The sequence below is a fragment of the Pseudomonas sp. DTU_2021_1001937_2_SI_NGA_ILE_001 genome (genome assembly GCF_032463525.1).
Classification (GTDB): Bacteria; Pseudomonadota; Gammaproteobacteria; order Pseudomonadales; family Pseudomonadaceae; genus Aquipseudomonas.
Map to the genome: position 1 here is coordinate 4,174,434 of NZ_CP135971.1, position 230,686 is coordinate 4,405,119.

Sequence of the window (230,686 nt, forward strand, 5' to 3'; positions counted from 1 at the left end):
TGAGCCTGGACGTGTGCAACGAGTGCCACCCGTTCTACACCGGTAAGCAGAAGACTCTGGACGTTGGTGGTCGTGTTGACCGCTTCAAGTCCCGCTTCGGTGCTTTTGGCGCTGCCAAGGCCAAGTGATTCGGCTTGTGGAGCTGCCCGGTGGGCATCTTCAGATCGCAAAGAAAGGCGTCCCTCGTGGGCGCCTTTTTTGTTTCCGTGTTCTGGCTGGGCGCCGCCCAGGCATTCTGCCCCGCGCCGGCCGGCCTGCCCGAGGCGCGGGTACGCCAGGTCATCGATGGCGACACCCTGCGCCTGAGCGACGGCCGCAGTGTCCGGCTGATCGGCATCGACACGCCGGAACTCGCCCGGCGTGGCAAACCGGCCCAGCCGCTGGCCGAGGCGGCGAAGCGGCGCCTGCAGGCGCTGGTACGCAGCAATGGCGACCGGGTGCGCCTGCGGGTCGGCCAACAGCCCAAGGATGGTTACGGGCGTACCCTGGCGCATGTCTATGGTCGGGACGGCAGCAATTTCGAGGCGCAGCTGCTCAGCGAAGGGCTGGGCTTTCGCGTGGTGATCGCCCCGAATGCCGCTCTGGCCGGTTGCCAGCGCGCCGCTGAGCGCCGCGCGCGGCAAGCGCGTCTGGGATTGTGGCGCCGCTCGCCGGTGCTGGCCGGGCAGCAGGTCCGGCGCCCCGGCTTTGCGCTGGTCGGCGGTCGGGTCATCGATGTGCGGCGCAATCGTGGCGGTGTCTGGCTGGAGCTGGATTCCGTGATGCTGCGCGTGGCACCGGACACGCTGCGACTGTTCGACGCAGGCCGGCTGGCGCAGCTCAAAGGCAAGCGCGTCGAAGCGCGTGGCTGGATCGTCGAACGCACCTCGCGCGGTGGTCTAAAGTCAGGACAGGCACGTTGGCTGATGCCGCTGAAACACCCGCAAATGCTGGATATCCTCGACTGAGCCGGGCTGATCTTGCCTCAGTGCGACATTATCTATTGAGTTATTGCAATCCAACCATCCGCCCTCTTGACAGCTGTGACTGGTCAGTCTTGTGAGGATTTCGCATCTTGCGTATCCTCGGCGGTTCGTCTGTCCCACCGTAGAAAAAGCGGAATCCTATAAAATGTCCGATCTTAAAACCGCTGCGCTTGAATACCACGCCCATCCTCGTCCGGGGAAACTCAGCGTGGAACTCACCAAGCCGACTGCTACTGCCCGCGATCTGTCCCTGGCCTATAGCCCTGGTGTTGCCGAGCCTGTACGTGAAATTGGCCGCGACCCTGAGCTGGCCTACAAGTACACCGGCAAGGGTAACCTGGTAGCGGTCATTTCCGACGGTACCGCGATTCTCGGCCTGGGCGACCTGGGACCGCTGGCCTCCAAGCCGGTCATGGAAGGCAAAGGGGTTCTGTTCAAGCGTTTCGCCGGTATCGACGTGTTCGATATCGAGGTTGACTCCGAAAGCCCGCAGGCCTTCATCGACACCGTCAAGCGGATCTCCATCACCTTCGGCGGCATCAACCTGGAAGACATCAAGGCACCCGAGTGCTTCGAGATCGAAAAGGCCCTGATCGAACAGTGCGACATTCCGGTTTTCCATGATGACCAGCACGGTACTGCCATCGTGACCGCGGCTGGCATGATCAACGCCCTGGAAATCGTCGGCAAGAGCCTGGACACCGCGAAGATCGTCTGCCTGGGCGCCGGTGCGGCGGCCATTTCCTGCATGAAGCTGCTGGTGAGCATGGGTGCGAAGATCGAGAACATCTTCATGATCGACCGCTCCGGCGTCGTGCACTCCGGCCGCACCGACCTGAACCAGTACAAGGCTGCCTTCGCCCATGCCACCGAGAAGCGCACCCTGAGCGACGCCCTTGACGGAGCTGACGTGTTCGTCGGCCTGTCCGGTCCGAACCTGCTGAGCCCGGAAGACCTCAAGCGCATGGCCCGCGACCCGATCGTGTTCGCCTGCTCGAACCCTGACCCGGAAATCAAGCCTGAGCTGGCTCACGAGACCCGCAGTGACGTGATCATGGCCACCGGTCGTTCGGACTACCCGAACCAGGTCAACAACGTACTGGGCTTCCCGTTCATCTTCCGTGGTGCCCTGGACGTTCGTGCCAAGCGCATCAACGAAGAGATGAAGATCGCGGCGGCCAAGGCCCTGAGCGAGCTGGCCAAGCTGCCAGTGCCGCAGGAAGTCTGCGACGCCTACGGCGGCATCACCCTGGAATACGGCCGTGAGTACATCATTCCCAAGCCGCTGGACAGCCGTCTGCTGGGCGTGATCTCCGAAGCCGTGGCCAAGGCTGCCATCGAAAGCGGTGTGGCGACCCTGCCGTATCCGAAGCACTACCCACTGACCAGCGTCGACGAAGTGTTCAACGGCTGACAGCCGCTTCAAGCTCCAACAAAAAACCCTGGCCTTGCCAGGGTTTTTTGTTGGAGCGCTACAAGCTGCAAGCTGCAAGTTGAAAGCGGTGCCGGGGCCGGCTGCTTTTTCTTGAAGCTTGCAGCTTGCCGCTGCTTTAAAAGAGGTCGATCGGCGCCGATTCGTCGGCTGGCAGCGGGCTGCCAGGGGCGCTGCCGCCCAGTTCGTTGACGCTCGGCGGTGTGTCTTCGCTCTTGAACAGCTCGAAGAACGCGTTGGGCGTGCTCGGCGTGGCAGCACGACCGCTGACCGGGTCGACCCGCAGGCTGAGGATGCCATCAGGCTCGGGCTGCTGGTGCGGTGGCTTGTCCTTGAGCGCGGCGCTCATGTAGTCCATCCAGATCGGCAGTGCCACGGTGCCGCCGAACTCGTGGCGGCCCAGGCTTTCAGGCTGGTCGAAGCCGGTCCACACGGTGGTCACGTAGTCGGCGTTGTAGCCGGAGAACCAGGCGTCCTTGGACTCGTTGGTGGTACCGGTCTTGCCGGCAATGTCCGGGCGGTTCATCGACAGGGCGCGGCGCGCGGTGCCGCGCTTGATCACATCCTGCAGCATGCTGTTGAGGATGTAGGTGGTGCGTCCGTCCACCACTCGCTCGGCCACCAGCGGTGCTGGATGGTCGGTGGTGGAGGCGGGTGTCAGGCTGGTCAGCGGCGGCGTGTCGTGCACCGCGAAGGTCGAGGTGTCTGGTGCGGTCTTGGCCTCGTTGCTCGGTACGGTCGCCGGGTTGGCGGTGAACAGTACCTGGCCGTCGCGGTTCTCGATGGTCTGGATCAGGTACGGCGTGATCTTGTAGCCGCCGTTGGCGAAGGTGCTCCAGCCCGTGGCGATCTCCATCGGCGTCAGGGTCGCGGTGCCCAGGGCCAGCGAGAGGTTGCGCGGCAGGTCCTGTTTGGAGAAGCCGAAGCGAGTGATGTAGTCGATGGAGGTGTCGATGCCCAACTGCTGCAGCAGGCGGATCGAAACCAGGTTACGCGACTTGTACAGGGCCTCACGCAGGCGGATCGGGCCGAGGAAGGTGCCGTTGTCGTTCTTCGGCCGCCAGACCTTGTCCAGGTACTCGTCGACGAACACGATCGGTGCGTCGTTGACCAGGCTGGAGGCGGTGTAGCCGTTGTCCAGGGCGGCGCTGTACAGGAACGGCTTGAAGCTCGAACCTGGCTGACGCTTGGCCTGCATGGCGCGGTTGTAGTTGCTCTGTTCGAAGGAGAAGCCGCCGACCAGGGCGCGGATCGCACCGTTGCGTGGATCCAGCGACACCAGGGCGCTCTGCGCGGCGGGGATCTGGCTGAACTTCAGGCTGCCGTCGTCCTGACGCAGCACGCGGATCAGATCGCCGACCTGGGCCACGTCAGACGGCTGGCGTGGGTTGGCACCCATGCTGTTGGTGTTCAGGTAAGGGCGTGCCCACTTCATGCTCGCCCAGTCGACCAGCTCTTCTTTCTCGCCGTTGCGGGTCAGGACGCGCAGGCCGGTCTTGTCGACCTGGGTGACGATGGCCGGCTCCAGGCCGCTGATAGGGCGCTGCTTGGTCAGTTCCTGGGCCCAGGCCGCGCGGGTCATGCCTGGAAAGCGGCTTTCCGGCCCACGGTAGCCGTGGCGCTGGTCATATTCGATCAGGCCGCGCTGTACTGCCGTGTTGGCGTGCTCCTGCAGGTCGCTCGGCACCGTGGTGTAGACGCGGAAGCCTTCGGTGTAGGCGTCGCTGCCGTAACGGCCGACCATCTCGGCGCGCGCCATTTCTGCCACATAGGGTGCGTACACTTCGGGCGTCGGTACGTGATAGCTGGCGTTCATCGGCTCGCTCAAGGCGGCCTGGTAGTCGCTCTGGCTGATCTTGCCGAGGTGATACATGCGCCCCAGGATCCAGTCGCGGCGTTCCTTGGCGCGAGCCGGGTTGGCCAGCGGGTTGAAGCGCGAGGGCGCCTTGGGCAGGCCGGCGATGGTCGCCATCTGCGCCAGGCTCACGTCACGGATCGACTTGCCGTAATACACCTGTGCTGCCGCCTCGATACCGTAGGCGCGGTTGCCCAGGTAGATCTTGTTGACGTACAGCTCGAGGATCTCATCCTTGGTCAGCTGCCGCTCGATCTGCAGGGCCAGGAGAATCTCGGTGGTCTTGCGCGAGAAGCTGCGTTCGCTGGTCAGGAAGAAGTTCTTCGCCACCTGCATGGTGATGGTGCTGCCGCCGGTCTGGATATGGCCGCTCTTGACCAGTTGGCCAGCGGCGCGCACCAGGCTGGTGGGGTCGACGCCATAGTGGTTCTCGAAGTTGTCGTCTTCGGCGGCCAGCAGGGCATTGATGAAATTGGGGGGAATGTCGGCGAAGCGCACGGGGGTGCGGCGCATTTCGCCAAACTCTGCTATCAGTTTGCCGTCGCTGCTGTAGACCCGCAGGGGGATCTGCAGTTGGATGCTGCGCAGGGCCTCGACCGATGGCAGGGTAGGGCTCAGGTAAAGAAAGGCTCCGCTCAGGCCAAGCAGCAGTGCACAGAACACCGCGACCAGGGACCACCAGAAAAACTTCAGCAGGCGTATCAAGGCTTTTGGGTTTCCAGAAAAAAGAATGGGTGAGACGCGCTCAACAAATCAATACAGTCTCAAGCGTTTGGTGAACAAAAAAACGCTGGGCATTATAAGCATTTTTCGTCTCGGGGCGGGATTTGCGCTACTGTCTTGCCTAGCGTCGGCCAAGACCCATCCACGAAGTCGCGTAAGTGCCGGAAAATCCATAGGAATCAGGTTGTGTTCGAACTCTTCGGAAAGAAGGCCCATACCCTTCTAGGGATCGATATTAGCTCTACGGCGGTAAAGCTCCTTGAACTGAGTCGTTCCGGCAGCCGTTTCAAAGTCGAGTCCTATGCGGTCGAACCCTTGCCCGCCAATGCCGTGGTCGAGAAGAACATCGCCGAGCTGGAGGGCGTGGGGCAGGCCCTGAGCCGCGTGCTGGTCAAGGCCCGCACCCAGGCCCGCAACGCGGCCGTGGCGGTGGCCGGTTCGGCGGTGATCACCAAAGTGGTGGAAATGGATGCCGGGCTGTCGGACGACGACATGGAGAACCAGCTGCGGCTCGAGGCCGACCAGTACATTCCCTACCCGCTCGAAGAGGTCGCCATCGATTTCGAGGTGCAGGGCTATTCGGTGCGCAATCCCGAGCGCGTCGAAGTGCTGCTGGCGGCCTGTCGCAAGGAGAACGTCGAGGTCCGTGAGGCGGCGCTGGCCCTGGCCGGTCTCACTGCCAAGGTCGTCGACGTGGAAGCCTATGCCCTGGAGCGCGCCTTCACCCTGTTGTCTGCACAGCTGGGCAAGGGACATGAAATGCTCACCGTCGCCGTGGTGGATATCGGCGCGACCATGACCACCCTGAGCGTCCTGCACCAGGGACGCATCATCTATACCCGCGAGCAGCTGTTCGGTGGCAAGCAGCTGACCGAGGAAATCCAGCGTCGCTACGGCCTGTCGATGGGCGAAGCCGGTCTGGCCAAGAAACAGGGCGGCCTGCCCGACGACTACAACAGCGAGGTGCTGGAGCCCTTCAAGGAGGCGATGGTCCAGCAGGTGTCGCGTTCCTTGCAGTTCTTCTTCGCTGCCGGGCAGTACAACGGCGTGGACTACATCATGCTGGCCGGCGGCTCGGCCTCGATCGCCGGTCTCGAAAACCTGATCCACAAGCGCCTGGGCGTGCCGACCATGGTGGCCAACCCTTTCGCCGACATGGCCCTGAGTTCCAAGGTCAATGCCGGTGCACTGGCCAGTGATGCCCCGGCACTGATGGTCGCCTGCGGCCTGGCCATGAGGAGTTTCGACTGATGGCCCGGATCAACCTCCTGCCCTGGCGGGAACAGCTGCGCGAAGAGCGCAAGAAGCGCTTCATCACCGCGCTGGTCGGTGTGCTGGTAATCGCCGTGGCCATCGTGCTGCTGGTCGACCAGACCCTCAGTCGCGCCATCGACGCGCAGAATGCCCGCAACGCCTATCTGCAGGGCCAATTGACGCAGCTCGATGCGCGCATCAAGGAAATCAGTGAACTCAAGAGTCGCCGCAAGCAGCTGCTGGAGCGCATGAAGATCATTCAGGACCTGCAAGGCAACCGGCCGATCATCGGCCGGGTGTTCGACCAGCTGGTGCGTACCTTGCCGGACGGCGTGTATTTCACCGATGTGAAAATGAACGGCAATCTGATCGCCATCAACGGTGTCGCCGACTCCAACAATCGGGTTTCCGACCTGATGCGCAACCTGGACGCTTCCGACTGGCTCGAGACGCCGGTGCTCATCGAGGTGAAGGCCAACGCCACGGACCAGACCAATGTCTTCCAGCTGACCGTGCGCCAGACCCAGCCGGCCGACGCAGAAGGAGCCAAGCCGTGAGTATTTCCGAATGGCTGGAAGGCCTGCGCAAGATCGATCTCAACGAGCTGGACATGAACAACGTCGGCAGCTGGCCGGCGGCAGTCAAGGTCATTGCCTGTGCCCTGGCCATGCTGCTGGTTCTGGCGCTGGGCTATTTTTTCTATATCCAGGACCTGGAGGCGCGACTCGACGGCGCGCGGACCAACGAAGGGCTGCTCAAGGACCAGTTCACCACCAAGGCCTTCCAGGCGGCGAACCTCGAGCCCTACAAGAAGCAGATGGTGGAAATGGAAAACACCTTCGGTGCGCTGCTGCGGCAATTGCCCAGCGACACCGAGGTACCGGGGTTGCTCGAAGACATTACCCGTACCGGTCTGGGCAGTGGCCTGGAATTCGAGGAAATCAAGCTGCTGCCTGAAGCCGCCCAGCAGTTCTACATCGAGTTGCCGATCCAGATCACCGTAGTGGGTGGCTATCATGACCTGGCCACTTTCGTCAGCGGCGTGGCCAGCCTGCCGCGGATCGTCACGCTGCACGATTTCGAGATCAAGCCCGTCGATGCCAAGAACCCGAACAGGCTGCGCATGAACATCCTGGCCAAGACCTACCGTTACAACGATCAGGGGCTGAACAAATGAGGGCGGTGCGTCTGTTGTGTGCCTGCCTGGCATTGCTGGGCCTGACGGGGTGCGGCGGCAATGACGATGTCGGCGACCTGGCGGCGTTCGTGACCGAGGCCCGTGAACGACCTACCGGCGCCATCGAGCCGCTGCCCAAGTTCCGCCCCTACGAAGCGTTTACCTACAACGCGGCAAGCCTGCGCAGCCCGTTCATGCCGCCAATGAAGATCGATGCGCTGAGCCGGCAGAAGGGCTCGAGGCTGGTCAAGCCCGACGAGGCACGGGTCAAGCAATTCCTCGAAGGCTTCAACATCGAGACCTTCGAAATGGTCGGAACCATCGGCAACGATTCGGGTACATTTGCGCTGCTCAAGGGAGCGGGCGGGGTGCACAGGGTCAAGGTGGGCGATTACCTGGGGCGTAACGACGGTCGGATCGTATCGGTGAGCGATACGCAGATCGATGTCATCGAAATTGTTCCAGATGGAGAGGGGGGCTGGCTGGAAAGGCCGCGCACCATTTCCCTCAAGGAGCGCTCATGAAGTGGGCAGTACCAAGCATGCAGAACACCGTACGACGGAAATTGAACATGACCCGGATTCTTTCGACCCTCGTCGTATCGCTTTGGATGGCGATGCTGGCACCCTGGCTTCAGGCTGCCAGCCTCAAGACCCTGGACGTCGCCACGCTGCCGGGTGACCGTATCGAGCTGAAGCTATCGTTCGACTCCCCCGTACCTGCCCCGCGTGGCTACACCACCGAGCAGCCGGCGCGTATCGCCCTCGACCTGCCCGGCGTGAATACCCAGCTGGCCAATCGCAGTCGTGACCTGGGCAGTGGCAATGCCCGCAGCGTGGTCGTGGTGCAGGCCAAGGATCGCACCCGGGTCATCGTCAACCTCACCACCCTGGCGCCGTACAGCACCCGGGTCGAAGGCAACAACCTGTTCGTGGTGATCGGCCAGGGCGCTGCCGCCGCGCAGGCCTCGCAACCTACCACGGCAGCACCTGTCGCCACTGCACCTGCCGCGACACGCAACACCCCGCGTGCCGCCCAGCCGTCAGCCGCTCCGGCTGCCCCGCGCATCAGCGTCCCGGCGGGAGCCAAGGCGGTGCGCAACCTGGACTTCCAGCGCGGTGAGCTGGGTGAAGGCAATGTACTCATCGACCTCAGCAGCGCAGCCATCGCACCGGACATTCAGGAGCGCAATGGCAAGATCTTCGTCGAGTTCGCCAAGACCCAGCTGCCCGACCCGCTGCGCGTACGCCTGGATGTGAAGGACTTCGCCACCCCAGTGCAGTTCGTCACTGCCACCACCTCCGGTGACAAGACCAGCATCAGCATCGAGCCTTCCGGTCCCTATGACTACTCCGCCTACCAGACCGACAACCGCCTGACCATCAGCGTGCGGCCCCTGACCAATCAGGACCTGGAGCGGCGCGCGGCCGACAAGCCGGTGTACACCGGCGAGAAACTGTCGCTGAACTTCCAGGACATCGACGTGCGCTCGGTGCTGCAACTGATCGCCGACTTCACCAACCTCAACCTGGTCGCCAGCGACACGGTGCAGGGCGGTATCACCCTGCGCCTGCAGAATGTGCCGTGGGACCAGGCGCTGGACCTGGTGCTCAAGACCAAGGGTCTGGACAAGCGCAAGATCGGTAACGTGCTGCTGGTGGCGCCGGCTGACGAAATCGCCGCCCGTGAGCGCCAGGAACTCGAATCGCAGAAGCAGATCGCCGAACTGGCGCCGCTGCGTCGTGAACTGCTGCAGGTCAACTACGCCAAGGCCGCGGACATCGCCAAGCTGTTCCAGTCGGTGACCAGCGCCGAGGCCCAGGCCGAAGAGCGCGGCTCCATCACCGTGGACGAGCGCACCAACAACATCATTGCCTACCAGACCCAGGAACGTCTGGACGAGCTGCGCCGCATCGTCGCGCAACTGGACATTCCGGTTCGTCAGGTGATGATCGAGGCGCGCATCGTCGAGGCCAACGTCGATTACGACAAGGCGCTGGGGGTGCGTTGGGGCGGCAGCCGGACCAGTGGCAATTGGACGACCTACGGTCTGGACGACAATCTCACTTCGAGCAGTACCAGTGGTGGCAGCTCCACGATCAACGACGGCGGATCCACCGGGACCGGCACCAGTTCGACCACCTCGACCCGCAATATCCCCTTCGTCGACCTTGGTGCACCCAGCGCGACGTCTGGTTTTGGCATCGGCTTCGTCACCAACAACACCCTGATCGACCTCGAACTCAGTGCCATGGAAAAGACCGGCAACGGCGAGATCGTCTCGCAGCCCAAGGTGGTGACCAGCGACAAGGAAACCGCCAAGATCCTCAAGGGCACCGAGATTCCGTACCAGGAGTCCAGCTCCAGCGGTGCGACCACGGTCAGCTTCAAGGAAGCCTCGCTGTCGCTGGAGGTGACTCCGCAGATCACTCCGGACAACCGCATCATCATGGAGGTGAAGGTCACCAAGGACGAGCCTGACTACCTCAACGCGGTGCTCGGCGTACCGCCGATCAAGAAGAACGAGGTCAATGCCAAGGTGCTGATTTCCGATGGCGAGACCATCGTGATCGGCGGGGTGTTCTCCAATACGCAAAGTAAAGTTGTAGAAAAAGTGCCATTTCTTGGCGATGTGCCGTATGTTGGCCGCCTTTTCAGGCGTGACGTGGTGTCCGATTCCAAATCCGAGCTGTTGGTCTTCCTGACACCGCGCATCATGAACAACCAGGCGATTGCTGTAGGTCGTTGATTCTGTGCGAAATCTAATACTTGTGGGGCCGATGGGGGCTGGCAAAAGCACCATCGGTCGATTGCTGGCCAAAGAACTGCGACTTCCATTCAAGGACTCCGACAAGGAAATCGAGCAGCGCACCGGTGCCAACATCCCGTGGATCTTCGACCGTGAGGGCGAGGCGGGATTTCGTGAGCGTGAGCAGGCGATGATCGCCGAGCTTTGTGCTTCCGACGGGCTGGTGCTGGCCACCGGCGGTGGCGCGGTGATGCGCGAGGAAAACCGCAAGGCCCTGCATGCCGGCGGGCGCGTGGTCTACCTGCATGCCTCGGTCGACCAGCAGGTCAGCCGCACGGCTCGCGACCGCAACCGCCCCCTGTTGCGCACCGCCGACCCGGCCAAAGTGCTGGGCGACCTGCTGGCGATGCGCGACCCGCTGTACCGGGAGATCGCCGATGTGGTGATCGAAACCGACGAACGGCCGCCCAGGATGGTGGTCATGGAGATACTGGCCCGCCTGGCGGAGCTTCCGCCCCGTTAAAGCGCAGACGAAAATGCGCTATTCTCGGCGACCATAAAATTCAGGCCGCAGGCGGCGACGGGCCGTCTGCCGCTGCGGTGCGCGAAAGCGCCCAATCGGTAATCACTGTGGGGATACATGCAGACTCTTAAGGTCGATCTTGGTGAGCGTAGTTATCCGATTCATATTGGCGAAGGTCTGCTGGATCGTCCGGAGCTGCTGACGCCGCACATCGTCGGGCGCCAGGTGGCCATCGTCACCAATACCACGGTCGCTCCGCTCTACCTCGAACGCCTGACCGCCACGCTGGCCGGCTACAACGTCCTGCCTGTGGTGCTGCCGGACGGCGAGGCATTCAAGAACTGGGAAACCCTGCAGCTCATATTCGATGGTCTGCTGGCGGCCCGCCACGACCGGCGTACCACGGTCATCGCCCTGGGTGGCGGGGTGATCGGCGACATGGCCGGTTTCGCGGCGGCCTGCTACCAGCGTGGGGTGAATTTCATCCAGATCCCGACCACCCTGCTGTCGCAGGTCGACTCCTCGGTAGGCGGCAAGACCGGCATCAACCATCCGCTGGGCAAGAACATGGTCGGGGCGTTCTACCAGCCGGCCGTGGTGCTCATCGACACCCTTTCGCTGCGCAGCCTGCCCGAGCGTGAGCTGTCTGCCGGGCTGGCCGAGGTCATCAAGTACGGGCTGATCTGCGACGAACCCTTCCTGACCTGGCTCGAAGAACACATGGACGCCCTGCGCGGCCTCGATCCGCAGGCGCTGACCCTCGCCATCGAGCGCTCCTGCGCGGCCAAGGCCCGGGTGGTGGGCGCCGACGAGCGCGAGTCGGGGGTGCGCGCCACGCTCAACCTGGGGCATACCTTCGGCCACGCCATCGAAACCGAGATGGGCTATGGTGTCTGGCTGCACGGTGAGGCGGTCGCGGCCGGTACCGTGATGGCCCTGGAAATGTCGGCACGGCTGGGCTGGATCAGCAGCGCCGACCGCGACCGCGGCATTCGTTTGCTGCAGCGCGCCGGCCTGCCGGTGGTGCCGCCCGAGCAAATGGACGAGGCGTGCTTCATGGCCCACATGTCCGTCGACAAGAAAGTTCTCGATGGCCGTCTGCGCCTGGTGCTGCTGCGCCGTATTGGCGAAGCGGTAGTGACCGACGATTATCCGCAAGAAGTACTCAAGGCCACCCTGGTTGCGGACTACCCCGCCCTGGTGGATCAGCTTAGAGGTTAATGGAAAGCCCGATGACTAGTTTGCATGCAGACGAGGCCTTTCTCGGCCACTACCAGTTGAGCCATGACCCCTTCGGGGCGCGTGTGCCTGGCTTCAAGTTCTTCCCCGCGCAACGCAAGCCGGTGCTGGGCCAGTTGCATCATCTGGCGCGCTACAGCCAGTTGCTGCTGGCGGTGACCGGCCCGCAGGGCAGCGGCAAGACGCTGTTGCGCCAGGCGCTGGTAGCCAGCACCAACAAGCAATCGGTCCAGAGCGTCGTGGTTTCCGCGCGTGCGGCTGGCGAAGCGGCCGGTGTATTGCAACAGGTCGCCGAATCGCTGAGCGTGCCTCAGGCAGAGATCAAGCCGATCCTCGACCAGGTGGTGCAGCTGGCCCTCACCGGACAGGAGGTCTACATCCTGGTCGACGACGCGGAACAACTCGGCGACTCGGCGCTCGAAGTCCTGCTGGAACTGGCCGAAGGCGTGCCGGAAGGGCGTCCACATGTGTTCCTGTTCGGTGAGGCGTCGCTGATCGACCGTCTGGACGAGATCTGCGGCCAGATGCAGGGCGAAGTCGAAGGCGAACGTTTCCACGTCATCGAGCTGCAGCCCTACAACGAAGAAGAAACCCGTGAATATCTGGCACAGCGCCTGGATGGCGCGGGGCAAGGCATTGCCCTGCTGACGGCGGAGCAGATCGCCGATATTCACGAACAGTCCGAAGGCTGGCCTGGGAACATCAACCAGGTGGCCCGCGACTCAATGATCGAAGCGATGATCGCAAGCCGTTCTGCGGTCAAGCGTCCTAGCGTGGGGTTCAAGATGCCGAAGAAACACGTACTGGCCCTTGGGGCCGTGGTCGTAGCGGCGGTGGCCGCGGCCGTGCTGATTCCGGGAGGCGACAAGGGCAAGGCGCCCAACGCTCCGGCCACGGCGCAGGCACAGCTGCCGCTCGGGCAAGGAGCGCCTGCCAACCAGCAATCCAACAATGGCGGCCCGGCCATCGAGTTCGCTGGCAACTCGCAGCCGATGCCGCTGCCGCTGGCTGGCAACTCGCAGCCTGTGATGCGCGGCCCGCTGGCAGAAGCTGCCGGCGGTAGCAGCGATGTCGACGAAGACAGCGTGCCGTCGACTTCGCCGGCGCATCCGCCAACCGTCAACACCAGCACGCCACCGGCCGGTCAGGCTGCCGACGTGCCACGGTCGTCGATTCCGGCGCCGACGCAGGCCGCTCCGGTCCAGGCGCCGGCAGCCAAGCCTGCTCCGGCGCCACAGACCCAGGTCGCCACCGCCAAGCCGGCGCCTGCCGCGCCCGCCAAACCGGTTGAAAAGCCGGTCGAGAAGCCGGTGGCGGCGGCCAAGCCGGCTGCCGGTGGTAACTGGTACAGCAGCCAGGCACCCGGTCATTACGTGGTGCAGATCCTCGGCACCAGTTCTGAAGCGGCGGCCCAGGCCTATGTGGCCGAGCAGGGTGGCGAATACCGCTACTTCAAGAAAACCCTGCAGGGTAAGCCGCTGTACGTGGTGACCTACGGCAACTTCAACGACCGCAACGCCGCCCTGGCTGCGATCAAAAACTTGCCAGCCAAGGTCCAGGCTGGTAAACCTTGGCCTCGGACAGTGGCCAGCATCCAGCAAGAGCTGGCAGCCACACGCTGAATCCTGCGGATTGAAGCGGTCCCCCAGGGACCGCTTATCTGAAAGATCCGACCCCTCCTTCGCCAGCCGCATCGCTTTCTTGGTGGTGCGCCTTGCGGTGTCTGCGCCGCAAATCCTGCCTCTCAGCCTGATCCATCGCTCAAATCACAGCGGTTTATCATTTTTTTACGCTTTAAACCTTCATAAATGCGACATGCATTTTCAGTAATAAGTCATAAAATTTGTGAGCCTTGGCACTGCTGTGTACAATGGCCTCCGTTTTGCCTTTCCAAAGCCGGCGCACGTTCGGCGTGAAAGGTGGTGGTTGAATCGAAGAATTTGCCTCCAATGCGAGGCAGCCTGGTGAGAAAGTGTCTATGAAAACAGGTCTGTACCATCCGGATGTACATAAGGCTAACTGTGGATTTGGCCTGATCGCCCACATGCAAGGTGAAGCCAGTCATCACCTGCTGCAGACGGCCATGGCAGCCTTGACCTGCATGACCCACCGTGGCGGCATCAATGCCGACGGCAAGACCGGTGACGGCTGCGGCCTGCTGATCCAGAAGCCCGACCTGTTCCTGCGCGCCGTGGCCAAGGAGCAGTTCGGTGCAGAGCTGCCGGGCCAGTATGCCGTGGGCATGGTCTTCCTCAATCAGGACGACGCCCGTGCCGACGCCGCCCGGGAAAACATGAACCGCGAGATCCTCGCCGAAGGCCTGGACCTGATCGGCTGGCGCCAAGTGCCCATCGATACCAGCGTCCTGGGCCGTCTGGCCCTGGAGCGTCTGCCGAAGATCGAGCAGGTGTTCATCGGCGGCGACGGCCTGAGCGATTCGGAATTCGCGGTCAAGCTGTTCAGCGCCCGCCGTCGCTCCTCGGTGGCCAACGCCGAAGACACCGAGCACTACATCTGCAGCTTCTCGCACAAGACCATCATCTATAAGGGCCTGATGATGCCCGCCGACCTGGCGGCCTTCTATCCGGACCTGGGTGACGAACGCCTGCAGACCGCCATCTGCGTGTTCCACCAGCGTTTCTCGACCAACACCATGCCCAAGTGGCCGCTGGCCCAGCCGTTCCGCTTCCTGGCGCACAACGGCGAGATCAACACCATCACCGGCAACCGCAACTGGGCCCAGGCACGGCGCACCAAGTTCACCAACGACCTGATGGACCTGGAAGAACTCGGCCCGCTGGTCAACCGTGTCGGTTCCGACTCTTCGAGCATGGACAACATGCTGGAGCTGATGGTTACCGGCGGCATCGACCTGTTCCGTGGCGTGCGCATGATCATCCCGCCGGCCTGGCAGAACGTCGAGACCATGGACTCGGACCTGCGCGCCTTCTACGAATACAACTCCATGCACATGGAGCCGTGGGACGGCCCGGCCGGCGTGGTGATGACCGAAGGTCGCCACGCGGTGTGCCTGCTCGACCGTAACGGCCTGCGTCCGGCGCGCTGGGTGATGACCAAGAACGGCTACATCACCCTGGCCTCGGAAATCGGCGTGTGGGACTACACCCCCGAAGACGTCATTGCCAAAGGCCGTGTAGGGCCTGGGCAGATCTTTGCCGTCGACACCGAGACCGGCCAGATCCTCGACACCGACGCCATCGACAATCGCCTGAAGTCGCGTCACCCGTACAAGCAGTGGCTGCGCAAGAATGCCCTGCGCATCCAGGCGACCATGGAAGACAACGACCACGGTTCGGCCTTCTACAACCAGGACCAGCTCAAGCAGTACATGAAGATGTACCAGGTCACCTTCGAGGAGCGTGACCAGGTACTGCGTCCGCTGGGCGAGCAGGGCCAGGAAGCGGTGGGTTCGATGGGTGACGACACGCCGATGGCGGTCCTGTCGCGCCGCGTGCGCTCGCCTTACGACTACTTCCGCCAGCAGTTCGCGCAGGTCACCAACCCGCCGATCGACCCGCTGCGCGAAGCCATCGTCATGTCCCTGGAAATCTGCCTGGGCGCCGAGCGCAACATCTTCCAGGAGTCGCCCGAGCATGCTTCGCGGGTGATCCTCAGCTCGCCGGTCATTTCCCCGGCCAAATGGCGCGCCCTGATGAACCTGGAGCGCCCCGGCTTCGAGCGCTACATCATCGACCTGAACTACGACGAAAGCCTGGGCCTGGAAGCGGCCGTGCGCAACATCGCCGACCAGGCCGAGGAAGCGGTGCGCTCCGGCCATACGCTGATCGTCCTCAGCGACCGCCACATCGCCCCTGGCAAGCTGCCGGTGCACGCCTCGCTGGCCACCGGCGCCGTACACCACCGCCTGACCGAGCAGGGCCTGCGCTGCGACAGCAACATCCTGGTGGAAACCGCCACCGCGCGTGACCCGCATCACTTTGCCGTGCTGATCGGCTTCGGTGCGTCGGCGGTTTACCCGTTCCTGGCCTACGAAGTGCTGGGCGACCTGATCCGCACCGGCGAGGTGCTGGGCGACCTGTACGAAGTCTTCAAGAACTACCGCAAGGGCATCACCAAGGGCCTGCTCAAGATTCTCTCGAAAATGGGTATCTCGACCATCGCCTCGTACCGTGGCGCCCAACTGTTCGAGGCCATCGGTCTGTCCGAGGAAGTCTGCAACCTCAGCTTCCGTGGCGTACCGAGCCGCCTGAAGGGCGCGCGCTTCGTCGACCTGGAGTCCGACCAGAAGCTGCTGGCCGCCGAAGCCTGGAGCCCGCGCAAGCCGATCCAGCAGGGCGGCCTGCTGAAGTTCGTCTACGGTGGCGAGTACCACGCCTACAACCCGGACGTGGTCAACACCCTGCAGGCCGCTGTGCAGCAGGGCAACTACGAGAAATTCAAGGAATACACCGCGCTGGTGGACAACCGTCCGGTGTCGATGCTGCGTGACCTGCTCAAGGTCAAGACCGCCGAGCAGCCGCTGAGCCTGGACGAAATCGAGCCGCTGAGCGACATCCTCAAGCGTTTCGACTCCGCCGGTATCTCCCTTGGCGCACTGTCGCCAGAGGCCCACGAAGCCCTGGCCGAGGCGATGAACCGCCTGGGCGCGCGCTCCAACTCCGGTGAGGGCGGCGAAGACCCGTCGCGCTACGGCACCATCCGCAGCTCGAAGATCAAGCAGATCGCCACGGGCCGCTTCGGTGTCACCCCCGAGTACCTGGTCAACGCCGACGTGCTGCAGATCAAGGTGGCCCAGGGCGCCAAGCCCGGTGAAGGCGGCCAGCTGCCCGGCGGCAAGGTCAACGGCCTGATCGCCAAGCTGCGCTATGCGGTGCCTGGCGTGACCCTGATCTCGCCACCGCCGCACCACGACATCTACTCCATCGAAGACCTGTCGCAGCTGATCTTCGACCTCAAGCAGGTCAACCCGCAGGCGCTGGTTTCGGTGAAGCTGGTGGCCGAGGCCGGTGTCGGCACCATCGCCGCCGGCGTGGCCAAGGCCTACGCCGACCTGATCACCATCTCCGGCTACGACGGCGGTACCGGCGCTTCGCCGCTGACCTCCATCAAGTACGCCGGCTCGCCGTGGGAGCTGGGCCTGGCCGAGACTCACCAGACCCTGCGCGGCAACGACCTGCGTGGCAAGGTCAAGGTGCAGACCGACGGCGGCCTGAAAACCGGCCTGGACGTCATCAAGGCGGCCATTCTCGGTGCCGAGAGCTTCGGCTTCGGTACCGCACCGATGATCGCCCTGGGCTGCAAGTACCTGCGTATCTGCCACCTGAACAACTGCGCCACCGGCGTAGCCACCCAGAACGACAAGCTGCGCAAGGACCACTACATCGGCACTGTCGACATGGTGATCAACTTCTTCACCTACATCGCCGAAGAAACCCGTGAGTGGCTGGCGCGCCTGGGCGTACGCTCGCTGGAAGAGCTGATCGGCCGTACCGACCTGCTGGAAGTGCTGCCGGGCGACACCGAGCGTCAGCACCACCTGGACATGACGCCGCTGCTGGGCAGCGACTTCGTGCCGGCCGACAAGCCGCAGTTCAGCCAGGTCGACCGCAACCCACCGTTCGACCAGGGCCTGCTGGCCGAGAAGATGGTCGAAATGGCCAAGCCGGCCATCGAAGCCATGAGCGGCGGTGAGTTCGAACTGGACATCTGCAACTGCGACCGTTCCATCGGCGCGCGGATCTCCGGCGAGATCGCCAAGCAGCACGGCAACCAGGGCATGGCCAAGGCGCCGGTCACCTTCCGTTTCAAGGGCACGGCCGGGCAGAGCTTCGGCGTGTGGAACGCCGGTGGCCTGAACATGTACCTCGAAGGCGATGCCAACGACTACGTGGGCAAGGGCATGACCGGTGGCAAGCTGGTGATCGTTGCGCCCAAGGGCAGCCCGTTCAAGACCCAGGAAAGCGCCATCATCGGCAACACCTGCCTGTACGGTGCCACCGGCGGCAAGCTGTTCGCCGCCGGCACGGCGGGCGAGCGTTTCGCCGTGCGTAACTCCGGCGCGCACACCGTGGTAGAAGGCACCGGTGACCACTGCTGCGAATACATGACCGGCGGTTTCGTCTGCGTACTGGGCAAGACCGGCTACAACTTCGGTTCCGGCATGACCGGTGGTTTCGCCTACGTGCTCGACCTGGACAACACCTTCGTTGACCGCGTCAACCACGAACTGGTCGAAATCCAGCGCATCAGCGGCGAAGCCATGGAAGCCTACCGCAGCCACCTGCAGAAGGTGCTCGACGAGTACGTCGCCGAGACCGACAGCGAGTGGGGCCGCAACCTGGCCGAGAACCTGGACGACTTCGTACGCCGCTTCTGGCTGGTCAAGCCGAAAGCCGCGAGCCTCAAGTCGCTGCTCTCCAGCACCCGGGCCAACCCGCAGTAACGCAGCTGCAAGCGGCAAGCGACAAGCCGCAAGTTAAATGCAGTGCGAAGCTCGCCTGCTCACCGTGATTTTCTGCAGCTTCAGGTGCCTGGCCTGAAGCTGCCATGATGAGGCAACAACCATGGCTGAACGTCTGAGTAACGACTTCCAGTTCCTTGATGTCGGACGTAAGGATCCGAAGAAAAAGCTGCTGCGCCAGCGCAAGAAAGAGTTCGTGGAAATCTACGAACCCTTCAAGCCCCAGCAGTCCGTCGACCAGGCCCATCGCTGCCTGGGTTGCGGCAACCCATACTGCGAGTGGAAGTGCCCGGTGCACAACTTCATCCCCAACTGGCTGAAGCTGGTCGCCGAAGGCAACATCCTGGCCGCCGCCGAGCTGTCGCACCAGACCAACACCCTGCCGGAAGTCTGTGGCCGCGTCTGCCCGCAGGACCGTCTTTGCGAGGGCGCCTGCACCCTCAACGACGGTTTCGGTGCGGTGACCATCGGCTCGGTAGAGAAGTACATCACCGACACCGCCTTCGCCATGGGCTGGCGTCCGGACATGTCGCGTGTGGTGCCCACCGGCAAGCGCGTGGCGATCATCGGTGCCGGCCCGGCCGGCCTGGGCTGTGCCGACGTGCTGGTGCGCAGCGGCGTGACCCCGGTGGTGTTCGACAAGAACCCCGAAATCGGCGGCCTGCTGACCTTCGGTATTCCCGAGTTCAAGCTGGAAAAGAGCGTGCTGAGCCGTCGCCGTGAAGTGTTCACCGGCATGGGCATCGAGTTCCGCCTCAACACCGAGGTGGGCAAGGACGTGACCCTCGACCAGTTGCTGGCCGAATACGATGCCGTGTTCATGGGCATGGGCACCTACACCTACATGAAGGGGGGCTTCGCCGGCGAGGACCTGCCAGGCGTGCACGACGCGCTGGACTTCCTGATCGCCAACGTCAACCGCAACCTGGGCTTCGAGAAGTCGCCGGAAGATTTCGTCGACATGAAGGGCAAGAAGGTCGTGGTGCTCGGCGGTGGTGACACCGCGATGGACTGCAACCGTACGTCGATTCGCCAGGGCGCCAAGGCGGTGACCTGCGCCTATCGCCGTGACGAAGAGAACATGCCCGGCTCGCGCAAGGAAGTGAAGAACGCCAAGGAAGAGGGTGTGAAGTTCCTCTACAACCGTCAGCCGATCGCCATCATCGGCGAAGACAAGGTCGAAGGCGTGAAAGTGGTCGAGACCCGCCTGGGCGAGCCTGATGCCCGTGGCCGTCGCAGCCCCGAGCCGATTCCGGGTTCCGAAGAGATCATCCCGGCCGACGCCGTGGTCATCGCCTTCGGCTTCCGTCCCAGCCCCGCCCCGTGGTTCGAGCAGTTCGGCATCCAGACCGACAGCCAGGGCCGTGTGGTGGCGCCAGAGCAGGGCCAGTTCAAGCACCAGACCAGCAACCCGAAGATCTTCGCCGGTGGCGACATGGTGCGCGGTTCCGACCTGGTCGTGACGGCGATCTTCGAAGGCCGCAACGCCGCCGAAGGTATCCTCGACTACCTCGGCGTGTGAGCTTGCGCAAGCGCAGGCTCCGGTAGGAGCGGCTTCAGCCGCGAAAGGCGTCTCGCGATTCCCGGCTGAAGCCGGTCCTACAGTGCTGATGCACGTCAATGAGAAAGGGCCTTCGGGCCCTTTCTGTTTTCTGCGGCAAGCCTGTCGCTTGTATCTGTTCTTCCCGCTCTGAGAAAATGCGCGCACATTTTTTGCGGAAGCTGCCATGACTGCCTTGAAGAACGACCGTTTCCTGCGTGCCCTGCTCAAGCAACCGGTGGACGTGACGCCTGTCTGGATGATGCGCCAGGCCGGTCGCTACCTCCCGGAATACCGCGCCAGCCGGGCCAAGGCCGGTGACTTCATGAGCCTGTGCATGAACCCGCAGCTGGCGTGCGAAGTCACCCTGCAGCCGCTGGAGCGCTACCCGCTGGACGCGGCGATCCTGTTCTCCGACATCCTCACCATCCCCGACGCCATGGGCCAGGGCCTGTACTTCGAGACCGGCGAAGGCCCGCGCTTCAAGAAGACCGTCAGCAGCCTGGCCGACATCGAGGCCCTGCCGATTCCCGATCCGCAAAAGGACCTGGGCTACGTGATGGACGCGGTCAGCACCATTCGCCGCGAACTCAATGGCCGGGTACCGTTGATCGGTTTTTCTGGCAGCCCCTGGACCCTGGCCACCTATATGGTCGAGGGCGGTTCGTCCAAGGACTTCCGCAAGTCCAAGGCAATGCTCTACGACAATCCGCAGGCCATGCATCTGCTGCTCGACAAGCTGGCGCAGTCGGTCACCGCCTACCTCAACGGGCAGATCCGTGCCGGTGCCCAGGCGGTGCAGATCTTCGACAGCTGGGGCGGCAGCCTTTCGGCGGCGGCCTACCAGGAGTTCTCCCTGGCCTACATGCGCAAAATCGTCTCCGGGCTGATCCGCGAGCACGATGGTCGCCAAGTGCCGGTGATCCTGTTCACCAAGGGCGGCGGCCTGTGGCTGGAAAGCCTGGCCGACTCCGGTGCCGAGGCCTTGGGGCTGGACTGGACCTGCGACATCGGCCAGGCCCGTGCGCGGGTCGGTGACAAGGTGGCATTGCAGGGCAACATGGACCCCAGCGTGCTTTACGCCCGCCCCGAGGCGATCCGCCAGGAAGTGGCGCGTATCCTGGCCAGCTACGGCCACGGCAGCGGCCATGTGTTCAACCTCGGCCATGGCATTACCCCGGAAGTCGACCCGGCCAATGCCGGTGCCTTCATCGAAGCGGTCCACGAGTTCTCGGCGCAGTACCACGGCTGATCGCTATCCCCTCGCATTGGCCGCAATACGGGTCAGTCAGGCCGGGTAGGAGCGGCTTCAGCCGCGAAGCGACCGCCTGTTCACAGCAGATGAAGTGAATTTTCTGGCGCTTTCGCGGCTAAAGGCGCTACCACCGGGCCACATGCCGCTTAAGCGAGCAGTATTGGCTTTGGCCGCGCAACAGCTTCCCGGCTGAAGCCGGTCCTACAGGGCAATATTCGAGCATTAGCGGCTCAGTCACCGCCGGGCAGCGGTGCGAGCCTGGCCAGGCGCAGCGCCACCACCAGAGCCAGCACCAACAACACGCCGATGAACAGACCAATGCCGTTCCAGCCCGCGTAGTGCCAGAATACCCCGCCACCGGTGCCGGCCACGCTGGAGCCTGCGTAGTAGCAGAACAGATACAGCGACGAGGCCTGGCCACGGGCGCGGCTGGCGCGACGGCCGACCCAGCTGCTGGCCACGGTATGTGCGCCGAAGAAGCCGAAGGTGAAGATCAGCACCCCGGCGACCACCACCGGCAGCGGCTCGAACAGGGTCATGCCCAGGCCGGCGAGCATCAGCACGATCACCGCCCACAGCACGCGGCGGCGGCTCAGGCGGTCAGCCAGCGAGCCGACCTTCGCCGAACTGTAGATCCCCGACAGGTAGACCACCGAGAACACCCCGACCAGGGCCTGGCTCAGGTGATACGGCGCTTCGAGAAAACGGTAGGCGATGTAGTTGAACAGGGTGACGAAGGCGCCCATCAGCAGGAACGCGGTGAGAAACAGCAGGGGCAGGCCGCGGTCGCGGAACTGCACCACGAAGCCCTCCAGCAGGCTGCGCGGGTGCAGCGAGCGCGGCTTGAAGTGCTGCGACTCGGGCAGGATGCGCCAGAACACCGCCGCGCAGACCAGCGCCAGGCCGCCGATCACCAGCAACGCCACATGCCAGTTCACGTAATCGATCAGCACCCCGGTGATCAAGCGCCCGGACATGCCGCCGACTGCACTGCCAGCGATGTACAGGCCCATGGCCAGGCCCAGGTGGGTGGGGTGGATCTCTTCGCTCAGGTAGGTCATCGCCACCGCCGCCAGGCCGCTCAGCGACAGGCCCACCAGGGCGCGGGTCACCAGCATGGTCTGCCAGTCGGGCATCAGCGCGCTGGCCAGCGTGGCCAAGGCGGCGCAGAACAGCGCCAGCACCATCACCGACTTGCGCCCGATACGGTCGGAAATCGGCCCGGTGATCAGCAGGCCGATGGCAAGCATCGCGGTCGACACCGACAACACCAGGCTGCTCTGCGCGGCGCTGATGGCAAACTCCTGCGACAGCAGCGGCATCATCGGCTGCACGCAGTACAACAGGGCGAACGTGGCGAAGCCGCCGGCGAACAGCGCCAGCACGGTGCGCTTGAACAGCGGCGTGTTTTTCTCGATGTAGCGGGCTTGCGCGGGCCGCTCGGGGCTGGTGGTGGACGGGGCGTCATGGACGAGCACTGGGGTGTCGGGCTTCACGGCAGAACCTCGGTGGGGCGGGCAGCAGGCATGCGAAAAAGCATATAGCGCGCTATTTATGCAATCCAATATATTGTTCGACCCGTTTGATAGGTTTTACGAATCATTGAGGTGGGTATGGAGCTGCGTCATCTGCGCTATTTCATCGCGGTCGCCGAAGAGCTGCACTTCGGCCGTGCGGCCGAGGCGCTGGGCATCTCCCAGCCGCCGCTGAGCCAGCAGATCCAGGCCCTGGAACAGGAACTGGGCGCCCGGCTGTTCGAGCGCACCAACCGCCGTGTGGCGCTCAGCGAGGCCGGTCGGCTGTTCCTCGACGAGGCCCGGCTGGTGCTGGCCCAGGTCGACAAGGCCGCCGACGTGGCGCGGCGTGCGCAATTGGGTGAGCTGGGCGAGCTGAAGATCGGCTTCACCGCGTCGGCACCCTTCACCTCGAGCATTCCCAAGGCGATCTTTGCCTTTCGTCAGAGCTACCCTGCGGTGCACCTGGCCCTGCAGGAAATGACCAGCCAGGACGTGGTCGAGCGCCTGCAGGAGGGCAGCATGCAAGTGGGCATCATGCGCCCGCTGCCGCTGCCGGACACGCTGGTCGCGCAAGAGCTGTTGCACGAGCCGTTGGTGGCGATCATGCGCTCGGACCACCCGCTGGCGAGCGGCAGCGAAGCCGGGCTGCACATGGCGGCACTGGCCGCCGAGCCGTTCGTGTTCTTCCCGCGCAGCTACGGCAGCGGGCTGTACGCGCAGATCCTCGGGCTGGCCCGTGCAGCCGGGTTCAGCCCGTTGATTACCCAGGAAGCCGGGGAGGTGATGACCATCATCGGTCTGGTGGCAGCCGGGCTGGGGGTGACAGTGCTGCCGGCCTCCTATCAGCGCCTGCGCATCGACGGCGTGGTGTACCGCACCCTGCTCGACGAGGGCGCCACCAGCGCCATCTGGCTGGTGCAGCGCCGTGATGAGACCTCACCCATGGCCAAGGCCTTCTACGACCTGGTGACCACCACTCTCACTACCGGCTAGCCACGCCTGGCGTCGCGCAAAGCTTCCCGGCTGAAGCTGCTCCCACCAGGTCGGGGGATCAAGGCCAGCGGCGGAAGATCAGCGAGGTGTTGACGCCGCCGAAGGCGAAGTTGTTGTTCATCACGTACTCGTTGCTCATGGCCCGCGGGGCGTCCTTGAGGTAGTCCAGCTCGCCGCACTGCGGGTCGATGTGCTCCAGGTTCAGGGTGTGGATGTAATGGTCGCGCTTGAGCATCTCGATACTGAACCACGACTCCAGCGCGCCACACGCGCCCAGGGTGTGGCCGAGGAAGCTCTTCTGCGAGCTGATCGGCATGCGTGGGCCGAACAGCTCGCAGGTGGCCAGGGTCTCGGCGATGTCGCCCTGCTCGGTGGCGGTGCCGTGGCCGTTGACGTAGCCGATCGCGCCAGGCGCCAGCGCGGCGTCCTGCAGCGCCAGCTCCATGGCGCGGCGCATGGTCACCTGTTCCGGGCGGGTGCTGTGCGCGCCGTCGGCATTACTGCCGAAACCGACGATCTCGGCATGGATGCGCGCACCGCGTGCCAAGGCGTGTTGCAGTTCTTCGAGCACCAGCATGCCGGCGCCTTCGCCGATCACCAGGCCATCACGCCCGGTGTCGTAGGGGCGCGGGCTGCTTTGCGGCGCGTCGTTCTTCAGGCTGGTGGCGTACAGCGCATCGAACACCATGGCCTCGGTGGGGCACAGTTCTTCGGCGCCACCGGCGAGCATCATCGGCAGGCGGCCGAACTTGATCGCCTCGTAGGCGTAGCCGATGCCCTGGCTGCCGCTGGTGCAGGCGCTGGAAGTGGGGATCAGCCGCCCGGTGAGACCGAAGAAGATGCTGATGTTCGCCGCCGTGGTGTGCGGCATCATGCGCACGTATGAATTGGCGTTCAGGCCATCGGCCACCGAGTTGAGCAGCATGTTGCCGAACGCCTTGATCTCTTCGGTACTGCCGGTGGACGAGCCGCAGGCGGTGCCCATGCGCCCGTCGCGGATCAGCGGGTCGTCGAGCAGCCCGGCGTCGCGCAGCGCCTGTTCCGAGGCCGCCACCGCCAGGCGCGACACCCGGCCCATGCTGCGCAGTTGCTTGCGGGTCCAGTGCGCCGGCACCTCGAAATCGTCCACCGGCCCGGCCAGGCGCGTGTTCAGTTCGCTGAAGCGATCCCACTCCGCCATGTAGCGAATGCCGCTGCGGTTGGCGGCGAAGTTCGCCGCGATACGCTCCCAGTCGCTGCCCAGTGAGGTGATGCCGGCCATGCCGGTCACGACAACGCGCTTCATCAACACAACCCTCCATTGACCGCCAGCACCTGGCGGGTGATGTAGGCCGCCTCGGCGGACATCAGGAAATTCACCGCGCCAGCGACTTCTTCCGGGGTGCCCATGCGCTGCGCCGGGATCATCTTCATCAGCTCTTCCACCGGCACGTTCTCGTCGAGCATCGCCGTGTCGATCAGCCCGGGGGCCACGCAGTTGACGGTGATCCTGCGCTTGGCCAGTTCCACCGCCAGGGCCTTGGCCGCACCGATCAGGCCGGCCTTGGAGGCGCTGTAATTGACCTGGCCACGGTTGCCGATCAGCCCGGACACCGAGGTGATGCAGACGATCCGCCCAGGTGCGCGGCGGCGGATCATCGGCATGCTCAGCGGGTGCAGCACGTTGTAGAAGCCATCGAGGTTGGTGCGGAGCACCTGGTCCCAGTCGTCGTCACCCAGCGCCGGGAAGGCACCGTCACGGGTCAGCCCGGCATTGAGCACCACGCCGTAGTAGGCACCATGGGCCTCGACGTCCTGCTCCAGGATGGCCTTGCACGCCGCACGGTCGGACACATCGAACTGCAGCACACGGGCCTGGCGGCCCAGTGCCTGGATCTCGGCCTGCACCGCCTCGGCCTCGCGTCGGCCGCTGCGGCAGTGCAGTACCAGGTCGTAGCCGGACTGTGCCAGGCGCAGCGCGATGGCCCGGCCGATGCCGCGGCTGGACCCGGTGACCAGGATGGATTCAGTCATGCGTGGGCTCCTTGGCCAGGTATTGGGCGGTGTTGGGCGGGCAATAGACGTTGAGACGGGCGAAGGCCTGGATGCCGGGGCCGCTCAGGGTGCATTCGAACACGCCCATGCCGCTCTCGTCTTGCAGTGAACGCTGGGCGTGGATGTGCAGCTCGCTGCCGGCAGGGAAATGCTCGGCATTGCATTCGAAGCGGCGGGTGCCCAGCAGAAAGCCCAGGCGTACCGGTTCGCCGCGCTGGCGCGCCTGGCAGCCGGCGAAGGCCGCCACGCTCTGCGCCATCAGCTCGATGCCGACCCAGGCCGGCAGGCTGCCGTCGGGGGCGTTGAACAGGCCACCGGGGCGAACGCTCAGGCGGGTCTGGATACTGTCGTCGTCGAAGGCCAGCACCTGATCGATGAGGATCATGTCAGCAGCGTGCGGCACCAGTCCGGCGACCGGCCAGTCGGTCATGGCGCGTCTCCGATAATCAGGCTGATGTTGTTGCCCCCGAAGGCGAACGAGTTGCTCATCAGGTAGCGGGGCGTGTCACCGGGCAGGCGGCTGTGCGCGCCGGTCCAGCTCAGCGCCGGTAATTGCGGGTCGGCCTGGCCGTCCCAGACGTGCGGCGGCAGGGCGCGGCGGGTATTGTCCGGCGTCAGGCACAGCCAGCAGAACGCCGCTTCCAGTGCCCCGGCGGCGCCCAGGGTGTGGCCGCTCATGGCTTTGCTCGACGAGCAGGGCACGCCTTGGGGAAACAGCGCCTGCACGGCCAGGCTTTCCATGGCGTCGTTGTGCAGGGTGGCGGTGCCATGCAGGTTCAGGTAGGCGATCTGGCTGGCCTGCAGGCCGGCGCTGTGCAGCGCGCGCTGCATCGATTCGCGAGCGCCACGGCCACTGGGCTCCGGCGCCGAAATGTGGTGGGCGTCGCTGCTGGCTCCGGCTCCGAGCAAGGCGATGCCCGGTGTATCGCCCGCCTCGCGGGTCATCAGAAACAGTGCCGCCGCCTCGCCGATGTTGATGCCATCACGATTGCGCGAGAACGGGTTGCAGCGTTGCCGCGACACCGCTTCCAGAGCGGTGAAACCGTTGAGGGTGAGCTGGCACAGGCTGTCCACGCCACCGCACAGCACCGCGTCGCACAGGCCCAGGTCCAGAGCACGGCGGGCGCTGAGCAAGGCCCGGGCGCTGGAGGTGCAGGCCGTGGAAATCACATACGCCGGGCCGCTGAGCTGCAGCCACTCGGCGAGGAAATGCGCCGGGGCGCCAAGCTCCTGCTGCTGATAGTCGTAGTGTTCGGGAAAGCTCCGGTCGCGCAGCCAGGTGCCCAGGCTGCGGCTGGCCTCATCGATACCCGAGGTGCTGGTGCCGAGAATCACGCCGATGCGCGAGGCGCCGTAGCGGGCAATGGCGGCGCGAATCGATGCTTCGATCTGCAACGCGGCAGCCAGCAGCAGCTGGTTGTTGCGGCTGTGCATACCGAGGTGGCCGGGTATCGCCGGCAGCTCGCCACGCACCGCACCCACCGGCAGCTCGATACCGGGCACCCAGCCTGCCTCGTGGCGCATGCCGCTGCTGTCCCCGGCAAACAGCGCGCGCGCCACGCTGTGTCGGTCATTGCCCAGCGCGCAGACCAGGCCCAGGTCATTGAGGTAGGCGGTCATGGGCGGTTTCCTTGGTCGAGCGGGCTGATGCGGTAGTGCAGGCCCCCGGGCAATTGCAGTTCCAGGCGTGGGGCGGCGCGGTAGTCGACGACCCAGCGCGTGCCCAGCTGGCGCAGCATGCCTTGTTGGCGCGCTTCGGGGTAGCGTCTTGCCAGCTCCGCTTCCGGAGTCAAGGCAAACAGCAGCGCGGCAAACAGCTCGCGGGCCTGCGGGTTGGGCGGCAGCAGGCCATCGGCCTGCCATTGGCCGTCGACCAGGCGCTGGCGGGCCTGGGGAATGCCCAAGGGGTCCATCATCGACCAGCGCAGCGCGCTGTCTTCGCGTTGCACGATCAGCAGCGCGTCCTCGCGCTGGCCGGCCTGCTCGCGTTCGACATGCCACTGGCTTGGCAGCGCCAGTGTCGGCAAACCCACCGGCAGCGGCGCCTGCGCCGCACAAGCGGCCAGCAGCACAGTGAACAGCAGGGCGAACAGGCGCTTCATGAGGCGCTACCCGCCAGCGGCTTGCGCGCCACCACGTTGACCAGGGTTTCCTCGCGCTGGCCGAACGGCTTGGGCTTGCGCAATTTCAACAGCTCCAGCAGGCCGAAGTCGCTGGAACGGCTCCACCACAGGTAGGGGTAGGAGACATTGCCCGCGCCGAACTCGAAGCCCTGGCCGCGCAGCATGTCCAGGTACTGGGCGGCGCTCTTTTGCACGTGCATGGGGTGGCGGAACAACCAGCGGATCACCCAGGTGTCGATGTAGGCCTCGGTGGATTCGGCGAACAGCAGGTAGCCGCCAGGCTTGAGCACCCGGTAGAACTCGGCCAGGGCCTGCTCCTGCTCCACCAGGTGGTGGAAGGTCTGGTGGCAGAACAGCAGGTCGACGCTGGCGTCGGGCAGCGGCAGGCTGGCGCAGTCGCTGCCGATCAGCTCGACATCCAGACCCAGCCGCGCGGCCTCGCTGGCGCTCTGTTCGAGGCTGTGCGGGTCGGCATCCACGCCGATGATGCGCGTGGGCTGGAACACCCGCTGCAAGTGCAGGAACGACTTGCCCTGGCCGCAGCCGGCGTCCAGCAGCACCGCCTCGCCGGGCGGTGGCGCGTCGAACAGCCCGCGCAGGTCCTCGATCGCCACCCGCAGCACCCAGTACTGCCAGGTGTAGCTGCGCAGGAACCACAGGCCGAAGCGGGTCTCTTCGACGTAGCTGTCGCTCAGGTACGGACCGCTCATGAGGCCTGGCTCGCACAGACTTCAGCGAGCATGCGCAGGCGCCGCTTGGGCTCGCTGACGAAGGGGTTGTTCAGGTCCCAGGCGTAGCCGGCGAGGATCGAGCTGATCATTGCGCGGATATCGGCCTGGCCGCCTTCGAAGAAGATCACGTCCTGGAAGCTGCCGTCGTACCAGCCCTCCACGTAGGCGCGGAAGGTGTCCACACCGCGCTTGAGCGGCACGGCAAAATCCTGTTCCCAGTCCACCGCCTCGCCGCGCAGCTGGCGGTCCAGCAGGTGGGCAGCCATGCTCGCCGAACGCATGGCGATGGTCACCCCGGAGGAAAACACCGGGTCGAGGAATTCCGCGGCGTTGCCCAGCAGCGCGAAGCCGGGGCCGTGCAGGCGCTTGACGTTGGCCGCGTAGCCGCCGATGGTCCGCGCCGGGGTGTCCCACACGGCGTGCTTCAGGGTGTCGCGCAGGCGCGGGGTCTCGTCGATGAAGGCGCGCAGGCAGGCGTCCAGGTCCTGGGGCTGCTCGGCAAAGCGTTCGGCACTGGCCACCACGCCCAGGGAGCAGCGGCCGTTGCTGAAGGGAATGGTCCAGAACCACACGTCACGGTGCTCGGGGTGCACGCTGACGAGGATCTTGTTGCGGTCGAAGGCCGGGTCGTCGATGTGGTCCTCGACATGCGTGAACACCGCCTGGCGCAGCGGAAAGCCCGACGGTGCTTCGAGGTCGAGCAGGCGCGGGAGCACGCGGCCGTAGCCGCTGGCGTCGAGTACGAAGCCGGCCTGCAGGGAGTACTGGCTGCCGTCCTCACGGCGTACTTCCAACAGCCCCTGGCCACTGCTGAAGTCGGCGCCGAGCAGTTCTTCCTGGTAGCGGATCTCCACGCCCTGCAGCGCCGCCTGGTCGGCCAGCAACTGGTCGAAGTCGGCACGCTGCACTTGGAAGGTGCTGGGCTTGCCGGGGGTGAAGGTGTTGCCGAAGTCGAAGTCGGAATAGCGCTCGCGCCAGGCGAAGGCTGCGCCATTCTTGTACTGGAAGCCCGCCGCCTGCACGGCGTCGAGCATGCCGGCTTCCTCGACGAAGTCCAGGCAGTGCGCCAGCAGGCTCTCGCCGATGGAGAAGCGCGGGAAGCGCTGGCGTTCGAGGATCAGCACGTCGTGGCCCTTGCGCTTGAGCAGCGCGGCGGCGATGGCGCCGGCCGGCCCGGCGCCGATGATCACCACCGGGCGATATTCCATATCAGTGCTTGGCACAGTGACTCCTTACCGGTCGGTCGGTTGCCTTGTCGATTGAGTGGGGGCTGGCGGCACTGGCCCAGGGTGCCAGCAGGAAGCTGAACACCAGGCCCAGGCTCACCGCCAGGCCGAAGTTGCTGATCGCCGGTGTCTGCGACAGCGCCAGCAGGCCGAACGACAGCCAGGTGGTGAGGGCCGCCAGCAGGGTGCCGAGCAGGCTCACTGCGGCGCCACCGACCTGCTCGCGCATGAGGATCGCGTAGTCGACGCTGATCGCGGTGACCAGCAGCAGGCCGAACAGGCTGAATAGCGTCAGCGGCTGACCCAGCCAGCCGAGGCTGGCCAGACTGCACAGCGCGGCGAGCAGCGGCAGGGCGACGATGCGCACGGCCCCGCCGAGGCCGAACGGGGCGATCAGCAGGGCGACGATCAGCACGCAGGACAGCAGCTTGAGTTCGGCAGCGCTGACCTGGGTCTGGGCGAATACGCCATTGAGGGCGCCCAGGCGGTCCACCAACTGCACGCCGGGCAGGTCCTTGGCCTGGGCCAGCAGCACCTGTGGATCGCCCAGGCCTTGCAGGCTGACGATGGCGGCCACGCCGTCGCCATCACGACCCAGCCACAAGGGGCGCCAGGCTTCGCTGAGCGGCCCGGCCAGGGCCTGCTCGATACCTTGCAGCGGCAGCGCCTGCAGCTGCTGCAGCTCGGCGTGCAGCGCGGCGTCGCTGACCCCCAGGGCGAGCAGCGGCTGCCAGTATTCCGGCAAGCGAGCCAGGGCCGTGCGGGTAGCCTGCTGGTCGGCGGTCGAAGCGAGCAACTGGCCGAGGGCCATATAGCCGCGCAGCTGGCCGTTGCCGACCTGTGTGTCGAGGCGTTGGGTGAGGGCGCGCTGGCGTTCCAGCAACTGCTGTTCGTCTTGGGCGCGGATGAGGAAGAACTGGCTGGTCGGCTGGTAGCCGGTGATTCGCGCGATGGCCCGGGCTTCGTCAGTCAGGGCGGCGGGGGCGGAAATCCACTGGCGGATATCGTTGCGGGTGCTCAACTGCCACAGGCCCGCCGCACAGAACGCCGCCAGCAGCGCCAGCAGCATGGGCGTACCGACTCGGCGCAGCAGGGCCTGACGTGCGTCGAGCAGGCGTTGGGCGAGATCCAGTGGCCACTGCGCCGGGCGCAGTTCGACCCGCGCCAGCAGCGCCGGCAGCAGGCACACGGCGGTGAGGTAGGCGCCCAGCAGACCGGCGGCGGAGAAGGCGGCGATCTGGGTCAGTGCCGGGAACGGCGTCCAGGCCAGGGCCAGGTAGCCGATGCAGCTGGTGATCAGGCTCAGGGTCAGGCCCGGCAGGGTCACACGCAACGCCGGCCAGGCCCGCCAGGGCTTGAGGCTCCAGCTCTTGGACAGGTAGTGCAGCGGGTAGTCCACGGCCACGCCGATCAGGCTGGAGCCCAGCACCAGAGTCATGACGTGCAGGGTGCCGAACAGCGCCACGCAGGCCACCGCGCCGAACAGCATGCCCACCAGCACCGGCACGAAGGCCAGCAGCACGCGCCAGCGGCGGAACGCCAACAGCAGCAGCAGGAGAATGCCGAGGGTGGCGCCACCACCGACCCAGGTGATTTCCTGGCGTGCCTGCTGCTGGCCGGCGGCGGCGTACAGCAGGCCGCTGGCCGCCAGCAGTTGGCCGTGGGCCTGGGTGACCTGGTTGCGCGCTTCGGCCACCTGCGCGGCGACCCGCGTCGGCAGCTGCAGGTCGAAGGCATCGCCAGCAGTGCGCACGCGCAGCAGCACCCATTGCTGGCCGTCGGCCTCGGCGACCAGCGCACCACTGGCGAGGTCCGGCTGTACCGCGCCGGTGCGCGGCAGGCCGTTCTGGATGCGCCCGGTCAGCCCCAGCCAGTCGTCCTGGCCGGGCACCAGGCTGAAGCTGGCGAAGGGGTCGAACAGGCTCTGCACGCGCTGTTCGATGAAGCGCTGCGGTTGTTCGATCAGCAACTGGCGGTCTGCTGCCGGGAGCATCGCCAGGCGGCCCTGCAGCAGTTGCGTGCGGATCGCCGGCAGGTCGGCGGCGAGGTTCCACTGGACCTTCTCGAACAAGCCGCTGGCCTGCCATTGCGCAGCCAGCTCACGGGTCAGGTCGATGGCACGCTGGCGTTCGGCATGCCCGACCAGCACCAGCATTTCCCGGTTCAGCGGTTCCTGCATGCGCTGCTCGGCGCGCAGCTCCAGCGGATCGGGACGGCTGCCCGGCACCAGATCCATGAGGTTGGCCGACAGCGGCGCGCCCTGCCGCCACTGCCAGCCGGCCACGGCCAGCACCGCCAGCAAAATCAGCAGGAACAGGCGCGGCAGGCGCCGCTCAGGATTGGAAATCTTCACGCTGCGCGTCGCTCAGGGCTGGAAGGGCGTGGCTGTCGAGCATCTTCAGCACGGTGCGGTCGCCCTGGGTTTCGTGCAGTTCGATCTGCCGCACCAGCTCACCGCCTTCGATGTCGATCTGCTTGAAAACCTGCTGCAGCAGCATCGAGCGCGGCACCAGCACCAGTTTCCAGGCCTGCGCGTCGCCGCTCAGTTGCAGTTCGAAGTCGCGCTGCAGGCCGCTGCTGTCGCCTTGCAGCACGGCCAGGAACAGGCGGTTCTGCTCGGTGCCGGCCGCCTTGCCGGGCAGTTTCTGCCAGCCCTGGGCGTCGCGGCGGGCGATACCGTCGGCGGTAATGCGATAGTCCTGCTTCAGCGGCGCTTCGAGCAGCCACAGCAGGCCGAACTGCCGTGCCAGCACGAAGTGCCCGGTGCTGGTCAGCGGCTGCGGCAGGGCGCGCAGGTGCTTTTCCTGGATGAAGCGACCCTCGATGGCCGACGGTCGCGACAATTGTTCGCTCAGTTGTTGCAGGTCGAAGGCCAGGGCCTGCGCCGACAGGCACAGCAGGACCAGGGCGGTGAACAGGCGCTTCATGACAGAGCCCTCTGCACGGCGTCGACGAAGACTTTCGGCGAGGCCAGCTGCATCTCGCGGCTGGCACTTTCCACCGCGACCTGCACGGTGCTGGCGCGGGTCAGGCGTTCACCGGTGGCGGCGTCGCTGATCAGGTAGTTGATCTTCAGGCGGTTCTCCCACTCGACCAGGCTGGCGCGCACGATCAGCTTCTGGCCGAACACCGCCGGGCGCACGTAGCGCAGTTGCAGGTCGATCACTGGCCAGCCGTAGCCGGACGCGCGCATCTGCATGTAGTTGTGGCCGATGTGGTCGAGCAGCGCGCAGCGCGCCACTTCCAGGTATTTCACGTAATGGCCGTGCCAGACGATGTCCATCATGTCCACGTCGAAGAACGGCACCAGCACTTCGGTTTCGATGTCGATCAGGCCCTTACCGCGCATACAGCCTCCAGTGGCGTTCGCCGATCCGTTGCAGGCACAGGCGCAGCTCGCCCTCCAGGCCACGGTCGTCGATGACCGGCGCGAACTCCGCCGCCAGTTGTTCGCGCATGGCCGCCAGCGGTGCCGGCAGTGGCCGGGCCTCGGGCGCGCGGCTGCGCAGCCACAGGCCCTGGTTGGCGGCCAGCAGGGTGGCGGCAGCGACCTGTTCGGTGAGTTCCAGCACGCGCAGGGCATCACGCGCGGCGATGGTGCCCATGCTTACCTTGTCCTGGTTGTGGCATTCGGTGGAGCGTGAGAACACGCTGGCTGGCATGGTCTGCTTGAGGGCTTCGGCGGTCCAGGCGCTGGCGCCGATCTGCACGGCCTTGAAGCCGTGGTTGAGCATCGCCCGCTCGGCGCTGGCCCCGGAGAGGTTGCTGGGCAGGCCGTGGTTGTAGCGCACGTCGACCAGCAGCGCCAGCTGGCGGTCGAGCAGGTCGGCGACGTTGGCCACCAGGGTCTTGAGGCTGTCCATGGCAAAAGCGATGTGCCCGCCGTAGAAGTGCCCGCCGTGCAGCACCCGCTCGGCGTCGCCGTCGATGATCGGGTTGTCGTTGGCGCTGTTCAGTTCGGTTTCGATGAACGAACGCAGCCAGCCCAGGCTGTCGGCCAGCACGCCCAGTACGTGGGGCGCGCAGCGCAACGAATAGCGGTCCTGCAGGCGGTGCAGCGGCGCGGTCGGTGCCTCGATGGCTAGGTCCTGGCGCAGCCAGGCGGCGACCTGGCTCTGCCCCGGATGCGGCTTGGCGGCGAACAGGCGCTCGTCGAAGTGCTCGGGGTTGCCTTGCAGCGCCACCACGTTCATCGCGGTGATGCGCGTGGCCAGTTGCAGCAGGTAGTCGGCGCGGGCGAAGGCCAGGCAGGCCAGGCCGGTCATCACGGCGGTGCCGTTCATCAGCGCCAGGGCTTCCTTGGGGCGCAGCACCAGCGGTTGCCAGCCCAGCTCGCGGTGTACGTCCGAAGCGTTGCGGCGCTGGCCACGGAACAGCACCTCGCGCTCGCCGGACAGTGTCGCGGCCACGTATGACAGCGGCGTCAGGTCGCCACTGGCGCCCACCGAGCCTTCCTCGGGAATCAGCGGCAGCACGTCATGGCTGAGAAACGCCTGCAGGCGCTCCAGCAACTCGATGCGTACCCCGGATACGCCGTGACACAGCGACTGCAAGCGCGCCGCCAGCACGGCGCGGGTGGCGCGCGCGTCGAGCAGGCTGCCCAGTCCGCAGCCATGAAAGGTGTACAGGTGGCGCGGCAGGGCTTCGACATGCTCCAGCGGCACCGCGACCACGCAGGAGTCGCCATAACCGGTGGTCACGCCGTAGATCACGCCTTCCTTGTCCAGCAGCGAGTCGAGGAAGCGCGCGCCACGGGCGATGCGCTCGCGATACTCGGCGTCGTCCTGCAGCGCCACGGGGGCCTGGCGGTCGGCGACGGCCAGCACCTGCTCGATGCTTAGCGGGTGGGCGCCGAAACTCACGGGGTCATGAACTTGAGGATTCATCGGGCTTCCAGAAAGGGTAGAAGTTGAACCACTGCTGCGGTGCCTGCAGGCAGTAATGGGCCAGGCGTTCGGCGTAGCGGGCGGCCCAGTGGGCGATCACCTCGGCGCGGTCGCTGCGTTTCCATTGCACGGCGTCGGTGAACGGTTCGAGGATCATCCGGTAGCCCTGGGCATCCTTGAGGCAGAAGAACAGGTTGACCGGGCACTTGAGCAGCCCGGCCAGCAGCCAGGGGCCTTGCGGGAAGGCCGCTGGCTGGCCGAGGAAGTCGACCTGCACGATGCGCCCGCCATGCAGCGGCACGCGGTCGCCGGCGATGGCCAGCCACTCGCCGTTGTCCAGGCGCTGGCTCAGTTGCAGCATGATCGCCGGGTCCAGCTCGCTGACCTGCACCAGGCGCAGGTGGGTGGCTCCCGCCTCACCGAGCAGGCGGTTGAAACGCTCGGCGTGCTTGGTGTGCACCAGGACGTTCATGGTCACTTTCTCGCCCAGCTCGGCCAGCGCCCGGCACACCTCCAGGTTGCCCAGGTGTGCGCCGACCAGCATCTGCCCACGCTGGCCGCGCATCTGCCGGCGCAGCCCGGCCGGGTCGTCCAGGCGGATCTGCTCGACGTCCAGCTTGCCGTTCCACACGTCGAGCTTGTCGAGCAACGAGTCGGCGAAGGCCATGAACTGGCGAAACACCCGCCCGGTGCTGGGGCGCAGGCCTGGCTGGCCGCTCCAGCGCGCCAGGTTGCGGTGAAATTCGGCGATGCTGCGCCGTGCGGTGCGGCCGAACACGAAGAAATACAGCACGATGCCGTACAGCATCGGCGTGAGCAGGCGCCGACCGAGCAGGCGCACCGCCCAGGCGGTGAGCTTCATCAGTGCAAAACTGCCGCGCTCTTCGCGGTCGGCCCAGTGCCGAGGGTCGTGGCTCATGGACGCACCTTGCGCCACAGCAGCACTGGCAGGCGCAGCAACATGCCGAAGAACAGCTTGGCGTGCATCTTGGAAATCAGCGCATTGTCGTGGAACAGGCGAAAGTGCGAGCGGCCGTCGGCGGGGTAATGGACGCGGATCGGCAGCCAGAGCATCGGCTGGCCGCGCCAGAACAGGCGCACCAGGATCTCGGTGTCGAAGTCCATGCGGCGGCCCAGGTGCACCGCATCGATCAGGCGCAGCACCGGCTTGAGCGGGTAGATCCGGAAGCCGCACATCGAGTCGCGGATCTGCAGCGACAGGGTGTTGATCCACACCCACACGTGGGTCAGGTAGCGCGCATACAGGCGCCCCTTGGGCACGCTGGCGTCGTACTGCGGGTAGCCGCATACCAGCGCCTCGGGGTGCTGGTGCGACAGCTGCAGGAAGCGCGCGAGGTCGCTCAGGTCGTGCTGGCCGTCGGCGTCCACCTGCAAGGCATGGCTGTAGCCGCGCTGCGCCGCTTCCTGGAAACCGGCCATTACCGCACCGCCCTTGCCCTGATTGACCGGCAGGCGGATCAGGTGCACGCCGTCGCGCTGCGCCAGCGCCTGCAGCACCTGGGCGCAGGCCGGGCCGCTGCCGTCGTCGACCAGTACGCAGGGCAGGCCGGCCAGGCGCAGTGCATCGACCACGTGGGTGACCGCGTGTTCATGGTCGAACACCGGGATCACGGCGCAGGGGTTATGCATGCTCGGGCTCCGTGGCGATCGGCCCGTCCAGCAGGATGCGGCCACTGGAGCAGGGCTGCTGGTCCAGGTTGTGATAGGCGAAGTGCAGCTTGTTGCGGGTGCTGTCGAAGCGCAGGGTCAGGCTCAATTGGTCGCCGGGGCGTACCAGTTGCTGGAACTTGATCACTTCCATGCCGGCGAAGCGCGGGGGCAGGTTCAGCAGGCGCTGGCCCAGTTGCACGGCCCAGTCCAGCTGCACCACGCCGGGCAGCACCGGGGAGCGCGGAAAGTGCCCGGTGAAGAAGGCCAGGTCGGGGGGGACCCGCAGGTCGAGGTGCAGGCCGTCGTCGCTGCGGTGTTGTGCCAGCAGTTCCGGCTCTTTGCCCCGTGGCGCGGCCAGCAGCTCATCGATACGTGCCTGGGGCAGCTTGCCTTGGGCATTGAGCGGCAACTGGCCCAGCAGCCGCCAGCGGCGCGGCAGCGCCAGGGCTTCGCAGTGGCCACGCAGGTGCTCGCGCAGCGTTTCGGTCAGGGCTCGGCGACCGCCCTCGCGCAAGGCCTGCAGGCCCGCCGCGCTGAGTACCGCCAGCACGCCGAGGTAGGCACGGCGTTCGCGCACCACGCCCAGACGCGCCTCGCTGACCCAGGCATGGCTGGCCAATGCCTGCTCCAGTGCCGGCAGGGCGATGCGTTTCTCTTCCAGTTTGACGATACGGTCGAGGCGGCCGAGCAGTTCGAAGCGCCCATCGGCCTCGAAGCGAACCGCGTCGGCCGTCTGCTCGACGTGCCCGACGGGCAGGTACGGCGAGCGCACCTGCAGGGCGCCCTGATCATCGCCGCTCAGCTGCACGCCGTCGAAGGCCTGCCACAGCGGCTGGCCCTGGCGCCAGGCGATGCCGCCAGTTTCCGAACTGCCGAGAATCTCGCAGGGCCATTGGCCCAGGCGCTGCTGCAGGCTTTGCGCGGCGTCGCCGGGCAGTGCACCGCCGGAAGAAAACACCCGGCGCACCGCGCTCAGGGCCGGCCAGTCGAGGTTGTCGCCCATGCGCTTGAGCAGCGCCGGGCTGGCCACCCAGGCGAAGCGCGGGTACTGGCGGCTGACGCGCTGCAGGTCTTCGGGAAACGGCACTGGCAGGCGCACCCACTGACGCCCGGCGCACAGTGGCCACATCACGCGGAACAGCAGGCCATAGATGTGCTGGGCGGCGACGCTGCCGATCATGCAGGCATCGCCCAACTGAGCGCCCCACAGGCGTTCCAGGCCGCGCACTTCGTTGTCCAGCTGGCGCAGGCGTTTGTCGATGCGCTTGGGCTCGCCGCTGGAACCTGAGGTGCACAGGCTCAGCTGGCAGGCGTCGAGGTCCAGGGCGGCTGGCGCCAACGGCGCGCTGGTGCACAGTTCGGCCAGGCTGGCGTCGCCGGCGTGGGGGCTGAGCCAAAGGTCGACCTGTGGCGTCCAGCGCTCGCGGGTCTGCGCCTGCAGGTCGGCAGGCAGCAAGACGCTGGCCCCGGCACGCCAGGCGGCGAACAGCGCGACCACCAGCTCCCCGGCGTCTTCCAGGTGCACGGCCAGGCGCCGCACCCCGCGTTGTTGCAGGGCGGCCGCGGCGCACAGTGCCTGGTGGCGGAACTGCGCAAGGGTCATGTCCGGCGCCTGGCACAGCAGGCGCTCGGGCTGCTCGTCGAGCAGCAGGTGTTCAAGGTTCGACCAGTTCATCGCATTCACTTCAAGCACCGCCTCGGACCCGGCGGCGGACCATCCATTCGCCTGCGAACAGCAGGCCCATCAAGACGTAGGACAGCAATCCGGTCCACAGCGCCCACCAGTGCAGCGGCGCCCACAGGGTCAGCGCGGCCGTGGTCAGGCCGTTGAACAGAAAGAACCCGCACCACACCCAGGTCACCTGCCGCGTGTAGCGCACCCCCGACTCGGGCATGTCCGGCTCGCGCAGCCGCGCCAGGCGTTCGACCAGCGGCGGCCCCTGAATGAGGCTGCTGCCGAACAGGCCGAGCATGAAGACGCTGATCAGCACCGGGTACCAGCGCAGCAGCACGGGGCTGTCGAGCAGCGCCAGCAGCAGGCAGAAGCCCAGGGCGACCGCCGCCATGGCCAGGGTGCCGGGGCGGCGCTCGCCGCTGAGCAGCCGCGCCAGCCACAGGCCGCCCAGCAGCAGGGCGAACTGCCAGGGGGCGAAGTGCTCGATACCCAGGTAGACCACGATGGGGTAGAGCACACCGGCCAGCACCAGCAGCAGGCCCGCCAGCCGCTTCATGCGGCGGGGCTGACCATGCGGTAGACCGCTTCGACCACGTCGTTGACCGTACGCACCGACTTGAATTCCTCGGCGGCGATCTTTTTTCCGGTCTTGCGCTTGATGTGGTCGATCAGGTCCACGGCATCGATGCTGTCGATTTCCAGGTCCTGGTAGAGGTTGGCCTCCAGGGTCACACGCTCGGGCTCGATCTCGAACAGCTCTACCAGCGCGGTGCGCAGGGTTTCGAAGATGTCGTCACGGGTTTGCATGATCAATCCTCAGGCCGATTGCCGGGCGCTGACGAAGGCCGCGAGGCTGTCGACGCTGGTGAAGTGCGAGCGGGTGTCCTTGGCTTCGGCGTCGATCTTGATGCCGTAGCGCTTCTGGATGGCCAGGCCCAGTTCCAGGGCGTCCACCGAGTCCAGGCCGAGGCCTTCGCCGAACAGGATCTGGTCGTCGCCGATGTCCTGGGTGGTGATGTCTTCGAGGCCCAGGGCATCGATGATCAGTTGCTTGATGTCACGGTGCAGATCGCTCATCTGGGGCGAGCTCCTTGATGAAATAGTCGTGCAGGTAATCGTTGAGCTTGCGTGAGGCCAGCGGTGGCGGGCCCATCTCGTTGAAACGCTGCGGATCGATATCGGTACCGACACGCAGGCTGAAGTGCACGCGGCGTTGCGGTATGCGGTACCAGGGTTCGGCTTTGGTCAGGGTGGTGGGGTGGACCACGATGGTCACCGGGGTGATGACCTGCGCCCCGCGCAGGGCGATGGCGGCGGCGCCGCGGTGGAAGGCTGGCGGCTGACCCGGCGTGGTGCGCGTGCCCTCGGGGAAGATCACCAGGGTCTGTCCGGCCTGCAGGCTGCCGACCGCCAGGTCGAGCATGTCGATGCTGCCGTCGTTGCTGACGTAACCGGCGCGGCGCACCGGCCCGCGGGTGCAGGGGTTGTCCCAGAGGCTGCGCTTGACCACGCAGTTGGCGTCGCGCACCAGGCCGATGAGGAACACCACGTCGATCAGCGATGGGTGGTTGGCGATGATCATCTGCCCTGGCCGGCCGAGCTTTTCGGCACCCTGCACCTCGTAGGTGAGTACGCGCAGGCGCGCCATGATGCGGATGAAGCGCCAGAACAGCAGGCTGATGGTGTAACGCGCGCGGCGCTGATGGCTGGCGGCGTCACCGGGCAGACAGGCCAGCACCGGAAACACCAGCACGCGCAGGCACAGGCCGCCCAGACCGAACAGGGCGAAGCTGGCAGCGGTGGCCAGCAGGCGCCAGTAATAGGCATCGCGGTGCTTGCTCAGTGATTGCGTTGCCAGGTCCATAAACGCTTCTTCCACGGATGTTGGCAGGCAGGCTGATCGGCATGCAGGGTCTGGAGCAGACTCAGGGCGTGTGGCCAGCGCGAAGGCTGCGCATCGGCCCCGGCGCTGTCCAGGGACAGGCTCCAGGTGTCGCCGGGGGTCAGCAGCAGCCCCACGGCATAAGGAAAGGGCACGTCGTCGATCCACTGGGCGTAGGCTTCGGGCGGTCGCTCTTCGGTGATGATCAGCAGCACCGCGGCAGCGCCCTCGGCGAGCAGCGTGGCGGCCTCGAAAACCCCGTGCTCCAGGCCATCGCCAGCGGCGGCCAAGGCCGTCATCTCGCAGGTGGAGCCGCGCATGATCGACCACAGGCCGATCACCGCGTTATGCACCGACAGGCTGAACTGGGTCGGCGACAGCGGCTCGCCGGCGGCCAGGTCGCGCAGGATCTCGAAGGTGCGTGGGGTTTCGCCATGGCGCGAGACGAACACCAGGGGCAGCTGCTCATGGTCTTGCGCCAATGGCCAGCCGACGGCGAACGCCATGCGTGCCATGCGCCCAAGGCGACGGCGCTGCATGGCCGGCAGGAAGGATACGTCCGGGGATTCGTCGTGATCGGGCAGCGGGCGGGGCGCCAGGCTCCACTGCTGCCAGTCTTCGACGCTGGCCAGGCCAGGCGCCCAGGCACGCCATTGTGCGATGTTGAACGTGATCAAAGTTTATTCCCGCCCCTGCGGACTGCTTCTTTTCGTCCCGGTGACACGGGACGACACCGACCTTGGCGTGACTATTGACCGAGTGCGCGCATTATCCAGATGGGGGTCCGGAGTAGCAAATTTGTTACACATTATCTGTGTGCCGCATCGCTATTTCCGACTGAAGGCAAGCCTGACGGGTGCCTGCATGCGGGTTTTGATGAAGCAAATGCCCTGAGCTGGTACGCCCGTACCCGGTTGTCATCTAGATTGCCTGGACTCGCATGATGCTCAGGTCCACACTGACCCGTTTCCAATTTTTGCCAATTCGGGAGGGCGAACGATGCGCCGTGTGGTGTTCAATCAGAAAGGGGGTGTCGGCAAGTCCAGCATCGCCTGCAACCTGGCGGCTGTCAGCGCCAGCGAAGGCTATCGGACGCTGCTGATCGATCTCGATGCCCAGGCCAACTCGACCCACTACCTCACCGGCCTGACCGGCGATGACATTCCCATGGGCATTGCCGAGTTCTTCAGGCAGACCCTGGCGTCCGGCCCGTTCACGCGCAAGAACCAGGTGGATATCTACGAAACGCCCTACGACAACCTGCATGTGATCACTGCCACGGCAGAGCTGGCCGAGCTGCAGCCCAAGCTGGAGGCCAAGCACAAGATCAACAAGCTGCGCAAATTGCTCGAAACACTGGATGAAGACTACGAGCGCATCTATATCGATACCCCGCCAGCCCTGAACTTCTATGCGGTTTCGGCGCTGATCGCCGCCGACAAGGTGCTGATTCCTTTCGACTGCGACAGTTTTTCGCGCCAGGCGCTGTATGGGCTGATCAAGGAACTCGAAGAGTTGAAGGAGGACCACAACGAGGCGCTGGAACTCGAAGGCATCATCGTCAACCAGTTCCAGCCTCGCGCCAGCCTGCCCCAGCAGATACTCGACGAGTTGCTGGGCGAAGGCCTGCCGGTGTTGCCGGTGTATCTCAATGCCTCGGTGAAGATGCGCGAATCCCATCAGGTGGCTCAGCCCCTGATCCATATGGACCCGCGCCATAAGCTGACACAGCAGTTCGTTGAATTGCATCACCACCTGGAAAGCCAGTCCCGGTATTGAATCGCGTCGCGAGGGGATTGTTCAGGATGTCGTCATGGTACGCATGACGCGCTGAGGGTAGCAGCCTTCCTTGATTTCCCGGGTCAGGCGCTCGGCCTGGGCACGGGCGTTCTCGGCCATGTCGGCGGGAATGTCGATGGTGGCTTCCATGTCGGCCTTGAACTGCTGTTGCGAAGCCTTGACGCTATTGCTGCCAGCCTTGCAGCCGCAGGATATACGGTGACCGTGGGTGGCTACGGCGACCTGCCCGTCGACCCAGGTGGGGTTGCCCTGGGCGATGTAGCCGACTTCACGGCACGCCGGGCACCAGACCGGGTCGCCCATGCGGGCAATGCGAAACAGGTCGATGGCCTCGCTGGCGGACCCTGCCAGCACGAAACCGCCGCTTGTGGTGGGGTCGCCTTCCCTGACTACGAATGGCATGGCGTGGTTTCCTTCTGTAAGAGTGGGAGACCGATGCTAGGGCCTGGGCCGGGTTTCGTAGAGTGGGGGCAGGTGGTTAAAGACCGTTCCTACAGCAGAATCAGCGGCGGCTTGCGCTGCGGGGTACAGACATCGGTAGGAGCGGTGTTGCCGCGAAAAAAAGTCCCGGCTCCAGCCAATATTGGTCAGTCAGGCGCACTCTGGCTTTTGTTGGAGCGAGCTTGCTCGCGAAGAGGCCGGGAAAGTCACTGCATCTGCGCTGAACATGAGGCAGCCTTCGCGAGCAAGCTCGCTCCCACGGCTGAACTGACGCTTAGTGCATCTGAAGCCAGTCCAACAGGTCAGAAATACCGGCGGTGGGTCAGGACGAGCAGCTGATTTCCAGGTGCTTGCCCCAATCCGGCGGCCGTTTGGCGTATTCGGCCATGCCGGGCTGTTCGGTGAATGGCGTGCTCAATACTCGGTGCAGCTGCCGCACTTCGCTGTAGTCGCCCTGTTCCGCCGCTTCGATGGCCTTCTGCGCCAGGTAGTTGCGCAGCACATACAGCGGGTTGACCGCATGCATCCGCTCGCGGCGCTGTTGCTCGGTGCCTTCCGCCTGGCGGCCCAGGCGCTCCAGCAGGCTTTCGCCCCAGGCATCGAAACCCCGGATGTCGATGAAGTCGTCACGCAGCGTGCGCAACGCGTCGGCAGCCGGCTGGTCGCCCAGGCGGCGGAAGAACAGGTTGTAATCCACGCCGCCCATCTGCATCAGCTGCAACAGCCGGGCGATGAGTTCGGCGTCCTGTTCCTCGGCATGGGTCAGCCCCAGGCGGCGGCGCATCAGGTCCAGGTAGTGGGCCTGGTACAACGGCAGGAACAGACCGATGGCCTCGCGCAGCGCCTCGACGCTGATGAACGGCGTCAACGCCTGGGCCAGGGCGCTGAGGTTCCATTGGGCGATGGGCACCTGGTTGCTGAAAGCGTAGCGGCCTTCGTGGTCGGAATGGTTGCAGATGAAATGCTGGTCGAAGTCGTCGAGGAAGGCGTAGGGGCCGAAGTCGAAGGTGATGCCCAGAATCGACATGTTGTCGGTGTTCATCACGCCGTGGCAGAAGCCATAGGCCTGCCACAGGCCAAGCAGCTCGGCGTTGCGCTCGACGATGTCGCGGAACATCGCCAGCCAGGGTTCGTCCTGCTCCAGGCAGTGCGGGTAATGGTTGGCCAGCACGTACTCGCCCAGTTCTTTCAAGCGCTCGGGCTGTTTGGTGTAGTAGAAGTACTCGAAGCTGCCGAAGCGCACGTGGCTTTGCGCCAGGCGCAGCACCATGGCCGCGCTTTCCTTGCGCTCGCGCCACACCGGGGTGCTGGAGCCGATCACGCAGGCTGCGCGGCTGGTGGGAATGCCCAGGGCATGCAGCGCTTCGCTGGCGAGGAATTCGCGGATCGACGAGCGCAGTACTGCGCGGCCATCGCCCATGCGCGAGTAAGGCGTCTGCCCGGCGCCCTTGAGGTGCAAGTCCCAGTGCTGGCCGGCATCGTTGACCACTTCACCAAGCAGCAGGCCGCGGCCGTCGCCCAGCCGCGGCGTATAGCCGCCGAACTGGTGTCCGGAATAGACCATCGCCCGCGGGTCGGCGTCGGCCCACAGCTTGTGGCCGCTGAACACTTCGGTGAACAGCGGCGCTTCGGCGTCGGCGCAGGTCAGGTCGAGCAGCGCCAAGGCTGCCTCGCTGGCCACCACCAGGCGCGGCTCGTCGATGGGTTCGGGCAATACCTGGGTGGAGAATGCATCGCCCAGGCGGGCGAAGCGGTTGTCGAAATCGAGTTCGTCGAGGGCTTTCACAGGCTGTTGCCTCCGGCTGTATAGGTGAAGCGGCTGCTTAGCGGCTGAGGCTGCGCTCGTAGGCAGCCAGCACGGTGCGCTCGGACTGCACCAGGTAGCCTTCGAGCAGGTGCGTCGCTTCTTCGGCACGGCCTTGTTCCAGGCGTTCGAGAATCGCGGCATTCATATCGACATAGGGCGAGTGGAGGAATTCGGGGTTTTTCAACAGGCCGAAGGCCAGGCGCAGCTCGGCGGAAATCTGCCCATAGAAGGCTGACAGGCGCGGGCTGTCGGCCATTTCCACGATGGCCCGGTGAAACATCATGTTGGCCGTACCCACCGCCACCCAGTCCTTGGCCTCACGGGCGCACATGCCGCTCTCGACGGCTTCGCGCATGTGTCGTGCGCCCGGGTGCTGTGGATAACCCTGTGCCAGGGCCTTGCACTCGATGAAGCGGCGCACCCGGTAGATATCGATGATCGACGCCATGTCGGGCACCGCCACGGTCACACCGCGATTGGGCGCGTGCTTGAGCAGGCCTTCCTGGGTCAGGACCCTGAACGCTTCCCGCAAGGTATTGCGCGAGATCTGCAGGCTTTCCGCCAGCGCTGCTTCAGAGAGCCGCTGGCCGGGGACCAGCTCGCCCTCGACCAGCATTCTGCGCATTTCTTGGGTGATGGATTCTCCCAGCGTGCGTGGCTGTGGAGAGCAAGCGTCGTTCATAGAAGGTCCAGGATGAGAAAAAGCCTGCTGATGTTCCCTGAGTGCTGGAGGGCTGGCAAGCAGCAAGGAGGGGCGCTGTGCTCCATCAGGTAGCACGGCTGGGTCGAAGGGTAACAATTTGGTGCGTATAGCCTGACTATTCGATCATCATTGTTGAACAATATTCTCTTGTTTCTCCTACGTTAGAAGGTCTAAGAGTGGTCATTGGCATGCTCATTGCTCAATGCTCTGCTGCCTGCTCTCCCCCCACCCAGGAGCGATGCCGTGACACAGACCGCCACAGAGTTTACGAAAGCACGCCGATCTTCCCTTATCGCCGCCATGTTCATGATGACGACTTCCGCCATCGGTCCGGGTTTCCTGACCCAGACCGCCACCTTCACCGCGACCCTTGGCGCCGCTTTCGCCTTCGGTATCCTGGCCTCGATCCTCATCGACTTCGTCGTTCAGCTGAATATCTGGCGCATTGTCACCCTGACCCGCATGCGCGCCTCGGACCTGGCCAATACGGCGATTCCGGGCAGTGGCTACTTGCTGGCAGCCTTGGTGATTTCCGGCGGCCTGGTGTTCAGCCTCGGCAACCTGGCCGGCGCCGGCCTGGGCCTCAATGCGCTGACCGGCCTGGATCCGGTCTGGGGTGGGGCACTGAGCGCCTTGCTGGCGATTGCCATCTTCTCGTCGCAGCGCGCTGGCATCGCCATGGACCGCATCATGATCGTGCTGGGCGTGCTGAAGATCTCGCTGATCGTCTTCGCCTGCTTTGCGTCGCACCCGCCACTCGGTGAGGCACTACGTCAGTCGGTATGGCCGGACTTCATCGACTTCGCCTCCATCACCACCATCGTCGGCGGCACCGTCGGCGGCTACATCACCTATGCTGGCGCACACCGTCTGCTCGACCGCGGCACCGTGGGTATAGAGAACATCGATGCGGTGACCAAGGCGGCCCTGAGCGGCATCCTGGTCACCGGCATTGCCCGCTACGTGCTGTTCCTGGCGATTCTCGGCGTGGTCGCCAGTGGCGTGGTCATCGACGTTTCCGGCCAGGGTGCCAACCCGGCCGGCCAGGCCTTCGGCGCCGCCGCCGGGCAGTTCGGCATGCTGATGTTCGGCCTGGTGCTGTGGGCCGCGGGTATCAGCAGCATGATCGGTGCGTCCTACACTTCGATGTCGTTCATCACCGTGTTTTCGAAGAAAATCAGCGAGCGTGCGCGTAACCTCGCGACCGTGGGCTTCATCGTCCTGGCGCTGGTCTGCTTCCTGCTGCTGGGCAAGCCGCCTGCGGCGCTGCTGGTGTTCGCCGGGGGCTTCAACGGCCTGATCCTGCCCCTGGGCCTGAGCATCTTCATGTACGTGGGCTGGCGCCGCGCTGACCTGATGGACGGCTACCACTATCCGCGCTGGCTGCTGGTGCTGGGCGCGCTGACCTGCCTGCTGTCGTGGTACATGGCGTTCAAGTCTGCCAAATCCATTTTCGCCTTCATTGGCGCTGCCTGATTCCTACGGAGAACCGAACATGCGAACCATCGACATCAACAGTGACCTGGGCGAGAGCTTTGGCGCCTGGAGCATGGGCGAAGACGCGGCGATTCTCGAAATCGTCAGCAGCGCCAACGTTGCCTGTGGCTTTCACGCCGGCGACCCGGCCGGCATCCTGCGCACCCTGGAGGCGGCGGCGGCCAGGGGCGTGGCGGTCGGCGCGCATGTCGCCTATCCCGACCTGGTCGGCTTCGGGCGGCGCAACATGGACATCGGCTCGGCCGAGCTGAGCGCCGATGTGATCTACCAGATCGGCGCCCTGCAGGGCCTGGCGCGCAGCGTCGGCACCCAGGTCAGCTACGTGAAGCCGCATGGCGCGCTGTACAACACCATCGCCCAGAACCGCCGCCAGGCCGATGCGGTGATCGACGCGCTGCTGCGCCTCGACCCGACGCTGAAACTGGTATGCCTGGCCAATTCACCGCTGCTCGGCTGGGCCCGTGAGGCCGGCTTGCAGTGCGTGGCCGAGGCGTTCGCCGACCGCGCCTACACCGCTGAAGGCACCCTGGTGTCGCGCTCGCGGCCCGGCGCCGTGTTGCACGATGCCGAACTGATCGCCCGACGCATGCTGCGTCTGGTCGCCGAAGGCGTCATCGAAGCCGAAGACGGTCGCCAGATCCCTCTGCAGGCCGACTCGATCTGCGTGCATGGCGACAGCCACGACGCGGTGACCATCGCCCGTACCCTCAAGGCCGGGCTGCTCGCCGCTGGTGTGAACATCCGTGCATTCAGCCAGGGCCAAGCATCATGAACGCACTGCAACGCGCCCGTGAGTCCGCTGCCGCCGCCCGCGCCCGTTACCGCGCCGGTGAAGTGGCGCCCACCGCCGGCCAGGCCCCCGGCCTGACCCAGGCCAACCTGATTTCGCTGCCGCGCGAATGGGCCTATGACTTCCTGCTGTTCGCCCAGCGCAACCCGCAGGCCTGCCCGATCCTCGACGTCACCGAGCCGGGCAGCCACCAGACCGTGCTGGCCGAGCAGGCCGACTTGCGCACCGATATTCCGCTGTACCGGGTGTGGCGCGACGGCCAGCTGGTCGATGAAGTGCAGGATGCCTCGCCCCTGTGGGCGCAGCAGGGCGACCTGGTGAGCTTTCTGATCGGCTGCAGCTTCACCTTCGAAGCCGACCTGCTGGAGGCCGGCATCGACGTGCGGCACATCAGTCAAGGCTGCAACGTGCCGATGTATCGTTCCAACCGCCAGTGCCGGCCCGCCGGCCGGCTGCAGGGCGAGATGGTGGTGTCGATGCGCCCGATCCCGGCCAGCCGGGTGTCCGAGGCGGTGAAGATCACCGCGCGCTATCCGGCGGTGCATGGCGCCCCGGTGCATATCGGCGAGCCGCGGCTGCTGGGCATCGAGGACATCGCCAGGCCGGACTTCGGTGACGCGGTAGCGGTGCACGAAGGCGAGATTCCGGTGTTCTGGGCCTGTGGGGTCACGCCTCAGGCCGTGGTCATGGCGTCTCGCGTGCCGTTTGCGATCACGCATGCGCCCGGGCACATGTTCATCACCGACGTGCCCGACAGCCACTACCACGTATAGGAGAGCCCCATGCGTTTCTATCCGGTCAACCTGGACGCCCTCCTGGTTGAATTGGCCAATCTGGACGAGACCCTCGCGCTGTTCGATTCGCTGCAGCAGCAGCCCATCGCCGGCGTGCAGGAGATCGTCCCGGCGGCGCGGACCCTGCTGGTGCAGTTCCGCCCGGGCGCAATCGGCCCTGAGGCCCTGGCGGCGCAGATCGCCGCGCGGGATATCCATGGCCCGGCGCGCCAGGCTGGGCGCCTGGTGGAGATTCCCGTGCATTACAACGGCGAAGACCTCCAGGACGTCGCCCGTGAGCTGGACATCAGCGTCGAAGAGGTCATTCGTCGCCACACCGGCAGCGACTATAACGTGGCCTTCTGCGGCTTTGCGCCGGGCTTCGCCTACCTGAGCGGCGGCGCCGGCTTCGTGGTGCCGCGGCGCAGTACGCCGCGCACGCGCATCCCCGCCGGGGCGGTGGCCCTGGCCGGTGGCTTCAGCGGCATCTATCCACAGGCAAGCCCCGGCGGCTGGCAGATCATCGGCGTCACGCCGCTGAAAATGTGGGACCTGCAGCGTGACGAAGCGGCGCTGCTCAAGCCCGGCTACCGGGTGCGTTTCCAGGATGCCGGTCGGTTGCCGACGCAGAGCGTGACAGTGCCGGTCGCCGAGCGCCAACCCGCTGCGCCGGTCACGGGCGACTGCCTGGAAATTCTCTCGCCGGGCCTGCAGACCCTGCTGCAGGACCTCGGCCGGCCGGGCCGCGCCGGGGAGGGTATCTCCGCCTCCGGAGCCATGGACCGTGGCGCGCTGCGTTCGGCCAACCGCGCCGTGGGCAATGACCCTGGCACGGCTTGCCTGGAAATCCTCATGGGCGGCCTGAGTTTCACCTGCCATGGTCAGGCGCTGGTCGCGCTCACGGGGGCCGAGGCGGCCATCGAAGTGCGCAGCGCCGAGGGCCAGGTGTTGCATCCGCCGCTGTACCAGCCTTTCGCCCTGCACGACGGCGACCGGGTCAGCATCGGCTCGCCCAGCGCCGGCCTGCGCAACTACCTGGCGGTGCGCGGCGGCTTCAGCGTGGCGCCGATCCTCGGCAGCTTGTCCACCGACACCCTGGCGCAGGTCGGTCCGGCACCGCTGGCAAGCGGCGACCGCCTGGGCTTCGAGCGCCAGCCTGGTGGCCGGGCGGTGTCGCTCAGCGAGCAGCCGGCCTTCGCCATGCCGCGCCGTGACCAGCTGATTACCCTGGATGTGGTCATGGGCCCGCGCAGCGACTGGTTCACCCCGGCGGCCCTGGCGCTGCTCGCCGAGCAGACCTGGCAGGTCACCCCGCAGTCGAACCGCATCGGCATCCGCCTGGCGGGCGAGCAGAGCCTGGAACGCGCCGTGGGTGGCGAGCTGCCCAGCGAAGGCACGGTGGTCGGCGCCATTCAGGTGCCACCCAGCGGCCAGCCGGTGCTGTTTCTTGCCGACCACCCGCTGACCGGCGGCTACCCGGTGATCGGTGCTGTGGCCAGCCACCACCTTGACCTGGCCGGACAGATCCCGGTCAACGCGCGCATCCGCTTCAACCCGCTGGCGGCTTTCGAACCCGTGCTTCCCGTTTCTCCAGACGAGACCCAGAACAAATGAAAAAGGTCCTGATCGCCAACCGTGGCGAAATCGCCGTGCGTATCGCCCGAGCCTGCCGTGATTATGGCGTCGCCTCGGTAGCGGTGTACGCCGACGGCGACATCGACGCCCTGCATGTCGGTGCCGCCGACGAAGCCTATGCGCTGCAGGGCGAGCGCTCCACCGACACCTACCTGAACATCGACAAACTGCTGGCCGTGGCGGCGCGTGCCGGTGCCGATGCCGTACACCCCGGCTATGGCTTTCTCTCTGAGCGCGCCGACTTCGCCCGGGCGGTGATCGATGCCGGGCTGACCTGGATCGGCCCGGACCCGGCGACCATCGACGCCCTGGGCGACAAGGTCCAGGCCCGGCGCATCGCGCTGAAGGTAGGCGCTCCGCTGGTGGCCGGCACCGAAGACCCGGTGGCCGATGCCAGCGAGGTCATGGCATTCGCCGAACAGCATGGCCTGCCGATCGCCATCAAGGCCGCCTTCGGCGGCGGTGGCCGTGGCCTGAAGGTCGCCTGGCAGCTGGAGGAAGTGCGCGAGCTGTATGAGTCTGCCGTACGGGAGGCCACTGCCGCCTTCGGCCGTGGCGAGTGCTTCGTCGAGCGCTTCCTCGACCGCCCACGGCATATCGAGGCGCAGATCATCGCCGACCGCCATGGCCAGGTGGTGGTGGCCGGCACCCGCGACTGCTCGCTGCAACGCCGCAACCAGAAACTCATCGAAGAGGCTCCGGCGCCCTACCTGGACGCCGCGCTGCGCCAGCGCATCCATGACTCGGCCCGCGATATCTGCGCCGCCGCCGGTTATGTCGGCGCCGGCACCGTGGAATTCCTGCTCAGTGCCGACGGCACCCTGTCGTTCCTCGAGGTCAACACGCGCCTGCAGGTCGAACACCCGGTCACCGAAGAAACCAGCGGTATCGACCTGGTCATCGAGCAACTGCGGGTCGCCGACGGCCTGCCGCTGTCCTTCGAAGGCACGCCGGTGCCACGCGGCCACAGCTTCGAGTTCCGCATCAATGCCGAAGACGCTGGCAACGGCTTCCTGCCCACCCCCGGCCAGATCGAGCGCTTCCAGGCGCCCTCGGGGCCGGGCGTGCGTCTGGACACGGGGGTAGCGGAAGGCTCGCGGGTGTCGCCGAACTTCGACTCGATGATCGCCAAGCTGATCGTCACCGGGGCCACTCGCGAGCAGGCCATCCGCCGCGCCCGGCGCGCCCTGGCAGAGTTTCGCGTCGACGGCGTGGCCACTGTGCTGCCGTTCCATCGGGCGGTGATGGACCACGCGGACTTCACCGCGCCAGACACCTTTGCCGTGCACACCCGCTGGATCGAGACCGACTTCGCCCGCGACATCAGCATTGCGCCGCGCAGTGCTGCCGTGGCGGAGACTGGGGTGCTGCGCACCTTCGTCGAAATCGACGGCAAACGTCATGAGCTGGGCCTGCCCGCCGCGTTGCTGCGTGGTGTGAGCCTGGAGGGCAGCGCGCCGGTGGCGGCGACCGCCAGCGCCGAAGCGGTTGACCCGCATGCGGTGCTGGCACCGGTGGCGGGCAATCTGCACGCCTGGGTGGTGGAGGAGGGCACGCAGGTCGAGGCCGGGCAAGTCGTCGCGGTGATGGAAGCGATGAAAATGGAGACTTCGATCGTGGCGCCCTGCGCCGGGAAACTGGTCATCGAACAACAGCCCGGCGGTTACTTCGACGCCCGTACGGTGATCGGGCGTATCGCAGCCACTGCGTAACGGCATGTGGCCCGGTGGGAGCGGCTTTAGCCGCGAAAGCGCCAGGAAATTCAGTGCATCTGTTGTGAACAGGCGGTCGCTTCGCGGCTGAAGCCGCTCCTACCCGGCCTAACTGACCAGTATTGCGGCTACAGCCAATACGGTTTGATCAAGCGCTATGCGGCTTGTGGGAGCGAGCTTGCTCGCGAAGAGGTCGGCAAAGTCATCCCCCATTTGTTGTGAGCATGATGCCGCCTTCGCGAGCAAGCTCGCTCCCACGGTCTAACCGAATTGCAGTCCAGGCCGCTCCCATCGTTGGGCAGCGGGCAAGGCTGGCATTCAGTCCAGTCGCGTTTCCGGCGGCTCCGGGGCGTCCTTGGGGGTTTTGTCCAGGCTGGGGGCTGGCGTCGGGTCCGGGTCCTTGGCCTGGGGCGTGGGTGGCTCGACCGGCACCAGTTTCAGCTCGCCGCCGTGGATGTTCTTCAGGTAGACCTCCATCTGCCGGAACGAGATGTTGATCTTCTGCTTCTTGAACTCGCGGCTGATGAAACGGTTGATCTCGTCGAGCACCGGGTTGCGGTCGCCCAGGTCGCGCACGTGCATACGCAGTTCGTGGTCCAGGGTGCTCTCGCCGAAATTCAGGAAGTACACGATCGGCTCCGGCTCCTTGAGCACCCGCGGGTTGTCACGGGCGGCCTGCAGCAGCAGGCTGCGCACCAGCTCCAGGTCCGAGCCGTAGTCCACGCCCAGTTTCAGCGTGACCCGGGTGATGGTGTCGGTCAGCGACCAGTTGATCAGTTGGCCGGTGATGAAGGTCTTGTTGGGGACGATGATGTCCTTGCGGTCGAAGTCGGTGATGGTCGTGGCACGAATGCGGATCTTGCTCACCGTGCCGGACAGGTTGCCGATGGTGATGGTGTCGCCGATGCGCACCGGGCGTTCGAAGAGAATCATGATGCCGGAAATGAAGTTGGCGAAGATCTCCTGCATACCGAAGCCCAGGCCCACCGACAGTGCGGCGACCAGCCACTGCAGCTTGTCCCAGCTGACCCCGAGGGTCGACAGGGTACTGACGAAACCGACCCCGGCGATGGTGTACGACAGCAGCGTGGTGGTGGCGTAGGCGCTGCCCTGGGCGAGGTTCATGCGCGACAGCACGAAGACTTCCAGCAGGCCCGGCAGGTTGCGCGCCAGTATGAAGGTGATGGCCACGATCACCAGCGCGCCGAGCATGTCGCCCAGGCTGATCGGCACCATGCTGATATTGGCTCCGGTGCCGCTGGTGTATTCGTACAGGGTCACGTTGTCCAGGTAGGAGAACACCGTGATCAGGTCGGCCCAGACCCAGTACATGGCACCGATGAACAACGCCATCAGGGCCAGGCGGATCAGGCGCAGCGACTGCTGGTTGACCTGTTCGATGTCCAGCTTGGGTTCTTCGACCGGTATGTCGCCGTCGCCGTTTTCCCGCGCCGCCTGGCGCTTGGCCAGGGCGCGCTGGTAGGCCAGGCGCCGGGCCGCGACGTTCAGGCCACGGATGAACGCTGCCTCGACCACCAACCACAACAGCAGCAGGTAAAGGGTGTCGATCAGCCGGTCGGTGAGCTTCAGGGCGGTGTAGTAGTAGCCGAAGCACACGGCGATGAACAGCGCCACCGGCATGGCGGTGTAGGCCATGCCCAGCGCCTTGCGAAACAGCGAAGCGTTGTGATGGGTAGGGCTGGAGAGCAGCAGCCGGCCCAGCAGCAGGGTCATCAGCGCGTAGCAGCTGAGCACCACGCCGATGCCCAGCACGTCGTCGGCCAGTGCCGCCGGCTGGTGCTCGGCCACCGCCACCACGGCGACCAGTGCCAGCACCACCAGCCCCAGGCGCCGCACCCAACCGCGCAGGAACTCCACCTGCGAAGGTTCCCAGCGGAAATGCAGCTGGGCGACGCCATCCGGGGCCAGGATCCGGTAGGCGGTGTAGAACATCAGCCAAGTGAGGCCGATTTCCTGCAGTGCCACGCCGAGGTTGGCGTTCTGCCCACGGGCGTCGATCTGCAACGCATAGCCGCACGATGCCAGGGTCAGCGCCACCGGCATGGCCAGCAGCACGTTGATCAGCAGCGCCGCCGGGGTCTTCCACTGGTTGTCGCGGCGGAAGTGGCCGATGTCGGCATGCAGGTGGTTGAGCTTTTCGTACAGGGCCTTGCGCCGCCAGGTGAGCAGGCCGATGGTCAGCAGCAGCGGCAGGAACACCAGGGGGCGCTGCACCAGGCCGTCGAGCAGTTCGCTGAAGCTCGACGCCCAGGGCAGGGTGGAGACCTGCTTCTTCAGGCGCGGCCAGATGCCCTGGAACCATTCGGCGTCCAGCGGCTTGTTGCTGGGGATCCAGAACATCTGTTCGTCGAGGGTGGCGCGCAGGCTGATAGCGGTGCTGATCAGTTGCTTCTGGTTGAGCTGCAGGTTGATCGATTCGTTGAGCAGCGCGGCCAGCAGTCGGTTGAGGCGTTCGAGCAGGTCGCTGCGGGTCACCGCCAGGTCCATCAGGGTGCGCCGCAGGGCCGGGGTGACTTGTTCGCTGGGTTGGCTGGCCAGCAGCTTTTCCACGTAGTCGAGCGGCGTGCTCATCTGTTCGCGCTGCTGGTTGACCTCGAACTGGTACAGGCGGATGTCGGCGATTTCGTCAGCGAGGTTCTTGTCCACCTGCAGATGCGGCAGCGACTGCTTTTGTTTGTAGAGGATCTTCGACAGCAGCAGGCTGCCGCTGAGCACGTTGATCTGCTCGTCCAGGGCCTGGTCGGTCTGGGTCAGGTTGTCCAGCTGCTGCTTGGTCTGCAGGTTGCTCTGGGTCAGTTCGTTGAGGCGTTCGGTGCCGCGCAGCAGGTAGTCGGAGAGTTTCAGGTTGGCAGCGCTTTCGCTGGCCAGCACGCTGCTGCCACCGGTCTTCTGCGCTTCCCTGGCCAGGTCTTCGACGGTCTTCTGCGACTGCGCGCGACGCTTGTCGTTGATCAGGGTCTGCAGGTCCTGGATTTCCTGGTCCTGGCGCTGCACCTTCTCGTTCAGCAAGTCGTGCTGGCTGTTGCCCAGGTCCTGCAACTGACTGTTGCCGGCCAGCTCCTGGCGGCGCAGCTGGTTGAGGGCGCTGAGTGCGGCGATCTCGGCGTTGTACAGGTTGCGCTGGTCGCCGCTGAGCGGCTTGCCGCCGTCCTTGCCGTTCTTGAGCAGGGTGTTGAGCTGCTGGATGCGTGTCTGGTTGCTGGAGATTTCCGCCTGGGCGCGTTCAGGGCGGGTCTGGGCGGTGAGGATCAGGTTGCTGGCGTCGTTGAGCGCTTTCTGCTGGTCGCTCTGCTGGGTACTGCGGTCGCTGAGCAACTGTTCGAGCTGCGGCACGTCGAGGTTGGCGTAGCGCTGGGCGACCGGAATCACCTTGCTGTTCTTCAGGCGATCGAGTTCGCGCTGGTTGTCGATGATCTGCCGCGGCGCGCGGTCCAGCTGCTGCTTGAGCGCGGCAAGCTTCTGCTCGCTGTCGTCCTTGCTGTCGAGAAAGCCCAGGGTCTGCTCCAGCACCTGTTGCAGCGCCTTCTGGTCGGCGTCGGACAGCTTGCGGTCGGCGATCTTGTCCAGGCTCTGCTGGACGCTGTCGCGGTTGGGCGGATCGGCGGCCAGCGCCGCGCAGGAAGTGGTCAGGCAAAGGCCGAGCAGGGCGGCGGCCAGGAAGGTGCGCAAGGAAGACATAGACACCGATCGCTTGCAGAAACGGACAGGCGCGCAGTTTAAAACAATGCCCCCGGCAGGGGGCACTGGCAAACAGGCGATTTAATCGACGAGGTCTGCAAAGCGTGCGGGTGTCGCCGTTTTCAGCTCGTCTTAGGTTTCGTACGAAAAGTTGGCGAGCGAAGGTCAGGCAAGGCAAAAACAGGCGAGGAAGCGCAGTTTACTGGAGTAAATGAGCATTCCGAGCCTGTTTTTAACGCAGCATGGCCGAGCGCAGGCACTTTTCGTACAAAACCTAGAGGAACAGGCCCGGACCCGGGCGTGCGCCTTCGGGGAATTTGACCCCGACCTTGAGGATCCTGTTCCCTTCTGTCGAAGCGACGGTCCACAACGTGCCGTTCCACTCGATCTGGTCGCCGACGATCACTGCGCCGCGGTTCTTCTGCACGATGAACTGGGCCAACGGCATGTTCGGGTCCAGACCGTCGAGGTTCAGGCCGTACAGGGCGGCCACCGCGCCGAGCTGGGCATCGCCTTCCAGCACGAAATCGCCGAAGAAACGCAGGTCCTGGCCGCGTTGCGGGGCCTGGCTGAACAGCTTGCCGAGGGCCGGCAGGTCATGCTCGTGACCGATCACGCAGAGCAGGTCACCGACCTCCAGGGTGGTGCTGCCGGACGGGTGCAGCAGTTGTTTGCCACGGAACAGCGCGGCGATACGCGTGCCCTCGGGCATCTTCAGTTCGCGCAGGGCGGCGCCGATGCACCACTTTTCCGCGCCCAGGCGGTAGACGAACAGCTCCCATTCACTGGTGACGTGGACTTCCAGCGCCGAGCGGGAAATCGGCGCCGGGTCTGGCGGCACCGTGACCTTCAGCAGCTTGGCCATCCACGGCAGGCTGGTGCCTTGCAGCAGCAGCGAGATGAGCACGATGAAGAACGCCAGGTTGAAGTACAGCTGGGCATTGGGCAGCCCGCCCATCAGCGGGAACACCGCCAGGATGATCGGTACTGCGCCACGCAGGCCGACCCAGGCGATAAAGGCCTTTTCCCGGCCATGGAAGGCCTTGAACGGCAGCAGGCCGACCATGACCGACAGGGGGCGTGCCACCAGGATCATCCACAGCGCCAGGCCCAGGGCCGGAATGGCGATGGGCAGCAGGTCGTGCGGGGTGACCAGCAAACCGAGAACCAGGAACATGCCGATCTGCGCCAGCCAGGCCATGCCGTCGAGCATGTGCAGGATGCCGTGGCGGCTGCGGATCGGCCGGTTGCCCAGTACCAGGCCGAACAGGTAGATGGCCAGGAAACCGCTGCCGTGGATGGCGTTGGTCAGGGCGAATACCGCCGTGCCCCCGGCGATTACCAGAATCGGGTACAGGCCCGCGGTCAGGTTGATGCGGTTGACCAGTTGCAGCATCAGCCAGCCACTGCCCAGGCCCATCAGGGTGCCGATGCCGAACTCCTGGATCAGGTGCCCGAGCAGGCTCCAGTGCAGGCCGGTCTGGCCGCTGGCGAGCATGCCGATCAGGGTGACGGTGAGGAACACGGCCATGGGGTCGTTGCTGCCCGACTCGATCTCCAGGCTGGCGGTGACCCGCTCGTTGAGGCCCTTGCCGCCCAGCAGCGAGAACACCGCCGCGGCGTCGGTGGAGCCGACGATGGCGCCGATCAACAGGCCCTGCATGAGGTTCAGGTTGAACAGCCAGGCGGCCACCATGCCGGTCAAGGCCGTGGTGATCAGCACGCCGACGGTGGCCAGCGACAGGGCCGGCCACAGCGCCACGCGGAAGCTGGCGACCCGGGTGCGCAGACCGCCGTCGAGGAGAATCACCGCCAGCGCCAGGTTGCCGACCAGGTAGGCGGCGGCGTAGTTGTCGAAAATGATGCCGCCACCGTCGACGCCAGCGACCATGCCGACGGCGAGGATGATGACCAGGATCGGAATGCCCAGCCGCGAAGACAGCGAACTGACCAGGATGCTGGCCCCGACCAACACCGCGCCGATCAGGAACAGGCTGTTGATGGTCGATGCATCCAAGGGCAGTACTCCATGACTGTAAGAAGCGGGTTTCGCTTTGCGTAAGAAATGTTACTTATGCAGCGAGCGTGCCAAGGGATTTAACCCGTTGAATTGCCTGGCTGTCAAAGCCTTGTCGGGCAGGAAGGCTGAAACAACTTTCATTCGTCTGAAACATTCATGCCATAACTAACTACCGCACGGGGTATCGGTGTCCCTGATCAGCTGCATGGCTTTCTCGATCAAGGAGTCCGTCATGCCGCATTCGGCAGAGTTCATCGCAGGGGCGCAGCAGCGCGTTTATCAGTCCGAGCAGCGCTTGCTCAGGCAAAAGGCCCGGCAATTCATCCAGGACTATCCCGACGTCCATGGCCTGGCCTGGGCGCTGGCCCGCAAACTGTTGCAGGAGCTGGCCGGCAGCCAGGCCGATCCGGACAAGGTCTGGTGGCATCGCTTCGCCACGGCGGTCAGCAGCTCGCGCACCTACAACGGTTGGGCGCACACCGGCACGCCGGTGGAGTCGATGACCCTGGTCGAACTGGTGATGCACCGCTTCAACGCCCGGGATCAGGATGCCAGCGATGAGTTGCAGATGTATGGCGGCTTCTACATCGAAGGGCCTGGGCATGGCCATTTCGATGAGCGCAACGAGGTGCGGCTGTTGCCGCAACAGGTAATGGCGCGCCTGTGGCAGCTGGATTTCGCTCAGGCTTTCGGCCAGCGCGTCGAGGCATTCTGGAGTGCCCACGCGCAGACCTTCCTGACCTTGGCGCGCACCGGCTGCAAGGCAGCTGCCGCCCTGGCCGTACGCAATGGCCAGCTGACCGCGGCTGACCTGGCCCTGTTCGACCAGGCGATCAGCGCGGCGCCGACGGTGTCGGCGAACGCTACGGCGGGTGTTGCGCTGACGTCCAGCTCGGCGGTCAGCGTGCGCAGCTTCGATATCGGTGGGCTGGAGTCGAGTCATGTCATTCGGGTCGTCGACGGCGGTGGGCGGCAGATTCTGTATGTCGCCGGCAGCGAGGCCGCCTTCCATGTGTTCGCCACCGAGGGCGAACTGTTCGGCTGGGTACAGGGCTGCCTGCATGACGAGGCGGCGCGCAAGGCGTTCAGTGCGTTGTTTCTCAGCGCAGCGGATGCCACGCCCGAGCGTGCCCAGGCACTGGCGGGCATGCTGGAGCGCATACGCGACGCTGCTTCAGGTCCTGACACCAACCAGATCGCCGACCCTGAGGCACGGGTGCTGCTCAACCAGACCGACCGGGTCATTCTGGGCGACGTTTTCGAGCACTGGCGTGACCTGGCCCGGCGCGAAATGCATGGCGTGGTACACGCCCTGACCTCCAACGCCAGCTTGCGCAAGCAGATGTGGATCGGCTCCCTGAACGCGGTAGTCCGGGTGTTCGGTCCCCTGGCCGTGCTGTCCTGGCCGCTGGCCTTGAGCCTGATCGGTGCAGGCCTGGCCAATGTCGGTTTGAACATCGATCAGGCGGTCAATGGCGTCGACGCACGGCAGCGCAAAGCCGGAGTGATCGGCGCGGTATTCAATGCCATCTACGTGCTGTTCAGCCTGCCGCTGCTGGCCGATGCCCTGCCGGTGGCGCGCGCGGCCCTGGTGCCGGGGCCCGCGAGCGCGCCGGCGAGCTCTGATGGCGAGTGGGTCGCCCTGCAGTCGCTGGGCGCCTCCGGCAGCGGCGATGTGCCCATGCAGGGCATCGAACGCACTGCCAGCGGCGAGACTTGGATCATGCTGGGGGAAACGCCCCGCCGCGTGCGTTTCAGTTCGTCGCTCAACACTTGGCTGGCCGTCGACCCGCTCAACCCCTTCGCCTTCGAAGGGGCCACGCCCGTGCGGCTCGATGCCCAGGGGCAGTGGCAGGCGCTGCCGTCCCTGAAGCTCGGCGGTGGCATGGAGGGCGCAAGCGGCAGCCCGCTGGCCGGTCCGTCGCAGGCGACGGGCTACCCGACGGTAAGTTCGGAGTTCTGGGATGTGCACATGCGCTTCGACCTCGAAGAGGAGGAGCGTTTGTCGGACCTGGCGCTGGCGCGTCAGAAGGCAGTGATCAATGTGCACGAGATGGCGCCTGAAGACCAACTCAGCGTCGACAGCGCGGGCGACCAGGTGGTTATCGACGCCTGGGGTAACGAATTTCGCGTGTTCAAGACCCCGGCGGGCCGTTATTACGGTGGCCGGGTGAATCGTTACTCGCAGCGTGAAGAGGAGTTCAACCAGTACCTGCGCACCGGCAAGCCAAGAATCACCAACCAGGTGGAAATGATCGAGGAACTGGCCGACGACCTGCGGGCCATCGGCTACGACAACCATGCCACGCTGTATCGCGGCGGCAGCGGCGCGCGGGGCACCTCGGGGCTGAATTTCCGCCAGGGGCACATCAAGGCGGGTGACGTGCTGGTCAATACCGACTTCACCTCCTTTTCGGAGAACCCCTATGTCACGCGGTCCTTCGCCAGCAGCCAGGCCGGAGCACCGTCTTATGGCTTTGACGGTGCCATTACTTTCGATGACTCATCCATCGTCTTCGAGATCCTGGCCGAGCAATACCTTAATGCCACGCCTGTCGCGCCGTTCTCGGAGGAAGAGGAGGAGGCCGAACTGCTGTTCGCTCCGGGGCATTACTTCCAGGTGCGCGATATCCATGAAGTGCGTGGCACCGCCTACCGCTTCATCCGCGTGCGGATGCAGGAGATTGCAGCACCCTCCAGTGAGGCGCGGCTGTTTGAACTGCGTACCGGCGAACCATTCAGCCGCGAGCAATACGCGGCTCGGCTCGGTGAGCAGGGCAAGCGGTTGGTCGAGCGTTTCTTTCCTCGGGCGCAAAGGCCGTCGACCCGCTCTGGACAGGAATGAGAACCGGCCGCTGTCGCCAGCCCCGGTCGGGTGGTGCGGGGTCAGCCGATGGTCATCAGGCTGGCGTTGCCGCCGGCCGCCGCGGTGTTGACGCTCAGTGCGCGTTCGATGACCAGGCGCTCCAGGGCGATACCGGTTTCGCCGTACGGCAGGCCATGCACGCCGACGATGGCACCGCTGCGTTGCGCAACCTGCTCGCAGATCGCCCGCAGTTGGTCGCTGTCGCCGTGGTGCAGCACGGCATCGAAGCTCACCTCGTCACGCTGCCAGTCATTGACCAGTTGCACGCGGGCCTGGACTTCGCGAGGCAGGCGCTTGTACAGCGAGCGGCCGGGTTCGCCGTCCAGCCACAGCGCACGACTGCCCACCGCCAGCACCGCAGTCAGCTGCGCGAGCAGGTCGCCTTCGTCGTCGGCCAGGCACAGCACCTGTTCACGCGGCAGGATGGTGTAGCTGTTGCGCTCGCCGGTCGGCCCGGACAGGGCGCGGCTGATGCCGCTCTGCGATTGCGCGGCGAAGCTGTCGCTCAGTTGCACCAGCTCCTCGCGCTGCTGGCTGGCCGCCCAGGCCTTGAAGGCTTCCAGGGGCTTGAGCAGCGCTTCATGCAGGCGGGTGTCTGGCGCGCTGCCGGCATCGGCAGCGGCGAACGAGCGGGCGATGGCCTCTTGCGGGCGGGTGCTGAGCAGGCGGTACAGGTACAGCGGGCCACCGGCTTTCGGGCCGGTGCCGGACAGACCTTCGCCGCCGAACGGCTGTACGCCGACCACGGCGCCGACGATGTTGCGGTTCACGTAGAGGTTGCCGGCATGCGCCTTGTCGATGACCTTGGCGATGGTCTCGTCGATGCGCGTGTGTACACCGAGGGTCAGGCCATAGCCCGAGGCGTTGATCTGGCCGATCAGCGCGTCGAGGTCCTTGCGGGCATAGCGCACCACGTGCAGCACCGGACCGAAGATCTCGCGTTGCAGCTCATCGAAGCTTTCCAGTTCGATCAGGGTCGGCATCACGAAGGTGCCACGCTTGATCTCGTCGGTGTCGGCCAGGGCCATCTGGTATACGGCGCGGCCCTTGTCGCGCATGGTCTGGATGTGTTTCTCGATACCGGCCTTGGCCTCGGCGTCGATCACCGGGCCGATGTCCACGGCCAGGCGCTCGGGGTTACCCAGGCGGCTCTCGGCCATGGCGCCCTTGAGCATTTCGATCACGCGGTCGGCGGAGTCTTCCTGCAGGCACAGCACGCGCAGTGCCGAGCAGCGCTGGCCGGCGCTGTCGAAGGCCGAGGACACCACATCGATGACGACTTGTTCAGTGAGCGCCGAGGAGTCGACGATCATGGCGTTCTGGCCGCCAGTCTCGGCGATCAGCGGGATCGGCCGACCCTGGGCGTCCAGGCGACCGGCGACATTGCGTTGCAGCAGGCGCGCCACTTCGGTGGAGCCGGTGAACATCACGCCCTTCACGCGCTCGTCGCCGACCAGTCCGGCGCCGACGGTTTCACCGCGGCCGGGCAGCAGTTGCAGGGCGCCTTCCGGAATGCCCGCTTCGAGCAGGATGCGCACCGCCTGGGCTGCGACCAGCGGGGTCTGTTCGGCCGGCTTGGCCAGCACCGGGTTGCCGGCGGCCAGGGCCGCAGCCACCTGGCCGGTGAAGATCGCCAGGGGGAAGTTCCACGGGCTGATGCACACCACCGGGCCCAGCGGGCGATGGCTGTCATTGCTGAATTCGCTGCGCGCCTGCACCGCGTAATAGCGCAGGAAGTCCACGGCTTCGCGCACTTCGGCGATGGCGTTGAGGTAGGTCTTGCCAGCTTCGCGCACCAGCAGGCCCATCAGCGGCTGGATCTCGCCTTCCATCAGGTCGGCGGCGCGCTCCAGGATCGCCGCGCGCTCGCCAGGCGGCGTGGCCTGCCAGATCGGCCCGGCGCTCATGGCGCACTGGATGGCGCCGTTGACGTCGGCCAGGGTGGCTTCCTGCACATGCCCCACCACGTCGCGATGGTCGGACGGGTTGAGCACGGCTTGCGGGGTTTGCTCGCTGGCCGGGCAGCCGAGCAGCGGTCCGGCTTGCCATTCGTGGTTGGCGCTGCTCAGCAGCGCGGAGGACAGCGACGCCAGACGATGTTCGTTGGCCATGTCGATGCCGCTGGAGTTGGCGCGTTCGCGACCATACAGCTCGCGTGGCAGCGGAATGCGCGGATGTGGCAGGCCGCACTGGCCTTCCTGGGTGGCCATGCGTTCGATGCTGGTGACCGGGTCGGCGACCAGTTCCTGGATGGAAATCGACTGGTCGGCGATACGGTTGACGAACGAGGTGTTGGCGCCGTTCTCCAGCAGGCGGCGTACCAGGTAGGCCAGCAGGGTTTCATGGGTGCCCACTGGCGCGTACACCCGGCACGGGCGGTTCAGCTTGCCGTCGGCGACCTTGCCCACCACTTGCTCGTAGAGCGGCTCGCCCATGCCGTGCAGGCACTGGAATTCGTACTGGCCGGGGTAATAGTTCTGCCCAGCGATGTGGTAGATGGCCGCCAGGGTGTGCGCGTTGTGGGTCGCGAACTGCGGGTAGATGACCTCCGGCGCGGCGAGCAGCTTGCGCGCACACGCGATATAGGACACGTCGGTGTACACCTTGCGGGTGTATACCGGGTAGCCTTCCAGGCCGTCGAGCTGGGCGCGCTTGATCTCGCTGTCCCAGTAGGCGCCTTTCACCAGGCGGATCATCAGGCGATGGCGGCTGCGGCGGGCCAGGTCGATGACGTAGTCGATCACGTACGGGCAGCGCTTCTGGTAGGCCTGGATGACGAAACCGATGCCGTTCCAGCCGGCCAGTTGCGGCTCGAAGCACAGGCGTTCGAGCAGGTCCAGCGACAGCTCCAGACGGTCGGCCTCTTCGGCGTCGATGTTCAGGCCGATGTCGTATTGCTTGGCCAGCAGGGTCAGCGACAGCAGGCGCGGGTACAGCTCGTCCATGACCCGCTCGTACTGGGCGCGGCTGTAGCGCGGATGCAGGGCCGAGAGCTTGATGGAGATGCCCGGCCCTTCATAGATGCCCCGGCCGTGGGAGGCCTTGCCGATGGAGTGGATGGCCTGCTCGTAGGAGGCCAGGTACTTCTGCGCGTCGTGTTCGGTCAGCGCGGCTTCGCCGAGCATGTCGTAGGAGTAGCGGAAGCCCTTGCTCTCGAACTTGGCGGCGTTGGCCAGGGCCTCGCCGATGGTTTCGCCGGTGACGAACTGCTCGCCCATCAGGCGCATGGCCATGTCCACGCCCTTGCGGATCATCGGTTCGCCGCTCTTGCCGATGATGCGGCTCAGCGAGGAGGTCAGACCGGTTTCGTTGTGGGTCGAGACCAGCTTGCCGGTCAGCAGCAGGCCCCAGGTCGCGGCGTTGACGAACAGCGACGGGCTGTTGCCCAGGTGCGGCTGCCAGTTGCCGGTGCTGATCTTGTCGCGGATCAGCGCGTCGCGGGTGCCTTTGTCCGGGATGCGCAGCAGGGCTTCGGCCAGGCACATCAGCGCCACGCCTTCCTGCGACGACAGCGAGAATTCCTGCAGCAGGCCCTGGACGATGCCGGCGCGGCCACCGGCGCTTTTCTGGTGGCGCAGCTTGTCGGCGATGCTGGCGGCCAGTTTGTGGGTGGCTTCGGCTTGCGGGGCGGGCAGGCGCGCCTGCTCCAGCAGCATGGGCACCACTTCCTGTTCAGGGCGGCGGTAGGCCGAGGTGATGGCGGCGCGCAGCACCGATTGCGGCAGAATGCTCTCGGCGAAGTCGAGGAACGGCTGGTAACCGGTGTCGGCCGGTGCATCGACGCGTTCATCGCCCTCGCGGGCGTCGTGGCCGTTGAGTTCCAGCAGGGGGGCACCACTTTCGAGCCGTTCGAGGTAATTGAAGATCGCCTGCTTGATCACCCAGTGCGGGGTGCGATCAATGCCCTGTGCAGCGCTTTTCAGGCGTTCGCGGGTCTGCTCGTCGAGCTTGACGCCCAAAGTGGTGGTGGCCATGTCTTGTCCTCATTATCGCCATCGTGGATGTGGCATCCGGTCGTGGGCAGCAGATTAGCTGCGAGTCGTTCGGGGTGCAACCAGGTGCAACCTAAATTTTCGTGCCAGGCCCACCTGCTGTCGGTCGGTCGCCGGGTTCACGGAAAAATGCCTGATTGCGGGCGCTCGAAGCCGGCTTTTACGGGGGTTTGCACTGCTGCGGTGCGCTTTCGTTTCGAGAACGGTGTCACGCAGAGGTACAACTGCCATCTGAAAGCGGTTGCACCTGTTTGGCGTTGTTGTCTAGGATGCCTGCCCAGCGGTGCAACCGACAGCCCCTTTCGGGGGCCGAGGCCAGCGAGGTGTCCGGGGACGGGCTGTTTTGGTGAGTCCTTGGCGGCTTCCCCGGGCGCTGAATAACAACAACACCAAGGCAGACATATGAGTTTCTTCAATCCCACCCTGATCACCTTCGTGGTCTACATCGCGGCCATGGTCCTGATCGGTTTCATGGCCTATCGCTCGACCAACAATTTCTCTGACTACATCCTCGGCGGGCGCAGCCTCGGCAGCCTGGTCACGGCGCTGTCGGCAGGTGCCTCGGACATGAGCGGCTGGCTGCTGATGGGCCTGCCAGGGGCGATTTTTGTTTCCGGCCTGTCGGAAAGCTGGATCGCCATCGGCCTGATCGCTGGTGCCTATCTGAACTGGCTGTTCGTCGCCGGGCGCCTGCGCGTGCACACCGAGTACAACGGTGACGCCCTGACCCTGCCGGACTACTTCTCCAGCCGTTTCGAAGATCGCAGTGGGGTACTGCGTATCATCTCGGCAGTGGTGATTCTGGTGTTCTTCACCATTTATTGCGCCTCGGGCATCGTCGCCGGTGCGCGCCTGTTCGAAAGCACCTTCGGCATGTCCTATGAAACGGCGCTGTGGGCCGGCGCTGCGGCGACCATCGCCTACACCTTCGTCGGTGGCTTCCTGGCAGTGAGCTGGACGGACACCGTGCAGGCCTCGCTGATGATCTTCGCGCTGATCCTCACACCGATCTTCGTGTTGCTGGCCACTGGCGGCGTCGACCCGACGTTCCTGGCCATCGAGGCGCAGGTACCGGGCAGCTTCGATATGTTCAAGGGCACCACCTTCATCGGTGTGATCTCCCTGCTGGCCTGGGGCCTGGGCTATTTCGGCCAGCCGCATATCCTGGCGCGCTTCATGGCCGCCGATTCGGCCAAGTCGATCGCCAACGCCCGACGCATCTCCATGACCTGGATGATCCTGTGCCTGGGCGGCGCGGTGGCCGTGGGCTTCTTCGGTATCGCCTATTTCTCGGCCAACCCTGATGTCGCCGGCCCGGTGACGGAAAACCCGGAGCGGGTGTTCATTGAGCTGTCCAAGCTGCTGTTCAACCCTTGGGTGGCGGGCGTGCTGCTGTCGGCGATTCTCGCGGCAGTGATGAGTACCCTGAGCTGCCAGCTGCTGGTGTGCTCCAGCGCGCTGACCGAAGACTTCTACAAGGCCTACCTGCGCAAGGGCGCCACGCAGAAGGAGCTGGTCTGGGTCGGTCGGGCCATGGTGCTGCTGGTGGCGGTGGTGGCCATTTTCCTGGCTGCTAACCCGAACAACCGTGTGCTCGGTCTGGTCAGCTACGCCTGGGCCGGCTTCGGTGCGGCCTTTGGCCCGGTGGTGTTGATCTCGCTGCTGTGGAAGGGCATGACCCGCAATGGTGCGTTGGCCGGCGTGGTGGTCGGTGCGGTTACCGTCGTGCTGTGGAAGCAGTTCACCAGCTTCGGCCTGTACGAGATCGTGCCGGGCTTTATCTTCGCCAGTATCGCCATCGTGGTGTTCAGCCTGCTGGGCCAGAAGCCCTCGGCGGCGATGCAAGCGCGTTTCGACACTGCCGACAAGGCTTACAAAGACGCGGTGCGCTGAGTACCTGGCTGACCTGAAGCGGCCCGCATGCCTGCCTGGCATGCGGGCCGTTTTCATTTGTTGTGGTCGATATCCAGGCGATAGAAGGTCGCCTTGCCGCCTTCGCTGGTGTAGCCGGTATTGTCCTGGGTGTAGACGCCCGCCTTGAAGTACAGGGGCTTGTCGCGCCAACTGGCACCCACCGAAGTCCGCCAGTTGCTGTCCTTGACGCTGACGCTCAATTCGCCGCCGGGGCTGAGGTGGATGATGTACCTGAAGCGTTCTTCGAGCGCCACGCCTTCCAGGAGGGTGATGATCCGCGCTTCCTTGTCTTCGAAGCGCTGGCGCACCTTGGCGACGATGTTGCCGGTCTTGGTGGCGTCCTTGTACTGGTATTCGACCTTGAGCATGGGGCGGTCGCTGTCTTTGGTATGGATCTGGCCAATGACGATCCTGCCACTGGAGGGGACCTGGTTGACCGCCAGGGTGGCGTAGAGGAAGTTGTCCGCTTCGGGGAACAGCCAGTTGTGAGGCGTGCCGTCGGACCAGGTTTCGCGCAGTTCGCTACGCGGGAATTTGGCATTGTCGGTCTTGGTGCCGGTCACGGGGGCCCAGAAAAAGATCCGGTCGCTGTGTGACTCGAAGTACTTGCCGTCGTAGCCCTGTTTCAGTTGCTGGGTTTCGATGGTTTTGGGGGGTGAGCCCACAGGAATGCTGAGATTCCATGAACCGAGGTCGATCATCCGCTTTGTTCCGCAAGTGACTGATATCTCCGGTGCAGAATCGATTCCGGAGAGATGAAGCGGAGTTATATACGAATAATAAGCAAACTTGTTAGCGCCGAATTAAGCAAAGTTTGGAATCAAAATGATTTCAATTTGTCCTAAGCGCCGGAGATTGAAGGGCTGAACGAACGCTACCGTTAGTCGGCAAAATCTCGGTTTCGTGATGGCAATCAGCTTCCCGCCTTACGCTTTCGAATACGCAGGGCTACAGTGGTGTCACTGTGATGACACGGTGTTGGCGTCAGGCAGTCGCTTAACAAGAGAAGCAGCATGGAATGCGCGAATACCAATGCTAATGACGGCAATGCGGTATTACTGGTCGTCGATGATTACCCTGAAAACCTCGTGACGATGCAGGCGGTCCTGCAGCGCGCCGATTGGTGCATCGTGACCGCCAGCTCGGGTTTCGAGGCGCTCAACGTGCTGCTGGAGCGCGAAGTCGACCTGGTGTTGCTGGACGTACAGATGCCCGGCATGGATGGCTTCGAAGTCGCTCGCCTGATGCGGGGCAGCCAGCGCACGCGCCTGACGCCCATCATCTTTCTGACCGCCAACGAGCAGAGCCAGGAAGCGGTGCATCGCGGCTATGCCAACGGCGCCACCGATTACCTGTTCAAGCCCTTCGACCCCCACGTGCTCAGGCCCAAGGTGCAGGCCCTGCTGGAGCAGCAGCGTAATCGCCGCGCCCTGCAGAAACTGACCCAGGAGCTGGACGCCGCGCGCGCGTTCAACGCCTCGGTGCTGTCCAACGTCGCCGAAGGCATCCTGGTGGTCGACGAGCAGGGCAGCATCCGCTTCGCCAATCCGGCCATCTGCCGTTTGCTCGACCTGGCCGAGAACGCCCTGGATGGCTCTGCGCTGCTCGATCATTTCAGCTACCCCAAGGCCGGGCACTGGCTGGAGTCAGGCTTTCATACCCATTACCGACGCGGCGAAACCTGGCGTGTGCATGACGCGACCCTGCTGACCCGCACCGGCGGTCAGCTGCCGGTGGCGTTTTCCTGTGCTCCCCTGCCGACCGAGCAGAAAGGCATGGTGCTGAGCATTCTCGACATGTCCGTCGAGCGCGATCTCTACCGCCAGCTGGAACAACAGGCGGTCACCGATGCACTGACCGGCCTGCTCAATCGTCGTGGTTTGTTCAAGGCCGTGGACAGCATGCTGCCGCGCAACGAGCGGGCCGGCAAATGCCTGGCGGTGATGTATCTGGACCTGGACGGCTTCAAGCGCATCAACGATTCGCTGGGGCACGAATCCGGTGACCAGGTGCTGCTCTGGGTGGCCGGGCAATTGCGTGAATGCATGCGCCCCTACGATGTGCTGGCGCGCATCGGCGGTGACGAGTTCGTGGTGGTCATCGAAGGCCTGGAGCACGCCGAGCAGGCGGCCAAGGTGGCCGAGAAACTCATCGAGCGCGTCTCGGTGCGCCGCCATGTGGACGGTGTGGACGTGACCCTGGGGGTGAGCATCGGCATTTCCACCCACCCGGCCTGCGGTGCCCAGCTCGACGACCTGCTGCGGGTGGCCGACACCGCCATGTATGAAGCCAAGCGTGCCGGGCGTCAGCAGTATCGCTTCTATGACCAGAGCATGAATGGCCGTGCACGCTCACGGTTGATGCTGGAGGAGGGCATACGCAGCGCCATCGAAGACCAGCAGTTCTCGGTCATCTACCAGCCCCAGGTGTATGCCGTCGATGGCCGCCTGCGCGGTTTCGAGGCGATCCTGCATTGGCAGCATCCGCTGGTGGGCGATGTGCCGCGTGACCTGTTCATGCCGCTGCTGGAGGAAACCCGGCTGATCAATCGCCTTGGCGACTGGATGTTCGACCAGAGCACCGAACAGCGGCACCGCTGGAACGGCGTCTTCGACGCCGACCTGGTCATGAGCGTGGGAATCAGTGCCTCGCAGTTCTGCCTGCCCAGCCTGGCGACCGAACTGCAAGCCGCGATGCAGCGCCACGGTATCGCGCCGGGCCAGCTGGAAGTGGAAATCAGCGAAACGGCACTGGTGCACAACCTCAACCACAGTCGCCGACAACTGCAGCAGTTGCATGACATCGGGGTGCGGGTATCGCTGGACGATTTTGGTGCCGGTGATTGCTCGCTGGCGCACCTGCGCAATCTGGAACTGGATTCCCTCAAGTTCGATCGGCACTTCATCGAAACCCTGCTCGATTGCCCGCGGGACATGGCCATGGCAAGCAGTGTCATCGAGCTGGCGCATCGCCTGAACATTCTGGTGGTTGCCGATGGCGTGACGCGCGTCGAGCAGCTGCGCTGGTTGGTCGAGCAGGGTTGCCACCTGCTGCAAGGCGCCTTGCTGGCCGCGCCGCTGAGTGCCGCGCAGGCCCAAGACCAGCCGCGGCGCATGGACCTGCACGCCTGGAACCTGAGCGAACCCTCCCGGCCGCGCTGACGCCGATGGTGTAGACTGCCGGGCTCATTCCGACTCGCGACGGCCCCGATGAGCGCTTCCAGTCCAGCACCGTTGAAATACCTGCAGGCCTATCCGGCGGCCTTGCAGGAGCAGGTTCGCCAGCTGATCGCCCAGCAGCGCCTGGGCGATTACCTGCAGCAGCGTTACCCCGCTCGGCATGCGGTACAGAGCGACAAGGCCCTGTACGCCTATGCGCTGGAGCTGAAGAACCAGTACCTGCGCAACGCCCCGGCCATCGACAAGGTGCTGTTCGACAATCGCCTCGACCTGACCCATCGTGCGCTCGGCCTGCACACGACGGTGTCGCGGGTGCAGGGGGCCAGGCTCAAGGCCAGCAAGGAGATCCGCGTGGCCTCGCTGTTCAAGGAAGCGGCCCCGGAGTTCCTCAACATGATCGTTGTCCACGAGCTGGCGCACTTCAAGGAAACCGAGCACAACAAGGCGTTCTACAAGCTCTGTGAGCACATGTTGCCCGGTTATCACCAACTGGAATTCGACCTGCGTGTCTACCTGACCTGGCGCGACCTGCAGGCGGCCTGAAGCGAGACCCTTTCATGGAAGTGAGCAAGACCAAGAGCAGTTTCTATCGCCGTCTCTACGTGGCCTGGCTGATCGACAGCGGGCAGGCCAGCAGCGTGCCGGCGCTGACCGAACTGACCGGCATGCCGCGGCGCACCGCCCAGGACACGATTGCCGCATTGGCCGACCTGGATATCGTCTGTGAGTTCGAGCAGCGCGACGGCGCGCGCAACCATGCCGGTGATTACCGCATTCGCGACTGGGGAGCGATCGACCCGCGCTGGATCGAGCGCAACCTGCCGACTATCAGACAGGTGCTGGGCTACCCCCTTTAGGAGAAATACTGGTCAGTTAGACCGTTGGAGCTTGCTCGCGAATAGCAGGCTATCTGGAGCGGGTACACCCGTCGCTGCATCTGCGCCCTTGAGTCACCTTTCCGCCTTTACGGCGGGTTACTTTTGGTTTCGGCCAAAAGTAACCAAAAGCCATTGCTCCTGGCTTGGGTCTGCCCTGCGGGCAGACTTCCCTCCTTCCGGCGCCATTCCAGGGGGCCGGCGCAATGGGCCGTCCCTGGCCCAGTGCGCCTAAGCCGGCTTCCCTGCCGGCTTACCCCCTTCCATGACACCTCCACTCGGCCTGCACCGAAGTCGCGTTTTGCGGCGTCTGTGAGAGCGGTGCTCGAAAAGCAAAAGCGACGCCAGATCGGATTGCTTTGGTCTAAAAGATCAGTATTGCGGCTAAAGCCGCTCCCGGCGCGAGCGGGGTGTGCCGCGCTTACTCCAGGTCGCGGCGCATGCCGATGTGCGGGATGCCATCTTCCAGATACACCTCGCCCACCGGGTTGAAGCCATAGCGGCTGTAGTAGCCCTGCAGATGGGCCTGGGCGGAAAGGTAGATGGGTTGATCCGGCCACTTGCGCTCGGCCTGTTCCAGGGCCTGCTCCATCAATTCATGGCCCAGGCCTTTCTTGCGGATCGCCGGGGCGGTGACCACGCGGCCGATGGTCACGTCGCCATTCTGCTGGATCGGGTCCAGCAGGCGCAGGTAGGCGACCAGCTGGCCCTCCTGCATACCCAGCACATGACAGGTGTCTCCGATCAGGTCCAGGCCATCGACATCCTGATAGACGCACTGCTGTTCGACCACGAACACCTCGGCACGCAGGCGCAGAACCGCATACAGCTGTTCGAGGGTCAGGTCGGTATGGTGTTTGCAGATCCATTTGATAGACATGTCGCTGACTCGGAGATAAACCTTCGCGGATTCTAAACCCATCGCGCTGCATTCCCAATCAATCCCTCCCTGCGCGGCTCGGCTGTTTAAAGTCGTTGTGGACATAGGCAGGTGGCTGGGTGGATTGGTAGCATCCGTGAACTCGGCAGACGTTCCTGCAGTCTGCCGGTGAGTGGTTTGGAAGCCACCGACCAATTAGGGAATTGAGCATGCCTCGATGGATTCGGGCCATAGGGATGGTAGGACTGCTGTTGGCAGGGCCGGGCGAAGCGGCAGAGCGCCTGCGCCTGGTGGGTGATTCCTGGGCGCCTTTCACCGACGCCGGTTTGCTCAATGGTGGCCTGGCCACCGATATCGTCAGTACGGCACTGGCCAGGGCCGGCTATGCCTCTTCCTACGAACAGGTGCCCTGGGCCAGGGCGCTGCGCGGCGTGGCCGAGGGGCGCTACGATGTGCTGGTGAACGCCTGGTACACCGAAGAGCGCACCCGAATCGGCCAGTTTTCCGCCGAGTACCTGGTCAACCGCATCCTCTTCGTCAAGCGCCGGGACGCGCTGTTCAGCGAGTGGACCCCATCCATGCTGCACCGCCACACCATTGGGGTGGTCAGGGGCTACGCCTATTCCCCGTCATTCGATGAGGACACCAGCCTGCACAAGGTTCCGGTCGTGGACTTCTCCATGGCGGTGCGCATGCTGGCGGCGGGGCGCATCGACCTGACCCTGGAAGACGAATTCGTCGCCCGTCACCAGCTGGCCGTGGAAGATGCCTCGGTGCGTGACGCGCTGGAGTTCATGCCGATGCCCCTGGCCGAGAACAGCCTGCACATCCTCGTCAGCCTCAAGCACCCCGATCATGCACGGATCGTCCAACGTTTCGACGCGGCGATTGCGGCGATGAAGGCCGATGGCAGCTACCAGGCCTTGTTGCGCCGCCATGGTTTTTGACGCAGTCCTGATGGCGGCTTTAGCCGCCGTATTGATCGGTTGGACCGGGCAGGCGCGGCTGAAGCCGCCACCCCGCCAGCCATGCCGACCGGCATGGCCTTCAAGGGATCAGGCCTCTACAGCCGGCTCGCCCTGCTTGACCAGGTGCGCCGCCAGGGTGCGCAGCGGCGCCAGTTGCCGACAGATCAGCGCCAGCTGGGTCTGCACCAGGCGCTGGCTTTCTTCCATGTCATCGGGAATCTGCTCCAGCTCGGTGGCCAGGGCTTCCTCGTCGTCGCTCTGCACCGCCACGGGCTGGCGCTCGGCCAGGGCCTGGGCGATTTCTTCCAGGCTGGCCGCCACGGTCGCGCCGGCGCCGTCGATCAGGTGTTCGTGCACCGTGGGTGGAAGCTGCGTGTCGCGGTGCGCGCCCAGGCCGGACAAGTAGCTGAGCAAAGTGTGGGACAGCACCAGGAAGCGAAAGCCCACGTCGGCCTCTTTCCTGAAATGCCCGGGTTCCTTGAGCATGTTGGCCAGCGTGGTGGACAGCGCGGCGTCGGCGTTGTGGGCGTTGCGCCGCGCCAGGCGGTAGGCCAGGTCGTCGCTCTTGCCCTGGGCGTATTGCTGCATGATCTGCCGCAGGTACAGGCTGTTGCACGCCAGGGTGTTGGCCAGCACCTTGTTCAGCCGCCGACCCTGCCAGTCGGGCAGGAACAGCGCCACCGCCAGGCCGGCGATCAGGCTGCCGAGCAGGGTGTCGAACAGGCGCGGCAGCAGCAGGCCGTAGCCATCGCCGACCTGGTTGAAGCAGAACAGCACCATCACGGTGATCGCCGCCGTGGACAGGGTATAGCGGGTGGTGCGGTTGACGAAGAACACCACCCCCGCCAATACCGCACACATCGACTGCAGGATCGGGCTGGTGACCAGGCCGAACAGCGCCCAGCCGGCCACCAGGCCGATGGCGGTGCCGACGATCCGCTGGCCCAGCTTGATGCGTGTGGCGCCATAGCTGGGCTGACAGACGAATACCGTGGTGAGGATGATCCAGTAGCCGTTGGCCGGGTGGATCAGGTGCACCATGGCATAGCCCACCGAGAGCGCCAGGGGCAGGCGCAAGGCGTGGCGGAACAGCAGCGAGGTGGGGGTCATCTGCGTACGCAGGCGGTTCCACACATCCTTGAGATTGCGCGGCGAGCGGTCCAGCAGGCTGCTGTCGCGGGCGTCGGCCACGGCGTCGGGGTTGCTGGCGTCGCTGATCAACCGGTCAAGGGTCTCCAGGTTGGCGGCCAGGGCACGCAGCGAACGCAGCAGGCTGCGCCAGGCCGGGTTGCTCTGCAGGCGCAGGTGCTCCAGGGAGGCGCGCAGGTCTTCCATGGCTTCGGCGAAGTTGGCGTCGTAGATGAATGGCTGACGCATCTGGATGGATTCGGACAGCGCCTGACAGGCCGAGCCCTGCTGGCGCAGCAGGCGCTGGCAGCGGAACAGCACGTCGCTGTGGAAGAAGGCCTCGGCCAGCGAGTTGTAGGGGTAGTGCGACGAGCTGGCGCGCTCGTGGATGTCCTGGGCAATGAAGTACAGCTTCAGGTAGCGGCTGACCTTGGAGCCAGGCCGACTGCTGCCGACCCGGTGCAGGATGATCTCCTTGGTGGCGTTGAGCGCTGCGACCACCTTGCCGTTCTGCTGCGCCAGCTCGATGCGTCGGGCCTCGACGTCCAGGGTGCGGATCGGCTCGAACAGGCTGGACTTGAGCTTCAGGTACAGGCCCAGCTCACGGAACAGCCGCGCCAGCGCCTGTTGCACCGGCTGGTTGGAGAACAGCAGCTGCCAGACCACCGACAGCAGCCCGTACCAGGCTGCGCCGGCGACCAGCAGCATGGGCTCGTGCCAGAAATCCAGCACTTCGCCGCCGCGCTGGTCGACGCCGATCATGGTGTACACCGAGAGAATCAGCGTGCCGTAGGCAATCGCCCCGTAGCGCTCGCCCAAGGCGCCGAGCATGGTCAGGCAGAAGCTGGCCAGCGCCAGGGCCACGACGAACAGCCAGGGGTAGGGAAACAGCAGCTCCACGGCCAGTGCGGCAATGCTGAAGCACACCAGGGTCACCGCCAGGGCATTGAGGCGGCCTTGCCAGTTGTCGTCGGTCTCGGCCAGGGCGCTGGCGATAATGCCGAGGAACAGCGGAATCAGCAGGCCCATTTCGTTCTGGTACCAGCACAGCGCCATGCTGCCGGTCAGGGCGATGAACACCCGAATGCTGTAGGCGAACTTGTCCTGTGCCCACAGGCGGCGGAAGGTATGACTCAGGGATTTCGATGCCATGAATGCGCTGACGGCCTTTTTCGCAGGTGAACGGGCAGAAACAGAGGATGTACAGCGCCCCGGTAACGCTGTACATCGGCATAGCAAGATTTGTTCCGCGCGTACAAGTTCCCGGGTGAACAGTCAGCGGGGCCGAGCGCAGTGTCGCTCACTAAGGCTAGGCAGGTAGCGGCTTTGGCCGCAATATTGTTCTATCAAGCGCTTTGTGGCTTTGTGGGAGCGAGCTTGCTCGCGAAAAACTGGCAACGTCGCTATCTGCTGTGAAGTTGACGCCGCCTTCGCGAGCAAGCTCGCTCCCACGGTCTAACTGGCCAGTATTGGGGTTATACGCAATACTGTTCGCTTAAGCGGCATGTGGCGCGGTAGGAGCGGCTTTAGCCGCGAAAACGCCAGAAAATTCACTGCATATGTTGTGAACATGCGCTCGCTTCGCGGCTGAAGCCGCTCCTACCCCGCCTAACTGACCAGTATCAGGGTTAGACGTACTGCGCGGCTGCGTAGCCGGAGGCCCAGGCCCACTGGAAGTTGAAGCCACCCAGGTGGCCCGTGACGTCCAGCACCTCGCCGATAAAGTACAACCCAGGCGACTTCAGCGATTCCATGGTCTTGGACGACACCTCGCGGGTGTCGATGCCGCCCAGGGTCACCTCGGCGGTCCGATAGCCTTCGGTGCCGGCTGGCACCACCTGCCAGTCCGCCAGTTTTTCGGCGATGCTCGCCAGCTCGGCGTGGGTGTACTGCTTCATGGGCTTCGAGGTGAACCACTGCTCGGCCAGCAGGGTGGCCATTTTCTTGGTGAAGATTTCACCCAGCAGGGTCTTCAGCTCGCTGTTGGGGCGTTCGGCCTGTTGCTGCTTGAGCCATTCGTGGGCATCGCGGTCGGGCAGCAGGTTGATGTGCACCGTGTCGCCCGCCTGCCAGAACGAGGAGATCTGCAATATCGCCGGGCCGCTCAGCCCACGGTGGGTGAACAGGATGTTCTCGCGAAAGCTGGTGTCGTTGCAGCTCACCAGGCAGTCCACCGACGTACCGGACAGCTCGCCACACAGCGTCTTGAGCTGGTCGGTGATGGTGAAGGGCACCAGCCCGGCGCGGGTCGGCAGCAAGCGGTGGCCGAACTGCTGGCCGACCTGGTAGCCGAAACCGGTGGCGCCCAGGGTCGGGATCGACAGCCCGCCGGTGGCGATCACCAGCGAGGTACACGTCAGCGTGCCCAGGGTGGTCTGCAGGCGGTAGCCGCTGTCGGTCTTGTCGATCTGCTGCACCGAGGTGTCCATGTGCAGGCTGGCACCGGCCTTGTCGCACTCATCCAGCAGCATCTGCAGGATGTCGCTGGACTTGTTGTCGCAGAACAGTTGGCCGAGTTTCTTCTCGTGATACGGCACGCCATTGCGCAGCACCAGGTCGATGAAGTCCCACTGGGTGTAGCGGGCCAGCGCCGATTTGCAGAAGTGTGGGTTCTGCGACAGGAAATTGGCCGGCTCGGTGTACATATTGGTGAAGTTGCAGCGCCCGCCACCGGACATGAGGATCTTCTTGCCCGGTTTATTGGCGTGGTCGATGACCATCACCCGGCGGCCGCGGGCAGCGGCAGTCAGGGCACACATCAGGCCGGCGGCGCCGGCGCCGATGATGACAACGTCAGTTGCGGGCACAACGAATTCCTCTCATGGGGAGCGATGCAGAAGTTTCAAAAACTGGCTGTGGGAGCGGCCCTGGTCGCGAAGAGGCCATTGAGAACAGGGCGTCTCGGTGAGGCTTTCGCGAGCCAGCTCGCTCCCACAGGTTCAACCTCTATGGCGGTTATCAGACAATCCGCACGCGCAGCGACTTGCCCTTGATCTTGCCCTTGTTCAGACGCTCCAGCGCCTGTTTGGCCACGTCACGCTCCACGGCCACGTAGGCCTGGAAGTCGAAGATCGCGATTTTGCCCACCTGCTTGCCTGGCAATCCTGCCTCGCCGGTCAACGCGCCGAGAATGTCGCCGGGGCGCAGCTTGTCCTTGCGCCCCGAGGCGATGCACAGGGTGGTCATCGGCGCGAGCAGCTTGGCGCCGCCCTTGCTGCTCAGCTCGTCGTACTGCTGCCAGTTCAACGCGCCGTCCTGCAGTTCTTCGATGGCTCGGGCGCGGTGGCTTTCCGCCGGCGACACCAGGCTGACCGCCAAGCCCTTCTCGCCGGCGCGACCGGTACGGCCAATGCGGTGGATGTGGTTTTCCGCATCACGCGCCAGCTCGACGTTGAGCACCATGTCCAGCGCGTCGATGTCCAGGCCGCGTGCCGCCACGTCGGTGGCCACCAGCACCGAGGTGCTGCGGTTGGCGAACAGCGTCAGCACCTGGTCGCGGTCGCGCTGTTCCAGATCACCGTGCAGGGCGACCGCCGAGATGCCCTTGGCGCCCAAGTGGTCGACTACGTCCTGGACCTGCTGCTTGGTGAAGCAGAACGCCACGCAGGACACCGGTTGGAAATGGTTGAGGACCCGCACCACGGCGTCCAGGCGCTGGTTGGGCGCGATTTCATAGAAGATCTGCTCGATCTGCGTGTCGTCGTGCAGCGCTTCGACCTTGACCGTGGCCGGGTCGCGCAGGAAGGTCGACGCCAACTGCTGGATGCCCTCGGGGTAGGTGGCCGAGAACAGCAGGGTCTGCCGGCGCTTGGGGGTCTGGCCGATGATGTCGGCGATGGAGTCGTAGAAGCCCATGTCGAGCATGCGGTCGGCTTCATCGAGCACCAGGGTGTTGAGGCCGTCGAGCTTCAGCGTGCCCTTGCTCAGGTGCTGCTGAATGCGCCCCGGTGTGCCGACGATGATGTGCGCTCCGTGCTCCAGAGAGCCGATCTGCGGGCCGAACGGCACGCCGCCGCACAGGGTCAGGACCTTGATGTTGTCCTCGGCACGCGCCAGGCGACGGATTTCCTTGGCCACCTGGTCGGCCAGTTCGCGAGTCGGGCACATCACCAGGGCCTGGCAACCGAAGAAGCGCGGGTTGATCGGATTCAGCAGGCCGATGCCGAAAGCGGCGGTCTTGCCACTGCCGGTCTTGGCCTGGGCGATCAGGTCCTTGCCCTTGAGAATCACCGGCAGGCTCTGTGCCTGGATCGGCGTCATGCTGGCGTAGCCCAGCGACTCCAAGTTGGCCAGCATGGCGGCGGAAAGGGGCAGGGTGTTGAAAGCGGTTTGGGTCACGACGGCGGGCCTGAGAAGCAAAATGCCGCGTAGTGTAGCAAATCGCCGGGGCGCTTAATGCCCCGGCCCGACAGGCAAGTACCCCGCCGCTTGCCTGCGGCCTGATTCGATCAGCCTCTGTTGCGCCTCAGTGCTCAGGCATGCGGGATGCTCTTGGCGGCCCGGGCCGGCAACTGCAGGAAAATTCCTGCCGCGAACACCGAGAGCACGCCGACGCTGAGGAAGGTCAACTGGAACGCGCCCAGCACGTCGGTGGCGCCGCTGCCGATATCGCTGCTGAAACCGCCCAGCAGCGCCGCCGCGCAGGCCACGCCCAGGCTCAGGGCCAACTGTGCGACCACCGACAGCAGGCTGTTGCCGCTGGCGGCGCTGGCGTCGTCCAGGTCGATCAGGGTCACGGTGTTCATCGCGGTGAATTGCAGCGAGTTCACCGCGCCCAGCAGGGCCAGCAGAACCAGCAACACCCAGTACGGTGTCTGTGCGTCGACCAGCGCCAGGCTGGCCAGCAGCAGGCCGAGCAGCAAGGTATTGCCGGTGAGAATGATGCGGTAGCCCAGGGCGTCGATCAGCCAGCGGGCGATGGTCTTGGCGAACATGCCCGCAGCGGCCAGGGGCAGCATGCTCATGCCGGCCTGCGACGGCGAGTAGCCCAGAGCGACCTGTAACAACAGCGGCATCAGGAAGGGTAGCGCTCCGCTGCCCAGGCGCGAGAACAGGTTGCCGAGAATGCCCACGGCGAAGGTGCGGGTACGGAACAGGTCGGGGGCGAACAGCGGTGCTTCCACGTGCCCGGCGCGCAGCCAGTAGGCGGCCAGGCAACCCATGCCGGCGAACAGCAGCAGGACCACGCGCAGGTGCGGCAGGTTCAGCTCGCCCAGGCCCTCCAGCGCGATGGTGATCAGCAGCATGGCCGCGCCGAACAGCATGAAACCCACGGTATCGAAGCGCGTCCGCCCGCCGCCGGGCAGGTCGGGAATGTAGTGCTTGACGGCGTAGCAGCCGAGGATGCCTACCGGAATGTTGAGCAGGAAGATCCAGTGCCAGCTGGCGATCTCGACCAGCCAGCCGCCCAGGGTCGGACCCAGCAGCGGGCCGAGCAGGCCGGGTACGGTGATGAAGCTCATGATCCGCACCAGCTCCGAACGCGGGTAGGCGCGCAGCACGATCAGCCGTCCGATGGGCAGCATCAGTGCACCGCCCAGGCCCTGGATGATGCGCGAACCGACCAGCATGTTGAGGTTCCAGGAGATGGCGCACAGCAGCGAACCGAGGCTGAACAGCAGGATGGCGCTGAAAAAGATGCGCTTGATGCCGAAGCGGTCGGCGATCCATCCGGAGGCCGGGATCAGCAGGGCGATGGTCAGCATGTAGGCGATGATCACCGACTGCATGCGCAGCGGGTCTTCTTGCAGCGAGTGGGCCATGGACGGCAGGGCCGTGTTGAGGATGGTGCCGTCCAGGCTTTGCATGAAGAAGGCAATGGCAATCACCCAGGGCATCCAGCGCAGGGTCTTGTCGTCCAGCAGGGGCGTCGAAGTGGTCATCCGCGGCCTTTATTACAGCGTGAGGGTCAGTCGATTGATCAGGGCACCGGGCAGGTGGCTCGACGAGGTCTGGCGCTGCTCGTAGGTGCTGGTGGAGAGCATCAGCTCGCGTTCGCGGGTCAGGGCTTCGAGCTGCTCGCCCAGCAGGCTGTAGGCGCTGTCGTCGAAACGCATGGTGTTGACCGGTGCCTTGATCCGACCGTCCTCGACCCAGAAGGTTGCGAAACGGGTCATGCCGGTCAGGCGCGCCGCCGGCAGGTCGGAGAAGTTCAGGTACCAGAGGTTGCCGATGTACAGGCCGGTGCCCAGGCGTTGAAGAATCTCGCCTTGCTCCAGGTCGCCCGCCGCCAGGCTCAAGGCGCTGGGCCACTCGCCGGCATTGGCGCCGTTGGCCGCCAGCTGGTACTCGGCGGCGCTGCTGGAGTCCACCAGCCGCTCGCCGGCCTGCCCGGCGCGGATCAGTTGCAGGTCGCGGCGTGGGTAGCCCTCGCGGGAGAACGCCGGTGACAGCGACCCGCTGACCGCCTCGCTGAGGCTGAACGCCGGGTTGAAGCTTGCCTCGCCGTCATACAGGCGCTGCAACGGGCTGCGCTTGCTGGCGATGGCCTGGGCAGAGAAGCCACCCCAGGCCAGCATGCCGAGAATCTCGTCCATGGCCGCAGGAGCCAGGTAGGCCCGGTACTGGCCGGGGGGCAGGGTGATCGCGGGCAGGCCGAGGTAGTGCAGTTGCTCACGGGCCTGTTCGAACTGGCGGCTGAACACCGCGTCGTCCCAATGCAGACCGGCATAGTTGGCCTTCACCGCCTGGCCGTTGGCGTGGAACAGGCTCCAGTCGAAATTGAAGCTATTGGCCTGGTGCCAGCCCATGGCGCCCCACGAGCTGGCGAAGCCACGATAGATCGGCCCGGCCGCATAGATGCCCACCAGGTCCAGGCCACGGGCCAGTTCGCCGATGCGCGACACCACGGTGGCGCTGTCGGGCAGCGCGGCGGTCTGCCAGCTCTCGCTGCTCCAGGCCTCGGTATTGGGTAGCAAGTAAGGGTCATCGGGTAACAGAGGCAGGGTGGCGCGTAACTGGCGCAGCCCGCCTTGCAGGCGCAGGCGGTCTTCGTCCGGGTCGTCCGCCAGGGTCAGGTTCAGATCGGCGTGTCGGGCACCGTCGATCAACTTGAGGCTGACACTGGCCTGCTGCACGTGCCCGGCCTGGCGCACCTGGCCGTGGTTGAAGCGAATGAAGTCCGAGGCTTCGGCGTCGTAGGCCAGGGTGAACTGCTCACCGTCTGCGACACCCGCCCGCAGCACCGCCACCAGGGCTTCGAATTGTTGCTGACGGTCCATCAGGCGTCTCCTCCGAATACGTCCACAGCGTCGAACACGCAGGCCGGCGAGGCGTGGCCGACCCGCACCACCTGGTTGGGTTCGCCCTTGCCGCAATTGGGCGTGCCGAGCACCTCAAAGGTACTGGCATCGCCCACTGCGCTCAGGCTGCGCCAGAATTGCGCGGAGACGGCGCGGTAGTTGGGGTTCTTGACCACGCCCTTGAGCTGGCCGTCTTCGATCAACTGGCCCCACTCGCAGCCGAACTGGAATTTGTTGCGTGCATCGTCGATGGACCAGGAGCGATTGGTGGCCATCAGGATGCCGCGTTCGATACCGGCCACCAGCTGCGCGAAGGAGCGCTCGCCCGGCTCGATGTTGAGGTTGGCCATGCGGTCGATGGGCGCGCGGTTCCAGTTGCAGGCCCGGCTGTTGGCCACCCCGGGCAGGCCGCTACGGTATTGCGACAAGGCCCCGCCCAGCGGCCGTTGCAGCACGCCGTTGCGAATCAGGTACTGCTTGCTGGCCGGGCTGCCGTCGTCGTCGTGGCTGTAGCTGGCCAGTTGCTCGGGAATCTCGGGATCGAAGGTCACGTTGAGCAGTGCCGAGCCGTACTGCAGGGTGCCGAAGTCTTCGGCTTTCACGAAGCTGGTGCCGGCGTAGTTGCGCTCGTCACCGAGAATGCGGTCCAGCTCCAGCGGGTGGCCGATGGATTCGTGGATCTGCAGGATCATCTGGTCGGGCATCAGCAGCAGGTCGCGTGGGCCGCTGGGCGTGTTGGGCGCCATGACCAGTTGCAGGGCCTCGTCGGCCACCCTTGTCGCGGCGCCGAGCAGGCCGCTGCGGCGGATGATTTCCGCGCCGCCCTGCTGGCCGAAGTTGCTGCCGCCCAGGCTGCGGGTCTGGCTGTCGTGGCCGTCCCAGGCGGTGACGCTCAGGCCCGGATAGACGAAGCGCTGGGCCTGGCGCAGTTGTGCACCGGCGTTGTTGAGGTAGATCTGCTCGACGCTTTCCAGGCCCAGGCTGGCCTGCCAGTCGACCAGGCGTTCGTCGCGGGGTACGGCGGCAGACTCTTCCAGCAGCAGTTGCAAGGCTTCGCCAGGTGTCGGGAAGGGCTCGTCGAGGTGCGGCGACAGGTAGTCGGCCTGGGCGCTGACCACCGGGTAGTCGCGCAGGTCCAGCAGGGTATGGCGGGCAAGATGGCGGGCCAGGGTTTCGGCGCGCTCCAGGGCGGCCTGCAGGCCACGCTGCGACAGGTCGTGGGTGGCCGCATAGGTTTCCACGCCGTTCAGGCGCACCGTGAGCATGGCGCCCTGGTCTTCGCTCAGCGACAGCGGCTGGGCGACATTGCGGCGTACCGACAACTGCTGCTGGGTACGCCGCACATGGCGGATCGAGAAGAACGGCGCATCACTGCGCAGGGCAGCGAAACGCTGCTTGAGCGTGGCATGGAAGTCGAACATGCGGCCTGAAGCTCCTTGTGGGCTGTTGCCGAGCATAGCGCGCCAGCCCATGCCTGTGGGAGGGGCCTGAACCGCCAAAGGCTTCCCCGCTGAGGCCGGTCCTACCGGCTTGGCCGATCTACCGGGGTTGGGCTCAGGCGCCGGTCTTGGTCAGCTGCAGGTTCATGTACTCACAGGCGATGCGTTGCGCCTGGTCGGTGTCGAAAGCGTCGCCAGACAGCGCACCACGCAGCCACAAGCCGTCGATCAATGCGGCCAGGCCACGGGCGGCGCTGCGTGCCTGGTCGACCGGCATGGCGCGGCGGAACTGGCAGCACAGGTTGGAATACAGGCGGTGGTCGTTGATGCGTTGCAGGCGGTGCAGCGAGGCGTGGTGCATGCTGGTCGCCCAGAAGGCCAGCCAGGTTTTCATGGCCGGGCCGTTGACCTGGCTGACGTCGAAGTTGCCTTCGATGATGACCCGCAGGTGAGCGCGCGGGCTGTCGTCGCTCAGTGCCCGGCGGCGTGCGGCGGTATTCGCGCTCAGGGCGTTCATGAGGTGACGCATGGTCGCCTCGATCAACCCATTCTTGTCCTTGAAGTAATGGCTGATGATGCCGTTGGACACCCCGGCCAGGCGCGCGATCAGGGCAATGCTGGCGTCACCCATGCCCACCTGATCGATGGCCGACAGGGTGGCCTGGATCAGTTGTTGGCGACGAATGGGTTGCATTCCGACCTTGGGCATGAAGCGCTGTCTCCTGACTCGCTGGAGGGACACGGGCTCGCAGTCTAGTTTTTTTTGACTGATCGATAAATCAATAAAGGCGGTGGGGACTGGAAAAAGTCACAAGTGGCGTAGGCCGGAGGGAGGGGCCGCCGGCCCGCAGCGGACCTTGCGTCCGGCGAGCGCGGCGGCCAGTGGCCACGGAATCAGCCGTGGTTCTTGCCAAGCAGGGCGTGGTACAGCTCGGTGTCACCGAGAATGCCGACCACTTTGCTGCCGTCCTGCAGCACCAGCTTGTTGCCGGTGTGGTAGCGGATCTGCAGGGCGTCACGCATGCCGATGTTGGAGTCAACCACGGTCGGGCGACGCTCCAGCTGCGCGACATCCTGTCCAGGCTGCCAGTTCTGCACCGCGAGCGGCGCCTCGCCCTGGCGTACGCCCTTGATCACGTTGCCTTCGCCCAGGTCGATCCAGGAGTCGCCACCGGGGTCCAGGCACACCGAGCCGTTGATGCGCTTGCAGTTGTCCAGGCTGCGCATCAGGCTGCGGCCGCACAGCACGTTGAGCGGATTGGTGTGGGCCACGAAGTTGCGCACGTACTCGTCGGCCGGGTTGAGCACGATGTCTTCCGGCACGCTGTACTGGACGATGCGGCCATCCTTCATGATGGCGATGCGGCTGCCCAGCTTGAGCGCTTCGTCCAGGTCGTGGCTGACGAACACGATGGTCTTGCTCAGCTTCTTCTGCAGGCCCAGCAGTTCGTCCTGCAGGCCCTGGCGGATCAGCGGGTCTAGGGCCGAGAACGGCTCGTCCATCAGCAGGATGTCGGCGTCCATGGCCAGCGCACGGGCCAGGCCGACGCGCTGCTGCATGCCACCGGACAGCTCGTCGGGCTTCTTGTTGCGCCACTGGGTCAGGCCCACCAGCTCGAGTTTCTCGTCCACCAGCTTGCGCCGTTCCTTCTCGGGGCGGCCCTGCATTTCCAGGCCGAAGCTGATGTTCTCGCGCACCGTCAGCCAGGGCATCAGGGCGAACTTCTGGAACACCATGGCGATACGCTTGGTGCGCATCATTTTCAGCTCGGCCGCGGTGCAGTTGGCGATGTCGATCTTGGAGCCTTCGTGTTCGACGAACAGCGAACCGCGGCTCACGGTGTTCAGGCCGTTGATACAGCGCAACAGGCTGGACTTGCCCGAGCCGGACAGGCCCATCAGTACGCAGATCTCGCCCTTGTTGATTTCCAGGTTGGCTTTTTCAACCCCCACGATCTGGCCCAGTTCCTTGAGGATTTCACCGCGTGTCTTGCCCTGGTCCAGGAGTCTGAGCGCGTCACGCGGGTCCTTGTGGAAGATGACGTCGACGTTTTCGAATTTGATGATGCTCATGCGTCGGGTCCTGCCTTGGGTTCTGGTTGTTTGCAGATACGGTCGAGCATGATTGCCAGCAGGACGATTGCCAGACCGGCTTCGAAACCGACAGCGATATCGGCGGTATTCAGTGCGTTGACCACGGGCTTGCCCAGGCCGTCGGCGCCCACCAGGGCGGCGATCACCACCATCGACAGCGAAAGCATGATGCATTGGGTGATACCGGCGGCGATGCTTGGCATCGCGTAGGGCAGTTCGATGCGGGTCAGCAGTTGCCGCTGCGACGAACCGAAGGCCTTGCCGGCATCGAGCAGTTCGGTGGGCACGTCACGAATGCCCAGGTAGGTGAGACGGATAGGCGCGGCGATGGCGAACACCACCGTGGAAATCAGGCCAGGTACCACACCGAGGCCGAACAGGGTCAGGGTGGGGATCAGGTACACGAAGGTCGGCACGGTCTGCATCAGGTCGAGCAGCGGACGCATCATCGTGTAGAACCAGGGCTTGTGGGCCGCGACGATGCCCAAGGGCACGCCGATGACCACGCACACAAGGGTCGCGAACAGTACCTGTGCGAGGGTTTCCAGGGTTTCCTGCCAGTAATGCAGATTGAGGATCAGCAGGAACGACAGGATGACGAAGACGGTCAGCCCCCACTTGCGCTGGATGAAGTGTGTCAATGCGGCGATCAGGCCGATCAGCACGTACGGGTTGAACCAGGCCAGGGAAAACGTGAGGCCGTGGATCATCATTTCCAGAAAGGAGGCGATGGCGTCGAAATAGCTGGCCCCATGGCGAATCAGCCAGTCGACGAAGGCGGCAATGTACTCGCCCAGGGGTAGCTTGTGGTCAGTCAACATGATATCGGGTGTCCGCTTGCGTGAAGATTGAAGGCGGCAGGCCCGGAGAGCCTGGTTTCCAGGGTATTACTGGGTGAGCTTGGCCTTGGCGGCGTCCAGCCCTGGCTTGCCGTCGACGGTGGTGACGCCGGCCAGCCAGGTGTCGAGCACCTGCGGGTTGCTCTTGAGCCATTGCCGCGCGGCGGCGTCTGGCTTCATCTTGTCGTCCAGGACCTTGCCCATCAGGGTGCTTTCCATTTCCAGGGTGAACGACAGATTCTTGAGCAGCTGCCCTACGTTGCTGCACTGCTCGGTGTAGCCCTTGCGGGTGTTGGTGTAGATGGTCGCCTGGCCGAAGTTGGGGCCGAAGAACTCGTCGCCGCCGGTCAGGTACTTGATCTTGAAGCGGGTGTTCATCGGGTGCGGTTCCCAGCCGAGGAATACCACGTCGGTGCCGCGACGATTGGCCCGGTCGACCTGCGACAGCATGCCGGCCTCGCTGGACTCGACGACCTTGAAGCCGGCGGTCTTCAGGCCGAAGGCGTCCTTGTCGATCATGCTCTGGATCAGGCGGTTGCCGTCGTTGCCTGGCTCGATGCCGTAGATCTTGCCGTCCAGTTCCTTCTTGAACTTGGCGATGTCGGAGAAATCCTTGAGGCCCTTGTCATACAGCGCCTGGGGGACGGCGAGGGTGTACTTGGCGTTTTCCAGGTTGGCGCGCACGGTGTCGACGGTACCGGCCTCACGATAAGGCTTGATGTCGTTTTCCATGGTCGGCATCCAGTTGCCCAGGAACACGTCCATGTTCTTGCCTTCGGCCAGCGACTTGTAGGTCACCGGTACCGAGATCATGGTGGTCTTGGTCTTGTAGCCCAGCGATTCGAGCACGGCGCTGGTCACGGCGGTGGTGACGGTAATGTCGGTCCAGCCGACATCGGAGAAGTTGACGGTGTGGCACGCTTCGGGTTCTGCAGCATGAGCCAGCATCGGGGCACCGAGGATGGCGGCCAACAGCAACGACTTTGAACCTTTCATGGGGTGAGCTCCTGTGATCTTCTTCTCGTCGTCATTTTCCAGGGGAGCATGACGCGACTTTCTTGGGCCAGGCTTCGGAAGAAGCCCATCACGGTGCCTTGCGATCGAGTCGGGTCCGATCATCTACCAGCGAAAAAAAAACGCCTACTGGGTGCGTCGTAACCAGTGCAGGCGGGGTCGTATCCAGCGTGTGCGACGTCGTTTCCAGTCTCGTCGCCTCTGCCGGCCCGCCGCGAAGTACCTGAAAACGGCTGCAAGGCCCCGAATTATCGAGGGATGGCGCGCATGACGCTGTTGGGCAATGGCACGTCGGCGCGGGACGCTGTCGTGCGGCGGGAACATCTGAAGATAAACCGCGCGGTCGAGCGATCCTGAACGCTCGTGATGTGTCCGTGCGTCTGCCATCACTCCTGGGAACAGTTCCAGCCTGGTTGAATCGGCGCCGCCGATGGCAGGCAGCCCTTGCCCGACTGTGGGTCAGCAGAATGCGGTAACGCATCCTTTTGGCGCAGCGTGCCGGCAGTGACACCGACCCTGGCCAGGCTGTTTCTTCCCCCTCCTTAGTGCTACCAAATTGCTCAACCGTTCAATAAAAAGTCCGATTTGTCGCATTTTGAACGTAGGGGTCGCTGTCGTAGTTACGCTCAGCGACGTCGTTTTCGGGTTTTTTGTCGCTCTCGGGAAACTTCAGGCATGGGAATTGCCCTGTATTTCGTACAGCCCTCCGTTGTGTAGGGCAATAAGAATGAGAGCCTGGACTTCAGGCCACCCACCGCTCATGTGTGAGGAGATTCCGTGATGACTTCGTTCAATGCCGGGGCAGCTGCCCAGAACCGCGCACCCCAGTCCATCGGCTTCCTGCTGCTCGATAATTTCACGTTGATCTCCCTGGCCTCGGCGGTGGAACCGCTGCGCATGGCCAACCAGCTGTCCGGTCGTGAGCTGTACCGCTGGACCACCATGAGCCTGGATGGTGGTCAGGTGTGGGCCAGCGATGGCCTGCAGATCACCCCGGATGCCGCGATGAACGACGCCCCGGCGCTCGACACCGTGATCGTCTGTGGTGGCGTGGGTATCCAGCGCACCGTGACCCGTGAGCACGTCGCCTGGCTGCAGTCGCAGGCTCGCCAGTCGCGTCGCCTGGGCGCCGTGTGCACCGGCAGCTGGGCTCTGGCCTGTGCCGGCCTGCTCGATGGTTTCGACTGCAGCGTGCACTGGGAATGTCTGGCGGCCATGCAGGAAGCTTTCCCGCGGGTGACCATGAGTACCCGTCTGTTCACCCTCGACCGCAACCGCTTCACCAGCTCGGGTGGCACCGCGCCGCTGGACATGATGCTGCACCTGATTAGCCGTGATCATGGCCGCGAGCTGTCGGCGGCCATCTCGGAGATGTTCGTCTACGAGCGCATCCGCAACGAGCAGGACCACCAGCGCGTACCGCTCAAGCACATGCTCGGCACCAACCAGCCCAAGCTGCAGGAAATCGTCGCGCTGATGGAGGCCAACCTGGAGGAGCCGATCGACCTCGACGAACTGGCCGTGTACGTCTCGGTGTCGCGTCGTCAGCTCGAGCGCCTGTTCCAGAAGTACCTGCACTGCTCACCGTCGCGCTATTACCTCAAGCTGCGCCTTATCCGCGCGCGGCAACTGCTCAAGCAGACCCCCATGTCGATCATCGAGGTGGCTTCGGTATGCGGCTTCGTATCCACGCCGCACTTCTCCAAGTGTTACCGCGAGTACTTCGGCATTCCGCCGCGCGACGAGCGCGTGGGTTCCAATACCGCCCAGCAGGTGGCCATGATGCCGATTCCCCAGGCCATGGTGCTGTCGCCGCTGTCGGGGCCGATGTCTGCCCTCAATCAGGCGCGCAACGAGTCGACCTTCGCCAGCGTGCGGGTCTGACCTGCCGCGGAGTGCCCCGCCGCCGGGCGGCGAGCGGGGCGTGTGCTCAGGCGTGGTTCTGCTTGTAGGCCACCAGGGCCGGCAGCAGCTGCTGGTCGATGGCCTGGCGCACGGCAGGCAGGATGGTCGCGCTGCCGCCCAGCATGCCTTCCACCATGCGGCGCAGGGCGATGGCGCGTTCGGCGGTCAGGCCGCGCACGGCCTGCTCGCAGGCCTGTTCAGGCGTTGCGCCCGAAGGGGTTTCGAAGCCCAGTGCGCGGAGCTTGCCGATCAGGTCGTCCTGGTCAATCAGGTCTGCGTGCATCATGACGTTGTTCCTTCGCCGATCTAGAGGGATGACTGGATTCTGTAAGGCCTTTGCAGACCCGGCAAGTCTGGGTGTCGGCGATGGCAAGATTACCTAAGAACACGTCGTTTTCGGCTAACCACTGCTGCGGCCGTGACCGCACACTGGGCTTGCCCGATGCGGTGCCAATGGTTGGTCGCCCTCGGTCCGCGGAATTCGGGCCCCGGTTTTGTGACGGCTTTACCGGGTCTTTTCGCGCCTGCGGTTTGCTAGACTATGCAGCCTTCCAGGAGCTGCCATGAATTACCGCCACGCCTTCCATGCCGGCAACCATGCCGACGTCTTGAAACATATCGTGCTGACCCGCCTGATTGCGTTGATGTCGCGCAAGGAACAGCCGTTCGCCTACATCGATACGCATGCCGGCATTGGCCTTTATGACCTGCAGGGTGACGAAGCGACGCGTACCGGAGAATGGGTCGAGGGTATCGGCCGCCTGTGGGACGCGCCCGACCTGCCAGCGGCGGCGGCCGGTTACATGGAGGTGCTGCGCCACATGAACCGCAAGACCGGCGAGCTGCGCTACTACCCCGGTTCCCCGGAGCTGGCCAGGCGCCTGAGCCGTGAGCAGGACCGTGTGCTGCTCAACGAGAAGCACCCCGAAGACGGCGCGCTGCTCAAGGACAACATGAAATATGACCGCCGCGTTGCCGTGCATCTGGGTGAAGGCTGGCACGTGCCTCGGGCCTTGCTGCCGGTGGCCGAGAAACGCGCGATCATGTTGATCGACCCGCCTTTCGAGCAGCTCGATGAACTCAAGCGTTGCAGCGTGGCGCTCAAGGAGGCCATCGGCCGCATGCGCCAGACCATGGCGGCCATCTGGTATCCGATCAAGGACCCGCGCCAGCTCAAGCGTTTCTACCAGGACCTGGCCGAGAGCGGCGCGCCGAAGCTGCTGCGTGTGGAACTGTATGTCCACCCGTTGGAGACCCCGGCCAGCCTCAACGGCTCCGGCCTGGCCATCGCCAGCCCGCCGTGGGGTCTGGAAGAAGAGCTGCGTGAGTTGTTGCCGTATCTTGCCGAGAAGCTGGGCCAGACCCAGGGCGGCTGGAAAATGGACTGGCTGATCGCCGAGTAACACCCGCCCGGGCCGGTAACATCCCGGCCAAAGCCAATACAGTTCGACTAAGCGCTTTGCGCTTGTGGCAGCGAGCTTGCTCGCGAAAGGCTGGCAAAGTCGCTGAGTTTGCTGTGAACGTGACGCCGCCTTCGCGAGCAAGCTCGCTCCCACGGTCTAACTGAACTGTATTGCGGCTAAAGCCAATACAGTTCGATCAGACCGGGTAGGAGCCAACTGTCTTTCACCGAAGATCGACCAACGGTCAAATTGCACCCTCTCGCCATGGTGCACCATCTCGCACCATGGCGTTTAACCTCACCAGCAGGACTCGCATGCACGCCGTCAGCGCCACCTTCGCGCACTTACCTCGGGCGCGAAGTTGAGCGTATCGGTTCTTGAAGTCCTCGTTGTAACGGACCATCACCAAGGTACTCATGTACATCGCACGGCGTAGCTTCGCGCGTCCGCCGTAAATGTGCCGGTTACCGCGCTTAGTCCCACTGTCGTTGTTGTAAGGCGCCACTCCTGCCAAGGCCGCCACCTGTCCACGACTCAGATCCCCCAGCTCGGGCAGATAGCAAAACAGGCTGGAGATCGACACCGCGCCGATGCCTTTGATCGCTTGCAGGCGGTCCACCAAGGCCCCATCGACCTGTCGAGTCTGTGCAGCAATGCGTCGGTCTGCTGCCTTGATCATCTCTTGGATTTTGGCATTGAGCTCCCGATAGGCCTGCTGCACTTCAGGTTCTTGCGCTTGTTGAATACGGCGACGGTTGTCATCACGCTGCTGAACGAAGGCGTCACGCTGGTTCACCAGTTCGGTCAACTTATCGCGCGCTTCATCGGCCACCACAAACTCTTTCTTTCGCAAGGCATGGGCGAACATGGCCAGCATCTGCGCATCGATCGAGTCGGTTTTGGCTTGCTTGCCCATGGCCAGAGCGAACTGGCGAGCACGCAGCGGATTGATACGCATGACCTTGAATCTGGCCTTGGCCAGGAGTTTGACCGATAACCTTTCATAGCCGCCTGTGGCCTCAACCAGTACCTGCTCGACCCGGTTATCACTCAACCATTGGATAAGCTGGTGGATTCCTTCAGAGGTGTTGGTGGTGCAGAAGCTATTGCTCTGGGGATACAGCGCAATCTGCAGGGTATCTTTGGCGACATCGATTCCGGCGTAGGCGGTCATAAGAAAAACCTCTAGGCTTAAGGGCGAGAGGTCACTCTGAACGGGCTCACGCTTGTTGTTCGAGGTCGGACTCAGTCAACTGTTCGAGCTTGGAGTCAGAGTGAAAAGAGTGGATGGCAGTTGGGCTCCTACACGTGCTCCAGGGCACCGCGGCTTAACAGTTGCCATCCACCCCTCTCACCTCTGACTTTACCCTGTCGAAAGACACAAGCGGCTTCAGCCGCGAAGCGAGCGCATGTTCACAACAGATGCGCTGAATTTCCTGGCGCTTTCGCGGCTAAAGCCGCTCCAATTACCGAGCCACATGACGGCTGGACCTGTGCCGGTCAGGCCGGCATGCACACGCCGGTTCCGCCGATGCCGCAATAGCCCTGCGGGTTCTTCGCCAGGTACTGCTGGTGATACGCCTCGGCGTAATAGAAGGTGGGCGCCTCGGCGATTTCGGTGGTGATCTCGCCCAGTCCGGCCTTGTCCAGCTCAGCCTGGTAGCGGGCCTTGCTGGCCAGTGCGGCTTCCAGTTGCTCCGGCTTGGTGCAGTAGATCGCCGAGCGGTACTGGGTGCCGATGTCGTTGCCCTGGCGCATGCCCGAGGTCGGGTTGTGCAGTTCCCAGAACATCTTCAGCAGCTCTTCGTAGCTGACCACCTCGGGTTCGTAGACCACCAGCACCACCTCGGTGTGGCCGGTCAGGCCCGAGCAGACTTCTTCGTAGGTAGGGTTGGGGGTGAAGCCACCCGCGTAGCCGACTGCAGTGCTGTGCACGCCTTCCTTCTGCCAGAAGCGGCGCTCGGCACCCCAGAAGCAGCCCAGGCCGAAGAGGGCGAATTCCACGCTGCCGGGGAAGGGGCCGAGCAGGGGGTTGCCGTTGACGAAGTGCTGTTCCGGCACCTGCATCGGTGTCTCGCGGCCCGGCAAGGCTTGTTCGGCAGTTGGCAATACGTTCTTGTTCACCAGGATTTCCGAGCGCAGGGTCATGGGCAGATCCTCTCAAGAGCACAGGCCGCCAGACCGGCTGGCGGCGCACGCTGAAAAAAACGGACACACAGTGTGCCCCGGAACGGAGCGGCAGGAAAGACCCGGTCGGGAAAGACCCGGTCAGGAGAGATCTGTCAGGCCAGCGGCTTGTGCGGGTAACGGTGCAGCCGCTCGATCAGCTCTTCGCTGGGGATGGGCTTGTCGAACAGGTAGCCCTGGCCTACGTCACAGCGATGACGGCGCAGGAAAGTCAGCTGGGCGGCGGTCTCGATGCCTTCGGCGACCACCTTGAGTTTCAGGTTGTGGGCCATGGCGATCACCGCCGAGGTGATTTCCATGTCGCCTTCGTCATCCGGAATGTCACGAATGAAGCTGCGGTCGATTTTCAGCACGTCGATGGGGAATTTCTTCAGGTAGCTCAGCGAGGAGTAACCGGTGCCGAAATCGTCCATGGCCAGCGACAGGCCGAGGCGCTTGAGCATGTCCAGTTGCAGGCGGGTTTCGTCGGTGGCTTCGAGCAGCAGGCCTTCGGTCAGTTCCAGCTCCAGCAGTGACGGGTCCAGCGCCTCTTCCTTGAGAATGGCGGCAATCGACGACACCAGCTCCGGGTCGGAGAACTGCTTGGGCGAGACGTTGATGGCCACCTGCAAAGGGCCGAAGCCGGCAGCGGTCAGGGCCTTGCTCATCCGACAGGACTGACGCACCACCCACTTGCCGATCGGGATGATCAGGCCGGTTTCTTCGGCGACGCTGATGAACTGGTCCGGGCGGATCATGCCCTTTTCCGGGTGCTTCCAGCGCAACAGGGCTTCCAGGCCGGTGAGGCGCCCGGAGAGCAGGCACAGCTTGGGCTGGTAGAAGACTTCCAGTTCACTCTGGCTCAGCGCGCGACGCAGGTTGTTCTCGACGAACAGCTTGTAGCTGGCCTCGGCGTTCAAGGCCTCGGTGAACACCTGCACCTGATGCTTGCCGTTGGCCTTGGCCTTGTGCAGCGCCAGGCCGGCGTTGCGCATCAGGGTCTGCGGATCACGGCCATGCAGGGGCGCGCAGGCCAGGCCCACGGAGCCGGTGACGCTGATCAACTGGTTGTCGACGAACATCGGCTTGTCCAGGGTCATCAGCACCTGGTTGGCGATGCTCTGCCCGGCTTCGGGGCCGGTCTGGTCGAGCAGTACGGCGAATTCGTTACTGGCGAAGCGCGCCAGCACGTCGGACGGGCTCAAGGTGTTGCGCAGGCGGCGCGCCAGGCTGATCAGCAGCTTGTCGCCGGTCTGGTGACCCAGGCTGTCGTTGATGCGTTTGAAGTTGTCGATGTCCACCAGCAGCAGGCTCATCGGCGTGTCGCTGTCACGCGCGAAGCGTTCGTCCAGATGGCGGATGAACGCCGGGCGGTTACCCAGGCTGGTCAGGTTGTCGGTATAGGCCAGGCGCTCGATGCGCTGCTGGGCCAGCTTGCTCTGGGTGACGTCTTCGTAGATGCCGATGTAATGGGTCAGCTCACGATTGTCGCCATAGACCTTGGAAATCGACAGCTGCCCCCAGTAGGGCTCCAGGTTCTTGCGCCGGCTCTTGAACTCGCCCTGCCAGCTGTTGCTGTTGGCCAGGCTGGACTGCGCATCGAACAGGTTGCTGAGGTTCTCCAGTGCCGGCAGCTCGGCCAGCTTGTGGCCGTGCACTTCTTCGGCGGAGTACTGGGTGATCGCCGTGAAGCTGGGGTTCACGTACTCGACCACGCCGTCGCAATTGACCAGCAGAAAGGCGTTGGCGCTCTGTTCCACGGCGCGCTGGAAGAGGTACAGGGCATTGGTGGCGGCGCGGCGGTTATGGTTGTTCAGCACCAGGGCGAACTGGTCGGCCAGTTCCCCGGCGAAGGCGACTTCATCCGGTAGCCACTGGCGCTGGCCGCCGGTGTGCTCCAGGCACAGCACGCCGATCAGTTGCCCGTCGATACGGATGCTGGCGTCGAGCAATGCAGTCGCACCGCGTGCCTGCATGTCGGTGCTCAGGTCCTGGATACGCGGGTCATGCAGGTCGCAGGCGTCGATCGCCCGGCTGTTGAGCAGGGCGTCGTGATAGATCGGCGACAGGCTGATGTCGATCGGTGGCGGCAGGCGATGTTCGCCGCTTTCCCGGGCGTATTCGGTCACGGCGGTCAGCAGATGGCCGTCGAGATTCCAGATGCTGGCGCAGGCGATGTCGTAGATCTCGCAGGCACTGCGAGTGATCAGCCGCGCCGCTTCCTGCAGGGAGTTGGCCGAGTAGCGTTGGCGTGACAGGCGCAGGATCAGCTCCTGCTGGGCGCGGGCGCGCTCCAGCTGGGCAGCGTAGCTGTAAGGGCCGAGCCGTCGCTCGGGTAGGTCGGATGCATCGGCGTCGCCTGCTGGTGCGTCGAGAACCATGAAGTAGCCGCGCAGCAGGTGCCGGTTGTGCTGCTTGAAGGCTTCGCCAAGCTCCACCAGTGAGAGTGGGCCGTGGGCGGTGTGCAGGGTATAGCGGATCAGATAATGGGAAGAGCCGATCAGTTGCTGCTGGATGTCGTCGTGCAGCTGATAACGGGCTTCGGGTTCCATCAGGCTGGCGAAGGGTGAGCCGATCAGCGAGCACAGTTCTATCGCCGGCATGCCGAAGGTTTTTTCACAGCCTGGGTCCAGATAGAGCAGCGCCCAATTGGCTTCATTAAGCCGCTCGAAACGCAGCATGCCCAGGCGCGAAGGCACGGGCAATTGCGTCACTACCTCGGCTGCCGTTCTGCCGGCAGCATCGGTCTGGCTTTTCATGAACAAACTCGCTTCCCGGATTCTGATCGCGCGGGCAATGCGCTGGTTATTTTCAAGTCCGGCAAGGTTGCATCATGCCGCACTGCCTTACAAGAGAGCGCGATGGCTTAGTGCTATAAAAGTAACCGGAATATATGTCCGTCGTTAGGTTGTCGGACATGTGTCATCGATCAGGGTTCATGCTGACGGCCCTCAGATGCTCTATTTCGGCCTTGGTCGCTTCGATCTGTGATGCAGGGCAAAAAAAAGCCCCGCCATGGCGGGGTTGAGGTTCGAGCGTGGCAGCTCGCAATACGCAGGCCGGCCCCGCCGTATGGGCGGGGCCGGTCGCTGTTACAGCAGGATGGTGCGGATGTCGGCCAGCAGTTCGCTCAGACGCTTGGTGAAGCGTGCAGCGGCGGCGCCGTTGATGACGCGGTGGTCATAGGACAGCGACAGCGGCAGCATCAGGCGTGGCTGGAAGGCCTTGCCATCCCAGACGGGCTGCATGGTGGCCTTGGAGACACCGAGGATCGCCACTTCCGGCGCGTTGACGATCGGCGTGAAGCCGGTGCCGCCAATGTGGCCGAGGCTGGAGATGGTGAAGCAGGCACCCTGCATGTCGTTGGCAGTGAGCTTCTTGTTGCGCGCCTTCTCGGCCAGCTCGGCTGCTTCGGCCGCCAGTTGCAGCAGGTTCTTCTGGTCGACGTTGCGGATCACCGGTACCAGCAGGCCGTCCGGCGTGTCCACGGCGAAGCCGATGTGCACGTATTTCTTGCGAATCACGGCCTTGCCGCTCGGCGCCAGCGAAGCGTTGAAGTCCGGCAGCTCCTTGAGCAGGTGGGCGATGGACTTGAGCAGCAGCGGCAGCACGGTCAACTTCACGCCGGCTTTCTCGGCCACGGCTTTCTGCGCCACGCGGAAGGCTTCCAGGTCGGTGATGTCGGCCTGGTCGAACTGCGTCACGTGCGGGATGTTCAGCCAGCTGCGATGCAGGCCGGTAGCGCCCAGTTGCATCAGGCGGGTCATCGGCACTTCTTCGATTTCACCGAAGCGGCTGAAGTCCACTTCCGGAATCGGCTGGATGCCAGCACCACCGGTCGCACCGGCCGGTGCTTCCTTGGCCTTCTGCATCATGGCCTTGACGTAGACCTGCACGTCTTCTTTCAGGATGCGACCGTGCGGACCGGTGGCGGCCACGGCGCTCAGCTCGACGCCGAATTCGCGGGCCAGTTGGCGAACCGCCGGGCCGGCGTGAACCTTGGCACCGTCCTTGGCTGGCGCGGCAGCCGGAGCTGGAGCCGGTGCTGCTTCGGCTTTCGGCGCGGCAGGGGCAGCGGCCGGAGCAGGCGCGGTTTCGGCCTTGGCCGGTGCCGCGGCGGGCGCTGGAGCGGCAGCCGGGGCGGCGCCCGCCACCTTCAGCTTGAGGATCAGGTCGCCGGTGCCGACTTCCTGTTCCAGCTTGACTTCGACGCTCTCGACCACGCCGGCGGCAGGCGATGGAATCTCCATGCTCGCCTTGTCGGACTCGAGGGTGATCAGCGACTGGTCGGCTTCGATGCTGTCGCCCGGCTTGACCAGGACTTCGATGATCTTGGCCTTGCCCGACGAGCCGATGTCCGGCACGTGGATGTCCTGCACGCTGGCAGCGGCAGGTGCGGCGGCCGGGGCCGCAGCAGGCGCTTCGGCAGCCGGGGCTGGCGCGGCGGCTGGGGCAGCGGCGGCGGGTTCTGCAGCGGGGGCGGCAGCGGCCTCGCCTTCGACTTCCAGCTCGAACAGTTCGTCGCCTTCTTTCAGGCGGTCGCCCAGCTTGACCTTCATGGCCTTGATGACGCCGGCCTTGGGAGCCGGGATCTCCATGCTCGCCTTGTCCGACTCCAGGGTCAGGATGCTCTGGTCGGCCTCGATGCGGTCGCCGACCTTGACCATCAACTCAATGACTTCACCTTCACCGTTGCCGATGTCGGGTACGCGAATTAGCTCACTCACTATGTCTCTCCTTCGGAGAACCTGTTGCGTTCAGTCTGTTTGGGCGCAGGCGGTTGAAGAAACAGCCTCGGGTGCTCATTTGCCAGGGGCAAATTCCGCACCGTCGGCTGTTTCAGGCACTGCGCCCGTGCGACGGACGAATCCGTGACAGACGCTTAGCAGTCCAGCGGGTTGCGTTTTTCCGGGTCGATGCCGAACTTGGCAATCGCCTCGGCCACTACCTTAGGCTCGATGTCGCCACGGTCGGCCAGCGCTTCCAGAGCGGCCAGCACGACGAAGTGACGGTCGACTTCGAAGAAGTGACGCAGTTTGCGACGGCTGTCGCTGCGGCCGAAACCGTCGGTGCCCAGGACCTTGAATTCCTTGGACGGTACCCACTGACGGATCTGCTCGGCGAACAGCTTCATGTAGTCGGTCGAAGCGATGACCGGACCCTTGCGGCCCGACAGGCACTGCTCGACGTAGGTCTGCTGAGGCTTCTGGCCTGGGTGCAGGCGGTTGAAGCGCTCGGCGGCCAGGCCGTCGCGGCGCAGTTCGTTGAAGCTGGTCACGCTCCATACGTCGGCACCGATGTTGTACTCGTCGCGCAGGATCTTCGCCGCTTCGCGGACTTCACGCAGGATGGTGCCCGAGCCCAGCAGCTGGACGTGGTGGGCGGCTTCCTTGGTGTCTTCCTCGAGCAGGTACATGCCCTTGATGATGCCGTCTTCGACGCCGGCCGGCATGGCAGGCTGGGTGTAGGCTTCGTTCATCACGGTGATGTAGTAGAAGATGTCCTGTTGCTCTTCGGTCATCTTCTTCATGCCGTCCTGGATGATCACCGCCAGCTCGTAGCCGTAGGTCGGATCGTAGGTGCGGCAGTTCGGCACGGTGGCCGCCAGGATGTGGCTGTGGCCGTCTTCGTGCTGCAGGCCTTCGCCGTTCAGGGTGGTCCGGCCGGCGGTACCGCCGATCAGGAAGCCACGGGTACGGCTGTCGCCAGCGGCCCAGGCCAGGTCACCGATACGCTGGAAGCCGAACATCGAGTAGAAGATGTAGAACGGCAGCATCGGCTGGTTGTGGTTGCTGTACGACGTACCGGCAGCGATGAACGACGACATGGCGCCGGCTTCGTTGATGCCTTCCTCGAGGATCTGACCTTTCTTGTCCTCGCGGTAGAACATCACCTGGTCCTTGTCGACAGGCTCGTACAGCTGGCCGACGGAGGAGTAGATACCCAGCTGGCGGAACATGCCTTCCATACCGAAGGTACGGGCTTCGTCCGGGATGATCGGTACGATGCGGTGGCCGATTTCCTTGTCCTTGACCAGTTGCGCCAGGATGCGCACGAAGGCCATGGTGGTGGAAATCTCGCGGTCGCCCGAGCCGTCCAGGATCGCCTTCAGGGTGTCCAGTGGCGGAGTCGGGATGCTGAAGCTCTTGGCCCGACGCTGTGGCACGAAGCCGCCCAGCGCAGCGCGGCGCTCGGCCAGGTACTTGGCCTCGGCGCTGCCTTCTTCCGGACGGTAGAACGGCAGGTGCTCCAGCTCGGAGTCCTTGATCGGCACGTCGAAGCGGTCACGGAAGTGACGCAGGCTGTCGACATCGACCTTCTTGGTGTTGTGCGCGGTGTTCTTGGCTTCGCCGGCACCGGTACCGTAACCCTTGATGGTCTTGGCCAGGATGACGGTCGGCTGCTCTTTGTGGTTGACCGCCTGGTGGTAGGCCGCATAGACCTTGTACGGGTCGTGGCCGCCACGGTTGAGCTTCCAGATCTCTTCGTCGGACAGGTCTTCGACCATGGCCTTGAGTTCCGGGGTGTTGAAGAAGTGCTCACGGACGAATGCGCCGTCCTTGGCCTTGTAGTTCTGGTACTCGCCGTCGATGACTTCGTCCATGCGGCGCTGCAGGGCGCCGTCGGTGTCCTTGGCGAACAGTGGGTCCCAGAAGCGACCCCAGACGACCTTGTTGACGTTCCACTGGGCACCACGGAACACGCCTTCGAGTTCCTGGATGATCTTGCCGTTGCCGCGCACAGGGCCGTCGAGGCGCTGCAGGTTGCAGTTGATGACGAAGATCAGGTTGTCCAGCTTCTCGCGGCCGGCCAGGGCGATGGCGCCCAGGGATTCCGGCTCGTCGCACTCGCCGTCGCCCATGAAGCACCAGACTTTCTGCTTGCCGGCCGGGATGTAGCCGCGGCTTTCCAGGTACTTCATGAAGCGTGCCTGGTAGATCGCCTGGATAGGACCCAGACCCATGGATACGGTCGGGAACTGCCAGAAATCAGGCATCAGCCAAGGGTGCGGGTAGGACGACAGGCCCTTGCCGTCGACTTCCTGGCGGAAGTTGTTCATGTGTTCTTCGGTGATGCGGCCTTCCAGGAACGCGCGGGCATAGACGCCCGGCGAGGCGTGGCCCTGGAAGTAGATCAGGTCGCCGCCGTGCTCGTCGGTCGGGGCCTGGAAGAAGTAGTTGAAGCCGATGTCGTACAGCGTCGCACTGGAAGCGAAGCTGGAGATGTGGCCACCCAGATCCGGGTCGTTCAGGTTGGTCTTGACCACCATCGCCAGGGCGTTCCAGCGTACCAGCGAGCGAATGCGGCGTTCCATGAACAGGTCGCCAGGCATGCGTGCTTCGTGGGTTACGGGGATGGTGTTGCGGTACGGCGTGGTGATGGCGTACGGCAGCTGCGAACCACTGCGGGTGGCCAGTTCGCCCATACGGGTCATCAGGTAATGGGCACGGTCTTCGCCTTCTTTGTCGATAACCGATTCCAGGGCGTCCAGCCACTCCTGGGTTTCGACGGGATCAAGGTCTTGCATGGCTTGCTCCAGAGCGGAAAGGCTTCCAGAATCGGACGCCTGAGTTTGCGACTGGCCTTGTGGGCAGCCGACATAAATTCTTGGATGGCCGGCGGTTGTGCCGGCGGCGTGTAGTTTTACTACAAGTCGCCAACCTTTTCAGCCTCTTGAGTGATTAACCCAGTAGTAAAACTACAGAGAAACCGCCCAAATACCCGCGTCATGTTGTGAGACAGAAGGTTACCATCGGATTAAGGCGGAATATTTTGCTGCAAAATTGGTGGTTTGTATCGCCATAAAGGGTTTTTTAGCAATTTATCGTCTTTGTTCGACAGCCTTGGCTGTCAGTATCCTCTTACATTAATGGCACATAGCCCGTAGCACGCCGATCAAGGATAGACCATGAGCCTACCTTCGCTGGCCGAAATTTCGGCCATTCTGCTGCCTTGCGCAAGTACTGCCGAACACGCCTTGCGCGCTTCGCTGGCCCACCTTGGCGCTGCTGCGCTGCAGGCATTCGAGGCCTGGCCGGCGCCGCGTCATGCCGATCTGGCGCGGGTCTGCGCGGCCAGCGACTTCGTCGTCGAGCAGATCACCCGTGACCCCCAGATGCTTCTGGACATGGCCGAGGCCGGCGACCTCGAGCGCCGCTTCGCGCCTGGCGAGCTGCGTGCGCAACTGGCCGCGGCGCTGGCAACGGTCAGCAGCGAAGACGAGCTGGGCCGGGTTCTGCGCCGCCAGCGCAATCGCCAGCAGGTGCGCATCATCTGGCGCGACCTGACCCGCCAGGCCGACCTGGTGCAGACCTGCCGCGACCTGTCGGAGCTGGCCGACGCCAGTATCGACCTGGCCTATCACTGGCTCTACGAGCGTCATTGCCAGCAGTTCGGCGTGCCCACCGGTCGGCGCAGCGGCCAGGCGCAGCACATGGTCATCCTTGGCATGGGCAAGCTGGGCGCGGTCGAGCTGAACCTTTCGTCGGATATCGACCTGATCTTCGCCTATCCCGAAGGCGGCGAGACCGTGGGCGCCAAGCGCCCGCTGGACAACCAGGAGTTTTTCATCCGCCTGGGCCAGCGGCTTATAAAGGCACTCGACCCGGTGACCGTCGACGGCTTCGTGTTCCGGGTCGACATGCGCCTGCGACCCTATGGCTCTTCCGGTGCGCTGGTGCTCAGCTTCAATGCCATGGAGCAGTACTACCAGGACCAGGGGCGCGACTGGGAGCGCTACGCGATGATCAAGGCTCGCGTGGTGGGCGGTGACCAGACGGCCGGCGAGCAGTTGCTGGAGATGCTGCGGCCCTTCGTGTACCGCCGCTACCTGGATTTCTCGGCCATCGAAGCGCTGCGCACCATGAAACAGCTGATCCAGCAGGAAGTGCGCCGCAAGGGCATGGCCGACAACATCAAGCTGGGCGCCGGCGGCATCCGCGAGGTGGAATTCATCGCCCAGGCTTTCCAGTTGATTCACGGTGGACGCGACCTGAGCCTGCAGCAGCGGCCACTGCTCAAGGTGCTCGCCACCCTCGAAGGCCAGGGTTACCTGCCGGCGGCGGTGGTCGGCGAATTGCGCGAAGGCTACGAGTTCCTGCGTTACACCGAGCATGCCATCCAGGCCATCGCCGACCGCCAGACCCAGATGCTGCCGGACGACCCGCTGGATCAGGCGCGCATCGCCTTCATGCTCGGCTTTGCCGACTGGGCGAGTTTTCATGAGCGGCTGATGCACTGGCGCGAACGGGTGTCCTGGCACTTCCGCCAGGTGATCGCCGACCCGGACGGCGAAGATGAGCAGGACACTGGCGAAACCATGGTCGGCGGCGAGTGGCTGCCGTTGTGGGATGAAGGCCAGGACGAAGAAGCCTCGTGCCGGCAGTTGCAGGAAGGCGGTTTCAAGGAGCCGGCGCGGGCCCTCAAGGCACTGGCCACGCTGCGTTCCGGGCCGCAGATGCGCACCATCCAGCGCATTGGACGTGAGCGCCTGGATGCATTCATTCCGCGCCTGCTGGCCCAGGCCGTGGAGCATGACGACCCCGACCTGGTGCTGGAGCGTGTCCTGCCGCTGGTCGAGGCGGTGGCCCGCCGGTCGGCTTACCTGGTGTTGCTCACCGAAAACCCCGACGCATTGCGTCGCCTGCTGACCCTGTGCGCCGCCAGCCCGTGGATCGCCGAGCAGATCGCACGCTTCCCGCTGCTGCTCGATGAACTGCTCAACGAGGGCCGGCTGTTCAGCCCGCCGCTGGCGCCGGAACTGGCCGCCGAGCTGCACGAGCGTCTGGTGCGCATCCCCGAGGACGACCTGGAACAGCAGATGGAAGCTCTGCGCCACTTCAAGCTGGCCCACGGCTTGCGGGTGGCGGCGTCGGAGATCACTGGCAGCCTGCCACTGATGAAGGTCAGCGACTACCTGACCTGGCTGGCCGAGGCGATCCTTGAGCAGGTGCTGGCCCTGGCCTGGCGCTACAGCGTGGCGCGGCATGGTACGCCACGCCGGCCGGACGGCAGCCCGTGCGACCCGGCATTCATCATCGTTGGCTATGGCAAGGTGGGGGGCATCGAGCTGGGGCATGGCTCGGACCTCGACCTGGTGTTCATCCACGACGGTGACCCGCAGGCCGAGACCGACGGCGCCAAACCCATCGACGGCGCGCAGTTCTTCACCCGCCTGGGGCAGCGGATCATCCACTTGCTGACCGCGCAGACCAACTCTGGCCAGCTCTATGAAGTGGACATGCGCCTGCGACCGTCGGGCGCTTCGGGGCTGCTGGTCAGCTCGGTGGGTGCCTTCGCCCGCTATCAGGAGAGCGAGGCCTGGACCTGGGAGCATCAGGCCCTGGTGCGTGCCCGGGTACTGACCGGCAGTGCCGACGTGCAAGCGGCCTTCGAGCAGGTACGCGCCCAGGTGCTGGGCCGTCAGCGCGACCTGGCGCAGTTGCGGATCGAGGTCAGCGAGATGCGTGCCAAGATGCGCGACAACCTGGGCAGCAAGGCCAGTGCCGCCGGCACTGCTGCCAACGCCTTCGATGCGGCGTTGCCCTTCGATCTCAAGCAGGATGCCGGTGGTATCGTCGATATCGAATTTATGGTGCAATACGCGGCCCTGGCGTGGTCGCGGGATTACCCGCAGCTGCTGCGCTACACCGATAACATCCGCATTCTGGAAGGCCTCGAAGAGGCCGGGCTGTTGCCTGGCGCCGATGCCGCCCTGCTGCGTGAAGCCTACAAGGCCTACCGCTCGGCAGCGCACCGCCAGGCCCTGCAGAAGCAGGCCGGCGTGGTGGCCGGCGATCAGTTCCAGGAGCAGCGGCGCGAGGTCATGCGCATCTGGGCCGCCCTGGGACTCAGCTAGGCTTTGTACGAAAAGTCGGCGAGCGAAGGTCAGGCAAGGCAAAAACAGGCGAGGAAGCGGAGTTTACTGGAGTAAATGAGCATTCCGAGCCTGTTTTTAACGCAGCATGACCGAGCGCAGGCACTTTTCGTACAAAACCTAGACCCGGCTTGCGCAGGATGCCGCCGGGCGGTGGCCGAAGGGCCGCAACAGCGGGATTGGACATTTGAAACAGGGAGGCGGCAGGCTGGGTGAACGTGTCACGCAGCCTGGCCAGCCTCCCTGGCCGTTTTTGGATTGAGCATGAACATTCTGATCGTTGGACCTAGCTGGGTCGGTGACATGGTGATGGCGCAAACGCTGTTCCAGTGTCTCAAGCAGCGGCATCCCGAGTGCGCAATCGATGTACTGGCGCCGGAATGGAGCCGCCCGATCCTGGAACGCATGCCCGAGGTGCGCGCCGCGCTGAGCTTCCCGCTCGGCCACGGTGCCCTGGAGCTGGCCACCCGGCGGCGCATCGGCAAGTCGCTGGCCGGCCAGTACGACCAGGCGATCCTGCTGCCCAACTCGTTGAAGTCCGCGCTGGTGCCGTTCTTCGCCGGTATTCCACGGCGCACCGGCTGGCGCGGCGAGTTCCGCTATGGCTTGCTCAACGACGTGCGGTTGCTCGACAAGCAGCGCTACCCGCTGATGATCGAGCGTTTCATGGCCCTGGCCTACGACAAGGGGGCCGAGCTGCCCAAGCCGTACCCGCGCCCGAGCCTGAGCATTGACCCGGCAACCCGCGAGGCGGCCCTGGCACGCTTCGGCCTGAGCCTCGAACAGCCGGTGCTGGCGCTGTGCCCGGGCGCCGAGTTCGGTGAAGCCAAGCGCTGGCCTGCCGAACACTACGCCCAGGTGGCCGACACCTTGATCCGCCAGGGCTGGCAGGTCTGGCTGTTCGGCTCGAAGAAAGACCACCCGGTGGGCGAGAGCATCCGCCAGGAGCTGATCCCCGGCCTGCGTGAAGAAGTCACCAACCTGTGTGGCGAAACCTCGCTGGCCGAGGCCATCGACCTGCTGTCCTGTGCCGCCTCGGTGGTGTCCAACGATTCCGGCCTGATGCACGTCGCCGCCGCGCTGAACCGTCCCCTGGTGGCGGTATACGGTTCGACCTCGCCGGGCTTCACCCCACCGCTGGCCGATGACGTGGAAATCGTGCGCCTGGGGCTGGAATGCTCGCCGTGCTTCGACCGCACCTGCCGTTTCGGCCATTACAACTGCCTGCGCCTGCTGGAGCCTGCGGCGGTGACCGAGGCCCTCGGCCGCCTGGGCGGCACCCCGGTCGAGGTGCGCTGATCTTGCGGGTACTGCTGATCAAGACATCCTCGCTGGGCGACGTCATCCATGCCCTGCCAGCGCTCACCGATGCGGCGCGGGCGGTGCCGGGCATACGTTTCGACTGGGTGGTGGAAGAAGGCTTCGCGGAAATTCCGAGCTGGCACCCGGCGGTCGATGCGGTGATCCCGGTGGCCATACGGCGCTGGCGCAAGAACCTCTGGCAGACCTTCAAGAGCGGCGAGTGGCGTGCCTTCAAGCAGCGCCTGCGCCGCACGCACTATGACCTGGTCATCGATGCCCAGGGGCTGTTCAAGAGCGCCTGGCTGACCCGCTACGTGAATGCGCCGGTGGCCGGCCTGGACCCGCAGTCGGCCCGTGAGCCATTGGCCAGCCGCTTCTACGACGCCAACCGACGCTATCCGGTTGCCCGTGGGCAGCATGCGGTCGAGCGCCTGCGCCAGCTGTTCGCCCAGGCCCTGGGCTATTCGCTGCCGGCCGGCCTTGGCGACTACGGCCTCAAGCGCCTGGAGCCGCTGGACGACAGCCTGCAGGCGCCTTATGTGCTGTTCCTGCATGGCACCACCTGGGCCACCAAGCACTGGCCGGAGGTCTACTGGCGGCAACTGGCCGAGCGCATGGCCGAACGCGGTCTGCAGGTGCGCCTGCCGTGGGGCAACCCGGCGGAAAAGGCCCGCGCCGAGCGAATCGCCGAGGGTCTGGGCAATGCCGCCGTGCTGCCGCGCCTGAACCTGGCCGGCGTGGCGCGGGTGCTGGCCGGTGCCGAAGCCTGCGTAGCGGTAGACACCGGTATTGGCCACCTGGCCGCTGCCCTCGACGTGCCCACCGTGTCATTGTTCGGCCCGACCAACCCCGGGCTGACCGGCGCCTATGGCCAGTCGCAGGTGCACCTGGCCAGCGACTGGCCAGCCTGCGCGCCGTGCCTGCAGAAGAAATGCACTTACAAGCCGAGCCCCGACGAGCAGTCGCGGTTCGATTTCCAACGCGAGTGGCCGCCGTGCTTCACTCGCCTGAATCCCGAGCGGGTAGCGAGCCAGTTGGGCGCGCTGTTGCTGGCAAAGGAACCTGGCTGATGCAACTGGCTTTCGTACTCTACAAATACTTTCCGTTCGGTGGCCTGCAGCGCGACTTCATGCGCATTGCCCTGGAGTGCCAGCAGCGCGGCCACCAGATCCGTGTCTACACCCTGATCTGGGAAGGCGATGTGCCGCCCGGCTTCGAAGTGCTGGTGGCCCCGGTCAAGGCGCTGTTCAACCATCGGCGCAACGAAAAGCTCACCGCCTGGATGCAGGCGGACCTGGCCAAGCGCCCGGTGGATCGGCTGATCGGCTTCAACAAGATGCCCGGCCTGGATGTCTACTACGCCGCTGACGGCTGCTTCGAGGACAAGGCCCAGACCCTGCGCAATCCGCTGTACCGCAAGTGGGGCCGTTACCGGCACTTCGCCGAGTACGAGCGCGCGGTGTTCGCCCCCGAGGCCAGGACCCAGGTGCTGATGATCTCCGAGGTCCAGCAGCCGCTGTTCATCAAGCACTACGGTACGCCGCTGTCGCGCTTTCACCTCTTGCCGCCGGGTATTTCCCAGGACCGTCGCGCGCCGGCCGATGCGCCGCAGATCCGCCAGGCGTTCCGCGAGGAGTTCGGCCTGGGCGCCGACGAGCGCCTGCTGGTGCAGATCGGCTCGGGCTTCAAGACCAAGGGCGTGGACCGCAGCCTCAAGGCCCTGGCGGCCCTGCCGGCAGCACTGAAGAAGCGTACGCGGCTGTTCGTCATCGGCCAGGACGACCCCAAGGTGTTCCAGCTGCAGAGCAAGGCGCTGGGGCTGACCGAACAGGTCACCTTCATGAAGGGCCGCAGCGACATCCCGCGTTTCCTGCTCGGCGCCGACCTGCTGATCCACCCGGCCTACAACGAGAACACCGGCACGGTCCTGCTCGAAGCCCTGGTCGCCGGCTTGCCGGTGCTGGTCAGCGCGGTGTGCGGCTACGCCCACTACATTGCCGAGGCCGACTGTGGCCTGGTACTCGATGAGCCGTTCGAGCAGGCGCAGTTCAACCGCTACCTGGCGCAGATGCTCGAAGACGACGCGGCACGGGCGCAGTGGGGGCGCAACGGCCTGGTCTTCGCCGACAGCGCCGACCTGTACAGCATGCCGCAGCACGCGGCGGACGTGATCCTGGCGGAGCCTCAAGCATGAAGCTGTTCCTAGCCGAACCTTTCAAGAGCCTGTGGGCCGCACGCGATGCCTTCGCCGAGGTCGAGCAACTGCAGGGCCAGGTGTACCGCGAGCTGGAAGGGCGGCGCACGCTGCGCACCGAAGTCGACGGGCGCGGTTACTTCGTGAAGATCCACCGTGGCATCGGTTGGGGCGAAGTGGCCAAGAACCTGTTCAGCGCCAAGCTACCGGTGCTGGGTGCCGGCCAGGAGTTCAAGGCCATCGAGCGCCTGCATCAGGCCGGTGTGCCGACCATGACCGCCGTGGCCTACGGCGAGCGCGGCAACAACCCGGCGGCGCAGCACTCGTTCATCATCACCGAGGAACTGGCGCCGACGCTGAGCCTGGAAGACCTGAGCCTGAACTGGCGCAACGAGCCGCCCGAGCCACGCCTCAAGCGCGCGCTGATCGCCGAGGTGGCGCGTCTGGTCGGCACCATGCACCGCGCCGGGGTCAACCACCGCGACTGCTACATCTGCCATTTCCTGTTGCATACCGACCGCCCGGTGACGGCGGATGACTTCAGGCTCTCGGTGATCGACCTGCATCGCGCCCAGACCCGCCGCGCCATCACCCCGCGCTGGCGCAACAAGGACCTGGCGGCGCTGTATTTCTCGGCGCTGGACATCGGCCTGACGCGGCGCGACAAGCTGCGCTTCCTGCGCGGCTACTTCCGCCAGCCGCTGCGCCAGGTGCTGCAGCGTGAAGCGGCGCTGCTGCGCTGGCTGGAGAAAAAGGCCGACAAACTCTATGAACGCAAGCAACGTTACGGAGATGCACTCTGATGGCGGGCTGGAACCTGGCGCCGGAGTATGCGGCGCTGGCCGATGACTTCGGTTCCCTGGAGGCGGTATTCGCCCTGCAGGGCGAACGACTGACCCGCGACCCGCTGTCCGAGGTGATCCGCGTCGAACGTGACGGGGTCAGCTACTACGTCAAGCGCTACTTCGGCGCCGGCAAGGGCCTGCGCCGCTACCTTGGCCGACCACGGGTCAAATCCGAATGGCAGAACCTCAAGCGTTTCGCCAAGTGGGGGATTCCCACCGCCGACGTGGTGGCCTGGGGCCTGGAGCGCAACGGCGTCGCCTACGATCGTGGCGCGATGATCACCCGCGAGCTGCCGCGCACCGAAGACCTGTGGGTCATGGCCCAGCGCAAGGACCTACGCCTCGACGACCCGGCCTGGGTCGAGCGCATCAGCCGCCAGCTGGCCGTGTACACGCGTACCCTGCACGATCACCACTTCACCCATAACGACCTGAAGTGGCGCAACCTGCTGGTCGACGACCAGGACCGCCTGTACCTGATCGACTGCCCCAACGGCGCGTTCTGGTGGGGCTTCCTGTTGCGCTATCGCATCACCAAGGACCTGGCCTGCCTGGACAAGGTCGCCAAGTACCAGTTATCCGCCACTCAGCGTCTGCGCTTCTACCTGCAATACCGCCAGCGCTCGCACCTCAATGCCTCGGACAAGAAGCGCATTCGTCATGTGGTCAGTTTTTTCGAGGGGCGCGAATGAGCCTTTTCATTGCCAGCAGCGAGCAGGCCCTGCTCGAGCGCCATGGACTGGCCGATTTCGAGGCGCTCTGGGCGCTGGATCTCGACGCGGTGGATGAACCCAATACCGGGCGCGGTGGCTGGAGCAGCGTCTACCGCCTGGAACTGGAAGGCCAGGGCTTCTACCTCAAGCGGCAGGCCAACTACCTGACCTACACCCTGCACCGGCCCTTCGGTGAACCGTCGTTCTCCCGCGAGTTTCGCAACATCAGCCGCTACCGCACACTGGGCATTCCGGCGTTGCAGGCGGTGTTCTATGGCGAGCGCAAGGTCAACGGCGAGCGTCGGGCGATCCTGATGACCCGGGCGCTGGACGGCTGGACCGATCTGGATGCCCTGCTGCTACGCTGGAGCGAGCTGGCCGAGGCCGCGCGCCTTGCGATTCTCCAGGCCTGTGGGCAACTGGCGCGCACGCTGCATGGGGCAGGGCAGATTCACGGTTGCTTCTACCCCAAGCACATCTTTCTTCAGGCCCAGGGCGAAGGCTATGCCGCGCAACTGATCGACCTGGAGAAGACCCGCCCGGCACTGTTCGGCCAGCGCGACCTGACCAAGGACCTAGAACCGCTGTTTCGCCGTGCGCCGCTCTGGGGCGAGGCTGAGCGGCGCGAGTTCCTGGCCGCTTATCTGCAGGCGCCGCCGCGCAGCGCGGCGGTCGATGCCTGGCTGCAGCGCCTGAGCCGACGCGGCAAACACAAGCAACGCCACTGACAGAGAACCGTTGATGCGTCTTTCCGAACTCCAGAACGCCGGACGCGCACCGGCACTGCCCTTGACCCTGAGCCTGGCCGACGCGGCCGGCCCTGCCGAACTGCAATTGCTCACCTTGCTGCGTGTGCTGCCAGGCCAGCGTTACGTCGGTGCCGGGGTGTGGCGCGGGCGGACGGTGCTGGCCAAGCTGCTGGTGGGCAGCAAGGCGTCGCGACACTTCCAGCGTGAGCTGGAGGGCGTGCGCGCCCTGGCGGCACAAGGCGTCACCACGCCGTTGCTGTTGGCTGACGGCCTGCAAGCGGGCGAGGGCGGCTGGCTGCTGTTCGAGTACCTGGAGAACGCGGCCAGCCTGGGCGATGCCTGGAAAGCGGTCGAGCACCTGCCGGCCCTGGCGGACCAACAGCAGGCGGTGCTCGCCGAGGCGCTGGGCGCCATCGCCGGCCTGCACCAGAAAGGCCTGTGGCAGCAGGACCTGCACCTGGACAACCTGCTGCGCCGCGACGACCAGCTGTACTGGATCGACGGGGCCGGCATCGGCGTGGAGCAGGCCGGTCAGCCGCTGTCGCGGCAAAAGGTGCTGGAAAACCTCGGCGTGTTCTTCGCCCAGTTGCCCAAGCGCTTCGAACCCTTCACCGAAGAGCTGCTGGTCTGGTACCTGCTGGCCAACGCCGAGCACGCGCTGCCACTGGAGGCCTTGCAGAAACAGATCGACAAGGTGCGCCAGTGGCGCCTGAAGGACTTCCTGGCCAAGACCTGCCGGGAATGCAGCCTGTTCAGCGTCGAGGACTCGGCGTCGCGCTTCCAGGCGGTGCGCCGTGACGAAGTGCAGAGCATGCCGGCGGTGCTCGACCGCGCCGATGAACTGCTCGATGCCGGGCACTTGTACAAGACCGGTGGTGCCGCCAGCGTGGCGCGGGTCGAGGTACAGGGCCGTCCGCTGGTCATCAAGCGCTACAACATCAAGAACTTCAGCCACTGGCTCAAGCGCTTCTGGCGCCCGAGCCGCGCCTGGCACTCCTGGCGCGAGGGCAACCGCCTGGCGTTCCTCGACATCGCCACGCCCAAGCCGCTGGCGGTGCGCGAGGAGCGGGTGCTGGGCCTGCGGCGTCGCGCCTACCTGGTCACCGAATACCTGGATGGGCCGGACCTGATCGCCAAGTGGGCCCCTTATGTGGCCAACGCCGAAGTGCCGGAGAACGAGCTGGTGGCCCTCGACGAACTGCTCGCCCAGCTGCGCCGCGAGCGCATCAGCCACGGTGACCTCAAGGGGCATAACCTGTTCTGGCATGACGGGCGTTGGGCATTGATCGATCTGGACGCGCTGTGCCAGCACGGCTCGGCGGCCAGTTTCGCACCCGCCTACGCCCGCGACCGCGCGCGGCTGTTGCGCAACTGGCCGGCCGACAGCGCGCTGTACCGTCTGCTGGAGCAGCGCATTCCCGCTACAGCGGACGAACAGCATCCCGGCTGAAGCCACCCACACAGAGGTCAGCGCAGGCTAGCTGACCTGAGTCATGTTCATCCGCTCCAGGGCTCTGACCAGCGTGGGCAGGTCCTCGAATGGCTGCAGGTGAATGCGCCGCCAGCGTTGACGGTCGACGTATAGCCGCCCCTCGGCATTGCGCAGCACGGGGGTGCGCTCGATCTGATTGCGCCGCGAGCGATGAACGATGACCGAACCGCCGTCTTCGGCGCTCTCGATCGTGAACAGCCCAGGCCGGTACAGCTGGCGCTCCACCGGGCTGCCCTGGAAGTCGAGCAGCAGCTCGTCGCCGAGGTTGACCGGACCATGAGCGGTGGGCAGGCCAAGGGCGAAGTCGTTGCGCACGAAGGCCCGGTGCCCGCCCAGCTCGTCGCCCGCCAGGCGCCCTGGGTCGCCGGCAGGTCCGAAATGTTCCCCTGGCGGCAGGTCATACACCCTCAGGCTGATGCCCTGCTCCAGATCCGCCAGGCCGGGTATGCCGGTTTCGAAGCGGTTGGCGTGGGTTTCTCCGACCAGTGCGATCCAGTGATGCGCGCCTGCCAGTTCCTGATGCCGGCGCAGGGTGCGTGAAGCAAAGAAGTTCATCATCCGCAGCCGGTCGTGGCGGCTGCCGTTCTGCAGGTTTCTCAAGTAGTAGCTGGGCATGCAGTCCAGCGCCCGCACCTCGATACCGTGTTCGCGCGCCTTGACCACCAGTTGCTCGAATGTGTACACGCCCGCCGGGTCGGTGAAGAAACCTCGGTCCATCTGCTTGAGATAGTGCAGCAGGCGCTTACTCATCAGGCCCTTGTCGAAGAACAGGTCCAGGTCGAGCTGATGCATGTCGGTCTGCAGGTGTTCCAGGTACAGGGTCTTGACCTCGCGCCGTGCCAGGTGCGGCAGATTGTCGATGATGAACTGCTTGCTGGCGATGGAGCTGTGGTATTCGCCTATCACCAGGCCTGAGGTCTGTTCATACAGGCGGTCGATCAGCTCGGCGTGTGTGTCGAGTCCCGAAATATCGGGCAGTGTCGGTCGCGGTGGCAGGGGCATCTCGCTCAACGTGCGGGCATCGCGCTGCAGCCGGGCGCGTAGCGTGAAGAACAGCCGACGTGCCGGGCGCAGGCTGTCCTTGTCCAGGCTGTAGAGCAGGTGCAGGCCACGATGTTCGAAGAACGCCAGTTCGTGGGCTGCGTCCAGATGCTCCGTCGGCATCTGGTACAGCGGGTCGGCCAGGGAGCGTTGCAAGGCCGTCGGTTCGCCAGAGGTCGGCCAGTCGGCCGCCGCTGCACGTCGCCAGTGGCCAGCCTCGTCCAGCTCGAAGCCGTGCGGGCCCGGTTGGTCGAGCAGGGCGCGGCTCAGGGCGGGCGTCGGCCGTGCGGTGCTGGCCCGGTACTCCTGGCGACGCAGCAATTGCGCCAGGGCGAGATCCAGTTTTTCCGGCTTCTGGGCCGGCACGCTGGTTTCGCTGGCCGTGGTGGCGCGCCTGACCCTCGGGTTGGGCATCTCCAGGCGGAAGTCGCCCAGGCTGGCGGGCGGCTCGGCGGCGGCCTCCGGCAGGTCGCGCAGGATACGCACGGGCTGCTGAGCGGCGACATCTTCGACGCGAACGCTCACCGCGCCGTGCAGTTCGGCGATGCCCGGGACCCCGCGATGAGTGTTGGCGTGGCGCTGTTCGAGCAGCGCCACCCAGCGGCGTGCCGGAGCCTGCGCGGTGTCGGCGGCAATGATGCGCGAGCCGAAGAACACCGCCATCTTCTGCGCCGCGGTTGGGTCGTCTGCCGGCAGCGGCGCGGTGCTGTCGAGGAAGTCGTAGCTCACCGAAGAGTTCAAGGGACGGACTTCGATGCCGTGGCGGTGCGCGGCCTTGATCACGTGGTAGTAATCATGTTTGTGGTCCAGGCCATTGATCAGGGCGCCCTGGTTCAGGCTGTCGAGGTGCTCCTTGATCTCGGCCGAACCGCCCCGCGAGCGGCTGCCCAGCTTGTGGTACTTGCGCAGCTTGTCCACATGCAGGTCGGTGAACAGGTGTTCGAGGTAGAGAATTTCGACGTTCTGTTCGGCCAGGCGCGGCATGTGGTCGATCAGGAACTGCTTGCTGGCCACCGACTGCAGGCGCTCGCTGACCACCATGCCCTGGCTGCGATCGAACACCGCCTTGATCAGGTCGTCGGGTGTCATCGCTTCTTGCAGTGCCGGCAGGTCGGCCTTGGCCGCCAGGCTGGCCTGCTGGAAAAAGTTCTCGGCGTCCTTGCGCAGGGTTTCGCGCAGCCCGGCATAGACTTCGCGACCCTCCCTGAGCAGGGGCGCGAAGAACTCCGCCGACAGCGGCAGGCCAACATCCACGGGTGGCACCCAGTTGCGAATGGCAATGCCCATGACCTGCGGCTTCCACTGCTCGCCCAGTTCATAGGCCGTCGTCGCGGCAGACGAGGTTGACGCGGTTGTCGGCGTGGTCGGCTCGTTCTCGAGTCGTTCGAAGCGGTGCCCGCCACCGCCGCGTAGGCCCCGGATATCCACGACCTGCCACTGGCCGTCGGCATTCAGGCGCACCGGCTGCTTGCCATAGAAGGCGAAGGGGTTGGCCGGGTCGATGATCTGCCACAGGCGCTGGCCCGCGTCGTACTGCACCTCGTAGACGCGCCCGTCGAGGGGAATGTAGTGATGCCCGTCTATCCGTGTGACGCCGCGGGCGTGGCCGCTGGCGATCGCTTCGAAGCCATCCAGCGAGCGCTGGCTGGCATAGGCCGGGTTGGCCTGGGGCGTCGAGACCCCGGCCAGGCCTGGGTGCGGTTGGGCAACGCCCTTGCGGACACCCAGCAGCAGTTTCTGCGCGTCATGCGCCGCGTTGTCGAGGACCGGGCCGAGCGTCGCTTCGATGCGTGCCACCGTGGCGGCCTGGGCCTGCCTGAGCGAAGTCATCGCCGGATTGTGTCCGCCGCGGTCGGCCAATTCATGCAGCAAGCCACCGAAACCCTTGAGCCCGGCGCTGGCATCGCCGGCAGCGCCCAGGGCATTGAGCCAGGCGCCCAGCAGATGCAGGCTGGCTGCCTCGCGGTCGCCCTCGCTCAGCGCCTGCAGGGCGCGGGCACTGTCGCGCAAGGTCAGCAGGGCGCCGACAGCGAAGCTGGCAGGCGGGAAGGGCAGTGTTACCGCCATGGCCACCAGCTCGATGCTGTTCCAGACCAGGCGCGAAATCATGTCACTGCGCCCGCTGGTGCTGTCTTGCACATCGCGGATCTTGCGCAACAGGACCTGGTCGAAGCAGGCCGCACGCAGGTCTGTCAGCGGTTCGTCAGGCAGCGTCGGCGGCGTGGCCTGCGGTGTTTTCTTCAGGTCGATGAACCAGAACGCCAGGGTCCGGTTCATTGCCAGGCGGCAGCGGTCTTTGTAGTAGTCGCTCATCCCCGGCGCATGCAGGGTATTGTGGAACTGGCTGAGCGGGCGCCAGGCCAGACCATCCGGCGCGCCTGGCGTGTAGAGCAGGGCCTGCTCGGGCTGGCGGCTGTCGGCGGGACAGAAAACGAAGCAGCCCAGGGCGGTCTCGCGGCGCGCCAGTGGAATGGGCAGCACATTGATGAGCTCTCCCAGGGCGGGTACATCCGAAGCAATGAATGGATTCTCGATGACGAAGTGCAGCGGGTAGACGGGGTAGTGCCGACGGCTGTGTTCGTCGATGTCATCCATGCGTGCAATGGAGTCGCTCAGCCAGGTGAATTGCTGGCTGGAAATCTGTCGTTGCAGCAGGCTGAGCAGTGCCGCGTGGTGCATTTGCAGTTGGGTGATCGTCAGACTGAGCCGGCGCCGCTCGTTATAGCCGTCACTGTGCGGGGCGAGCAGGGTGCTTTGCAGGTGGGCGACCCAGGCGTCGCTCGCCCATGCCCCGCGCACGGAGCCGGCGACCTTTTCCGGGGTCAGCGGCGACAGGTCGACGCCTTGCGGGCCGGTGAAGGTCGCCTGGGTGTCGGCCGTGGCCGTCAGGAACCCCAGGGTGTCGTCGTAGCCATCGCGTAACAGGCGGGTGTAGCTCAAGGTTTCGCGGGGTGAGCTGACGATGATCTGGTCCGGGTCGACCGTGCCCTCGGGCAGCCCCAGCAGTGCATTGATCTTGCGGCTGGCCTGCTGGTGCACGAAGTGTTCGTACTCCGGCAGCTGGGTGTGTGGCAAGGCTCGGTATTGGCGCGTCAGCCCCTCGATCGCTTCTTCATGGGCCAGCAATGCCTGGCGCTGCTCCGGGCTGGCACGCAGGTACCAGTCCGGGGTGTGCTGCTGCTGTTCGGCCAGGCGTACGCGCACCTGTGCCGTGCTCATGGCGTAGAGCGCATCGTTGAAGCCCGGATGCTCGATGAAACCGAGAAAGTCCTGCGGGGGCTGGGGCTGTTCGCGCAATGCCAGCAACTGCTCGCGCAGGGCCTGGCGTTGCTGCGGCAGGGTCTGTTCGAGCAGGTAGTCGCAATGCGCTTGTGAAGCACTCCAGGCGACCAGCGCCTGGCGCACCTGGCGCTCGTTGCGGAACACCCGCAGCGGCTGCCCGTCGGGACTCTCGGGCGTCCACAGCAGCAGACGCGGCCCTTGCCCCTGGTTGTCTGGCAGGCTGATCAGCAGCAGGTCGGCCAGAACCTGCGTATTGTTCAAGCGCACCTGATGGAGCGTGAGCCGGGGGCTACCCGGCTGACCCAGCAGCGCTTCACTGAACAGAAAGTCACTGGCCTGGATATGGCCCTGGTACAGCGCAGCGGTGGCCTGCACCAGCAATTTCTGACGCAGCACTTCGTCCATGGCGCTTTTCACCTGGGCATTGCCATACCGCTGGCGCTGCGCTTCACCGAAGCGGGCGCGCAGGTCGAGGCGTGCGACAGTCCCGGCCAGCCACGCGGGCGTCAGCAACGGGTAGGTGCTCTGCAGCGGCTGGTCATCCAGGCTCAGGCGGGTGGCGGTCTGGAAGCTGGAGTCGTTGTTCAGGTCGCCCTCGTAAAGCCCGTACAGCGCGAGGTCAGTGAGGCTGCGCCGCGTCTCGTAGGGCTCGCTGCCCAGTGGGCTCAGGCGTCGAGTGGTCGCGACCACGCGATCGGGGTCCAGGTCGTAACCCAGCTCGCTCTGGATGCAGGCGGTCAGCCGTGTGCGGGCAAAGGACGCGGCTGAGCCGCAGCCCTGCATCAGGTTGTCCAGGGCGATGCGGGCACGGTCGTAGGCCAGCAGTGTGTTCAGGTAACGCTGCTTTTCTTCGGGCGTCGCGTAGCGCAACCAGTGCGGAAGCTGTCGGGCCTGACGGCGCTGCGCCTGTTCCTGCTGACGTCGCCGCAGCATCGCCGCTGGACCCAGCAGCCCGGAGATGTGCAATGCGGCTTGCAGTTCCAGCTGCCAGGCCGGCAGGTCCTGTTCCTGAGTCGGGAATTGAGCGCACACGTGGCCCAGGTCCTGGCGTTGCTTGTCGAGCAATTGATCGATGGCGCATTGGAAAGGATCGCCGGCAACCGGCACCAGCAGCAGGTCTTCGGTGCTGAAGGGACGTGCATCCAGGTCGGGGTCGGCGTCGATCTGTTGCGTCAGCTGCTGGTACTCGCGGCTTGTGCACTGCAGCAGCAGGCCGCGCAGGGCCTGGTCGTTCAGCCAGCCGCTCAACTCCTCGCGCAGTTGCGCTTCACTGACGAAGCCCTCGATACCATGCCCCGGCACGTACAGCAGGCAGGCCCCATCGGCGCGGCGGGCTAGCAGTGCGCCGTGCAGGGGCTGGCCAGCGCTGTCCTCGACGGCCAGGTAGATCAGCTGGGCATCCGGATGTTCGTCCGCGTGCCCGACGGCAGGCAGCAGGCAGTCCAGGTAGCCGGGGTGCAGGCTGCCGTCGGCAATCCTCAGCAGCGCTTCGTCGTGGATGTCATCGCGCAGTGCCTGCGCCTGTGCCTGGCGGCGTACCGTGCCCTGGGCGTCGGGCGTTTTCCAGTAGCGGTGCAGGTGCTTGAGCAGGTCCTTGAGGTCCGGTTGGTCGCCAGCCGTCGGCCGGGGCAGTTCTTCAAACTGACGTAGCTGGCTGGCAGCGCGACCTTCGAGGCGTTCGACCAGGGCGGCCAGCCTGGCGGGAGATGTTTCAGTCAGGGTCATGAGGTGCAGTCTTCCTGTATGGGCACACATGGGGAGGGCGCGAAGCCCATTGATCGTTCAGGCAATCAATCCCGGTGTGCGGCCATGCGGGCGCTACATAGTTACTGCGTGGAGCATTCTGTCTCCTCCAGGCTGTCTCGATGAGGCTTCACGCCAAATTGATAGCTTATAAGCTATAATCCCGCGCTTTGGCCGACCCTCGCCGACCGTGCAGGGCACACATTTTTGCGGGCGCTCGGCGCCTGCATGCAGACTAAAGAGGCTAGACCCTAGTGGCATTGACGATCCTGGGCCTGTCCGGCGCCCTTAGCCATGACCCTTCCGCTGCCTTGTACATCGACGGCAAGCTGATTGCCGCGGCGGAAGAAGAGCGCTTCGTCCGCGACAAGCACGCAAAGAACCGCATGCCTTACGAGTCGGCGAAGTTCTGTCTGGAGCAGGCCGGCATCAAGCCTTCCGACGTTGACGTGGTGGCGATTCCCTTCGCGCCGATCAGCCTGTTCGGCAAGGCTCGCTGGCACTATGCCAAGCGTTACTGGTACGCCCCGGACCGCGCGCTCGACGCACTGTTGATGGGCAACCGCCGCTACAAGCGCTACCGCAGCAAGATCGTCTGGTGCCTGGAGCAACTGGGCTTCGACACCAAGAAGGTGAAGATCGAGCCGGTCGAGCACCACCTGGCCCACGCCGCCAGTGCCTACCATTGCTCGGGTTTCAAGGAAAAGACCGCGATCCTCGGCATCGACGGCAAGGGCGAATACGCCACTACCTTCTTCGGCTACGGCGAGAACGGCAGGATCCACAAGATCAAGGAGTTCTACGACCCGGACTCCCTGGGTGGCCTGTATGGTGCGATCACCGAGTTCCTCGGCTTCGAAATGCTCGACGGCGAGTTCAAGGTCATGGGCATGGCGCCATACGGCGACGCCAGCAAGTACGACTTCTCGCGCCTGGCGAGCTTCGAGAACGGCGAGCTGGTGATCAACACCGAACTGGCCAACGTCATCGGCCTGCGTCGCTATAAGGAGAAGGGCAAGGGCTTCTACTTCTCGCCCAAACTCATCGAGTGGCTGGGTCCCAAGCGTGAAGGTGACGTGGCCGACGAGCCATACATCCATTACGCTGCCAGCATGCAGGCACTGTTCGAGAAGCTGGCCTTGCAGATGATGGACCACTACCTGGGCGACATCCTCAAGGAAACCGGCAAGATCGCCTTCGCCGGCGGCTGCGCGCTGAACGTCAAGCTCAACCAGAAGATCATCGCCCGTCCCGAGGTCAAGGAACTGTTCGTGCAGCCGGCCTCCGGCGACGCCGGTACTGCCGTCGGTGCGGCGGCCTACGTGTCGCACGCCCGTGGCGTGCCGGTCGAGAAGATGGAACACGTCTACCTCGGCCCTGCGTACAGCAACGAAGACGTGATCGCCGCCTGCGCGCGCCATCCGCATGCGCCGCAGTGGCGCAAGATCGACGACATGCCCGAGCGCATCGCGCGGATCATGGTCGACGGCAATCCGGTGGCCTGGTTCCAGGGCCGCATGGAATTCGGCCCACGGGCCCTGGGCGGTCGCTCGATCATCGGCTGCCCGAGCGTGCCGGGCGTGGCCGACCGCATCAACGAACAGATCAAGTTCCGTGAGCGCTGGAGACCCTTCTGCCCATCGATGCTCGACACCGTCGGCCCACAGATGATAAAGGTCGACCATCCGGCGCCGTTCATGACCTTCACCTTCGAGGTCGCCGAGGAGTGGAAGACCCGCGTGCCGGAAGTCGTCCACGAAGACGGCACGTCCCGTGCCCAGGTGCTCAAGCGCGAGTACAACCCGCGCTACTACGACATGATGAAGGCGCTGGAAAACCTCACCGGCAACGGCGTGTCGCTGAACACCTCGCTGAACCGCCGTGGCGAGCCGATGATCTGCTCGCCGACCGACGCGCTGAACATGTTCTACGGCTCTGACCTGCAATACCTGATCATGGAAGACATCCTGGTCGTCAAAGACGGTGTGGACCCGTATGAGCCACGTGGCTGAGCGGCACGTCCTGCAGTTCTGCCACGGCTATGACGGGCCGTTCCTGGACTGCGCACGCCAGTACGCCAGCCTGTTCGCCGGCCAGGGCTACCGGGTGACCACGGTGTTCCTCACCGGCGAGCACGACCCGGACGTGATCGCTGACTGCGGCTCGGACGAAGTGTTGTTCATGGAGTACAGCTCCAGCGCCATTCGTGGCCTGAAGCTGGGCGCCATCGCTGCCTTGCGCAAGATCGCCGCCAGCCGGTCGTTCGAGTTCTGCATCGCGCACCGTTTCAAGCCGGTGTACATCGCCCTGCTGGCCACCCGCCTGCCGGTGATCGGCGTGCACCATGCCTTCGGCGACTACCAGCGCGGCAGCCGCCGGCTGTTCGCCAACCTGTTCCGCCAGCGCCTGAGCCTGCTCGGGGTGTCCGACGCGGTGCGCGACGACATGCGCAGGAGCCTGCCCAAGTGGCCGGCCGAGCGTATCGAGACGCTGTACAACCGTATCGATGTCGAGCAGCTGCAGGGCAGCCAGTTCAGTGCCGAAGACGCGCGCCGCGAGCTGCAACTGCCCGCCGATGCCTGGCTGGTCGGTAACGTGGGGCGCCTGCACCCGGACAAGGACCAGGCGACCTTGTTGCGTGGCTTCGCCCTGGCCCTGCCGCAGTTGCCGGCAGACAGCCGCCTGGTGATCCTCGGCAAGGGGCGCCTGGAGCAGTCGCTCAAGGACCTGGCCATGGAGCTGGGTATCGCCTCGCAGGTGCTGTTCCTCGGCCAGGTGCCCGAGGCACGGCGCTACTTCAAGGCGTTCGACCTGTTCGCCCTCAGCTCCGATCACGAGCCGTTCGGCATGGTGCTGCTGGAGGCCATGGTCGCCGGGGTGCCGGTGCTGGCCACCGCCTGCGGTGGCGCCAAGGAGGTGGTGGAAGGCGTCGGCGTGCTGTTCCCGCTCGGTGATGCCGAGCACCTGGCCCAGGCCCTGGTGCACCTGTCGAGGCTCGACGAGGCGCAGCGTCAGGACTGTGCCGAACAGATGCTGGCGCGCCTGCGCGAACGCTTCTCCGATCATGCGGTGCGCAAGGTGTTCTGGCACCTGCCGCAGGTCAGCCGTCTGGTCGCGGGGTCCTGATGCTCAACCTGTTTCAGGGCTGGCGCGAACGCGGCTGGTCGCTCAGCGATGCACACACCTACCGACAAGCCTGGGAACGCCATGGCGGCAGCGTGGCCACTCACCCCGACGTGGTGGCGCGGCTTTCCGAACTGGCCGGCATTCCGGTGCGCTACCTGAGCTGGGAGCAGGGCGGCCAGCTGCAGGGCGCCATTGCGACCTGGGGCCGTTGCCTGGCCCTGGACAAGAACGAACTCAAGCGGCGCGGCAGCAAAGGCTTGTTCGACCTCGGCAACGCCGAAATCATCCTGCCCCTGGCCGAAGGTGCCGAGGCCGCCGTGCGCCACACCGGACGCTACCTGTCGACGCTCAACCAGGGGCGGGTGGCGACCCTCAAGCCCCAGGCCGAGTCGCTGGCCATGGCCCGCGAGCCCGAAGACCTGTCCAAGAAATTCCGCTACAACCAGCGTCGTGAACTGCGTCTGCTCGAAGAGGCCGGTGGCACGGTGCATGCGGTCAGCGAGTTCGACAGCGCCACCCTGGCGCGCATGTACTGCGAGCTGTTCGAGCGGCGCTGGGGCTTCGCGGCCACCGGTGCCGAGCGCATGGCCGAGGTGCTTGGCCTGTTGCGTGACTGGCTGATCGGCTCGGTGCTGTTCCTCGAAGGCCGTCCGATTGCCATTCAGCTGATCTACAGGGTCGAAGCGCCAGACTGGGTCAGCGTCGAGTACGTCAACGGTGGCGTAGACCCCGACACCAAGGCCTTCAGCCCTGGCAGCGTATTGAGCTTCATCAACACCCAGAGCGCCTGGGAAAGCGCCCGGGCCCTGAACAAACCGTTGCGCTTCTCGTTCGGCCGTGCCGACCGCGAGTACAAGGAACGTTGGTGCAACCCCGTACCGGTATTCCAGGTTTGAGCCGCAAGCAGCAGTTACTCCGGCGCCATCGGCGCAACAAGCGCATTGGCCTGCTGGTCGGCCTGCTCATGCTGCTCGCCTGTGGCGCGTGGCTGGGCTGGTGGCTGGTGCCGCTGCTGGCGCTGCTGGCCTGGGTCGCCCATGAAGCCTGGTTCGCCGACCACCTGTTCTACGCCCCCGGCGAAGATTACCAATACCGCTTCAGCGTCGAGGCCGAAGTGCCGGGGGTGCGCCTGCACGGCGAGCGCCTGGCGGTCACGCTGCCGCAGCCGCTGCAGGGGGATGAAACGCTGATCCTGGCCGTGACGCTGCGCAGCCGCTGGTTGGGACGCTTTTTCGATCCGCAGGTGCAGCTGTCGGCTGGCGATGAAACCGATGTGCAGGCGTTCGAGCGCAGCGTCAATGGCCTGCGTTACCTGAATCTCACCGGGCTGGGCGGTGCGCTGGGCGAAGGTCGCCTGCAATTGCGCGGGCGCTTCTGTCGGCTGGTCGGCGAGCCGCGCCTGTGGGTGTTCGGCGCCAGTGATGCACGACGCCAGCGGGTGATGGTCATCGCCCCGCATGCCGACGACGCTGAACTGGCAGCCTACGGCCTGTACAGTCAAGCCGACGAAGCCTGGATCGTCACCCTCACCGCCGGGGAAATCGAAGCCGAGCACTATCAGCGCATGGGCATGAGCCGCGCTGACGCGGCGCGCCTCAAAGGCCGCCTGCGCGCCTGGGACAGCATTGCCGTGCCGCGCTGGGCCGGTGTGCCCGAGCAGCGCTGCGTGCAACTGGGCTACTTCTGTTTGCAATTGCCGGCCATGCAGGCCGAGCCTGACCGGGCGGTTGCCTCGCGCGAAGCCGAGCTGGACGATACCCGGCTGTTCCGCCAGTTCAATGCCCTGGCGCTGCCGGGTGATGACGGCGTACCGAGCTGGAACAACCTGCTGGCCGACCTGCGCGCCCTGATCAGCGCGGCGCGCCCGGAGGTGCTGGTGATGCCCGACCCGCTCATCGACCCGCATCCCGACCATATCTGTGCCCAGGCTGCCGTGCGCGAGGCCTTGCAGGGCCTGGACTGGCAGCCTCGCACCATCCTTTGTTATGCCAACCACCTGCACGACAACGACCGTTGGCCGATGGGCGATGCGCATACCGGTGTGAGCCTGCCGCCGGTCTTCGAGGCCGAGCCGCTGCGCGTGCCCTACAGCCTGGTGCTGCCTGCCGAGGTGCGCCGCGACAAGGCCATGGCGCTGGGCATGATGCACGACCTGCAGCCGCCCATGCCGTTCAAGCGCCGCCTGCGTCGTGCCCTGCAAAAGAGGCTGGCCGGACGGCGTTGGCCGGCCGAGGGCGAGAACGAGTTTTTCCGCAAGGCTGTACGTCGACACGAGTTGTTCTGGCGCAGCGATATCTGATTCAGCTTGAGCAGGCAGCAGTACTGCAAGGAAACCGATGAAAGTCCTATTTCTGGTCCAGAAAGAACAACGCGCCATCCTCGACCGCCTGTACGACGGTGTCGCCGCGCATTGCGATTGCGAGTTGCGCTGGCTGAGTTCCGAAGAGCAGCGCGACCTGCGTGGCTACTTCCGCCGCGAGGTGGATGTCAGCCAGTACGACCGGATCCTGTTCTTCCTGCGCTTCAAGCAGGAGGTGCGCCAGGTGGCGTTCATCCGCAGCCTGCCGAATCTGGTGATCCTCGAGCACGACGCCTACCAGAACTACATCCCGTGCAAGTACACCGGCAAGTTCAGCGCCCATTACCGGCAACTGCCGTGGGCGCGGGTGATCAGCTCGGGCTTCATGGTCACCGAGCGCCTGCGCCAGGAAGGCTTCGATGCGGTGTTCGTGCCCAAAGGCTACGACCAGACCCTGCTGCACGGCCAGGGCCGTGAGCGCGACATCGAGCTGGCGTTCGTCGGCAGCACCCGCAGCGTGGCCTACAGCGGCCGCAAGGCGTTTCTCGATGAGCTGGCCCAGGTCGAGCCCTTGCTGGTCACCCGCACCAAATCCGGCGAAGAGTACTGCGATACCCTCAACCGTATCCGCTTCTTCGTCAGTGCCGACGTGGGCATGGGCGAATACATGATCAAGAACTTCGAGGCCATGGCCTGCGGTTGCGTGCTGTTCGCCTACGACCAGGGCGCCGAGGAGAACCGCGCCCTGGGCTTCGAAGACATGCACAACATCGTGCTGTACCGCGACATCGACGAGTTGCGCGGCAAGCTGCAGCAGTTGCGTGAAGACCCGGCCAAGGCCGTGGAAATCTCGCGAAACGGGCAGACTTTGGCCGAGCAACGCTATACATTCCACGCCCTTGGCAAAGCCATCGTGGACGCCATGCAGGCGCCGCTGCGGCCACGCCCGGTGCCCGGCCTGCTGGACCGTGTCCGTGCCTGGCTCGGCGTGTAATGCCTCCGAACCTACAATAATTGGGAACCCAAGATGGTATTCAGCGAAAACAGCGATATCACGCTGGTCGTCACCAGCTGTGGCCGTTTCGACCTGTTGAAGCGCACCCTGGAAACCTTCGACCGTTTCAATACAGCGCCCATCCGTCATGTGCTGATCACCGAGGATTCCGGTGACGAGCAGGTCAGGGCCTGCATTCCCGAACACTGGCGCGCGCACACTCGGTTCATCGTCAACAACCCCAAGCTCGGCCAGATGCGCTCGGTGGATGCCGCCTACGCGCTGATCGAAACCGAATGGGTGTTCCATTGCGAAGACGACTGGGACTTCTACCGTCCCGGCTTCATCGAAGAGTCCATGACCCTGCTGGTCAACGACCCGCAGGCTTTACAGGTGTGGCTGCGCAGCTTCAACCACGACCTGATGGTGCACAGTCCCTATGTGTTCCTGCACGAGCGCGAGGTGCTGCAGGGCATCCCGTTCTACAAGCTCGGTTCGCACAAGGAAGAGTGGCAGGGGTTCTCCTTCAACCCCGGCCTGCGCCGGCTCAAGGACTACCAGCAGCATGCGCCCTACGCCGATCACGGCGGCGAAAAGAAACTTTCGCGGGTCTATGCTGACGAAAATCGCTACGCCCTGATCCTGGAAAACGACGCGGTATTGCACACCGGCTTCGGCAGTCATGTGGTGGTTCCCCAGGAGCGCCTGGATAAACAACGCCGCAAGCGCCGCGAACGGGTCAAGCTGCTCGCCACGCTGGTTGCGGGCCTGCTAATAGGTTGGTTACTCACTCATGTCGCTTGAAGCTGCCCGCGTTCCGTTCAGCAAACTCCAGCTTTACTTCGGCTCCGTGCTGTCGGCTTTTCTGCTGAGCTTCCTGCTGTACGACTCGGCCAAGTTCACCAACAACCTGTTCTACGCCTGCATGGCGCTGCCGGGGCTGTTCTTCCTGCTCAAAAGCAAGGGCGGCGGGGTGTTCAGCCAGCCGCTGGGACGTGTCTGGGCCGTTTTCATGCTGTGGTTCCTGGTGCCGGCGGTGTACGCCGGTGACTTCCAGTTCTACAAGCACATCGCCTACGTCAGTCTGTTCGTGTTCATCATTGCCGCGCTGGTGCCGGTGCGCCTGTTCAACGGCGGGCTGTTCGTGCGCGGCCTGTTCTGGGCGGTGTGCCTGTATCTCTACGCCAGCAGCCTGCACAGCTGGATGACCGGCCAGTTCGTCTTCGGCCAGCGCGTCGCGATCCTGCCGGGGCGGCTGAGCAACGTCATCTATGCCAGTGCCCTGCTGGTCTGTGCCCTGGCTCTGGCCCTGCCGCTGTGGGTTCGCCAGCGGCGCTGGATCGAAGCCTTTTGCGCGGTGCTGCTGACCCTGCTGGCCGCCGCCGTAGTGGTGCAAACCCGCACCGCGCTGGTGGGGATCGCCGTGGTGTTCGGCCTGTGGGCGCTGTGGATTCTCTACCGTTATCCACGCCGTGGCAGTCTGGCGCTGGCAGGCTCAGTGCTGGTGGTCGTCACCGTCGTCTGGCTGTGCTGGGAAGACCAGTGGGTGCGCCTGCTGTTCGTGCGCGGCGACTCGTTCCGCATCGAGCTGTTCGAGATCATGACCGACGAGTGGCGGCATTGCGGCTGGCTGCTGGGCTGTGGCGTGGACTTCCAGACCACCCGGACGCTGACCGGTGGCATTCCGATCCAGCACCCGCACAACGTCTTCGTGGCCATGGGCCTGTACTTCGGGGCGGTGTCGCTGGTGCTGTTCGTCGCGGTGATGGGCCTGACCCTCTGGCAGGCCTGGCGCCAGCGCGACCCGTGGGGCTGCTACCTGCTGTGCGCGCTGGTGATGCTCAACTTCGATGGCAGCAAGCTGATCGGCAACCCCGACGAGTTGTGGCTGCTGATCCTGCTGCCGGCGGCGATGATCCTGGCGCGCAAGGTACAGAAGAATGCTGGCATCGCGCCTGGCCGCGAAGCGCTGCCCGGCTGAGGGCGATACTGATCAGGCAATGGCCTGTTGCAGCTCCGCTTCGCTGCACAGGTCCTGGGCCTGCAGGTAGGCCTGGACGAACACCGGGTTGCCGTCGCCCAGCAGCCACTGGCGGTCTTGCGAATAACGCAGCATGTGCTTGAAGTTGCGCAGGCGCAGCGACTTGCGCAGCGGCTGGCGGAAGGTCTTCATGTCGGCGATGTCGATCAGCCCCAGCTCGCCCTCGGGCGTGAGCACCACGTTGCCCAGGTGCGCCGAGCGAAAATAGATGCCTTTGCCATGCAGTTCGGCGATGAAACGCCCGAGGCTGCCGCGCAGCTCGTCGTCACTGGCGGCGCTGTCCAGCAGCTGGCGCAGCGTACGACCGGGCAGCGGGTCGTAGTGCACCGCGTCACGCTGGATCGCCGCCACGCGGAACACGCTGCGCACCTGCGGGCAGGGGATGGCGCGCTGGGCGAGGGTCTGGCAGTTGTCAGCGAAGCGGGTGGCGTAGGGGTACCAGGCAGCGGAGCTGATCAGGCGTTTGCGGCGGAACAGCTTGAGCATCGAGCCGTCGGCCAGGCGCAGCACCTTGTCGCCCGTGCCATCGGCCTCCAGGACTTCGGCGTCCTGGACCAGGTCAAGGTAGCGGGCATGGTCAAGCGCTTGCATCGATACTCCGGGTTCTGCGCCCGATAAAGGGCTGAAAGCCGGGTATGTTAACCCAGGCTGGCGGAAAACGGCTGCCTTGCGCGGCACGGCGTCGCGAACAGGCTCTGCCAGGGCGCTTCGCTGCACGGCCTCGCCCAGCCTTTTTTGTGGGCAACCACCAGCTGTCGTTCAGCCGGGCGCAATCAGTCGGTAAAAAGCCTTGTGATACAATCCGGCCTCTTTTTGACTCGACGGATTCCCATGTCAGCCAATGAATCGTCCGCGCCGTCCAGCGTGAAGATCTACCTGCGCCTGTTGTCCTACGTGCGTCCGTATGTGGGCATTTTTTTGCTCAGCATCGTCGGTTTCGTGATCTTCGCCTCTACCCAGCCCATGCTGGCCGGCATTCTCAAGTATTTCGTCGACGGCCTGACCAACCCTGAAGCCGTGCTGTTCCCCAATGTGCCCTGGCTCAAGGACCTGCAGCTGTTGCAGGCCGTGCCGTTGCTGATCGTATTGATCGCCGCGTGGCAGGGCCTGGGTTCGTTCCTGGGCAACTATTTTCTGGCCAAGGTCTCGTTGGGGCTGGTGCACGACCTGCGCGTCGAGCTGTTCAACAAGCTGATGGTGCTGCCCAACCGCTACTTCGATACGCACAACTCCGGGCACCTGATCTCGCGCATCACCTTCAACGTGACCATGGTCACCGGCGCCGCCACCGATGCCATCAAGGTGGTGATCCGCGAAGGCCTGACCGTGGTGTTCCTGTTCATCTACCTGCTGTGGATGAACTGGAAGCTGACCCTGGTGATGCTCGCCATCCTGCCGCTGATCGCGGTGATGGTCGGCAGTGCCAGCAAGAAATTCCGCAAGCAGAGCAAGAAGATCCAGGTGGCGATGGGCGATGTCACCCACGTGGCTTCGGAAACCATCCAGGGTTACCGGGTGGTGCGCAGCTTCGGCGGCGAAAAGTACGAGATGGAGCGCTTCGCCAAGGCCAGCGACAGCAACACCGAGAAACAGCTGCGCATGACCAAGACCGGCGCGGTCTACACCCCCATGCTGCAACTGGTGATCTATACCGCCATGGCGGTACTGATGTTCCTGGTGCTTTTCCTGCGTGGCGAGGCCACCGCCGGTGACCTGGTGGCCTACATCACCGCCGCCGGTCTGCTGCCCAAGCCGATCCGCCAGCTGTCCGAAGTCAGCTCGACCATCCAGAAAGGCGTGGCCGGTGCGGAAAGCATCTTCGAACAGCTCGACGTGACTCCGGAAGTCGATACCGGGACCTACACGATCGAGCGTGTACAAGGTCGCCTGGAGGTACAGAACCTCAGCTTCACCTACCCGGAAACCGACCGCCTGGTGCTCGACGACATCAGCTTTACCGCCGAGCCCGGCCAGATGGTCGCCCTGGTTGGCCGTTCCGGCAGCGGCAAGTCGACCCTGGCCAACCTGATTCCGCGCTTCTATGCCCACGAAACCGGGCAGATTCTCCTCGATGGCGTGGACATCAACGACTATCGCCTGACCAACCTGCGCCGCCACATCGCCCAGGTGAACCAGAACGTCACCCTGTTCAACGACAGCGTGGCCAACAACATCGCCTATGGCGACCTGGCCGGCGCCCCGCGCGCCGACATCGAGGCCGCTGCCGCCGCCGCCTATGCCAAGGAGTTCATCGACCGCCTGCCGGCCGGTTTCGATACCGAGGTGGGTGAGAACGGCGTGCTGCTGTCCGGTGGCCAGCGCCAGCGCCTGGCGATTGCCCGGGCACTGCTGAAGAACGCGCCGCTGCTGATCCTCGATGAAGCCACCTCGGCGCTGGACACCGAGTCGGAGCGGCACATCCAGGCGGCGCTGGACCAAGTGATGAAGGGCCGCACCACCCTGGTGATCGCCCACCGCCTGTCGACCATCGAGAAAGCCGACCTGATCCTGGTCATGGACGGCGGCCGCATCGTCGAGCGCGGTACCCATACCCAGTTGCTGGCGCAGAACGGCTACTACGCACGCCTGCACGCCATGGGCCTGGACGAGCCGGCGCCGGTCGGCGCGGTCTGATCGCCACTGGCTTCAGCCACGCCGTGGCCGCCTGGTCGCCAAGACCGGCTCAGGGTCGTTGATCTTTTCGCGGCCCATACCACGAAAGCCCTCGGTGGCGGGCGCAGCAGCGGTCTCAAAGCTGCTCACTCAGGTTCTTCCAGAGGGCTTCGAGCTCATCCGGCGAGCCGCTCGTGCTCGTCGCTCCTGCCGCCAGAAGCTGCTCCACCAGAGCCGTCGAAGCGCCAGCGTGGCCTTCGGCGCGGTGGGTCTTGTAGTTGAAGTCCAGGTCGATCCAGTGCTGCAGGCGCGGCGCATAGTCAGCCGGGTACTGAGCCTGTTCGACAGCTGGCAGGCCCTTGTAGTGGTCGAGCACCTCGCCAAAGAACTTGGTCAGCTTGCCAGTGCTGTTGTATTCGTTCATGGCCTTGGCGACGGCGATGCGTCGCCAGGCATACTCGCGCTCACTGTCGACTTTAAGCGCGGCGCGCCGTTCGTTGACGGTGAAGGCGCCGCTGTCGTCGTAGATGATCAGGGTCAGCTGATCGTCGGGCAGCGACTGAAAGGGGTTGCTGGCACCGGCATTGCCGCTGACCGCTTCGCTGGCCTGGCGGGCCAGGGCCAGGCGCTCGGGGTCGTCGGATTCCGGCTTCTCGTTGGCGTAGTTGGCCTTGTTGATTTCCCAGGATGCGCCGCCGATCTGCGCCAGGCGGCTGCTGGCCCAGGCGCCGAGGCTCTGGCGGTCCATGCTTGCATACCGCGCATCGGCGCGCTGGGCGGCCTCGGCCAGTTGCCTGCCCAGCGCCGTGAGGCTGCTGGTTGCGGTTGACGAGACGCGATTGCCGGCGCCGGTCTGGTTGCCTGCAGTGCTGATCGCTGAGGTGGCAGTAGCCTGGGAGCGCAGCTGAAGGGTGACCGAGTGGATGCCGATCATGATTTCTCCTTGAAGTCTGGTGGGTCCTTTGCCTTTTTAACGGCCGCAGTCATCAATTGTTGAGGGTCTTCGGCGCAGCCATCGCGTGGCCGCCAGGGTCATCCATCCGTGCCGACGGCATACGTCGGCTAACCAGCCTTGGCGGGTCAGCCCCCTGTGCTAAGATTCGCCCCCTGTTCCGTTCTGCCAAGAGTCGCTCCTATGAAGTTATCCATGCCGCGTTTCGATCAAGCGCCTGTCCTGGTGGTGGGCGATGTCATGCTCGACCGTTACTGGCATGGTGGCACCTCGCGCATCTCTCCCGAGGCGCCTGTGCCAGTGGTCAAGGTCGACCAGATCGAGGACCGTCCCGGCGGTGCAGCCAACGTGGCACTGAACATCGCCGCGCTGGGCGCCCCGGCGTCGCTGGTCGGGGTCACCGGCGAGGACGAAGCCGCCGACAGCCTGGCCAACAGCCTCAAGGCGGCTGGCGTGCAGGCGCGTTTCCAGCGCATTGCGCACCAGCCGACCATCGTCAAGCTGCGGGTCATGAGCCGCCACCAGCAGCTGCTGCGCATCGATTTCGAAGAACCCTTCGCCACCGATGCCCTGGCCCTGAGTGTCGAGGTCGACAACCTGCTCGATGGTGTCAAGGTGCTGGTGCTGTCCGACTACGGCAAGGGCGCGCTGAAGAACCATCAGGTGCTGATCAAGGCCGCCCGTGAGCGCGGTATCGCCGTGCTGGCCGACCCCAAGGGCAAGGACTTTTCCATCTACCGTGGTGCCAGCGTGATCACGCCTAACCTCAGCGAGTTCGAAGCCATCGTCGGCCATTGCCGCGACGAGAACGAGCTGGTGGCCAAGGGCGGGCAACTGATGCGCGAGCTGGACCTGGGCGCGTTGCTGGTGACCCGTGGCGAACACGGCATGACCCTGCTGCGTGCCGAGCACCCGGCGCTGCATCTGCCGGCCCGTGCCCGTGAGGTGTTCGACGTGACCGGCGCCGGCGATACGGTGATTTCCACCCTGGCCGCCGCCCTGGCCGCCGGTGAAGAGCTGCCGCATGCGGTCGGGCTGGCCAACCTGGCCGCCAGCATCGTGGTCGGCAAGCTGGGTACCGCCGCCATCAGCGCGCCCGAGCTGCGCCGCGCCATCCAGCGTGAAGAGGGCACCGAGCGTGGCGTACTGGGGCTGGAGCAACTGCTGCTGGCGGTCGAGGATGCCCGCGCGCACAACGAGAAGATCGTCTTTACCAACGGCTGCTTCGACATCCTCCATGCGGGTCACGTGACCTATCTGGAGCAGGCCCGCGCCCAAGGTGATCGACTGATCGTGGCGATCAACGACGACGCCTCGGTGAGCCGCCTGAAAGGCCCCGGTCGGCCGATCAACAGCGTCGACCGGCGCATGGCCGTGCTGGCCGGCCTGGGCGCGGTGGACTGGGTGATCAGCTTCCCCGAGGGCACGCCAGAGAACCTGCTCAGCCACATCAAGCCCGACGTGCTGGTCAAGGGCGGCGACTACAGTGTCGACCAGGTGGTGGGTGCCGATATCGTCCGCGCCAACGGCGGTGAGGTGAAAGTGCTGGGCCTGGTGGAAAACAGCTCGACCACGGCGATCGTCGAGAAGATCCGCCAACAGTGATCAGCGTCTGTCGGCGCCGGGCTGCGGACTTTCCGTAGCCCGGCGCCGGGTCATTTCTGCAACCGTGAACGCGCGCGCTGCACCAGCTCGCGGGCCTTGCCGGTGAGGCGGGTCAGGCCGCTCTTCTTTGGCGGCGGGGTCATGCCTTGCTGGCGCAGCCAGTCCTTCCAGCGAATCCGCTCCTCGCTCACCACCCAGCCGTTCTGCCGGGCGAAGCTTTCTGCCAGGTACAACCCGCGGGTGTTGACCGCACACAGCTGGTCGCGACGCAGGGTGTACAGCTCTGGCAGTGGCTCACCGTTCTCCAGCGGCATCAGGTACAGGTCGGGCTTGCTGCGGTTCAGGCGCGCGACCAGGTGCTGATCTTCCAGGCTTTCATCGACATGGAACAGGCTCACCGGCCGCGCTTCACGGGGGATCTCCAGGCGCAGGTCGTAGATCAGCTGCAGCGAGGCCGTGGGCAGGTGCACATAGGCGCGGGGGCGTTCCAGCAGGGCCAGGTTGCCACAGCGCACCGGACGCGCCGCACCGGACAGCGGGCTGAGCAGGAACGGCATGGCTTCGCGGTAATGCAGCGCGGCGGCGTAGGGCGCCGGCAGCCAGGTGTCCTGGTAACGACCGCTGAGCCAGCCCTGCGGCGTTTCGATCAGGCATTCCTCGGCGACTTCCTGAATCGCCGTATGCAGCGGCAGGTTCAGCTCGTGGGCCGGCACGTAGCCGGAAATCAGCTTGAGCACCACGTCGCCGCGGTCCTTGCGCTTCTGGCGTACCAGCACCCAGTAGTCGCGGTTCTGCCAGCTGAGGGTCAGGCGCACCGAGACGCCCAGGTTGGCCAGTTCCAGGGCGAAGCGTTCGGTGTCCGGCACCTCGACCTTGCGGCGCCGCTGCAGGGTCTGGGTGAAGTTGAGCGGCATGCCGATGCTTTCATAGCTCAAGCCCTCGGGGGTCGCTTCTACATAAAGCGACAGGGTCTTGAAGTTGGAGGGGTTCTTCCTGATCAGGGTTCGCGGCATATCGGCTCCTTCTCGCGTTGGGGTCGGCCGCCTGCAATCAGCGGCGAATGGCCGCTGCGGCGCTGGCCACGTTGTGCGCCAGATGCACCGGGTTGATGGTCCCGACGATGGCACTGGCGACTCCGGGGTGCCCAAACAATAGTTCAAAACTGGCGCGCACCGGGTCTACGCCGGGCTCCAGACAGATATGACCGCTGGCCAGGGCCTTTTTCACCAGAATCGCCTTGCCCAGTGCCGCCGCCTCGTCCAGCACCGGTTTTTCGCCCTGCTCGTTGAGGTTGTAGGTGACCATCGCGCAGTCACCTTCACGCAGCGCCAGCAGACCGCCTTCGACGGTCTTGCCGGAAAAGCCATAGCTGCGGATCTTGCCCTCGCGCTTGAGCGCGGCGAGGGTCGGGTAGACCTCGCTGTCGTTGAGGATCGCCAGGTCGTTGCCGTCGGAATGCACCAGCACCATGTCGATGAAGTCGGTGTGCAGGCGCTTCAGGCTGCGCTCCACCGACATCCGCGTATGGGCGGCGCTGAAGTCGTGATGCGACAGGCCGTTGTCGAACTCTTCGCCGACCTTGCTGACGATCACCCAGTCATGGCGCTGGCCGCGCAATAGTGGGCCGAGGCGCTCTTCGCTGATGCCGTAGGCCGGGGCGGTGTCGAGCAGGTTGATGCCCAGCTCGCGGGCCTGGCGCAGCAGGGCGGCGGCCTGCTGGTCATCGGGAATGCTGAAGCCGCTGGGGTACTTGACCCCTTGGTCGCGGCCCAGCTTGACGGTCCCCAGGCCCAGCGGCGAGACGCTCAGGCCGGTTGTGCCCAGCGGGCGGTGCAGCTCGTGCAGGGTTGGCAGGCTCATGGCAGCAGTTGGTCCCAGACAGGTGTGGCCACGGGGGGCTTGGGCAGGTCGGCGGGCAGTGCAGCGTGGGTCGGCAGTACGCCGTCCCTGGCCAGCGCGGCGATGACCCGGTCGGCGAAATCCGGCGCCAGGGCCAGCTTGGTCGGCCAGCCGACCAGCAGCGGGCCCTGCACATCGAGGAAGGCGTTGTCCGGGCGCACCAGGCCGGATTGCTCGGGCTCGGCACGGTCGACCCGCAGGGTTGCCCATTGCGCCTGCTCCAGGTCGACCCAGGGCAGCAGGTTGTGCAGTTCCTGGCGTGCGGCGGCGATCTGCGCCGCCGGTTCGCGGGCCACACCGTCGGCCTCGGCGATGTCGCCACCCAGGTACCAGACGTTCTGGCCGTCGGCGGCCGGGTGGGTGGTGACGGTGATGCGCGGCTTGGGGCCACCGCCCAGGCAGTGGGCGAACAGCGGCTTCAGGCTCGGCCCCTTGACCAGCACCATGTGCAGCGGGCGGCGCTGCATCTTCGGTTGGGCGATACCGAGGGCCTGCAGCAGGTCGGCGGTGCCGGCACCGGCGCTGACCACTACGCGCTGGGCGCGAATTTCCCGCTCATCGACGCGCAGGCCGGCCAACTGGCCATTCTCCAGCAGCGGCTCGATGCGCTGGCCGGCCAGCAGGCTGTCACCGGCCAGTTGCGCCAGGCGCTGGATGAGGCTCGGTACGTCGACCACCAGCTCGGCCAGGCGGTAGACCTTGCCTTTGAATTTGGGGTGTTGCAGGGCAGGGGGCAGGTCATTGCCCTTGACCTGGTCGACGCGGCCGCGCACCGCCTTGCTGGCGAAGAAGCTGGTGAGGTTGCCGGCCAGGGTGCCCGGCGACCACAGGTAATGGGCCTCGGACAGCAGGCGCACGCCGGCCAGATCGATTTCGCCCTGGCCGGCCAGCGCGTCGCGCCAGCGCCGCGGCATGTCGGCAATGGCCTCCGAAGCGCCGGTCAGCGCCCCGTGCAGAGCGTATTTGGCACCGCCATGAATGATGCCCTGGGACTTGAGGCTCTGCCCGCCGCCCAGGTTGGCGTTTTCCACCAGCACCGTGGAAAAACCCTCGCGACGCAGGCGGGCGTTGAGCCAGAGACCGGCGACACCGCCGCCCACGATCAGGACGTCGGTGGAGATAACAGATGGCATGGGCACCTCATGGCGTAAACGATGCCGGCCATTATAGGGGTAATGAGCGCGGCTGAACCGCCCATCAGTGCCCGGCGGTTTTCGAGAACAGCTGGATCACCACCACACCCAGGACAATCAGGCCCATGCCCAGCATGGCGGGCAGGTCGAGTTTCTGGCCGTAGATGAACAGCGCCGCGATGCTCACCAGGACGATGCCCATCCCCGACCAGATGGCGTAGGTCACGCCCACCGGGATGCTGCGCACGACGATGATCAGCATCCAGAAGGCGATGGCATAGCCGACGATGACCAGCAGCAAGGGCAGCGGCGTGCTCAAGCCCTTGACCGCTTTCATGGAGGTGGTGGCGATGACTTCGGCGCAGATGGCGATGGCCAGCAGGTAATAGGCATTCATGGTCGTACTCCGGTTGCGATGGGGCGATTCTAAGCCCGCCATGCATGGGGTAAAGTCATTACCCATCTGTTTTGGAGATAGGTTGATGGCCGGAGTCTGGAATCTGGAACACATGCGCCTGTTCGCCCGGGTGGCCGAGCGCCGTTCGTTTTCTGCCGTGGCGCGGGAGCAGGGCAAGGCGCAGTCGGCGATCAGCAATGCCATCGCGCTGCTGGAGGCCGACCTGGGTATCACCTTGTTCGAGCGCAGCAGTGGTCGCCAGCCACGCCTGACTTCCCAGGGCGAGGCGCTGCTGGAGGATGTGCGCGAGCTGTTGCGTCACTGCGAGCGCCTCGATGGCCGCGCCACGGCACTGATGCGCGGCCAGGAAGCCTTGCTGCGCATTGCCCAGGACGAGGCGATGCCCTACCAGCCGGTGATCGACAGCCTTGAGGAACTGGCGGCGCAGTTTCCCTACCTGCAGGTTCAGCTGGCCAACAGTGCCCAGGGCGATGTAGCGCGCAAGCTGGTGGAGCGTCGCGTCGACATCGGCCTGTTCTTCAATCATGAGCGGGTGCCCGACTGCCTGGAGCGCCGCTCGCTGGGTTCGGTGGAAATGGTCACGGTCTGCGCTGCCGGTCATCCGCTGGCCAGGGAGCGCCGGGTAAGCCGCGAGCATCTGGCGCGTCATCGGCAACTGCTGATCACCGCGCAGGAAAGTGACTACCCCGGCGGCGAGGCGCTCAGTTCCCAGGTCTGGCGGGCCGACAGCTTCTACGCCATGGCCGAATGGCTGATGCGCGGACTGGGTTGGGCCTGGTTGCCACGCCATGTGGTGCAGTACCCGACCTACCAGGCGCACATGGTCGAGCTGCCCAGCGAATGGCGCCCGCCAGCGCTGGTGGTGGAGCTGGCCTGGCGCCGCGACGAGCCTCTGGGCCCGGCTGCGCAATGGCTGGCCGAACGCTTTGCCGTGCACTTGCGGGCGATCGGCTGACGGGACGCTGCGTCTGACTCTTCTCGCCCCGTCAGGTCGCTGCCCCAGGCACCGCCAGGAATACTGTTCGATTAGACCGGGTAGGAACGGCTTTAGCCGCGAAAACGCCGGGTAATTCAGTGCATCTGTCGTGAACATGCGGCCGCTTCGCGGCTGGAGCCGCTCCTACCGGCCTAACTGACCCGTATTGGCTTCAGCCGTGGGATATCCATGCTGGAATCAAGGATCCTATGCAGCGTGCTCGCCCCCTCGGGGTGAGGCCTAGTAAACTTCGCCGCCATGAACAGAACCCTCTATACCCTGCTGTTTCACCTGGGCCTGCCGCTGGTTGCGCTGCGCCTGTTCCTGCGTGCGCGCAAGGCTCCGGCCTATGCCAAGCGGATCCGCGAGCGCTTCGCCTTCGGCCTGCCGCCCTTGCGCCAGGGCGGTATCTGGGTGCATGCGGTGTCGGTGGGCGAGAGCATCGCCGCTGCGCCCATGGTTCGCGCGCTGCTGGCTGCCTATCCGGAGCAGGTCATCACCCTGACCTGCATGACCCCCACCGGTTCTGAGCGCATTCAGGCGATGTTCGCCAACGAACCGCGCGTGCAACATTGCTACCTGCCCTATGACCTGCCCTGGGCGGCCGGGCGCTTTCTCGACCGGGTCAAACCGCGGCTGGGCATCATCATGGAAACCGAGCTGTGGCCCAACCACATTCACCAGTGCGCCCGGCGCGGCATTGCGGTGTTGCTGGCCAATGCGCGCTTGTCCGAGCGTTCGGCGCGCGGTTATGCACGCTTCGCCGGCTTGACCCGGCCGATGCTCGCCGAGATGAACGGCATAGCCGTGCAGACCGAAGCCGAGGCCCAGCGCTTTCGGGACCTGGGCGCGCGGCCCGAGTGCGTGACGGTGACCGGTTCGATCAAGTTCGACCTGCGCGTCGACCCGCACCTGCCCGAGCAGGCCAGGCAGTTGCGTGAGCAATGGCAGGCTGACGGGCGGCCCGTATGGATCGCCGCCAGCACCCATGCCGGTGAAGACGAAAGCGTCCTGGCCGCGCATCGCCAGTTGCTGGCCAGTCACCCCCAGGCGCTGTTGATTCTGGTGCCGCGCCACCCGGAACGCTTCGACAGCGTGTATCAACTGTGTGAACAACAGGGTTTCGCCACGGTGCGTCGCTCCAGCGGCCAGCCAGTCACGGCGCAGACCTCGGTGCTGCTTGGCGACACCATGGGCGAGTTGCTGTTTCTCTATGCGCTGGCCGACTGCGCCTTCGTCGGTGGCAGCCTGGTGCCTAACGGCGGGCATAATCTGTTGGAGCCGGCTGCGCTGGGCAAACCGGTGCTCAGCGGCCCGCACCTGTTCAACTTCCTGGAAATCGCCGCGATGCTGCGCACTGCCGGGGCCTTGCTGGAAGTCAGTGACTCGGCGGCCCTGGCCCGTGCGGTGGGTGAACTGTTCGAACAGCCGCAAACCGCCCGGCGCATGGCCGGGGCGGGGCAGCAGGTGATGCAGGCCAACCAGGGCGCCTTGCAGCGCCTGCTGGGCATGATTGCGCGGTTGATGGGGTAGTTTCGTTGGCTCAGCGCTTGGCCGGGCGCTCGAAGTTCTTGCGCGCTTCCTGGGCCAGGTCCGGCGGCAGGAAGTCCCGGTCCGGGTTGTAGTCGGCCTTGAGGTAGCCTGACAGCGCCTGCAGGTCGCTGGGGCTGAGGGTGCCGGCAGCCTGCTTGAGGCGCAGGTTGTCGATGATGTAGTCGTAGCGGGTGTTGTTGTAGTCGCGCACCGAAGCGTAGAGCTGGCGCTGCGCGTCGAGTACGTCGACGATGTTGCGGGTGCCGACCTGGTAGCCGATCTCGGTGGCTTCCAGGGCGCTCTGGTTGGAGATGATCGCCTGCTTGCGAGCCTGCACCTGCTCGACGTCGGTGTTTACCGCGCGGTGCAGATTGCGGGTGTTTTCCACCACCTGGCGGCGCAGGCTTTCGCGACGCTGCTCGCTCTGATTCAGCCGCGCATAGGCCTCGCGCACCTGGGAGCTGGTCAGCCCGCCGCTGTACAGCGGAATGTTCAACTCTACGCCGATGCTGCGCTGGTCAACGTCACCCCGATAGTCCATGCCGGTGTAGTTGGGGTTGGAAAACCCCAGCAGATCGTTATCGCCGCGCTGCCACCTGGCTACCGCATCCACCGTGGGCGCATGCCCGGCCTTGCGCTGGCTGAGGGTCTCGCGCGCCGCGTCCACGGCATGGTTGCTGGCCAGCAGGTCGAGGTTCTGTTGTGCCGCGGTGTCGACCCAGGCCTTGGCATCGTTCGGTGTCGGCGGCAGCACCGGCAGGTTGTGGTTGATGCCCTCGATGGCGTTGTATTGGCGGTTGGTCAGGGTCACCAGGGCCTGAAAAGCATCTTCGACCTGGCGCTGGGCGATGAGCCGGGAGGCCCGCGAGCCGTCGTAGCGCGCCTGCGCCTGCAGCACGTCGGTCTTGTCCGAGAGACCGACGTCGAAGCGTTCGTTGGCCTGGTCCAGTTGGCGGCGCAGCGCGGCTTCTTCAGCCTTGGCGGTGGCCAGGTTGTCCTGGGCGCGAAGGACGCCGAAGTAGCCCTGTGCCGATTGCAGGATGAGGTTCTGTTCGTTGGCCGACAGCTCCAGTGCGGCTTGCTCGTTGACCGCTTTGGCCGCTTGCAGCTGGAACCAGCGGTCGGCGCGGAACAGCGGCTGGCTCAGGGTTGCCTGGTACAGGGTGCCGCTGCGTGTGGCGGTGGCGTGGGGCTGGTCGATCTGCGTACGGGTGCTGCTGTTCTGGGCGCCGGCGGAGAGATTCGGCAGCAGCCCGGCGCGGGCTTGCGGAACGCCTTCGCTGCGCGCCTGGTAGTCGGCGCGTGCGGCGGCCAGGTCTGCGTTGTTGTCGACTGCCTGCTGGTAAACGTCGAGCAGCCCGTTGAGCGCCGTGAGCGGCGCGTCGCCAGCCTGGCTGGGGGCGCTGCAGGCGCAGGACACGGCAATGGCCAACGACAGTTTGCGCAGCATGGGGCGTTCCTTTTCCAGAAGATGATGGCAATCAGATTCGCGAGTGTAGAGTCTGCGGGTCATGGCAACAATCAGCCATTTCCGCCTTTTATCGCGGGTTTTGCTGCAAGGTCTGGCGCTCGCCCCCCTGGCCGGCATAGACTGGCGCCGTTCTTGTCGGGGTGCCTTGATGTGAGGCTGAGATCGGTTAAGCCGGATCCCGTTGAACCTGATCAGGTTAGCGCCTGCGTAGGGAACAAGATTGCTCGCTCCCGGCGAGTCCTCTTGAGTGTCGTCCGGGGTCGTGCGTTCAATTTTTTTGCACTCCGCCTCTTTCGACACTCTGCATCCACGTTCGCTGGATCGCGCCCCCCGTCCGTTCAGGTCACTCCGACAACCAATCCGCCGCTGGATGTCTGGAGAGACCGTGATGACTACAAGAGCAAAAAACGCCCCCCATCTGAGTGAATCGGCCCAGGTCGACTCGGGTTCGGTTCAACCCTTCGCTCGTTCGCAGAAAATCTACGTTCAGGGCTCGCGCCCGGACATTCGCGTGCCGATGCGCGAGATCAGCCTGGACGTGACACCCACCGACTTCGGCGGCGAGATCAACGCGCCGGTCACCGTCTATGACACCTCCGGCCCTTACACCGACCCGAACGTGATCATCGACGTGCGCAAGGGCCTGGCCGACGTGCGTTCGCCCTGGATCGAGTCGCGCGGCGACACCGAGCGCCTGGGTGGCCTGACCTCGAACTTCGGCCAGCAGCGTCTCAACGACGCCGAACTGGCCGCGCTGCGCTTCGCCCATGTGAAGAATCCACGGCGTGCCAAGGCCGGCGCCAATGTCACGCAGATGCACTATGCCCGCCAGGGCATCATCACCGCCGAGATGCAGTACGTGGCCATCCGCGAGAACATGAAACTGCAAGAGGCGCGTGCCACTGGTCTGCTCGACCAGCAGCACGCCGGGCACAGCTTCGGCGCCAGCATTCCCAAGGAAATCACCCCCGAGTTCGTGCGCCAGGAAATCGCTCGTGGTCGGGCGATCATTCCAGCCAACATCAACCACACCGAGCTGGAGCCGATGATCATCGGCCGCAACTTCCTGGTGAAGATCAACGGCAATATCGGCAACAGCGCCCTGGGCTCCTCCATCGAGGAAGAAGTCGCCAAGCTGACCTGGGGCATCCGCTGGGGCTCGGACACGGTCATGGACCTGTCCACCGGCAAGCACATCCATGAAACCCGCGAGTGGATCATCCGCAACTCGCCGGTACCGATCGGCACCGTACCGATCTACCAGGCGCTGGAGAAGGTCGGCGGCATCGCCGAGGACCTGACCTGGGAGCTGTTCCGCGACACCCTGATCGAACAGGCCGAGCAGGGCGTGGACTACTTCACCATCCACGCCGGCGTGCTGCTGCGCTATGTGCCGCTGACCGCCAAGCGGGTCACCGGCATCGTCAGCCGCGGTGGCTCGATCATGGCCAAGTGGTGCCTGGCGCACCACAAGGAAAACTTCCTCTACACCCATTTCGAAGACATCTGCGAAATCATGAAGGCCTACGACGTCAGCTTCTCGCTGGGCGATGGCCTGCGCCCCGGCTCGATTGCCGACGCCAACGACGCCGCGCAGTTCGGTGAGCTGGAAACCCTCGGCGAGTTGACCAAGATCGCCTGGAAGCACGACGTGCAGACCATGATCGAAGGCCCCGGCCACGTGCCCATGCAACTGATCAAGGAAAACATGGACAAGCAGCTGGAGTGCTGTGAAGAGGCGCCGTTCTACACCCTCGGCCCGCTGACCACCGACATCGCGCCCGGCTACGACCACATCACCTCCGGTATCGGTGCGGCGATGATCGGCTGGTTCGGCTGCGCCATGCTCTGCTACGTCACGCCCAAGGAACACCTGGGCCTGCCGAACAAGGATGACGTGAAGACCGGCATCATCACCTACAAGATCGCTGCCCACGCCGCCGACCTTGCCAAGGGCCACCCCGGTGCGCAGATCCGCGACAACGCGCTGAGCAAGGCACGCTTCGAGTTCCGCTGGGAAGACCAGTTCAACCTGGGCCTGGACCCGGACACCGCCCGGGCCTACCACGACGAAACCCTGCCCAAGGAGTCGGCCAAGGTGGCGCATTTCTGCTCCATGTGCGGGCCGAAGTTCTGTTCGATGAAGATCACCCAGGAAGTGCGTGAATACGCCGCCAACCAGCGCATCGAGGCGGTGGACGTGGCGGTCGAGGACGGCATGCGTGAACAGGCCGAGCGCTTCAGGCAGGAAGGCAGCCAGCTGTATCAGAAGGTCTGAGCCGACCGTTGCACGCGGCAAGCCGGCGCGTACGCCTGGCTTGCCGCTGTTCTTTTCCTCTCGTGAGACGCGAATGTGAGCACACCTGGCAGTTTTTCTCCGGACCAGCCGGTACCCGCAGCACAGCGGGTGTTTGGCGGTCGCGACTTGTTTTCCCTGTGGTTCTCCCTGGGCATCGGTTTGATGGTGCTGCAGGCCGGTGCCTTGCTGGCGCCGGGGCTGGGCATGGCCGGCGCTTTGCTGGCGGTGCTGTTGGGCTCGTCGATCGGCGTGCTGCTGCTCGCCGCGGCCGGGGTCATTGGCAGCGACACCGGGCTGTCGGCCATGGCCTCGCTGCGGCTCAGCCTGGGGCGGCACGGGGCGCTGCTGCCGGCGGCGCTCAACCTGTTGCAACTGGTGGGTTGGGGCGCCTTCGAAATCGTGGTGATGCGCGACGCCGCCAGCCTGTTGGCCGAACGTGCCTGGGGGGCAGGTGCTGCGTGGACCAGTCCGTTGCTCTGGGCCTTGCTGTTCGGCGCCCTGGCCACGTTGCTGGCGGTCAGCGGGCCGTTGACCTTCGTGCGCAAGGTGCTGCGCCAATGGGGCATCTGGCTGCTGCTGGGCGCCTGCCTGTGGCTGACCTGGAACCTGCTGGCCAAGGCCGACCTGGCGGCGCTGTGGGTCAAGGCCGGGGACGGCTCGATGCCGTTCGCCACCGGCCTGGACCTGGCCATCGCCATGCCGTTGTCGTGGTTGCCGCTGATCGCCGACTACTCACGCTTCGGCCGCCAGGCCAAGCCGGTGTTCGTAGGCACGGCCTTGGGGTATTTCATCGGCAATTGCTGGCTGATGAGCCTGGGCGTGGCCTACACCCTGGCCTTTGTCGAAGCCGAGCAGGCCAATGCCTTGCTGCTGGCGCTGGCCGGAGCCGGCATGGGCATCCCGCTGTTGCTGATTCTGCTCGATGAGTCGGAAAAGGCCTTCGCCGATATTCACTCGGCGGCGGTGTCCAGCGCCTTGCTGTCAGGCTTGCGGGTCGAGCACCTGGCTCTGGGGATCGGGGTGCTCTGCACGCTGATCGCCTGTTTCGCGCCGTTGGCGCAGTACGAAGGCTTCCTGCTGCTGATCGGCTCGTTGTTCGCGCCGCTGTTCGGTGTGGTGCTGACCGACCACTTCATTCTGCGTCGGCGCCGGGTACCGGCCAACGTGCCGGCGCTGCGCTGGACCAGCCTGCTGGCCTGGCTGGGTGGGGTGAGCACCTACCACCTGCTGGCCAACCTGTACCCGGCGGTTGGCGCGACACTGCCGGCGCTGTTGCTCGCCGGCGTGCTGCAGGCGCTGCTGGGCGTGGGCTTCAGCTGCGGCCAGGGAACAGCTCCGGACGGATCACGCCGTTGAGCTGCGGGTAGGGGATCTTCAGTTCGATGTGGCCCATCGCGTACGGCGCGATGGTCGTCACTGGATACTTGAGGATCACCGCGCCGTAGGTCAGCGCCACATTCGGGGTGCGCTTGAACGGCCAGTTCTTGAGGAACTCGGGGTCTTCATTGACCTTGGTCGACACCAGCCAGGCCTGGTGGGCCAACTGTGCCTTCTGCCAGAACTCGTTTTCCTTGCCGGGCACGACCATGTCGGCCAGGGTCAGGACTTTCTGCTGCTGACGCGAATAGTTGATCAACGCCCGTCCGGGGTCGCCATGGGCGCCGCCGGTGTCCAGGTAGCTGGACAGCTCGATGACCACGATACCGTCATGCTGTTCGCGTACCTTGGCCTGCAGGTAGCTGTTGTTGCGCCCTTGTGCCTGGCTGAGGAATTGTTGCTCGTAGGCTTTCAGCGAGGTCGGCGCCGGCTGGCCGGGCAGGGCAGGCGCCAGCTGCAGCAGGTTCTTCTGCACGATGGCGTCCAGGCGCGGCTCATCAGGGAAATGCACGGTATCGATGTTCACCAGTGGGCAGTCACTACTGCTGCAGCCAGGCTTGATCTGCTCCCAGGCTTCACGCTCGACCTGCAGAGGGGCACGCATGTTGGGTTTGAACAGGCTCTGGCAGGCGCCCAGGGTTACGACCAGGCAAACCAGTGCGGCGATCTTCGGTAACGACATGATGATCCTTGGCAGGTATCGGAAAAGGCGATGCGCAAGCGCATACAGGCCGGTTGGACTGTGAAAAGTGCCTTCGGTTCGCCATTGGGCGGATTAGAAATGCTTTGCCGTGGGCGCGTCTACCCTGCATCTTCATAGGGGGCTGCATCCGGTGCGCGATGCGCGTTAGGATGGCCCCATGCCAATGCCTTCCGCAGTGAGAAATCCATGACCCAGACGCCCCGTTCGACCCCGACCGCCTTCGAGATCACCCGACGCGAGACCTGCTTCAAAGGTTTCTACCGTCTGGACAAGCTGTTTCTGCGTCATGAACAGTTCGACGGCAGCATGGGGCGTGAGCTGAGCCGCGAGCTGTTCGTGCGTCACGATGCCGTGTGCGTGCTGCCCTACGATGCCAAGCGCGACGAAGTGGTGCTGATCGAGCAGTTCCGCGTCGGTGCGGCAGAGAAAACCGCCAACCCGTGGCTGATCGAAATGGTCGCCGGTCTGATCGACAAGGATGAGCAACCGGAAGAAGTTGCTCATCGCGAGGCAGAAGAGGAAGCTGGGCTGAAGTTCAGTGCGCTGTGGCCGATTACCCGGTACTTTCCTTCGCCGGGGGGCAGCGATGAATACGTGCATCTGTTCCTGGGGCAGTGCGACAGCCAGGATGCCGGTGGCATCCACGGGCTGGAATCCGAGGGGGAGGACATTCGTGTCACGGTCTGGTCGTTCGACGACGCCCTGCAAGCCGTGGCCGATGGCCGGATCATGAACGCGGCGGCGATCATTGCCATCCAGTGGCTGGCCTTGAACCGCAGCGAAATCAGGGGGCTATGGTCGTGAATCTGTTGCGCGAGCGCTATCGTGTGGATCTTGCCGGGCTGCAGGCAGCATGCGAGGCCAACTATGCCCGCCTGATGCGCCTGCTGCCGGACATGCGCACGCAGAAAAGCTCGCGCCGCGTGGCGGTGACCCAGGGCGACCAGATGCTGGGCGTGCTGACCCTCGAAGTGCTGCTCGACTGTCCCTACACCACCACCTTGCAGGTGCGCCAGGAACACAGCCTGCCCTGGCTGCCGGTGCCGCGCCTGGAGGTACAGGTGTACCACGATGCGCGCATGGCCGAGGTGATCGGCGCCGAACATGCGCGGCGCTTCCAGGGTATCTACCCGTACCCCAATGCAGACATGCACCAGCCTGACGAAAAGGCCCAGCTCAACCTGTTCCTCGGCGAGTGGCTGAGCCACTGCCTGGCGTGCGGGCATGAGTATGAAGTTGTGCGCTGAGACTTGTTTCCCGCTTCGGTAATTATCGTCGTAAGAAACGTCTATCGGGATTTGTAGGTTGCTTCCGAAACTGATTTGAGTGCGATGTATCTCGCTGCGACCGCACGATAGGTCGTGCTAGTTTCGCCCTGACTTTCAATCAGGCGGTCGTGCATGGTTTATATTGCTGGCGATGGGCAGGTCGCGAGGGCAGTTAAGCTGTGAGCCCGAGTGTGAACCGGCTCTCAATCCCCATTTGCCGCGTCCCGTCTCAGCCACCATAATCGCAGCGTATCGTCCCCGGGAGACGGCCGTTGCCGAGTTCATCTATCAAGGACACCTCCGTCCTGCTGGTCCAGTTATCCGACAGTCACCTGTTCGCCGAGGCGGATGGCACGTTGCTGGGCCTGCCGACCCGCGACAGCCTGGAAAAGGTCGTCGAGCAGGTCCAGGCCGAACAGCCGGACATCGATCTGGTGCTGATGACCGGGGATATCTCTCAGGACGGCTCGTTGCTGTCCTACCAGGCCTTCCGCCAGCTCAGCGAGCGCCTCGGGGCGCCGGTGCGCTGGCTGCCGGGCAACCACGACGAAGCGCCGCAGATGCGTGCCGCCGCCGAGGGCAGCGAGGTGCTGCAGCCGGTGGTGGATGTCGGGCGCTGGCGGGTGACTCTGCTCGACTCCGAGGTCGAGGGCGCGGTGTTCGGCTACCTGGCCGATGAGCAACTGAGCCTTCTGGAGCGCTCGCTGCGCGAAGCGCCTGACCGCCATCACCTCGTTTGCCTGCATCACCATCCGGTCTCCATTGGTTGTGAATGGATGGCGCCGATCGGCCTGCACAATGCCGAGGCACTGTTCGCCGTGCTGGATCGTTATCCACAGGTGCGCGCGGTGCTCTGGGGGCATGTCCACCAGGCCTTCGACCAGCAGCGCAACGGGGTTCGTCTGCTGGCCACGCCATCCACCTGCATCCAGTTCGCGCCCGGCAGTGTGGACTTCACCCTCGACAAAGCGGCACCCGGCTATCGCTGGCTGCGCCTGCACGACGACGGACGGCTGGAAACCGCTGTTTCGCGCCTGAGCGGCGTGGATTTCGAGATCGACTTCTCAGGCGCGGGTTATTGAAACAAGTCGGCGTTACGGTCCTGCCTCCTGAGTCCTGTAAACTGTGCGGCTTTATCCTGATGCGTGTCTGCGGAGCACTGGCATGACCGGCGACAACCCCTCGCTGCTGTATATCCATGGCCTGAACAGTTCGGCCTTGTCGAAGAAGGCCACCTGGCTGGCGGCGTTGATGCGCTCGCTGGGCCTGCAGGAACGCCTGCGCGTGCCGGAGTTGCATCATCATCCCCGCCAGGCCATCGCCCAGCTCGAGGAGGCGATCGAAGCCCTGGGGCGTCCGCTGCTGGTCGGCAGCTCGCTCGGCGGCTACTATGCGACCCATCTTGCGCAGCGCCACGGGCTCGAAGCGGTACTGGTCAACCCGGCGGTCAACCCGCACCAGTTGTTCGACGGCTACCTCGGCACCCAGCAGAACCTCTACACCGGGGAGCACTGGGAACTGACCCAGGATCACATCCAGGCCCTGGTCGAGCTGGAAGTACCCGCGCCCGATGACCCACAGCGGATCCGCGTGTGGTTGCAGACCGGCGACGAAACCCTGGATTACCGCCGTGCCGCCGCGTTCTATGCGCAGTGCAGCCTGGACATCCAGGAGGGTGGCGACCACAGCTACCAGGGGTTCCAGGCGCGTCTGCCGGAACTGCTGGCCCTGGCCGGCTTCGAACAGCGGCTGCTGCGTGATATCGACCTTTCCGTGCTGTGAAAGGCAGACATGCGACATTCCATGAACCATTGATGACGAGAACCCATGGCCACTCCCAGCGCTAGTTCTTATAACGCCGATGCCATCGAAGTCCTCTCGGGCCTCGACCCGGTTCGCAAACGGCCGGGCATGTACACCGACACCGCGCGGCCCAACCACCTGGCCCAGGAAGTCATCGACAACAGCGTCGACGAAGCCCTGGCCGGCCACGCCCGCTCGGTGCAGGTGATCCTCCACGCCGACAACTCCCTGGAAGTGATCGACGACGGCCGCGGCATGCCGGTGGACATCCACCCCGAAGAGGGCGTGCCCGGTGTCGAACTGATCCTCACCAAGCTGCACGCGGGCGGCAAGTTCTCCAACAAGAACTATCAGTTCTCCGGCGGCCTGCACGGCGTGGGCATTTCCGTGGTCAACGCGCTGTCGACCCAGGTGCGGGTCAAGGTCAAGCGCGACGGCAACGAGTACCAGATGACCTTCGCCGACGGCTTCAAGGCCTCGGACCTGCAAGTCATCGGCACCGTCGGCAAGCGCAACACCGGCACCAGCGTGCACTTCAGCCCCGACCCGAAATACTTCGACAGCCCCAAGTTCTCGGTCAGCCGTCTCAAGCACGTGCTCAAGGCCAAGGCGGTGCTGTGCCCGGGCCTGCTGGTCAGCTTCGAAGACAAGTCCAGCGGCGAGAAGGTCGAATGGCACTACGAGGACGGCCTGCGCTCGTACCTGCAGGACTCGGTGAACGACTTTCTGCGCCTGCCCGACGAGCCGTTCTGCGGCAGCTTCGCCGGTAACAAGGAGGCGGTGGACTGGGCCCTGCTGTGGCTGCCCGAAGGCGGCGACAGCCTGCAGGAAAGCTACGTCAACCTGATTCCTACCGCCCAGGGCGGCACCCATGTGAACGGCCTGCGCCAGGGCCTGCTGGACGCCATGCGCGAGTTCTGCGAATTCCGCAGCCTGCTGCCACGGGGCGTGAAGCTGGCCCCTGAAGACGTCTGGGAGCGCATCGCCTTCGTGCTCTCGACCAAGATGCAGGAGCCGCAGTTCTCCGGCCAGACCAAGGAGCGCCTGTCATCCCGCGAGGCGGCGGCGTTCGTTTCCGGCGTGGTCAAGGACGCTTTCAGCCTGTGGCTCAATACCCATCCCGAGCTGGGCATGCAACTGGCCGAACTGGCGATCAGCAACGCTGGCCGCCGTCTCAAGGCCAGCAAGAAGGTCGAGCGCAAGCGCATCACCCAGGGGCCGGCATTGCCTGGCAAGCTGGCCGACTGCGCCGGCCAGGACCCGGCGCGTTCCGAGCTGTTCCTGGTCGAAGGTGACTCGGCAGGCGGTTCGGCCAAGCAGGCACGTGACAAGGAATACCAGGCGATCCTGCCGCTGCGTGGCAAGATCCTCAACACCTGGGAAGTCGACGGCGGCGAAGTGCTGGCCAGCCAGGAAGTGCACAACATCGCTGTGGCCATCGGCGTCGATCCCGGTGCCACCGACCTCAGCCAGCTGCGCTACGGCAAGATCTGCATCCTCGCCGATGCCGACTCCGACGGGCTGCACATCGCCACCTTGCTGTGCGCGCTGTTCGTCCAGCATTTCCGCCCGCTGGTGGATGCCGGGCACGTCTACGTGGCCATGCCGCCGCTGTACCGGATCGACCTGGGCAAGGAGATCTACTACGCCCTCGACGAGAGCGAGCGCGATGGCATCCTCGACCGCCTGGTGGCCGAGAAGAAGCGCGGCAAGCCGCAGGTCACCCGCTTCAAGGGCCTGGGCGAGATGAACCCGCCACAGTTGCGCGAAACCACCATGGACCCCAACACCCGCCGGCTGGTCCAGTTGACCCTGGACGACTACGCCGCCACCACGGAAATCATGGACATGCTGCTGGCCAAGAAGCGCGCCGGCGACCGCAAGTCGTGGCTCGAAGCCAAGGGCAACCTGGCCGAGGTCATGATTTGAGGGCTGTCTGGCTGGCCCTGCTGGTCCTGCTGGCGGTGCCGGCCTACGCCCGTGTGCCGTTGCAGCAGCTCAAGCTGGTTTCCGAGCACCCCGTGGACGGCATGAGCGGCGGCAACCTGTCGGGGCTGGCGGCCTGCAATGGCGTGCTGTGGACGGTATCGGACCGCGACGACCTGGTGTTGTACCGCCTGGAACGCAGCCAGCGGGTCTGGCAGGCTGAAGCGGTGTCCATCGAGGTGCCCCAGCCGCCCAGCGATCTGCCGGTGAGCCTGCGTTCGCTGGCCAGCCTGTCAGCGGTGGTGCGTGGCGGTGGTATGGATTACGAAGGCATCAGTTGCGACGCCCAGGGCAATCGCTACGTGGTCAGTGAAGCCCATGGCGCGGTGCTCAAGGTGCCTGTACAGGGCGTGCCCACCTGGCTGCCACTGCCCGCGCAGGTCATCCAGCAGGCGCGCGAAAAGGGCATGCTGCAGCGCTTCAATGCCCTGTACGAAGGCATCGCCATCAGCCCGGACGGCGAGCAGTTGTGGCTGGCGGCCGAGCGCGAGCAGCGCGGCCTGCTGCAGGTGCGCTTCAAGGATGGCCAGTGGCAATGCCCGGACAGCTGCGTGCTCTACCATGAGGCCGGCGTGACCCCGGACAAGAACCGGCCCTTGCCGGACTTTTCCGACGTGTCGCTGTTCAACGGCAAGCTGTTCACCCTGGAGCGTTCGGTGTACCGGGTGTGCCGGCGCAGCCTGGACGACGGGCAGATCGAGCGTTGCTGGTCGTTCGCCAACGAGGCGCGCAAGCCAGAGCGTCTTTATGACCAGCCCTATGGTTTGACCGAGGCCCTGGTGGTCGACGAAACCGGCGCCTGGATCGGCACCGACAACAATTTCGGCGCCCGCGCCGATGGCGAAAAACGCCCCGTGGTCTGGCGCTTCGCCGCGCCGACCGGCGGCTGGAGTGCGCCATGAGCCAGCCTTTGCCCGGCCAGCGCGCCGGCAAGGTGCTGATGATCCTGGCCTGGGTGGCCGGGCTGTTCCTGGCCACTCGGCTGTTCGGCCTGTGGGAGGAACGCCAGTACAACCCTAACGCCGAAATGCTTTCCCAGCACGGCGACGGTTACATCGAAGTGCGCCTGGCCAGTAACCGTCAGGGGCATTTCGTCGGTACCGCGCGCATCAACGACCGCGACGTGCCATTCATGATCGACACCGGCGCCACCGATGTGGCGGTGCCCGGTGAAGTGGCCGACGAGCTGGGACTGCAGCGCGGCCTGCCGGTCACCCTGAATACCGCCAACGGCCGGGTGCAGGGCTTTCGCACCCGGCTCGAACGCCTGCAGCTGGGCGACATCGTGCTCAACGATGTACGCGCCCTGGTCACCCCGAGCCTGGAAGGCCGGGAGGTTCTGCTGGGCATGAGCGCCATGAAACAACTCGAATTCACCCAGCGTGGCGGCACCTTGCTGCTGCGCCAGACGACCCAATGACGAGGCCCGCATGAGCGACTCCCTTGACCTCAGCCTGGATGGCGTAGAACGCCGTTCACTGGCTGACTTCACCGAACAGGCCTATCTCAACTACTCCATGTACGTGATCATGGACCGCGCCCTGCCGCATATTGGCGACGGCCTCAAGCCGGTGCAGCGGCGCATCGTCTATGCCATGAGCGAACTTGGCCTGGGCGCCGATGCCAAGCACAAGAAGTCGGCGCGTACCGTCGGCGACGTGCTCGGCAAGTTCCACCCGCACGGCGACTCGGCCTGTTACGAAGCCATGGTGCTGATGGCCCAGCCGTTCAGCTACCGCTATACCCTGGTCGATGGCCAGGGCAACTGGGGTGCGCCGGACGATCCGAAATCCTTCGCCGCCATGCGCTACACCGAAGCCCGCCTGTCGCGCTACTCCGAGGTGCTGCTCAGCGAGCTGGGCCAGGGCACCGTGGACTGGGTGCCGAACTTCGACGGCACGCTCAACGAGCCGGCCGTGTTGCCGGCACGCCTGCCGAACATCCTGCTCAACGGCACCACCGGCATCGCCGTGGGCATGGCCACCGACGTACCACCGCACAACCTGCGCGAAGTCGCCGCTGCCTGCGTACGCCTGCTCGACGAGCCCAAGGCAAGCGTCGAACAGCTCTGTGAACACATTCCCGGCCCGGACTACCCGACCGAGGCGGAGATCGTCACCCCGCGTGCCGACCTGCTCAAACTCTACGAAACCGGTCGCGGCTCGGTACGCATGCGTGCCGTGTACCGTGTCGAGGACGGCGATATCGTGGTCACCGCCCTGCCGCATCAGGTCTCCGGGGCCAAGGTGCTGGAGCAGATCGCCGCGCAGATGCAGGCCAAGAAGCTGCCGATGGTAGCCGACCTGCGTGACGAATCGGACCACGAGAACCCCTGCCGGATCGTGATCATCCCGCGTTCCAACCGCGTGGATGCCGACGAACTGATGCAGCATCTGTTCGCGACCACCGATCTGGAGTCCAGCTACCGGGTCAACATCAACATCATCGGCCTGGACGGCAAGCCGCAGCTCAAGAACCTCAAGACCCTGCTCAACGAGTGGCTGGTGTTCCGTATCGCCACCGTGCGCAAGCGTCTGCAGTTCCGCCTGGACAAGGTCGAGCACCGCCTGCACCTGTTGGAAGGCTTGCTGACCGCCTACCTGAACCTCGACGAAGTGATCCATATCATTCGCACCTCGGATCAGCCCAAGGCCGACCTGATCGCGCGCTTCCAGCTTTCCGAGATCCAGGCCGACTACATCCTCGACACCCGCCTGCGTCAGCTGGCGCGTCTCGAAGAGATGAAGCTGCGCGGCGAGCAGGATGATCTGCTCAAGGAACAGGCCAAGCTCCTGGCCCTGCTGGGCAGCGACACCAAGCTGCGCAAGCTGGTGCGCAGCGAGCTGATCGCCGATGCCGAAACCTACGGCGATGACCGTCGTTCGCCGATCGTCGAGCGCGCCGAGGCCCGTGCGCTGTCGGAAAACGAGCTGATGCCCACCGAACCGGTCACCGTGGTGCTTTCCGAGAAAGGCTGGGTACGCTGTGCCAAGGGCCACGACATCGACGCCACCGGGCTGTCCTACAAGGCCGGCGACGCCTTCAAGGCCGCCGCAGCTGGCCGTTCCAACCAGTTCGCGGTGTTCATCGACTCCACCGGACGCAGCTATTCGATCGCTGCGCATACCCTGCCATCGGCCAGGGGGCAGGGCGAGCCATTGACCGGCAAGCTGCAGCCGCCGCCGGGTGCCAGTTTCGAATGCGTGTTGCTGCCCGATGATGAGGCGCTGTACGTGATCGCCTCGGACGCCGGCTACGGCTTCGTGGTCAAGGGCGAGGATCTGCAGGCCAAGAACAAGGCGGGCAAGGCGCTGCTGAGCCTGCCGTCCGGTTCCAAAGTCATGTCGCCGCGCCCCGTGCTGGACCGCGAAAACCATTGGCTGGCCGCCGTGACCACCGAAGGGCGCCTGCTGGTCTTCCGTGTCAGTGACCTGCCGCAACTGGGCAAGGGCAAGGGCAACAAGATCATCGGTGTGCCGGGGGAACGCGTGGCCAGCCGCGAAGAGTACGTCACCGATCTGGCGGTACTGCCAGAGGGCGCTACGCTGGTGCTGCAGGCCGGCAAGCGCACCCTGTCGCTGAAGGCCGACGACCTCGAGCACTACAAGGGCGAGCGCGGCCGGCGCGGCAACAAGCTGCCGCGCGGTTTCCAGCGCGTCGACGCGTTGTTGGTGGAAAACGGCTGAGAATCCTCATTTATGGTGGGCCATCTTCGTTTTGCCATGAAGATCGCCGCATAATCGCTGGAGTCATAGCGAATATTCACGGATGATATGGGGTCTTCAGGCTTGGGCGTGGCCCAATGCCTGTATGACCCTGACGATTTTTCAATTTGTAACCTGCGGGACGCAGGTCGGACAGGACGATGAATCTTCTACGCCTTCCCATGATTCTGTTGATGACGGGTGTGCTCGGCATGGCCGGGTGCAGCGTGCATCAACCGGCTGCGCTCTACCAGCTCGACAGCGGTGAGCCCGGCCAGCCCAAGCAGAGTAGCGGCCTTGCCGTACTGTTGGGCCCGGTTTCGATTGCCGATTACCTGCAACGTGAAACCCTGCTGCAACGCCAGCCCGATGGAACCCTGACCGCCTCGGCGGATGGTCGCTGGGCTGGTAACCTGGCCTCCGACATCGATCAACTGCTGCTGCGCCAGGTGTCCTGGAAGCTCGACAGCCAGCGCGTGGTGCTGGCCCCGGCGGTCGCCAACTTCAGCCCTGATGTACAGGTGTTGCTGTCCATCACTCGCCTGGACTCCGGTGCCCGCCAGCCCGCCATCCTCGACGCCCAGTGGCGCCTGCTGGACCGCAAGGGCAACGTGCGTGACAGCCGCCTGGTGCACCTGGAGGAGGTTCACAACGGCTCCACCGCTTCTCAGGTCAAGGCCCAGGGCATTCTGCTGCAGCGCCTGGCCGAGCAGGTCAGCACCGCGATCAAGCCGATTTCCTGGCAGGTCGACGAACCCAAGAAGGCTGCACCGGTGGTGCGCAATAACAAACAGGCGGAAAAGCCCAAGATCCCCATGGCTTCGCCGATCCGCACCGACCTTGAGGTGTTCCGCTTCTAGGGCGGTAGAAATGCAAAACCCGCGCAATGCGCGGGTTTTTTGTGCCTGCGATTCTGAGCCTCGTCGCTGGGCTTGCCCCGCTCGGAGCGGTTATGTGACTCGGTAGGAGCCGCTTCAGCTGCGAAAGCGCGAGAAAATTCACTGCATCTGCTGTGAGCATGCGCTCGCTTCGCGGCTGAAGCCGCTTCTACCGATATCAGGCCTTGTCGTGCATGCGCGCCAGCTGGCGTTCGAGCATGGACGGGTAGGGCTCCATGAGGCGTTCGACGCAGCAGGCGCCTTCCGGGCTGGCGATCGGACGGATACGGGCACGCTGGCGGATCAGGTCATCGTCGTTCACCGAGCGCTCGACCAGCAGCAGGTTGCGGCTGTGCTGCGACAGAGCCAGGGCGTCCTGGGCTTTCTCGGTCAGCAACAGGTCGATCTGGCTGAGGCCGGCCATGCCTTCGCCCAGGGTCAGGCCCAGCTGCAGTTGCAGGGTGATGCCGCTGTCGGCCACCTCGATCTGCAGGGCGTGGCTCAGGGCACGCAGCAGCTCGCCGCAGCAAATGGCGTTGGTGAGGTAGTCGTCGCCGCTGACCTGGCTGTGGAACAGCATCAGGGTGCTGCCGTCGTTGAGCGTGTGCAGCTCGCCGTCATACAGCGACGCCGCCTGATCCAGGCAATCGCGATAGCGTTGCAGCAGGTCGGTCAGGCGCGCCTTGGGCAGGCGCCGCAGCTGGTCCTGGCCGCCCAGCTGCACGGCGAGGATCGCGCTGTGCTGTGGCTCGCTGGAAGCCGCTACGGCAGCCACCGGTTTGATCGACGGGCTGGAGTGATCGCGCAGGTCGGCGAACGGGTCTTCCTCGTCGTCCAGGTCTTCCTCGGCCACCAGGCGGCGTGGCGCCGGTGCAGGCGGCAGGCGCGGCCTGGCAGGCTCGGCCGGGTGCCTGTCCGAAACGCTGAAGGCGTCGTCGGCTTCGATCAGGTCGTCGTCGGCCAGTTCGGGTTCCGGCTCCGGCTCGGGTTCCGGCTCCGGCATGGGCGGTGCGAACGAGGCGCGCAGCTGGCGGGCCAGATCACCGACTTCATCCTGACGCTCGGTGGCGGGTGTGTACGGGTCGATGTCGCGCAGCCACAGGCGCAGCTGCAGCAGTGGGGTGGAAATGTGCCGCCCGAGGCGCAGGCTCAGGACCAGCGCCAGGGCCAGCAGGATACCGGCGAGGATGCCCATGCTCTGCAGGCTGATGGTCATCGGCTGCTGGAACTGCGACATGTCCAGGCTGATGCGCAGCTGCCCGGCCATCACGTCCTGGAAGGTGATCTTGATTTCGTACAGGCCCTGGCTCTCGCCCAGCAGGCCATTCTTCGGTCGCTGGCCGGCCTCGGCGAGGATACGGTTGTCGACGCTGTAGATCGCGGCGTGCGCCACCAGCGGGTTCTTCACCAGGTTGCCGAGCAGCACGTTGAGGCTGAGGATGTCGTTGGACACCAGCAGTTCGGTCGCCGAGGTGGCGGTCTGGGTGGTCAGTGCCTGGCCCAGGGCATCGGCCTGCTCGTGCATGGCCTGCTTGAACTGCAGGCCCATCACACCGGCATAGATCACCAGCGCCAGGGCCACGAGGATCACGTTGTGGCTGGCGATACGCAGGGCGATCGGTACACGGCGATGGCGCAGGGCACGGAAGATCAGCAGGAAGAAGTTATCGGTTTTTACAGGCGTGGGCCGGTTCACTGAGCACGGCTCTTTCGGTGAGGAAGTTGCCGCGCAGTATAGCGAGCGCCCCTGGCGTGGCAAAGCGCTGGCGGTGCCCGATGGTCCGCGAAAGTGGGTAGAATGCGGTTTTTTTCCACCTGCGGGGGTGCGCCTTGCGCGAAATCGTCCTGATCAACATTACCGGGAGTGATCGTCCGGGTCTTACTGCCGCCATCACGGGCGTGCTTGCCCAGGGTGGCGTGAACATTCTGGACATCGGTCAGGCAGTGATCCACGACACGCTGTCGTTCGGCATCCTGGTCGAAATTCCGGACACCAGCGCCGCCTCTTCGGTGCTCAAGGACGTGTTGTTCACCGCTCATGAACTCGACCAGCAGGTGCGCTTCACCGCTGTTTCCGAAGAAGACTACCAGCGCTGGGTCGATGGTCAGGGCAAGGCGCGGCATATCGTGACCCTGCTGACCCGCAAGGTCACTGCCGAGCAGCTGCAGTGCGTCAGTTCCATCACCGCCCGCTATGGGCTGAACATCGACCGTATCGATCGCCTGTCCGGGCGCATGCCCCTCGACACCCCGGCCGACAAGGGCAAGGGCTGCATCGAGTTCTCGGTGCGCGGTGAACCGGCCGACCCCAAGGCCATGCAGGCCGAGTTTCTCAGCGTGGCCCAGGAGCTGAGCGTCGACATCGCCTTCCAGCAGGATTCGCTGTTCCGTCGTAACCGTCGCCTGGCGGTGTTCGACATGGACTCTACGCTGATCGAGGCCGAAGTCATCGACGAACTGGCCAAGGCCGCCGGTGTGGGCGAGAAGGTTTCGCAGATTACAGAACGCGCGATGCGTGGCGAGCTGGATTTCCGCGCCAGCTTCAAGGAGCGTCTGGCGCTGCTCAAGGGGCTGGACGTCAGTGTGCTCGACGAGATCGGCGCCTCCCTGCGTCTGACCGAAGGTGCCGAGACGCTGTTCGCCGAGCTCAAACGCCTGGGCTACAAGACCGCCATCCTGTCGGGCGGCTTCACCTACTTCGCCCGCCAATTGCAGGCCAGGCTGGGAATCGACTACGTGTTCGCCAACGAGCTGGAAGTGGTCGATGGCCGGGTGACCGGCGTGGCGGTCGAGCCGATCGTCGATGCCCAGCGCAAGGCCGACCTGCTGCGTGAGCTGGCCCAGAAGGAAGGCTTGAGTCTGGAGCAGACCATCGCCGTAGGCGACGGCGCCAACGACCTGCCGATGCTGGCCATCGCCGGCCTGGGCGTGGCTTTTCGTGCCAAGCCGCTGGTCAAGCAGTCGGCCAAGCAGGCGATTTCCACCTTGGGTCTGGACGGCGTTCTCTATCTGCTGGGCCTGCGCGACCGCGAAGCACGGCAGTGAATGGCGGCATAAGCCGGTAAAGGTGCGGCGGCTCAAGCCGCACCACCTGCGTCAAAGCGCTGAAGCTACAGAGATTCCCACAACGACTCGAATTCCTCGCCGGGTTTCTTCTCCGGCTCGGCGGATTTCGGCGCCTCCAGGACCTGATATTCGAACTGGTTGTAGCTGGCACTGGCGATATGTCGGGTCTTGAGCGCGGCGCGCGTCTCTTCGCCGTTGACGTTGAGCAGCACCTTGCTGTCTTCCTTGAACGGCAGGCGCGGGGCCAAAACCATCGCCGGTTTGGTCATCGCACGCACCTCGGGCAGCATCAGGCTGCGCAGGTACTGGCTGTTCTGTTCTTCACGCAGCAACTGCATGCCGCACGGCTGGGCGAATGGCGCGATCAGCTCGATACCCATCTGCGTGCCGCCACTGCGCACCTGGCGCACCCAGCGCACGATTGCGATGCTCCAGCTTTGCCCGCTTTCATCCTGGATGCCGAGCAGTTCGCCGGCCTGCAATTGCGATGGCACTTCCCGTGGCCAGGCCAGGCAATAGCCGCCCGGGCTGTGGTTGACGATATTCAGCTCGTAGGTGGGAAAGTTCTGCTGGGCATTGCTGGCGTCGGTTTCACCATCGACCTGTGGATACTCGATTTCCTCGAACGGCAGCAGGGTCGAGGATGTGCCGCCTTTATGGGTATCGAACGCCTGCGACCAGGGGTCGTCGGCATTTTCGCTGGCGATCTTGAGCGTGAAGTCGGCTGCCTTGATCACGGCGGGCAGTTGCAGCAGTTCGCTGAACGAGCGCCGGCCCGCCAGGTAGTAATGCACCGCGCTCATGCCAATGCACACCCTCAGGCTGCCCTGGCCGGCCATGCGCTGGAACGTGCGCTCGGCGACGTCCCCCCAGGCAGCCGCCAGGTGCTGCAGCAAGTCGGCGCTGACTCCGGCGGGCACGTAGAGGCGCGACTCGGCACGTTTCTCGATGGGCAGGTCCAGGTACTGCTGGATGGCGTTGGCCAGCGGCAGGCTGTTGATGCCTTGCAGGCGCGGCAGCAGTTGCTCGCCGAACAGGTTGCGGTACAGCGGTGGTTTGTCGACGCCGGGGTCGACGGCGAACAGGCTGTCCTGTGCATTGGCATCCTGCAGGCGCACCATGGCGCTCCAGGACTCCAGTACTTCGCCCAGCTTGCCGATGTTGAGCTGGCGCATCTGGTTGCAGCGCGCGCAGCCGACCATCAACGCAATGAGGTAGGTCTGTTCCAGGGACAGGTTGCGCACATGGATGGCCTGTGGCTCTGCGATCGGCACCTGATGCACCTGGCACTGGCGGCCGATCTGGTAGATCTGATGCAGCTCCAGCCACAAGCCTTCCTGTACGGGGCAATACAGCTGGCTGGCACGGATCAGCGGCCCGTTGAGCGCGTGCGCGGCACGTTGCAGGGCAGTGGTAAGCAGCGGCGCATGCTCGCGGGTCAGGCGGGGGGCAATGCTGTTGATGATCAGCTTGTAGCCGGTGGCCAGGTGGTTCTGCAGGGCCTGGCAGAGATTGGCGACCTTGCGCGGACGCTCATCGAGCACGATGGCCTGGTTGAGGAAGTGCCGCTCCAGATGCTTGCAGACGAAATACACTTCCGGGCGCAGCGCTTCGAGCATCTGCAGGCGGATTTCACTGGGCACCAGCAGCTGGTTGATTTCACTCAGGCCCTGGTACAGCTGCTTGGCCATTTCGCCAAGATTTGCTTTGGGCAGGGTCGAGATCCAGCGTTTCAGGTCGCGGGCGTTGGCTTCACAGAATGTCAGGCTCGACAGTGTTGGCGCGGGAACGCGCAACAACAGCGGAAAGCTCAAGTTACTCATGTGACAGGCAAACTCCACGTCTTGATGGCCCGAACGGTGGCAGTTGACTGACGCCGGTTGTGTCCCTGACCTGCGAGGGGTCAAGTAGGCGATAGTCAGACGCGCTGTGTCCTACAGCACCGATGTACCGACTGTACCAGCATTGGCCAAGGGTCGCAGCTGATCTGGCACAACGCCATGATTCTGGGAGTTTAAGAGGCCGTGGGCCGGAAATGGTTCCGGCCCTTGCGCAAATCAGCCTTACGCCTTGTGCCCCAGGGCCTGGCCCATGCGCACGGCGGACCCGGCGGTCAGACCTTCGGCCCAGCGAACCTGGTCGGGGCCGAACAGCACGATGGCGGTGGAACCCAGTTTGAAACGGCCCATTTCGGCGCCTTTTTCCAGCTCGATGGGCGCACGGGCGGCTTCATCGTAGCGGAAGGTCTTGAGCTGGCGCTTCGGTGGCGTGACCAGGCCGGCCCACACCGTCTCGACCGAGGCGACGATCATCGCGCCGACCAGCACCAGGGCCATCGGGCCGCGCTCGGTATCGAACAGGCAGACCACCCGCTCGTTGCGGGCGAACAGCTCCGGAACGTTTTCCGCCGTAGTCTGGTTGACCGAGAAGATTCGTCCTGGCACGTAGACCATTTCCCGCAGCGTGCCGCCCAGCGGCATGTGCACGCGGTGGTAATCCTTGGGTGACAGGTAGACGGTGGCGAACTGACCGCCCATGAACGGCGCCGACAGCTGTGGGTCGCCGCCCAGCAGCTCCAGCACGCTGAAGCTGTGGCCCTTGGCCTGGAAGATGCGGCCCTGCTCGATCGGGCCGAGCTGGCTGATCGCGCCGTCGGCCGGGCACAGGATCGCGCCGGGCGTGTCGTCCAGAGGACGGGCATCAGGCTTGAGGGCGCGGGTGAAGAAGGCGTTGAAGTGCTCGTAGGCGGTCAGGTCCTCGACCTGGGCCTGCGACATGTCGACCTGGTAGCGACGCGCGAACCAGGCGGTGAAGGCGTTCTTGAACCAGCGCACCCGGCACTCGGCGACGCAGCCGGCCAGCCGTGACAGCAGGTGATGGGGCAGCAGGTACTGACTCAGGATAAACAGACGCTCTTTCATGGATCTTCCTAGGCTTTGTACGGAAAACCGGCCGAGGGCCGGCTGAAGCGAAAACGTGGGCTGGCGCGCAGTCTATATGAAAGCGCGCACCGATGAGCCTTTCAGTCCCGTCGATGGGGCGGTATCAGGATTCGACCGGGGTGTCGGGGTGGTTGCCCCATTCGCTCCAGGAGCCGGCGTAGGCCTTGACCCGCGGATACCCCAGGGCCTTGGCGGCCAGGTAGGTGAAGCCCGAGCGGCGATGGGTCTGGCAGTGGGTGATGATTTCCTTGTCCGGGGTGATGCCCCGCGCCTTCAGGCATTCGCCCAGGTCCTGGCGGATGCGCAGCTGCTGCGCCTTGTCCATGCCGTCGGTCCATTCGAAATGGATGGCGCCGGGAATGTGCCCGCCCTTGGCCGCCAAGACCTTCTGCCCGTGGTATTCGTCCGCGCCACGGGCATCCCACACCGCCAGGTCGTCGGCGCCCAGGCGGCTTTGCAGGTATTCACGGGTGGCGGTGGGTTCGTCGTGCAGGGTCAGGCTCACGGGGGCGCTGTGCGCTGCGGGAGTTTCCCGGGACAGCGGCAGGCCGGCGGCCTCCCAGGCCAGCAGCCCGCCATTGAGGTAGTGGTAGCGGCTGTGGCCGATGACATCCAGCAGCCAGATGAAGCGTCCGGCCCAGCCGCCGCCTTCGTCGTCATAGACCACGTATACCGCGTCGCTGCGGTGGCCGAGTTCGCCGAACAGGCGTTCAAGATCGGTGAGCGCCGGGGCCAGGCCCGGTGCCGGAGGCTGGCCCAGCTGGGTGCGCTTGGGTTCGATGAAGTGTGCGCCGGGAATATGACCGGCCTCGAAGCGTGCGGGGTTGGTCAGGTCCACCAGGATCAACTCCGGGGCATCGAGACGTGCGTGCAGGTCGCTGGGTTCGATGACCAGCGGCAAGTCGGTGAACACGGACATTTCAGCCTTCCTCATGAACGAAAGGCGAAGATTGTAGCCCAGCCCCGTCGGGAAAACTGCTGCGCAGCGACAGGACGCTGCGCGCCGCTCATTCGCCGGCGGGCTTGCCGGCGCTCTTCTGGCGGGTGAAGTTGGTCAGCGCCCGCTCAATGCACTGCACGGTCTTGCCGAACGCCTGCACGGTCACTTCCGACATGGGGTTGCCGCCCTGGTCGGCGATCGCCAGGATCAACACCTTGCCGTTGCAGCTCAGGGAGCGGATCAGGCTGTGGTGGCCCTTGAACAGGGTCTTGAGGATCGGCGGCAATAAGGCGGAAAACTGCGCATGGTTGGCGGGCGTCAGGCGCAACTGGGTGGGTTGCGCCAGCAGCCTTTCCAGTACCTTGCTCTGGCTGATCGGAAATTGCAGCGCGGCGTTTTCCTTGCCCAGCCCGGCCATCTGATGCACCCGCAGGGTGCCGGTGTTCTTGTCGGGCATCAGCAGCATCAGGCGTTGCATGCCCACGGCGACCATCGCGTCCCGTGCGGTGCTGAGCAGGCCCATGGCGTTATTGAAGGGGCTCGGCTCGACCAGCAGCTCGGCGCACAGTGTGCGCCAGCGTTGCAGGTCTTCGGTCGACGGTGCTGCGGCCGGTTCATGCCCGCTGGGGATGCGCCGGAACGACCAGGGCCACAACAAGGCTTCGGCCGGATGCCATAGGCCGGGGGCGGCATGCTGGCGCGCGCTGCTGGCGGCATTCTGGTGGGCCTGCTGCTGCACATCGTCCAGTGACTGCTGCAGGTACAGGCTGCTGAGCAGTTGCCAGCGCAGGCAGTGCGGGCTGTTCCAGGCCTGTTGCGCCGCCAGGGCAAGGCCATTGCCCATCAGCACCGTATTGGCTGGCTGGTTGAACCAGCGTTGCAGGTCCGGGTTGGCGTCAAGGTCACGCTGCTGTTGCAGCGGGTCGTGGTTCTCCCGGGCAATGCGCAGGGCCTTGACCCATTCGCGGCGTTCTTCGATCAGCACCGTGTAGCCGCGGGTCACCCACATCGGCAGGCGCCAGGCGTGCGCCAGGGCCAGGCACAGGTCGAGCAGCTTGACGCCGAACAGTTCCTGTTCGACGGTGCGACTCGACTCGCCCTGATGGATCACGCGTAGCTCCCACTCCTCGAGAAGCTTGGGATGGGCCAGGGCCATCGGCCACAGAGGGGCCAGGAACAACAGGCTGCCCAGGTGGATGTCCTGCCAGAGGCGCGCCAGGCGACTGGCGAACAGGCCGTTGGCCTGTTGCGTGGCGTGCTGGCTGATCAGGATCAGTTGCCGGTAGGCCTGGGGAATCTCTTGCAGCGGCTTGGCTGGCAGGCGGTTGAGCAGCATCTCGGTCTTGCTCAGGCCCAGGCGGTTGAGCGCGACCTCAAGGCTTTCCGCCGGCTCGGTGATGCCGTGGGTGTGCTGGTTGGCTTCGCGCAGCACGCTCAGCACCAGGGCCGGGCTCTCGTGCATCATGTCGGCGATGTCGCGCAGCGAGCGGCGGCTGTCGTTGAGTGCGGCGCGCACATGGGTGTGGTTGATCTGCGGCACCGGCAGCGCCAGGTCATCCAGCTGCTTGACCCAGGCGTCCAGTGTCCGGGGTCTAGGTAACGTCGTGTGGCTTGCAGAAGGCATACGGAAGACCTTTGTATTGAGCGCGTGCAGCCCTGGTTTGTACGTATCAGGTTTTGTACGAAAAGTGCCTGCGCTCGGCCATGCTGCGTTAAAAACAGCTCGGAATGCTCATTTACTCCAGTAAACTCCGCTTCCTCGCCTGCTTTTGCCTTGCCTGACCTTCGCTCGCCGACTTTTCGTATAAAACCTAAGAGCTCAGTGCGTAGTGTATTGTTACACCCCGTTTCGAAAGCGAAACAGGTTTTTCATTCGATCAGGCCTATAGTCTGGCTCACCGAGGCCGATAAGAAGAACAGCAGCGCCCTGATCCGCCGCACCTGTCCCTGAACCCGACTCAACAAGTATTTTTTACCTATGGCTAAAATCATCGGCATCATTGTCGTTTTCGCGAGTGTTCTCGGCGGATACGTGCTATCCCACGGTCATCTGGCGGCCCTGTTTCAGCCGTTCGAAATCGTCATCATCGGCGGTGCCGCCCTGGGGGCCTTCATTCAGGCCAACCCTGGCTATATGACCATGCACGTGTTCAAGAAGTCGCTGAAGATGTTCAGTTCGCGCTTCACGCACGCCTATTACCTCGAGGTGCTGGGCCTGGTCTATGAAATTCTCAACAAGAGCCGCCGCGAAGGCATGATGGCCATCGAAGGGGATATCGAAGAGCCCGCCTCCAGCCCGATCTTCGCCAAGTACCCCGGTGTGCTCAAGGACGACCGCATGACCGCGTACATCTGCGATTACCTGCGCATCATGTCGTCCGGCAACATGGCGCCCCACGAGCTCGAAGGCCTGTTCGACATGGAACTGCTGAGCATGAAGGAAGAGCTGGAGCATCCTTCCCATGCCGTGACCGGCATCGCCGACGGTATGCCCGGTTTCGGTATCGTCGCGGCGGTACTGGGTATCGTGATCACCATGGCCATGCTCGGGGACGGCGACAAGGCCGCGATCGGTCAGCACGTGGCGGCGGCACTGGTGGGTACCTTCTTCGGTATCATCGCGGCCTACGGTTTCTTCGGTCCTCTGGCGCAGTGCCTGGCCCACGACGCCAAGGAAGAGATGAACGTCTACGAGTCGATCAAGGCTGCCCTGGTGGCCTCGGCTTCCGGCATGCCGCCTTCGCTGGCCGTCGAGTTCGGCCGCAAGGTTCTGTACCCCGCTCACCGACCCAGCTTCAGCGAGCTGGAGCAAGCAGTACGCGGTCGCTAAGCCATGGAAAATAACCAGCCGATTATCGTCAAGCGCGTAAAGCGCTTCGGCGGCGGACACCACGGTGGCGCCTGGAAGATCGCCTTCGCCGACTTTGCCACGGCGATGATGGCGTTCTTCCTGGTGCTCTGGCTGCTGTCGTCCGCGACGCCCGAGCAACTGGTGGCCATTGCCGGTTACTTCAAGGACCCGGTCGGCTTCAGCGACAGTGGCTCGCCTTATGTCATCGACCTTGGCGGCTCGCCGGAGATGTCGCCGAACCAGACCCTCAACCCCGAGGTAAAAAGCACCCCCAGCCCGGACACCGTGCCGATCGAATCCGACACCGCCGAGGCCAAGGCCGAGCAGGTGGAGCAGGAACGTCTGGAAATGCTGCTGCAGGAGCTGCAGACCAAGATCGAGCAAAGTCCTGAGCTGCAGAAGTTCAAGGACCAGATTCTGCTGGAGATCACTCCGGACGGCCTACGGATCCAGATCGTCGACGCCGACAACCGGCCGATGTTCGACTCGGGCAGCGCACGCTTGAAGCCGTACTTCGAGGACATCCTGCTGACCTTGGCCGACACCATCAAGCAGGTGCCGAACAAGATCAGTGTCAGCGGCCATACCGATGCCAAGCCTTACGTGGGTAATGGCGAGTTCGGTAACTGGGAGCTGTCGGCCAACCGTGCCAACGCCGCGCGCCGTGCCTTGATCGCCGGCACTTACCCGGAAGGGCAGGTGGCTCGGGTGGTGGGTTTCGCGTCTTCGGCGCTGTTCGACCGCGACCACCCGCTGAACCCGATCAACCGTCGCATCGATATCGTCGTGCTGACCAAGAAGGCTCAGCAGCGCATCGAAGGTGGCCAGGGCAGCGCAGAGCCTGCCAAACCCGCTCCCGCCACGCCTGCGGCGCCCGGTGCGGCGGCTCCCGCAGCCCCGGCGGCAGCGCAGCCGGGCGCCGCGCAATCGAACGTGGTGCAGCCACGCGAGTTGCGCGAGCGAGTCAATATCTTCGATCAGGGTCCGCTCAAGCCGCCGGGTTCCGCTCAGTAATCGCCCGGTCGCCGCATGACAAAGGCCGCACCCTTCACCGGTGCGGCCTTTGCATTTTCAGTATTCGTCTTGCGGCAGGCTGGCCAGGATCGAGCGATAGCTGTGCATGCGCTGTGGGTGGATGCGGCCCTCTTCAAGGGCCTTGAGCAGCGCACAGCCCGGCTCGCGGTCGTGCTTGCAGTCGCGGAAGCGGCAGGTGCCGAGCAGGTCCCTGAACTCGATGAAACCGGCCTCGACGTCGTCGCGGCTGACGTGAACCAGGCCGAATTCGCGGATGCCCGGTGAGTCGATCAGGTCGCCCCCGCCGGGGAAGTGGAACAGCCGCGCCGTGGTGGTGGTGTGCGTGCCTTGCCCGGAAAACTCCGACAGCGGCCCTACGCGGGTGCCCACCTCGGGCAGCAGGCTGTTGACCAGCGACGACTTGCCGACCCCGGACTGGCCGACAAATACGCTGACCTGGCCATCCAGGCGCTGTTGCAACTGCTGCATGCCGTCGCCCTGGTGGGCCGAGACCTCCAGCACCGGGTAACCCAGGCCGCGATACACCGAGAGCAGATCTTCAAGGCCCGGACCGTTGCGTTCGTCGATCAGGTCGGCCTTGTTGAGCAGCAGCAGGGGGTGAATGCCGGCATGCTCGGCCGCCACCAGGTAGCGGTCGATGAGGTTGGCATGCGGCTCGGGCATGGGCGCGAAGACGATGACGATCAGGTCGACGTTGGCCGCCACCGGCTTGAGCAGCCCGCGTGAGTCCGGGCGGCACAGCTCGGTGCTGCGTGGCAGTTGCGCGACGATGACGCCGGTGCCCTGGTTGCCGGCCCGCCATACCACCTTGTCGCCGGTGACCAGCGCTGGCAGGTTGGCCCGCAGGTAGCAGCGGTAGGTCTGGCCGCGGTGCTCGCCGTCCTGGGCTTCGACCTCGACCTGTACGCCGAAGTGAGCGATCACCAGGCCGAACTCTTCCGGGCCCAGGTCGCCGCCTTCGAGAATCTCCAGGGCCTGGGATTCGCGTTTGGCGGCGCGCGCGGCACGCTCGCCCTGGATCTTTTCGATGCGCCAGTTCTGGCGGCGATTGAGTTGGCGTTTGGCCATGGGATTCCCGGTGAATAAGCTCGAACGCGCGATACTAGCATGCCGGGGCTGGGCTAAACTGCGCGCCTGTGCTGAGGAGCCGATATATGCAAAGCAAGAGCAACCTGATCTGGATCGACCTGGAAATGACCGGCCTGGATCCAGACAACGACGTCATCATCGAGATGGCCACCATCATCACCGACAGCGAACTCAACACCCTGGCCGAGGGGCCGGTGATCGCCGTGCACCAGAGCGACGAAATCCTCGCCGGCATGGACGAATGGAACACCCGTCAGCATGGCGGTTCCGGGCTGACCCAGCGGGTGCGCGAGAGCACCATCGACATGGCGCAGGCCGAGGCCATGACCCTGGCGTTCATCCGCCAGTGGGTGCCGGAGCGCAGCTCGCCGATCTGCGGCAACAGCATCTGCCAGGACCGCCGTTTCCTGTACCGGCACATGCCGACCCTGGAGAACTACTTCCACTACCGCAACCTGGACGTCTCCACGCTCAAGGAGCTGGCGGCACGCTGGGCGCCGGAACTGAAGTTCAAGAAGGGCAGCACCCACCTGGCGCTGGACGACATCCGTGAATCCATCGCCGAGCTGCGTTTCTACCGCCAGCACTTCATCAAGTGACAGCACCGGGCCGGCGCGCTGAATACTTTTGCCTGCACCCTTTCAGTGCGCCGGCCGGCTGGATAGACTGCGCGCCTTTGTCGCTGGGGAGCGCGCCATGTTGTTGATGCTGTATTTGATGGCGATCACCGCCGAAGCCATGACCGGTGCGCTGTCTGCGGGCCGCCGCGGCATGGACTGGTTCGGCGTGGTACTGATCGCCTGCGTGACCGCCCTGGGCGGTGGCTCGGTGCGCGACGTGCTGCTCGGGCACTACCCCCTGACCTGGGTCAAGCACCCTGAATACCTGGTGCTGACCAGCGTTGCGGCGCTGGTGACCATCTTCATCGCGCCGCTGATGCGCCACTTGCGTTCGCTGTTCCTGGTGCTCGATGCCCTCGGGCTGGTGGCCTTTACCCTGATTGGCTGCATGACCGCCCTGGAGGCCGGCCACGGCATGCTGGTCGCTTCGGTGTGCGGCGTGATTACCGGGGTCTTCGGCGGCATCCTGCGCGACATCTTCTGCAACGACATCCCGCTGATCTTCCGCCGTGAGCTGTACGCCAGCGTGTCGTTCCTGGCAGCCTGGTGCTTCCTGTTGTGCCTGCACCTGAGCGTTGCCCAGGATCAGGCGATCCTCATCACCCTGTTCGGTGGGCTGCTGATGCGCCTGCTGGCGATTCGCTTCAAGTGGGAAATGCCCAAGTTCGTCTACAAGGACGACCACTGACCGCAGCCCTGGCCCCTGCGAGTCGAGGTGCCGTCAGAAGGCTTGGGCCTTCTGGGCGTGCTGCCTGATGGCCCATTCGACATGTTCGCGAACCAGTTCCGAAGGATGCTCGCGACGTGCTTCCAGGGCCTGCAGCACCGGGATGGTCGACGGGGCGTTGCCCAGCCCCACGGCCAGGTTGCGTAGCCAGCGCTCGTAGCCGGCGCGGCGCAGGGGCGAGCCTTCGGTGCTGCTGAGAAAGCGCTCTTCATCCCACATGAACAGCTCGGCCAGCCCGGCGTTGTCCAGGTTGTGGCGCGGCTGAAAATCCGCCTGCGCGGTGGGTTTGGCGAAGCGGTTCCACGGGCAGACGATCTGGCAGTCGTCGCAGCCGAATACCCGATTGCCGATCAAGGGTCGCAGATCCTCGGGGATGGCGGTCTTCAGCTCGATGGTGAGGTAAGAGATGCAGCGCCGTGCATCCAGCACGTAGGGGCCGGCGAAGGCGGCAGTGGGGCAGATGTCCAGGCAGGCCGTGCAGCGCCCGCAATGTTCGCTGGCATGGGGCGGGTCGACCGGCAGCGGCAGGTCGACGAACAGTTCGCCGAGAAAGAAGAAACTGCCGGCCTGACGGTTGAGCACCAGGGTGTTCTTGCCGATCCAGCCCAGCCCGGCCTGTTCGGCGATGGCCTTTTCCAGTACCGGGGCGCTGTCGACGAAGGCCCGGAAGCCGAACGGGCCGATGACCTGCTGGATGCGCTCGGCCAGCTGCTGCAGGCGTTTGCGCACCAGCTTGTGGTAATCGCGGCCCAGGGCGTAGCGCGAAACGTAGGCTTTTTCCGGTTCGGCCAGGCGCTGGTTCATCTCGCTGTCGCCGGGCAGGTAGTCCATGCGCAGCGATACCACGCGCAGGGTGCCGGGCACCAGTTGCTCTGGGTGGGAACGTTTGCTGCCGTGCGCGGCCATATAGTCCATCTCGCCGTGGTAGCCCGCTTCCAGCCAGCGTTGCAGGTGCGCTTCATGCTCCTTGAGGTCCAGGCCACTGATACCGACCTGCTGGAAGCCCAGTTCGCGGCCCCAGGTCTTGATCGACAAGGCGAGTTCGACGAGCTGGTCGTCGGTCAGGTGTGCGGTGCTAGAGGACATGCGAGAGGGAGAAACCGGGGCCAAGATGCGTATAATTCTGCCAGATATCGGAGCCCATAGACGCATGTCAGACACTCAGACCCCTTTGCCCGACGTACTGTACGCTGCCGCCCAGGTCCGCGACCTGGATGCGCGGCTGATCGCCGCCGGCACGCCGGGCGCCGAGCTGATGCAGCGCGCCGCCCACGCCACCTGGCGCGCGCTGCGGCGGCGCTGGCCGGATGCCGGGGTGCTGAGCGTACTGGTCGGGCATGGCAACAACGCCGGAGACGGTTACCTGATTGCCACCCTTGCGCTGCGCGCCGGCTGGCGTGTGCGTGTGCATGCCGTCGGCGACCCGACAGCCCTGCGCGACGATGCCGCCGCCGCACATGCGCAGGCCGTGAGCGCCGGCGTCGAGATTCACGACGGGTGCCCGCAGGGCCTGGAAGGCGTGGTGCTCGATGCGTTGCTGGGTACCGGACTCAATGGCGAGGTGCGCGAACCCTATCGTTCGGCCATCGAAACCATCAATGCGGCCGGGCGCCCCGTGGTTGCCGTGGACATTCCTTCCGGGCTGTGTGCCGACACAGGCCGGGTCCTGGGTGCTGCGGTACGCGCCGACCTCACGGTGACCTTCATCGGCCTGAAGCTGGGGCTGTTCACTGCCGAAGCGCCCGATCATGTCGGCCAGCTGGTGTTCGACGACCTGCAGGCCGAGCCGTCGCTGGTGGCCCAGGCTCCATCGGCTGCCACGCGTCTCGACACCTTCAATTTGCCCACCCTCGCACCGCGTCCGCGGACTGCCCACAAGGGGCAGTACGGGCGGGTGCTGGTGGTCGGTGGCGACCATGGCTTTGGCGGTGCCGCCCTGCTCAGTGCGCAAAGTGCCCTGCGCAGCGGTGCCGGCATGCTGACCCTGGCGACCCGCCCTGAACACGTGGCGGCTGCGCTGGTGCGCATGCCTGAGGTCATGAGCGCCGGGGTCAGTTCTGCCAACCAGTTGATGGGGCTGGTCGAGGCGGCCAGCGTGCTGGTTGCCGGTCCCGGGCTGGGGCAGGGCAGTTGGGGGCGTAGCCTGCTTTCGGCGCTGGCCTGCGCCGACAAGCGGCAGGTGTGGGACGCCGATGCGCTCAACCTTCTTGCCGCCGGTGAAGTGCAGGTGCCCAAGGGAGCGGTCATTACCCCGCACCCCGGCGAGGCCGCGCGCCTGCTGGGCGTCGACACCCGGAAGGTCCAGCAGGATCGTCCGGCGGCCGCGCGCCAGCTGGCCGAGCGCTACGGCGTGACCTGTGTGCTCAAGGGCAGCGGTAGCCTGATCGCCGCGCCCGATGGGCGCCTGGCGCTGTGCGACCGTGGGCACCCGGCCATGGCCAGTGCCGGTCTGGGCGACGTGCTGGCCGGGGTGATCGGCGCCCTGCTGGCCCAGCACCTGGAACCCTTCGAAGCGGCCTGCCTGGGTGTGTGGCTGCACGCCCGTGCCGGCGAACTGGCAGGCCAGCAGGGCCGGGGCTTGCTGGCCAGCGATTTGATCGATGAAATACGCCGCCTGTTGGAGGAGCTGCAACCTTGTCTGAAATAACCCTGCAAGTAGACGGCGAAGAGGCGATGGTCGCCTTGGGCGCACGCCTGGCGCAGCTCTGCGCGGCGCAAGGCGTGATCTTTCTCGAAGGCGACCTGGGCGCGGGCAAGACCACCTTGTCCCGCGGGCTGATCCGCGGCCTGGGCCATGAAGGTGCGGTCAAGAGCCCGACCTTCACGCTGGTGGAGCCCTACGAGATCGGTGAACGACGGGCTTTCCATTTCGACCTGTATCGTCTGGTCGACCCGGAAGAGCTGGAATACATGGGCATTCGCGATTATTTCGACGGCCAGGCGCTGTGCCTGATCGAGTGGCCTGATCGCGGCGCAGGCTTTTTGCCAAAGCCCGACCTGACCATTACCATTACGCACCATGATCGCGGCCGTGCCGTGACCCTGAAGCCGCAAGGCTCGCGTGGCGAAAGCTGGTGTGCCGCTCTCGCCCTTGAATCCAAGTAGATACTAATCATAGATGGGGATGAATATGCGCATGCGCGCGCCGCTGGCGGTGCTTGGTTTGCTGTTGATGGCCATGGCTGTCGATGTGTGGGCGGCGACGACCCAGGTGCGCAGCGTCCGCCTCTGGCGCGCGCCTGACAACACGCGCCTGGTGTTCGACCTGAGCGGTCCGGTTCAGCACAGTGTGTTCACCCTGACTTCGCCCGATCGCCTGGTCATCGACATCAATGGCGCGACCCTGGCCAGCCCGTTGAATGTCGCCACGGCCAACACGCCGATCACCAGCGTTCGTTCGGCGCAGCGCACGCCCACCGATCTGCGCGTGGTGGTCGACCTGAAGAAGGCCGTTACCCCCAAGAGCTTTACCCTGGCGCCCAACCAGCAGTACGGCAACCGCCTGGTGGTCGACCTGTTCGATAACCCGGCCGATGCCAACCCGCCGCCCAGCCTGCCGGAAACCTCGGTGGCCACGGCGCCGTCGGTGCCGATCAGCCCGTCCAAGCCCGACGTGAAGCTCACGCCCGTGCCGAGCGGCAAGCGTGACATCGTGGTCGTGGTCGATGCCGGGCATGGCGGCGAGGACCCTGGCGCCTCGGGCGGGCGTGGGCAGCAGGAGAAGAACGTGGTGCTGTCCATCGCCAAGGAGCTGCAGCGGCAGATCAACGCCGAGCGCGGCTACCGGGCCGAGCTGACCCGTACCGGCGACTACTTCATCCCGCTGCGCAAACGCACCGAGATCGCCCGCGCCAAGGGCGCCGACCTGTTCGTGTCCATCCACGCCGACGCCGCGCCGTCTACCGCCGCCTTCGGGGCTTCGGTGTTCGCGCTCTCCGACCGTGGCGCGACCTCCGAGACCGCACGCTGGCTGGCCGACAGCGAGAACCGTTCCGACCTGATCGGTGGTGCCGGGGCGGTGAGCCTCGACGACAAGGACCGCATGCTGGCCGGCGTACTGCTCGACCTGTCGATGACCGCGTCACTGTCGTCGAGCCTGAACGTCGGGCAGAAGGTGCTGAGCAACATCGGCCGCGTCACCCCGCTGCACAAGTCGCGGGTCGAGCAGGCCGGCTTCATGGTGCTGAAGTCGCCGGACATCCCTTCGATCCTGGTCGAGACGGGGTTCATCTCCAATGCCAATGAAGCCAACAAGCTGACCACCAGCTCGCACCAACAGGCGCTGGCGCGCTCCATCACGGCCGGGGTCAAGCAGTTCTTCCAGCAGAACCCGCCGCAGGGCACCTACATCGCCTGGCTGCGTGACAACGGCAAGCTGGCCCAGGGCCCACGCACGCACACGGTACGCTCCGGCGAAACCCTGGCGATGCTCGCGGCCCGTTACGACATGAGCGTGGCGACGCTGCGCAGCGCGAACGCGCTGAAGTCCGATGAACTGCGTGTCGGCCAGGACCTGCGTATCCCCAGTGCCGAGGTGGCAACCCAAGAATGACTGACCTGCTAGCCGACGACGTAACTGCCGGGGCAGCCGGCGACGCCCCGGCCGCTTCGCGTATCCACCTGCTGAGCCCGCGCCTGGCCAACCAGATCGCCGCCGGCGAAGTGGTCGAGCGCCCGGCCTCGGTGGCCAAGGAGCTGCTGGAAAACAGCCTGGACTCCGGAGCCCGGCGCATCGACGTGGAAGTCGAGCAGGGCGGCGTCAAGCTGCTCAAGGTGCGTGACGATGGCCGCGGCATCGCTGCCGACGACCTGCCGCTGGCCCTGGCCCGCCACGCGACCAGCAAGATCCGTGAACTCGAAGACCTGGAAAGCGTGATGAGCCTGGGGTTTCGCGGCGAGGCCCTGGCGTCGATCAGCTCGGTGTCACGCCTGACCCTGACCTCGCGTACCCGTGATGCCGATCAGGCCTGGCAGGTCGAGACCGAGGGCCGTGACATGAACTCGCGCGTGCAGCCGTCGGCACATCCGGTGGGCACTACCGTCGAAGTCCGTGACCTGTTCTTCAATACCCCGGCGCGGCGCAAGTTCCTCAAGGCCGAGAAGACCGAATTCGATCACCTGCACGAAGTCATCAAGCGCATGGCCCTGGCGCGTTTCGACGTGGCCTTTCACCTGCGTCACAACGGCAAGAGCGTGCTGAGCCTGCATGAAGCCCGGGATGACACCGCCAAGGCGCGCCGGGTCGGCGCGATCTGTGGGCCGGGCTTCCTGGAGCAGGCGCTGCCCATCGATATCGAGCGCAACGGCCTGCGGCTGTGGGGCTGGGTCGGTTTGCCGACGTTCTCGCGCAGCCAGGCCGACCTGCAGTACTTCTTCGTCAATGGCCGTGCGGTACGCGACAAACTGGTGGCCCACGCGGTGCGCCAGGCCTATCGCGACGTGCTGTTCAACGGTCGCCACCCGACCTTCGTGCTGTTCCTTGAAGTCGACCCGGCCGCGGTGGATGTCAACGTGCATCCGACCAAGCACGAAGTGCGCTTCCGTGACGGCCGCATGGTCCACGACTTCCTCTATGGCACTCTGCATCGGTCACTGGGCGACGTACGCCCGCAGGACCAGTTGCCGGAAGCCGACATGCAGCCACCGGCGCCGCGGCCCAGCGGGATCGCCGCTGGCGAGTTCGGCCCGCAGGGCGAAATGACCCTGGCCGCCCATGTGCTGGAGCGCCCGCAAGGCCCTGGCTATGCCGCCCCAACGGGCACGGCTTCTTCCAGCGGTGCAGGCGGCTACTCCTACGGTTTCACGCCGCGCCCAGCGTCCGGCCTGCCCACCGCCGAGACCCAGAGTGTCTACCGCGACTTCTATGCGCCGTTGCCAGGCGCCACGGCGTCGACCCAGCCAGCGGCGCTGCCGGAGTCGAGCAACGATATTCCACCGCTCGGCTATGCCCTGGCACAGCTCAAGGGTATCTACATCCTCGCCGAAAACGCCCATGGCCTGGTGCTGGTCGACATGCATGCCGCCCATGAGCGGATCATGTACGAGCGGCTCAAGGTGGCCATGGCCCATGAGGGGCTGAGCGGCCAGCCGTTGCTGGTGCCCGAGTCGCTGGCGGTGAGCCAGCGTGAGGCGGACTGCGCCGAGGAGCACTTCGAGACGTTCCGCCAGCTGGGCTTCGAGCTGCAGCGCCTGGGCCCCGAGACCCTGGCGATCCGGCAGATCCCGGCGCTGCTCAAGCAGGCCGAGGCCAATCGCCTGGTCAGTGACGTGCTCGGTGACCTGATGGAGTTCGGCACCAGCGACCGGGTGCAGGCGCACATGAACGAGCTGCTCGGCACCATGGCCTGTCACGGCGCGGTGCGTGCCAACCGCCGCCTGGCGATCCCGGAAATGAACGCCCTGCTGCGCGACATGGAAAACACCGAGCGCAGCGGTCAATGCAACCATGGCCGGCCTACCTGGACCCAGATGGGCCTGGATGACCTGGACAAACTCTTTCTGCGCGGTCGCTGAATGAACGCCTTACCTCCTGCCATCTTCCTGATGGGGCCGACCGCCGCCGGCAAGACCGACCTGGCCATCGAACTGACCCGCGTGCTGCCCTGCGAACTCATCAGTGTCGACTCGGCGCTGGTTTACCGTGGCATGGACATCGGTACCGCCAAGCCTTCGCACGAGCAACTGGCCCAGTTTCCGCACCGCCTGATCGACATTCTCGACCCGGCACAGAGCTATTCGGCAGCCGATTTCCGTCGCGATGCATTGCAGGCGATGGCCGAGATCAGTGCGCGCGGCAACATTCCTTTGCTGGTCGGCGGCACTATGTTGTATTTCAAGGCTCTATTGGATGGACTGGCCGACATGCCGTCTGCCGATGCCCAGGTCCGCGCCCGTCTCGAAGCTCAGGCCCGGACCCACGGCTGGCAGGCATTGCATGACCGGCTGGCCGAGGTGGACCCGGTGTCGGCGGCACGCATTCATCCCAATGACCCGCAGCGGCTGGTTCGTGCGCTGGAAGTGTTCGAAGTCAGTGGAATGAGCATGACCGCACACCGGGAGCAACAAATTGCGCGAAGTGCCGAAGGATCAGCGTCGGGACAGGGGCAATTGCCCTATACTGTCGCCAATCTTGCGATAGCACCGGCTGATCGCAAGGTACTGCATGACCGCATTGCATTACGTTTTGTGCAAATGCTGGAACAGGGGTTTCTGGACGAAGTACTGGCATTGCGCTCCAGGACGGATCTGCATGCGGATCTGCCCTCCATGAGAGCCGTCGGTTATCGCCAGGTCTGGGATCACCTGGATGGAAAGCTGACACGGGAAGAAATGCGGGAGAGGGGCATCATTGCCACGCGCCAACTGGCCAAACGGCAATTCACCTGGCTGCGCAGCTGGAAGAATCTGCATTGGCTTGACAGCCTGGCTCGCGACAATCTGCCACGCGCCTTGAAATACCTGGGATCGGTCTCCATATTGAGCTGAGCCTCTGCAATTGCCGTTCATCCTTGGGGGGTGGCGGCCTGAGCCAATCGAATTCGATTTTTTTATTTATTGATCCTTAAAGGAGTGCGGCACATGTCAAAAGGGCATTCGCTACAAGACCCTTACTTGAATACCTTGCGCAAGGAGAAGGTCGGCGTTTCGATCTACCTGGTCAACGGTATCAAGCTGCAAGGCACGATCGAGTCCTTCGATCAGTTCGTCATCCTGCTGAAGAACACTGTCAGCCAGATGGTCTACAAACACGCTATTTCCACCGTCGTTCCGGTTCGCCCGATTCGCCTGCCAAGCGCTACCGATGACTCGGGTGACGCTGACTCCGGTAACGCCTGATAGGAGCCTGCCTTGTTCTTTGAGCGCCACAGTGGTGGTGAACGGGCGTTGCTTGTTCATCTGGAAGGTCAAGACCCTGAGGCGCGCGAAGATCCGCAGGAGTTTCAGGAACTGGCCCTGTCGGCAGGTGCCGACACGGTCGCGCTGGTCAACATTTCGCGTCATCGGCCCTCTGCCAAGTTCCTGATCGGCAGCGGCAAGGTCGAAGAGCTTCGTGATCAGATCAAGGCCGAAGAGGTCGATCTGGTCATTTTCAATCACACCCTCACGCCCAGCCAGGAACGTAACCTCGAACGTGTCTTCGAGTGCCGCGTGCTCGATCGCACCGGGCTGATCCTGGACATCTTTGCCCAGCGCGCACGAACCCATGAAGGCAAGCTGCAGGTCGAACTGGCCCAGCTCGAGCACATGAGCACCCGCCTGGTACGCGGCTGGACCCACCTTGAGCGTCAGAAGGGCGGTATCGGCCTGCGCGGCCCTGGCGAAACCCAGCTGGAAACCGACCGACGTCTGTTGCGGATCCGTCTGCGGCAGATCAAGGCGCGCCTGGAGAAGGTGCGCAGCCAGCGCGACCAGGCGCGGCGCGGGCGCAAGCGGGCCGACATTCCTTCGGTTTCGCTGGTGGGCTACACCAACGCTGGCAAATCCACGCTGTTCAATGCGGTGACCGATTCCGAGGTCTATGCGGCGGACCAGCTGTTCGCCACGCTCGACCCGACCCTGCGGCGCTTGCAGCTCGACGACCTGGGGCCGATCGTGCTGGCCGATACCGTGGGTTTCATTCGCCATCTGCCGCACAAGCTGGTCGAGGCTTTCCGCGCCACGCTGGAGGAGTCGAGCAACTCCGATCTGTTGCTGCACGTGATCGACTCTCACGAGCCGGAGCGTGACGCCCAGATCGAGCAGGTGATGGAGGTGCTGGGCGAGATCGGTGCCGAGGGCTTGCCGATACTCGAGGTGTATAACAAACTCGATCTGCTCGAAGGGGTGGAGCCGCACATTCAGCGCACGCCCGACGGCAAGCCGGAGCGGGTCTGGGTGTCGGCCCGCGACGGGCGTGGCCTCGAGCTGCTCAAGCAGGCCGTGGCCGAACTGCTGGGCGAGGATCTGTTCGTCGCCACCCTGCGCCTGCCGCAGCGTCTGGCCCGGCTGCGGGCACGCTTCTTCGAGGTGGGTGCGGTACAGACCGAAACGCATGATGAAGAGGGTGCCAGCCTGCTGGCTGTTCGTTTGCCACGTGTCGAACTCAATCGTATGGTGAGTCGCGAGGGATTGCAGCCGCTGGAGTTCATTGAGCAACACACTTTGCAATAAAAAGCGCGGGAAAGCGACTGCACGGCTTTCCCGTGCATTCTGTAGCATGGGGCGGCGCGCCGAGGGCGCGTCTTTGCTTTATCAGATGGAGAGCGCTATGGCTTGGAATGAGCCGGGTGGCAACTCGAACAATCAGGATCCCTGGGGTGGCAACGGCAAACGTCGTGGTGGCGACCGCAAGGGGCCACCGGATCTCGACGAAGCCTTCCGCAAGCTGCAGGAAAGCCTGAACGGGCTGTTCGGCGGCGGTAAGAAACGCAGTGATGACGGCAATGGTCAGGGCGGCTCGGGCAAGAGCGGCGGCTTTGGTCTGCTGGGCATCGGTCTGTTCGTGGTCCTGGCCTTCTGGCTGTACAACGCCATCTATGTGGTCGACGAGCAGGAGCAGGCGGTAGTCCTGCGTTTCGGCAAGTACTACGAGACCGTAGGTCCCGGCCTGAACATCTATTTCCCGCCGTTCGACCGCAAGTACATGGAGAACGTCACTCGCGAGCGTGCCTACAGCAAGCAGGGCCAGATGCTCACCGAGGACGAGAACATCGTCGAAGTGCCGCTGACCGTGCAGTACCGAATCTCCAACCTGCAGGACTTTGTGCTCAACGTCGACCAGCCTGAGGTGAGCTTGCAGCACGCCACCGAAAGCGCGCTGCGCCACGTTGTGGGTTCCACGGCCATGGACCAGGTGTTGACCGAGGGCCGCGAACTGATGGCCAGCGAGATCAAGGAGCGCCTGCAGCGCTTCCTCGATACCTACCGCACCGGCATCACCGTCACCCAGGTGAACGTGCAGAGCGCTGCCGCACCCCGTGAAGTCCAAGAGGCCTTCGATGACGTGATCCGTGCCCGTGAAGACGAGCAGCGGGCCCGTAACCAGGCCGAAGGCTATGCCAATGGCGTGATCCCCGAGGCGCGCGGCCAGGCCCAGCGCATCATCGAAAACGCCAACGGCTACCGTGACGAAGTCATCTCCCGTGCCAAGGGTGAGGCTGACCGTTTCACCAAGCTGGTGGCCGAGTACCGCAAGGCACCGGAAGTCACCCGCGAGCGTCTGTACCTGGAAACCATGCAGGAAGTCTTCAGCAATACCAGCAAGGTGCTGGTGACCGGCGACAAGGGGCAGAACAACCTGCTCTATCTGCCGCTGGACAAGATGATCGAGAACAGCCGCGGCAACAGCCCAGCGGCCACCTCGAGCAGCAATACATCGTCGGTGAGCACGGATGCCAATGCGCGTCCGGTCGAGACCCAGCAGCGTGAGACGCGTACCAGGGAGAGCCGCTGATGAGCAATAAATCACTGTTCGCGCTCATCGTGGGCGTGGTTCTGGCGGTCATCGCCTGGAACAGCTTCTATATCGTGTCGCAGACCGAGCGTGCGGTGCTGCTGCAGTTCGGTCGTGTCGTCGAAGCCGACGTGCAGCCCGGCCTGCATGTGAAGGTTCCCTACGTGAACCAGGTGCGCAAATTCGACGCTCGCCTGCTGACCCTTGACGCGCCGACCCAGCGGTTCCTGACCCTGGAGAAGAAGGCGGTGATGGTCGACGCCTACGCCAAATGGCGGGTCAAGGATGCCGAGCGCTTCTACACGGCGACCTCGGGCCTCAAGCAGATCGCCGACGAGCGCTTGTCGCGTCGTCTGGAGTCCGGCCTGCGTGACCAGTTCGGCAAGCGCACCCTGCACGAGGTCGTGTCGGGCGAGCGTGACGCGCTGATGGCTGACATCACCGCTTCGCTCAATCGCATGGCCGAGCGCGAGCTGGGTATCGAAGTGATCGACGTCCGGGTCAAGGCCATCGACCTGCCCAAGGAAGTCAACCGCAGCGTATTCGAGCGCATGAGCACCGAGCGTGAGCGTGAAGCCCGCGAGCACCGTGCCAAAGGTAACGAGCTGGCCGAAGGTATCCGCGCCGATGCCGACCGTCAGCGCCGCGTACTGCTGGCCGAGGCCTATCGCGAGTCCGAAGAGACCCGCGGTGATGGCGATGCCCAGGCGGCCGCCATCTACGCCAAGGCTTACGGCCAGGACCAGGAGTTCTACGCGTTCTACCGTAGCCTGCTGGCCTACCGCGAGAGCTTCGCGAACAAGAGCGACGTGATGGTGCTGGATCCGAAGAGCGAGTTCTTCCGCTACCTCGAGAAGCCCAAGCCCTGATGCGCACACCCCATTGGGCGGCAAAACCGTCTGATGGGGTGAACCTGCGGTAAAACGTGTGTATCATGCGGCAGCCGGGAAATTCCCGGCTTTTTTGCGTCTGCACGATTGATTGGCCGCTGCCCTTGGGCGGGCGGCAGAATTTTTCGAGGAGAGCGGGGCCCGAAACCTGTTTTCGGTTGTTTGTCGTGCCCGTCGTACGGCGTTTCGCTCTCTGCTTCACTCAAGGCTTGCCCCAGGGCTGGCCGCCCGCAATAAGGGGAATGGCTTAATGGCAACGGTTGATCGCTGGCTGCTACCGGATGGCATCGAAGAGGTGCTGCCACCGGATGCGGCACGCATTGAAGTCGCACGACGTCAGGTGCTGGATCTGTTCCAGAGCTGGGGCTATGAGTTCGTCGTCACTCCGCATATCGAATACCTGGAATCGCTGCTGACCGGCGCGGGCTCCGACCTGGACCTGCGCACCTTCAAGGTGGTCGATCCACAGTCCGGCCGGCAGATGGGCTTTCGTGCCGACATCACCCCGCAGGTCGCGCGTATCGACGCTCATACCCTCAAGCGCGAAGGCCCGAGCCGGCTGTGCTACGCCGGCAGCGTGCTGCATGCCAAGCCGCGCGCCCTGTCCAGTTCGCGCAGCCCGATCCAGCTGGGTGCCGAGCTGTATGGCGATGCCAGCACCAGCAGTGACGTGGAAGTGATCAGCCTGATGCTGGCCATGCTGCAGATGGCTGATGTGCCAGACGTGCACATGGACCTCGGGCATGTAGGCATCTACCGTGGCCTGGCGCGCGCCGCCGGCCTGTCCGGCGAAGTCGAACAGCAGTTGTTCGATGCCATGCAGCGCAAGGCCATCGACGAGGTCGTCGAGCTGACTGCCGGCCTGCCGGCCGAGCTGGCGTCGATGCTGCGCGCGCTGGTCGATCTGTGCGGTGGTCGTGAAGTGCTGGTCGCGGCCCGCGACCGCCTGGCGGGTGCGCCGGCGGCGGTGCTGGCGGCGCTCGATGACCTGGTGGTGGTGGCTGAGCGCCTGGAGGCGCGTTTCCCGGAGCTGCCGCTGTACTTCGACCTGGGCGAGCTGCGTGGCTACCACTACCACACTGGCGTGGTCTTCGCCGCTTTCGTGCCGGGTGTCGGCCAGTCCATCGCCCAGGGCGGTCGCTATGACGACATCGGTGCTGACTTTGGTCGGGCGCGTCCGGCGACCGGCTTCTCCACCGACCTGAAGACCCTGGTGACCCTGGGGCGGGCCGAAATCGAATTGCCGTGCGGTGGCATCTGGGTGCCCGACAGCACGGACTCAGCGCTCTGGAAGTTGATCTGCCAGCTGCGCCAAGACGGGCAACGTGTGGTCCAGGCCTTGCCTGGGCAGCAGGTAAGCGCCGCGCGTGAAGCTGGCTGCGACCGGCAATTGATCCAGCAAGGTGAGCGCTGGCAGGTAATGCCGCTGGCCTTTTGAGTATTCCAGCCGGCCGCTGCCGGCACCAAGTTTGCGTGAATGAGGACGAGTGTTATGGGTAAGAATGTCGTAGTCCTGGGCACCCAATGGGGTGATGAGGGCAAAGGCAAGATCGTCGATCTGCTGACCGAACATGCCGCCGCCGTAGTTCGCTACCAGGGCGGTCACAACGCGGGCCACACGCTGGTGATCGACGGTGAGAAGACCGTACTGCACCTGATTCCATCCGGCGTGCTGCGCGAAGGCGTGCAGTGCCTGATCGGTAACGGCGTGGTGGTGGCACCCGATGCGCTCATGCGCGAAATCGTCAAGCTCGAAGAGAAGGGTGTGCCGGTGCGCGAGCGCCTGCGTATCAGCCCTTCCTGCCCGTTGATCCTGTCCTATCACGTTGCGCTGGACCAGGCGCGCGAGAAGGCCCGTGGCGAGCTGAAGATCGGCACCACCGGTCGCGGCATCGGCCCGGCCTACGAAGACAAGGTCGCGCGCCGCGGCCTGCGCGTGGGTGACCTGTTCCACCGTGAGCGTTTCGCCGCCAAGCTGGGCGAGTTGCTGGACTACCACAACTTCCAGCTGGTCAATTACTACAAAGAGCCGGCCATCGACTTCCAGAAGACCCTGGACGAGTGCATGGAGTACGCCGAGCTGCTCAAGCCGCTGATGCTCGACGTTACCGCCGAACTGCACGAGCTGCGTCGCAACGGCAAGGACATCATGTTCGAAGGTGCCCAAGGCTCGCTGCTGGACATCGATCATGGCACCTACCCGTACGTGACCAGCTCCAACACCACCGCAGGCGGCATCGCCACCGGTTCCGGTTTTGGTCCTCTGTACCTGGATTACATCCTGGGTATCACCAAGGCCTACACCACGCGTGTGGGTTCGGGTCCGTTCCCGACCGAACTGTTCGACGATACAGGTGCTTTCCTGGCCAAGCGCGGTCATGAATTCGGTTCCACCACCGGTCGTGCTCGTCGCTGCGGCTGGTTCGATGCCGTCATCCTGCGTCGCGCCATCGAGATCAACAGCATCTCGGGCCTGTGCCTGACCAAGCTGGACGTACTCGATGGTCTGGAGACCATCAATATCTGCGTCGGCTACGAGAACGAGCAGGGTGCAGTGATCGAAGCGCCGACCGATGCCGACAGCTACGTGGGTCTGCGTCCGGTGTACGAGGAAATGCCGGGCTGGAGCGAATCCACCTTGGGCGCCAAGACCCTGGAAGAGCTGCCGGCCAATGCTCGCGCCTACATCAAGCGCATTGAAGAGCTGGTGGGTGCACCGATCGACATCGTTTCCACCGGTCCTGACCGCAACGAAACCATCGTGCTGCGTCATCCGTTCGCCTGATCGGCATCGCGTCATCCACAAAGGGTCGCCTCGTGCGGCCCTTTGTCGTTTCTGGCGTTCGGCGGCGAACCGGTCAAGTCGCTTGCTGTCGGCACGACCTTTGCTGTAGAAACGTCAGAAAAGTTACTGGCAGTTTAATGGCGTTACCAGTGAAAGGAGTTTCCCGTGTCCGCTGTTCTCTCTCTCCTGCGCAGTCGCTTGCTGCGCCCCGTGTTCATTGCCCTTGGGGTGGCCCTGCTGATGCAGGTGTTGGTGGCAGTGGCGTTGACGCGCAGCACGGTATCGGCACTGGAGGCCGATCTGGCGCGCACCCTGGGTGGTGATTCGCAACAGTTGTCCGCCCAGCTGGAGAAAGCCAGTAACGATGTCGCTGCGAGCCTGGATGCCCTGTCGGCCAATACCCGCCAGCGTCTGACCGAAGGTCTGTCGACCCGACTCAAGGACGAGCAGGCGCAGTTGCGCGGTACCCTGGAAAAGAGCCTGCGTGAGTCTGCCAACGATATGGCTGAGCTGCTGGCTGCCGTTGCTCCGCGTGCCATGTGGGATAACGACACGCCGACCCTTTCCGAATTCGCACGGCGTGCCCAGCGCAATCCCAACGTGTTGTTCGTCATCTACGACGACGCTTCTGGCGAGCATCTGACTCGCTATCTGGATCGCGATAACCCCAAGATCAAGGCCTTGCTGGCCAAGGGGCAGGGTGAGCGCGCCATGGACAAGGTGCTCGATGCGGCCAAGAGTGATCCGGGCGTGTATTACCTGGAAGCTTCGATCAGCCCCAACGGTGTGGAAATCGGCAAGGTGCGCATGGGGGTTTCCACCAATGCCGTGGAAGAAAGCCTGCAGGCCCTCGACCAGCGCTTCTCTGCGCTCATCGCCAGCGGCGACAAGCTGGTTTCCGATAGCCTGACGCAGGCGGCGGCCGGCAGTTCCGCAGCGTTGCGCAGCCGCCTGCAAGAGGCGCAAGGCACTGCCCAGAAAATGGCGGGCAACACCAGTGCCGCCGTGCAAGGCGCCGCCGAGACCCTGCGCTGGAGAATCGGCATGAGCCTGGCGCTGGTTGGCCTGGGTGTATTGCTGCTGGTGGCCGTGGTGCTCGGGCGTCGTGTGGTGAGCAAGCTGCGCCTGCTGATCGTGGCGCTGAACGACCTGGCTGCGGGTGAGGGTGACCTGACCAAGCGGGTCAGGCTCGACAGCAATGACGAGATCGGTGACATGTCGGCGGCGGTCAACCGTTTCGTCGACAAGCTGCAGCCTATCGTCCGCGAGGCGGGGGAGGTGGCGCAGCGTACCGGTGTCGAGATTGGCGTGATGAGTCAGCGCAATGCCGGTGCGGATGCGGCAGCCGAGCGTCAGCGCGACGAAGTGGCGGCCAGTCTTCAGGCGCTGGAGCGCATGGCGGATGAGGCGCAGAACGAAAGCCAGACCATGCAGGCTGCCCTGCAGCAGGTCGAGGGTATCAAGCGTGCAACCGACGAGACCACCCGTACGGCGGGTCAGGTCGGAGGGTTGATCGAGGCACTGGCCGGGCAGGTGGAAACCGGTGCCCAGGTGATCGAGCGGCTGGCGCAGCAGAGTGAGCAGATTGAAGTGGTGCTCGAAGTGATCCATGGCATTGCCGAGCAGACCAACCTGCTGGCGCTGAACGCGGCCATCGAGGCGGCGCGTGCCGGTGAGACCGGGCGCGGTTTTGCGGTGGTCGCCGACGAGGTGCGGGCCCTGGCCAGCAAGACGCAGAGTTCCACGGGCGATATCCAGGAGCACATCGGTGCCTTGCAGCGTGGTGCCAAGGAGGCAGTGGCGGCCATCGACCAGGCCGGCAAGCAGGCCAGGGAGGGGTTGGCTGTGCTGCGTGACAGCGTCCGTCTGCAGCAAACCGTGCAGGAATCGGTGGAGCAGGTGCACTCGGCGATTGGTCTGGCGACCCAGGCGGCGGTGCATCAGGCCGAGGGCGCTCAGGCGGTGCGTGGACGGGTCGAGGTGATTCATGCCCAGGCCGAGCGCGCCGCGCAGGCGGTTTCGGAAACCACCGCTAGTGGCAAGGTGCTCAATGGTCTGGCTGCGCAGCTCAAGGCCAGTCTGGGGCAGTTCAAGGCTTGATATGGCATGGGCCGCACCGGTTATGCCGGTGCGGGTGGCTTAATGCCAATACTGTTCAGTTAGTCGGTATGTGGCTCGGTGGGAGCGGCTTTAGCCGCGAAAGCGCCAGGAAATTCAGTGCATCTGCTGTGAGCATGTGGTCGCTTCGCGGCTGAAGCCGCTCCTGCCCGGTCTGACTGACCAGTATCGGGCCTAATGCCCGCCACTGTGCGGGGCTGCTGCCTATCTCGAGGTTGAGGGGGTATTTGGAGAGAAAGCAGGTAAGGCAGAAAGCACAAAACCGAGCACTTGGCTCGGTTTTGTCTGAATTGGTGCCCAGGAGAAGACTCGAACTTCCACGACCGTAAGGTCACCAGCACCTGAAGCTGGCGTGTCTACCAATTTCACCACCTGGGCGGGTATTGCATATGATGCGAATCTTAAGACTCTGCATCGCCTCAAGGCAAGGTCTTGAGTTTTGAATTGGTGCCCAGGAGAAGACTCGAACTTCCACGGCCGTAAGGCCACCAGCACCTGAAGCTGGCGTGTCTACCAATTTCACCACCTGGGCAACTCGTTGCTTTGAGCTTTAATTTCGTTTGAAATCAAGGCTTCGTGCAACTCAACGTTGGCTTGGCCTCCGTTGTGGTGCGCATCATAGGGATGGCTCGAAAGCCTGTAAAGCTCTTTTTTCAGGTTTTTGAAAAAAAGTGACCGGGTGTGTGAAATGGCCGCTTAGCGTTTCAAACCCGTATATGCGAAACTGCGCCCTTACAGACAAGGTGAACAAATACTAATGGCCGATTGGCAGTCCCTCGATCCCGAGGCCGCTCGTGAAGCGGAAAAATACGAAAACCCCATTCCCAGCCGTGAGCTGATCCTGCAGCACCTCGCTGAGCGTGGATCGCCCGCCGCCCGTGAACAACTGGTCGACGAATTCGGCCTGACCACCGAAGACCAGATCGAAGCCCTGCGTCGGCGCCTGCGCGCCATGGAACGTGACGGTCAGCTCATCTACACCCGGCGCGGCACCTATGCCCCGGTAGACAAGCTGGACCTGATCCTCGGCCGCATCATCGGCCACCGCGACGGCTTCGGCTTCCTGTCGCCCGACGACGGCTCCGATGATCTGTTCCTCAGCCCCGCACAGATGCGCCTGGTGTTCGACGGCGACCGCGCCCTGGCGCGTGTCTCGGGCTTCGATCGTCGTGGCCGTCGTGAAGGCGTGATCGTCGAAGTCATTTCCCGTGGGCATGAAACCGTGGTGGGCCGCTATTACGAAGAAAGCGGCATCGGTTTCGTCATCCCGGACAACCCCAAGATCCAGCAGGAAGTGCTGGTGACCCATGGCCGCAATGGCGGCGCCAAGGTGGGTCAGTTCGTCGCGGTGAAAATCACCCACTGGCCGACCCCGCGCTTCCAGCCCCAGGGTGACGTGGTCGAGGTGGTGGGCAACTACATGGCCCCCGGCATGGAAATCGATGTCGCGCTGCGCAGCTACGACATCCCGCACGTCTGGCCCCAGGGTGTGCTGAAAGAGGCCGGTCGCCTCAAGCCCGAGGTCGAGGAAAAGGACAAGGTCAACCGCATCGACCTGCGTCACCTGCCGTTCGTGACCATCGACGGCGAAGACGCACGCGACTTCGACGACGCCGTGTACTGCGAGCCGCGCCCCGGCAAGCTGCGCCTGTTCTCCGGCGGCTGGAAGCTCTACGTCGCCATCGCTGACGTCTCCAGCTACGTGAAGGTGGGGTCGGCGCTGGACGCCGAGGCCCAGGAGCGCGGCAACTCGGTGTACTTCCCCGAGCGCGTGGTGCCGATGCTCCCCGAGGAACTGTCCAACGGCCTGTGCTCGCTCAATCCGCATGTCGATCGCCTGGCCATGGTCTGCGAGATGGACTTCTCCAAGACCGGCGAGATGATCGACTACGTCTTCTACGAGGCGGTGATCCACTCCCACGCACGGCTGACCTACAACAAGGTCAGCACCATGCTGGAGCACTCGCGCACTGCCGAGGCGCGCAAGCTGCGTGACGAGTACAGCGAGGTGGTGCCGCACCTCAAGCCCCTGTACGCGCTGTACAAGGCGCTGCTCGGCGCCCGCCACGTGCGTGGTGCGATCGACTTCGAGACCCAGGAGACCCGTATCGTCTTCGGTGCCGAGCGCAAGATCGCCGAGATCCGTCCGACCACCCGCAACGATGCTCACAAGCTGATCGAGGAGTGCATGCTGGCGGCCAACGTGGCCACCGCCGAGTTCCTCAAGAAGCACGAGATTCCGGCGTTGTACCGGGTTCACGAAGGACCGCCTCCGGAGCGCCTGGAAAAACTCACCGCGTTCCTCGGTGAGCTGGGCCTGTCGCTGCACAAAGGCAAGGAGGGGCCGTCGCCGAAGGATTACCAGGCCTTGCTGGCGGCCATTCGCGAGCGGCCGGATCATCACCTGATCCAGACCGTGATGCTGCGCTCGCTGAGCCAGGCGATCTACACCTCGGACAACAACGGCCACTTCGGTCTGAATTACGAGGCCTACACGCACTTCACCTCGCCGATCCGCCGTTATCCCGATCTGCTGACCCATCGGGCGATCCGCAGCGTGATTCGCTCCAAACGCGAGACGCCGCATGTGCGCCGCGCCGGTGCCGCGACGATTCCCAAGGCACGTATTTATCCGTACGACGAAAACAGCCTGGAGCAACTCGGCGAGCAATGTTCGATGACCGAGCGCCGCGCCGACGAGGCGACCCGCGACGTGGTCAACTGGCTCAAGTGCGAGTACATGAAAGACCGCGTGGGCGAGACCTTCCCAGGTGTCATCACCGCAGTGACCGGTTTCGGTCTGTTCGTCGAACTGAAAGACATCTACGTCGAAGGCATGGTGCACGTCACTGCGCTGCCAGATGACTACTACCACTTCGACCCTGTGCATCACCGCCTGGCTGGCGAGCGCAGCGGGCGCAGCTACCGCCTGGGTGACACCGTCGAAGTCACGGTGATGCGCGTCAACCTCGATGAGCGCAAGATCGACTTCGAGGTGTCCAAGAAGTCCGCCAGTGCGCCAGCGCCGCGCAAGCGTGAAGTGCGCAGTGGTACGCCGTTCGACGAGCCAGCGCCAACGCCTGCGCCGGCACCGGCCGCCAAGCCTGCCAAGGGCGAAGGTCGGCGCGGCGCGTCCAAGCGGGCCGTGGCCGATGCCTACTACCCCAGCGATGCGGTGGCCAAGAACGCCGAGGTGCGCAAGAGCCGGGAAATGAAGAAAGCCCTGCTGGCCGAAGCCAAGAGCGGTGGCAAATCTTCGGGCAAGTCGGGGCGGGGCGGCAGTGACGCTTCGCGTGGCAGCGAGTCGTCGGGCAAGCCCACCAAGCATCGCAAGGGGCCTTCGCGTTCCAAGTCCAAGGGCAAGTCATGAGTGAGCTGGAAAAAGTCTACGGCGTGCATGCCGTAGAGGCCTTGTTGCGTCACCACCCCAAGCGGGTCAAGCAGATCTGGCTGGCCGAAGGGCGCAGCGAGCCACGCGTGCAGACGCTGGTCGAGCTGGCCGGGCAGAATCGTGTGCAGATTGGCCAGGCCGAGCGTCGCGAGATGGATGCCTGGGTCGAGGGCGTGCACCAGGGCGTGGTCGCCGAAGTCAGCCCCAGCCAGGTCTGGGGCGAAGCGATGCTCGACGAGCTGCTGGAGCGCCATGAGGGCACGCCGCTGCTGCTGGTGCTCGATGGCGTGACCGACCCGCACAACCTCGGTGCCTGCCTGCGTACTGCCGATGCCGCAGGGGCGCTGGCAGTGATCGTGCCCAAGGACAAGTCCGCGACGCTCAACGCCACGGTGCGCAAGGTCGCCTGTGGCGCAGCCGAGGTCATCCCGCTGGTGGCGGTCACCAACCTGGCGCGCAGCCTGGAAAAGCTGCAGAAGCGCGGAGTGTGGATCGTCGGTACCGCTGGTGAGGCCGAGCAGGAGCTTTATGCCCAGGATCTCACCGGCCCGATCGCCATCGTCATGGGCGCCGAAGGCAAAGGCATGCGTCGCCTGACCCGCGAGCACTGTGACTTCCTGGTGCGCCTGCCCATGGCCGGCAGCGTCAGCAGCCTCAATGTCTCGGTGGCTACCGGCGTGTGCCTGTTCGAGGCCCTGCGCCAGCGCAAGGCGCCGCGCGCCAGTTAAAAGCGCCAAGCTACAAGCTGCAAGGAGAAGCGGGCGGGGCGGCCTCGGTATCTGTTGCTCGCCATGATCTGCTTTTGTCTTGCAGCTTGCAGCTTGCAGCTTGCAGCTTGCAGCTTGCAGCTTGCAAAGCTGCTCAAATATTCGCCAATGTCCTTGCGCCGCCTCCGGCCCTTCTCTACAATTGCGCCCCTTGCCGTCACGGCAGGCCTTCATGTGCCTGCAGGCGGGCAAGACACAACGAGTCATTCACTCCTTGTCTGACCGCGCAAGCGGCAGGCTACAACCCGTAAGGAGCATTCATGCGTCATTACGAAATCATCTTCCTGGTCCACCCGGATCAGAGCGAGCAAGTCGGCGGCATGGTAGAGCGTTACACCAAGCTGATCGAAGAAGACGGCGGCAAGATCCACCGTCTGGAAGACTGGGGTCGTCGTCAACTGGCCTACGCCATCAACAACGTTCACAAGGCTCACTACGTGATGCTGAACGTTGAGTGCACCGGCAAGGCCCTGGCCGAGCTGGAAGACAACTTCCGCTACAACGATGCCGTGATCCGTAACCTGGTCATCCGTCGCGACGAAGCCATCACTGGCCAGTCCGAGATGCTCAAGGCTGAAGAAAACCGCAGCGAGCGCCGTGAGCGTCGCGACCGTCCTGAGCACGCTGACAGCGCCGATGGCGACGACAGCGACAACAGCGACAACAGCGATAACGCTGACGAGTAATCCACGGACCTTTTGAGGAGCCTATTACATGGCACGTTTCTTCCGTCGTCGTAAATTCTGCCGTTTCACCGCTGAAGGCGTGAAAGAGATTGACTTCAAGGATCTCAACACCCTGAAGGCCTACGTATCGGAAACCGGCAAAATCGTTCCAAGCCGCATCACCGGTACCAAAGCCCGTTATCAGCGTCAGCTGGCCACCGCTATCAAGCGCGCCCGCTTCCTGGCCTTGCTGCCTTACACCGACAGCCACGGCCGCTGAGACCGGGTCGTCGACAAGCGTAACAAGGGATAGATCGCATGCGCGCCCTGGCTGAATTGATCATGCGCGGCCGTATGCAGGCCACCCTCGCGGTGGTCGGATGTGCGGCATTGCCGCTGCTGTTCTGGTTGAGTGCTGCCGCGGGAAGCCTGGTGCTCCTGCGACGCGGGTTCAGTGATGCCGCCGGCATCCTGGCCTGGGCTCTGCTGCCGGCCTTGGCCTGGTGGTATTTCGGCGAACCGCGCACCGCTCTGGTGCTGGTCGGAACGCTGGGCCTGGCAATGGTTTTGCGTGCCAGCGAGTCTTGGGCCCGTGTATTACTCGCCAGTGTGGCGTGGGGACTGTTGTACGCAGTGATTCTGGGAGCGGTGTTCCGCGAACCCATCGAGCAGTTGGCGCAGGAGATACAGAAACACCTGCCTGCCATGCTCGGTGACCTCTACGCACAGATGAGCGTAGAAGAGCGGAGCCGCCTGGGGGCACTGATCGCACCGGTGCTCAACGGCCTTATAGCGACATTGCTGCAGATCGTCAGCGTGCTGAGCCTGATGTTGGGGCGTTACTGGCAGGCTTTGTTGTACAACCCTGGCGGTTTCGGGCGCGAATTCCGGGCCTTGAGACTGTCGCCGGTGCCGATGCTGGTACTGGTGGTCGCCATGCTGTTGGGGCCGAATTTCGGTGCACACATGGCCATGCTGACACCTCTGTGCAGCGTGCCACTGGTCTTCGCCGGCCTCTCGCTGATGCATGCGCAGGTGGCTGACAAGCGCCTGGGCAAGTTCTGGCTGGTGGGGATGTACATCATGCTGGTGGTATCGACGCAGTTGATCTATCCGTTGCTCGTGGTCTTGGCCATTGTCGACAGCCTGATTGATTTTCGCGGCCGCCGGGGGTCGAAAGACACCGGAAGTGGTCCTGCGAACGGTGAAGGTTAAAAGTTAAGAGGATTTCCACATGCAACTGATCCTTCTGGAAAAAGTCGCCAACCTGGGCAACCTGGGCGACAAAGTAAACGTCAAGGCCGGCTACGGCCGTAACTACCTGCTGCCATACGGCAAGGCCACTCCTGCGACCCCAGCCAACCTGGCTGCGTTCGAAGAGCGTCGCGCCGAGCTGGAAAAGCTGGCTGCAGAGCGTATCGCTTCGGCTCAGAGCCGTGCTGCCCAACTGGCCGAGCTGGAAGTGACCATCACTGCCACCGCTGGCGACGAAGGCAAGCTGTTCGGTTCGATCGGCACCCACGACATCGCTGACGCCCTGACCGCCTCCGGCGTTGAAGTGGCCAAGAGCGAAGTTCGTCTGCCGAACGGCACCATCCGTAACGTCGGCGAGTACGACGTTGCCGTGCACCTGCACAGCGACGTTGATGCGACCGTTCGCGTTGTCGTGGTGGCTGCCTAAGCAGCACATGATCGTCTGGCGGCCTGTCCGCCAGAGGATTAACATCGGGCACGATCCTGTTCGCAGGTCGTGCCCTTTGTATTTCTGAAGGGTGCTGCAGACACACACCTGATTGAGAAACTTCGAATTCAAGTGGCCATGAACGATATTTCCGCCCCCGAACAATACGATCTGCAAACCGCTGCCCTGAAGGTGCCGCCACATTCCATCGAGGCCGAACAGGCTGTGCTCGGTGGCCTGATGCTGGACAACAACGCCTGGGAGCGCGTGCTCGATCAAGTGTCCGATGGCGACTTCTATCGGCATGACCACCGCCTGATCTTCCGCGCCATCGCGCGGCTCGCCGACCAGAACCTGCCCATCGACGTGGTGACCCTGGCCGAGCAGCTCGACAAGGAAGGCCAGACCTCGCAAGTGGGCGGCCTGGGCTACCTCAGCGAGCTGGCCAAGAACACCCCCTCGGTCGCCAACATCAAGGCCTATGCGCAGATCGTCCGCCAGCGTGCCACGCTGCGTCAGTTGATCGGCATCAGCAACGAGATCGCCGACAGCGCCTTCAACCCCGAGGGGCGGACAGCCGAGGAAATCCTTGACGAGGCCGAGCGGCAGATCTTCCAGATCGCCGAGGCGCGACCCAAGACCGGCGGCCCGGTGGGCGTCAACGACCTGCTGACCAAGGCCATCGACCGTATCGACACACTGTTCAACAGTCAGAACGCGATCACCGGCCTGTCCACCGGCTACACCGACCTGGACGACAAAACCAGCGGCCTGCAGCCGGCCGACCTGATCATCGTCGCCGGCCGTCCATCGATGGGTAAGACCACTTTCGCCATGAACCTGGTGGAGAACGCCGTATTGCGCAGCGAGAAGGCCGTACTGGTCTACTCGCTGGAAATGCCAGGTGAATCGCTGATGATGCGTATGCTGTCCTCGCTCGGGCGTATCGACCAGACCAAGATCCGTTCCGGTCAACTGGACGACGACGATTGGCCGCGCCTGACTTCGGCGGTCAACCTGCTCAATGACCGCAAGCTGTTCATCGACGACACCGCCGGCATCAGCCCCTCGGAAATGCGCGCACGCACCCGCCGCGTGGCCCGTGAGCACGGTGAGATCGGCATGATCATGATCGACTACCTGCAGCTGATGAAAATCCCGGGCGCCGGTGGTGAGAACCGTACCAACGAGATTTCCGAGATCTCCCGCTCGCTCAAGGCCCTGGCCAAGGAATTCAACTGCCCGGTCATCGCCCTGTCGCAGCTCAACCGCTCTCTTGAACAGCGCCCCAACAAGCGGCCGATCAACTCCGACCTCCGTGAGTCGGGTGCGATCGAGCAGGATGCCGACGTGATCATGTTCGTCTACCGTGACGAGGTGTATCACCCTGAAACCGAATACAAGGGCATCGCCGAGATCATCATCGGGAAGCAGCGTAACGGTCCCATCGGCACCGCGCGCCTGGCGTTCATCGGCAAGTACACGCGCTTCGAGAACCTGGCGCCGGGCAGCTATCAGTTCGACGACGACTGACCCACCGCCGGCCCGCCGCACGGTGCGCGGGCCTCTCTGGCGGCCGATTCCGGCACTTGATAAATCCGACCATTACCGTCGGATGTGGTCAAATTTTGTGCTATATTCCGCGGCCGCGATTTTCCTGCACTCCTGACACCGGTTACCGCCATGCAAGCAGCCAAGCCGTTATTTGACTATCCCAAGTACTGGGCCGAATGTTTCGGACCAGCGCCGTTCCTGCCCATGAGCCGGGAAGAGATGGATCAACTGGGCTGGGACTCGTGCGACATCATCATCGTCACCGGTGATGCCTACGTCGACCACCCGTCCTTCGGCATGGCGATCATCGGCCGGCTGCTGGAAGCCCAGGGCTTCCGCGTGGGCATCATTGCCCAGCCCGACTGGACGTCCAAGGACGACTTCATGAAGCTCGGCGAGCCGAATCTGTTCTTCGGTATCGCGGCCGGCAACATGGACTCGATGATCAACCGCTACACCGCAGACAAGAAGATCCGTTCCGACGACGCCTACACCCCTGGTGGCCTGGCCGGCAAGCGCCCGGACCGCGCCAGCCTGGTGTACAGCCAGCGCTGCAAGGAAGCCTACAAGCACGTGCCGATCGTGCTGGGCGGCATCGAGGCGTCGCTGCGCCGCATCGCTCACTACGACTACTGGCAGGACAAGGTTCGTCATTCGATCCTGGTCGATGCCTGCGCCGATATCCTGCTCTACGGCAACGCCGAGCGCGCCGTGGTGGAAGTCGCCCAGCGCCTGTCGTGGGGCGAGAAGATCGAAGACATCACGGACGTACGCGGCACCGTGTTCGTGCGCCGTGACACGCCGCAGGGCTGGTACGAGGTCGATTCGACGCGCATCGACCGGCCGGGCAAGATCGACAAGATCATCAACCCCTACGTGAACACCCAGGACACTCAGGCCTGCGCCATCGAGCAGGCCAAGGGCGAAGTCGAGGACCCCAACGAAGCCAAGGTGGTGCAGATCCTCGAAAGCCCGCGCATGACCCGGGACAAGACCGTGATCCGCCTGCCGTCCTTCGAGAAGGTGCGCAACGACCCGGTGCTCTATGCTCACGCCAACCGTGTGCTGCACCTGGAAACCAACCCCGGCAACGCCCGGGCGCTGGTGCAGAAGCATGGCGACATCGATATCTGGCTGAACCCGCCGCCAATTCCGATGACCACCGAAGAAATGGACTACGTGTTCGGCATGCCATATGCCCGTGTTCCGCACCCTGTCTATGGCAAGGCGCGCATCCCGGCCTACGAGATGATCCGCTTTTCGGTGAACATCATGCGCGGGTGCTTCGGCGGCTGTACCTTCTGCTCGATCACCGAGCACGAAGGGCGGATCATCCAGAACCGCTCGCACGAATCGATCATTCGCGAGATCGAAGAGATCCGCGACAAGGTGCCAGGTTTTACCGGGGTCATCTCCGATCTCGGCGGGCCGACCGCCAACATGTACCGCATCGCCTGCAAGAGCACCGAGATCGAGCAGCACTGCCGCAAACCGTCGTGTGTGTTCCCCGGCATATGCCCGAACCTCAACACCGACCACTCCGCGCTGATCCAGCTGTACCGCAGCGCTCGCGCCCTGCCGGGGGTGAAGAAGATTCTCATCGCCTCGGGCCTGCGCTACGACCTGGCGGTGGAGTCGCCGGAGTACGTGAAGGAACTGGTGACCCACCACGTGGGTGGCTACCTGAAGATCGCCCCGGAGCACACCGAGGAAGGGCCGCTCAACCAGATGATGAAGCCGGGTATCGGCACCTATGACCGCTTCAAGCGCATGTTCGAGAAATTCTCGAAAGAGGCGGGCAAGGAGCAGTACCTCATCCCTTACTTCATTGCTGCCCACCCTGGCACCACCGACGAAGACATGATGAACCTGGCGCTGTGGCTCAAGCGCAACGGTTTCCGTGCCGACCAGGTGCAGGCCTTCTACCCCTCGCCGATGGCCTCGGCCACGGCCATGTACCACTCGGGCAAGAATCCGCTGCGCAAGGTCACCTACAAGAGCGAAGGGGTGAGCATCGTCAAGAGCGAAGCGCAGCGTCGCCTGCACAAGGCCTTCCTGCGCTACCACGACCCGAAGGGCTGGCCGATGCTGCGTGAAGCCCTGGAGCGCATGGGCCGCGCCGACCTGATCGGCCCCGGCAAGGACCAACTGATCCCGTTGCATCAGCCGGCCACCGACAGCTACCAGAGCGCGCGGCGCAAGAACTCTACCCCGGCTGGCAGCCACAAGGTCGGCAAGGGCAGTGCGACCGGCAACGGTGGCGGCAAGATTCTTACCCAGCACACCGGTCTGCCACCGCGCGGCAGCGACGGCAGCAAGCCGTGGGACAAACGCGAACAGGCCAAGGCCGCCGCCGAGGCGCGCCACAAGGAAGCGGCCCGCGAGCGCGCCCAGGCCAACAAGAAGGGCAAGAAAAAGCCTTCGCGCCAGCCGGTACTACCACGCTGATTCAACCGGCCTGACGGCCCAACAGGGCCGTCAGAGTTTCCTGTTCTCGCGGATGTTCCATCCGTACTTGAGCGCCCCGCCAGCTTTGCCGCCATCGTCCTTCTGGGGCTGATAACTGACCTCGACACTGGCGAAGTTCAAGGCAAAGGTTTCGGCCTGCACCTCGCTGTGGTTGACTGCCTGGGTGTTGAACGACGCCACCAACACTTCCTTCAGGCGAATGACCAGATATTCAAGCGGCTGGTTACCCCCAGCCTTGCGAACGGTGAGGGTGGCCTCGGGGAAATGCATGCCGCTCGAGCAGGCCATCAGCAGGTTGGGTGTCGACTTGTCGAGGGCCTTGGTAATGCTGAGGTTCTGGATGCTCACCTTGCTCGCACCGCCACCGCTGCCCTGATGCATCGAACCGTTCTGGGTCATGCCCCATTGAAAGGATTGGATATCGATTTCATCACGGTGCTGGCTATCCCTGGACTCTCCCTTGATATTCCCCAGTTTCAGGAACATATCCATTGTCATATCTATTCCTTGCGATCGGTTGCTTTCAATGGATGGAATTTTTCCGAATCGGGGACTTGTTGCAATGGGCGATGAATAGATCGAGAAATACCTTACAGAATAAGATGATTTTTCCGGCTCTCACTGTTTTCTGATGCGCTTATTCTCGGGTATTTAATAACGATTCGAGAGGCTTCATGCATTCGGTGTTGCTCAAGGACGGGTTTTCAGTCGCCAAAACCAACGCGCGCCTGCGCATAGAAAGTACATTGGACTTGCTGCGCTTGTTTCGAATAATCGATAGCGATCCGGCCATCGTCGGGGCGGGTGTCATCTACATCGATAGTGAACTCAACATCGTAACGCTCAGGGATTTTCAAGCCCTCTGCAGCGTGGCAGTGAAACATGTAGTCCTGCGTGAGTCGCCGCGGTATATGGCGCCACAGGAGTTTGCCCGGACGCTGGAGGTCAATCCACGAGAGTCCCAGATAGCCTTCGAAGTCTTCGGGATGACGCTATCCTGTGCTGGGGCCGTGATCGCCTGGCAGGTCATAGGTGCGGGAGGGGCCGGGCTCGTACCATTCACAGCAGGTGCCAGTACGGTAGTAGCTTATGTGGGCTACGCTGCGGCGGCTGCAACAGCCATGCAGTGCGTCAATGGCATCGCAAGGGTAAGCATGGAGATATTCAATCCGGACTTGAAGGATTGGCTGGACAGCAACGATTGGTATCAGGAAGTCTCAATCATTCTGGATGCAATATCCTTGTTAGGTGTTGCGGTTACTGCAATGGCCACCGTAAAGCTGGTCGTTGTGATCAGGTCGTCGACTGGAAAAAGCCTGCTAGAGGCGCTTAAAGGGCTCACTAGACAAGAGAGAGCAAAGTTGACCCAGGAGCTTCTTCGTATCCAGGATCCGCGCTTGACAACCAAGTTGCTGAAGTTGAAGAGGCTGGCGGGTGAGTTGCCGCGAAGGGTCAGCGCGCTGCAGCTCAGAAGAGATATTCTGAACCAGATCAGTGACCTGTTTGGCGCCGGGCTTGCCCTGACTGGCAGTTCGACGGCGGGCAGTCTCCGTGCACTGGCCATCGGGGTTTATTCGGAAGTCACTGATGAATGAAGAACGGCTTTCCTATAACGCTCGACGGCAGTTTTCCCGCCGTTACACGCCGGTCCTGATGGCTGGACTGCTTTGCGCGAGCGGCGCGCTCAGCGCCACGATGAATCTTGTCATAACGACCTACCTGCGTGAGGCGCCTGTTGATGAGGTCGGCCCGATGGTGATGACAGTCGTGTGCACGCAGGTGTTCTTGATCATATTAAGCAATTACCTGATCGCCAGAGGTCGGCCACAAGGGATGTGGATCATGGTGGCGGTTTCCTTCGTATGCCTTGCCAGCGCTGTTCCGACTATCGCCTTTCAACCCAATCCCATTCTTTATGCATTGGCCTTGCTACTTCCTTTGTTATGCCTGCTAATCCTCAACTCTTCTCGGCACAGGGAGTTTCGCAAGCATTGTCTTTCTTTTCGGCATGAGCGAGACGCGGTTACACAGCAAATCAAGGCACAAAGGGCGCTGGAGAAAAAACGCGAAATGCTTCGGGCTCGTGGTCGATCCGGTCGGTCACGCCAACATTAGGCGCGATGCCCCCTTTGCGTGCGCGTCGATCACCACAGTGCAGACACTGGCGCAATCCTGGCGCTCTGCTTGACTGTCCTGCGTCATCCACGCTCCGGGCGCCGTGCATGCCCTGTGGTGGCATAACTCTTGCGCGTCCGGGGGACCGTCCAGGCTCGCAGGAGGCACGCCGTGTCGATTCACATCGCCTTGCACCATGTCACGCATTACCGTTACGAGCGCGCCGTGGCGCTGGGACCTCAGGTGGTACGCCTGCGTCCGGCGGCGCACAGCCGCACCCGGGTGCTGTCCTATTCGCTGAAAGTGTTACCCCAGGAACATTTCATCAACTGGCAGCAGGACCCGCAGGGTAACTACCTGGCGCGCCTGGTGTTTCCCGAGAAGACCCGCGAGCTGCGCATCGAGGTCGATCTGGTCGCCGAGCTGGCGGTGTTCAACCCTTTCGATTTCTTTCTCGAACTCTACGCCGAGAAGATTCCGTTCCGCTATACCGACGACGAGCAGCGCGAGCTGGGCGCTTTCCTGGAGACCCTGCCGCTGACGCCCAGGTTCGCGGCCTATCTGGACAGCATCGAGCGCACCCCGACCTCCAGTATCGACTTCCTGGTGGCGCTCAACCAGCGCGTCAATCGTGACATCGGTTACCTGATCCGCATGGAGCCAGGCGTACAGACGCCGGAACAGACCCTGGAAAAGGCCTCGGGCTCGTGCCGCGATTCGGCCTGGCTGCTGGTGCAGTTGCTGCGGCATCTGGGCCTGGCGGCGCGCTTCGTGTCGGGCTATCTGATTCAGCTCAAGGCCGACCAGCAGGCCCTGGATGGGCCGTCCGGCACCGACGTGGACTTCACCGACCTGCACGCCTGGTGCGAGGTGTACCTGCCGGGCGCCGGCTGGGTCGGGCTGGACGCCACCTCCGGGCTGCTGGCCGGTGAGGGGCACATCCCCCTGGCATGCAGCCCCGAGCCGTCTTCTGCCGCGCCGGTCAGTGGCCTGATCGAGCCGTGCGAGAGCGAATTCAGCCACAGCATGTCGGTCGAGCGCATCTGGGAGGCGCCACGGGTTACCAGGCCGTATTCCGACGCCCAATGGAGCGAGATTCTCGCCCTCGGTCAGCAGATCGACCAGGACCTGCAGCGTGATGATGTACGCCTGACCATGGGCGGCGAGCCAACCTTCGTGTCCATCGACGACCGCGACGGCGCCGAGTGGAACACTGCCGCGCTGGGGCCGAGCAAGCGGCGGCTGTCTGCCGAGCTGTTCCACCGCCTGCGTGCCCATTACGCGCCGAATGCCCTGGTGCACTTCGGCCAGGGCAAGTGGTACCCCGGCGAACAGTTGCCGCGCTGGTCGCTGAACTGCTTCTGGCGCCGCGACGGCCAGCCGGTGTGGCGCAACCCGGCATTGATCGCCGATGAGGGGCGCGACTACGGCGCCAACAGCGAACTGGCCGGGGTGTTCCTGGCCAGCGTCGCCGAGCGCCTGGGGCTGGCGGCCAGTCGCGTGTTCCCGGCCTATGAGGACAATCAGTATTACTTGTGGCGCGAAGGGCAACTGCCGGTGAACCTCCGCGCCACCGATTCGCGCCTGGATGACGAACTGGAGCGTGCGCGGCTGCGCAAGGTCTTCGAGCAGGGGCTGGGCGCGGTGATCGGCCAGGTCCTGCCGCTGGCGCGCACGGCTGCCGGAGACGCCTGGCAGACTGGCCCGTGGCACCTGCGCGGCGAGCACTGTCGGCTGGTGCCCGGCGACTCGCCCGTGGGCTACCGTCTGCCGCTCAATGCCCAGGCCTGGGCAGCGCCCGAGGATTACCCTTACGTTCACCCCCAAGACCCCAACCAGCCTCTGTCGCCGCTGCCTGCCCGAGCCACACCGGTCGCGGCCGCCAGCACCGAGCGTGCGGCGCCGCAACGCGGCGAGTCGGCCGGCTGGGTCGTGCGGACTGCCTTGTGTGCCCAGGCCAGGGAAGGACGGCTGTACCTGTTCATGCCGCCGCTGCAGCGCCTGGAAGACTACCTGGAGCTGGTTGCGGTGCTCGAAGACACCGCCGCCGAGCTGAACTGTCCGGTACTGCTGGAGGGCTACGAGCCGCCAGCCGATCCGCGCCTGGCCAACTTCCGCATCACCCCCGACCCGGGCGTGATCGAGGTCAACGTCCAGCCTTCGGCGAGCTGGGACGAGCTGGTCGAACGTACCGAGTTCCTCTACGAACAGGCGCGCCTGACCCGCCTGAGCACCGAGAAATTCATGATCGACGGCCGCCACACCGGCACCGGCGGCGGCAACCATTTCGTACTGGGCGGCGCCACGCCTGGCGACTCGCCGTTCCTGCGGCGTCCCGACCTGCTGCGTAGCCTGATCAGCTACTGGCACAACCACCCATCGCTGTCGTACCTGTTCTCTGGCCTGTTCATCGGCCCGACTTCCCAGGCGCCGCGCATCGACGAAGCGCGCAACGACTCGCTGTACGAACTGGAAGTCGCCTTCGCGCAGTTCCCCGAGCCGGGCGAGGCCGTGGCGCCCTGGCTGGTCGACCGCCTGTTGCGCAACCTGTTGATCGACGTGACTGGCAATACCCACCGCGCCGAATTCTGCATCGACAAGCTCTACTCGCCTGACAGCGCCAGTGGCCGCCTCGGCCTGCTGGAACTGCGCGCCTTCGAGATGCCGCCGCATGCGCGCATGAGCCTGGTCCAGCAACTGCTGCTGCGCGCCCTGGTCGCGCGGTTCTGGCGTGAACCCTACGCGCCGCCGCGCCTGGCGCGCTGGGGCACCGAGCTGCATGACCGCTTCATGCTGCCGTACTTCATCGAGCAGGACTTCGCCGACGTCATCGCCGAACTGAACGCCGCCGGTTACCCCTTGCGCGCCGAGTGGTTCGCCGCGCACCTGGAGTTCCGCTTCCCGAAGGTGGGCGACTACGCGGTCAAGGGTATCGAGCTGGAGCTGCGCCAGGCTTTGGAGCCCTGGCATGTGCTGGGCGAGGAGGGCACTGCCGGGGGCACGGTGCGTTACGTGGACTCGTCGCTGGAACGCCTGCAGGTGCGCCTGAACGGTCTGCCGCCGCAGCGCTACGTGCTCACCTGCAACGGCTTGCCGGTGCCCTTGCAGCCCACCGGGCGGGCCGGCGAGTTCGTCGCTGGCGTACGCTACCGTGCCTGGCAACCGGCCAACTGCCTGCAACCGACCATCGGTGTGCATGCGCCGCTGGTCTTCGATCTGGTCGATACCTGGATGCAGCGTTCACTGGGTGGTTGCGAGTATCATGTCGCCCATCCTGGCGGGCGCAACTACGAAACGCTGCCGGTCAACGGCAACGAGGCCGAGAGCCGGCGCCTGGCGCGATTCTTCCGCGTCGGACATACGCCGGGCCAGGTCGAGGTGACGCCGCTCAATATCAGCGACGAACTGCCGATGACGCTGGATATGCGTCGTCATCGGCCCATACGTCGCGGCTGAGTCGCTACGGTGGCCTGCCTGCTCCGGCAGGCTGCCGTCAGGCCGGTGGTCCCGCAAGTGACATAAGTGTGCGTTAACCTCCAGTCCACCTAGCCGTCTGCCGAGCCTTGCATGCCTGATCTGCTTGACCGTTACCCGTTTTCTTCGGGGACCTACCACGAGATGCTCGATGAGCGGGGCAGGTTGCGCAGCCACTGGCGGCGCCTGCACGAGTATCTGCAGCGCAGCAGCCCGGCGCATCTGGTGCAGCGCCAGGCCCTGCTGGCCCGGCAGATCCAGGAAAACGGCGTGACCTACAACGTCTATGCCGACCCCAAGGGCGCCGACCGGCCCTGGGAGCTTGACCTGCTGCCGCATGTCATCGCCGCCGATGAGTGGCAACGCATCGAAGCCGGTATCGCCCAGCGGGCGCGCCTGCTCAATGCCGTACTGGCCGACCTCTACGGCCCGCAGCGGCTGATCGCCGACGGCCTGCTGCCCGCCGAGCTGGTGTTCGGGCACAACAACTTCCTGTGGCCTTGCCAGGGCGTGAAGCCGCCCGAGGGCACCTTCCTGCACATGTACGCCGTCGACCTGGCGCGCACCGCCGATGGCCGCTGGTGGGTCACCGCCGACCGTACCCAGGCGCCCACCGGGGCCGGCTATGCCCTGGAGAACCGGCAGATCATCGCCCGCGCCCTGCCGGACATCTACCGCGACCTCAAGGTCCGTCACTTGTCCGGCTTCTTCGAAACCCTGCAGCAGACCCTGGCGCGCCAGGCGCCCGCCGACGACGAGGCGCCGCTGGTGGTGGTGCTGACGCCAGGGCGTTTCAACGAAAGCTACTTCGAACACCTCTACCTGGCCCGCCACCTGGGTTACCCGCTGGTAGAAGGCGGCGACCTGACGGTGCGTGACGCCAGGGTCTATCTCAAGACCCTCAATGGCCTGCGCCGCGTGCATGCCATCATGCGGCGTCTCGACGACGACTTCTGCGATCCGCTGGAGCTGCGTACCGACTCGGCGCTGGGCGTTCCCGGCCTGCTGGAGGCGGTGCGCCAGGGCCAGGTGCTGGTGGCCAATGCCCTGGGCAGCGGCGTGCTGGAGTCGCCGGGGCTGCTGGGCTTTCTGCCGAAGATCAGCGAACACCTGTTCGGCGAGGAGCTGATCCTGCCGTCCATCGCCACCTGGTGGTGCGGCGAGCCGCCGGTCATGGAGCAGGCGCTGGAAAAGCTGCCCGACCTGTTGTTCAAGCCGGCGTTTCCTTCGCAGCGCTTCATCCCGGCGTTTGGCCGTGACCTCGATGAGGCGCGCAGCCAGGCCCTGGCCCGGCGCGTTCGCGCACGCCCCTATGCCTATGTCGCCCAGGAGCTGGCGCAGCTTTCCCAGGCCCCGGTGCTGCAGGCCGACGGTCAGGGGCTGCTGGCGCGGGCCGTGGGCATGCGCGTGTACGCCGTGGCCAGCGCCGATGGCTACCGGGTGCTGCCCGGCGGCCTGGCGCGAGTTGCCGCGCAGGCCAATGCCGACGTGGTGTCGATGCAGCGCGGCGGGGCCAGCAAGGACACCTGGGTGCTGGGTGAGCGAGCCCCGCTCATCGAGCCGTGGAAGGGGCGTCGCAGCATCGGTGTGCATGACCTGATTCGCCGTGACCCCTACCTGCCGTCGCGGGTGGTGGAAAACCTCTACTGGTTCGGTCGCTACAGCGAGCGCTGCGATGGCAGCGCGCGGCTGCTGCGTATCATGCTGGCGCGCTATGTGGACGGTGATGATCCGCTGGCCTTGCAGGCCGCCGTCGACCTGGCCGAGCGGGTGGGCCTGCTGCCGGATGCCGAAGAGGGCGAGCAAGGCGATACCTTGCCGCAACGGCTGGTCACCGCCCTGCTGGGTGAAGAGTGGATCTTCAGCCTGCGCGCCACTCTGCAGCGCCTGCACTGGGCGGCTTCGCAGGTGCGCGGCAAGCTTTCCCGGGAGAACTGGCAGGCGCTGGTGGAGTTGCAGCGCGAGGCGCAGAGCCTGGAGGCCGGCGAGCCTGACCTGGGCGAGCTGCTGGATTTTCTCAACCGTCTGGTGATGTCGCTGGCCGCGTTGTCGGGCTTCGCCCTCGACGACATGACCCGCGATGAGGGCTGGAGCTTCCTGATGATCGGCCGGCGCATCGAGCGGCTGCGTTTTCTCAGCAGCACCCTGGCGGGCTTTCTGCGCGGTGCGGCGGTCAAGGATCAGGCGGCGCTGGACTGGCTGCTGGAACTGGCCAACAGCAGCATCACCTACCGTTCGCGCTACATGGCCGTGCCGCAGTTGATTCCGGTGCTCGACCTGCTGTTACTCGACGAGCAGAACCCGCATGCCGTGCTGTTCCAGTTGCGCCAAGTGTCGCGCTCGTTGCATCGCCTCAACGAAAGCTTCGAGTCGCCCCGCGACGACAGCCTGGCCCGGCTGGCGCGGCGATTGGCCGCCGTCGACCTGGGCAATCTGGACAACCCACTGTTCGGCGACAGTGGCGTGCAGGCCGCGCTGGATGGCCTGGCCGGGCTGCTGGAAAGCATTGGTGACGCCAGCGGCCAGGCTTCCGACCGCCTGGCCCTGCGCCACTTCGCCCATGTCGATGATGTCAGCCAGCGCACGGTGTCCGTCTGATGAGTGCTCGTTACCAGGTTCTGCACGATACCCATTACCGCTACGACAGCCCGGTGTCGCTGGCCCAGCAGCTGGCGCATCTGTGGCCGCGGGACAACCCGTGGCAACGCTGCAGCGAGCAACGGCTGCAGATTCATCCGCAGCCCACCGCACGACGCGACGAGCTGGACGTATTCGGCAATCCGCTGACGCGGCTGGCCTTCGAACGCCCCCACGACGAGCTGCAGGTCAATGCCCGCCTGCAGGTCGAGGTGCTGCAACGACCGGCCCTGGACTTCCGCCGCTCCGCGCCCTGGGAGAAAGCCTGCGATGCCCTGAGCTACAGCGCTCGCCCCATGGATGCCGAGACGTTGGATGCCTGTCGCTATCGTTTCCAGTCGCCCTATGTGCACTTGAAGGGCGTGTTCGCCGAGTTCTCGGCCAGCTGTTTTCCGCCAGGCTGCCCGCTGCTGCTCGGGGCCCAGGCGCTGATGGAAAAGATCTTCAAGGAATTCACTTTCGACGCCGAGGCCACCCAGGTGGCGACGCCGCTGGTGGAGGTGCTGGAGCGTCGGCGCGGGGTGTGCCAGGACTTCGCTCACCTGATGCTGGCCTGCCTGCGCTCCCATGGCCTGGCCGCTCGTTACGTGAGCGGCTACCTGCTGACCCGGCCGCCACCCGGCCAGCCGCGGCTGATCGGCGCCGATGCCTCGCATGCCTGGGTCTCGGTGTATTGCCCGGTGCTGGGCTGGGTGGACTTCGACCCGACCAACAACATTCAGCCGGCGCTGGAGCACATCACCCTGGCCTGGGGCCGCGACTTCTCAGATGTGTCGCCGCTGCGCGGGGTGATCCTCGGCGGCGGCAACCACGACCCGGAAGTGCGGGTCACGGTGATGCCCGTCGAAGGCTGATCAGCGGGGCGTGCGTTCGAACGCGTCGCTGGGGCAGTGGGCGCTGGCAGCGCAGGCGTAGGCGGCGAACAGACTGTGGAACAGGCCGGTGATCGACATGAAGGTGGCTCCTGGGCTCGGTTGCTTGAAGCCTAGCCGCTTGATCGCCAACTGGCCTTTTGATTGCCTGTATCGCCTCGATAGCGTCTGTTGCCGGTTCCGCCCGGCGGGAGTCACGTTGACGCAGGTCATTGGAACCGTGACAGCGTTCAGGCAGTCTTCCTCGCAGCCCGCGCAAAAAACGGCCGTGGCGGCCGGTGCGACACCGAACACCTTTCCCAGGAGATTCACATGATTCGCAAACTGTTGGCGGTTTCCCTGCTGACCCTGGCCAGCGGCCAGTTGCTGGCGGCCGAGTGCAAGGCCACCGTCGAGTCCAACGACATGATGCAGTTCACCACCAAGACCGTGGAGATCGACAAGAGCTGCAAGACCTTCACCGTGGAACTCAAGCACGTCGGTACGCTGCCCAAGAACGTCATGGGGCATAACTGGGTGCTGACCAAGGCTGCCGACATGCAGGGCGTCGCCACCGATGGCATGGGGGCGGGCATTGACAAGGATCACCTCAAGGACGGCGACGACCGGGTCATCGCCCACACCAAGCTGATCGGCGGCGGTGAAAGCACCTCGGTCAGCTTCGACCCGAGCAAGCTCAATCCGAACGAGAAGTACAAGTTCTTCTGCTCGTTCCCGGGCCACGTGGCGATGATGCAAGGCGACATCGTCTTCAAATGACACTTGCGCCACGGGCGTGAACGCCCGGCTTGAGGCTGACCCGACTCATAGGGACCGGTCTCAGCCGGTCCGCTTTTCTCGACTGAGGCCTTTTTCGCCGTGCTTTCCGATCAAGGCGCGTAAGGCAGCTCGCGCTTGTGCTGGGTCTTGGCGTAGGTCTGGCTGATGATCCGGAACGCTTCCTCGCGTACTGCCTGGCCATGCAGGAAGGCGTCGATCTCGGCGTAGGTCACCCCGTGGGCGGCCTCGTCCGGTTTGCCGGGGGCCAGGTCTTCCAGGTCGGCGGTCGGCACTTTCTCCACCAGGAACTCCGGTGCACCGAAGCTGCGTGCAATGGCGCGTACCTGGTTCTTCACCAGGCCACTGAGCGGCGCCAGGTCGCAGGCACCGTCACCGAATTTGGTAAAGAAGCCCATCACCGCCTCGGCGGCGTGGTCGGTGCCGATCACCAGGCCCTGGTAGGCACCGGCGATGCTGTATTGCGCGACCATGCGGGTACGCGCCTTGGTATTGCCGACCACGAAATCCACGGCACTGGCGTGCTGCTCGTCGAAGGCTCGGACCTCGGCGACCAGGGCCTTGACGCTGGGGCCGATGTTCACGGTGTGACGCTCGTCGGGGTTGATGAAGTCCACTGCTGCCGTGGCCTCATGCTCGTCGTGCTGCACCTGGTAGGGCAGGCGCACGGCAATGAAGCGATAGGCCTGGTCGCCGGTGCTGTCACGCAGCTCGCGCACCGCGCGTTGGGCCAGCAGGCCGGCGGTCAGCGAGTCGACGCCGCCGCTGATGCCCAGCACCAGGCTCTTGAGACCGGCATTGCGCAGGCATTGCTTGATGAACTCGACCCGGCGGGTCACTTCCGCTTGCAGGGCGGCCTCGTCGGCGAAGGGCGGCTGGACCTTGAGTGCTTCGGCGATCTGGCGTTGCAGGGCTTGCATGGGGCTCTCCTCGTTGAAAGTCAAAAGGCTCATTCGCCGGGGGTGTCCGGCACCTTGAATACATGCCGCAGGTAGGCGACGAAATTCGGGTCCTTGCACTGTGCCTTGCCTGGCTCGTCGGACACCTTGGCCACCGGCTGGCCGGCACAGGCGGTCATCTTCAGCACCATGTTCATCGGCTTGACCCCCGGAATGTCGGCGGTGAGGTTGGTGCCGATACCGAAGCTGACGTTGATGCGCCCGCGCAGGGCACGGAAGATCCCCAGCGCCTTGGGCAGGGTCAGGCCGTCGGAGAACACCAGGGTCTTGCTCATCGGGTCGATACCCAGCTTCTGGTAATGCGCGATGCATTTTTCGGCCCACATCACCGGGTCGCCGGAGTCGTGGCGCAAGCCGTCGAAGAGCTTGGCGAAATACAGGTCGAAGTCGTTGAGGAAGGCGTCGGTGGTGATGCAGTCGGTCAAGGCGATGCCCAGCAGGCCGCGGTACTCACGCACCCAGCAGTCCAGTGCGGCGATCTGGCTGTCGATCAGGCGCGGGCCCAGTTGCTGGTGGGCCATGATCCACTCGTGGGCCATGGTGCCCAGCGGCTTGACGTTCTTCTGTTGCGCCAGGTGCACGTTGCTGGTGCCGACGAACTGGCCGGGGAATTCCTGTTTGAGGGCGTCGACCACGGTTTCTTGCACGGCATAGGAAAAACGCCGCCGGGTGCCGAAGTCAGCCACCTTGAACTCGCTCAGCTCTTCGGTCGAGGCATTGGCCTTCAGCCAGTCGAACTTGGCGTACAGCTGGTCGCGGGCCTGGCTGAGCAGAGTATGCGGGTGGCTGTGGCGGTTGCGCACCTCGCTGACGATGGCCAGCAGCGGTACTTCGAAGAGGATCACATGCAGCCAGGGGCCGTGCAGGCGGATGCGCAGTTCGTCGTCTTCGATGCTGGCTTCCACATAGCTGGTGTTGAATCGGAACAGGCCCAGAAAGCGCAGGAAGTCCGGCTTCATGAAGCTGATGCGCTCCAGGAAGCCCAGTTGCTCGGCGCCCAGCGACAGGTTGCACAGGCACTCGATCTGATGGCGAATCTCGCCCAGGTAGGGGCGCAGGTCCTCGCCGTTGCGACAGCGGAACTCCCACTCGACATCCACGTTGGGGTAGTTGTGCAGCACCGCCTGCATCATGGTGAGCTTGTAGAAATCGGTGTCGATCAGGTTTTGCACGATGCGTTCGGAGAAAGCGCTCTCGCTCATCGGGGGTAGCTCCAGCATGACCGGTCGACGGACGCGGTCCGGGCGAAAAACAATGTGACAACGCCGGGCAACGAATGTGGCGCGCGAGTGTGTCGAGGCGCCCATGATGCCAGCGATCATCGCGTATCGGGGCGCTTTGTTGGTCGTTGTCAGCAGTTTGCGTAGGCAATCCAGGCAGGCGAGGCAGGAAGCGTCCCTTTCTCCTCGCGTGCTCATCAAAGCAGCCGGCCGACCTATGAAACTTCCTCCTTCACCCTGGCAGCTCCTGGCTGGTCCTCCAGACGCCATGCCGGGGTAGCCGTTGATCTCTCTGAATGGCGAGGGACTCGACAGCCTTCGCTACGTGACTTTCTGGGACCGGCCCTGAATACGCCGGCAGGGCGGCGCGTGGTGCTGTCATCGGGCATCGAATCTCGACTGAACATTCATGCCGTCATGGAATGACATTCGGCAGAAACCTCGTTTGCCCGCCGGGCATCGAGCGGTTATCAATAGCCGTCGCGCGCGGCGCCCGTATGGGCCGCGTGGCAGGTTTTGCGGCGTTACGGTGACAATCCACTACGCTCAGAATGGTGCGTCTCGTAGCGTTCGCGCACCGCTGGTGTGCACTTCGGTGACAGCACCGGTTACCGCCTGGTTGCCCTTTTTCAATGGGCTGGGTTGCTGCTGTTCGCTCTTTGCGGTTGCGCTTTTTGGGGTGAATGGTTGCAACCTTTTGATCAGAGGGTTGCACCTCCTGTCTGCGCTGGGGCGGACGACGGCCAGGAGGTGGATGGAACGTGAGTTTTTGAAAAATAAAAAATGATGGCACGGCGCTTGCTCGAAGCTGCTGCGTAGTTGCAGTGCTAACTAAAAAAACCTCAGGAGCACCACTCATGTCGCAAACGTTCTACCGTAAAGGCTTTCTGGCAATCGCAGTGGCTACCGCACTGGGCGTGACGTCCTTTGCACAGGCTGACGTGAAGATCGGCGTTGCGGGTCCCATGACCGGCGCCAACGCATCGTTTGGCGAGCAATATATGAGAGGCGCACAGGCCGCAGCCGATGCCATCAACAAGGCTGGCGGCGTCAATGGAGAGAAGATCGTCCTGGTTCGCGGTGACGACGCCTGCGAACCCAAGCAGGCCGTGGCCGTGGCCAACCGTCTGGTCGATCAGGACAAGGTCGTGGGTGTGGTCGGGCACTTCTGCTCTTCCTCCACCATTCCGGCCTCCGAGGTTTACAGCGACGCTGGCGTGATCGCCATCACCCCCGGCTCCACCAACCCGACCGTCACCGAGCGCGGCCTGAAGGAAATGTTCCGCATGTGCGGCCGTGACGACCAGCAGGGCGTCGTCGCCGCCGACTACATGGTCGATGTGCTCAAGGCCAAGAAGATTGCCGTGATCCACGACAAGGACACCTACGGGCAAGGTCTGGCCGATGCGACCCGTGCGCAACTGGCCAAGCGCGGCGTGAAGGAAGTGCTCTACGAGGGCCTGACCCGCGGTGAGAAAGACTTCAGCGCGCTGGTCACCAAGATCCGCTCCACCGGTGCCGAAGTGGTCTACTTCGGTGGTTTGCACCCAGAGGCCGGCCCACTGGTCCGTCAGCTGCGCGAGCAGGGGCTGAAGGACGTCAAGTTCATGTCCGATGACGGCATCGTCACCGACGAGCTGGTCACCACCGCAGGCGGCGCGCAATACGTCGACGGCGTGTACATGACCTTCGGTGCCGACCCGCGCCTGCTGCCCGACAGCAAGGCCGTGGTGGACGAATTCCGCAAGTCCGGCTACGAGCCTGAAGGCTACACCCTGTACGCCTATGCCTCGGTGCAGGCGCTGGCCGCCGGCTTCAACGGCGCCAAGTCGACCAAGGGCGAAGAGGCGGCCAAGTGGCTCAAGGCCAACCCGGTGCAGACGGTCATGGGCAAGAAGGAGTGGGACGCCAAGGGTGACCTGAAGACCTCCGACTACGTGGTCTACCAGTGGGACGCCACCGGTAAATACAAACAACTCGACAAGCAGAAATAATCCAGGCTCCTGCAATGCCCCCGTCTTTGGCGGGGGCAAACTGGATATCGGCGTCTTCTGTTGCCTTTGTATCTGTTCGCTGCGCCCTTGGGGGCGTGGCGGGCAGGACCCTGAGCGGCCTTCAAGTGTGTGAGCGTGCGTGATGGACGGTATTTTCCTGCAGCAAATGGTCAACGGCCTGACCCTCGGGTCGGTCTACGGCCTGATTGCCATCGGTTACACGATGGTCTACGGCATCATCGGCATGATCAACTTCGCCCACGGCGACGTGTACATGATCTCCGCCTATCTGGCGGCTATCGGCCTGGCGGTGTTGTCTTTCTTCGGTCTTGAGTCTTTCCCCTTCCTGATTCTCGGCACCCTGGTGTTCACCATCGTGGTCACCGGGGTCTATGGCTTCGTCATCGAGCGGGTGGCCTACAAGCCGCTGCGCAACTCCACCCGGCTGGCGCCGCTGATCAGCGCCATCGGCATTTCCCTGATCCTGCAGAACTACGCGCAGATCAGCCAGGGCGCGCGCCAGCAAGGCGTACCGACGCTGCTCGAAGGCGCGTGGCGCTTCGAAGTCGGCAGCGGCTTCGTGCAGATCACCTACACCAAGATCTTCATCCTCATCGCCGCCTTCGCCGGCATGGCGATCCTCACCTACATCATCCAGTGCACCAAGCTGGGCCGCATGTGCCGCGCCACCCAGCAGGACCGCAAGATGGCCTCGATCCTGGGCATCAACACTGACCGGGTGATTTCCTACGTGTTCATCATCGGTGCCGCCATGGCGGCGCTGGCCGGTGTGCTGATCACCATGAACTACGGCACCTTCGACTTCTATGCCGGCTTCGTCATCGGTATCAAGGCGTTCACCGCCGCCGTGCTCGGCGGTATCGGTTCGTTGCCGGGCGCCATGCTGGGCGGGCTGATCCTCGGGGTGGCCGAGGCGCAGTTCTCCGGCCTGATCAACTCCGACTACAAAGATGTGTTCAGCTTCGGCCTGCTGGTGCTGATCCTGATCTTCCGTCCACAGGGCCTGCTGGGTCGCCCACTCGTGGCTAAGGTGTAAGCATGTCAGCTCCTACCAAACCTATCGACTACAAGAAAAGCCTGATCGACGCCGTGGTGGCCGGCCTGCTGGCGCTGATCGTCTTCGGTCCCATCGTCGGCGTCGTGCTCGACGGCTACAGCTTCAATCTGCAACCCTCCAGGGTCGCGCTGCTGGTTGCCGTGGTCATGGCCGGGCGCCTGTTGATGAGCCTGTTCCTGCAGACTCCGCGGGGCCAGCGCATCGCCCAGGGCATCGAGTCCGGCGGTGCCGGCGTGCACGTGCTCAAGCCCGACCACAAATCGAGCCTGTACTGGATCATCCCGGCGCTGATCATCATCGCCATCGTGTTCCCGGTGTTCGCCAACAAGTACCTGCTGACCGTGGTGATCCTCGGTCTGATCTACGTGCTGCTGGGCCTGGGCCTGAACATCGTGGTGGGCCTGGCCGGTCTGCTCGACCTGGGCTACGTGGCCTTCTATGCCATCGGTGCCTACGGCCTGGCGCTGGGCTACCAGTACCTGGGCCTGGGCTTCTGGTCGGCGCTGCCGCTGGCCGCCATCGCCGCCGCAGTGGCCGGGTGCATCCTGGGCTTTCCGGTGTTGCGCATGCACGGTGACTACCTGGCCATCGTGACCCTGGGCTTCGGTGAAATCATCCGCCTGGTGCTCAACAACTGGCTGTCGTTCACCGGCGGGCCGAACGGCGTACCGGTGCCATCGCCGACCTTCCTGGGGTTGGAGTTCGGCCGTCGGGCGAAAGAGGGCGGGGTGCCGATCCACGAGTACTTCGGCTTCGAATACAACCCGGACCTGAAATTCCTGTTCATCTACGCGGTGCTGTTCATCGTCGTGCTGGCTGTGCTGTTCATCAAGCACCGCCTGACCCGCATGCCGATCGGCCGCGCCTGGGAAGCGCTGCGCGAAGACGAAATCGCCTGCCGCGCCATGGGCCTGAACCACGTACTGGTCAAGCTCTCGGCGTTCACCATCGGCGCTTCCACCGCCGGTCTTGCCGGGGTGTTCTTCGCCAGCTACCAGGGCTTCGTCAACCCGACCTCGTTCACCTTCTTCGAGTCGGCACTGATCCTCGCCATCGTCGTGCTTGGCGGCATGGGCTCGACCGTGGGCGTGGTCATCGCGGCCTTCGTGCTCACCGTGGCTCCTGAACTGCTGCGCAGCTTCGCCGAATATCGCGTGCTGCTGTTCGGCATCCTCATGGTGTTGATGATGATCTGGCGGCCACGCGGGCTGATCCGCATCAGCCGCACCGGCGTCAAGCCTCGCAAGGGTGTTCTGGTACAGGAAGGAGCGGCACGATGAGCCAGGAAATCGTACTTTCGGTCGAGCACCTGATGATGCACTTCGGTGGCATCAAGGCCCTGAGCGACGTGAGCCTGCAAGTGCGGCGCAACTCGATCTTCGCCCTGATCGGCCCCAACGGCGCCGGCAAGACCACCGTGTTCAACTGCCTGACCGGCTTCTACAAGGCCACCGGCGGGCGTATCGAGCTGCATACCCGGGGCAAGACCACCAACGTCATCAAGCTGCTCGGCGAGTCGTTCAAGCCGACGGACTTCGTCTCGCCGCCCAGCTTCCTCAGCCGTGTGTACTACAAGATGTTCGGCGGTACCCACCTGGTGAACCGCGCCGGGTTGGCGCGCACCTTCCAGAACATTCGCCTGTTCAAGGAAATGTCGGTGGTCGAGAACCTGCTGGTGGCCCAGCACATGTGGGTCAACCGCAACCTGCTGGCCGGCATCCTCAACACCCCGGGCTACCGCAAGGCCGAGGAAGACGCGCTGAATACCGCCTTCTACTGGCTGGAAGTGGTCGACCTGGTCGACTGCGCCAACCGCCTGGCCGGCGAGCTGTCCTACGGTCAGCAGCGCCGCCTGGAAATCGCCCGGGCCATGTGTACCCGACCTCAGGTGATCTGCCTCGACGAGCCGGCCGCCGGCCTCAACCCGCAGGAAACCGAAGCACTGAGCGGGATGATCCGCAAACTGCGCGACGAGCACGACATGACCATCGTGCTCATCGAGCACGACATGGGCATGGTCATGGGCATTTCCGACGACATCGTGGTGCTCGACCATGGCAACGTGATCGCCGCCGGCAAGCCACAAGACATACGCAACGATCCGAAAGTGATCGCCGCCTACCTGGGCGCGGACGAAGAGGAACTGGTATGAGCAAACCGATCCTCGAACTGAAAGAGATCGACGTGTTCTACGGGCCGATCCAGGCCCTCAAGAAAGTCTCCCTGCACATCAACGAGGGCGAGACGGTGAGCCTGATCGGCTCCAACGGCGCGGGCAAGTCCACGCTGCTGATGTCGATCTTCGGCCAGCCACGCGCGGCCAGCGGGCAGATCCTCTACCAGGGCACCGACATTACCCAGAAGTCGTCGCACTACATCGCGTCCAACGGTATCGCCCAGTCGCCGGAAGGGCGGCGGGTGTTTCCCGACATGTCGGTGGAAGAGAACCTGCTGATGGGTACCATTCCCATCGGCGACAAGCACTGCGACGCAGACATGCAGCGCATGTTCGAGCTGTTCCCGCGGCTCAAGGAGCGGCGCAACCAGCGGGCGATGACCATGTCGGGTGGCGAGCAGCAGATGCTGGCCATTGCCCGGGCGTTGATGAGCCGGCCCAAGCTGTTGCTGCTCGACGAGCCGAGCCTTGGCCTGGCCCCCATCATCGTCAAGCAGATCTTCTCGATCCTGCGCGAGCTGGCCTCCACGGGCATGACCATCTTCCTGGTCGAGCAGAATGCCAACCATGCCCTGAAACTGTCCGACCGCGCCTATGTGATGGTCAACGGAGAAATCCGCCTGTCTGGCAGCGGCCAGGACCTGTTGAGCAACGAGGAAGTGCGTAACGCCTACTTGGGCGGGCACTGACCGGCCTGTTCTACAGGACGTCACCCAGCCCCGGTCGGTTTCCGTCCGGGGCTTTTTCGATTTGTGGAAAACCTTTTTGTGCGTTACGTCAAGTGCGACGTCTGGCCGCTGTAATCGACGCTTTTGTCATGCGTTTGACTTGTTCAGGATTACTGTGGAATGCGCTGTTGATAACTTGGTGGCATTTAGCTGCACGCCTTTATATTCAAGGCTTGTAAGGCGGTGGTTAAAAAATGCTCAGGGGTTTTTGGCCGCCTCTTCGTGGCGTTTGTCAATGTGCTGGATACTGTTCATTAATACAGTTCAGGTGGCGAACCATCCTGTGGATAAGTCTGTGGGGAAACGTTGGAAAGACCTCGCAATGCATTTAAATGACGGGGCTGCAGCGACCTCGGGGACTTTTCGGGGCTGACGCGCCTGAACAAGACATCAGACAAGTCAAGCAAAATACTTTCGTTTTGCGGCCGCAGGCCCCGGAACACGGGCTTTCCAACCCAGGGAGTTGCCCCCAGAGATTGTGGGCCGGGTTGTGGATAAGGTGCGTAAAACCGGCTGAAGGCCAGGTAAATCAAGGTCTTGGTCGTTCTGATCGTTTTTTGTACAGAATGCTCTGGGCATTGCATTCGACCTTCCAGGCTTGATCCAGCGCCCTCAGCGGGGGCATTCTGCCGCTCTTGTGTGCCGGGCTGACTGTCGCGGCGCACTTATCAACAGGCCGCGCGCATGCGCCATGTCAGGAGACCCAAATGACTTCCACTGTATTCATCACCGGTGCCACTTCCGGGTTCGGCGAAGCCTGTGCCCGCCGTTTTGCCGAAGCAGGCTGGTCGCTGATTCTCACCGGCCGTCGCAAGGAGCGCCTGGACGCCCTGCAGGCCGAGCTGTCGGCCCAGACCCGGGTGCTGACCCTGGAACTCGATGTGCGTGACCGCAAGGCCATGGAAAAGGCCATCGCCGGCCTGCCCGAAGAGTTCTCCAGCATTCGTGGCCTGATCAACAACGCCGGGCTGGCCCTGGGCCTGGAGCCCGCGCCCAAGTGCGACCTGGACGACTGGGACACCATGATCGACACCAACATCAAGGGCCTGGTCTACAGCACCCGCCTGTTGCTGCCGCGTCTGATTGCCCACGGTCGCGGGGCGAGCATCGTCAACCTCGGCTCGGTGGCCGGCAACTACCCGTATCCGGGTGGCAACGTATATGGCGGCACCAAGGCGTTCGTCGGGCAGTTCTCGCTGAACCTGCGTAATGACCTGGTCGGCACCGGCGTACGGGTCACCAACCTGGAACCGGGCCTGTGCGAAAGCGAGTTTTCGCTGGTGCGCTTCGGCGGCGACCAGGCCAAGTACGACGCCACCTATGCCGGTGCCGAACCTATCCAGCCACAGGACATCGCCGACACGGTGTTCTGGATCATGAACACCCCGGCCCATGTGAATATCAACAGCCTGGAACTGATGCCGGTCAGCCAGACCTGGGCCGGTTTCGCCATCGACCGCAATCGCGGCTGAAGCCGATATCGTTCGATCAGAGCGTTGGCGAGCTTGCTCGCGATGGCTGCCTCAAGCTCACAGCAGATGCGCTGACGTTGTCGGCGCTCTTCGCGAGCAAGCTCGCGCCAACAAACGCCAGGGCGCGCCTCTAATAGGCTGCAGCCAGGAAGCTTGTCGCGGCTTGGAGCGCTTTTACCCTTATCGCTTCAGACGATGCGGTTCTGCAGGTACTGCTCCAGCCCCAGGTAGCAGGTGGCGAGGTGGTAGGGCGTTGTGGACGGCATGTCGCTTCGGCTGACTGCCCCCTCGGCATTCAGGCATTCATGCCAGCCCTGGGCATGCAGGAACTGGTCGTGCAGGGCCTGGGCCTGGCTGAGCAGTTGTGCCGGTTCGTCACGCAGGGCCAGGGCGCGCAGGTACTCGGCCTGGGCCCAGATTCGCCGCGTGGCGTCGAGCATCTTGCCATCGCCGCGCAGCGTGGCGCCCACCGCGCCGCTTGGCGCATCCACGCCCTGTGCCTGGGCCAGCGGGAAGGCCCTTTGCAGCGCTGCGTGCAACGGCCGGCCATGCAGGGTCGGCGTGGAATGCAGCAGGAAGAACCATTCGAACTGGTGGCCCGGCTCATACCAGTTATCCACAGAACCCAGCGGTTTCTCCATCAGCAGCCCGGTGTCCGGGTCGACGAAGCGCCTGTGCATATGCTCCAGCAGACCGTCCAGGGCCTGGGTGGTCTGCGGGTCGGGGCGTACCTGCAAGGTGGCGAGAAAGGCTTCGGCCAGGTGCATCAGCGGGTTCTGCAGCGGGCCGCTGCCCAGCGTCGACCAGTCTTCGCCCAGGCAGGCCTCATACAGCCCGCGGCCATCGCTGAAGCGTTCACGCACCACGCTCAGCGCCGCATCCAGCGCCGGTTCCGCCAATGGCTCGCGGGTGCGGTGCCAGTAGTGGGCGCAGGCGAAGATGATAAAGGCATGGGTGTAGAGGTCCTTGCGCCGGTCCAGCGGTGCGCCCTGGGCGTCGATGCTGTAGAACCAGCCGCCATGCTCGGCATCGTGGAAGTGCCGTTGCAGGGAGCGAAACAGCGCATGCGCGCGTTGCTCGGCGCCGGGGACGCGTGGGTCGCCGATCAGGCTGGAAAACACGAACAGCTGACGGGCACAGGCCATCGCCCGATAGCGTTGCGGCGGCAAGGGCTGATGGCTGCCGTCCAGGGCCTCGAAGGGCAGGGCCATGGCGGCGTTCCAGCCAGGGCCTTGCCACATTGGCACGATGACCTGGACAAAGTGCTGCTGCAGGGCCGCCACGAGAGAGGTCAGTGCGGGCGAGGGGACGGAGCTGGGGGCGTGGGGCATCGGCGGGCATCACGGCGGGATCGGATGCGCGCCATGGTAACAGGCGCGGCGGCTTACGGCGCGGGGGATTGCGGCTCGCTGACGGTCAGCCCGCGCCAGTGCCGTGCGCCCATGAAGATGAAGCGCAGCTGCTGAGTGATCTTCGCCTGGGGCGTGAGGTGCTCCGCCAGGGGGGCAGCGGGCGGGTCGATGAGTTCGGGCAGCATGGCGAACACACTCTTGACCACCAGGTCGGCGATGATCGCCAGGGAGGCCGTATCGAGGTGCTGCCACTTGGGCATCTGCCGCAGATCGGTGACCAGGTCGGCGGCGATGTCTTCGCGCAGCGTGCCCAAGGCCTGACGCACCAGTCGTGAACCACCGTACTGTTCGCGGGCCAGGAACAGGAACTGCGGACGGTGGGCGGCCACACCCTCGAGGAAGATGCGGACCGAGGCTTCGATCAGCCCGCCGCCTTCCATCTCGTTGTGACGCACCAGGCGGATGGTTTCGCGGAAGGTCTGGCCGACTTCCACGACCAGCGCCAGGCCCAGCTGGTCCATGTCGTCGAAATGCCGGTAGAAACCGGTGGGCACGATACCCGCCGTGCGCGACACTTCCCGCAGGCTAAGGCTGGCGAAGCCTCGCCCGCTCTCCATGAGGCAGTGCGCGGCCTCCATGAGTGCGCGGCGGGTCTGTTGCTTCTGTTCGGCGCGGGGGGACATCGGTGGACCATTACAGGGATAAACTGCGCGGCACTCTAACACGAGTGCTCGCGTGGCAAGTCGATTCGCAATCGAGTCAAACCATGCTGGCTTTTACCAGTCCAAGTGATATGTCGTATGCAGCGCGGCCCTGGCCGGCGCGCTGATTCTGGAGAGTCGTGCAATGACGCGCAGCCGCAAGATCCTCGCCTGGACAGGCGCTACCCTGGTCGCCTTGTTGGCCATTCTGGTCGTGGTCATCGCCACCTTCGACTGGAACCGTCTCAAGCCCTTTCTCAATGAAAAAGTCAGCGATGCCTTGCACCGCCCCTTCGCCATCAACGGCGACCTCAGCGTGCACTGGCAACGCGAGCCCGATGAAGGCGGCTGGCGTGCCTGGCTGCCTTGGCCGCACTTCCAGGCCCAGGACCTGACCCTGGGCAACCCGGAATGGTCGAAACAGCCGCAGATGGTCACCCTTCAGCAGGTCAACTTCACCCTTTCGCCACTGCCGCTGTTGGCCCAGCGCGTGGTGATCCCGAGCATCGAACTGACTGGCCCGGATGCCCGCCTGGAGCGCCTGGCCGATGGGCGCGCCAACTGGGTCTTCGACCTGCCGGCCAGCGACCCGAATGCCGAACCCTCGGCCTGGCAGCTGGACATCGGCTCGATCCGCTTCGACAAGGGGCTGGTGAGGATCGACGACCAGACGTTGAGAACCCGTCTGGAGCTGGTCATCACGCCACTGGGCAAACCCATCCCGTTCAGCGATATCGTTGGCGGCGCCGAAGCCAAGAAAGTCGCCGACAAGGGCGCAGCGGCCCAGGACTACGCCTTCGGCCTGACCGCCAAAGGTGAATATCGCGGCCTGCCCGTGTCGGGTGACGGCAAGGCCGGCGGGTTGCTGGCGCTCAAGGACGCACGTCAGCCGTTTCCGGTGCAGGCCGACGTCAAGGCCGGAGCCACGCACATCGTGGTGGCCGGGACCTTGACCGATCCGCAGAACCTCGGCGCGCTGGACCTGCGCCTGAAGCTCTCCGGCGCCAGCCTCAGCGACCTCTACCCGCTGACCGGCGTCACCCTGCCGGACTCCGGGGCCTATTCCACCGATGGCCGCCTGATCGTCCAGCTCAAGGAGCCGCAAGGTGCCCGTTTCCGCTACGAGGGCTTCAATGGCCGTATCGGCAAGAGCGACATCCACGGCGACCTGGGTTTCGTCGCCGGCCAGCCGCGGCCCAAGCTCACCGGCAAGCTGGTCTCCGACCAGTTGCTGTTCACCGATCTGGCGCCGCTGATCGGTGCCGACTCCAACGCTGCGCAGAAGAAGCGCGGCGGCGAGAGCAAGCAGCCAGCGGGCAAGGTGCTGCCGGTGGAAACCTTCGCCACCGATCGCTGGCGGGCCATGGACGCCGATGTGGAGTTCACTGGCAAGCGCATCGTGCAGACCCAGGACCTGCCCTTCAGCGACCTGTACACCCACGTGCTGCTCGATGACGGGCAGTTGAGCCTGCAGCCGCTGCGTTTCGGTGTGGCGGGAGGGCAGCTGGACGCCGATATCCGTCTCGACGGGCGCAGCCAGCCCTTGCAAGGGCGCGCCAAACTGTCGGCACGGGGCTTCAAGCTCAAGCAGCTGTTCCCGACCTTCGAGCCGATGAAGACCAGCTTCGGCGAACTCAATGGCGATGCCGACATCCGCGGGCGAGGCAATTCGATCGCGGCCCTGCTGGGCACGGCCGACGGTGATCTGCGCATGCTGATCAACGACGGCGCGGTCAGCCGCGGGCTGATGGAAATCGCCGGGCTCAACGTCGGTAACTATGTGGTCAGCGAACTGTTCGGCGACAAGGAAGTGAAGATCAACTGCGCGGTGTCGGACCTGGGCATCAAGGACGGCCTGGCCAGTACCCGGGCGTTCGTCTTCGATACCGAGAATGCGATCATCTACATCGACGGCACGGCCAACTTCAAGACCGAGCAACTGGACCTGAAGATCAACCCCGAGTCCAAGGGCTTCCGGGTCTTCTCGCTGCGCTCGCCGCTGTACGTCAACGGCCCGTTCGCCAAACCCAATGCCGGTGTCCAGGCCGGCCCGCTGCTGCTGCGTGGCGCCGGCATGGTCGCCTTGGGCGTGGTCGCCGGCCCGGCAGCCGGGCTGCTGGCACTGGTCGCCACCGGTGACAACACCCCGGATCAGTGCACGCCGCTGCTGGAAAGGCTCAAGGCCGGCAAGCTGCCAAAAACGGTGAAGTGATCCGGCAGAATACCCGGTAGGAGTGGCTTCAGCCGCGAGGCTTTTCGCTGCTCGAGCCGCTCAGGTGTTGATCCGCCGTATACGGCAGACATAAAAAAACGGCCCATCCGCGAACGGAGGGCCGTTTTTTCGAGCTGGGAATCACAGGTCGCCGAGAATGTCGGCCATGTCGTCAGCGTGCTCTTCTTCCTGGGCCAGGATGTCTTCGAAGATGCGTCGGGTGGTCGGGTCGGACTCACCGATGTACTGGATGATCTCGCGATAGCTGTCCACCGCGATGCGCTCGGCCACCAGGTCTTCGTAGACCATTTCCTTCAGGGTGCTGCCAGCCACGTATTGGGCATGGGCATTTTTCGACAGGGTATCGGGGTTGAACTCCGGCTCGCCGCCCAGCTGCACGATGCGCTCGGCCAGTTTGTCGGCGTGTTCGGCTTCCTGCTGGGCGTGTTCGAGGAATTCGGCGGCGGCTACGCTGGCTTTCAGGCCGGTGGCCATGAAGTAGTGGCGTTTGTAGCGCAGCACGCAGACCAGTTCGGTGGCCAGCGACTCGTTAAGCAGGCGCAGGATGGTTTCACGGTCGGCGCTGTAGCCTTCGGTGACCGCTCCGTTCTCGACATTCTGGCGGGCCCGCTGGCGCAGGCTGCTGACGTCAGACAGGGTAGGGGCTTGGTTCATGCTGTTCATCGGGGATCTCCTAGGCTAATCAGGGAATACGCTCCGCTCTGATGCAGCCGCTGTCGGCGAAGTCGTTACAAGGTGTGAGTGATACAAGGGCGAAAAAGTTTTATCGGATTCGATCCACTCGATCGGGTGCAAAATTCTCGAAACGACTGCCGAGTCGCGGGGTCACAACCTTGAACCCCCTGCATGGAGAAGCACGATGCTCAAGTTCCTTGGCGGTACTGTCGGTATCATCTTTCTGATCGGTCTGATCGTGGTCATTGCCCTGTTCAAACTGGTGTTCTGAATACGCAAAAGCCCGGTGCAATCGCTGCACCGGGCTTTTTGTCCTGCCTTTGCCGGCCTTACATGGCCCGTTCGTTCTGCTCGCGTTGTTCGCAGGTCATGAAGCCCTTGTTCACCACGCGGCCATCGCTGTTGAAGCTCACGTGATACACCTGCTGGTGGCCATCCTTGTTCAGCACATAGTTGTTGCAGGTGCCTGGGCTGACCTTGCGCTGCACGGTGGAGGACGGCTCGCCTCCAATGGTCAGCACCTGCTGACGGGTCATGCCGTTTTCAACCTGCTTGACCAGCGGCTGGTCGCGATAGGTGACGTAGTCCACGGGGTTCTGCACGGTGGTGCTGCCGCAGCCGACCAGAGTGGCCAGCACCGCGCTCGCTGCGAAGATTTTCTTGTACATCGCTGTCTCTCCATATGACAGAGCCGATGCCGGCCCGTTATGGCTTGGAGCAATGGCCTACGGCCAGAGTTCTATCGGATATGGCCAGTAGGCATGAGTGCTTGTTGGTCGCGTTCCGCCGCTGGTCCGGATAAACGCCGCTAGGCTGAATCCATCAAGGTTCAGGACAGGAGAGTCCCATGACACAAGAGTACGCCACGCGTTATCCGCTGTTACTGGTTCCCGGCCTGTTGGGCTTTGTCAGGGTGCTGATCTACCCCTACTGGTTCGGTGTCGTCAAACCCTTGGAACGCGGCGGCGCCAGGGTATTTCCGGTGATGGTCTCGGGCGTCAATTCCACGGAGATCCGCGGCGAGCAGCTGTTGCTGGTCATCGAGCAGGTGATGCGCGACACCGGGGCCAGCAAGGTCAACCTGATCGGCCACAGCCAGGGCGCGCTGACCGTGCGCTACGTGGCCGCGCGGCGCCCCGACCTGGTGGCCTCTGTGACCTCGGTGGCCGGGCCCAACCATGGTTCGGAGCTGGCGGACTTTCTCGAACGACGCTTCCCGGCAGGCACGCCGGGCGGGCGGGTGGTCAACGCGATCATCGGCCTGATGGACTGGCTGATCCGCATTTTCGAGACCGGCTACCGTGGCCCGCGCCTGCCCACCGATATCACCGCTTCGCACCAGTCGCTGACCACCACCGGCGTGGCGCTGTTCAACCGCCGTTATCCACAGGGGCTGCCGGCCACCTGGGGTGGCGACGGCGAAGAACTGGTCGACGGCGTGCGCTACTACTCCTGGTCGGGCATCCTCACCCCCGGACGGACCAATCGCGGGCTGAATCTGATCGACGGTTCGAACATTGTCTGCCGGCTGTTCGCCCGCACCTTCATCAAGGAGCGTGGCCAGTGCGACGGTATGGTCGGGCGCTTCAGTTCGCGGCTGGGCAAGGTGATTGGCGACGACTTCCCGCTGGACCACTTCGACAGCGTCAACCAGATGATCGGCCTGGTGGGCAAGGGGGCCAGGCCGGTGCAACTGTTCCTCGAACATGCGGCGCGGCTGAAGGCCGCCGGTCTGTAGGGCCGAGGGCGGGCGGTGCGGCTGGCTAGACTGAACAGGCGGTATTTTCTGCTATCGGCGTTCAGGAGAGTCGAACAATGAACAGGCTGCATGTTCCGTTGGTACTCCTTGGCTGCCTGGTGTCTGCCCCGACACCGGCGGCCAATCCTCAGCAGGAGAAAATGGCCAGTTGTAACAGTCAGGCCAGTACCCGTGCCTTGCAGGGCGACCAGCGCAAGGCCTTCATGAGTGCCTGCCTCAAGGCCTCACCCGCCACCCCACAGGAACGGATGACCCTGTGCAATGCCAGCGCCAGTGCCCAGGCACTCAAGGGCGAACCCCGGCAACGCTTCATGAGCGATTGCCTCAGGAAGAAGTGAGCCCCTGCCGCTGACCGGCCCGGCGCGCTGTGCATGACGGGCGCGCCAGGGCCCTGGCATGCGGCAGTGGCTGGCTCTCGCTGGCGAAGGCTGGCAGACTGCCCTCCTGTCCGTGTTGTCGATAAGAGGCGCCATGCCAACGTTTTCGTCGCGTCAGGTGTTCTTGGCCAGCTGGGTCATCATGTTCGGTGGCTTGTTGCTGGTTCTGCCCTTCAGGTTGCTGCCCAGTCTTTTATGCGGGTTGTTGGTGTTCGAGCTGGTGAACATGCTCACCCCCAGGCTGCAAGGACTGATTTCCGGCGAGCGCGCGCGCTGGCTGGCGGTGGCGTTGCTCGGCACTCTGGTAGTGAGTCTGTTGGCGCTGCTGTTCGCCGGTGGCTTCAGCTTCATCCTGCACGAGGCGGAGAATCCTGGCGCATCACTGGGCAAGTTCATGACCCTGGTAGACCGGGCCCGCGGGCAACTGCCGCCGTTCATCGAATCCTACCTGCCGGCCAGTGCCAGCGAGTTCCGGGCCTCACTGGTGGTGTGGCTGCAAAAGCACATCGAAGAGCTGCAGCTGATCGGCAAGGGCGCCGCGCACATGTTCGTGACCATGCTGATCGGCATGGTGCTGGGCGCAATCATCGCCCTGCAGCGCATCAGCGACGTCAGCAGCCGCAAACCGCTGGCCGCTGCGCTGTTCGATCGTCTCTACCTGCTCAGCCAGGCGTTTCGCAACATCGTCTTCGCGCAGATCAAGATCTCGCTGCTCAACACCGCCTTGACCTCGATCTTCCTGGCCGTGGTGCTGCCGCTGGCCGGCATTCACCTGCCACTGACCAAGACGCTGATCTTCATGACCTTCGTGCTGGGGCTGTTGCCGGTGGTCGGCAACCTGATGTCCAACACCCTGATCTTCATCGTCGGCCTGTCGGTGTCGCTGTGGGTGGCGGTGGCGGCGCTCGGCTACCTGATCGTCATCCACAAGGTCGAGTATTTCCTCAACGCGCGCATCGTCGGTGGGCAGATCAGTGCCAAGTCCTGGGAGCTGCTGCTGGCCATGCTGCTGTTCGAAGCGGCCTTCGGCCTGCCCGGCGTGGTGGCCGGGCCGGTGTATTACGCCTACCTCAAGAGCGAGCTGCGCCAGGCTGGGCTGGTCTGAGCGCACACCGGCCTGCTGCGGCTGACAACGTGTAGGACCGGCTTCAGACGGGAAGCTCTTCGCGCCTGAAGCCGTTCTTGCAGCCTACCACCTTCAGCCGTAGCGCTTGCGCGCTTCGATGGCCAGGCCACTGCCGATGCCGCCGAAGATGTCGCCTTCTACATGTCGGGCGTTGGGCAGCATCTGCGACACGCTATGGCGCAGCGCCGGGATGCCGCTGGAACCGCCGGTGAAGAACACCGTGCTGACCTGCTCGACGCCCACCCCGGCCTTTTCAAGCAAGGCGCTGACGCTGCCACGCACCTGTTCCAGTTGCGCTTCGATGGCCGCCTCGAACAGTGCGCGGGTCAGGTCCACGCCCAGGCCCGGCTCGATGCGCTGCATCGCCACATGACGGCTGTCGGCATGGCTCAGTTCGATCTTGCTGGCTTCCACTTCCATGGCCAGCCAGTGCCCGGCGCGCTGCTCGATGAGCTTGAACAGCCGGTCGATGCCCTGGGTGTCCTCGATGTCGTAGCGCATGCTGCCCAAGGCCAGCTTGGATTTCTGCGAATACACCGAGTTGATGGTGTGCCAGGTGGCCAGGTTGATGTGGTGGCTGGTAGGCATGAAGGCGCCGCTCTTCATCCGGCTGCCATGGCCGAACAGCGGCATCACGCCCTGCAGGCTCAGTTGCTTGTCGAAGTCGGTACCGCCGATGTGCACGCCGCCGGTGGCGAGGATGTCATCCTGGCGCTCGTCACGGGTGCGGCGCTCCGGCGACAGGCGCACCAGCGAGAAGTCCGAGGTACCGCCGCCAATGTCGACGATCAGCACCAGCTCTTCCTGGGTGATGCCCGACTCGTAGTCGAAGGCCGCGGCGATGGGCTCGAACTGGAACGACACGTCCTTGAAGCCGATCTTGCGCGCGACCTCGGCCAGGGTGTCTTCGGCCTCCTGGTCGGCGGCTGCGTCGTCGTCGACGAAGTGCACCGGGCGGCCCAGCACCACCTGTTCGAATTCACGACCGGCAGTGCGCTCGGCGCGTTTCTTCAGTTCGCCGATGAACAGCCCCAGCAGGTCGGTGAACGGCATGGCCGTACCCAGCACGCTGGTGTCGTGCTTGATCAGCTTGGAGCCCAGCAGGCTCTTGAGCGAGCGCATCAGCCGCCCTTCGTAGCCTTCGAGGTATTCGTGCAGCGCCAGGCGGCCGAACACCGGGCGGCGTTCTTCGATGTTGAAGAACACCACCGAGGGCAGGGTGATCTTGTCGTCTTCCAGTGCGATCAGGGTTTCCATGCCCGGGCGCAACCAGCCCACGGTGGAGTTGGAGGTGCCGAAGTCGATGCCGCAGGCACGGGCCGGTGATTGATCAGTCATGGGCGTGCGCCTCCTGGGAAAAAACGGCCGCGCAGTGTATGTCAGTGTTCCGCGATTGCGTAGGGCTGTTTTGCGATCTTCGACGCGTGGCCGATCCAACCGGCGGGGCTGTTGTCCTATGCCGCGCCGACTCTACACTGCGCGGCGCAAACGCTATGGATGAGGAAATGCAATGCCGGTTAGCGAACGAGGGACCCTGCCGTTCTATGTGTTGATCGGGCTGCTGCAAGGAGGGCTGATCCTCCTCGCCCTGCTGCTGGACACGCCGGTACCCGCGCTGGTCGGCGCGGCCCTGGGCGTGAACCTGCAGTTGCTCGGCGGTTGGCCACGCGACCGCGTGCTGTGGCTGGGCATGACCTGGCTGGCCATGGTGCTGGCGGTCATCACCGCCTGGGTGACGAGCATCGACTCGCCGGGCTGGTCGAGCGATAACTGGGCCGTCAGCATGGTGATACTGGGGTACATCGTCACCGCCTTCATCGTCAGCGGCACCGCGCGGCAAGGTGGGCGGGTGCCCTACACCGCGCTGTTCCAGCATGGCTGGAACAACGCCTTCATCATCGCCCTGGCCCTGCTGCTGACCCTGCTGTTCTGGCTGCTGCTGGTGCTGTGCGCCAAGCTGTTCCAGATGCTCGGTATCCGCGCCTTCGACTGGCTGGTCGATAACCGCTACTTCCTGGCATTGAGCCTGCCCGTGGTGGGCTCCCTGGGCATGCGCATGGGGTGCCAGAACGAGCGTGTCATCGGCCTGCTGCGCGGCATCCTGCTCAGCCTGTGCCGCTTCCTGGCCCCCCTGGCGGCGCTGATCGTCGTGCTGTTCACTCTGGCCTTGCCGTTCACCGGCCTGGAGCCGGTGTGGAAGACCGGCTACGCCACGCGCATCCTGGTCGGCCTGGCGGTGGTGATGCTGTACCTGGTCAATGGTGTGTACCAGGACGGCCAGCAGCTGCGGCCCTATAACCGGCCCTTGCTGTGGCTGCTCGACGCCGCGCTGTGCTGCCTGCCGGTGCTCGCCGCCCTGGCGGCCTGGTCGGTATGGCTGCGCATCGACCAGTACGGCCTGACGCCGGCGCGTTGCACGGGCCTGCTGGCCGCCCTGGTAATGGCTGTGCACGGCCTGGCCCTGCTCTGCGCCGTGCTGCGTCGTGGCGGGCCATGGCTGGCCAGTCTGCGGGTCAGCAACCCGATCATCGCGCTGCTGCTGTGCGCGGTGCTGGTGGCCATCAATACCCCCTGGCTGAATTTCGAGCAGCTCAGTGCGCGCAACCAGGTGCAGCGTCTGCTCGACGGGCGCACCCCGCCCGAGACCTTCGACGCCTCCGTGCTGTACTGGGACCTGGGCACGCCGGGGCGCCGGGCCCTTGACCAGTTGCTGGAACAGGTCGACAGCCTGGAGCAGTTCAGCGTCGCCACGCGCCAGGGCCTGAGGGCTCGCCTGCAAGCGACGCGCGACAACGGCAGCTGGGCGCAGCCCGAGCCAGCCGCGCCAGCCAACCTGATCTGGCTTACCGGCAAGGCCCGCGACGCCGAGCAGTTCAGCGACCCCGAGCTGCAAGGCACCGACTGCAATCGCCAGGCGTGCTACCTGTGGGCAGTGGACCTCGACGGTGATGGGCAGGATGAGGTGCTGAGCTTCTCCTCCGGCTGGCCGCAAATACAGCTGTTCCACCACGAGGACGGGCACTGGCGCAAGGTGGGGTACATGGAGGGCAGTATCGTCCCCGAGAAACTGGCCGAGCAGATCCGCGCCGGCAAGGCCACAATCAGGGCGCCGCGCTGGCGCAGCGTCGAAATCGACGGGCAGGTGTTCATTCCGGTGGAAATCGACTGGGGTGGAAAATGAATAAAGCACGCCAGCCAAGTGCTCAAGCAGGGCTGTTTGCCGATACACTCTGCGACTTTGAGCCGTTGCGGATGTCAGTGTCTGACAGGCAGGTTCCTGCGCAGCGGTCGGCTAACCGGTAACGGGTGAGTGTTCGATGGATTTCAAAGACTATTACAAGATACTCGGCGTGGCGCCGACGGCGGACGACAAGGCGATCAAGGCCGCGTACCGCAAGCTGGCCCGCAAGTATCATCCCGACGTAAGCAAGGAAGCCGGGGCTGAAGACAGGTTCAAGGAGGCCAACGAGGCCTACGAAGTGCTGGGCAGTCCTGAAAAGCGTGCCGAATACGACGAGTTGCGCAAGTACGGTCGCCAGGGTCGCCCGTTCCAGGCCCCGCCCGGCTGGCAAAGCCGCAGTGGCGGCAGCGCGGGTGGTTTCGGCGGCGATACCACCGATTTTTCCGAGTTCTTCAGCTCTATCTTCGGCAACCGCGGCGGCCAGGGTGGCCGTCCCAGGGCCCAGGGGCGCAAGGGCCAGGACGTCGACATGGAGCTGGCGATCTTCCTTGAAGAAAGCCTGTCGGGTGAGTCCAAGAAGGTCAGCTACCGGGTGCCGCAGCACAGCGCCAACGGTCAGCGCATGGCCGACATCACCAAGACCCTCAACGTGAAGATTCCCGCTGGCGTCGCCGACGGCGAGCGCATCCGCCTCAAGGGCCAGGGCGCGCCGGGAGTGGCCGGTGGCGAGAACGGCGACCTCTACCTGACCCTGCGCCTGGCGCCGCACCCGTTGTTCGAGGTCGAGGGTAACGACCTGGTGATCCAGGTGCCGCTGGCACCCTGGGAGCTGGCGCTGGGGACCAAGGTCGCGGTGCCGACCCTGACCGGGCGCATCAACCTGACCATCCGCCCGGACAGCCAGAACGGCCAGCGCTTGCGAGTCAAGGGCAACGGCTTGCAGGACAAACAGGGCCAGCGCGGCGATCTCTATGCCCAATTGAAAGTGGTCATGCCCACCCAGAACGATGAAGCCAGCCGGGCCTTGTGGCAGAAACTGGCCGACAAGGCCGGCTTCGATCCGCGCAGTGGTTGGGGCCGTTAGGCCAGGCGTATTTCAGCCGCAATACTGTTCGCTTAAGCGACATGTGGCCCGGTGGGAGCGGCTTTAGCCGCGAAAGCACCAGAAAATTCAGCGCATCTGTTGTGAACAGGCGGTCGCTTCGCGGCTGAAGCCGCTCCTACCCGGTCTAACTGACCAGTATTGGCTTTAGCCGCAATACTGTTCGCTTAAGCGGCATGTGGCCCGGTGGGAGCGGCTTTAGCCGCGAAAGCACCAGAAAATTCAGCGCATCTGTTGTGAACAGGCGGTCGCTTCGCGGCTGAAGCCGCTACCCGTTCTAATTGACCCGTATTGCGGCCAAGCTCGTTACTGGCCCTCTATCGGGTCCATGGGCAGCTGCTTGTAGTACAGCGCCGTGGCGCTCAAGCGGCCATCGGGGCTGGCGCAGTAGTCGGGGATTTCGCCGACACGGTGGTAGCCCAGCGCCCGATAGAAGCTTTCGGCGGGGGATTGCGCTTCGGTGTCCAGGTACAGCAGGCCGCGCTGGCGTTGCCGGGCCTGCTGCTCCACCGCCGCCATCAACTGCCTGCCCAAGCCCTGTTGACGGGCGCGGTGCAGCACCATCAGCTTCTGCACCTCGGCACGGTTCTGGCCATTGGGCTTCTGACACAGCGACAGCTGCACGCTGGCCAGTACCTGCTGCGCGTCGTCGATGATGACCCAGATCAGCAGGCTGTCGTTATTCAGGTCAGCCTGCAGGCCATCGACCCAGGCCAGTGCCTGGGCGTCGTCCAGATCGGCCATGAAACCCACCGAGGCTCCGTGCGCTACGGCATCGCCCAGCAGCGCGGCCAAGCCTTCTCGATAGTGCGGCAGCTCTTGCAGGGTGATGCGCTGCATCCGGGCTTGGGCCATGGGCTGTTCCGTTCAACGCCGTGGTGCTTGGGAGGCCGGGGCGCTGGCGCCCGGCGTGAGGTCCAGTTGCAGGAAGGTCAGGTCCAGCCAGCGGCCGAACTTGGTGCCCACTTGCGGCATCTGCCCGGTAATCGCGAAGCCGAGGCGCTGGTGCAGGGCCACGGACGCGGCGTTGCCGCTTTCCACGGCGGCCACCATGATGTGTTTGCCACAGGCCCGTGCGCGCTCGATCAGCGCGGTCATCAACTGCGGGCCAAGACCTTTGCCACGCTGGTCGGCACGCACGTAGACCGAATGTTCCACGGTATGCCGGAAGCCTTCGAAGGGCCGCCAGTCGCCGAATGACGAATACCCCACCACCTCGCCGAGCGGATCGAGGGCCACTAGGATCGGGTAGCCCTGGGCCTGGCGGGCATAGAACCAGGCCTGGCGGTTGTCCAGATCAACGGGCTGCTCGTTCCAAATGGCGGTGGTGTTGAGTACCGCGTCGTTGTAGATGTCGAGGATGCCGGGCAGGTCGGCAGGCAGGGCGTCGCGAATCAGGATGGTCATCAAGAGGCTCCAGTGAGAGCCGCAGTCTGGCGTGGTCGACTGCCTGCTGGCAAGCGGGCAGTCGTGCCTGGCCAAGGTCATAGCGCCTGGCACTGCTCCAGGCCATGGCCGCCGCCGGCCAGGTGAGGGGTGTAGTAGTACTTGCTCAAGCGGTGCCGCCCATCCTGGTCAGTCTCGACTTCGGCGATGCCGACACCGTGGTCCTGCAGCTTGGGGTCGTCATGGGCGAAGTAAAGCGCCAGGGCCTTCGGCGCAGAGGCGGCGAAGCCGGTGTAGCGGCTTTGGTCCGCCAGGGTCATGCTGAAGGTATACGCACCATGTGTTCCAGTGCTCTGCGCTGCCTCCAGCTTGAACTCGATGATCCCCTGGAAGTCGCCCCCGTGGCTATCGTGACCACTGCATTGGTAGCGACCGCTGTAGTCGGGGCCGGTAAAAGGCGGTGGGCTGGCGGTGGCCTGCAAGGAAAGGAGTACCAGGCCGGTAGCGAGTATTTTGCGCATGGTGATCTCTGCCTGTGGGTCAATGGGCATGGAATGGCCGGCAGCACAGAGCGGCCAACGAGCGCAGGACTATAGAGGCGGTGTGCGAGGCTTCAAGGCATGTAGCGGGGTATTTGGTTGCGGGATTTTTCTATGGGGCGGGGAATATCGTTGTTGAAACAAGGTGTTATGCAAAGGTGGCGGTTTCTGCATGAAAACAGAGCGGGGTCCGAAGCATGTCGAGTGAGGAATTCATCACAAAACCGCTCGCCGTCTTCGGACCCCGCTTCGGCAATTTAAGCTTCTGCGGGGCATTTGGCAAAGCTTGTAGCAACTATTTGCACAAATGGCGGTCGCGCCGGACGGCCGGTATTCCGGCGCTTTGCGATCAGTTGGCGAGTGCCATCCGGCTGCGCACCACCAGGTTGTCCAGCGCCCAAATCAGCAGCATCGAAATGCCTACCAGCGGAAACAGCGCACCCAGGACCAGCATCACGGCGATGGCGGTTTTCCAGCGTGGCAGGTCGTGGCGCAGCGGCGGCACGCCCAGGCCACCTTGCGGGCGGCGCTTCCACCAGATCACCAGGGCGCTGACCGAACCGAGCAGGATCATCAGGCACACCAGCAGCATCAGCAGCTGGTTGAGCCAGCCGAAGAACTTGCCTTCATGCAGCATCACGCCCAGCTCGGTAGCCCGCGATACCAGGCCGTAATGCTCCCAGCCCACCTGGGCCAGCACCTTGCCGCTGTACTGGTCGATATGCAGGGTGGCGTCGTTGCGCGGGTCATCGGCGAACACCGACACCGTGTACACGCCCTCGGCGGTCTTCGGCGCGCTGATGCTGTAGCCGGGTTCGATCTGGTAACGGGTGGCGATATCCACCACATCCTGCAAGCTCACCCGCGGGTCGGCGGGGCCGCTGGAAGCACCGTGGTGCTGCATGTGCTCGGCATGTTCGCCGCCGGACACCGGCAGCGGGGTGTTCTCCACCGCCCAGGGCACGGTCTGTTGCGTGGCCGTGTTCAGCTCGCCGGCCAGGCGTTTGGACTGCGGCACGTCGGTCCACATCGCCGCCGGGAAGCTGTTCCAGACCTCGGCATATTGCTTGCCCCAGAAGCCGGTCCAGGTCATGCCGCTGAGCAGCATGAACAACAGCAGCAGCGAGCCCCAGAAGCCGCTCACCGCATGCAGGTCACGCCATAGCACCCGACCGCGCCGCGACAGCCGGGGCCACAACACCCCGGCCGGGTTGCGCCCGCGCGGCCACCACAGGTACAGCCCCGATACCACCAGCACCACACCCCAGCCGGCGGCCAGTTCGATGAGCCGGTCGCCGGGCGTACCGATCAGCAGTTCGGCGTGCAGGCCCCGGGCGATGGCCTGCAGGTTGTTCTTCGCATCCTGCACGCCGAGGATATTGCCCCGGTAGGGATCGATGAACACGTTGAGGTCGCGGCCCTGGTAATTGAGCACGAACTGCGCGCTGCCTTCGGCGTCCACCGGTGGAAAGTACTTGCTCACTTTCGCACCGGGCCAGCCCATCAGCACCTCATGCTGCTGCATGTCGGCGCTGATGCGCTGCGTGCCGGGTTGCACGTGGAGGAAGTCGCGGTACATCAGGTTGTCGAGCTGCGGCTTGAACAGGTAGATGATCCCGGTGAGGGCCAGCAGGATCATGAACGGCGCGACGAACAGCCCGGCGTAGAAATGCCAGCGCCAGGCCAGGTTGTAGAAAGAGGGCTCAGCTTTTTTCATGGCTGTGCACCTCGGCGGATGAGTGGGAGGCCACCGACAGGCCGGGCACGCGCAGGCGCCTCTTGGCCCAGGCGTGCGCACACGTAGCATTGCAACGGTTCATGGTGCGTTCCAGAAGACAGTCTCATGGGCGCAGCACTTCAGGCTGCGCGGTCATTTCAGGACAGCTGCCGGAAAGGCGGGGCGCGGCTCTGGGCGTGCAGGAAGACGGTGCGTCGCGCATGCCCTTCGCGGGTCAGCGCCGCGTAGAACTCCGAAGGCTTGGGTGGGGTGGCGGCCAGCAGGGTCAGCATCTGCGGCAGCGCGGGGCAGCCGAACAGCAGCGTGCAATAGCCACACTTGGCCCACAGCGCGTGGTCCATGGGCGCCGCGTGCGCCGCGGTGGCTGGCTCGGCCTGCAGCGAATGATGGCCGCCAGGCGCATGGGCCATGGAGGCACTGGCGTGGTGAGCGGCGGGCAGGCGCATGCCAGTGTGATGCTCCATCGGCATCGACTGAGAAATCAGCGGGCCGATGAAGATCATCATCATCGCGAACAGCGCCAGCCAGGTGCCGCGCCCGGGGGGCGCAGACCGGCTGGCATGGCGACGCGGCAAGGCGTTCATGCGTGGCTGGCTCAGTGTACGTGTTCAGTGGCCTGTTTCTGGACCTGCACCTGGACTTCGACGGCACCGGCCTTCTCGAAATGCAGGGTCAGGGGGAAGCGCTGGCCTTCGCTCAGCTGCGAGCGATCCTTGATGTCCAGCAGCATCACATGGTAGCTGGAAGGCGCGAACAGCACCTGGCCACCGGCGGGAATCTCGACGCTCGGCACCGGTTGCATTTTCATCAGGTCGCCGGCCTGCACGTGCTGGTGCAGCTGCGCCTGACCGGCGATGGGGCTGTCGGCAGACAGCAGGCGGTCGGCTTCAGGGCCTTTGTTATCGAGGGTGAAGTAGGCGGCCACGGTGGGTGCGTTGGGTGGCAGCTGCATCGACCAGGGGTGGCCGATCATCAGGCTGCCAGCCTTGTATTCGTGGGCATGGGCGAAGGCCGCGGGCAACAGCAGGGCGGCCAGCAGCAGAGCTTTCTTGAGCATGGACGTTCTCCAGTGAGTCGTGGGATATGGCGTGCAGACCCTCAGACGTGTGGAGAAGCCCTCGGATTGGCCGCCGGCCATTGCAGATGCGGCGCTTGAGGGGTGGGCAGCAGGTAGGCGGGTAGCCGTACCGGCGGCTGCCAGGCGAACAGCCCGGCAGGCAGTCCCGCCGGGAGCATCACCGTCAGCCCGCCGCTGCAGCACAGGCAATGCTGCATGCCACTGTGCGGGTCCTTTTGCGGCTGGCCATGATCGCCCAGCGACAGCGCGGCCAGTTGCGCATTGGCGCCACAGAAACCACCCAGCAACAACGACACATCCACGCCGCGCGGCGCATTGGGCGCCAGGGGCATGGCCAGCAGGCTGAACAGCAGCGCGAAGCAGGCGATCCAGGCTGTCGTCGTGCGGCGTGCAGACATGGCAGGTTCCGTGGGTGGGCGGGTAAGCGACTCATTTAGCCTGAACGGGGGCAGGAAGTAAAAGCATCGGGCGCGACCTTGTGTCGCGTCACGGCCCTTGGACGTGGTTCCAGTCGCGAAGGGCCGTCACAGCCAAAGCCCTATCAGCAGGCCCAACGCAGGTCAGGTCAATGCCGCCAAGGCCGCCAGCACTTCACTGACGCTGCCCAGTTCACGATCCACCGGTGGCAGGGCCGGGCGTTTGAGGATCAGCACGGGGATGCCGCGTTCGCGGGCTACCTGCAGTTTGGGCTCGGTGGACGCGCTGCCGCTGTTCTTGCTGATCAGCACGTCGATGTCGCGCTCGGCGAACAGCCGGCGTTCATCTTCGAGCTTGAACGGCCCGCGCGCGGCGATGATCTCGCAGCGGGCGTTACCGGGCGCGCTGTCCAGGGCGCGCAGGGTCCAGAACTGCCCAGCAGGGATTTCGTCCAGGTGCTGCAAGGGTTCGCGGCCCAGGGTGAACAGCGGGCGCTTGAAAGGCGCCAGGGCGGCGCTCAATTCGGCCCAGCCGTCCACCTCGCGCCAGTCGTCATTCGCGCCAGGTTGCCAAGCCGGGCGGCGCAGCGCCCAGCAGGGGATGCCGGTCAGCGTTGCCGCCTGGGCGGCGTTGCGGCTCATTTGCGCTGCGTAAGGATGGGTAGCGTCCAGCAGCAGGCCGATGCCCTGTTCGCGTATGAACGCCGCCAGCCCTTCGGCGCCGCCGTAGCCGCCGACCCGCACCTGGCAGGGCAGGTCGGTCGGCACACGGCCGACGCCGGCCAGGCTGTAGAGGTGCTCAGGACCCAGGGTCCGGGCGATGGCCAGGGCGTCGGCGACGCCACCGAGCAGCAGGATGCGTTTCATCTGGAGATTCTCATGTGGCGTGGCCGACGATGCCGCCCTGACGGTCGATGGCGAAGACTTCCACCTCGACGCTGGCGGGCACTACGCTGCGGGCGAAGGCCAGGGCGTGGCGGCACACCACATCGCCAAGCGGCACGGCCGCCGCATGGCTCAGGGCCAGAGCCTGCTGGCTGGTATTGGCGGCGATGATCTGCTGTTGCAGGTCGTCACTGGCGCCGACCTCGGCGGCCCAGCGCGCCAGCTGCGGCAGATCGATGCTCGAATGCCGGCTGTGCAGGTCCATATGTCCGGCGGCCAGTTTGCTGATTTTGCCAAAGCCGCCGCACAGGCTCAGCTTCTGCACAGGCACCTTGCGCAGATGCTTGAGTACCGCACCGGCGAAGTCGCCCATTTCGATCAGCGCGATGTCGGGAATGCCGTAAACCCTGCGCATGGTGTCTTCGCTGGCGTTGCCGGTACAGGCCGCGATATGCAGGTAGCCATTGGTAGCGGCAACATCGATGCCTTGGTGAATGGAGGCGATGTAGGCCGCGCAGGAAAAGGGCCGGACGATGCCGCTGGTGCCCAGAATCGACAGGCCGCCGAGAATGCCCAGGCGCGGATTCATGGTCTTCAGCGCCAGCGCCTCACCGCCCTGCACGCCAATGGTCACTTCGAAACCGCCGGCGTGGCCGGTTTCGGCGGCCAGTTGCTGCAGGTGTTCGGTCATCATGCGGCGTGGCACCGGGTTGATCGCCGGCTCGCCCACGCCCAGCACCAGGCCGGGGCGGGTCACCGTGCCCACGCCAGGGCCGGCGACAAAGCGCACGCCCGGCTCGCCGGTCAGCCGCACCTGGGCGAACACCAGCGCGCCGTGGGTCACGTCCGGGTCGTCACCGCCATCCTTGAGGGTGCCGGCTTCGGCGCCGCCCTCCAGCAACCGGCAGAACTCCAGGCGCATCTGCACCTGCTTGCCCTTGGGCAGGGTGATCTGCACCGCATCGCACGCCGGCCCGCCGAGCAGCAGGCGTGCCGCCGCCAGGCTGGTGGCCGTGGCGCAGCTGCCGGTGGTCAGGCCGGTGCGCAGCGGGGCGGGTTGCTCGGCGGTTTCTTCGCGCATCAGGGTTTGACCGCCTCCAGCAGGGTGATGGGCAGGGCCTGGCGCCAGGTGTCGAACTCCCCCAGCGGCCGTGCATGCGCCACGTGCAGACGGGTCAGTTCGCCGCCGTGGCGCTCGCGCCAGTTCAGCAGGGCCATTTCGCTTTGCAGGGTCACGGCGTTGGCGACCAGGCGCCCACCGGTACGCAACTGCTCCCAGCAGGTTTCCAGTACGCCAGGGCGGGTCACGCCGCCACCGATGAAAATCGCATCCGGGCGCTCCAGGCCGGCCAGGGCCTCGGGGGCCGCGCCGCGTACCAGTTGCAGGCCCGGTACGCCGAGGCGGTCGCGATTGCCTTCGATCAGCGCCTGGCGGCCTTCATCGGCCTCGATGGCGATGGCCCGGCAGCTGGGATGCGCGCGCATCCATTCGATGCCGATGGAACCGCAGCCAGCGCCGACGTCCCAGAGCAGTTCGCCGGGCAGCGGCGCCAGGCGGGCCAGGGTCACTGCGCGTACGTCGCGCTTGGTGAGCTGGCCGTCATGCTCGAAGGCCTGGTCCGGCAGGCCGGCCAATGGGCTCAGGCGCAGGGTGTCGGGGGCGATGCGGCAGTCGATGGCCACCAGATTCAGCGCGGCGATGTCCGGGTTCTGCCAGTCGCCAGCCAGGCCTTCGACGCGGCGTTCCGCCGGGCCGCCCAGGTGTTCCAGCACGGTCATCCGGCTCGGCCCGAAGCCGCGCTCGCGCAGCAACGCGGCCAGGGCAGCCGGGCTGCTGCCGTCGTTGCTCAGCACCAGCAGGCGCAGGCCGTGGTGCAGGTGCGCGTTGACCGCCGCCAGCGGGCGAGCCACCACCGACAGGGTGACCACATCCTGCAGGGCCCAGCCCATGCGTGCCGCCGCCAGGGAATAGGAGGAGGGCGCTGGCAGCACGAGCATCTCGCTGTGCTCCACCAGCCGCGACAGGCTTACGCCGACGCCGTAGAGCATCGGGTCGCCGCTGGCCAGCACGCACACCGGCTGGCCACGGCGTTCCAGGACCGCATTGAGCGAAAAGGGACTGGGCCAGGGATGGCGCTGCGCGGCGATGCACGGCGGCAGCAGGGCGAGCTGGCGGGTGCTGCCGAACACTTCGGCGGCATTGAGCAGGGCATGCCGGGCATTGCGGCCCAGGCCCTTGTAGCCGTCTTCTCCGATGCCCACGACGGTCAGCCACGCAGCCATTTACATTCCTCGATCCGAACATCCGACAGAGCGTTTTTCATGCCTGCCGCCAAAGCAGGCATAATACCGCGCCCGACGGGAACAATGCTCCCGCGCTGTCTTCAGTCTGTCCGCATCGGTGATCCCTTGAACGAGCCGCAGTCCGCTCGCCCATCCTTCGCTACGCCCCGTCCCTCGGCCTGTCCGGGGTTGTTGCGTATCGTCGCGGCGCGCGATGGCGGAATCTGCCGGGTCAAGCTGGCCGGTGGGGTACTGAGCGCCGAGCAGGCCCTGGCGGTGGCCGCAGCGGCCGAGACGCATGCCGGCGGAGTGATCGAACTCACCAACCGCAGCAACCTGCAGAT

182 protein-coding genes, 2 tRNA genes and 1 riboswitch (2 of these 185 only partly in view) are annotated in these 230,686 nt (G+C 64.6%); of the genes, 103 read left to right on the top strand and 81 right to left on the bottom strand.

Annotated features, from left to right (window positions below; all coding sequences use genetic code 11):
- The 3 genes from rpmE to RRX38_RS18175 all read left to right on the top strand — a co-directional run.
- On the top strand, window positions 1-128 hold the 3' portion of the coding sequence (gene rpmE / locus RRX38_RS18165; RefSeq protein WP_295471701.1) for a 50S ribosomal protein L31. The gene continues 94 nt to the left of window position 1, outside the view; the window shows 128 of its 222 coding nt (coding positions 95-222); the start codon falls outside the window, past its left edge; the stop codon is at window positions 126-128.
- A 21-nt stretch (window positions 129-149) separates the two neighbouring features.
- Complete coding sequence (locus RRX38_RS18170) at window positions 150-947, top strand: thermonuclease family protein (RefSeq protein ID WP_315960164.1); 798 nt, start codon at window positions 150-152, stop codon at window positions 945-947.
- A gap of 163 nt (window positions 948-1,110) precedes the next feature.
- A complete protein-coding gene (locus RRX38_RS18175) occupies window positions 1,111-2,379 on the top strand; it encodes a malic enzyme-like NAD(P)-binding protein (RefSeq protein ID WP_295471696.1) in 1,269 nt (422 codons plus the stop codon).
- Between the two features lie 136 nt (window positions 2,380-2,515).
- Here the strand turns inward: RRX38_RS18175 and RRX38_RS18180 are convergent, their stop codons facing one another.
- The gene (locus RRX38_RS18180) at window positions 2,516-4,954 is read right to left on the bottom strand and encodes a penicillin-binding protein 1A (RefSeq protein WP_410524918.1); all 2,439 of its coding nucleotides are present in this window, start codon (window positions 4,952-4,954) and stop codon (window positions 2,516-2,518) included.
- 207 nt (window positions 4,955-5,161) lie between these two features.
- On the opposite strand from RRX38_RS18180, the gene RRX38_RS18185 reads away from it, so the two are divergent.
- The 11 genes from RRX38_RS18185 (at window position 5,162) to hemE (ending at window position 21,151) form a co-directional block, all read left to right on the top strand.
- Window positions 5,162-6,226, top strand: a complete 1,065-nt coding sequence (locus tag RRX38_RS18185) for a pilus assembly protein PilM (RefSeq protein ID WP_295471691.1) — start codon at window positions 5,162-5,164, stop codon at window positions 6,224-6,226.
- Window positions 6,226-6,786, top strand: a complete 561-nt coding sequence (locus RRX38_RS18190; RefSeq protein ID WP_295471689.1) for a PilN domain-containing protein — start codon at window positions 6,226-6,228, stop codon at window positions 6,784-6,786. The genes RRX38_RS18185 and RRX38_RS18190 overlap by 1 nt, the downstream gene beginning before the upstream one ends.
- A 53-nt stretch (window positions 6,787-6,839) precedes the next feature.
- Entirely contained in the window at window positions 6,840-7,406 is a 567-nt protein-coding gene (gene pilO, locus RRX38_RS18195) for a type 4a pilus biogenesis protein PilO (protein ID WP_410524919.1), read from the top strand.
- On the top strand, window positions 7,403-7,930 hold the full coding sequence (gene pilP, locus RRX38_RS18200) for a type 4a pilus biogenesis lipoprotein PilP (RefSeq protein WP_295471683.1): 528 nt from the start codon (window positions 7,403-7,405) through the stop codon (window positions 7,928-7,930). Before pilO ends, pilP begins: the two co-directional genes overlap by 4 nt.
- Before the next feature lie 47 nt (window positions 7,931-7,977).
- A complete protein-coding gene (gene pilQ, locus RRX38_RS18205) occupies window positions 7,978-10,155 on the top strand; it encodes a type IV pilus secretin PilQ (protein ID WP_315960166.1) in 2,178 nt (725 codons plus the stop codon).
- A gap of 4 nt (window positions 10,156-10,159) precedes the next feature.
- Window positions 10,160-10,678 carry a shikimate kinase AroK gene (gene aroK, locus RRX38_RS18210; protein ID WP_295471678.1) on the top strand — a complete coding sequence of 173 codons (519 nt, stop codon included), beginning with the start codon at window positions 10,160-10,162 and terminating at the stop codon, window positions 10,676-10,678.
- A 117-nt stretch (window positions 10,679-10,795) separates the two neighbouring features.
- The gene (aroB, locus tag RRX38_RS18215; RefSeq protein WP_315960167.1) at window positions 10,796-11,899 is read left to right on the top strand and encodes a 3-dehydroquinate synthase; all 1,104 of its coding nucleotides are present in this window, start codon (window positions 10,796-10,798) and stop codon (window positions 11,897-11,899) included.
- Window positions 11,900-11,910: 11 nt separating this feature from the next.
- Window positions 11,911-13,539: an AAA family ATPase gene (locus tag RRX38_RS18220; RefSeq protein ID WP_315960168.1), complete on the top strand. Its 1,629-nt coding sequence runs from the start codon at window positions 11,911-11,913 to the stop codon at window positions 13,537-13,539.
- Window positions 13,540-13,895: 356 nt separating this feature from the next.
- Window positions 13,896-18,341, top strand: coding sequence for a glutamate synthase large subunit (gene gltB, locus RRX38_RS18225; RefSeq protein WP_315960169.1), 4,446 nt, complete (start codon window positions 13,896-13,898; stop codon window positions 18,339-18,341).
- Window positions 18,342-18,462: 121 nt separating this feature from the next.
- Window positions 18,463-19,881 carry an FAD-dependent oxidoreductase gene (locus RRX38_RS18230; protein WP_295471668.1) on the top strand — a complete coding sequence of 473 codons (1,419 nt, stop codon included), beginning with the start codon at window positions 18,463-18,465 and terminating at the stop codon, window positions 19,879-19,881.
- 205 nt (window positions 19,882-20,086) lie between these two features.
- Window positions 20,087-21,151 carry a uroporphyrinogen decarboxylase gene (hemE, locus tag RRX38_RS18235; RefSeq protein WP_315960170.1) on the top strand — a complete coding sequence of 355 codons (1,065 nt, stop codon included), beginning with the start codon at window positions 20,087-20,089 and terminating at the stop codon, window positions 21,149-21,151.
- 233 nt (window positions 21,152-21,384) lie between these two features.
- On the opposite strand, the gene RRX38_RS18240 is transcribed toward hemE, so the two are convergent.
- A complete protein-coding gene (locus RRX38_RS18240) occupies window positions 21,385-22,632 on the bottom strand; it encodes an MFS transporter (protein ID WP_315962702.1) in 1,248 nt (415 codons plus the stop codon).
- A 135-nt stretch (window positions 22,633-22,767) separates the two neighbouring features.
- On the opposite strand from RRX38_RS18240, the gene RRX38_RS18245 reads away from it, so the two are divergent.
- Window positions 22,768-23,664, top strand: a complete 897-nt coding sequence (locus RRX38_RS18245; RefSeq protein WP_315960171.1) for a LysR family transcriptional regulator — start codon at window positions 22,768-22,770, stop codon at window positions 23,662-23,664.
- A gap of 58 nt (window positions 23,665-23,722) precedes the next feature.
- Here the strand turns inward: RRX38_RS18245 and RRX38_RS18250 are convergent, their stop codons facing one another.
- The 19 genes from RRX38_RS18250 to RRX38_RS18340 are packed head-to-tail and all read right to left on the bottom strand — an operon-like array spanning window position 23,723 to window position 40,569.
- The gene (locus RRX38_RS18250; RefSeq protein WP_295471661.1) at window positions 23,723-24,949 is read right to left on the bottom strand and encodes a beta-ketoacyl-ACP synthase; all 1,227 of its coding nucleotides are present in this window, start codon (window positions 24,947-24,949) and stop codon (window positions 23,723-23,725) included.
- Window positions 24,949-25,677, bottom strand: coding sequence for a 3-oxoacyl-ACP reductase FabG (gene fabG / locus RRX38_RS18255; RefSeq protein WP_315960172.1), 729 nt, complete (start codon window positions 25,675-25,677; stop codon window positions 24,949-24,951). The genes RRX38_RS18250 and fabG overlap by 1 nt, the downstream gene beginning before the upstream one ends.
- The gene (locus tag RRX38_RS18260; RefSeq protein ID WP_315960173.1) at window positions 25,670-26,128 is read right to left on the bottom strand and encodes a hotdog family protein; all 459 of its coding nucleotides are present in this window, start codon (window positions 26,126-26,128) and stop codon (window positions 25,670-25,672) included. The genes fabG and RRX38_RS18260 overlap by 8 nt, the downstream gene beginning before the upstream one ends.
- Window positions 26,125-27,318, bottom strand: a complete 1,194-nt coding sequence (locus RRX38_RS18265) for a beta-ketoacyl-[acyl-carrier-protein] synthase family protein (RefSeq protein WP_315960174.1) — start codon at window positions 27,316-27,318, stop codon at window positions 26,125-26,127. The genes RRX38_RS18260 and RRX38_RS18265 overlap by 4 nt, the downstream gene beginning before the upstream one ends.
- Window positions 27,315-27,800: a hypothetical protein gene (locus RRX38_RS18270; RefSeq protein WP_315960175.1), complete on the bottom strand. Its 486-nt coding sequence runs from the start codon at window positions 27,798-27,800 to the stop codon at window positions 27,315-27,317. The genes RRX38_RS18265 and RRX38_RS18270 overlap by 4 nt, the downstream gene beginning before the upstream one ends.
- Window positions 27,797-28,531 (bottom strand): class I SAM-dependent methyltransferase, encoded by a 735-nt coding sequence (locus RRX38_RS18275; protein ID WP_315960176.1) that lies wholly within the window; start codon window positions 28,529-28,531, stop codon window positions 27,797-27,799. The genes RRX38_RS18270 and RRX38_RS18275 overlap by 4 nt, the downstream gene beginning before the upstream one ends.
- Window positions 28,528-29,775 carry an NAD(P)/FAD-dependent oxidoreductase gene (locus RRX38_RS18280; RefSeq protein WP_315960177.1) on the bottom strand — a complete coding sequence of 416 codons (1,248 nt, stop codon included), beginning with the start codon at window positions 29,773-29,775 and terminating at the stop codon, window positions 28,528-28,530. Before RRX38_RS18280 ends, RRX38_RS18275 begins: the two co-directional genes overlap by 4 nt.
- Window positions 29,762-32,131: an MMPL family transporter gene (locus RRX38_RS18285; protein ID WP_410524834.1), complete on the bottom strand. Its 2,370-nt coding sequence runs from the start codon at window positions 32,129-32,131 to the stop codon at window positions 29,762-29,764. Before RRX38_RS18285 ends, RRX38_RS18280 begins: the two co-directional genes overlap by 14 nt.
- Entirely contained in the window at window positions 32,112-32,705 is a 594-nt protein-coding gene (locus tag RRX38_RS18290; RefSeq protein ID WP_315960180.1) for an outer membrane lipoprotein carrier protein LolA, read from the bottom strand. The genes RRX38_RS18285 and RRX38_RS18290 overlap by 20 nt, the downstream gene beginning before the upstream one ends.
- Window positions 32,702-33,127 carry an acyl-CoA thioesterase gene (locus RRX38_RS18295; RefSeq protein WP_295471644.1) on the bottom strand — a complete coding sequence of 142 codons (426 nt, stop codon included), beginning with the start codon at window positions 33,125-33,127 and terminating at the stop codon, window positions 32,702-32,704. Before RRX38_RS18295 ends, RRX38_RS18290 begins: the two co-directional genes overlap by 4 nt.
- Window positions 33,117-34,664: an aromatic amino acid ammonia-lyase gene (locus tag RRX38_RS18300; protein ID WP_315960181.1), complete on the bottom strand. Its 1,548-nt coding sequence runs from the start codon at window positions 34,662-34,664 to the stop codon at window positions 33,117-33,119. The genes RRX38_RS18295 and RRX38_RS18300 overlap by 11 nt, the downstream gene beginning before the upstream one ends.
- Window positions 34,645-35,583, bottom strand: a complete 939-nt coding sequence (locus RRX38_RS18305) for a glycosyl transferase (RefSeq protein ID WP_315960182.1) — start codon at window positions 35,581-35,583, stop codon at window positions 34,645-34,647. The genes RRX38_RS18300 and RRX38_RS18305 overlap by 20 nt, the downstream gene beginning before the upstream one ends.
- Window positions 35,580-36,314 carry a glycosyltransferase family 2 protein gene (locus RRX38_RS18310; protein ID WP_295471638.1) on the bottom strand — a complete coding sequence of 245 codons (735 nt, stop codon included), beginning with the start codon at window positions 36,312-36,314 and terminating at the stop codon, window positions 35,580-35,582. The genes RRX38_RS18305 and RRX38_RS18310 overlap by 4 nt, the downstream gene beginning before the upstream one ends.
- Window positions 36,307-38,010, bottom strand: coding sequence for an AMP-binding protein (locus RRX38_RS18315; protein WP_315960183.1), 1,704 nt, complete (start codon window positions 38,008-38,010; stop codon window positions 36,307-36,309). Before RRX38_RS18315 ends, RRX38_RS18310 begins: the two co-directional genes overlap by 8 nt.
- Before the next feature lie 10 nt (window positions 38,011-38,020).
- Window positions 38,021-38,566 (bottom strand): hypothetical protein, encoded by a 546-nt coding sequence (locus RRX38_RS18320; RefSeq protein WP_315960184.1) that lies wholly within the window; start codon window positions 38,564-38,566, stop codon window positions 38,021-38,023.
- Window positions 38,563-38,817, bottom strand: a complete 255-nt coding sequence (locus RRX38_RS18325) for an acyl carrier protein (protein ID WP_295471631.1) — start codon at window positions 38,815-38,817, stop codon at window positions 38,563-38,565. Before RRX38_RS18325 ends, RRX38_RS18320 begins: the two co-directional genes overlap by 4 nt.
- 9 nt (window positions 38,818-38,826) lie before the next feature.
- Complete coding sequence (locus RRX38_RS18330; RefSeq protein ID WP_295471629.1) at window positions 38,827-39,087, bottom strand: phosphopantetheine-binding protein; 261 nt, start codon at window positions 39,085-39,087, stop codon at window positions 38,827-38,829.
- Entirely contained in the window at window positions 39,068-39,874 is an 807-nt protein-coding gene (locus RRX38_RS18335) for a lysophospholipid acyltransferase family protein (protein WP_295471627.1), read from the bottom strand. Before RRX38_RS18335 ends, RRX38_RS18330 begins: the two co-directional genes overlap by 20 nt.
- Window positions 39,850-40,569: a beta-ketoacyl synthase chain length factor gene (locus RRX38_RS18340; RefSeq protein ID WP_315960185.1), complete on the bottom strand. Its 720-nt coding sequence runs from the start codon at window positions 40,567-40,569 to the stop codon at window positions 39,850-39,852. The genes RRX38_RS18335 and RRX38_RS18340 overlap by 25 nt, the downstream gene beginning before the upstream one ends.
- A gap of 322 nt (window positions 40,570-40,891) precedes the next feature.
- Here RRX38_RS18340 and RRX38_RS18345 point away from each other — a divergent pair, with 322 nt between their 5' ends.
- Window positions 40,892-41,671, top strand: coding sequence for a ParA family protein (locus RRX38_RS18345; protein ID WP_295471622.1), 780 nt, complete (start codon window positions 40,892-40,894; stop codon window positions 41,669-41,671).
- 21 nt (window positions 41,672-41,692) lie between these two features.
- Here the strand turns inward: RRX38_RS18345 and RRX38_RS18350 are convergent, their stop codons facing one another.
- From RRX38_RS18350 to RRX38_RS18360, 3 genes are all read right to left on the bottom strand, one after another.
- Window positions 41,693-42,094, bottom strand: a complete 402-nt coding sequence (locus RRX38_RS18350; protein WP_295471620.1) for a PAAR domain-containing protein — start codon at window positions 42,092-42,094, stop codon at window positions 41,693-41,695.
- A 361-nt stretch (window positions 42,095-42,455) separates the two neighbouring features.
- Entirely contained in the window at window positions 42,456-43,919 is a 1,464-nt protein-coding gene (selO, locus tag RRX38_RS18355) for a protein adenylyltransferase SelO (RefSeq protein ID WP_315960186.1), read from the bottom strand.
- Window positions 43,920-43,956: 37 nt separating this feature from the next.
- A complete protein-coding gene (locus RRX38_RS18360) occupies window positions 43,957-44,622 on the bottom strand; it encodes a GntR family transcriptional regulator (protein ID WP_295471616.1) in 666 nt (221 codons plus the stop codon).
- A gap of 264 nt (window positions 44,623-44,886) precedes the next feature.
- Here RRX38_RS18360 and RRX38_RS18365 point away from each other — a divergent pair, with 264 nt between their 5' ends.
- The 5 genes from RRX38_RS18365 to RRX38_RS18385 are packed head-to-tail and all read left to right on the top strand — an operon-like array spanning window position 44,887 to window position 51,050.
- The gene (locus RRX38_RS18365) at window positions 44,887-46,119 is read left to right on the top strand and encodes an NRAMP family divalent metal transporter (protein WP_315960187.1); all 1,233 of its coding nucleotides are present in this window, start codon (window positions 44,887-44,889) and stop codon (window positions 46,117-46,119) included.
- 19 nt (window positions 46,120-46,138) lie between these two features.
- Window positions 46,139-46,912 carry a LamB/YcsF family protein gene (locus RRX38_RS18370; RefSeq protein ID WP_295471612.1) on the top strand — a complete coding sequence of 258 codons (774 nt, stop codon included), beginning with the start codon at window positions 46,139-46,141 and terminating at the stop codon, window positions 46,910-46,912.
- Window positions 46,909-47,703: a putative hydro-lyase gene (locus tag RRX38_RS18375; protein WP_295471610.1), complete on the top strand. Its 795-nt coding sequence runs from the start codon at window positions 46,909-46,911 to the stop codon at window positions 47,701-47,703. The genes RRX38_RS18370 and RRX38_RS18375 overlap by 4 nt, the downstream gene beginning before the upstream one ends.
- A 9-nt stretch (window positions 47,704-47,712) precedes the next feature.
- Entirely contained in the window at window positions 47,713-49,317 is a 1,605-nt protein-coding gene (locus RRX38_RS18380) for a 5-oxoprolinase/urea amidolyase family protein (RefSeq protein WP_315960188.1), read from the top strand.
- Window positions 49,314-51,050 (top strand): biotin carboxylase N-terminal domain-containing protein, encoded by a 1,737-nt coding sequence (locus RRX38_RS18385; protein WP_315960189.1) that lies wholly within the window; start codon window positions 49,314-49,316, stop codon window positions 51,048-51,050. The genes RRX38_RS18380 and RRX38_RS18385 overlap by 4 nt, the downstream gene beginning before the upstream one ends.
- A gap of 318 nt (window positions 51,051-51,368) precedes the next feature.
- Here the strand turns inward: RRX38_RS18385 and mscK are convergent, their stop codons facing one another.
- Together mscK and RRX38_RS18395 are read right to left on the bottom strand one after the other, a co-directional pair.
- The gene (gene mscK / locus RRX38_RS18390; RefSeq protein WP_315960190.1) at window positions 51,369-54,749 is read right to left on the bottom strand and encodes a mechanosensitive channel MscK; all 3,381 of its coding nucleotides are present in this window, start codon (window positions 54,747-54,749) and stop codon (window positions 51,369-51,371) included.
- 274 nt (window positions 54,750-55,023) lie between these two features.
- Window positions 55,024-56,766, bottom strand: a complete 1,743-nt coding sequence (locus RRX38_RS18395; RefSeq protein ID WP_315960191.1) for a potassium/proton antiporter — start codon at window positions 56,764-56,766, stop codon at window positions 55,024-55,026.
- Window positions 56,767-57,001: 235 nt separating this feature from the next.
- Between RRX38_RS18395 and RRX38_RS18400 the strand changes: the two genes are divergently transcribed.
- Window positions 57,002-59,614: a dermonecrotic toxin domain-containing protein gene (locus RRX38_RS18400; protein WP_315960192.1), complete on the top strand. Its 2,613-nt coding sequence runs from the start codon at window positions 57,002-57,004 to the stop codon at window positions 59,612-59,614.
- 41 nt (window positions 59,615-59,655) lie between these two features.
- Here the strand turns inward: RRX38_RS18400 and putA are convergent, their stop codons facing one another.
- A complete protein-coding gene (gene putA / locus RRX38_RS18405) occupies window positions 59,656-63,609 on the bottom strand; it encodes a trifunctional transcriptional regulator/proline dehydrogenase/L-glutamate gamma-semialdehyde dehydrogenase (protein WP_315960193.1) in 3,954 nt (1,317 codons plus the stop codon).
- Between the two features lie 420 nt (window positions 63,610-64,029).
- Here putA and putP point away from each other — a divergent pair, with 420 nt between their 5' ends.
- The gene (gene putP / locus RRX38_RS18410; protein WP_315960194.1) at window positions 64,030-65,520 is read left to right on the top strand and encodes a sodium/proline symporter PutP; all 1,491 of its coding nucleotides are present in this window, start codon (window positions 64,030-64,032) and stop codon (window positions 65,518-65,520) included.
- Between the two features lie 53 nt (window positions 65,521-65,573).
- On the opposite strand, the gene RRX38_RS18415 is transcribed toward putP, so the two are convergent.
- Window positions 65,574-66,242 (bottom strand): polysaccharide lyase family 7 protein, encoded by a 669-nt coding sequence (locus RRX38_RS18415; RefSeq protein ID WP_315960195.1) that lies wholly within the window; start codon window positions 66,240-66,242, stop codon window positions 65,574-65,576.
- Between the two features lie 312 nt (window positions 66,243-66,554).
- Between RRX38_RS18415 and RRX38_RS18420 the strand changes: the two genes are divergently transcribed.
- Genes RRX38_RS18420 through RRX38_RS18430 form a run of 3 tightly spaced genes read left to right on the top strand, consistent with a single transcriptional unit; the run spans window position 66,555 to window position 69,577 of the window.
- Entirely contained in the window at window positions 66,555-68,702 is a 2,148-nt protein-coding gene (locus RRX38_RS18420) for a putative bifunctional diguanylate cyclase/phosphodiesterase (protein WP_315960196.1), read from the top strand.
- Between the two features lie 48 nt (window positions 68,703-68,750).
- Window positions 68,751-69,263, top strand: coding sequence for a M48 family metallopeptidase (locus RRX38_RS18425; RefSeq protein WP_315960197.1), 513 nt, complete (start codon window positions 68,751-68,753; stop codon window positions 69,261-69,263).
- Between the two features lie 14 nt (window positions 69,264-69,277).
- Window positions 69,278-69,577 (top strand): winged helix-turn-helix domain-containing protein, encoded by a 300-nt coding sequence (locus tag RRX38_RS18430; protein WP_295471589.1) that lies wholly within the window; start codon window positions 69,278-69,280, stop codon window positions 69,575-69,577.
- 439 nt (window positions 69,578-70,016) lie between these two features.
- Here the strand turns inward: RRX38_RS18430 and RRX38_RS18435 are convergent, their stop codons facing one another.
- Window positions 70,017-70,475 (bottom strand): GNAT family N-acetyltransferase, encoded by a 459-nt coding sequence (locus RRX38_RS18435; protein ID WP_295477303.1) that lies wholly within the window; start codon window positions 70,473-70,475, stop codon window positions 70,017-70,019.
- A gap of 209 nt (window positions 70,476-70,684) precedes the next feature.
- On the opposite strand from RRX38_RS18435, the gene RRX38_RS18440 reads away from it, so the two are divergent.
- Window positions 70,685-71,422 carry a substrate-binding periplasmic protein gene (locus tag RRX38_RS18440; protein ID WP_315960198.1) on the top strand — a complete coding sequence of 246 codons (738 nt, stop codon included), beginning with the start codon at window positions 70,685-70,687 and terminating at the stop codon, window positions 71,420-71,422.
- A gap of 108 nt (window positions 71,423-71,530) precedes the next feature.
- On the opposite strand, the gene yccS is transcribed toward RRX38_RS18440, so the two are convergent.
- The 10 genes from yccS to RRX38_RS18490 form a co-directional block, all read right to left on the bottom strand.
- Window positions 71,531-73,723, bottom strand: coding sequence for a YccS family putative transporter (gene yccS, locus RRX38_RS18445; protein ID WP_295477298.1), 2,193 nt, complete (start codon window positions 73,721-73,723; stop codon window positions 71,531-71,533).
- Between the two features lie 476 nt (window positions 73,724-74,199).
- Window positions 74,200-75,378: an NAD(P)/FAD-dependent oxidoreductase gene (locus RRX38_RS18450; RefSeq protein ID WP_315960199.1), complete on the bottom strand. Its 1,179-nt coding sequence runs from the start codon at window positions 75,376-75,378 to the stop codon at window positions 74,200-74,202.
- A gap of 151 nt (window positions 75,379-75,529) precedes the next feature.
- Window positions 75,530-76,909, bottom strand: coding sequence for an ATP-dependent RNA helicase DbpA (dbpA, locus tag RRX38_RS18455; protein WP_315960200.1), 1,380 nt, complete (start codon window positions 76,907-76,909; stop codon window positions 75,530-75,532).
- Window positions 76,910-77,043: 134 nt separating this feature from the next.
- On the bottom strand, window positions 77,044-78,453 hold the full coding sequence (mdtD, locus tag RRX38_RS18460) for a multidrug transporter subunit MdtD (RefSeq protein WP_315960201.1): 1,410 nt from the start codon (window positions 78,451-78,453) through the stop codon (window positions 77,044-77,046).
- Between the two features lie 12 nt (window positions 78,454-78,465).
- Window positions 78,466-79,791 carry a TldD/PmbA family protein gene (locus RRX38_RS18465; protein WP_315960202.1) on the bottom strand — a complete coding sequence of 442 codons (1,326 nt, stop codon included), beginning with the start codon at window positions 79,789-79,791 and terminating at the stop codon, window positions 78,466-78,468.
- Entirely contained in the window at window positions 79,791-81,233 is a 1,443-nt protein-coding gene (locus RRX38_RS18470; protein ID WP_315960203.1) for a TldD/PmbA family protein, read from the bottom strand. Before RRX38_RS18470 ends, RRX38_RS18465 begins: the two co-directional genes overlap by 1 nt.
- A gap of 133 nt (window positions 81,234-81,366) precedes the next feature.
- Window positions 81,367-81,960 carry a transcriptional regulator BetI gene (betI, locus tag RRX38_RS18475; RefSeq protein ID WP_315960204.1) on the bottom strand — a complete coding sequence of 198 codons (594 nt, stop codon included), beginning with the start codon at window positions 81,958-81,960 and terminating at the stop codon, window positions 81,367-81,369.
- A 185-nt stretch (window positions 81,961-82,145) separates the two neighbouring features.
- The gene (choV, locus tag RRX38_RS18480) at window positions 82,146-83,324 is read right to left on the bottom strand and encodes a choline ABC transporter ATP-binding protein (RefSeq protein ID WP_295477286.1); all 1,179 of its coding nucleotides are present in this window, start codon (window positions 83,322-83,324) and stop codon (window positions 82,146-82,148) included.
- Window positions 83,321-84,169, bottom strand: a complete 849-nt coding sequence (gene choW / locus RRX38_RS18485) for a choline ABC transporter permease subunit (RefSeq protein ID WP_295477307.1) — start codon at window positions 84,167-84,169, stop codon at window positions 83,321-83,323. Before choW ends, choV begins: the two co-directional genes overlap by 4 nt.
- Before the next feature lie 63 nt (window positions 84,170-84,232).
- Complete coding sequence (locus RRX38_RS18490; RefSeq protein ID WP_295477284.1) at window positions 84,233-85,180, bottom strand: choline ABC transporter substrate-binding protein; 948 nt, start codon at window positions 85,178-85,180, stop codon at window positions 84,233-84,235.
- Between the two features lie 798 nt (window positions 85,181-85,978).
- On the opposite strand from RRX38_RS18490, the gene RRX38_RS18495 reads away from it, so the two are divergent.
- Complete coding sequence (locus RRX38_RS18495; protein ID WP_295477283.1) at window positions 85,979-87,082, top strand: GlxA family transcriptional regulator; 1,104 nt, start codon at window positions 85,979-85,981, stop codon at window positions 87,080-87,082.
- Window positions 87,083-87,128: 46 nt separating this feature from the next.
- Here RRX38_RS18495 and RRX38_RS18500 read toward each other — a convergent pair whose 3' ends face one another.
- Window positions 87,129-87,389 (bottom strand): hypothetical protein, encoded by a 261-nt coding sequence (locus RRX38_RS18500; protein ID WP_315960205.1) that lies wholly within the window; start codon window positions 87,387-87,389, stop codon window positions 87,129-87,131.
- Between the two features lie 277 nt (window positions 87,390-87,666).
- Between RRX38_RS18500 and RRX38_RS18505 the strand changes: the two genes are divergently transcribed.
- Complete coding sequence (locus RRX38_RS18505; protein WP_295477280.1) at window positions 87,667-88,506, top strand: 23S rRNA (adenine(2030)-N(6))-methyltransferase RlmJ; 840 nt, start codon at window positions 87,667-87,669, stop codon at window positions 88,504-88,506.
- Window positions 88,507-88,750: 244 nt separating this feature from the next.
- Here the strand turns inward: RRX38_RS18505 and RRX38_RS18510 are convergent, their stop codons facing one another.
- From RRX38_RS18510 to aceE, 5 genes are all read right to left on the bottom strand, one after another.
- A complete protein-coding gene (locus RRX38_RS18510; RefSeq protein WP_315959592.1) occupies window positions 88,751-89,680 on the bottom strand; it encodes an IS110 family transposase in 930 nt (309 codons plus the stop codon).
- 326 nt (window positions 89,681-90,006) lie between these two features.
- Window positions 90,007-90,654, bottom strand: coding sequence for a peptide-methionine (S)-S-oxide reductase MsrA (gene msrA, locus RRX38_RS18515; RefSeq protein WP_295477278.1), 648 nt, complete (start codon window positions 90,652-90,654; stop codon window positions 90,007-90,009).
- A gap of 134 nt (window positions 90,655-90,788) precedes the next feature.
- The gene (locus RRX38_RS18520) at window positions 90,789-93,431 is read right to left on the bottom strand and encodes a putative bifunctional diguanylate cyclase/phosphodiesterase (protein WP_315960206.1); all 2,643 of its coding nucleotides are present in this window, start codon (window positions 93,429-93,431) and stop codon (window positions 90,789-90,791) included.
- Window positions 93,432-93,764: 333 nt separating this feature from the next.
- Complete coding sequence (aceF, locus tag RRX38_RS18525; protein ID WP_315960207.1) at window positions 93,765-95,399, bottom strand: dihydrolipoyllysine-residue acetyltransferase; 1,635 nt, start codon at window positions 95,397-95,399, stop codon at window positions 93,765-93,767.
- 155 nt (window positions 95,400-95,554) lie between these two features.
- On the bottom strand, window positions 95,555-98,200 hold the full coding sequence (aceE, locus tag RRX38_RS18530) for a pyruvate dehydrogenase (acetyl-transferring), homodimeric type (protein WP_295477272.1): 2,646 nt from the start codon (window positions 98,198-98,200) through the stop codon (window positions 95,555-95,557).
- A gap of 381 nt (window positions 98,201-98,581) precedes the next feature.
- Between aceE and glnE the strand changes: the two genes are divergently transcribed.
- The 8 genes from glnE (at window position 98,582) to RRX38_RS18570 (ending at window position 108,801) form a co-directional block, all read left to right on the top strand.
- The gene (gene glnE / locus RRX38_RS18535) at window positions 98,582-101,530 is read left to right on the top strand and encodes a bifunctional [glutamate--ammonia ligase]-adenylyl-L-tyrosine phosphorylase/[glutamate--ammonia-ligase] adenylyltransferase (RefSeq protein WP_295477270.1); all 2,949 of its coding nucleotides are present in this window, start codon (window positions 98,582-98,584) and stop codon (window positions 101,528-101,530) included.
- Between the two features lie 282 nt (window positions 101,531-101,812).
- A complete protein-coding gene (gene waaF / locus RRX38_RS18540) occupies window positions 101,813-102,847 on the top strand; it encodes a lipopolysaccharide heptosyltransferase II (protein WP_295477268.1) in 1,035 nt (344 codons plus the stop codon).
- Between the two features lie 2 nt (window positions 102,848-102,849).
- Window positions 102,850-103,920, top strand: a complete 1,071-nt coding sequence (gene waaC, locus RRX38_RS18545; protein ID WP_315960208.1) for a lipopolysaccharide heptosyltransferase I — start codon at window positions 102,850-102,852, stop codon at window positions 103,918-103,920.
- Window positions 103,920-105,044, top strand: a complete 1,125-nt coding sequence (locus RRX38_RS18550; RefSeq protein WP_315960209.1) for a glycosyltransferase family 4 protein — start codon at window positions 103,920-103,922, stop codon at window positions 105,042-105,044. Before waaC ends, RRX38_RS18550 begins: the two co-directional genes overlap by 1 nt.
- Complete coding sequence (gene rfaP / locus RRX38_RS18555) at window positions 105,041-105,847, top strand: lipopolysaccharide core heptose(I) kinase RfaP (protein WP_315960210.1); 807 nt, start codon at window positions 105,041-105,043, stop codon at window positions 105,845-105,847. The genes RRX38_RS18550 and rfaP overlap by 4 nt, the downstream gene beginning before the upstream one ends.
- The gene (locus tag RRX38_RS18560) at window positions 105,847-106,581 is read left to right on the top strand and encodes a lipopolysaccharide kinase InaA family protein (RefSeq protein ID WP_315960211.1); all 735 of its coding nucleotides are present in this window, start codon (window positions 105,847-105,849) and stop codon (window positions 106,579-106,581) included. The genes rfaP and RRX38_RS18560 overlap by 1 nt, the downstream gene beginning before the upstream one ends.
- On the top strand, window positions 106,578-107,330 hold the full coding sequence (locus RRX38_RS18565; protein WP_315960212.1) for a lipopolysaccharide kinase InaA family protein: 753 nt from the start codon (window positions 106,578-106,580) through the stop codon (window positions 107,328-107,330). The genes RRX38_RS18560 and RRX38_RS18565 overlap by 4 nt, the downstream gene beginning before the upstream one ends.
- A gap of 13 nt (window positions 107,331-107,343) precedes the next feature.
- Complete coding sequence (locus RRX38_RS18570; protein ID WP_315960213.1) at window positions 107,344-108,801, top strand: lipopolysaccharide kinase InaA family protein; 1,458 nt, start codon at window positions 107,344-107,346, stop codon at window positions 108,799-108,801.
- A gap of 27 nt (window positions 108,802-108,828) precedes the next feature.
- On the opposite strand, the gene RRX38_RS18575 is transcribed toward RRX38_RS18570, so the two are convergent.
- Window positions 108,829-114,891 carry a membrane-targeted effector domain-containing toxin gene (locus tag RRX38_RS18575; RefSeq protein WP_315960214.1) on the bottom strand — a complete coding sequence of 2,021 codons (6,063 nt, stop codon included), beginning with the start codon at window positions 114,889-114,891 and terminating at the stop codon, window positions 108,829-108,831.
- 272 nt (window positions 114,892-115,163) lie between these two features.
- On the opposite strand from RRX38_RS18575, the gene RRX38_RS18580 reads away from it, so the two are divergent.
- The 7 genes from RRX38_RS18580 to RRX38_RS18610 are packed head-to-tail and all read left to right on the top strand — an operon-like array spanning window position 115,164 to window position 123,309.
- Window positions 115,164-116,921: a carbamoyltransferase gene (locus tag RRX38_RS18580; RefSeq protein WP_315960215.1), complete on the top strand. Its 1,758-nt coding sequence runs from the start codon at window positions 115,164-115,166 to the stop codon at window positions 116,919-116,921.
- Window positions 116,905-118,035: a glycosyltransferase gene (locus RRX38_RS18585; protein ID WP_315960216.1), complete on the top strand. Its 1,131-nt coding sequence runs from the start codon at window positions 116,905-116,907 to the stop codon at window positions 118,033-118,035. The genes RRX38_RS18580 and RRX38_RS18585 overlap by 17 nt, the downstream gene beginning before the upstream one ends.
- A complete protein-coding gene (locus RRX38_RS18590; RefSeq protein WP_295477249.1) occupies window positions 118,035-118,931 on the top strand; it encodes a GNAT family N-acetyltransferase in 897 nt (298 codons plus the stop codon). The genes RRX38_RS18585 and RRX38_RS18590 overlap by 1 nt, the downstream gene beginning before the upstream one ends.
- Window positions 118,928-120,334, top strand: coding sequence for a PIG-L deacetylase family protein (locus RRX38_RS18595; RefSeq protein ID WP_315962704.1), 1,407 nt, complete (start codon window positions 118,928-118,930; stop codon window positions 120,332-120,334). The genes RRX38_RS18590 and RRX38_RS18595 overlap by 4 nt, the downstream gene beginning before the upstream one ends.
- 37 nt (window positions 120,335-120,371) lie before the next feature.
- Window positions 120,372-121,328 carry a glycosyltransferase gene (locus RRX38_RS18600; RefSeq protein ID WP_295477247.1) on the top strand — a complete coding sequence of 319 codons (957 nt, stop codon included), beginning with the start codon at window positions 120,372-120,374 and terminating at the stop codon, window positions 121,326-121,328.
- A 33-nt stretch (window positions 121,329-121,361) separates the two neighbouring features.
- A complete protein-coding gene (locus RRX38_RS18605; protein WP_315960217.1) occupies window positions 121,362-122,132 on the top strand; it encodes a glycosyltransferase family 2 protein in 771 nt (256 codons plus the stop codon).
- On the top strand, window positions 122,122-123,309 hold the full coding sequence (locus RRX38_RS18610; RefSeq protein ID WP_315960218.1) for an O-antigen ligase domain-containing protein: 1,188 nt from the start codon (window positions 122,122-122,124) through the stop codon (window positions 123,307-123,309). The genes RRX38_RS18605 and RRX38_RS18610 overlap by 11 nt, the downstream gene beginning before the upstream one ends.
- Window positions 123,310-123,321: 12 nt before the next feature.
- Here the strand turns inward: RRX38_RS18610 and RRX38_RS18615 are convergent, their stop codons facing one another.
- The gene (locus RRX38_RS18615; protein ID WP_315960219.1) at window positions 123,322-123,960 is read right to left on the bottom strand and encodes a phosphotransferase; all 639 of its coding nucleotides are present in this window, start codon (window positions 123,958-123,960) and stop codon (window positions 123,322-123,324) included.
- A gap of 240 nt (window positions 123,961-124,200) precedes the next feature.
- Between RRX38_RS18615 and msbA the strand changes: the two genes are divergently transcribed.
- A complete protein-coding gene (msbA, locus tag RRX38_RS18620) occupies window positions 124,201-126,003 on the top strand; it encodes a lipid A export permease/ATP-binding protein MsbA (protein ID WP_295477239.1) in 1,803 nt (600 codons plus the stop codon).
- A gap of 115 nt (window positions 126,004-126,118) precedes the next feature.
- Here msbA and RRX38_RS18625 read toward each other — a convergent pair whose 3' ends face one another.
- Complete coding sequence (locus RRX38_RS18625) at window positions 126,119-126,916, bottom strand: hypothetical protein (protein WP_295477237.1); 798 nt, start codon at window positions 126,914-126,916, stop codon at window positions 126,119-126,121.
- 201 nt (window positions 126,917-127,117) lie between these two features.
- Here RRX38_RS18625 and hldE point away from each other — a divergent pair, with 201 nt between their 5' ends.
- Complete coding sequence (gene hldE / locus RRX38_RS18630; RefSeq protein ID WP_295477235.1) at window positions 127,118-128,539, top strand: bifunctional D-glycero-beta-D-manno-heptose-7-phosphate kinase/D-glycero-beta-D-manno-heptose 1-phosphate adenylyltransferase HldE; 1,422 nt, start codon at window positions 127,118-127,120, stop codon at window positions 128,537-128,539.
- A gap of 50 nt (window positions 128,540-128,589) precedes the next feature.
- Here the strand turns inward: hldE and RRX38_RS18635 are convergent, their stop codons facing one another.
- The 4 genes from RRX38_RS18635 to RRX38_RS18650 form a co-directional block, all read right to left on the bottom strand.
- Complete coding sequence (locus tag RRX38_RS18635; RefSeq protein ID WP_315960220.1) at window positions 128,590-129,552, bottom strand: metal ABC transporter ATPase; 963 nt, start codon at window positions 129,550-129,552, stop codon at window positions 128,590-128,592.
- A gap of 37 nt (window positions 129,553-129,589) precedes the next feature.
- Entirely contained in the window at window positions 129,590-130,399 is an 810-nt protein-coding gene (locus RRX38_RS18640) for an aldo/keto reductase (protein WP_315960221.1), read from the bottom strand.
- Window positions 130,396-131,571 carry an NAD(P)/FAD-dependent oxidoreductase gene (locus RRX38_RS18645; protein ID WP_315960222.1) on the bottom strand — a complete coding sequence of 392 codons (1,176 nt, stop codon included), beginning with the start codon at window positions 131,569-131,571 and terminating at the stop codon, window positions 130,396-130,398. Before RRX38_RS18645 ends, RRX38_RS18640 begins: the two co-directional genes overlap by 4 nt.
- Window positions 131,572-131,635: 64 nt before the next feature.
- A complete protein-coding gene (locus tag RRX38_RS18650) occupies window positions 131,636-131,968 on the bottom strand; it encodes a DMT family transporter (RefSeq protein ID WP_295477227.1) in 333 nt (110 codons plus the stop codon).
- Window positions 131,969-132,053: 85 nt separating this feature from the next.
- On the opposite strand from RRX38_RS18650, the gene RRX38_RS18655 reads away from it, so the two are divergent.
- Both RRX38_RS18655 and waaA read left to right on the top strand, forming a co-directional pair.
- Window positions 132,054-132,944, top strand: a complete 891-nt coding sequence (locus tag RRX38_RS18655) for a LysR family transcriptional regulator (protein ID WP_315960223.1) — start codon at window positions 132,054-132,056, stop codon at window positions 132,942-132,944.
- Window positions 132,945-133,223: 279 nt separating this feature from the next.
- Window positions 133,224-134,498, top strand: coding sequence for a lipid IV(A) 3-deoxy-D-manno-octulosonic acid transferase (gene waaA / locus RRX38_RS18660; protein ID WP_315960224.1), 1,275 nt, complete (start codon window positions 133,224-133,226; stop codon window positions 134,496-134,498).
- Window positions 134,499-134,508: 10 nt separating this feature from the next.
- Here the strand turns inward: waaA and RRX38_RS18665 are convergent, their stop codons facing one another.
- Window positions 134,509-135,948, bottom strand: coding sequence for a TolC family outer membrane protein (locus RRX38_RS18665; protein ID WP_315960225.1), 1,440 nt, complete (start codon window positions 135,946-135,948; stop codon window positions 134,509-134,511).
- A 147-nt stretch (window positions 135,949-136,095) separates the two neighbouring features.
- Window positions 136,096-136,200: riboswitch (TPP riboswitch) on the top strand.
- A gap of 157 nt (window positions 136,201-136,357) precedes the next feature.
- On the opposite strand from RRX38_RS18665, the gene thiC reads away from it, so the two are divergent.
- Window positions 136,358-138,247 (top strand): phosphomethylpyrimidine synthase ThiC, encoded by a 1,890-nt coding sequence (gene thiC, locus RRX38_RS18670; protein WP_315960226.1) that lies wholly within the window; start codon window positions 136,358-136,360, stop codon window positions 138,245-138,247.
- Window positions 138,248-138,322: 75 nt separating this feature from the next.
- The gene (cytX, locus tag RRX38_RS18675) at window positions 138,323-139,624 is read left to right on the top strand and encodes a putative hydroxymethylpyrimidine transporter CytX (protein ID WP_315960227.1); all 1,302 of its coding nucleotides are present in this window, start codon (window positions 138,323-138,325) and stop codon (window positions 139,622-139,624) included.
- Here the strand turns inward: cytX and RRX38_RS18680 are convergent.
- Window positions 139,581-140,327: an RsiV family protein gene (locus RRX38_RS18680; RefSeq protein WP_295469794.1), complete on the bottom strand. Its 747-nt coding sequence runs from the start codon at window positions 140,325-140,327 to the stop codon at window positions 139,581-139,583. The two genes, cytX and RRX38_RS18680, sit on opposite strands and share 44 nt — an antisense overlap.
- A 207-nt stretch (window positions 140,328-140,534) precedes the next feature.
- Here RRX38_RS18680 and RRX38_RS18685 point away from each other — a divergent pair, with 207 nt between their 5' ends.
- The 9 genes from RRX38_RS18685 to RRX38_RS18725 all read left to right on the top strand — a co-directional run bounded on the left by RRX38_RS18685 (window position 140,535) and on the right by RRX38_RS18725 (window position 149,969).
- Window positions 140,535-141,152, top strand: a complete 618-nt coding sequence (locus RRX38_RS18685) for an NUDIX domain-containing protein (RefSeq protein WP_295469796.1) — start codon at window positions 140,535-140,537, stop codon at window positions 141,150-141,152.
- Entirely contained in the window at window positions 141,143-141,595 is a 453-nt protein-coding gene (locus RRX38_RS18690) for a DUF1249 domain-containing protein (RefSeq protein ID WP_295469798.1), read from the top strand. Before RRX38_RS18685 ends, RRX38_RS18690 begins: the two co-directional genes overlap by 10 nt.
- A 293-nt stretch (window positions 141,596-141,888) precedes the next feature.
- Entirely contained in the window at window positions 141,889-142,698 is an 810-nt protein-coding gene (gene cpdA / locus RRX38_RS18695) for a 3',5'-cyclic-AMP phosphodiesterase (RefSeq protein WP_315960228.1), read from the top strand.
- 82 nt (window positions 142,699-142,780) lie between these two features.
- Complete coding sequence (locus RRX38_RS18700) at window positions 142,781-143,398, top strand: YqiA/YcfP family alpha/beta fold hydrolase (RefSeq protein ID WP_315960229.1); 618 nt, start codon at window positions 142,781-142,783, stop codon at window positions 143,396-143,398.
- Between the two features lie 45 nt (window positions 143,399-143,443).
- Window positions 143,444-145,348 carry a DNA topoisomerase IV subunit B gene (gene parE, locus RRX38_RS18705; protein ID WP_295469806.1) on the top strand — a complete coding sequence of 635 codons (1,905 nt, stop codon included), beginning with the start codon at window positions 143,444-143,446 and terminating at the stop codon, window positions 145,346-145,348.
- Window positions 145,345-146,307, top strand: coding sequence for an esterase-like activity of phytase family protein (locus tag RRX38_RS18710; RefSeq protein ID WP_315960231.1), 963 nt, complete (start codon window positions 145,345-145,347; stop codon window positions 146,305-146,307). The genes parE and RRX38_RS18710 overlap by 4 nt, the downstream gene beginning before the upstream one ends.
- Window positions 146,304-146,825, top strand: coding sequence for a TIGR02281 family clan AA aspartic protease (locus tag RRX38_RS18715; protein ID WP_410524835.1), 522 nt, complete (start codon window positions 146,304-146,306; stop codon window positions 146,823-146,825). The genes RRX38_RS18710 and RRX38_RS18715 overlap by 4 nt, the downstream gene beginning before the upstream one ends.
- 10 nt (window positions 146,826-146,835) lie before the next feature.
- Window positions 146,836-149,091: a DNA topoisomerase IV subunit A gene (parC, locus tag RRX38_RS18720; protein WP_295469810.1), complete on the top strand. Its 2,256-nt coding sequence runs from the start codon at window positions 146,836-146,838 to the stop codon at window positions 149,089-149,091.
- Between the two features lie 179 nt (window positions 149,092-149,270).
- Window positions 149,271-149,969, top strand: a complete 699-nt coding sequence (locus tag RRX38_RS18725) for a membrane integrity-associated transporter subunit PqiC (protein WP_295469813.1) — start codon at window positions 149,271-149,273, stop codon at window positions 149,967-149,969.
- A gap of 196 nt (window positions 149,970-150,165) precedes the next feature.
- Here the strand turns inward: RRX38_RS18725 and RRX38_RS18730 are convergent, their stop codons facing one another.
- Complete coding sequence (locus RRX38_RS18730) at window positions 150,166-151,683, bottom strand: histidine kinase (RefSeq protein WP_295469815.1); 1,518 nt, start codon at window positions 151,681-151,683, stop codon at window positions 150,166-150,168.
- A gap of 134 nt (window positions 151,684-151,817) precedes the next feature.
- Between RRX38_RS18730 and serB the strand changes: the two genes are divergently transcribed.
- Window positions 151,818-153,032, top strand: coding sequence for a phosphoserine phosphatase SerB (gene serB / locus RRX38_RS18735; RefSeq protein WP_295469818.1), 1,215 nt, complete (start codon window positions 151,818-151,820; stop codon window positions 153,030-153,032).
- 65 nt (window positions 153,033-153,097) lie between these two features.
- Here the strand turns inward: serB and RRX38_RS18740 are convergent, their stop codons facing one another.
- From RRX38_RS18740 to RRX38_RS18755, 4 genes are all read right to left on the bottom strand, one after another.
- The gene (locus tag RRX38_RS18740; RefSeq protein ID WP_295469820.1) at window positions 153,098-154,876 is read right to left on the bottom strand and encodes a molecular chaperone; all 1,779 of its coding nucleotides are present in this window, start codon (window positions 154,874-154,876) and stop codon (window positions 153,098-153,100) included.
- A gap of 240 nt (window positions 154,877-155,116) precedes the next feature.
- Window positions 155,117-155,974 carry an archaetidylserine decarboxylase gene (gene asd, locus RRX38_RS18745; protein ID WP_295469823.1) on the bottom strand — a complete coding sequence of 286 codons (858 nt, stop codon included), beginning with the start codon at window positions 155,972-155,974 and terminating at the stop codon, window positions 155,117-155,119.
- A gap of 124 nt (window positions 155,975-156,098) precedes the next feature.
- Window positions 156,099-156,914 carry a rhodanese-like domain-containing protein gene (locus tag RRX38_RS18750; protein ID WP_315960235.1) on the bottom strand — a complete coding sequence of 272 codons (816 nt, stop codon included), beginning with the start codon at window positions 156,912-156,914 and terminating at the stop codon, window positions 156,099-156,101.
- A gap of 88 nt (window positions 156,915-157,002) precedes the next feature.
- Entirely contained in the window at window positions 157,003-158,559 is a 1,557-nt protein-coding gene (locus tag RRX38_RS18755; RefSeq protein WP_315960236.1) for an HDOD domain-containing protein, read from the bottom strand.
- Between the two features lie 354 nt (window positions 158,560-158,913).
- Between RRX38_RS18755 and motA the strand changes: the two genes are divergently transcribed.
- The gene (gene motA, locus RRX38_RS18760; protein ID WP_295469830.1) at window positions 158,914-159,765 is read left to right on the top strand and encodes a flagellar motor stator protein MotA; all 852 of its coding nucleotides are present in this window, start codon (window positions 158,914-158,916) and stop codon (window positions 159,763-159,765) included.
- Between the two features lie 3 nt (window positions 159,766-159,768).
- Window positions 159,769-160,800, top strand: coding sequence for a flagellar motor protein MotB (motB, locus tag RRX38_RS18765; protein ID WP_295469832.1), 1,032 nt, complete (start codon window positions 159,769-159,771; stop codon window positions 160,798-160,800).
- Between the two features lie 57 nt (window positions 160,801-160,857).
- Here motB and rsgA read toward each other — a convergent pair whose 3' ends face one another.
- A complete protein-coding gene (gene rsgA / locus RRX38_RS18770) occupies window positions 160,858-161,889 on the bottom strand; it encodes a small ribosomal subunit biogenesis GTPase RsgA (protein ID WP_295469835.1) in 1,032 nt (343 codons plus the stop codon).
- An 86-nt stretch (window positions 161,890-161,975) separates the two neighbouring features.
- On the opposite strand from rsgA, the gene orn reads away from it, so the two are divergent.
- Window positions 161,976-162,509, top strand: a complete 534-nt coding sequence (gene orn, locus RRX38_RS18775; protein WP_295469838.1) for an oligoribonuclease — start codon at window positions 161,976-161,978, stop codon at window positions 162,507-162,509.
- Window positions 162,510-162,606: 97 nt separating this feature from the next.
- Window positions 162,607-163,218 carry a trimeric intracellular cation channel family protein gene (locus RRX38_RS18780; RefSeq protein ID WP_295469841.1) on the top strand — a complete coding sequence of 204 codons (612 nt, stop codon included), beginning with the start codon at window positions 162,607-162,609 and terminating at the stop codon, window positions 163,216-163,218.
- Between the two features lie 33 nt (window positions 163,219-163,251).
- Here RRX38_RS18780 and queG read toward each other — a convergent pair whose 3' ends face one another.
- The gene (gene queG, locus RRX38_RS18785) at window positions 163,252-164,343 is read right to left on the bottom strand and encodes a tRNA epoxyqueuosine(34) reductase QueG (protein WP_315960237.1); all 1,092 of its coding nucleotides are present in this window, start codon (window positions 164,341-164,343) and stop codon (window positions 163,252-163,254) included.
- 64 nt (window positions 164,344-164,407) lie between these two features.
- Between queG and RRX38_RS18790 the strand changes: the two genes are divergently transcribed.
- From RRX38_RS18790 to RRX38_RS18845, 12 genes are all read left to right on the top strand, one after another.
- Window positions 164,408-165,904 carry an NAD(P)H-hydrate dehydratase gene (locus tag RRX38_RS18790; RefSeq protein ID WP_315960238.1) on the top strand — a complete coding sequence of 499 codons (1,497 nt, stop codon included), beginning with the start codon at window positions 164,408-164,410 and terminating at the stop codon, window positions 165,902-165,904.
- Window positions 165,892-166,362, top strand: coding sequence for a tRNA (adenosine(37)-N6)-threonylcarbamoyltransferase complex ATPase subunit type 1 TsaE (tsaE, locus tag RRX38_RS18795; RefSeq protein WP_295469848.1), 471 nt, complete (start codon window positions 165,892-165,894; stop codon window positions 166,360-166,362). The genes RRX38_RS18790 and tsaE overlap by 13 nt, the downstream gene beginning before the upstream one ends.
- A gap of 25 nt (window positions 166,363-166,387) precedes the next feature.
- Window positions 166,388-167,809, top strand: coding sequence for an N-acetylmuramoyl-L-alanine amidase (locus RRX38_RS18800; RefSeq protein ID WP_315962706.1), 1,422 nt, complete (start codon window positions 166,388-166,390; stop codon window positions 167,807-167,809).
- Entirely contained in the window at window positions 167,806-169,770 is a 1,965-nt protein-coding gene (gene mutL / locus RRX38_RS18805; protein ID WP_315960239.1) for a DNA mismatch repair endonuclease MutL, read from the top strand. The genes RRX38_RS18800 and mutL overlap by 4 nt, the downstream gene beginning before the upstream one ends.
- Window positions 169,771-170,742, top strand: coding sequence for a tRNA (adenosine(37)-N6)-dimethylallyltransferase MiaA (miaA, locus tag RRX38_RS18810; protein WP_315960240.1), 972 nt, complete (start codon window positions 169,771-169,773; stop codon window positions 170,740-170,742).
- Window positions 170,743-170,835: 93 nt separating this feature from the next.
- Window positions 170,836-171,093: an RNA chaperone Hfq gene (gene hfq, locus RRX38_RS18815; protein ID WP_295469856.1), complete on the top strand. Its 258-nt coding sequence runs from the start codon at window positions 170,836-170,838 to the stop codon at window positions 171,091-171,093.
- 12 nt (window positions 171,094-171,105) lie between these two features.
- On the top strand, window positions 171,106-172,407 hold the full coding sequence (gene hflX, locus RRX38_RS18820) for a ribosome rescue GTPase HflX (protein ID WP_315960241.1): 1,302 nt from the start codon (window positions 171,106-171,108) through the stop codon (window positions 172,405-172,407).
- A 97-nt stretch (window positions 172,408-172,504) separates the two neighbouring features.
- On the top strand, window positions 172,505-173,689 hold the full coding sequence (gene hflK, locus RRX38_RS18825; protein WP_315960242.1) for an FtsH protease activity modulator HflK: 1,185 nt from the start codon (window positions 172,505-172,507) through the stop codon (window positions 173,687-173,689).
- Complete coding sequence (hflC, locus tag RRX38_RS18830; RefSeq protein WP_295469864.1) at window positions 173,689-174,558, top strand: protease modulator HflC; 870 nt, start codon at window positions 173,689-173,691, stop codon at window positions 174,556-174,558. Before hflK ends, hflC begins: the two co-directional genes overlap by 1 nt.
- 271 nt (window positions 174,559-174,829) lie before the next feature.
- Entirely contained in the window at window positions 174,830-176,017 is a 1,188-nt protein-coding gene (locus tag RRX38_RS18835) for an ATP phosphoribosyltransferase regulatory subunit (protein WP_295469867.1), read from the top strand.
- A 54-nt stretch (window positions 176,018-176,071) separates the two neighbouring features.
- The gene (locus RRX38_RS18840; RefSeq protein WP_295469869.1) at window positions 176,072-177,364 is read left to right on the top strand and encodes an adenylosuccinate synthase; all 1,293 of its coding nucleotides are present in this window, start codon (window positions 176,072-176,074) and stop codon (window positions 177,362-177,364) included.
- A 165-nt stretch (window positions 177,365-177,529) separates the two neighbouring features.
- Complete coding sequence (locus tag RRX38_RS18845) at window positions 177,530-179,464, top strand: methyl-accepting chemotaxis protein (protein ID WP_315960243.1); 1,935 nt, start codon at window positions 177,530-177,532, stop codon at window positions 179,462-179,464.
- A gap of 309 nt (window positions 179,465-179,773) precedes the next feature.
- Here the strand turns inward: RRX38_RS18845 and RRX38_RS18850 are convergent.
- Together RRX38_RS18850 and RRX38_RS18855 are read right to left on the bottom strand one after the other, a co-directional pair.
- A tRNA-Leu gene (locus RRX38_RS18850) sits at window positions 179,774-179,860 on the bottom strand.
- A 67-nt stretch (window positions 179,861-179,927) separates the two neighbouring features.
- Window positions 179,928-180,014, bottom strand: a tRNA-Leu gene (locus RRX38_RS18855).
- Window positions 180,015-180,239: 225 nt separating this feature from the next.
- Between RRX38_RS18855 and rnr the strand changes: the two genes are divergently transcribed.
- The 8 genes from rnr to RRX38_RS18895 all read left to right on the top strand — a co-directional run bounded on the left by rnr (window position 180,240) and on the right by RRX38_RS18895 (window position 189,988).
- On the top strand, window positions 180,240-182,852 hold the full coding sequence (rnr, locus tag RRX38_RS18860; protein WP_315960244.1) for a ribonuclease R: 2,613 nt from the start codon (window positions 180,240-180,242) through the stop codon (window positions 182,850-182,852).
- Window positions 182,849-183,601, top strand: coding sequence for a 23S rRNA (guanosine(2251)-2'-O)-methyltransferase RlmB (gene rlmB, locus RRX38_RS18865; protein ID WP_315960245.1), 753 nt, complete (start codon window positions 182,849-182,851; stop codon window positions 183,599-183,601). Before rnr ends, rlmB begins: the two co-directional genes overlap by 4 nt.
- 299 nt (window positions 183,602-183,900) lie before the next feature.
- Window positions 183,901-184,326 (top strand): 30S ribosomal protein S6, encoded by a 426-nt coding sequence (gene rpsF / locus RRX38_RS18870; RefSeq protein WP_295469877.1) that lies wholly within the window; start codon window positions 183,901-183,903, stop codon window positions 184,324-184,326.
- A gap of 28 nt (window positions 184,327-184,354) precedes the next feature.
- A complete protein-coding gene (gene rpsR / locus RRX38_RS18875; protein ID WP_295469880.1) occupies window positions 184,355-184,585 on the top strand; it encodes a 30S ribosomal protein S18 in 231 nt (76 codons plus the stop codon).
- Between the two features lie 38 nt (window positions 184,586-184,623).
- Window positions 184,624-185,520 (top strand): hypothetical protein, encoded by an 897-nt coding sequence (locus RRX38_RS18880; RefSeq protein ID WP_315960247.1) that lies wholly within the window; start codon window positions 184,624-184,626, stop codon window positions 185,518-185,520.
- 19 nt (window positions 185,521-185,539) lie between these two features.
- Window positions 185,540-185,986 (top strand): 50S ribosomal protein L9, encoded by a 447-nt coding sequence (gene rplI, locus RRX38_RS18885; protein ID WP_315960248.1) that lies wholly within the window; start codon window positions 185,540-185,542, stop codon window positions 185,984-185,986.
- A 138-nt stretch (window positions 185,987-186,124) separates the two neighbouring features.
- Window positions 186,125-187,519: a replicative DNA helicase gene (dnaB, locus tag RRX38_RS18890; protein WP_295476647.1), complete on the top strand. Its 1,395-nt coding sequence runs from the start codon at window positions 186,125-186,127 to the stop codon at window positions 187,517-187,519.
- Window positions 187,520-187,669: 150 nt separating this feature from the next.
- Window positions 187,670-189,988, top strand: coding sequence for a YgiQ family radical SAM protein (locus RRX38_RS18895; protein ID WP_315960249.1), 2,319 nt, complete (start codon window positions 187,670-187,672; stop codon window positions 189,986-189,988).
- Between the two features lie 30 nt (window positions 189,989-190,018).
- On the opposite strand, the gene RRX38_RS18900 is transcribed toward RRX38_RS18895, so the two are convergent.
- Window positions 190,019-190,507, bottom strand: coding sequence for a type VI secretion system tube protein Hcp (locus RRX38_RS18900; protein WP_315960250.1), 489 nt, complete (start codon window positions 190,505-190,507; stop codon window positions 190,019-190,021).
- Between the two features lie 176 nt (window positions 190,508-190,683).
- Between RRX38_RS18900 and RRX38_RS18905 the strand changes: the two genes are divergently transcribed.
- The 6 genes from RRX38_RS18905 to azu all read left to right on the top strand — a co-directional run bounded on the left by RRX38_RS18905 (window position 190,684) and on the right by azu (window position 199,866).
- Entirely contained in the window at window positions 190,684-191,604 is a 921-nt protein-coding gene (locus RRX38_RS18905) for an NAD synthetase (protein WP_315960251.1), read from the top strand.
- A complete protein-coding gene (locus RRX38_RS18910) occupies window positions 191,597-192,124 on the top strand; it encodes a hypothetical protein (RefSeq protein ID WP_315960252.1) in 528 nt (175 codons plus the stop codon). The genes RRX38_RS18905 and RRX38_RS18910 overlap by 8 nt, the downstream gene beginning before the upstream one ends.
- Before the next feature lie 171 nt (window positions 192,125-192,295).
- Entirely contained in the window at window positions 192,296-195,580 is a 3,285-nt protein-coding gene (locus tag RRX38_RS18915; RefSeq protein WP_315960253.1) for a transglutaminase family protein, read from the top strand.
- 111 nt (window positions 195,581-195,691) lie between these two features.
- A complete protein-coding gene (locus RRX38_RS18920; RefSeq protein WP_315960254.1) occupies window positions 195,692-198,196 on the top strand; it encodes a circularly permuted type 2 ATP-grasp protein in 2,505 nt (834 codons plus the stop codon).
- Window positions 198,196-199,089 carry a transglutaminase family protein gene (locus tag RRX38_RS18925; RefSeq protein ID WP_315960255.1) on the top strand — a complete coding sequence of 298 codons (894 nt, stop codon included), beginning with the start codon at window positions 198,196-198,198 and terminating at the stop codon, window positions 199,087-199,089. Before RRX38_RS18920 ends, RRX38_RS18925 begins: the two co-directional genes overlap by 1 nt.
- Before the next feature lie 330 nt (window positions 199,090-199,419).
- Window positions 199,420-199,866: an azurin gene (azu, locus tag RRX38_RS18930; RefSeq protein WP_315960256.1), complete on the top strand. Its 447-nt coding sequence runs from the start codon at window positions 199,420-199,422 to the stop codon at window positions 199,864-199,866.
- A gap of 110 nt (window positions 199,867-199,976) precedes the next feature.
- Here the strand turns inward: azu and nadE are convergent, their stop codons facing one another.
- Complete coding sequence (gene nadE, locus RRX38_RS18935; protein ID WP_315960257.1) at window positions 199,977-200,804, bottom strand: ammonia-dependent NAD(+) synthetase; 828 nt, start codon at window positions 200,802-200,804, stop codon at window positions 199,977-199,979.
- 29 nt (window positions 200,805-200,833) lie between these two features.
- Window positions 200,834-202,045: a nicotinate phosphoribosyltransferase gene (pncB, locus tag RRX38_RS18940; RefSeq protein WP_315960258.1), complete on the bottom strand. Its 1,212-nt coding sequence runs from the start codon at window positions 202,043-202,045 to the stop codon at window positions 200,834-200,836.
- An 875-nt stretch (window positions 202,046-202,920) separates the two neighbouring features.
- On the opposite strand from pncB, the gene RRX38_RS18945 reads away from it, so the two are divergent.
- From RRX38_RS18945 to RRX38_RS18970, 6 genes are all read left to right on the top strand, one after another.
- Window positions 202,921-204,057: a branched-chain amino acid ABC transporter substrate-binding protein gene (locus RRX38_RS18945; protein WP_295476636.1), complete on the top strand. Its 1,137-nt coding sequence runs from the start codon at window positions 202,921-202,923 to the stop codon at window positions 204,055-204,057.
- Between the two features lie 142 nt (window positions 204,058-204,199).
- Complete coding sequence (locus RRX38_RS18950; protein WP_295476635.1) at window positions 204,200-205,114, top strand: ABC transporter permease subunit; 915 nt, start codon at window positions 204,200-204,202, stop codon at window positions 205,112-205,114.
- A 2-nt stretch (window positions 205,115-205,116) separates the two neighbouring features.
- Window positions 205,117-206,415, top strand: a complete 1,299-nt coding sequence (gene livM / locus RRX38_RS18955) for a high-affinity branched-chain amino acid ABC transporter permease LivM (protein ID WP_295476634.1) — start codon at window positions 205,117-205,119, stop codon at window positions 206,413-206,415.
- Window positions 206,412-207,287, top strand: coding sequence for an ABC transporter ATP-binding protein (locus tag RRX38_RS18960; RefSeq protein WP_295476633.1), 876 nt, complete (start codon window positions 206,412-206,414; stop codon window positions 207,285-207,287). The genes livM and RRX38_RS18960 overlap by 4 nt, the downstream gene beginning before the upstream one ends.
- Window positions 207,284-208,000: an ABC transporter ATP-binding protein gene (locus tag RRX38_RS18965; protein ID WP_295476632.1), complete on the top strand. Its 717-nt coding sequence runs from the start codon at window positions 207,284-207,286 to the stop codon at window positions 207,998-208,000. The genes RRX38_RS18960 and RRX38_RS18965 overlap by 4 nt, the downstream gene beginning before the upstream one ends.
- A gap of 746 nt (window positions 208,001-208,746) precedes the next feature.
- On the top strand, window positions 208,747-209,511 hold the full coding sequence (locus tag RRX38_RS18970) for an SDR family oxidoreductase (RefSeq protein ID WP_295476631.1): 765 nt from the start codon (window positions 208,747-208,749) through the stop codon (window positions 209,509-209,511).
- A gap of 188 nt (window positions 209,512-209,699) precedes the next feature.
- Here the strand turns inward: RRX38_RS18970 and RRX38_RS18975 are convergent, their stop codons facing one another.
- Together RRX38_RS18975 and RRX38_RS18980 are read right to left on the bottom strand one after the other, a co-directional pair.
- A complete protein-coding gene (locus tag RRX38_RS18975; RefSeq protein ID WP_315960259.1) occupies window positions 209,700-210,842 on the bottom strand; it encodes an AGE family epimerase/isomerase in 1,143 nt (380 codons plus the stop codon).
- Window positions 210,843-210,895: 53 nt separating this feature from the next.
- On the bottom strand, window positions 210,896-211,546 hold the full coding sequence (locus tag RRX38_RS18980) for a TetR family transcriptional regulator (RefSeq protein ID WP_315960260.1): 651 nt from the start codon (window positions 211,544-211,546) through the stop codon (window positions 210,896-210,898).
- Between the two features lie 163 nt (window positions 211,547-211,709).
- On the opposite strand from RRX38_RS18980, the gene RRX38_RS18985 reads away from it, so the two are divergent.
- Complete coding sequence (locus RRX38_RS18985) at window positions 211,710-213,776, top strand: AsmA family protein (RefSeq protein ID WP_315960262.1); 2,067 nt, start codon at window positions 211,710-211,712, stop codon at window positions 213,774-213,776.
- 141 nt (window positions 213,777-213,917) lie between these two features.
- On the opposite strand, the gene RRX38_RS18990 is transcribed toward RRX38_RS18985, so the two are convergent.
- Together RRX38_RS18990 and osmE are read right to left on the bottom strand one after the other, a co-directional pair.
- Window positions 213,918-214,451, bottom strand: coding sequence for a bacterioferritin (locus tag RRX38_RS18990; RefSeq protein ID WP_295476657.1), 534 nt, complete (start codon window positions 214,449-214,451; stop codon window positions 213,918-213,920).
- A 350-nt stretch (window positions 214,452-214,801) separates the two neighbouring features.
- Window positions 214,802-215,140, bottom strand: a complete 339-nt coding sequence (gene osmE, locus RRX38_RS18995; RefSeq protein ID WP_315960263.1) for an osmotically-inducible lipoprotein OsmE — start codon at window positions 215,138-215,140, stop codon at window positions 214,802-214,804.
- 179 nt (window positions 215,141-215,319) lie between these two features.
- Between osmE and RRX38_RS19000 the strand changes: the two genes are divergently transcribed.
- The 3 genes from RRX38_RS19000 (at window position 215,320) to RRX38_RS19010 (ending at window position 217,713) form a co-directional block, all read left to right on the top strand.
- Window positions 215,320-216,210 carry an esterase/lipase family protein gene (locus tag RRX38_RS19000; RefSeq protein WP_295476626.1) on the top strand — a complete coding sequence of 297 codons (891 nt, stop codon included), beginning with the start codon at window positions 215,320-215,322 and terminating at the stop codon, window positions 216,208-216,210.
- A 77-nt stretch (window positions 216,211-216,287) separates the two neighbouring features.
- Entirely contained in the window at window positions 216,288-216,569 is a 282-nt protein-coding gene (locus RRX38_RS19005) for a PsiF family protein (protein WP_295476625.1), read from the top strand.
- A 133-nt stretch (window positions 216,570-216,702) separates the two neighbouring features.
- The gene (locus RRX38_RS19010; RefSeq protein WP_315960264.1) at window positions 216,703-217,713 is read left to right on the top strand and encodes a hypothetical protein; all 1,011 of its coding nucleotides are present in this window, start codon (window positions 216,703-216,705) and stop codon (window positions 217,711-217,713) included.
- A 93-nt stretch (window positions 217,714-217,806) separates the two neighbouring features.
- Here the strand turns inward: RRX38_RS19010 and RRX38_RS19015 are convergent, their stop codons facing one another.
- The gene (locus RRX38_RS19015; RefSeq protein WP_315960265.1) at window positions 217,807-219,072 is read right to left on the bottom strand and encodes an Hsp70 family protein; all 1,266 of its coding nucleotides are present in this window, start codon (window positions 219,070-219,072) and stop codon (window positions 217,807-217,809) included.
- 172 nt (window positions 219,073-219,244) lie between these two features.
- Here RRX38_RS19015 and RRX38_RS19020 point away from each other — a divergent pair, with 172 nt between their 5' ends.
- Together RRX38_RS19020 and cbpA are read left to right on the top strand one after the other, a co-directional pair.
- Entirely contained in the window at window positions 219,245-220,915 is a 1,671-nt protein-coding gene (locus tag RRX38_RS19020; protein ID WP_315960266.1) for a DUF4153 domain-containing protein, read from the top strand.
- 136 nt (window positions 220,916-221,051) lie between these two features.
- Window positions 221,052-221,999 carry a curved DNA-binding protein gene (cbpA, locus tag RRX38_RS19025; protein WP_295476621.1) on the top strand — a complete coding sequence of 316 codons (948 nt, stop codon included), beginning with the start codon at window positions 221,052-221,054 and terminating at the stop codon, window positions 221,997-221,999.
- A gap of 324 nt (window positions 222,000-222,323) precedes the next feature.
- Here the strand turns inward: cbpA and RRX38_RS19030 are convergent, their stop codons facing one another.
- The 10 genes from RRX38_RS19030 to cbiE form a co-directional block, all read right to left on the bottom strand.
- Window positions 222,324-222,872 (bottom strand): GNAT family N-acetyltransferase, encoded by a 549-nt coding sequence (locus RRX38_RS19030; RefSeq protein ID WP_315960267.1) that lies wholly within the window; start codon window positions 222,870-222,872, stop codon window positions 222,324-222,326.
- Window positions 222,873-222,884: 12 nt separating this feature from the next.
- Complete coding sequence (locus RRX38_RS19035; protein ID WP_295476619.1) at window positions 222,885-223,424, bottom strand: GNAT family N-acetyltransferase; 540 nt, start codon at window positions 223,422-223,424, stop codon at window positions 222,885-222,887.
- Between the two features lie 77 nt (window positions 223,425-223,501).
- On the bottom strand, window positions 223,502-223,924 hold the full coding sequence (locus RRX38_RS19040) for a hypothetical protein (protein ID WP_315960268.1): 423 nt from the start codon (window positions 223,922-223,924) through the stop codon (window positions 223,502-223,504).
- Between the two features lie 367 nt (window positions 223,925-224,291).
- Window positions 224,292-225,659: a PepSY domain-containing protein gene (locus RRX38_RS19045; RefSeq protein WP_315960269.1), complete on the bottom strand. Its 1,368-nt coding sequence runs from the start codon at window positions 225,657-225,659 to the stop codon at window positions 224,292-224,294.
- 158 nt (window positions 225,660-225,817) lie between these two features.
- The gene (locus tag RRX38_RS19050; RefSeq protein ID WP_315960270.1) at window positions 225,818-226,264 is read right to left on the bottom strand and encodes a DUF2946 domain-containing protein; all 447 of its coding nucleotides are present in this window, start codon (window positions 226,262-226,264) and stop codon (window positions 225,818-225,820) included.
- Between the two features lie 11 nt (window positions 226,265-226,275).
- The gene (locus tag RRX38_RS19055; RefSeq protein WP_315960271.1) at window positions 226,276-226,737 is read right to left on the bottom strand and encodes a copper chaperone PCu(A)C; all 462 of its coding nucleotides are present in this window, start codon (window positions 226,735-226,737) and stop codon (window positions 226,276-226,278) included.
- A 41-nt stretch (window positions 226,738-226,778) separates the two neighbouring features.
- Window positions 226,779-227,156 (bottom strand): DUF2946 domain-containing protein, encoded by a 378-nt coding sequence (locus RRX38_RS19060; protein ID WP_315960272.1) that lies wholly within the window; start codon window positions 227,154-227,156, stop codon window positions 226,779-226,781.
- Window positions 227,157-227,318: 162 nt separating this feature from the next.
- Window positions 227,319-228,041 carry a cobalt-precorrin-6A reductase gene (locus tag RRX38_RS19065; RefSeq protein ID WP_315960273.1) on the bottom strand — a complete coding sequence of 241 codons (723 nt, stop codon included), beginning with the start codon at window positions 228,039-228,041 and terminating at the stop codon, window positions 227,319-227,321.
- A 10-nt stretch (window positions 228,042-228,051) separates the two neighbouring features.
- Window positions 228,052-229,140, bottom strand: a complete 1,089-nt coding sequence (locus tag RRX38_RS19070; protein ID WP_315960274.1) for a cobalt-precorrin-5B (C(1))-methyltransferase — start codon at window positions 229,138-229,140, stop codon at window positions 228,052-228,054.
- The gene (gene cbiE, locus RRX38_RS19075) at window positions 229,140-230,342 is read right to left on the bottom strand and encodes a precorrin-6y C5,15-methyltransferase (decarboxylating) subunit CbiE (protein WP_315960275.1); all 1,203 of its coding nucleotides are present in this window, start codon (window positions 230,340-230,342) and stop codon (window positions 229,140-229,142) included. Before cbiE ends, RRX38_RS19070 begins: the two co-directional genes overlap by 1 nt.
- Window positions 230,343-230,468: 126 nt before the next feature.
- On the opposite strand from cbiE, the gene cobG reads away from it, so the two are divergent.
- A protein-coding gene (cobG, locus tag RRX38_RS19080; RefSeq protein ID WP_315960276.1) for a precorrin-3B synthase crosses the window boundary here: on the top strand, window positions 230,469-230,686 show its beginning. It continues 1,117 nt past the right edge of the window; 218 of the gene's 1,335 nt are visible here — the first part of the coding sequence; it begins with the start codon at window positions 230,469-230,471; the stop codon falls past the right edge of the window.

Excerpts from the sequence above, each read along its gene's own strand:
- RRX38_RS18175 (WP_295471696.1), top strand. The coding sequence starts at position 1,111 with ATGTCCGATCTTAAAACCGCTGCGCTTGAATACCACGCCCATCCTCGT.
- RRX38_RS18190 (WP_295471689.1), top strand. The coding sequence starts at position 6,226 with ATGGCCCGGATCAACCTCCTGCCCTGGCGGGAACAGCTGCGCGAAGAG.
- pilO (WP_410524919.1), top strand. The coding sequence starts at position 6,840 with ATGAACAACGTCGGCAGCTGGCCGGCGGCAGTCAAGGTCATTGCCTGT.
- pilP (WP_295471683.1), top strand. The coding sequence starts at position 7,403 with ATGAGGGCGGTGCGTCTGTTGTGTGCCTGCCTGGCATTGCTGGGCCTG.
- pilQ (WP_315960166.1), top strand. The coding sequence starts at position 7,978 with ATGACCCGGATTCTTTCGACCCTCGTCGTATCGCTTTGGATGGCGATG.
- aroB (WP_315960167.1), top strand. The coding sequence starts at position 10,796 with ATGCAGACTCTTAAGGTCGATCTTGGTGAGCGTAGTTATCCGATTCAT.
- RRX38_RS18220 (WP_315960168.1), top strand. The coding sequence starts at position 11,911 with ATGACTAGTTTGCATGCAGACGAGGCCTTTCTCGGCCACTACCAGTTG.
- gltB (WP_315960169.1), top strand. The coding sequence starts at position 13,896 with ATGAAAACAGGTCTGTACCATCCGGATGTACATAAGGCTAACTGTGGA.
- RRX38_RS18230 (WP_295471668.1), top strand. The coding sequence starts at position 18,463 with ATGGCTGAACGTCTGAGTAACGACTTCCAGTTCCTTGATGTCGGACGT.
- hemE (WP_315960170.1), top strand. The coding sequence starts at position 20,087 with ATGACTGCCTTGAAGAACGACCGTTTCCTGCGTGCCCTGCTCAAGCAA.
- RRX38_RS18245 (WP_315960171.1), top strand. The coding sequence starts at position 22,768 with ATGGAGCTGCGTCATCTGCGCTATTTCATCGCGGTCGCCGAAGAGCTG.
- RRX38_RS18250 (WP_295471661.1), bottom strand. The coding sequence starts at position 24,949 with ATGAAGCGCGTTGTCGTGACCGGCATGGCCGGCATCACCTCACTGGGC.
- fabG (WP_315960172.1), bottom strand. The coding sequence starts at position 25,677 with ATGACTGAATCCATCCTGGTCACCGGGTCCAGCCGCGGCATCGGCCGG.
- RRX38_RS18260 (WP_315960173.1), bottom strand. The coding sequence starts at position 26,128 with ATGACCGACTGGCCGGTCGCCGGACTGGTGCCGCACGCTGCTGACATG.
- RRX38_RS18265 (WP_315960174.1), bottom strand. The coding sequence starts at position 27,318 with ATGACCGCCTACCTCAATGACCTGGGCCTGGTCTGCGCGCTGGGCAAT.
- RRX38_RS18270 (WP_315960175.1), bottom strand. The coding sequence starts at position 27,800 with ATGAAGCGCCTGTTCGCCCTGCTGTTCACTGTGCTGCTGGCCGCTTGT.
- RRX38_RS18275 (WP_315960176.1), bottom strand. The coding sequence starts at position 28,531 with ATGAGCGGTCCGTACCTGAGCGACAGCTACGTCGAAGAGACCCGCTTC.
- RRX38_RS18290 (WP_315960180.1), bottom strand. The coding sequence starts at position 32,705 with ATGAAGCGCCTGTTCACCGCCCTGGTCCTGCTGTGCCTGTCGGCGCAG.
- RRX38_RS18295 (WP_295471644.1), bottom strand. The coding sequence starts at position 33,127 with ATGCGCGGTAAGGGCCTGATCGACATCGAAACCGAAGTGCTGGTGCCG.
- RRX38_RS18300 (WP_315960181.1), bottom strand. The coding sequence starts at position 34,664 with ATGAATCCTCAAGTTCATGACCCCGTGAGTTTCGGCGCCCACCCGCTA.
- RRX38_RS18305 (WP_315960182.1), bottom strand. The coding sequence starts at position 35,583 with ATGAGCCACGACCCTCGGCACTGGGCCGACCGCGAAGAGCGCGGCAGT.
- RRX38_RS18310 (WP_295471638.1), bottom strand. The coding sequence starts at position 36,314 with ATGCATAACCCCTGCGCCGTGATCCCGGTGTTCGACCATGAACACGCG.
- RRX38_RS18315 (WP_315960183.1), bottom strand. The coding sequence starts at position 38,010 with ATGAACTGGTCGAACCTTGAACACCTGCTGCTCGACGAGCAGCCCGAG.
- RRX38_RS18320 (WP_315960184.1), bottom strand. The coding sequence starts at position 38,566 with ATGAAGCGGCTGGCGGGCCTGCTGCTGGTGCTGGCCGGTGTGCTCTAC.
- RRX38_RS18325 (WP_295471631.1), bottom strand. The coding sequence starts at position 38,817 with ATGCAAACCCGTGACGACATCTTCGAAACCCTGCGCACCGCGCTGGTA.
- RRX38_RS18330 (WP_295471629.1), bottom strand. The coding sequence starts at position 39,087 with ATGAGCGATCTGCACCGTGACATCAAGCAACTGATCATCGATGCCCTG.
- RRX38_RS18335 (WP_295471627.1), bottom strand. The coding sequence starts at position 39,874 with ATGGACCTGGCAACGCAATCACTGAGCAAGCACCGCGATGCCTATTAC.
- RRX38_RS18345 (WP_295471622.1), top strand. The coding sequence starts at position 40,892 with ATGCGCCGTGTGGTGTTCAATCAGAAAGGGGGTGTCGGCAAGTCCAGC.
- RRX38_RS18350 (WP_295471620.1), bottom strand. The coding sequence starts at position 42,094 with ATGCCATTCGTAGTCAGGGAAGGCGACCCCACCACAAGCGGCGGTTTC.
- RRX38_RS18360 (WP_295471616.1), bottom strand. The coding sequence starts at position 44,622 with ATGAACGACGCTTGCTCTCCACAGCCACGCACGCTGGGAGAATCCATC.
- RRX38_RS18370 (WP_295471612.1), top strand. The coding sequence starts at position 46,139 with ATGCGAACCATCGACATCAACAGTGACCTGGGCGAGAGCTTTGGCGCC.
- RRX38_RS18375 (WP_295471610.1), top strand. The coding sequence starts at position 46,909 with ATGAACGCACTGCAACGCGCCCGTGAGTCCGCTGCCGCCGCCCGCGCC.
- RRX38_RS18380 (WP_315960188.1), top strand. The coding sequence starts at position 47,713 with ATGCGTTTCTATCCGGTCAACCTGGACGCCCTCCTGGTTGAATTGGCC.
- RRX38_RS18385 (WP_315960189.1), top strand. The coding sequence starts at position 49,314 with ATGAAAAAGGTCCTGATCGCCAACCGTGGCGAAATCGCCGTGCGTATC.
- mscK (WP_315960190.1), bottom strand. The coding sequence starts at position 54,749 with ATGTCTTCCTTGCGCACCTTCCTGGCCGCCGCCCTGCTCGGCCTTTGC.
- RRX38_RS18400 (WP_315960192.1), top strand. The coding sequence starts at position 57,002 with ATGCCGCATTCGGCAGAGTTCATCGCAGGGGCGCAGCAGCGCGTTTAT.
- putA (WP_315960193.1), bottom strand. The coding sequence starts at position 63,609 with ATGGCCACCACCACTTTGGGCGTCAAGCTCGACGAGCAGACCCGCGAA.
- putP (WP_315960194.1), top strand. The coding sequence starts at position 64,030 with ATGAGTTTCTTCAATCCCACCCTGATCACCTTCGTGGTCTACATCGCG.
- RRX38_RS18415 (WP_315960195.1), bottom strand. The coding sequence starts at position 66,242 with ATGATCGACCTCGGTTCATGGAATCTCAGCATTCCTGTGGGCTCACCC.
- RRX38_RS18420 (WP_315960196.1), top strand. The coding sequence starts at position 66,555 with ATGGAATGCGCGAATACCAATGCTAATGACGGCAATGCGGTATTACTG.
- RRX38_RS18425 (WP_315960197.1), top strand. The coding sequence starts at position 68,751 with ATGAGCGCTTCCAGTCCAGCACCGTTGAAATACCTGCAGGCCTATCCG.
- RRX38_RS18430 (WP_295471589.1), top strand. The coding sequence starts at position 69,278 with ATGGAAGTGAGCAAGACCAAGAGCAGTTTCTATCGCCGTCTCTACGTG.
- RRX38_RS18435 (WP_295477303.1), bottom strand. The coding sequence starts at position 70,475 with ATGTCTATCAAATGGATCTGCAAACACCATACCGACCTGACCCTCGAA.
- RRX38_RS18440 (WP_315960198.1), top strand. The coding sequence starts at position 70,685 with ATGCCTCGATGGATTCGGGCCATAGGGATGGTAGGACTGCTGTTGGCA.
- yccS (WP_295477298.1), bottom strand. The coding sequence starts at position 73,723 with ATGGCATCGAAATCCCTGAGTCATACCTTCCGCCGCCTGTGGGCACAG.
- mdtD (WP_315960201.1), bottom strand. The coding sequence starts at position 78,453 with ATGACCACTTCGACGCCCCTGCTGGACGACAAGACCCTGCGCTGGATG.
- RRX38_RS18465 (WP_315960202.1), bottom strand. The coding sequence starts at position 79,791 with ATGGACCGTCAGCAACAATTCGAAGCCCTGGTGGCGGTGCTGCGGGCG.
- RRX38_RS18470 (WP_315960203.1), bottom strand. The coding sequence starts at position 81,233 with ATGTTCGACTTCCATGCCACGCTCAAGCAGCGTTTCGCTGCCCTGCGC.
- betI (WP_315960204.1), bottom strand. The coding sequence starts at position 81,960 with ATGCCCAAGGTCGGAATGCAACCCATTCGTCGCCAACAACTGATCCAG.
- choV (WP_295477286.1), bottom strand. The coding sequence starts at position 83,324 with ATGAGCATCATCAAATTCGAAAACGTCGACGTCATCTTCCACAAGGAC.
- RRX38_RS18490 (WP_295477284.1), bottom strand. The coding sequence starts at position 85,180 with ATGAAAGGTTCAAAGTCGTTGCTGTTGGCCGCCATCCTCGGTGCCCCG.
- RRX38_RS18495 (WP_295477283.1), top strand. The coding sequence starts at position 85,979 with ATGACTTCGTTCAATGCCGGGGCAGCTGCCCAGAACCGCGCACCCCAG.
- RRX38_RS18500 (WP_315960205.1), bottom strand. The coding sequence starts at position 87,389 with ATGATGCACGCAGACCTGATTGACCAGGACGACCTGATCGGCAAGCTC.
- RRX38_RS18505 (WP_295477280.1), top strand. The coding sequence starts at position 87,667 with ATGAATTACCGCCACGCCTTCCATGCCGGCAACCATGCCGACGTCTTG.
- RRX38_RS18510 (WP_315959592.1), bottom strand. The coding sequence starts at position 89,680 with ATGACCGCCTACGCCGGAATCGATGTCGCCAAAGATACCCTGCAGATT.
- msrA (WP_295477278.1), bottom strand. The coding sequence starts at position 90,654 with ATGACCCTGCGCTCGGAAATCCTGGTGAACAAGAACGTATTGCCAACT.
- RRX38_RS18520 (WP_315960206.1), bottom strand. The coding sequence starts at position 93,431 with ATGAAAAGCCAGACCGATGCTGCCGGCAGAACGGCAGCCGAGGTAGTG.
- aceE (WP_295477272.1), bottom strand. The coding sequence starts at position 98,200 with ATGCAAGACCTTGATCCCGTCGAAACCCAGGAGTGGCTGGACGCCCTG.
- glnE (WP_295477270.1), top strand. The coding sequence starts at position 98,582 with ATGAGCCTACCTTCGCTGGCCGAAATTTCGGCCATTCTGCTGCCTTGC.
- waaF (WP_295477268.1), top strand. The coding sequence starts at position 101,813 with ATGAACATTCTGATCGTTGGACCTAGCTGGGTCGGTGACATGGTGATG.
- RRX38_RS18550 (WP_315960209.1), top strand. The coding sequence starts at position 103,920 with ATGCAACTGGCTTTCGTACTCTACAAATACTTTCCGTTCGGTGGCCTG.
- rfaP (WP_315960210.1), top strand. The coding sequence starts at position 105,041 with ATGAAGCTGTTCCTAGCCGAACCTTTCAAGAGCCTGTGGGCCGCACGC.
- RRX38_RS18560 (WP_315960211.1), top strand. The coding sequence starts at position 105,847 with ATGGCGGGCTGGAACCTGGCGCCGGAGTATGCGGCGCTGGCCGATGAC.
- RRX38_RS18565 (WP_315960212.1), top strand. The coding sequence starts at position 106,578 with ATGAGCCTTTTCATTGCCAGCAGCGAGCAGGCCCTGCTCGAGCGCCAT.
- RRX38_RS18570 (WP_315960213.1), top strand. The coding sequence starts at position 107,344 with ATGCGTCTTTCCGAACTCCAGAACGCCGGACGCGCACCGGCACTGCCC.
- RRX38_RS18575 (WP_315960214.1), bottom strand. The coding sequence starts at position 114,891 with ATGACCCTGACTGAAACATCTCCCGCCAGGCTGGCCGCCCTGGTCGAA.
- RRX38_RS18585 (WP_315960216.1), top strand. The coding sequence starts at position 116,905 with ATGAGCCACGTGGCTGAGCGGCACGTCCTGCAGTTCTGCCACGGCTAT.
- RRX38_RS18590 (WP_295477249.1), top strand. The coding sequence starts at position 118,035 with ATGCTCAACCTGTTTCAGGGCTGGCGCGAACGCGGCTGGTCGCTCAGC.
- RRX38_RS18600 (WP_295477247.1), top strand. The coding sequence starts at position 120,372 with ATGAAAGTCCTATTTCTGGTCCAGAAAGAACAACGCGCCATCCTCGAC.
- RRX38_RS18605 (WP_315960217.1), top strand. The coding sequence starts at position 121,362 with ATGGTATTCAGCGAAAACAGCGATATCACGCTGGTCGTCACCAGCTGT.
- RRX38_RS18610 (WP_315960218.1), top strand. The coding sequence starts at position 122,122 with ATGTCGCTTGAAGCTGCCCGCGTTCCGTTCAGCAAACTCCAGCTTTAC.
- RRX38_RS18615 (WP_315960219.1), bottom strand. The coding sequence starts at position 123,960 with ATGCAAGCGCTTGACCATGCCCGCTACCTTGACCTGGTCCAGGACGCC.
- msbA (WP_295477239.1), top strand. The coding sequence starts at position 124,201 with ATGTCAGCCAATGAATCGTCCGCGCCGTCCAGCGTGAAGATCTACCTG.
- RRX38_RS18625 (WP_295477237.1), bottom strand. The coding sequence starts at position 126,916 with ATGATCGGCATCCACTCGGTCACCCTTCAGCTGCGCTCCCAGGCTACT.
- hldE (WP_295477235.1), top strand. The coding sequence starts at position 127,118 with ATGAAGTTATCCATGCCGCGTTTCGATCAAGCGCCTGTCCTGGTGGTG.
- RRX38_RS18635 (WP_315960220.1), bottom strand. The coding sequence starts at position 129,552 with ATGCCGCGAACCCTGATCAGGAAGAACCCCTCCAACTTCAAGACCCTG.
- RRX38_RS18640 (WP_315960221.1), bottom strand. The coding sequence starts at position 130,399 with ATGAGCCTGCCAACCCTGCACGAGCTGCACCGCCCGCTGGGCACAACC.
- RRX38_RS18645 (WP_315960222.1), bottom strand. The coding sequence starts at position 131,571 with ATGCCATCTGTTATCTCCACCGACGTCCTGATCGTGGGCGGCGGTGTC.
- RRX38_RS18650 (WP_295477227.1), bottom strand. The coding sequence starts at position 131,968 with ATGAATGCCTATTACCTGCTGGCCATCGCCATCTGCGCCGAAGTCATC.
- RRX38_RS18655 (WP_315960223.1), top strand. The coding sequence starts at position 132,054 with ATGGCCGGAGTCTGGAATCTGGAACACATGCGCCTGTTCGCCCGGGTG.
- waaA (WP_315960224.1), top strand. The coding sequence starts at position 133,224 with ATGAACAGAACCCTCTATACCCTGCTGTTTCACCTGGGCCTGCCGCTG.
- RRX38_RS18665 (WP_315960225.1), bottom strand. The coding sequence starts at position 135,948 with ATGCTGCGCAAACTGTCGTTGGCCATTGCCGTGTCCTGCGCCTGCAGC.
- thiC (WP_315960226.1), top strand. The coding sequence starts at position 136,358 with ATGACTACAAGAGCAAAAAACGCCCCCCATCTGAGTGAATCGGCCCAG.
- RRX38_RS18680 (WP_295469794.1), bottom strand. The coding sequence starts at position 140,327 with ATGTCGTTACCGAAGATCGCCGCACTGGTTTGCCTGGTCGTAACCCTG.
- RRX38_RS18685 (WP_295469796.1), top strand. The coding sequence starts at position 140,535 with ATGACCCAGACGCCCCGTTCGACCCCGACCGCCTTCGAGATCACCCGA.
- RRX38_RS18690 (WP_295469798.1), top strand. The coding sequence starts at position 141,143 with ATGGTCGTGAATCTGTTGCGCGAGCGCTATCGTGTGGATCTTGCCGGG.
- RRX38_RS18700 (WP_315960229.1), top strand. The coding sequence starts at position 142,781 with ATGACCGGCGACAACCCCTCGCTGCTGTATATCCATGGCCTGAACAGT.
- parE (WP_295469806.1), top strand. The coding sequence starts at position 143,444 with ATGGCCACTCCCAGCGCTAGTTCTTATAACGCCGATGCCATCGAAGTC.
- RRX38_RS18715 (WP_410524835.1), top strand. The coding sequence starts at position 146,304 with ATGAGCCAGCCTTTGCCCGGCCAGCGCGCCGGCAAGGTGCTGATGATC.
- parC (WP_295469810.1), top strand. The coding sequence starts at position 146,836 with ATGAGCGACTCCCTTGACCTCAGCCTGGATGGCGTAGAACGCCGTTCA.
- RRX38_RS18725 (WP_295469813.1), top strand. The coding sequence starts at position 149,271 with ATGAATCTTCTACGCCTTCCCATGATTCTGTTGATGACGGGTGTGCTC.
- RRX38_RS18740 (WP_295469820.1), bottom strand. The coding sequence starts at position 154,876 with ATGAGTAACTTGAGCTTTCCGCTGTTGTTGCGCGTTCCCGCGCCAACA.
- asd (WP_295469823.1), bottom strand. The coding sequence starts at position 155,974 with ATGAAAGAGCGTCTGTTTATCCTGAGTCAGTACCTGCTGCCCCATCAC.
- RRX38_RS18750 (WP_315960235.1), bottom strand. The coding sequence starts at position 156,914 with ATGTCCGTGTTCACCGACTTGCCGCTGGTCATCGAACCCAGCGACCTG.
- RRX38_RS18755 (WP_315960236.1), bottom strand. The coding sequence starts at position 158,559 with ATGCCTTCTGCAAGCCACACGACGTTACCTAGACCCCGGACACTGGAC.
- motA (WP_295469830.1), top strand. The coding sequence starts at position 158,914 with ATGGCTAAAATCATCGGCATCATTGTCGTTTTCGCGAGTGTTCTCGGC.
- motB (WP_295469832.1), top strand. The coding sequence starts at position 159,769 with ATGGAAAATAACCAGCCGATTATCGTCAAGCGCGTAAAGCGCTTCGGC.
- rsgA (WP_295469835.1), bottom strand. The coding sequence starts at position 161,889 with ATGGCCAAACGCCAACTCAATCGCCGCCAGAACTGGCGCATCGAAAAG.
- orn (WP_295469838.1), top strand. The coding sequence starts at position 161,976 with ATGCAAAGCAAGAGCAACCTGATCTGGATCGACCTGGAAATGACCGGC.
- RRX38_RS18780 (WP_295469841.1), top strand. The coding sequence starts at position 162,607 with ATGTTGTTGATGCTGTATTTGATGGCGATCACCGCCGAAGCCATGACC.
- queG (WP_315960237.1), bottom strand. The coding sequence starts at position 164,343 with ATGTCCTCTAGCACCGCACACCTGACCGACGACCAGCTCGTCGAACTC.
- RRX38_RS18790 (WP_315960238.1), top strand. The coding sequence starts at position 164,408 with ATGTCAGACACTCAGACCCCTTTGCCCGACGTACTGTACGCTGCCGCC.
- RRX38_RS18800 (WP_315962706.1), top strand. The coding sequence starts at position 166,388 with ATGCGCATGCGCGCGCCGCTGGCGGTGCTTGGTTTGCTGTTGATGGCC.
- mutL (WP_315960239.1), top strand. The coding sequence starts at position 167,806 with ATGACTGACCTGCTAGCCGACGACGTAACTGCCGGGGCAGCCGGCGAC.
- miaA (WP_315960240.1), top strand. The coding sequence starts at position 169,771 with ATGAACGCCTTACCTCCTGCCATCTTCCTGATGGGGCCGACCGCCGCC.
- hfq (WP_295469856.1), top strand. The coding sequence starts at position 170,836 with ATGTCAAAAGGGCATTCGCTACAAGACCCTTACTTGAATACCTTGCGC.
- hflK (WP_315960242.1), top strand. The coding sequence starts at position 172,505 with ATGGCTTGGAATGAGCCGGGTGGCAACTCGAACAATCAGGATCCCTGG.
- hflC (WP_295469864.1), top strand. The coding sequence starts at position 173,689 with ATGAGCAATAAATCACTGTTCGCGCTCATCGTGGGCGTGGTTCTGGCG.
- RRX38_RS18835 (WP_295469867.1), top strand. The coding sequence starts at position 174,830 with ATGGCAACGGTTGATCGCTGGCTGCTACCGGATGGCATCGAAGAGGTG.
- RRX38_RS18840 (WP_295469869.1), top strand. The coding sequence starts at position 176,072 with ATGGGTAAGAATGTCGTAGTCCTGGGCACCCAATGGGGTGATGAGGGC.
- rnr (WP_315960244.1), top strand. The coding sequence starts at position 180,240 with ATGGCCGATTGGCAGTCCCTCGATCCCGAGGCCGCTCGTGAAGCGGAA.
- rlmB (WP_315960245.1), top strand. The coding sequence starts at position 182,849 with ATGAGTGAGCTGGAAAAAGTCTACGGCGTGCATGCCGTAGAGGCCTTG.
- rpsF (WP_295469877.1), top strand. The coding sequence starts at position 183,901 with ATGCGTCATTACGAAATCATCTTCCTGGTCCACCCGGATCAGAGCGAG.
- rpsR (WP_295469880.1), top strand. The coding sequence starts at position 184,355 with ATGGCACGTTTCTTCCGTCGTCGTAAATTCTGCCGTTTCACCGCTGAA.
- RRX38_RS18880 (WP_315960247.1), top strand. The coding sequence starts at position 184,624 with ATGCGCGCCCTGGCTGAATTGATCATGCGCGGCCGTATGCAGGCCACC.
- rplI (WP_315960248.1), top strand. The coding sequence starts at position 185,540 with ATGCAACTGATCCTTCTGGAAAAAGTCGCCAACCTGGGCAACCTGGGC.
- dnaB (WP_295476647.1), top strand. The coding sequence starts at position 186,125 with ATGAACGATATTTCCGCCCCCGAACAATACGATCTGCAAACCGCTGCC.
- RRX38_RS18895 (WP_315960249.1), top strand. The coding sequence starts at position 187,670 with ATGCAAGCAGCCAAGCCGTTATTTGACTATCCCAAGTACTGGGCCGAA.
- RRX38_RS18900 (WP_315960250.1), bottom strand. The coding sequence starts at position 190,507 with ATGACAATGGATATGTTCCTGAAACTGGGGAATATCAAGGGAGAGTCC.
- RRX38_RS18905 (WP_315960251.1), top strand. The coding sequence starts at position 190,684 with ATGCATTCGGTGTTGCTCAAGGACGGGTTTTCAGTCGCCAAAACCAAC.
- RRX38_RS18910 (WP_315960252.1), top strand. The coding sequence starts at position 191,597 with ATGAATGAAGAACGGCTTTCCTATAACGCTCGACGGCAGTTTTCCCGC.
- RRX38_RS18920 (WP_315960254.1), top strand. The coding sequence starts at position 195,692 with ATGCCTGATCTGCTTGACCGTTACCCGTTTTCTTCGGGGACCTACCAC.
- RRX38_RS18925 (WP_315960255.1), top strand. The coding sequence starts at position 198,196 with ATGAGTGCTCGTTACCAGGTTCTGCACGATACCCATTACCGCTACGAC.
- azu (WP_315960256.1), top strand. The coding sequence starts at position 199,420 with ATGATTCGCAAACTGTTGGCGGTTTCCCTGCTGACCCTGGCCAGCGGC.
- nadE (WP_315960257.1), bottom strand. The coding sequence starts at position 200,804 with ATGCAAGCCCTGCAACGCCAGATCGCCGAAGCACTCAAGGTCCAGCCG.
- pncB (WP_315960258.1), bottom strand. The coding sequence starts at position 202,045 with ATGAGCGAGAGCGCTTTCTCCGAACGCATCGTGCAAAACCTGATCGAC.
- RRX38_RS18945 (WP_295476636.1), top strand. The coding sequence starts at position 202,921 with ATGTCGCAAACGTTCTACCGTAAAGGCTTTCTGGCAATCGCAGTGGCT.
- RRX38_RS18950 (WP_295476635.1), top strand. The coding sequence starts at position 204,200 with ATGGACGGTATTTTCCTGCAGCAAATGGTCAACGGCCTGACCCTCGGG.
- livM (WP_295476634.1), top strand. The coding sequence starts at position 205,117 with ATGTCAGCTCCTACCAAACCTATCGACTACAAGAAAAGCCTGATCGAC.
- RRX38_RS18960 (WP_295476633.1), top strand. The coding sequence starts at position 206,412 with ATGAGCCAGGAAATCGTACTTTCGGTCGAGCACCTGATGATGCACTTC.
- RRX38_RS18965 (WP_295476632.1), top strand. The coding sequence starts at position 207,284 with ATGAGCAAACCGATCCTCGAACTGAAAGAGATCGACGTGTTCTACGGG.
- RRX38_RS18970 (WP_295476631.1), top strand. The coding sequence starts at position 208,747 with ATGACTTCCACTGTATTCATCACCGGTGCCACTTCCGGGTTCGGCGAA.
- RRX38_RS18975 (WP_315960259.1), bottom strand. The coding sequence starts at position 210,842 with ATGCCCCACGCCCCCAGCTCCGTCCCCTCGCCCGCACTGACCTCTCTC.
- RRX38_RS18980 (WP_315960260.1), bottom strand. The coding sequence starts at position 211,546 with ATGTCCCCCCGCGCCGAACAGAAGCAACAGACCCGCCGCGCACTCATG.
- RRX38_RS18985 (WP_315960262.1), top strand. The coding sequence starts at position 211,710 with ATGACGCGCAGCCGCAAGATCCTCGCCTGGACAGGCGCTACCCTGGTC.
- RRX38_RS18990 (WP_295476657.1), bottom strand. The coding sequence starts at position 214,451 with ATGAACCAAGCCCCTACCCTGTCTGACGTCAGCAGCCTGCGCCAGCGG.
- osmE (WP_315960263.1), bottom strand. The coding sequence starts at position 215,140 with ATGTACAAGAAAATCTTCGCAGCGAGCGCGGTGCTGGCCACTCTGGTC.
- RRX38_RS19000 (WP_295476626.1), top strand. The coding sequence starts at position 215,320 with ATGACACAAGAGTACGCCACGCGTTATCCGCTGTTACTGGTTCCCGGC.
- RRX38_RS19005 (WP_295476625.1), top strand. The coding sequence starts at position 216,288 with ATGAACAGGCTGCATGTTCCGTTGGTACTCCTTGGCTGCCTGGTGTCT.
- RRX38_RS19010 (WP_315960264.1), top strand. The coding sequence starts at position 216,703 with ATGCCAACGTTTTCGTCGCGTCAGGTGTTCTTGGCCAGCTGGGTCATC.
- RRX38_RS19015 (WP_315960265.1), bottom strand. The coding sequence starts at position 219,072 with ATGACTGATCAATCACCGGCCCGTGCCTGCGGCATCGACTTCGGCACC.
- RRX38_RS19020 (WP_315960266.1), top strand. The coding sequence starts at position 219,245 with ATGCCGGTTAGCGAACGAGGGACCCTGCCGTTCTATGTGTTGATCGGG.
- cbpA (WP_295476621.1), top strand. The coding sequence starts at position 221,052 with ATGGATTTCAAAGACTATTACAAGATACTCGGCGTGGCGCCGACGGCG.
- RRX38_RS19030 (WP_315960267.1), bottom strand. The coding sequence starts at position 222,872 with ATGGCCCAAGCCCGGATGCAGCGCATCACCCTGCAAGAGCTGCCGCAC.
- RRX38_RS19035 (WP_295476619.1), bottom strand. The coding sequence starts at position 223,424 with ATGACCATCCTGATTCGCGACGCCCTGCCTGCCGACCTGCCCGGCATC.
- RRX38_RS19040 (WP_315960268.1), bottom strand. The coding sequence starts at position 223,924 with ATGCGCAAAATACTCGCTACCGGCCTGGTACTCCTTTCCTTGCAGGCC.
- RRX38_RS19045 (WP_315960269.1), bottom strand. The coding sequence starts at position 225,659 with ATGAAAAAAGCTGAGCCCTCTTTCTACAACCTGGCCTGGCGCTGGCAT.
- RRX38_RS19050 (WP_315960270.1), bottom strand. The coding sequence starts at position 226,264 with ATGAACGCCTTGCCGCGTCGCCATGCCAGCCGGTCTGCGCCCCCCGGG.
- RRX38_RS19055 (WP_315960271.1), bottom strand. The coding sequence starts at position 226,737 with ATGCTCAAGAAAGCTCTGCTGCTGGCCGCCCTGCTGTTGCCCGCGGCC.
- RRX38_RS19060 (WP_315960272.1), bottom strand. The coding sequence starts at position 227,156 with ATGTCTGCACGCCGCACGACGACAGCCTGGATCGCCTGCTTCGCGCTG.
- RRX38_RS19065 (WP_315960273.1), bottom strand. The coding sequence starts at position 228,041 with ATGAAACGCATCCTGCTGCTCGGTGGCGTCGCCGACGCCCTGGCCATC.
- RRX38_RS19070 (WP_315960274.1), bottom strand. The coding sequence starts at position 229,140 with ATGCGCGAAGAAACCGCCGAGCAACCCGCCCCGCTGCGCACCGGCCTG.
- cbiE (WP_315960275.1), bottom strand. The coding sequence starts at position 230,342 with ATGGCTGCGTGGCTGACCGTCGTGGGCATCGGAGAAGACGGCTACAAG.